Origin of the sequence: Streptomyces sp. NPDC087859 (assembly GCF_044742595.1) — a bacterium.
Lineage (GTDB): Bacteria > Actinomycetota > Actinomycetes > Streptomycetales > Streptomycetaceae > Streptomyces > Streptomyces canus_F.
Genome location: NZ_JBIUUU010000003.1, coordinates 1 through 220,451 on the forward strand (window position 1 = coordinate 1; position 220,451 = coordinate 220,451).

Consider the following 220,451-nt stretch of genomic DNA (forward strand, 5'->3'; position numbering starts at 1 on the left):
CGGGCCAGCTCGGCGCGCATGAACAGCGCCAGCAGACCACCGATGCAGAAGAACGCGAACGACGTGACCAGATACAGCGTTCCGATCGTCTTGTGGTCAGTGGTGGTGAGCCACTTGATCACGACGTTGCCGGGCTGCTTGCGCCGGACCGGCAGTTCGTCCGCGTAGTGGGACTCTGCCGCGGCACCCTGGGGTTCGTTGAGGATGCTCACAGGTTGTTCGTCTCCCGGTTCTTCTCGTGGGCGGTCTGCTCGATGCCCGCGGGAACGTAACCGGTCTGCCCCTTCTCGGCGAGTTCCTTGAGGTGCTGCTCGTAGCGCTCGGGAGAGACGACCTTCACGTTGAACAGCATTCGGGAGTGGTCGACGCCGCAGAGCTCGGCACACTTGCCCAGGAAGGTGCCCTCCTTGTTGGGGGTCACCTGGAAGGAGTTGGTGTGCCCCGGGATGACGTCCTGCTTCATCAGGAACGGCACCACCCAGAAGGAGTGGATGACGTCACGCGAGGTGAGGATGAAGCGGACCGTCTTGCCCTTGGGGAGCCAGAGCGTCGGGCCCGGGTTGTTGGTCTGCGGGTTCCGCGTGCCGGGCGTACCGACGTCGTAGACACCGCCGGCGGCGGCCGGGAACTGGTCCTTGAACCGCTGCGGGATCGCGTCCAGGTTCTTGTCGGTCTTCGCGTCACCGGTGGAACCGTCGACGTTCTCGATGTAGTTGAAGCCCCAGCTCCACTGGAAGCCGACGACGTTGACGGTGACGTCGGGCTTCTTGTCGAGGCTGAGGATCTTCGACTCGTCACGAGCCGTGAAGTAGAAGAGCACCGAGACGATGATGAGGGGGACCACCGTGTACAGCGCCTCGATGGGCATGTTGTACCGGGTCTGCGGAGGAACCTCGACCTTGGTGCGGCTGCGCCGGTGGAACATGGCGCTCCACAGGATCAAGCCCCAGACCAGCACGCCGGTGGCGAGCGCGGCCGCCCACGAGCCCTGCCACAGAGAGAGGATCCGCGGAGCCTCTTCGGTGGTGGGGGTGGGCATACCAAGGCGGGGGAAGTCCTTGTATGTGCAACCGGTCGCGGTCGCCAGGACCAGGCCCGCGGTCATTGCCTGCAGCAGCTTCCGCCGCATCGGGCGCCGCGGCGAGCGGTCGGAGCCGTTGGGACTCACGTAGCGCCTTCCCGAGAGTCTCGCCCGCGCGTATTGGCTGCGGCCTGCCTTACTCGGTGGTCGGTCGCCGCCCTGCGTCGGGCAGGGGTTTGGATGTTTATGCGGACCAAACCCTAGCCGACGCGTTCTGGGGGTTCGCGGGGAGGGGGGCCTAGTGGGTTGGGCGGTTCGCTGGAATGGCGGCTGCGGGTTGTTTGTGGTTGATCGCGCAGTTCCCCGCGCCCCTGGCGGCGTTAGCGTTGGCGCGTGTCTTACTTTGACGCTGCTTCCAGTGCACCCCTTCATCCCGTCGCCCGTCAGGCGCTGTTGGCCTCCCTGGACGAAGGGTGGGCCGACCCTGCGCGGTTGTATCGAGAAGGACGGCGGGCCCGGCTGTTGCTGGATGCCGCCCGGGAAGCCGCTGCCGAGGGTGTCGGGTGTCGCCCTGATGAGCTGACCTTCACCTCGTCCGGCACACGGGCCGTACACACCGGAATCGCGGGTGTTCTGGCTGCGCGGCGGCGCGTCGGGCGTCACCTGATCGTGTCAGCGGTTGAACATTCATCCGTGCTCCATTCGGCCGAAGCGCACGAGAGGGAGGGCGGTTCGGTCGATCGGGTGAGGGTCGACCGGGCGGGGAGGGCGGATCCCTCGGCCTACGCGGCTCTGCTCCGGCAGGACACCGCGCTGGCCTGCCTTCAGTCGGCCAACCACGAGGTGGGGACGGAGCAGCCGGTCGCCGCCGTGGCCGAGGCCTGCCGGGCGGCCGGGGTGCCGTTGTTCGTGGACGCGGCTCAGTCACTCGGGTGGGGGACGGTCGAGGGCGACTGGTCGTTGCTGGCGGCCAGTGCGCACAAGTGGGGCGGGCCGTCCGGGGTCGGGCTGCTCGTCGTACGCAAAGGCGTGCGGTTCGCCGCTCAAGGGCCCGTGGACGAGCGGGAGTCGGGGCGGGCGCCGGGGTTCGAGAATCTGCCGGGCATCGTCGCGGCGGCGGCCTCGCTGCGGGCCGTGCGGGCCGAGGCGGCCCAAGAGGCGGCACGGCTGCGGGAGCTGACGGAGCGGATCCGGGTGCGGGTGCCGCGGCTGGTGCCGGACGTGGAGGTGGTGGGGGATCCGGAGCGGCGGTTGCCCGGGATCGTCACCTTCTCCTGTCTCTATGTCGACGGGGAGACACTGCTGCACGAGCTGGACCGGGAGGGTTTCTCCGTTTCGTCCGGCTCGTCCTGCACGAGCAGCACGCTGACGCCCAGCCATGTGCTGAAGGCGATGGGGGTGCTGAGTGAGGGGAATGTGCGGGTCTCGTTGCCACGTGGGGCGACGGCGGAGGACGTGGAGAGGTTCCTCGCCGTGCTGCCGGGGGCGGTGTCGGGGGTACGGGAGAAGCTGGGCGCGCCGACGCCGGTGGCGGTCATGAAGGAGGACGAGCTCGTCGTCGACGCCCTGGGCAAGCGGTGCCCGATCCCGGTGATCGAGCTCGCGAAGGTCATCGGGGATGTCCCGGTGGGCGGCCTGGTCAGGGTCCTGTCAGACGACGAGGCGGCACGACTGGACATTCCCGCATGGTGCGAGATGCGTGAGCAGGAGTACGTAGGCGAGGAACCGGCAGAAATAGGAACGGCGTACTTGATCCGCCGGTCAAGCTGACCGACTTCAGGGGCGCGGGGAACTGCGCGACCAGCCCCCACGCCCCGCAGGCGGCGAACTAGCCCAGATACCCCTGCACCTCAGCCGCGGCCTCATGCCCGTACGCCTTGGTGAACCGCTCCATGAAGTGCCCCCGACGCAGCTGGTACTCCTGCGTACCCACCGTCTCGATGACGAGCGTCGCCAGCATGCACCCGACCTGCGCCGCACGCTCCAGCGAGACACCCCAGGCAAGCCCCGACAGGAACCCGGCACGGAACGCGTCACCCACGCCCGTGGGATCGGCCTTGCGCTCCTCCTCCGCGCAGCCGACCTCGATCGGGTCCTGACCGACCTGCTCGACACGGACACCGCGCGAGCCCAGCGTCGTGACCCGGTGGCCGACCTTGGCGAGGATCTCCTCGTCCGTCCAGCCGGTCTTCGACTCGATGAGGCCCTTCTCGTACTCGTTGGAGAACAGGTACGTCGCGCCGTCCAGCAGTATCCGGATCTCGTCGCCGTTCATACGGGCGATCTGCTGGGAGAAGTCCGCGGCGAACGGAATGCCGCGCGACCGGCACTCCTCCGTGTGACGGAGCATCCCCTCGGGGTCGTCGGCGCCGATGAGGACCAGGTCGAGGCCGCCCACGCGGTCGGCGACGGTCTTCAGCTCGATGAGGCGGGCCTCGCTCATCGCACCGGTGTAGAAGGAGCCGATCTGGTTGTGGTCGGCGTCGGTGGTGCAGACGAAGCGCGCGGTGTGCAGCGTCTCGGAGATACGGACGGACGCGGTGTCGACGCCATGGCGGTCCAGCCAGGCCCGATATTCGTCGAAGTCGAAACCCGCGGCGCCGACCAGGATCGGCGCGGTGCCGAGCTGGCCCATACCGAAGGCGATGTTCGCGCCTACGCCGCCCCGGCGTACGTCCAGATTGTCGACCAGGAAGGAGAGCGAGACCGTGTGCAACTGGTCCGCGACGAGCTGGTCGGCGAAGCGGCCGGGGAAGGTCATGAGGTGGTCGGTGGCGATGGAGCCGGTGACTGCGATGCGCACGGCGAGGACTCTCCTGAGGGGAGGGTTTATTGACAGTTCACGCTACCCGGTCGGCACGGAGCTCAGAAGCAGCCAAAACTACCCGATAGTAGATCTTTCTTCGCGGGCTCCGACCTGCATACGGTGCCGTCATGACGAACCTCAAGGTCCACGCCCCCGTTCCGGCCGACCTGGACGGCGATCTCGCGGCGCTGCTCGGCGACTGTGCCCGGATGGCCCCGCACTGGCTGGCGCCCGACCGCGTCGCCGCCCTTCCCGTCTCCCCCTCCCTCATCCACGGCGTGACCGTTCCGACCGAGTCCGCCCGGCTGCTGGACGCGATGTCGGACTACGGCGACTGAAACAGCGCCTTCCGGGGAACCGTGCGCTCCCCCGCTGCGTCCCATCGCTGTCCCCCGTAAAGGGGATGTGGGATACGACCCTCCCGCCGACCGTTTTGACAGGGCCGGGTCAGGGTCATAGGGACAGATGCGCGGCCGAAGGAGCGATGCGGTGAACACCGAGCGACCCGACAACGACGACGACGCCGAGGTCGGCAAGGCCACGGGCGCCGATGAGGGTGCCGGGGTCGCCGAGATCGCCGACGAAGACGGCGGTACGGCGGCGGAGGGGGCCCCGGAGACGGCGGCCCCCGGCGAGGCTCCCCAGGGGGATGCCGCGGAGGCGTCGGAGGCTTCCGGGGGCGCTGAGACTTCCGAGGCGGACGAGACCGCCGAGGTCAGCGAGGCTTCCGCGACTCCCCAGCCGGACGAGACTCCCGAGCCCGCAGGAGCTTCCGAGCCTGCCGAAGCTCCCGAGGCTTCCGAGTCCACCGAGATGTCCGAACCTGCCGGAGCTTCCCGGGCTCCCGAGTCCGCCGGGGCTTTCGAGGCCGCCGGAGCACCTGAGGCTTCCGACGCTCCCGCGGATTCCGAAGCTGTCGGAGCTTCCGACTCTTCCGAGCAGGAGATTCCCCGGGACGGCGAGCACGAGGTTCCGCGTGCCGGTCGGCGCCGCTCCCCCGTGCTCGTCGCCTCCGTCGCGGCCGCCGTGCTGCTCGTCGGGGGCGGTGGGGCGTATCTCGCCACCTCGGCCGCAGGCGGGTCGGGCGGTGACGGTACGACGTCCGGGGCGAACGGCGACGACACTCCCCCGCTGCTCCATCTCGACGGGTACACCGGGGGCGACGGCGGCACGGCCGGCATCGCGCCGGGTGAGCCCAACCCGTACGGCGTCACCTATCAGGCCGCCGGCACGCTGCCGGACGGTCCCGGCGAGGCCCCCGTGTACCGGACGGCCGGCGAGGTCACCAAGGACGATGTGGCCCGGCTGGCGAAGGCGCTCGGGGTGGAGGGGACGCCCGTCCTGGAGGGCAAGGCCTGGAAGGTCGGCGGGCAGGAGGCGGCCGGGCCGAGTCTCCAGGTGAACCAGCAGGCGCCGGGAGCGTGGACGTTCCACCGGTACGCGCCGGGGACCGACGCCTGCCAGAGCGCGACGGTGTGTGCGAGCGACCCCGCCGCACCGGCCGGCGACCCGGTGAGCGAGGAGGCCGCCAAGAAGGCGGCGGCGCCGGTGCTGAAGGCGGTCGGGCAGGACGACGCGAAGGTCGACGCGAGCCAGGTCATGGGCGCCCAGCGGGTGGTGAACGCCGATCCGGTGGTCGGCGGGCTGCCGACGCACGGCTGGACGACCGGGGTCACCGTCAACGCGCAGGGCGAAGTGGTCGGCGGCAGCGGTCAGTTGACGACGCCGGCGAAGAGCGACACATACCCCGTCGTGAGCGCCGAGAAGGCGCTGGTCCTGTTGAACGCGGTGCCGGCGACCGACCACCGCATGGGCATCGGCGGCTGCGCCACCTCCGTACCGCTCAAGGACCGCCTCGAGGCTCCCTGCGGATCGGAGGGGACGAGTACGCCGAAGCAGGAGACGATCACGGTCGAGAAGGCCGTGTTCGGGCTGGCCTCGCACTACGTGGACGCCCGGCAGGCGCTGGTGCCGTCGTGGCTGTTCGAGGTGCGGGCGTCCGGCGCGCAGGACGGCTTCACGGTGACGTATCCCGCGATCGACCCGAAGTTCCTGGCCTCGGCCACACCGCCCTCGGAGCCCACCGGTGAACCGACGGGACAGCCGAGCCCGCGGCCGACCGGTCCGGACCCCGACGAGCCGACCGCGGCGCCGGCCGAGCGTGATGTGAAGGTGGAGGGCTACACCGCCGAGGGCGACGAGCTGACCGTGACCTACACGGGCGGGGTCTGCGCCGACTACAAGGCGTCGGTGGTGGAGGGCTCCGACCAGGTGACGGTCCAGGTGACCGAGACGCCGTGGCCGGACAAGAAGATCTGCATCATGATCGCGAAGATCTACCACGAGACGGTGAAGCTGGACGAGCCCGTGGGCGACCGGAAGATCGTGGGCACGGACGGCACCGGGATCCCGCTGGAGAAGGCGGGCGCGCGGCTGCCGGAGACGTCCGGGGCGCGGTAGTCCGCACGCTCCGGAACACATGAAGGCGGCGGCCCTGTCGGAGGGGGCCGCCGCCTTCACCGTCGTACGGATCCGGCCGGCCCTCGCGGGTCAGCCGGCGTACTGATCTAGTTGAACGAGTCGCCGCAGGCGCAGGAGCCCGTCGCGTTCGGGTTGTCGATCGTGAAGCCCTGCTTCTCGATGGTGTCGACGAAGTCGATCGACGCACCGCCGAGGTAGGGGGCGCTCATGCGGTCGGTGACGACCTTGACTCCGCCGAAGTCCTTGACGACGTCGCCGTCGAGGGAGCGCTCGTCGAAGAAGAGCTGGTAGCGCAGGCCCGAGCAGCCACCGGGCTGAACGGCCACGCGCAGGGCCAGGTCCTCACGGCCTTCCTGGTCGAGCAGGGCCTTGACCTTCGCCGCGGCGGCGTCGGACAGGAGGATGCCGTCGCTGACAGTGGTCTTCTCGTCCGATACGGACATCTACATCTCTCCCGGGTTGTACGGAGACTGCTTGCCGACGGTTTCAACCGTCAGGGCCGCGGATTCATTCCGGGCCGAGCGACTTGTCTTTTCGCCTGTTCTTTCATGCTCGCACACCCGCGACGAAGCGAACAGCGGCCCGAAGATCACCCGCCGGTGCGGCACCGGGATTCATGTCACATCGACGTTATGACCATCGTCAAAGTGACGTGAACCGGGTTATGATAGATAACGTCAGATCGACGAAAAGTAGAAAGGGTGCGTGTCGTGACCACCGCCCAGACCACGGAGCTCGACGTACAGCCGACTCCTCTTGCCCTGCTGCTCCTCGGCCGCGAGGCCGACCCCAAGAGCGAGCGGGGTGTCGAGTGCCCCGGCGACCTGCCCTCGCCTTCCGACCCGGACCTGGTGGAGCGTGCGCGCGCGGCCAAGGAGAAGCTCGGGGACAAGGTCTTCGTGCTCGGCCACCACTACCAGCGCGACGAGGTCATCCAGTTCGCCGACGTCACGGGTGACTCCTTCAAGCTGGCCCGGGACGCGGCCGCGCGCCCGGAGGCCGAGTACATCGTGTTCTGCGGTGTGCACTTCATGGCGGAGTCCGCGGACATCCTGACCGGCGACGACCAGAAGGTCGTGCTGCCGGACCTGGCCGCCGGGTGCTCGATGGCCGACATGGCCACCGCCGAGCAGGTCGCCGAGTGCTGGGACGTGCTGACCGAGGCCGGGATAGCCGAGCAGGTCGTGCCCGTCTCGTACATGAACTCCTCCGCGGACATCAAGGCGTTCACGGGCAAGCACGGCGGCACGATCTGCACCTCGTCGAACGCCAAGAAGGCTCTTGAGTGGGCCTTCGAGCAGGGCGAGAAGGTTCTCTTCCTCCCCGACCAGCACCTCGGCCGGAACACCGCCGTGCGGGACATGGGGATGACGCTGGAGGACTGCGTCCTCTACAACCCGCACAAGCCGAACGGCGGGCTGACGGCCGAGGAGCTGCGGGCCGCGAAGATGATCCTGTGGCGCGGCCACTGCTCGGTGCACGGCCGCTTCAGCCTGGATTCCGTGCGGGACGTGCGCGAGCGGATCCCGGGCGTCAACGTCCTGGTGCACCCCGAGTGCAAGCACGAGGTCGTGGCCGCGGCGGACTACGTCGGTTCGACCGAGTACATCATCAAGGCCCTGGAGGCCGCTCCGGCCGGCTCGAAGTGGGCCATCGGGACCGAGCTGAACCTCGTACGACGGCTCGCGAACCGTTTCGCGCCCGAGGGCAAGGAGATCGTCTTCCTCGACAAGACGGTCTGCTTCTGCTCGACGATGAACCGCATCGACCTCCCCCACCTCGTGTGGACCCTGGAGTCCCTCGCCGAGGGCAACCTGGTCAACCGCATCGAGGTCGACAAGGAGACCGAGGCGTTCGCGAAGCTGGCGCTGGAGCGGATGCTGGCGCTGCCGTAGGGCTCCTGCGGCGCCCGCTCACCCCTCGGGGTGAGCGGGGTCCAGGCTGAAGACCGTCCCGTTCGGTGTGTTCACGAGCACCGCCCCGCCGTCCAGCGACACCTTGGACTTGATCGTCTTGCCGCTGGCGAGCTGGTCGGCTCGGGCTCCGGTCTCCCAGAGCAGCGTGCCCTTGCGGGAGTCGAGGGCGGCGACCCGGCCGCTGATGCTGGCCAGGTAGAGCGTGCGGGTGGTGGGGTCGTAGGTGGGCCGGCCCGAGTCCTCGACGCTGGTCCGGGTCTGCCAGAGCTGTGTGCCGGTCAGCGGGGAGACCGCGGTGACCTGGCCATTGGCTCCGGTGATCCAGACCGTGCCGGCGGCGAGGCGGATCGAGCTCTTGTAGCTCTGCGTGAGTTCGGTCGTGGTGGTGGCGCCGGTCTCCGGGTCGAGCAGCCGGATCTCGTCGAAGGTGTTCTCCTCGAGGCGCGCCGGGCCGGAGCCGACGCCGACCGCGACGGCGACGGCGAGGCGGCCGTCGACGGTGCCGAGCAGACCGCTCCCGTTCGGGGTGCTCAGGCGTCGGCGCACTGTTCCGTCGGTCTTGTCCAGCTCCAGGAGCACGGCGTCCTTGGACTCGTCGTCCGGGAAGCAGTGCGCGTACAGGCGGGAGCCGGCCGTCGCGAACACGCAGTAGTCGCCGGAGGGCAGCTGTGTGGTCCAGCGGTCGGTGCCGGTGCGCGGGGACCGTGCCGTCACCAGCCGGCCGCTGGTGTCGGGCGTCATGACGAGGCCGCCGGCCATGAGCTGGTCGACGTTCACCCCTCCCCGGTCGCGGGCCCACAGCCGGTCGCCGGTCTCGGTGTCGAGGGCGACGATGCTCGACCTGGTGCTCCCGTCGGCCGCGAAGACGTCGTGCTGCAGGATCATCGCGTCGTCCCGCACGCCGAGGAGTGCGAAGTTGTTCCCCGGCGAGTCCCTGCCCTCGGCGGAGGTCGCGAGCGCGGAGCGCCAGACGGTGGCACCGGTGCGGCCGTCCAGGCGGACCGGGAGGATCGTGTTGCCCGCGCAGTAGACCGCGTTCTCGTACGTCTCGCAGGTGGCGTCGCTCGTGGTCTCACCGGCCTTCGCCAGCGGATTGACCTCGCCCGACCGTGCGGTCTCGAACATCGTCGACTGCCAGGCCTGCCAGCCCTCGGGCACCGCCGACCAGCGGGTGGCCCCGGACGCGGCAACCGAGTTCGTCTCCTGGGCGGTGTCCGAGAATCCCGGGCCGAAGCGTAGGTACCCGAGCAGACCGAGGCTCACCGCGCCCAGTGTGCCGACGGTCAGCAGCAGGGGGCGGCGGCCTCTCCGGGCCCGGCTGCGGGGCTTGGGCGGACCGGTCGCCGTCGCGGGGTCGGCGCCGCCGTAGGTCTCCTCGACGGCCCTCAGGCCGGCCGGACGCAGGGTCGTGGTGTCCGGGTCCATGGGGTCGGGCTCCGGCAGGGCCTCGGCGAACTCCTTGGCCAGCACGTCCAGTCGGGGCCGGTCGGCGGCCTCCTTGACCAGGCAGCGCTCCAGGACCGTGCGCAACGGCTGCGGCACACCGTCCAGTCCGGGCGCCTCGTGGACGACCCGGAAGGCGGTCAGATACGGGCTGTCGGCATCGAAGGGGCCGCGTCCGGTGGCCGAGAAGACCAGGAGCGCGGCGAGCGAGAAGACGTCCGAGGCGGGCCCGACCGTGCGGGCGTCGGTGAACTGTTCCGGTGACATGAAGGGCGGGGTGCCGATCATCTGGCCGGTCTCGGTCAGGGTCTGGTGGTTCTCCGCGGCGCGGGAGATGCCGAAGTCGATGACGCGGGGGCCGTCCTCGGCCATCAGGACATTGGCGGGCTTGAGGTCCCGGTGCACCACTCCGGCCCGGTGGATGTCCTCCAGCGCCTCCACCAACCCCAGGGCCAGCCGCCGCAGTTCGGCGCCCTTGAGGGCTCCGTGGTCGCGGATCCGTTCGGCGAGGGAGCTGCCGGGGACGTACTGGGTCGCCATCCAGGGCCGTGTCGCCTCCGGGTCGGCGTCCACCACGGGCGCGGTGAAGGCGCCGCTGACCTTGCGGACGGACTCGATCTCGTGCCGGAAGCGGGCGCGGAAGACCTTGTCCTCCGCGTACTGGGCGTGCACCACCTTGACGGCCACGTCACGGCCCGAGCGCGATCTGCCCCAGTAGACGACCCCCATGCCTCCGGAGCCGAGCCGGTCGACCAGCTTGTATCCGCCGACCGATTTCGGGTCGTCCTTGTGCAGTGGCACGACCGGGATCCCCTTCACCGTAAAGCAGTTCGAGCCACAAGATACAGAACGCCGAAACACCGACGGCCGGGCTCCGGACGGTCGTCGTCCAGAACCCGGCCGTGGCAGCCGTCACACGCCCGCGGGTTCCGGCTGGGCCGGTGCCTCCGCCTTCTGGGCCTTCTTCGCCTTCTTGGCCGCCCGCTTCTTCGCGCGGCGCTCCTTGCGGAGCTCCAGCATCGTGTAGAGCGTCGGGACCAGGAGGAGGGTCAGCAGTGTCGACGTGATCAGACCGCCGATCACGACCACCGCCAGCGGCTGGGCGATGAAGCCGCCCTCGCCGGTGACCCCGAGGGCCATCGGGAGCAGAGCGAAGATCGTCGCCAGGGCCGTCATCAGGATCGGGCGGAGCCGGTGGCGACCGCCCTCGATGACGGCCTCCACCGTCGGGTAACCCTGCTTGCGGTACTGGTTGATGAGGTCGATCAGCACGATCGCGTTCGTCACCACGATGCCGATGAGCATCAGCATGCCGATCATCGCGGGGACGCCCATCGGGGTGTCCGTGATGATGAGGAGGCCGATGGCGCCCGTCGCGGCGAACGGGATGGAGACCAGCAGGATCAGTGGCTGGGCCAGCGAACGGAACGTCGCCACCAGCAGCATGAAGACGATCGCGATCGCCGCGAGCATCGCCAGGCCCAGGTTCTTGAACGCGCTGTCCTGGTCCGAGGTGACGCCGCCGATGGAGGCCGTGGCGCCCGCCGGGAGCTTGAGGGCGTCGAGCTTGGACGTGAGGTCCTGGCTCACGGCGCCCGTGTTGTCGCCGGTCGGCTTGGCGGTGATGGTCGCCGCACGCTGGCCGTCGATCCTCGTCATCGAGACCGGGCCGTCCGCGAGCTTCACCGTGGCGATGTCCCCCAGCTTCACCGGGCCGAGCCTCAGGTTCCTGAGCTCGTCCAGGGTCTGCGCCGGCTTCGCCGACTTGATGACGACGTCGCGCTCGGTGTCGTCCAGGATCGCCTTGGCGGCCGTGGTGCCCTTGACCGCCTCGGCGACGGCCGCGCCGAGGGTCTGGTCGTTGAAGCCCGCCGCGGCGGCCTTGTCGTTGGCCTTCACCGAGATGCGCGGCACGCTCTGCGCCAGGTCGCTCGTCACATCGGTGACGTCGTCCAGGCCCGCGACCGTCTTGCGGACCTCCTCCGACGCCTCGCGCAGGACGTCCGCGTCGGCCGCCTTCACGACCACGCTGAGGTCCTGGCCGCCGAAGCCGTCACCGGCCGCGATGGTCGTCGTACCGATGCCGTCGAGCTTCTTCAGGCCCGCTTCGATGCGGTCCTGCACGTCCTCGTACGAGGCCGAGTCGTCCAGCATCACCTGGTACGAGGCCTGGTTGGTGTCCGTGCCGCCGCCGAAGGCCGCCATGAAGCCGGACGAGCCTACGGTGACCTGGTAGTCCTTGACGCCCTTGATGCCGTCGAGCAGCCCCTCGACCCTCCTGGCCTGCTCGTCGGTGGCCGCCAGGCTGGTGCCGGGCTTCAACTCCTGCTTGACGGTGAGGACTTCCTGCTCGCCCTGGTCGAAGAAGTTGGTCTTCAGCAGTCCGGACATGCCGAACGTACCGATGAGGATCACCACGGCGATCAGCACGCTGGTCAGACGCCGCCGGGTCGCGAACCGCAGGACGGGGACGTAGAGGCGCTGGAGCCTGCTCCTCGCCTCCTTCTCCTCCGCGAGGCGGCGGGCTTCCTCGGCGTCGGCCGGGGTGCCCTTGGGGGCGCGCAGGAACCAGTACGACAGGACCGGGACGACCGTCAGGGACACCAGCAGCGATGCCAGCAGGGCGGCCGTGACCGTCAGGCTGAAGGAGCCGAACAGTTCGCCCACCATGCCGCCGACCAGGCCGATCGGCAGGAAGACGGCGACCGTGGTGAGGGTGGAGGAGGTGACCGCTCCGGCCACCTCGCGGACGGCGTTCAGGATCGCGGGCTCGCGCTCCTCGCCGTAGCCGAGGTGCCGCTTGATGTTCTCCAGGACCACGATCGAGTCGTCGACGACCCGGCCGATGGCGATGGTCAGCGCGCCCAGCGTCAGCATGTTGAGCGAGAGGTCGCGGGTCCAGAGCACGATCAGGGCGAGGACCACCGACAGCGGGATGGACACCGCCGTGACCAGCGTCGAGCGGACCGACGCCAGGAAGACCAGGATGACCAGGACCGCGAAGAGCAGGCCGAGCGCGCCCTCGGTGGTCAGGCCGTCGATGGCCTTCGCGACCGCGGGGCCCTGGTCGCTGACGACGGTGACCGTCGCGTCGGAGCCGAGATCCTTGCGCATGTCGGCGAGCTTGTCCTCGACCGCGTCGGAGATGGAGACCGCGCTGCCGTCCTGGTCCATCGTCACCATGACCGCGAGGCTGGGCCTGCCGTCGGTGCGGGTGAGGGAGTCGGCCGCGGCCTGCTCCTGCTTGACCGTGGCCACGTCACCGAGGCGGACGGGCTTCTTTCCGGCCTGGCCGGTGACCATCAGGTCCTGGATCTGCCCGACCGAGGTGAAGCCGCCGCCGACCTGGACGGTCCGGTTGGCGCCGTCCTCGTCGAAGGAGCCGGCCGGGACGGTCGCGCCGCCCGCCTGGAGGGCCTGGGCGAGGGCGGCCGAGGTGAGGCCCGCCTTGGTGAGCTTCGTGTCGTCCGGGGTGACGGTGACCTGGAGGTCGCGGACACCGTCGACGGTGACCTGGCCGACGCCGTCGATGGCCTTCAGGTCCGGCACGACGGTCTGGTCGAGCTGGTCGGCCAGGGCCTGCTGGTCCTTGTCGGAGGTGACGGCGAGGACGACGGTCGGCATGTCGTCCGTGGACCCGGCGACGACCTGCGGGTCGACGTCGTCCGGGAGCTGCGCACGGGCCCGGTTGACGGCCTGCTGGACGTCGGCGACGAGCTGCTTGGTGCCGCTGCCGTAGTCGAAGGACGCCATGACGATGGCGTTGCCCTCACTGGCCGTGGAGGTGACTCCCTCGATGCCGTCGACCGCTTCGAGGCTGTCCTCGATGGGCTCGACGACCTGCTTCTCGACGACATCCGGTGAGGCGCCCTGGTAGGGGGCGAGCACGGACACCATCGGCAGTTCGATGGAGGGCAGCAGCTGCTGCTTGAGCTGGGGTATCGCGATGGCCCCGAAGGCGAGCACGATGATCGACATCAGGCCTATGAGGGCCCGCTGCGCGAGGCTGAATCTCGACAGCCAGGACATGGGTCAGGGATCTCAATTCTGTGAGCGGCAGAAGTGGGCCCCTACACCCTGTGCCCTCCGGGGACGGTGATCCGTAGCTCCCAGGTCCATTTCCTTATGCGGCGCATACTCCGGCCGCAGTACGGCGGGTGGAGTTCACTCCACCCTCGGACGTACCAGCCCGGACTCGTACGCGATCACCACGAGCTGCGCCCGGTCCCGCGCGCCCAGCTTGGCCATGGCCCGGTTGACGTGCGTCTTCACGGTGAGCGGGCTGACTTCGAGGCGCTCGGCGATCTCGTCGTTGGAGTGTCCGCCGGCGACCTGGACGAGGACCTCGCGCTCGCGGACGGTGAGCGCGTCCAGCCGTGCGGCGCGGGCGGGGTCGGCGGCGTCGTCCGCCGCGTCGCCCTGGGCGAGGAAGCGGGCGATCAGGCCCTTGGTGGCGGCCGGGGAGAGCAGGGCCTCGCCGCCCGCCGCGATCCGGATGGCGCTGAGCAGCTCGTCGGGTTCGCTGCCCTTGCCGAGGAAGCCGGAGGCGCCGGCCCGCAGCGACTGCACGACGTAGTCGTCGACCTCGAAGGTCGTCAGGATGACCACCCGGACCTGGGCGAGGGACGGGTCCTCGCTGATCAGCCGGGTGGCGGCGAGGCCGTCGGTGCCGGGCATCCGGATGTCCATCAGCACGACGTCGGCCCGCTCCTCCTTGGCCAGCCGCACCGCCTCCGCCCCGTCGGACGCCTCGCCGACGACCTCCATGTCGGGCTCGGAGTCGACGAGCACGCGGAAGGCGCTGCGCAGCAGTGCCTGGTCGTCGGCGAGCAGGACGCGGATGGTCATGCGGGGTCCTCTGCGGCAGGGGGCTCGGTGCTACGACAACTTCCGCGGGGTGCGCCTGAGTTCCGCCAGTCGGTCAAACGGCGTCGTCGGCGGCGCGGCTGCGGGTCTTGACCGGCAGGATCGCATGGACGCGGAAGCCGCCGCCGTAGCGGGGACCGGTGGTGAGGGTGCCGCGCAGGGCGGTGACCCGCTCGCGCATGCCGAGGAGGCCGTGGCCTCCGCCGTCGGCCGGCTCGTCCTCCCCGGCGCCGTTGTCGAGGACGGTGATCTCTATGTTCGGCCCCACGCGGACGACGCTGACCTCGGCCTTCGCCTCCGTACCGGCGTGCTTCTGGACGTTGGTGAGGGCTTCCTGGATGACCCGGTAGGCGGCCAGGCCGACGGCGGCGGGGAGGGTGGTGTCGCTGTCGGCGCGGGCCACCTCGACATGCTGGCCGGCGCTGCGGAAGGTGCCGACGAGTTCGTCGAGGCGGTCCAGGCCGGGGGCGGGCTCGGTCGGTGCCTCGGGGTCGCCGGACTGTCTGAGCAGGCCGACGGTGGCCCGGAGCTCGTTGAGCGCCGAGCGGCTGGCCTCGCGTACGTGGGCGAGGGCCTCCTTGGCCTGGTCGGGGCGCTTGTCCATGACGTGTGCGGCGACGCCCGCCTGCACGTTGACCAGGGCGATGTGGTGGGCGACGACGTCGTGCAGGTCGCGGGCGATACGCAGGCGTTCCTCGGCGACGCGGCGGCGGGCCTCCTCCTCGCGGGTGCGTTCCGCCTTCTCGGCGCGGTCCCTGATCGCCTGCACGAAGGCGCGGCGGCTGCGGACGGCGTCGCCGGCGGTGGCGCCGATGCCGGTCCAGGCGAAGATGCCGAGGTTTTCCTGGGCGTACCACGGGAGTGGGCCGCCGAGCATGGCGGCGGCGGTGAGGACGGTCATGGTGAGCAGACCGACCCGCCAGGCGGTGGGGCGGTCGGTGGCGGAGGCGACGGTGAACAGGGCGATCACCGCGGACATGGCGACGGGGGCACGGGGGTCGCCGGTGACGCACTCGATGATCGAGAAGCTTCCGGTGAGGGCGAGCACCGTCATCGGGGCGCGGCGGCGGAAGACGAGGGCCGCGGCGCTGAGGCCGATGAGGACCAGGCTGAGCGGGTCCGGGGTGCGGAAGCCCCAGGTGACGCCGTCCGGTCCGTGCGGGTCCACGAACGAGCCGGCCACCATGCAGCCGAGAACGCCGGCCGCGAGTATGGCGTCCAGCGCCATGGGGTGCGCCTTCAGCTGGTGCCGGACGCGCTCGAGGGTGCTCACGTCTGCCAACGGTACGGGTGACCTGCGGAGCTTGGAACGGGGGTCGGCTGTAGGTTTCCTGTGTACTTGCCGAGTGTGGGGCGGGCCTTTGCCGGGGAGACCGCCCGGGCCGGTGTCAGCCCGGGATCAGGCCGTCGTCGCTGAGCAGTTCCCGGACCTGTTCCAGGGTGGCGTCCGGGGACGGGAGGATCAGGTCCGAGGGTTCCAGGGCGTCATCGGGCAGCGCCTCGCCCAGTTCGCGGACCTTGGAGAGCAGGGCCTCGAAGGTGCGGCGAAAGCCGGGGCCGTCGCCGTTCTCCATCTCGGCCAGCAACTCGTCGTCCAGTTTGTTCAGCTCGGCGAGGTGGCTGTCGGCCAGTCTCACCTGCCCCTCCCCCATGATCCTGACGATCATGTCGCCCTCCTAAGGCGTGGGCCCTACTGCTTGTCGAAGCGTGGGGTGTCCTGCGGCTGCTGCTGGGACTGCGACTGGCCCGCGCCGCCCTCGATGGCCTGCTGACCGCTCGTGCCTCCGGCCAGCTCCGCCTTCATGCGCTGCAGTTCCAGCTCTACATCCGTACCACCGGAGAGCCGGTCCAGCTCGGCCTGGATGTCGTCCTTGTGCATGCCGGACTGGTCGTCGAGGGCGCCGGAGGCGAGCAGCTCGTCGATCGCGCCGGCCCGCGCCTGGAGCTGCGCCGTCTTGTCCTCGGCACGCTGGATCGCCATGCCGACGTCGCCCATCTCCTCGGAGATGCCGGAGAAGGCCTCGCCGATGCGGGTCTGCGCCTGGGCCGCGGTGTACGTCGCCTTGATCGTCTCCTTCTTCGTACGGAAGGCGTCGACCTTGGCCTGGAGCCGCTGGGCCGCCAGGGTGAGCTTCTCCTCCTCGCCCTGGAGCGTGGAGTGCTGTGTCTCGAGGTCCGTCACCTGCTGCTGGAGGGCGGCACGGCGGGAGAGCGCCTCGCGGGCCAGGTCCTCACGACCCAGCGCGAGTGCCTTGCGGCCCTGGTCCTCCAGCTTGGACGACTGCGACTGCAGCTGGTTGAGCTGAAGTTCCAGGCGCTTGCGGGACGTGGCGACGTCCGCCACGCCTCGGCGCACCTTCTGGAGCAGCTCCAGCTGTTTCTGGTACGAGTAATCGAGGGTTTCGCGCGGGTCCTCGGCCCGGTCAAGGGCCTTGTTCGCCTTCGCGCGGAAGATCATCCCCATACGCTTCATGACACCGCTCATGGGCTTCGCGCGCCCCCTTCTGACCGAGTCCAGCTTCAGCTCTGCGACAGAACCCACAGTACGGGCCCTGCATCCATTGACGCACTGTTCGGGGACGGATGCGCTCCTCCCCAAGGACGACTGACCAAGGCCTTGCTCCGGCGTAAGGAGTAGGTGACCTTCAGGGTCAGCAGTCGGTCACCGGACGTCCCCTCTGTCCCCCTACATGACGACTGGTGTTGCCGGATCGTTCCCCAGCGGGCTGGGGTCCAACCCCGGACACCCCTTACCCTTGGGTTTTGTGTTCCGTAGCCGTTCCACCAAGGACGAGAAGGCCGCCCCCGCCGACAAGGCGCAGGTGACCGACTCCAGTCAGATCCGCCACCCCGAGGCGAAGAAGGGCCGCCCCACTCCCAAGCGGAGCGAGGCCCAGTCGCAGCGTCGCAGCGTGGCCAATACGTCGATGACGCGCAAGGACGCCTCCAAGCGCCAGCGCGAGGAGCGTCGTGCGCAGCTGGAGAAGCAGCGCCAGGCGCTGGCCGGGGGCGACGAGCGGTACCTGCCGGCCCGCGACAAGGGCCCGGTCCGCAAGTTCGCCCGCGACTTCATCGACTCCCGGTTCAACGTGGCGGAGTTCTTCCTGCCGATGGCCGTGATCATCCTCGTGCTGAGCATGGTGCAGGTGGGCGCGTTGCAGAGCATCGCGCTGCTGCTGTGGCTCGTCGTGATCGTGCTCATCGTGCTCGACTCGATCCTCACGGGCATCCGTCTGAAGAAGCGGCTCGCCGAGCGCTTCCCGGACCAGTCCAGGAAGGGCGCGGTCGCCTACGCCCTCATGCGTTCCCTCCAGATGCGTCGGCTCCGGCTGCCCAAGCCGCAGGTCAAGCGCGGAGAGCGGCCCTGAGCACTACGCCGTTCACCGGGGGCGCGGCCAATGCCTGGCTGAGCAGGCTGGGCGGGCTGCGGGATGTCGTACGACAGGAGCTGGTGGCCCGGCAGCTCGACGAGCAGATAGCCGGGCGCTTCCCGGTGGGTCAGCGGCTGCGGGTGCTCGACGTCGGGATGGGCCAGGGCACCCAGGCACTGCGTCTGGCCCGGGCCGGGCACCAGGTGACCGGGCTCGAGCAGGACGCCACGATGATCGCGGCGGCCCGGGAGTCCCTGTGTGCCGAGCCCGAGGGCATCCGGGAGCGGATGCGGATCATCGAGGGGGACGGCCGGGACACCGGGGTCCATTTCCTGCCGGGCAGTTTCGACGTCGTGCTGTGTCACGGCGTACTCATGTACGTCGAGGAGCCGGATCCGCTGCTGGCGGGGCTGGCGCGGATGCTCGCGCAGGGCGGGCTGCTGTCGCTGCTCGTGCGGAACGCGGACGCGCTGGCGATGCGGCCGGGTCTCTCGGGCGACTGGACCGGTGCGCTCGGGGCCTTCGACACCGTGTCGTACACCAACCGGCTCGGGCTCGACGTGCGGGCCGACCGGCTGGAGACGCTGACCGCGACGCTGGCCGGCATCGGGGCACCGCTGCACGCCTGGTACGGGGTGCGGGTGTTCACGGACACGGCGGCGGACGGGGCGGAGATCCCGGACGACGTGGAGACGCTGCTGGCCGCCGAGGAGCGGGCCGGGCGAACGGACCCCTACCGTCGGGTCGCGGCGCTGCTGCACCTGTGCGGGGTGCGGGGCTGAAACCGCGGAGACGTACGCGCCGGGCGAGTCGAGTGGTGAGAGGGGGCGGCCGGAACCCGGCCGCCCCCTTTCCGCGGACCTACGCCTCTTCGGCGTGCAGGCTCATCGGGCCGTAGATCTTCGTACTGTCCTCGAACAGGTGCACCTGGTCCGCGCCGCCCTCCGCGAGGTCCTTCCAGTACTCACCGACCCAGGACTCGGCATCCCCCTGCGTGGTGAACTCCTCGGGCTGCACCGCGGGCTGAACCTCCGTCCCGTCGGCCTTCTCGAATCGCCACGTCCATGCCGCCATGTACGCCTCCCTGATGTGAACACGTGCAAAGCAGAAGCCGGATCTTGATCCGGCTCCTGCCTTGAGCCTATCCGGACGCGCAGCACCCGCGCCGACAAGCGAAAATCAGGTCCGTGGAACTCACTCTCCTCGGTACCGGCGCCCCCGCGGGGCTCCCCCGCCCCGATTGCCCCTGCGCCGTCTGCGCGACCGCGCTCGGTCCCGACGCCCGGGCCGCCACCGCGCTGCTCGTCGACGGGGCGCTGTTGCTCGATCTGACGCCCGGCGCGGTGTTCGCGGCGGCTCGGGCGGGGCAGTCGCTGGGGCAGGTGCGGCAGGTGTTGTTGTCGCATCCGCACGACGGGCCTGCCGTGGAGGTGCCGGCGGGGCTGCCGCAGCCGGGGCGGGTGCCGGACGGGCGGGAGTTGGCGCTGCTGACGGGGCATCGGGTGCGGGCGGTGGCGATGGACGGGCCCGGCACCGGGTACGCGGTGACCGGCCCTGACGGGCAGCGGCTGCTCTATCTGCCGCCCGGGGGCGCTCCGGCCGGGCTGGAGGAGAACGGCAAGGACGGCTACGACATGGTCCTCGCCGATGTCGTGGGGCGGCCGGACGCGCTCGCCAAGCTGCGAGCGGTCGGTGCGATGGGGCCGGCCACCGATGTCGTCGCCGTCCATCTCGACCACGACGTGCCGCCCGGCGCCGAGTTGCGGCGACGGCTCGCGGCGGCGGGCGCGCGGGCCGTGCCCGACGGGACGACACTGACCGTCGGCGTCTACGAGGACGTACCGGACGTGCCCCGGCGGACGCTGGTGCTGGGCGGGGCGCGGTCCGGGAAGTCGGTGGAGGCGGAGCGGCGGTTGGAGGCGTTTCCGGACGTCCTGTACGTCGCCACCGGCGGGACGCGCGGCGGGGACGGCGAGTGGGCCGCACGCGTGGCGACGCACCGCGAGCGGCGGCCCGGGTCCTGGCGTACGGCCGAGACCTGCGACCTCGTGCCGCTGCTCGCCGACGACGGGCCTCCGCTGCTGATCGACTGTCTGTCGCTGTGGCTGACGGACGCGATGGACGCCGTCGGGGCGTGGGACGACGCGGTGTGGGCCGACGGCGGGGAGCGGGCGCTGCGGGAGCGGGTGCGGGAGCTGACGGACGCGGTGCGGGCGACCCGGCGGACCGTCGTCACCGTGTCGAACGAGGTGGGATCGGGGATCGTGCCGGCCACGGCCTCCGGGCGGCGCTACCGGGACGAACTCGGGCGGCTCAACGCGGCGTTCGCCGGTGAGTGCGAGCACGTGGTGCTGGTGGTGGCCGGGCAGGCGGTGGTCCTACGGGGCTGAGGGCTCCTTGTGGGCGATGAGGCGGTACGTCGTCCAGGGGCGGGGGCGGCGGTTCCGCGGCGGGAGGATCGTGCAGCCCTGGGACTCCAGTTCCGCGCGGAGTTCCTCGGCTGGGGCGTCCACGCCCTCCAGGAGGAGGTAGCCGCCGGGGCGCAGGACCGCGAGTGCGGCGCGGAGTTCACCGGCGGGGTCCGGGGGTCGGAGGAGGGTGACGACGTCGTAGCGGGCGCGCAGGCCGGTCGCGATCGGCTCGTCCGTCAGGCTGCCGACGTACGCCTCCTCCACCCGGTCGGCCTCGCGGGCCTCTTCCACGCGGGCGGTCGGGTCGACGCCGTCGAAGGAGGTGTACGGGAAGAGCTCCTTGGCCGCCTCGGGGAAGCGGGCGTCGCCCGTGCCCACGTCCAGCCAGCTCTCCGGTTCGGGGAGGAGCCGCAGGATCGCGCGTGCCGTCGAGCGGTGGCGGCGTCGGCGGTCGAGGTCGCTGACACGGGTGCGCAGGCGTTTCATGGGGGCTCCCTGAGACATACGACATTCCACTGCAAAACGGAACGTATGGGATCGCGATCTTGGGAGCAACGACGTCAGGTGCGCGTGGTGGCCATGTGGCGCCGTCCTGTTCGATCGGTGCCGGTACTGTTCGGCGAATGAGCTCGCTTAATCTCGACGACTTCACCGATCTGATCGAGCGCCCCGACGGTGGGGTGCGCCGCGACGCCGAGGCGCGCCGGGAACGTCAGATCGTGCCGCCCGGGTCGCTGGGCCGCCTGGACGACCTGGGTGAGTGGCTGTCGGCGGCGCAGTCCGCCGTTCCGGTACGGCCGATCGAACGGCCGCGGGTGGTTCTCTTCGCCGGTGACCACGGCATCGCCGAGCTCGGTGTCTCGGCCCGGCCGGCGGGCAGCGCCGGGGAGTTGGTGCGCGAGGTCCTGGAGGGCGGGCGGCCGGTGTCCGTGCTCGCACGGCGGCTCGGGGTGCCGGTGCGGGTCGTCGACCTGGCGCTGGACTGCGATCCGGAGTCGCTGCCCGGCGAGGTCGTACGGCATCGGGTGCGGCGCGGCAGCGGCCGTATCGACGTCGAGGACGCGCTGACGCTGGAGGAGGCGGAGGCCGCGTTCCGGGCCGGGGTCGCGGTGGCCGACGAGGAGGCCGACTCCGGTACGGATCTGGTGGTGCTCGGCGATGTGAGCGTCGGCGGGACCACGGCGGCGGGTGTGCTGGTCGCCGCGCTGTGCGGGACCGACGCGTCCGTGGTGACCGGGCGCGGCGGGCTGGCCATCGACGATCTCGCCTGGATGCGCAAGTGCGCGGCGATCCGCGACGCGCTGCGGCGGGCCCGCCCGGTGCTCGGGGACCAGCTCCAGCTGCTGGCGACGGTGGGCGGTGCCGATCTCGCGGCGATCACCGGGTTCCTGTTGCAGAGCGCGGTGCGCAAGCTGCCGGTCGTGCTCGACGGGGTCGTGGTCGCCGCCTGTGCGCTGGTCGGGCAGCGGATCGCCTTCCGGGCGCCGGACTGGTGGCTGGCCGCGCACGACAGCGGGGAGCCGGGGCAGGCGAAGGCGCTGGACCGGATGGCGCTGGAGCCGCTGCTGGAGCACGGGGTGACGGTCGGGGAGGGCGCCGGCGGACTGCTGGCACTGCCGCTGGTGCAGGCCGCGGCGGCGCTGGCCGCGGAGCTGCCCGAGAAGCCGGAGGCCGTCGAGGCGGAGGCCGGGGAGCCGGAGAAGGAGGAGTAGCCCAGAGGGCGCAGAGGCGCGGCAGGGGTGGTCAATGTGACGCCTTTGTGTGGATGTCTCCGATCTGCCGGGAAGGTGTGCAACAGGCCCGGGAGATCCAGATCACGTAGGTGTGGCTCAACTGCGCATGGTGCGGATCGGTCTTCGGACATGGCCGGTGGCCGCACCGTTCGTACCTGGAGACGCGCCGATGACGAGGATCGCCCGCTGGGCCCGCACCGAGTGGGGGCTCCTGTACCTCGCGGTGCGCGGGCCGCTGGTGCGGCGGCGGTGGCGGGCGGTGCCGATGGCGATCGGGGCGGTCTGCCTGACGGCGGTGCTGCAGTTCGTGCAGAACCAGTCGTGGGGCTACCAGTTCGTGCAGAACGTCGGGGCTGTACGGGCGGAGGACCCGCTGTGGTTGGCCCTCCTGCGGACGCCCTTGTCCTTGTTCGTACCCGCGCTGGACCTGCCCGTGTGGGGTGCGCTGGCGCAGCTCCTGATCGTGTTCGGCATCGCGGAGATCTGCCTGGGCTGGTGGCGCACCCTCGTCATCGCCTACGCCGCCACCCTCGCCGGCACGCTGTACGCCCGCCTCGGCATCTGGCTGGGCCCCGACAGCCCGCTCGGCCTCCCGGCCACGGACTCCCAGGTCGTCGACACCGGCCCCTCGGCGGCCGTGGTGGGCCTCGCGGTGTTCCTGGCCTGGCGCTGTCGCGCGTACGTCACCGGGGGTGTGGTGATCGCGGCGATGGTGGTCGAGGTGCTGCTGAAGGACAACCTCGCGGGCAAGGAACATCTGGCGGCGATCGCGGCGGTGCTGGCACTGTGCGGGATCTCGGAGGTACGCCATCGGCGACGCACGGGGCGGGTGGCGATGCGATGACCGGGCGCACGTCGGGCATTGCCCGGTCGGCGCCCACGTCGGTGAGCGGTCCGGCAGACGGCCGTGTCGGTGAGCGGGTGCGCGGGGCGGCCCCCGGCGACGTCCGAGCCGGCGACTGGGGACTGTCAGATGTCGGCCCGCGGTCGCCTTGTCACGGCACGGCCTGGGGATGCGGCTTGCCGCCGATCAGGTCTTCGAGTCCGGCGCGCGGTGCAGGAAGGAACCCAGGGGCGTGTGACGCCGCGCGCGGAGGAGACGCGGGCCCGCTCCCCGGCGGTGGTCCTGGTGGCAGGCGCGCAAGGTGCCTCGGCGCGGAGACGTGGGGCGCCGCCCGGCAGCAGCGGTGACCGTGGCCGGGGTGCGTCAGCTGTCGGCTCGCGGGCGGACTGTCACGGCAGGGCGCGTGGATCGGGTTTGCCGCCGATCAGGTCCTCGAGTCTGCGGCGGGGGCCCGCCCAGCGGCGGTCGTGGTGGTACGCGCGCAGGGTGGCCTTGGCGCGGGCGCGGGGGCGGCGGCGGTAGAAGCGGCGGGCCCAGGGTGAGCCCGGGCGGGCCAAGCGGACGAAACCGATCAGGCCGACGAGCGGGACGATCACGCTGAAGATCGCCATACGGGCCTTGCCCTTGCTCAGGACGGCCAGGGCGAACAGGAAGTTGACCACCACGGTCGAGAGCACGTTGGCCCGGTCCTGGAGCTCGTCCTGGCTCAGGTCGTTGACGCCGAACGGCGAGAACCCGGACAGCACCAGTCCCACCAGGGCGGCGGTCAGCACGACCACCTCCACGCTCTTGCGGCCCTCCTCCGTCCAGTAGACGTCGTCGAGGTGCAGGATCAGCGCGAACTCGTCCAGCACGAGACCCGCGCCGACACCGAAGATCACCGCACACGTGGCCGCCCCGAAGCCGTGCCGCCCACTGCCTACGGCACCGAAGCCGCCGACGACGGTCAGGACGATCCCGGGCACCACGTGATGGATGTGCACCCCGCCGGAGCTGACGTTCCCGAAAGGGCCCTTGCCCGCGCGGATGAGCCGGGTGATGACCCGGGTGACGAGGAAAGTGACGACGAAGGAGGTGAGGGCGAGGAGCAGCGGCAGTTTGCCCGGCTCGATGATGTTCCGCTGGAGCCAATGTCCCATATGCGCACTTTATCCAGGGTGGGCCGTGGCGACTTCCCGACCGCCGGATAACCTCCTCCGGTGTCTGCGCCCTCTTCGACTCCCTGGCCCGACGGCCTCCGCTTCGCCTTCGGCACCCTGACCGTCCTCCCGGTCAAGGTGACCCGCTGGGACCGTGACGCCGCGCGCGGGGGCATGCTGTGCGCCCCGCTGGCAGGGGTGGTGGTCGGGGCGGCGGCCGCCGTGCTGGGTGTACTGCTCCTGGCCCTGGGCGCGGGACCGCTGCTCGCCGCGGTCGCCACCGCCGCCGTGCCCGCCGCGCTCACCCGGGGGCTCCACCTCGACGGGCTCGCCGATACCGCGGACGGGCTCGGCAGCGGTAAGCCCGCCGAGGACGCGCTGCGGATCATGAAGCAGTCGGACATCGGGCCCTTCGGGGTCATCACCCTCGTCTTCGTACTGCTCGCGCAGGTGGCGGCGCTGGCACAGGCGTACGGCGAGTCATGGGCGCGGGGTGCGGCGGCCGCGGTCGTGTCGGCCACGGCGGCCCGGCTGGCGCTGACGCTGGCGGCGCGGCGCGGGGTGCCGGCGGCACGGCCCGAGGGCTTGGGAGCGGCCGTGGCCGGGGTGGTCCCGGTACGGGGTGCGACGATCGTCGCCGTTGCCGTGACGCTGGCGGCGGCAGGTGCGGGGGCGTTCTTCGGGCCGTACGACATCGTCCGTACGGCGCTCGCGGTCGTCGTCGCCGCCGGGGTTGCCGAACTCCTGCTACGGCACTGCACACGGCGCTTCGGCGGGGTGACCGGGGATGTCTTCGGAGGGCTGGCGGAGACTGCGGCCACGACCGCGCTCGTGGTGCTTTCGCTGGGTGGCTGAGTGGCGGGTGCGTCGTGGCCGGCCGCGCGGTTTCAGCATGCCCGGCGCCAGACCCCCAGCTCGTACTTCTTCAGCATCGAACTCAGCTTCAGCTTGCGTGACTCCGCGCAGAACTTGCTCGTCGGCAGTTCGTACTCCACGTGGAAGACCGCCTTCTTCGCCTCGATGAACGGCGTGTTGGCCTCGCACTCGTCGTACTGGGCGCACTGTTCGTTGACCGCGAAGTCGAAGTCGTCGACCAGTTCGGGGATTTGGTCCAGGTCGTTCTTCAAGCCCACCGACATGCCGCGGGCGTGGGCGAGTTTCGCGATGAGGCGGTTGTAGCGGAGCTGGTCGGCGGCCTTCAGCGGGAAGCCGGTGCGGTTCTTGTATCCGTCCATGTTGTCGGGCTCCACCGCGTCGAAGCCCTTCTCACGGCACATGTCCATGCGGTCCGCCATCAACGGTTCCAGGACGTCCGTCTTGCGGATGTCGAGCCAGCTCTCGCCCTCCCAGCCGTTGCCGCGGCCGATGACCGACTCCGGGAACTTCTCCGCGTCGGGGCGCCAGTCCTCCCAGGCTCCGGTGGAGAGGTAGCAGATCACCTTGCGGCCCTTGCGGTGCAGCTCGGTGACGGTGGACCTGGGCTGGTCGAAGCCGTCGATGTCGTAGACCGGGACGTCGACGGAGGTGTCGACCGTCCGGCCGCTGAGCTGCCACTGCCAGTCGAGGCCGGGGGACGGCTGCCAGCGCGGGCCGGGTTTCGCGTCCGGGGTCGTCGTGCAGGCGGCCAGCAGGAACAGGGGGACCAGCCAGAAAACGCGTCTCACCGAGCGGGCTCCAGAGTGTGGGGCAACGTACCCCAAGGATGATCCCCCACCCCGGGGACCGCGCAGTACAGGTCCGCACCCTCCACCGCCGTATCGACGCCGTCCGGGACGCCGTACACCAGATGGCACAGCCGTACGTCCGTGGCGCCGCGCCAGGGGTGCGGGGGCTGTCGGCGGTACGTCGACCAGGTGCCCTCGAAGGTGACGAGGACGTCGGCGATGCGGGCGTAGGAGGGGTGTGGTGTGGTGCCGTGGTTCAGGGCGAGGGTGCCTCGGACGGCGGTGGCGAGCCGCCGGTAGTACGCGAACTCCTCCGGGCCCGAGGTGACTTGGTCCAGGAAGGCGCCGTCCGTGCCGTACCAGTCGCGGTGGCGTGTGAGGTCACGGACCACGTCGGCGGAGGGTCTGCGGGCGTAGTCCGTGTCGGCGTAGCCCAGCACCCGTGTGCCTGCGGCCCGCAGCCGTGCGGCGACCTCGGCGAAGGCCTCGTCGGGGGCGTCGCCGGGGCCGCTGGCCGGGTTGAGGACGACGCCGTAGAGGAGGGGTGCGGCCGCGATGAGCGCGTCCCATTCAGCGGGGCGGACGGACGGGTGCTCGTAGTACGGGACCAGAAGAGTGCTCATCGGTGGGCCGTCGCCCTTCCCAACAGGGCGCAGACGAGGGCGGCTTGGGCCGCGGCTGCCGTGCCGTGGACGATCAGGGCGACCCAGTGCGGGTCGCCCGTGTGGGTCAGCAGCGCGAGTGTCTGGGTCAGGGCCGCGGCGCAGCAGACCGCCGTCGCGCTGAGGATCGCGCCGAAGGACTGGAGCAGCAGACCCGTCCAGAGGACCACGCCCAGCACCAGCAGACCTGGCGACAGGGCGGACATGGCGAGGCCCAGGACGAGAAGGGTGGCCAGGTAGGCGGTCAGGCATTCGACCAGCGTGGTGACCGTCGTACGCCAGAAGGCCCTTGCGGTGCTGGTGTTGCGCAGGCCGGCGAGGCTGCCGCTGCGGAAGCGGTGGAGGAGCCATTCGGAGGGGCCCATGCTGAGGGTGAGGGCCACGGCGGCCAGGGCGTTGTCCAGGGCTGCGTAGAGGACGAGGACGCCGGTGCCCAGACCGAACAGGGCGTAAGGGAGGGAGGAAAGGAGTTGGGGGCCCATGGTCGGCTGTCGGCCGCGGGCCCGTCGTTGCTTGTCGCGCAGTTCCAGTAGACCCAGGACCACCACCGCCAGCAAGGAGCCCAACAGCAGGACGAGCCTGAGTGCCGTCGACGGGGTATGGACCAACGCCATGGCCGCGCCCGCCGCCATCGGCAACAGGGCCAGCAGCAGCGCCCGTTCGCGGCCCAGGACCAGCAGGACCGTCGACGCGCCCAGGTACAGGGACTGTCCGGCGGCGAAGGCCACTCCCGTCATGTCGCCCGTGCCCGCGACCAGGAGGGCGGCCAGGGCGCCCAGCACCACGCCCGTCGGCGCTCCCAGCAGCAGGCTGCGTTTCGCCGCCGCGCGGTCTCCCAGGCCCAGCCAGGAGTACGCCCGGTGGGCGAGGCCCTGGTTCCAGGTCCAGCCGACCAGGGCGCCGGCGAGGAGGGGGATCGTGCCCGCCGGGAGGCCGAAGTCCCTGGGGCCGGTCATCAGCGGGGCGCCCAGTACGTAGCCGAAGCCGGGGAGGGCGAAGACGACGCCCCGCAGGAGGCAGCCCAACAGGCCCACCTGCCACGGGTCGTGGACCGGGCCCTCCGGTTCGGGATAGCGGCGCTCGACGCGTTCGTAGAGTTCCTCGGCGAGGGCGAAGGAGTTCTTCAGGCCGTACCGCTCGCGTATCTGGTCGTCCGACATGCCGTCGGACTCCAGGAGCGCGGCTATCTCGTCGGGGTGGACGGCCGCGGCGACGAAGTCGTCGAGGCGCTCGGCGAGCGCGTCGACGGGGTCGGGCCGGGCCCAGCTCGGGGTGCGCTGCCTGGGGATGCCGGGCATGGTGTCGGGGCGGGCACCCGGGGGCAGCCAGACGGATCCGCTCACCAGCCGGTCCCGTCCGTCGCGACCGCGGCGTACCAGGGGTCGCGCAGTTCGAGGGTCCAGTCGGCGACGGTCTCGAGCGTGGGCTCGTACACCTCGGGCATACCCGCGAGCTCCTGGTAGATCGTCCGGAAATTGTCCACGGAGCGGCGCAGTGTGAAGCGGTCGATCACTCTCTGCCGCGCCAACTCGCCGAGTTTCAGGCGCCGTTCGTCGTCCCTGAGCAGGGTCAGGGCCGCTGCCGCCAGCTTCTCCGGCTCACGCGGGGGCACCACCAGACCTGTGTCGCCGACCGCCTCGCTCACTCCCCCGACATCCGTCGACACCGTCGTACGGCCGCAGGACATGGCCTCGATGATGGAGAACGGGAAGCCCTCGGAGATGGAGGAGAGCATGACCACGTGACCGGCCGCGTAGGCCCGCCAGACCTCGCTGATGCGGCCCTCGAAGGTGAGGCCGTCGGTGACGCCGAGTTCGGCGGCGAGCTTCTCCAGCCGGGTCTTGTACTCCTCGCCGCCGGGCGGGACCGGGCCGAAGAGTCTGAGCCGGGTCTCCGGCATCTCGGCGCGGACCATGGCGTAGGCGCGGATCAGCGTCTCCAGGTCCTTGATGGGGTCGACGCGGCCGCACCAGGTGAGGGTCGGAACCTCGGGTTCGGGTCCCGCGTGCGGGAAGGCGGCCGGGTCGACGCCGTTGTAGACCGTGCGGATCTTGTCGGCGTCGGCGCCGCCGCGCTCCTCCCAGCGGCGGTTGTACTGGTTGCAGGGGGTGATGAGGTCGGCGGCCCGGTAGCCGAGGGAGTTGAGCTCGCGGTAGAAGCCGAGCATGAACGCCTTCACGGGCCAGCGTTGGGCGTCCGAGCGGTAGCCGAGGTAGCGCTCGCGCAGGTAGATGCCGTGCTCGGTGAGGAGGAACGGTACGCCGTCCAGTTGGTGGGCGGCGAGGGCGGGCAGGGTGGCCAGGCCGCTGCTCACCGCGTGTGCCACCGAGTCCTCGGGGATACGGACGCCCAGCGGGCGCAGGGCGTGTTCCAGCAGGTCCGTCGCGGTGAGCGCGTCGTGGACCGTGGGGCGGGCCGCGGCCGTCGCCAGGTGCGGCATCGTCCATATCCACATCAGCGAGCGCAGTGCCGACTCCGTGCGCAGTGCGGCCGACAGGCGTCCGTCGCGGGCGAGTTCGGCCAGCTCGTACAGGGCCTCGCCGAAGTCGCAGTGGGCCTCGGGGTCGAGGAAGGAGAGCAGGAACCGCTCGTAGGAGTCGATGAAACGGCGCCGCGCCCTGCCGTACGGGGCGTGCTTGCGGCCGGGGCGCGGGCCCCAGGTCGGCACGGAGGTGTGGCGGTAGACGTTGGGCGGCAGCTCCCAGGTCACGGGTTCGCGGCCGCTTCCGGTGAGCGAGAGGATGTGGAAGTCGACCTCCGGCATGCCCTTGACGAGCTGGTCGCACCAGGTGCTGACGCCGCCGTGGACATGGGGATAGGTGCCTTCGGTGAGCATGGTGACGTGACGGCCCGTGCGCATCGCGGCGCGGTTCCCCCCTGTTTGCGGATCTTGTGGGGGGAACTGCGGACCGGGCCCGACCGCGGATTCGTCGTGGCCGGTCGCGCAGTTCCCCGCGCCCCTTGAGGGGCGCTCTCCCTACGGCAGCTTCAGTGTCAACGCGGACTGCAGTACCGCCGGCGTGGTCCACGCCGAGCGCCTTCCCGCGTACGCCGTACCGAAGGTGGTCGTGCCGATCAGGAGCTGCTGCTTCGTGCCCTCCGGGGCCGTCACCGGGATCTGCGTCCCGTTCGGTGCCGTGATCGTGACCGTCGCGCCGACCCGGTACGCCGTGACCTTGCCGGAGGCCAGCGCGGCCTGCCAGCCGGCGCGGCGCTGGAGTTCGGTGCCGATGGCGGCCTGGGCGAGGTTCTGGACCGGGGTGTTGTCGGCGAAGAGCGCCCGGTAGTCGGTGAGGACCTTGTTCATGACCGGGTAGAGGGTCCGGTCCTCGGCCAGGTTCGACTGGTGGGCGTAGTGCGGTCGCGGGTCGTTGCTGATGGCGTGGCCGAGGGCGGTGCGGGCCTCCTGGGGGACGATGTACGACGTGTAGCCCGTGGCCGGGTCGAGCGGCTCGGCCAGACAGGTGGAGGTCGGGTTGTTCTCGCAGATGCCGCTGCCGCCGTCGGCCGCCGAGGCGTAGATCCAGTTGTACTCGTCGACCATCTCGGCGTTCGTACCGACGTTGTAGTACACGTTCATCGGGTAGCGGGGCACGGTCAGCGTGCCGCTGCCGACCGCACGCTGGTCGGGTTCACGGGAGTTGTCGGAGGCGGTCCACTTGATGCCGTTGTCGGCGAGGGCACCGGCGAGGTTGGGATTGTCGTTCGGCTGCTGCGGCAGCGTCTTCAGGCCCGAGTGCTCGCCGGTGACCAGCTCGGCGCGGGTCAGCGGAAGGCCCTTGGAGACGCCCCAGTTGTAGTTGTCGCGGATCTCCGCGGAGATGTCGGCCCGGCTCATGTACTGGGTCGTGCCGTTGGCGTTCTTCGCGCAGGTCCACGGCACCGTGGAGGTGTCCTGGACGCAGCCGAGGAACTTGTGTGTGTACGTGTGGTTGATCCAGCGGTACTTGGCCTTGTCGGCGAGCAGCTGGGTGGCGAGGGCGTCCGTGCCGCCGTTCTCGGTCTTCCACTCCTCGCCGGAACCGGCGTTGTAGACCATGTCGAGCGTGAAGCCCTGCTCCTGCTGCCACTGGGCGGCGTGGACCGCGTCGGCGGCGGTCATCCGGATCGGCGTGGTGCCCGTGTCGTCACCGCCCGCGCAGTCGAAGTCGCCGGGGGTGCAGTTGTGTTCGGTGTCCCAGCGGCTGTCGGGGGCGAGGACGTCGTCGACGTGGACGGCGAAGTAGTTGCGCGCCTGTCCCAGGTGCACGCCCTGGGTCAGCCACTCGACGATGCCGCGGGCGAGGACCCGGAACTGCTGCTGGTACTGGTTGTACGCGAAGGTCACGACGAGTTCGCGGCGCCCGTCGTGGACGTACTCGCCGACGAGACTGCCGCGGCCCGAGCCGCCGGGCACGGCGGTGTCGACATAGCTGGTGAAGCCCGCCCCGGGGGTGGCCACATAGCCGTAACTCTCCATCACCGACGGGGAGTTGTCCTCGAAGGTGAGGGCTCCGTCGAGGTATCCGAAGGGCCCCGACTTGCCGGCGGCCGTGATGCCCGCCGCCTGTCCGTCCAGCGAGCCGGAGTAGCTGCTGTACTCCAGGCCGACGCCGGGGTGCGCCCAGGTGTAGGCGTCGACCTGCGGGATGCCGTACGTCTTCTCGTACGTCTCCAGCGCGGTCTGCTCGGCCGAACCGGCGCCGAAGGGAGCCTCGTTGGGCAGGACGACGCCCTGGTACTTGGCCCGGGGCGTGCCGTTGACCGTGTCGCTGAGGAACGCGGCCGTGATGGCGGGGCGGTTCGCGTCGTTCAGGGAGACGGTGGTGTACGGGATGCCCGTGCTCTTCAGCTGGGCGGTGATGGCCTGGACGGGGCTGTCGCCGTTGTCCACGACCAGCACTCTGAGATCGATGCGCGGCGTCACCGCTGCCGCCGCGCCCGGTACTCCGAGCCCCAACGCCAGTAGCCCGGCGGCGGTCAGGGCCGCGGCCGCGCCTCTCCGTCTGTGCGCAGTCTGCGCCATTCTGTGTGTCCTCCCCCAGAAGATCCCCTTGTGGTAAATCCAAGGATGATCAGTGGAAATCATGCAAAGCGGTGGGCGATGCGCTCACCGGAACACGAGGAGTGTGACTGAGCTCACCGGGAGTAAGGATTGAGAAGTGGCCATGACGCCACTCACAGGTGAACGCCCGTAGGAATGAGCGAACCAGCCATACGCGCGTAGGCTCGTTCCGGGTGTTCATCGACGGGGTGAAGGCCCCGGTCGATGCCGCCCCCGGACACGGTTCTAGGGTCGGCTGTCGGGCCCGGTCGACCCACCCACACTCGACCCACTGAACTTCACATCGGAAGCGAGATTTCACCACCGTGACTGCTCTCACTCTCAGCACCGCCGCGGCGCCCGGCCTGCGGGCCGACGCGATCGTGATCGGTGTCGCCAAGGGCGCCAAGGGCCCGGTCGTCGCACCTGGCGCCGAAGCTGTGGACAAGGCCTACGACGGCAGCCTCGCCGGCGTCCTGGAGACCCTCGGTGCCTCCGGCGCCGAGGGCGAGGTGACGAAGCTGCCGGCGCCGTCCGGCTTCAAGACTCCCCTCGTGGTGGCGGTGGGTCTCGGCCCGGAGCCCGAGAAGGACGCCTCCTTCGACTCCGAGGCGCTCCGCCGGGCCGCCGGCGCCGCCGCCCGCGTGCTGACCGGCGCCAAGAAGGCCGCCTTCGCGCTGCCGCTGACGGACGCCGCCGACGCCGGCGCGATCGCCGAGGGCGCCCTCCTCGGCGCGTACTCCTTCGACGCGTACAAGGAGAACGCCAAGGACCCGAAGAACGGCAAGGCGCCCCTCGCCGAGGTCACCCTCCTCGGCGGCAAGCCGCGCGACAAGGCGTACAAGGCGGCCGTGGAGCGTGCCCTCGCCGTCACCGAGGAGCTCAACCGGGCCCGTGACCTCGTCAACACCCCGCCGAACGACCTGTACCCGGAGGCCTTCGCGGCCGTCGCGCAGGCCGCGGCCAAGGAGCACGGCATCAAGGTGCAGGTGCTCGACGAGAAGGCCCTGCTCAAGGGCGGCTACGGCGGCATCCTGGGCGTCGGCGGCGGTTCGGCGACGCCGCCGCGGCTGGTGAAGCTGTCGTACACCTCCTCCAAGGCCAGGAAGCACCTCGCGCTCGTCGGCAAGGGCATCACGTACGACTCGGGCGGCATCTCGCTGAAGCCGGCCGGTCACAACGAGACGATGAAGTGCGACATGAGCGGGGCGGCCGCCGTCTTCGCCGCCGTCGTGGCCGTCGCGCGGCTCGGTCTGGAAGTGAACGTCACCGCGTGGCTGGCGCTCGCCGAGAACATGCCGTCGGGTTCCGCCGTGCGGCCCGGTGACGTGCTGCGGATGTACAGCGGCAAGACCGTCGAGGTGCTCAACACCGACGCCGAGGGCCGGCTGGTCCTGGCCGACGCGCTGTGGGCCGCCTCCGCGGAGAAGCCGGACGCGATCGTCGACGTGGCGACGCTGACCGGCGCGATGATGCTGGCGCTGGGCAACCGGACGTTCGGGATCATGGCGAACGACGACGCGTTCCGCTCCGCGGTGTACGAGGCCGCGGCCGAGGTGGGCGAGCCTTCGTGGCCGATGCCGCTGCCGGAGCACCTGCGCAAGGGGATGGACTCCCCCACGGCCGATATCGCGAACATGGGTGAGCGGATGGGTGGCGGGCTCGTCGCGGGGCTGTTCCTGCGGGAGTTCGTGGGTGAGGGCATCACGTGGGCCCACCTGGACATCGCGGGTCCGGCGTTCAACGAGGGTGGGCCGTTCGGGTACACGCCCAAGGGGGGCACGGGCACCGCTGTGCGGACGCTGGTGCGGCTGGCGGAGCTGACTGCCGCGGGTGACCTGGGGTGACCTTCGCCTGAGAGCTCGATCGCTCAGGGGCGTGGGCGAGTGCGGACCGGTGGTGGCCGGTCGCGCAGTTCCCCGCGCCCCTGGGTGGGTCGGTGCCCCGTACGCCCGACAGCGCCGCGCCCCTGCGTGTCTCACCGCGGCCCCTGCCTCAGAGTGAGGTCCTCACATGTGAGCGTGTGGTGTCTCACACCCCGGCCCGGCGTCTCGTTCTCCTCCGACAAGTGCGAAGATGGCACTCGGCAGGACAGGGCCCCCACCACAGGGCCGAAGAAAGAGCGGCCGGACACCAGCCGCCGCGCGGTCACAGGAGACCGGCGTACGGCGCACATGCATGGAGGACGTGACGTGGCGAACGACGCCAGCACCGTTTTCGACCTAGTGATCCTCGGCGGTGGTAGTGGCGGTTACGCCGCGGCCCTGCGCGGGGCGCAGCTGGGGCTTGACGTCGCCCTGATCGAGAAGGACAAGGTCGGCGGTACCTGCCTGCACCGAGGGTGCATCCCCACCAAGGCCCTGCTGCACGCGGGCGAGATCGCCGACCAGGCCCGCGAGAGCGAGCAGTTCGGCGTGAAGGCCACCTTCGAGGGCATCGACATCGCCGGGGTCCACAAGTACAAGGACGGCGTGGTCTCCGGGCTCTACAAGGGCCTGCAGGGTCTGGTCGCCTCCCGCAAGGTGACGTACATCGAGGGTGAGGGCCGGCTGTCCTCCCCCACCTCGGTCGACGTGAACGGCCAGCGCATCCAGGGCCGCCACGTCCTCCTCGCGACCGGCTCCGTGCCGAAGTCGCTGCCGGGCCTGGAGATCGACGGCAACCGCATCATCTCCTCGGACCACGCCCTCGTCCTGGACCGTGTGCCGAAGTCGGCCATCGTCCTCGGCGGCGGTGTCATCGGCGTCGAGTTCGCCTCCGCCTGGAAGTCCTTCGGCACCGACATCACGATCATCGAGGGTCTCAAGCACCTCGCCCCGCTCGAGGACGAGAACTCCTCCAAGCTTCTTGAGCGCGCGTTCCGCAAGCGCGGCATCAAGTTCAACCTGGGCACCTTCTTCTCGAAGGCCGAGTACACCGCCGACGGCGTCAAGGTCACCCTCGCCGACGGCAAGGAGTTCGAGGCCGAGCTCCTGCTCGTCGCCGTCGGCCGTGGCCCGGTCTCCGCCGGTCTCGGTTACGAGGAGCAGGGCGTCGCGATGGACCGCGGCTATGTCCTGGTCGACGAGTACATGCGGACGAACGTCCCCACCATCTCCGCCGTCGGCGACCTGGTCCCGACCCTCCAGCTCGCGCACGTCGGCTTCGCCGAGGGCATCCTGGTGGCGGAGCGTCTGGCCGGCCTCAAGGCCGTCCCGATCGACTACGACGGTGTCCCCCGCGTGACCTACTGCCACCCGGAGGTCGCCTCCGTCGGTATCACCGAGGCCAAGGCCAAGGAGATCTACGGTGCGGACAAGGTCGTCGCTCTGAAGTACAACCTGGCGGGCAACGGCAAGAGCAAGATCCTTCAGACCGCGGGCGAGATCAAGCTCGTCCAGGTCAAGGACGGTGCCGTGGTCGGCGTCCACATGGTCGGCGACCGCATGGGCGAGCAGGTCGGCGAAGCCCAGCTGATCTACAACTGGGAGGCGCTGCCGGCCGAGGTCGCCCAGCTCATCCACGCCCACCCGACGCAGAACGAGGCGCTCGGCGAGGCCCACCTGGCACTGGCCGGCAAGCCGCTGCACGCTCACGACTGACCCTCGGTCGACGAAGCGACTTCGCGACGACACAGACTTCCGCAATTCGTAAGGAGCAACCGAAACCATGGCGGTTTCCGTAACCCTTCCGGCGCTCGGCGAGAGCGTCACCGAGGGCACTGTCACCCGCTGGCTGAAGGCCGAGGGTGAGCGAGTAGAGGCCGACGAGCCGCTGCTCGAGGTCTCGACCGACAAGGTCGACACCGAGATCCCCTCCCCCGCCGCCGGCATCCTGGCCTCCATCAAGGTCGCCGAGGACGAGACGGTCGAGGTCGGCGCCGAGCTGGCCGTCATCGACGACGGCACGGGCGCGCCCGCCGCCGCCCCTGCCCCCGCCGCCGAGCCCGAGCCCGAGCCCGCCGCGGCTCCGGAGCCGGCCGCTGCGGCCCCCTCCACCGAGCAGGCCGCTCCGGCCCCCGCTCCCACCGCCGAGGCCGCCGCCGGCGGCGGCTCCGCCGAGGGCACGGACGTCGTCCTGCCCGCGCTCGGCGAGTCCGTCACCGAGGGCACCGTCACCCGCTGGCTGAAGTCGGTCGGCGACTCCGTCGAGGCCGACGAGCCGCTGCTCGAGGTCTCCACGGACAAGGTCGACACCGAGATCCCGGCGCCCACCTCGGGTGTGCTCCTGGAGATCACGGTCGGCGAGGACGAGACCGCTGAGGTCGGCGCCAAGCTGGCCGTCATCGGTGCCCCGGGTGCGGCTCCGGCCGCTGCCCCGGCTCCCGCCGCTCCGGCCCCGGCTCCGGCCGCCGCCGCTCCGGCTCCGGCTGCCCCGGCCGCCCCCGTGGCCCCGCCGGCCCCGGCTCCGGCCCCCGCCGCGCCCGCGGCCGCTCCGGCTCCGGTCGCCGCTGCCCCGGCTCCGGCCGCTCCGGCCCCCGCGCCGGCCGCGCCGGCTCCGGTCGCCGCCGCTCCGGCCGCTCCGGCCGCGCCCGCCGCCACCGCGGGTGACGACGGCGCCTACGTGACCCCGCTGGTGCGCAAGCTCGCCGCCGAGAACGGTGTCGACCTGGCCACCGTCAAGGGCACCGGCGTCGGCGGTCGTATCCGCAAGCAGGACGTCGTCGCCGCCGCCGAGGCCGCGAAGGCCGCCGCTGCCGCTCCGGCTCCGGCCGCTGCCGCTCCGGCTCCCGCTGCCAAGAAGGCGCCGTCCCTGGAGGCCTCCCCCCTCCGTGGCCAGACCGTCAAGATGCCGCGCATCCGCAAGGTCATCGGCGACAACATGGTCAAGGCGCTGCACGAGCAGGCGCAGCTGTCCTCGGTCGTCGAGGTCGACGTCACGCGTCTGATGAAGCTCCGCGGCCGGGCGAAGGACTCCTTCGCCGCCCGTGAGGGCGTCAAGCTCTCCCCGATGCCGTTCTTCGTCAAGGCCGCGGCCCAGGCGCTGAAGGCGCATGCGCCCATCAACGCCAAGATCAACGAGGGCGAGGGCACGATCACCTACTTCGACACCGAGAACATCGGTATCGCGGTGGACTCCGAGAAGGGCCTGATGACCCCGGTCATCAAGCACGCGGGCGACCTCAACATCGCCGGCATCGCGAAGGCCACGGCGGAGCTGGCCGGCAAGGTCCGCGCCAACAAGATCACGCCGGACGAGCTGTCCGGTGCGACCTTCACCATCTCCAACACCGGTTCGCGCGGTGCGCTCTTCGACACGATCATCGTGCCGCCGGGCCAGGTCGCGATCCTCGGCATCGGCGCCACCGTCAAGCGCCCGGCCGTCCTGGAGACCGAAGAGGGCACGGTCATCGCCGTCCGCGACATGACCTACCTGACCCTCTCCTACGACCACCGTCTGGTGGACGGCGCCGACGCGGCCCGCTACCTGACCGCGGTCAAGGCGATCCTGGAGGCGGGCGAGTTCGAGGTCGAGCTCGGCCTGTAAGCCTTAAGGAAGCAGTGCCTGTACGGTGCCCCGCCCGGAGCCTTCCGGACGGGGCACCGTCATGTCACCGGGGCGTCAGCCGCTTGTCCGACCAGCCCCAGAGCAGTTCGACCCACACGTTCGGGACGGACAGCTTGTCGGCGCGTGTGAGTCCCTTCGTGCGGTACGCCTTCAGGACGTCGTACGTCGCGTCGAGGCAGTCCCGGGAGGTGAGGTCGCCGGTCTTCGGGTCGAAGCCGACGAGGAAGCCGCGGGACTCGACGGTGCGGATCATCGCGCGGGCGGCGTTCACGTCGTGCGTCGAGGAGTTGGTGCAGCGGTAACGGCTGTACGGGTGCTCGGAGTTGCCGGGGTAGTGGGCGTCGCGGGACATGTCGCCGAGCATGCGGTCGTACGAGCCCTCGGCGTGCCAGGCGCCGATGTCGCCGCCCGGCGGGGTGTAGAGGTCGGCGCTCGGGTTCTCGACGGCGCCGTAGACCCAGCGGTCGGTGCCCGCGACGCGGAAGCCCCAGCCGACGTGGCCGAACTTCTGGGCGCCGTCGGGCTTGATGAAGACGCAGGCCCCACCGGAGGAACCGGAGGCAGCCATGCCGGTGACCGCTGCCGAACTCTCAGGCTTCGCCGCCGTCCGCGTGGCGGTGGACGTCTGCTGGCAGCCCGTCAGGCCCAGGACCGTGCCGATCACGGCCGCCGCGGCCGTCCAGCGAAGTGCTCCGCGTCGTCCTTGGTTGTTCATGCCATCCCCCGATGGTTGGTGCAAGGGGGCGCCCCTGGCGGGCACTCCCACGCCGACCGCGACGGGGTGGGGGCTCACAGGGTTCCTGCGGTGACACGGCGGTGACCGCTCCGGGCCGTACCCGGTACGGGTCTTTACAGGGTGAGCCGCCCTGTGGAGCGTGTAAGTCTCGTCTCACCTGCATGAAAGCGCCCCCGTGCGCCCCTCGGGAAAGCGCGTGCGGCCTTATTGTCTAAACGTCAAACGCCCCCGGGGCCGATGGGCGGCCCCTCCTTAAGGAGCACTCATGACCGCGCCCGTCGTCCACTCGCTGCGCGAACAGATCCGCGAGCACATCGTGGAAGGGATCGTCAGCGGTCGCTGGAAGCCGGGCGAGCGGATCGTGGAGCGACGGATCGCCACCGAGCTGGAGGTCAGTCAGACCCCCGTGCGGGAGGCGCTGCGCGAGCTGGAGTCCTTGCGGCTGATCGAGTCGGCGCCCAACAAGGGCGTGCGGGTGCGGAACCTGACGGCGGCCGACCTGGAGGAGAGCTACCCGGTCCGGGCCGGTCTGGAGGCGATCGCGGCGGAGCTGGCGGCGGAGCGGCTGGCGCAGGACTGCTCGGCGCTGGAGCCGCATGTCGCCGCGCTGTACGAGGCCGACCGCGCGTCCGACGGGACGGGACAGGTGCGGCACACGGTGGGCTTCCACCGGGAGATGGTCCGCGCGGCCGGCAACTCCGTCCTCCTGCACACCTGGGAGGGGCTCGGCATCGAGGTCTTCACGGCCCTGTCGATCCGCTGGCTGGGCACGGTCCAGCAGTCGTACGCGGAGGAGCACGAGGAGCTCGTGCAGGCGTTCCGGCGCCGGGATCCCCGTATCGCGGAGCTGGTGAAGGCGCATGTGCTGGGCTGCGCGCCGCGGCACGAAGCCGACTAGCCGTCGTCGCCGGAGGTGCTTCGCCCCCGCCAGGGGTGTTGCGGATGCGTGGGTATCTGCGGTCGTGCGGGGCTGGTCACACCCGCGCGGCGGAGGTGCACATCGGCACGGGCCCACACCCCTGTCCAACCGAGCACGCCCTCGCTCAAACGCACTCTCACCTGCAAAAACACCGGAGAGATAACGTCACCCCGTGCCACCGCCGGAGGCACCCCGTGCCTACTTTCTCGTATTCGAGAGGTTTTGCCCTTCAACCCTTTGATCGATCATCGATCAGGGAGTTAAAGTCGCCGACGGGCCTCTACCGAGGCTGACTGGCCTCCACCGAGGCTTGAGCCCTGTCCTGCCAAAGACCTAGGGCACCCCCGAACCCTTACCGATGAGGGAACCCCCTTCGACTGAGGAAGGCGGCGACATGACCGACCCCTACGCCATCCAGCCGAGCGAGCTCGACCAGCTCCCGGACCGTGACCCCGAGGAGACCGCCGAATGGCAGGCCTCACTGGACGCGGTCGCCAAGGCTGCCGGCCCGCACCGTGCCGCGTACCTGATGCGCCGCACGCTGGAGCGCGCGGAGGGCAACGGCATCGCGCTGCCCAAGCTGCTCGAGACGGACTACGTCAACACCATCCCCACCGCCGCCGAGCCGTCCGCGCCCGGTGACGAGGAGATGGAGCGGAAGATCACCGCGTGGAACCGCTGGAACGCGGCCGCGATGGTCACCCGTGGCTCCAAATACGGCGTCGGCGGCCACATCGCCACCTTCGCCTCCGCGGCCTGGCTCTACGAGACCGGCTTCAACCACTTCTTCAAGGGCAAGGAAGCCGACGGTTCCGGCGACCAGCTCTACATCCAGGGCCACGCCTCCCCCGGCATCTACGCCCGCGCCTTCCTCGACGGCCGCCTCGACGAGCAGCAGCTCGACAACTTCCGCCGGGAGTCGGGGGGCAACGGCCTGCCGTCCTACCCGCACCCGCGCCGGCTGCCCTGGCTGTGGGAGTTCCCGACCGTCTCCATGGGGCTCGGCCCGCTCTCCGCGATCTACCAGGCGCGCTTCAACCGCTATCTGACCAACCGCGGCATCAAGGACGTCTCCGCCTCCCACGTCTGGGCCTTCCTCGGCGACGGCGAGATGGACGAGCCGGAGTCGACGGCGGCACTCGCACTGGCTTCGCGTGAGGGGCTCGACAACCTCACCTTCGTCATCAACTGCAACCTCCAGCGCCTCGACGGCCCGGTCCGCGCGAACTTCAAGATCGTGCAGGAGCTGGAGGCCCAGTTCCGCGGCGCCGGCTGGAACGTCATCAAGACGCTGTGGGGCACGGCCTGGGACGAGCTGTTCCAGCTCGACACCACGGGTGCGCTCGTACGACGGCTCCGGGAGGTACCGGACGCGCAGGTCCAGACGTACCAGACCCGTGGCGCCGCCTACATCCGCGAGGACTTCTTCGGCAAGGACCCGGCGCTCGCCGAGATGGCGAAGCTGCTGAGCGACGACAAGATCCTCGAGTGTTTCCACCTCTCCCGCGGTGGCCACGAGGCGCGCAAGGTCTACGCCGCCTACAAGGCCGCCGTCGAGTTCAAGGGTGCCCCGACGGTCATCCTGGCCCAGACGGTCAAGGGCCACACCCTCGGCGAGGGCTTCGCGTCGAAGAACGCCAACCACCAGATGAAGAAGCTCTCGGTGGACGAGTTCAAGACGATGCGTGACCTGCTGGAACTGCCCATCAAGGACAGCGACTTCGTCGACGGGGTCGTGCCCTACGGCCACCCCGGCGCCGACTCCCCCGAGGTCCGCTACCTCCAGGAGCGCCGCGCCGCCCTCGGCGGCCCCGCCCCGGCCCGTCGTACGCACGCGCTCGCCCCGCTGCCCGCCCCCGCCGAGAAGGCCTTCGCCTCCTTCGACAAGGGCTCCGGCTCCCAGAACGTGGCCACCACCATGGCCTTCGTCCGCCTGATCAAGGACCTGGTCCGCGACAAGGAGACCGGCAAGCGCTGGGTGCCGATCGTCCCCGACGAGGCGCGCACCTTCGGCATGGAGAGCCTCTTCCCGTCCCTGGGCATCTACTCCCCCAAGGGCCAGACGTACGAGCCGGTCGACCGTGACCAGCTGATGTACTACAAGGAGGCCAAGAACGGCCAGATCCTCAACGAGGGGATCACCGAGGCCGGTTCGATGGCCGACTTCATCGCCGCGTCCACCGCGTACTCCACGCACGGTGAGGCGATGATCCCGTTCTACATCTTCTACTCGATGTTCGGCTGGCAGCGCACGGCCGACCAGATGTGGCAGCTCGGCGACCAGCTGGGCCGCGGCTTCCTGGTGGGTGCGACGGCGGGCCGTACGACGCTGACGGGCGAGGGCCTGCAGCACGCGGACGGTCACTCGCCGGTGATCGCGGCCACGAACCCGGCGTCCCTGACGTACGACCCGGCGTTCGCGTACGAGGTCGCGGCGATCGTCAAGGACGGTCTGCGCCGGATGTACGGCGAGGCGGCCCCGGGCGAGGACCCGAACGTCTTCTACTACCTCACGGTCTACAACGAGCCCATGCCCCAGCCGGCCAAGCCGTCCGTCCCCGGCATCGACGAGGGCATCGTCAAGGGCCTGTACCGCTTCAACACGGCGGAGTCGGCGGGCCTGGACGTGGCCGCGGCGAACGCCCCGCGCATCCAGCTGCTGAGCTCCGGCACGGCGATCCACTGGGCCCTCAAGGCGCAGCAGCTGCTGGCCGAGGAGTGGGGTGTGGCCTCCGACGTGTGGTCCGCGACCTCCTGGACCGAGCTGCGCCGCGACGCGCTGGAGGCCGACGCGGCCCTCCTGCGCGGCGAGGAGCGGGTGCCGTTCGTCCGTCAGGCGCTGCACGGCGCCGAGGGCCCGGTGCTGGCGGTCTCCGACTACATGCGCCAGGTCCCGGACCAGATCGCGCAGTGGGTCGAGCAGGACTACTCCTCGCTCGGTGCCGACGGCTTCGGCCTCTCGGACACCCGCGAGGGGGCCCGCCGCCACTTCGGCGTCGACGCCGAGTCCATCGTGGTCGCGGCCCTGGCCCAGCTCGCCAGGCGCGGCGAGGTCAAGGCGACGGCGGTGAAGGAAGCGCGCGAGAAGTACGGCCTGTAGGTCTGTGGTGGTTGTGTGAGGGGGCCCCCGCTTCGGCGGGGGCCTCGTTGCATCATGGGCTGTATGCGTGCCGCCCGCCTCATCAAGATGGTCCTGCTCCTCCAGTCCCGGCCCTCGATGACCGCCGCCGAGCTGGCGCGGGAGCTGGAGGTGTCCGAGCGGACGATCACCCGGGACGCGCAGGCGCTGTCGGAGGCCGGGGTCCCGGTGTACGCGGACCGGGGACGGGCCGGCGGCTACCGGCTGATCGGCGGGTACCGGACCCGGCTGACCGGGCTGGCCCGGGGTGAGGCGGAGGCGCTGTTCCTGTCGGGTGTGCCCGGGGCGCTGCGCGAGATGGGACTGGAGGACGCCGCCTCGGCCGCCCGTCTGAAGGTCTCCGCCGCGCTGCTCCCCTCGCTCCGGGACGCCTCGAAGACGGCGGCCCAGCGTTTCCACCTGGACGCCCCGAACTGGTGGAGCGAGCCGAAGACGCCCGAGCTGCTGCCCGCGCTGGCCGACGCGGTGTGGGACGACCGGCGGGTCACCGCTCGTTATCGCAAGGGGGCTCAGGGGGTCGAGCGGGAGCTGGAGCCGTACGGGCTCGTGCTGAAGGCGGGGGTCTGGTACCTGTGCGCGCGGATTCCCGACCCCGGCTCCTTCCGGGTGTACCGGATCGACCGGTTCACGACGGTGGAAGCCTCGGCGGACCGCTTCGAACGCGACGAGGAGTTCGATCTCCCCGCCTTCTGGGAGGACCAGGCGGAACGGTTCGCGCGCTCGATCCTGCGGGCCGAGGTCGTCGTACGGCTGTCACCGGACGGGGTGCGCCGGCTGCCGTACGCCCTGGCCGACCGGGTCTCCACCGGGGAGGCGCTGGAGCGGGCGGGGGTGCCGGACGAGGACGGCTGGGTGACCGTGACGGTCGCCGTGGAGTCGGAGAAGGTCGCCCGTACGCAGCTGTTGTCGCTGGGCCCCGAGGTGGAGGTGCTGGCTCCGGAGGGCCTGCGGGCCTGTTTCGCCGAGGACGCGCGCCGTCTGGCCGCCCTGTACGGGACATAACAATCCGCCGCACTCCACGTGCGCCTCACCCGTCCAGGGCCGATGCTGGACCCGTGATGGACGAGACGGAGTTCTGGGAGCTGGTGGACGCCGCCCGTGGGGCCGCCGAGGGCGACCCCGAGGAGCAGGCGGACCTTCTCATCGACCGGCTCCTCCAGATGGACCCCGACATGGTCCTGGACTTCGCCCGTCACTTCGAGGCCCGCTACAACCGTGCGTACACCTGGGACCTGTGGGGCGCGGCCTGGGTCCTGCTCGACGGGGCCGGCGACGACACCTTCGACTTCTTCCGCTGCTGGCTGATCGGTCAGGGGCGCGAGGTGTACGAGGGTGCCGTGCACGCGCCCGACTCACTGTCCGACCTTCTGGACGACTTCGACGAGGAGATCGACGGCGACGGGGAGGAGCTGGGGTACGCCGCCGACGAGGCGTACGAGCAGCTCACCGGCGTCAACGTCCCCGACCTCGGAATCCCGCCCGCGCCGCCCGAACCGGAGGGGACACCGGTCGACTTCGAGAACGAGCGGGTGCTGTCGGAGCGGTATCCCAAGCTGTGGGAGCGGTTCAGGGGCTGACGTCCACTTCAGGGGGAACCATGGCTCGAATCCCGTACCCGGAACATCCCGCCGACGGCGTCGCGAAGCTGCCCGTGCCGCTCAACGCCTTTCGTATGCTCTCCCATGCCCCGCCGCTCACGGACACGGCGATCGATCTGGGCCTGGCGGTCCTGCTCGAGTCGACGCTGCCCGTCCGGCTGCGCGAACTGGTGATCATGGCGGTGGCCGCCGGCACGGAGTGCGCGTACGAAGCCGCGCAGCACCGTCCGATCGCGCTCAACTCCGGTGTATCGGCAGCTCAGTTGACGACCATCGCCGAACTGCGCTCCAGCGGCCCCGAGTTCGACGCGGCGGAGTCGGCCGCGGTCGCGGCGACCTTCGAACTCGTCTCCCGACACACCCTGTCCGAGGACGGGTTGACGTCTCTCCGCGCCTCCTTCACCGACCGCCAGGTCGTCGAGATCGTCACGACGGTCGGCTACTACGTCATGCTGGCGGGCCTCATGAACGGCCTCGGCGTGGACGTCGACCCGTCCGGGGAGCAGTTCCTCGGCCTGACGGGCGACGGACCGGGGTGAGGCTCAGACCGCGGTCGCGCGCCTGCGGGTCGTGTCCGTCGGGATGTACGCCTGGGTCTGGTCGACCTTCAGGACCACGTGGCGCATGGGGGCCGCGTTCGCCTGGTCGAGGGCGGAGGCCGTGACGGCGGCCGGGCCGAGGACGACGGCCACGGCGGCGCAGAGGGCCGCCCAGGGGCCGCGGGACATCTTGGTGTTGCTGTGACTGCTGTTCATCTTCCCCACCTCCAGTCAGTGCGTATGGCCTGACGGTAGGGCGGCAGTTTCGGGGTGCCCCATGAGTCGCCTACGAGGAACCTGTGAGCGGACCGGGCGGCGCCGCGGGCGATCCGGTGACCGACGTCACGGGACGCGTCCGGAAGGTTCACCTTTGAACTCTTGACCGGCGCCGTGATCCCCGGCGTACCGTGGCGGCCCCGAACAGGAGCACCCTGCCCATGACCAGCCCGGACGTGCGGGAGATTTCGCGCGAGGACCATCTCGCCCATCTGCGGCTGCATCCCGACGCGAGCCATCTCCAGATCCCCGAGTGGGGCGACGCGAAGCCGGACTGGCGGGCGGAGAGCGTCGGTTGGTTCGAGGGCGAGGCGCTGGTCGCGGCGGCACTGGTGCTGTACCGGCCGTTGCCCGGGACGCGGCGATTCCTGGCGTACCTTCCCGACGGGCCGGGGATCGACTGGCGGGACCCCCGGCTGGAGCGCTGGCTGGACCCGCTCGTCGCCCATCTGGAGGCACGCGGGGCGTTCTCGGTGCGGATCGGGCCGCCGGTCGTCGCACGGCAGTGGGACCCGGGGACCGTCGCGACGGGGATCGCCGACCCCGCCGTGGACCATCTCGCCGACCTGCCCGCGGCCGCCATCGACGGATACGCGCTGGACGCGGCCGAGCGGCTGGGGCGGCTCGGGTGGCGGCGGTGCGCGGAGGGCGACGGGAACGGTTTCGGTCTCGGTCAGCCGCGTTACGGGTGCCTCGTCCCGCTGGAGGGGCGCACGGCGGACGATCTGCGCGAGGGCCTCGCCCCGCACTGGGAGCAGTCGTTGCGTACGGCCGAGGGGGCCGGGGTCCGGGTCTCCTGGGGCTCGGCGTCGGATCTGCCCGACTTCCACCGGCTGTATGTCTCGACCGCCGCGCACGACGGCTTCAAGGCCCGGCCGCTGGACTACTTCCGCCGGATGTGGAAGGCCCTGAACGCCGAGGACGACGACCGGGTGCGGCTCTATCTCGCCGAGTACGACGGCATCGTGCTCTCCGCCGCGCTCATGATCAACGTGGGCTCGTGCGCATGGCACTCCTACGCCGCGTCCGGGCGACAGGGGCGGCAGCTGCGGCCGAGCAGCGCCCTGTTGTGGCGGATGATGAACGACGCGCGGTCGGCGGGCTGCGAGACGTACGACCTGCGGTCCATCACCCCCGCCCTCACCGAGGACCGTCTGCTGGGGCGTCTGCGCTTCAAGACGGGCGCGGGTGGCTACGCCGTGGAGTACCTCGGCGAGTGGGAACGGCCCGTGGGCAGCCAGGGGAAGGTGCTCCAGCGGGCCTTGCGGGCGTACCTCGGGCGCCGGTGAGCCGGTCGGCGACGACGCTCGTGGCGGGGGGCGGCCCGCGTGTGGCCCGGGGTGGGGGCCTCGCGTTCAGGGCCGGGACTGCGGTGGGGGAATGCGGCCGCCGGTCGTCAGGAGGCCGCGCCGCGGGAACGCCACCCGGTCGCCCGTCGTCGGCAGGCCGCTCCGTGGCGAGGTCGACGGCGGCTGCCTGCCCTGGAGGCGGGCCGCCGTCTGTCTGATCTCCGGGAGGCGGGCCGAGAGGGCCGCGCCGGGGCAGCTGGTCATGTAGCCGTCCTCGTGGCCGGCGATGGCGGGGAGGGCGGCGGTGGTGCCGGCGGCGTAGCGGCTGAGGCCGTTGCTCGATGTCAGTTTCACGGTCCTGCGCGGGTCCACGTCCGCGAGGCCCAGCTTCCAGGCCGCCAGCGAGGCGATCGCGTCGGTCATCGCCTGCGGTACCTGGACTCCCGCCGTGAAGGTGCCCAGGGCCGCGATGCCGGAGGTGCGGTGGTTGAAGCCCTGGGTGTGGGCGCCGGTGACGGGGCGGTCGACACCTCCCGCGCGGCCCTCGTAGATCGTGCCGCAGCGGTCGACGAGGAAGTTGTAGCCGATGTCGTCCCAGTCGCGGGCGCCGGTCTGGCCGGCGGCGAGGTAGCGGATGATGCGGGGCGCGTCGGCGCAGTCGTAGGTGTTGGGCGAGTCGGTGTGGTGGATGAAGACGGCGACGACCTTGTCGTCGTAGCGGGCCGGGGGCGGGGTGACGGCGGCCGTGTTCGCCTCGCCCGTGCCCGAGGCCCAGACCCTCCTCGGCACGATGCGCGGCTTCGCCGCGTGGTGGAGTGCGGCGGGGCGGGCCGCGAGACGGTCCGCGGAGCGGGCCTCGGCCCGGCGCTCGACGCCGTTCGCGCAGAGCACCAGGACCACGACGGCCGCCAGCCCGGGGACACAGGCGAGCAGCAGCAGCACTCCGGTCGGCAGCTGGATTCTCGGGCGCGGCGCCCCGGTCCGTATGCGGACCGGTCGCCGCCGTCGTATCCCCCGCGCTCTTCGGACACGCATGGTCCCACTCTCGGCCGGATCTCCCGCGTCCGCGATGTGTGGTGTGCCACCCGGTGGAACCATCGTCCTGGTCCGGGGCGTTTCTCCGGATGCACGCACAGCGTGTGCACGCACGCGTGGCCGGTTCCGGACGTCACGCGCGCGTGTCTGCTGATCACTGGGCCCGTCCCCTCCGTAATAAGGGGTCCAAGAGAAAGGCGGCTCCGTGGACCTGCTCGACATCCTGCTGGTGCTGGTGATCCTGGCCTATGCGGCATCCGGCTACCGGCGCGGCCTGGTGGCAGGCTGTGTCTCGCTCGCCGGGTTCGTGGGCGGCGCGATCATCGGCGTGTGGGTGCTGCCCTGGATGATGGACCTGGCGACTCCGGGCAGCACTTCGGCGACGGTGACGGCGGTGCTCACGGTGCTGGTCCCGGCCGTCGTCGGGCACGAACTCGCGGGGCGTCTGGCGCTGCGGCTGCGCCGGGAGCTGGACCAGGGTCCGCTGCGGGTGGCCGACGGGGTCGGCGGCGCGGCGGCCAACTCGGTCGCCGTGCTGATCGTCGCGTGGGTGGCGGCGAGTGTGCTGGGCGCGTCCTCGTCCGCGGTGCTCACCACGGCGATCCAGGACTCACGGCTGCTGGGGGCCGTGCAGAACGCCATGCCGGAGACCACTCCGGCCTGGTTCTCCCGGGCCACGTCCGCGCTCACCGAGGCGGGCTTCCCGCAGGTCTTCAACCCCTTCGAGAACGAGTCGACGGCCCGGGTCGCCAAGCCCACCGGCGACAGCGTCACCGCGAGCGCCACGAACGCGGCCAAGCGCAGCACGGTGAAGATCGAGGGCGTCTCCGGCACCCAGGGCCGCGAGGGCAGCGGCTTCGTCTACTCCACCGAGCACGTCATGACCAACGCCCATGTGGTGGCCGGCATCGACGAGCCGACGGTCCGGGTGGGCGGGGTCGGGCGGTCGTACGAGGCACGCGTGGTGCTCTTCGATCCGGACAAGGACGTGGCGGTGCTGTACGTGCCCGATCTGGAGGCCCCGGTGCTGCGCTTCGACGACAACGCCTCGCGCGGCGACTCCGCGGTCGTCGCGGGCTATCCGCAGGACGGCGACCTCAACCTCCAGGCGGCCACCGTCGCCAACCGGGTCCAGGCGAACGGCCAGAACATCTACAACGACGGGACCGTCACCCGCGAGATCTACTCGATCCGGTCGACGGTCCGCCCGGGCAACTCCGGCGGGCCGCTGCTGACGACGGACGGCAAGGTGTACGGAGTCGTCTTCGCCCGCTCGACGTCGGACGACGAGACGGGCTATGTGCTGACCGCCGACGAGGTCGCCGCCGACGCCGAGCGGGCGGCGGACGCGACGGCGCCGGTGGACACGGGCGAGCTGGTCACGTCGTAGCCGGTCGCGACGTCAGAAGTGCGTCCCGCCGTCGATGCGGACCTCGGTACCGGTGATGAACCGGCCATCCTCGCTCGCCAGCATCGCGACGACGCCCGCGACGGTCTCGGGGCCCGCGAAGCCCCGGCCGAGGGCGGGTGCGAGCTTGGTGTAGAGGTCCCAGTCGGTGTCCTCGGGCAGGCCCGGGCCGGCGCTCTGCCCGCTGGCGCCCGAGCCGTCGGTCATGCCGGAGGAGATGGAGCCGGGCTGCACGGCGGTGAAGCGGATGCCCTGCTTGCTGTACTCGCTCGCGAGCGCGTGGGTCATGGACTGGATGCCGCCCTTGCTGGCCGCGTAGGCCGCCATGTAGGGGTGGGCGAAGGCCGCCGAGGTCGAGCTGAAGTTCACGACGGCGGGGCCGTTGCCCTCGCGCAGCGCCGGTATCGCCTCGCGGATCATCAGGAAGGTGCCGGTCAGGTTGACCGCGATGATCCGGTTGAAGTCGGCGAGGCTCTGCTCGTGGGTGTGGGCGGAGCGCAGGATGCCGGCGGCGTTGACGAGCACGTCGAGCCCGCCCAGCGCCCGGACGGCGAGGGCCACGACCTGCCGTACGGAGGCCTCGTCGGCGATGTCGACGCGGACCGTGGTCAGCCGCTGTGCGCTCGCGCCCGCCTTTTCGGCGGTGTCTTTCAGGCCGGCCTCGCTGATGTCGGCGGCGGCGACGGTGCCGCCCTCGGCGAGCAGCCTGAGCACGGTGGCCTGGCCGATGCCGGAGCCGCCGCCGGTGACGAGGGCGCGTCGGTTCTCGTAACGGTTCATGGCGGTCACCGTACGCCCGGGTGGCACGTTTTGCCATCAAGGCGAAAGGTGCCAGTGTCGGTGTTCCGGCGTAGGCTTCCCCGGTGAGCACCAAGCCCCTCTCACTGACCGAGCGCCGCAAGGCGGCGACCCAGCTCGACATCGCACGCGCCGCCGCCGCGTTGTTCACCGAGCACGGACCCGATGGCACGACCGCCGAGGACATCGCCGAGCGGGCCGGGGTCGCCCTGCGCACCTTCTACCGGTACTTCCGCAACAAACAGGACGCCGTCGGCCCGCTGCTGGCCCGGGGCGCCGACCGCTGGCGCGAACTCCTCGCCGCGTCGGATCCGGGCACCGCCGGACTGCCGCGGGCCCTGGAGCGGGCGATCGAGGAGTCGCTGTCCGTGCCGGACGCGCACGCGGCGGAGGGCCTGCGCCAGACGCGGGCGCTGCTGCGGGCGGCCGTGGCCGACCCGGCCCTGCGGGCCGTGTGGTACCGGGTGAACCAGGAGTCCGAGGAGAAGCTGATCCCGGTGGTGGCGAGGCTGGCCGGGCCGGACGCCGACCCGCTGGACGTACGCCTCACCGCCGCGGCCGCGACGGACGCCATCCGGGTGGCGCTGGAGACCTGGGCGGAGACCGACGCGGACACCAGCGGCCCGGGCTCACCCGCGGAGCTCGCGGTGCGCTGCCTGCGGGAACTGGTGGGCGGGATGCGACTGCTGACGGGCTGACGGCGGCGGTCGCGAACACGTCGACGTGGCCTGCCCGCCGATCAGCGTCTTGATCGTCAGGATGGGCAGTGTTCCCACCGACCGACTCGTCCGCAGGAGGCTTCCGTGCCCGTCTTCTTCCTGATCTCCCTGCTCGTCGCGGGGGCCGCGCTCTATCTCGTCGTCCGCAGGCGCCGCACGGCCGCCGAGGCCGACCAGGTCAGAGACTGCGCCCCATGAACACGTCGTCCACGTACGCGCCGTCCAGCAGGAACTCCTCGGGCAGGACGCCCTCCACCACGAAGCCCTCGGTCTCGTAGAGCTTGCGGGCCGGGGCGTTGTGCCCGAGGACGCGCAGCGTGATGCGGCGCGCGCCCAGCCGCCTGGCCTCCTCCTGCGCCGCCCGCAGCAGCGCCCGCCCCACACCGGCACCCCGGGCCTCCTCGGCGACGACCAGGCCCTGGATCTGGCGGACGTGCGCGTTGCAGGCCAACGGGGTCGGGAAGCCGAGCCTGATGTAGCCGACGAGCGCGCCGTCGAGTTCGGCCACCAGATGGTCGCGCGGGCCGAACCGCTCGCCGTAGAAGGGCTCGTACGGCGGCTGGGGGCGCGGCGAGACGGCGTGCAGGGTGGACCAGGTGGCGCGGTCGAGGCGTCCCAGCGTGTCCTCGTCGTCGAGGGTGGCGTGGCGTATGTGCATGTCGGCCACCATACGGCGCACGAGAGCGGGCCTTTGTGCGCACGCGGAGCAGAATTGACGCCATGCAGCCTTCCCGAATCGCGGTGGCCGGCGCGTCCGGTCTCATCGGCGGTGCCCTGGTCCGGTCCCTGCTCGCCGACGGACACGAGGTGGTGCGCCTGGTACGCCGGGCGCCGAGAGACGCGGACGAGGTCCGTTGGGACCCCGAGGGGAAGCGGGTGGACACGGGCGGGCTCGCCGGGTGCGACGCCGTCGTGAACCTCGCGGGTGTCGGGGTCGGCGACCGGCGCTGGACGGAGGAGCACAAGACGCGGATCCGGTCCAGCCGGGTGCTCGGCACCTCCGCGCTCGCCGAGGCCGTCGCCTCGCTGGACAAGCCTCCGCGGGTCTTCGTCAACGGCAGTGCGATGGGCTTCTACGGCGAGACGGGCGACCGGGTCGTCGACGAGAGCGCGCCCGCCGGGAAGGGGTTCCTGCCCGAGCTGTGCGTGGAGTGGGAGGGTGCGGCGGCGCCGGCCCAGGAGGCGGGCGTACGGACCGTGTTCACCCGGACCGGGCTGGTGGTGGCGCGCGAGGGGGGTGCCTGGGGGCGGCTGTTCCCGCTGTTCAAGGCCGGGCTCGGGGGGCGGTTGGGCGACGGGCGGCAGTACTGGTCGTTCATCGCGCTGCACGACGAGGTGGCCGCGATCCGCCATCTCATCGACACCGACGGGCTGTCCGGACCGTTCAACCTGACCGCCCCGAACCCGGTCACCAACCAGGAGATCACCGCCGCCATGGGCCGCGTGCTGCACCGGCCGACGCTCTTCACGGTGCCCTCGGCGGTGCTGCGGGCCGTGCTCGGTGAGATGTCCGGGGACGTGCTGGGCAGCCAACGGGTGGTGCCCAAGCGGCTGCTGGAGTCGGGGTTCACCTTCGCGTTCCCGGAGATCGAAGGGGCCGTCCGAGCCGCCGCGTGAGCGTATGCGACCGGCGTGCGACCGTGCCCTGTTGATGCGCGACTGTTCCTGACCGATTACCGCCTTAACCTCAAGCCGAACTCGGGTATCCCCGGAGCCAGTTGGGGGCATGACGTCTCCACCGGCCGCGCAACCTCGAGGAGGGGCACGTGCTTGAGCCCGCGTACCAGGCGGACGTCGTGATCGTGGGAGCCGGGGTTGCCGGGCTCTCCGCCGCGCATCGGCTGACCAGTGCAGGAGTGACGACCGCGGTGCTGGAGGCCGCCCACGGGGTGGGCGGCCGCATGTCGACGGAGAAGGTCGACGGATTCCGGCTCGACCGCATCGGACAGCTGCTGTCCACGGCGTATCCGGAACTACGCAGGACACCGGGGCTCGACGGACTGGTCCTGCGCCCGTTCGCGCCGGGTGTGCTGCTGCACAGCGACGGGCGCCACCATCTCGCGAGCGCGCCCCCCGGCGCAGGGGGCGCAAGGGGCGCACTCCACGCGGTGCGCGCCCTGGCGAGCGCTCCCCGGCCGACGGCGCCGCGGAGCACGCCACGGGGAGTCGCTCCCCTGGGCAGCGGCGTCGACCAGGCACGTCTCGGGACCGCGCTCACCCGGATCGCGAACACCCCGGTCGAACGCCTGCTGTGCCGCACCGAGTCGCCCGCCGCCCAGGCCCTCGCCGCCCGCGGCCTGCCGGCCCGGACGATCGACGGCTTCCTGCGCCCGCTGCTCGCCGCGCTGTTGTGCGATCCCGAGCTGACCACGTCCAGCCGGTGCGCCGACCTCGCGCTGCGCGCCTTCGCGGCCGGGCGGCTGTGTGTGCCGGAGGGCGGCGCGGAGGTGCTGCCGGAGCTGCTGGCGCGCTCGCTGCCGGCCGGGACGGTGCACACGGGGGTGCGCGTCACCTCGGTGTCGACGAGCTCGGTGACCACGGCGGAGCACGGCGAGTTCCGCTGCCGGGCGGTATTGCTGGCGACGGACGCCCGCACGGCGGCGGACCTCCTCCCGGGCCTGCGCGTACCGGACTTCCACCCGGTGACGGTGGTCCACCACACGACGGACGAGCCCCCGGAGACGGGCGCCTCGCTGCTGCTGGACGCGGACCGGGGCGGCCCGGTGGCCCACACGACGGTGGTCAGCCATGTGGACCCGTCCCGTGCCCCGGCGGGCCGTTCCCTGATCTCGTCGACGGTCCTGGGCCCGCCCCCGCCGGACGTCGAGACGGCCGTACGCGCGCATCTGTCCCGCCTGTACGGCACGTCCACCACCCGCTGGGAGACCCTCGCCGTCCACCACACACCCGAAGCGGTACCGGCGATGCGGGCCCCGCACGACCTGCGCCGCCCGGTACGGCTGCTGGCGGGCCTGTACGTGTGCGGCGACCACAGGGACACCAGCACGGTCCAGGGCGCGCTGCACTCGGGCCACAGGGCATCGACGGCGATCCTGACGGACCTGGGTTCGGCGATCCCGATGCACAGGGCGGAACCGATCCCGACAACGCAGGCCGCCTGAAACGCGCTTCGAAGGGGCGCGGGGAACTGCGCGACCAGCCACGACGGAGTCGCGCAGACCCCACCACCCCGGAGTCACGGCGAGGACATCACCCCAGCGCCGCCACCCTGTCCCGATACCCCCTCACCGGCGCCGCGTCCTTGTACGGCTCCAACCGCTTCTCGAAGTCCCGCACATACTCGATCGCCCGCACCGACCGCATCTCCACAGCGGCCCCCGCCGCCTCCGCCCCCAACGCGCACGCCTGGTCCAGCTCACCCAGCCCCAGCCGGGCGGAGGCCAGCACCACACGGCAGAACAGACGGCTGCGGGCGTACGCGGGCGCCCGCAACTGCAGGGACCGCTCGGCATGCTGGGCCGCCGCACGGAACTGCTGCAGATCCCGGTGCGCATGACCGAACTCGTCCGCCAGCTGCGCCTCGTCGAAGAACCGCGCCCAGTAGGGGACTTCGTCGCCGGGCCGAGCCGCCTCCAGCGCCCGCTCGGCCCGCACCAGCGCCCCGGTGCACGCCCGCACCTCGCCCAGTACCCCGTGCGCCCGTGCCTCGACCGCGTGCAGCAGGGCCTGGACCACCGGCGGGGCACTGGTGCCGACGCCTTGCTGGGCCACCCGCGCCAGCTGCACCGCTTCCCGCCCGTGCCCGAGGTACACGGCCTGCCGGCTCATCGTGATCAGCACATAGGAGCCGTACGCCCGGTCCCCCGCCGCCTGCGCGAGCCGCAGCGACTGCACGAAGTACCGCTGCGCGAGCCCGTGCGCCGCGATGTCGTACGACGTCCAGCCCGCGAGCCTCGTGAGGTCGGCCGCCGCCGAGAACAGCCGACGGCCGGTCTGCTCGCCGTACATGCCGCGCAGCATCGGCTCGCACTCGTGCTCCAGGTACCGCACGAGCGCCTGCCGGGCGTGACCGCCGCCGTACATGTCGTCCAGGGAGCGGAACAGGTCGCCGACCGAGCGGAGCGCCGCGATGTCGCCGCCGGTGACCTTCTGGCCCGGGCCGCGCTCCGCGCCGCGCTGCCGGGGCACCACCGCGCGGCCCTGGGTGGGCACGGTGGGGGTCCCTCCCGCTCGAGCGAAGCCGAGAGTGGGGGCGGGCGGCTCGCCGCGGGCCACCTTGTCGTCGGCCCGCCCGATCAGCCAGTCCCGGCTGGGCACGACGAGCCCCGCCGGGGTGAACGCGATCTTGCGCAGCTCGGCGTGGCTGCCGGAGTCCTTGCGCCACAGCCCGCTGACGATGTCGATGGCCTCCTCGGGGGTCGCGGCGAACTCCAGACCGGCGTACACCGGCGCACAGGCGTCGAGCCCGAGGTCCTGCGCGGAGAGCCGGCGCCCCAGCCGCCGGGTGAAGACCTCCGCGATCAGCGCGGGTGTCGTGCCCCGCGGCTGCTGTCCGCGGAGCCACCGGGTCACGGATGTCTTGTCGTATCTCAGATCAAGCCCGTGTTCGAGACCGAGCTGGTCCACCCGACGGGCGAGCCCCGCGTTGGAGAACCCCGCTTCTGCGATGAGCGCGGCGAGCTGGCGGTTGGGAGTGCGCTGCGCGGGTCGTTCCGTCATCTGGGGTGGTGTCTCCTGCCCGGATTGCCTGTGAGCAGCCCTTATGGCCTCTATAGGACGGCGCGAATGTAGCGGAGAGTGAGCAGACGATCGCACACTTCGACGTTCGTTCATCCGATCGTGTGAGGATTGGCCGCACGGCTGACGCGAGACGGCGAGTCGTACAGTGGCGTAGGCACACTTCGTGCCTTACGACTCTCCGGGGAGGCGCTTGCCGTGAGTGAGCTGCGGTTCGTCCGTATGGGGTTCGGCGCGGACGCCGTCGAGTACCAGGAGGCGTGGGACGAGCAACGCCGGGTGCACGCGGCACGGTTCGCGGACGAGGCCCCCGACACCGTCCTGCTGCTCGAACACCCGCCGGTGTATACGGCCGGACGGCGCACGGCGGACAGCGAGCGCCCCCTGGACGGCACCCCGGTCGTCGACGTGGACCGCGGCGGCAAGATCACCTGGCACGGCCCGGGCCAGCTGGTGGGCTACCCCATCCAGAAGCTGCCGCGTCCGGTGGACGTCGTGGCGCATGTACGACGTCTCGAGGAAGCCCTCATCCGCACCTGCGCGGAGTTCGGCGTGGAGACCAGCCGGGTCGAGGGCCGCAGCGGCGTATGGGTGCTCGGCGATCCGGTCGAGCGGCGCCCGTCCATCGGGGGCCTGTCGCTGGACCTCGACCCCCGTCTGCACGACGAGGAGTTCGACCCGCGCATGAACGGCCCGGAGTACGCACCGTCCAATGCCGGCCAGCGCCGCGAGGACCGCAAGATCGCGGCGATCGGGATCCGGGTCGCCAAGGGCGTCACGATGCACGGCTTCGCGCTGAACGTGAACCCGGACAACCGCTGGTTCGACCGCATCATCCCGTGCGGGATCCGGGACGCCGGGGTCGCGTCCCTGGCGGACGAACTCGGGCGGGACGTGACGATCCCCGAGGTGCTGCCGGTCGTCGAGCGGCACCTGAGGGACGTGCTCGAGAATGCGGATCTGAAGCCGCGCGAGATCGAGAAGGCGACGGCGTAGTCGCGCCGATGGAAGACCGTCGTCACCTGCGGGCCGGTGGGGAATGGGGCCCGGAGTCCAGAGGTTGGCCTCACCGGTAGGGCCCTACAAAACACGGGGCGTACCCTGGTGTACGCCGAAGAATCGAAGCTACAGGGAGCCGATGTGTCCGCAGTCACACCCGACGGACGCAAGATGCTGCGCCTGGAGGTCCGGAACGCCCAGACCCCCATCGAGCGCAAGCCCGAGTGGATCAAGACCCGGGCGAAAATGGGTCCCGAGTACACCGCGATGCAGAAACTCGTGAAGAGCGAGGGGCTCCACACCGTCTGCCAGGAAGCCGGTTGCCCCAACATCTACGAGTGCTGGGAGGACCGCGAGGCCACCTTCCTCATCGGCGGCGACCAGTGCACCCGGCGCTGCGACTTCTGCCAGATCGACACCGGCAAGCCCGAGGCGCTCGACCGCGACGAACCGCGCCGCGTCGGTGAGTCCGTGGTCACCATGGACCTGAACTACGCCACCATCACCGGCGTCGCCCGCGACGACCTGGAGGACGGCGGCGCCTGGCTGTACGCCGAGACGGTCCGCCAGATCCACCAGCAGACCGCCGGGCGCGAGAGCGGCCACACCAAGGTCGAGCTGCTCGCCCCCGACTTCAACGCCGTGCCGGAGCTGCTCCAGCAGGTCTTCGAGTCCCGCCCCGAGGTCTTCGCGCACAACGTCGAGACGGTCCCGCGGATCTTCAAGCGCATCCGCCCCGGCTTCCGCTACGAGCGCTCGCTGAAGGTCATCACCGAGGCCCGCGACTTCGGCCTGGTGACCAAGTCCAACCTGATCCTCGGCATGGGCGAGACCCGCGAGGAGGTCAGCGAGGCGCTCCGGCAGCTGCACGACGCCGGCTGCGAGCTCATCACCATCACGCAGTACCTGCGCCCGAGCGTCCGCCACCACCCCGTGGAGCGCTGGGTCAAGCCGCACGAGTTCGTGGAGCTGAAGGAGGAGGCCGACCAGATCGGCTTCTCCGGTGTGATGTCCGGCCCGCTGGTCCGGTCCTCCTACCGCGCCGGCCGGCTCTACCAGATGGCCATCGAGCAGCGTCAATTTGCTGCTCCGCAGCGGGGCGGCGCGGTCGCGTCGCAGGCCGTCTGATGGCACGGAGTGCCACTCCCGGCGTGTGAATCCGAGCACAAGCGACTACCGCCCGGTAGTGACCGATTGCCGCGGCCCTGGGCGTCCCCGCAGCTGGGGACGGTGCCAGGGCCGCTTCGGCGTTCGCCTGCCGCAAATCAAGGCTTCATTGGTGTTTGACCGGTCGGTCACGCCCTGGTAACACCAATCAGTGACCCTGGTTGTACAGCCCGTGCACCACTCACCAGAGCCGCTATCCCTGAGGGGGGACCTCCATCATGCAGGCCGCGCCCGTTCGCGCCACCGCCATCCCGTCGTTCACCGATGCACTCCGTGCCGTCGAGTCGCTGCTCATGAGCAGCGGCCAGCGCACCGCCCGACGCAACGCCTGGACGTCCGTCCTGGAGGACCGTCGCCGCGCCAAGGACAGGGTCGAGGCGCAGCAGGTGCTGGAGCGTTCGTTCACCGTCCGTCCCTGAAGCTTTTCCTCCGGGACACTGCCGTCGTCGGCGCTCCTCGGGCCACGTAGACTTCGTCGCATGGCGAGAAGTGACAGTGCGGCCGATGCCGCTAACCCCGGGCGACTGAAGCAGATCGCCCTGACGTACAAGATGACCCGCAGGGCCGACAAGACGATCGGCCTGGTGCTCGCGGGTGTCTTCCTCCTCATCCTCGGTGTCTTTCTCGCGATCGGTTTCCTGATCGGTCACCCGGTCTACCTGGGCATCCTGGGCGTCCTCCTCGCCTTCCTCGGAACGGCGATCGTGTTCGGACGCCGGGCCGAGCGGGCCGCCTTCGGACAGATGGAGGGCCAGCCGGGCGCGGCCGCGGCTGTGCTGGACAACATCGGCCGGGGCTGGACGACGACCCCCGCGGTGGCGATGAACCGCAGCCAGGACGTGGTGCACCGGGCCGTCGGCAAGGCCGGCATCGTCCTGGTCGCCGAGGGCAACCCGAACCGGGTGAAGAGCCTGCTGGCCGCCGAGAAGAAGAAGATGAACCGGATCGTGGCGGACGTGCCGGTGCACGACCTGATCGTGGGCACCGGCGAGGACCAGATCCCGCTGAAGAAGCTGCGCACCAGCATGCTGAAGCTGCCCCGCGTGCTGACCGGCCCCCAGGTGACCGCGACCAACGACCGGCTGCGGGCCATGGGTGACCTGATGAGCAACATGCCGCTGCCGAAGGGGCCCATGCCGAAGGGCATGAAGCTGCCCAAGGGCGGGCCGAAGGCGCGCTGACCGACCTCCTACGACGAAGGGGGCGCCCGGAGATCTCTCCGGGCGCCCCCTTCGTCGTAGGAGAACTAGATCCGCACCTCGACCGTGCGCGCCAGCCTGTCGTGCAGGCCCCGGCCGTCGCGGTCCCAGATCAGGGCCGGGACGGCGAGGCACAGCAGGGCGCTGCGCAGGAGGCCGCGGAGCGGGCTCGGGCGGCCGCTCGACAGGTCGACGACGCGCAGGCCGAAGAGACGCTTGCCCGGGGTGAAACCGATGGTCCCGACCGTGAGCACGCTCATCGCGAAGAAAACCAGCAGCGCCCAGTTCGAGGTCGCCGGCGTGTAGCTCTGGGTGATCAATTGGGATGCAATCAGCACGCTCATCGCCCAGTCCACGGCGAGTGCTCCGAGCCGCCGCCCCGGCCGGGCGATGGAGCCCGGCCCCTCCTCCGGCAGACCCAGTTGCTGCCCCCGGTATCCGAAGTCCACACCGGCTTGCTCGGCGGCCGCACGGGGCCCCGAGAGCCACGATCCGATTGCTTCCCTCTTGTCCACCCGTCCACCGTACTGCCCGCGTTTCGGGATGCGGACAGGTGGGGTGCGGAGCGGGATGTCCGGTTAACTTGTGCGAAACAAATGGGTCACGCCCGAGAAATCACGCGTCCCTAGTGTCGTCGTCATCGTGTGCCACCGCACTGGCCGCACAAACGAACTACCACCCCGGCAAGGAACCGTCGGGAGTAGGAGGAGCTGGATGTTCCAGAACGCCGACGAGGCCAAGAAGTTCATCGCGGACGAGGACGTCAAGTTCGTCGACGTCCGGTTCTGCGACCTGCCGGGCGTCATGCAGCACTTCACGCTGCCCGTCGAGGCGTTCGACCCGGACGAGGAGCTCGCGTTCGACGGCTCGTCGATCCGTGGCTTCCAGGCCATCCACGAGTCCGACATGGCGCTGCGCGCGGACCTGTCGACCGCCCGGGTCGACCCCTTCCGCCGCGACAAGACGGTCAACATCAACTTCTTCATCCACGACCCGATCACGGGCGAGCAGTACAGCCGTGACCCGCGCAACGTGGCCAAGAAGGCCGAGGCCTACCTCGCGTCGACCGGTATCGCGGACACCGCGTACTTCGGTCCCGAGGCGGAGTTCTACGTCTTCGACAGCGTCCGTTTCGCCACCTCGGCGAACGAGAGCTTCTACCACATCGACTCCGAGGCCGGCGCCTGGAACACCGGTGCGGTGGAGAACAACCGCGGCTACAAGGTCCGCTACAAGGGCGGCTACTTCCCGACCCCGCCGGTCGACCACTTCGCCGACCTGCGCGCCGAGATCTCCCTCCAGCTCGCCGCCTCCGGCCTCCAGGTCGAGCGCCAGCACCACGAGGTGGGCACCGCCGGCCAGGCCGAGATCAACTACAAGTTCAACACGCTGCTCGCCGCGGCCGACGACCTCCAGCTCTTCAAGTACATCGTGAAGAACGTGGCCTGGAAGAACGGCAAGACCGCGACCTTCATGCCGAAGCCGATCTTCGGTGACAACGGCTCGGGCATGCACGTGCACCAGTCGCTGTGGTCCGGCGGCTCCCCGCTCTTCTACGACGAGGCCGGCTACGCGGGCCTGTCGGACATGGCCCGCTACTACATCGGCGGCATCCTCAAGCACGCCCCGTCGCTGCTGGCCTTCACCAACCCGACGGTGAACTCCTACCACCGTCTGGTCCCGGGCTTCGAGGCGCCGATCAACCTGGTGTACTCGCAGCGCAACCGCTCCGCGGCCATGCGTATCCCGATCACGGGCTCCAACCCGAAGGCCAAGCGCGTCGAGTTCCGTGCGCCCGACTCCTCCGGCAACCCGTACCTGGCCTTCTCCGCGCTGCTGCTCGCGGGCCTGGACGGCATCAAGAACAAGATCGAGCCGGCCGAGCCGATCGACAAGGACCTCTACGAGCTGGCTCCCGAGGAGCACGCGAGCGTCGCGCAGGTCCCGACCTCCCTCCCGGCCGTCCTCGACCGCCTCGAGGCCGACCACGAGTTCCTCCTCCAGGGCGACGTCTTCACGCCGGACCTGATCGAGACGTGGATCGACTTCAAGCGCACGAACGAGATCGCGCCGCTGCAGCTGCGTCCGCACCCGCACGAGTTCGAGCTCTACTTCGACGTGTGATCGAACCCGGGCCGGTTCTCCCGGCTCTCTCGGCGCCCCCGTTCCTGGTTTCTCAGGGCGGGGGCGCCGTCGTATGGTTTTGGGAACAGACGTGCGAGAAGGGCGACCGGGGGTTACGGGGATGGCCGAACGGGACGACGAGGAGCGGGAGTTCGACATCCGGTGGGCCGACGGCGCCGAGGAGAAGGAGCCCTCGGCACGGGCCCGGATGCTCGCCGCGCGCTGGAAGGAGAACCCGCCACAGGCGCAGCCGTTCCGTCCGGAGCCCGAGCGGGTACGACGGCCGCGGTCGCCGTGGGCGTCGACGGCCATCGTGTTCGGATGTGTGGCGGCGGTCATCGTGCTGCTGGGGTATGCGAACTTCCAGGCCCCGTACTGACGAAACGGCGGTCCGCCGCGGGGCCTGAACCTTTGCTGGCCCTAGAGGTGATCGCGACCGCTTCATGGTGGGGCCGGGTGCACACTGGGCAGTGGGGCGAGTGCCTGACTGCGGGGTGATGCAGATGCAGAGCCGTTTCCGGAGCGATCGGCGGCTGACCGTGCGGATGACGGTCACGCTTTTCCTGCTCGGACTGCTGTACGTGGCCTTCGTCGCCGCGTTGATCGTGTTGCTGAAGTCCTGGGTGCTGGTCCTGGTGATCGCCGCGGGGATGCTGGGCGCACAGTACTGGTTCTCCGACCGGGTCGCGCTGTTCGCGATGCGCGGGCGGGTCGTGGAGCGGGAGGAGTATCCGGAGTTGCATGGGGTCGTCGACCGGCTGTGCGCCATCGCGGACATGCCCAAGCCCGTGGTCGCCGTGTCGGACATCGACATGCCGAACGCCTTCGCCACCGGGCGGAATCCGGATCATGCCGTGGTGTGTGTGACGACGGGCCTGCTGCGGCGGCTGGAGCCCGCGGAGCTGGAGGGCGTGCTCGCCCACGAGCTGTCGCACGTGGCGCACAAGGACGTGGCCGTCATCACCGTCGCTTCCTTCCTCGGCGTCCTCGCGGGGCTCATCGTGCGGTTCGCGTTCTACTCGCAGATCTTCAGCGGGCGCAAGGACCAGAACACCGCCGTCGTCTTCGCGGGGGTGATGGGGGTCTCCGCGGCCGTGTACGCCCTGTCCTTCCTGCTCATCCGGGCCCTGTCCCGGTACCGCGAGCTCGCCGCCGACCGGGCCGCCGCACAGCTGACCGGGCGGCCCTCGGCGCTGGCCTCCGCGCTCACCAAGGTCTCCGGGGACATCGCGAGGATCCCCAGCAAGGATCTGCGGACCGCGCAGGCGTTCAACGCCTTCTACTTCACCCCGGCTCTCGGGTCCGAGCCCGGCATCGCCCGGCTCTTCTCCACCCACCCGAGCCTGGAACAGCGGCTGGATCAACTGGGCCGGATCTCCACCGAGTTGGGTGAGGCCGCGACCCCGGGGAAGGCGGACTGACACCCATGGGGCTGCTGGACATTCTGCTCGGGCGCACGAAACCGGTCGCGCCCGATCTCGACCAGCTCTTCGCACTGCCGTCGGCGGCCGTCACCCTGGAGGCCGCCACGGGGTTCACCCCGACCGGCAGCGGGGCGGTGTGCTTCGCCACGGTCGAGGGTGCCGCGTTCGAGCAGACGCACCGCGAGGTGCAGGCGCTCCTCGACGCGGACGCCGACCGATGGGGGTCCCCCCGCTCGAGCGAAGCCGAGAGTGGGGGAGGCACCCCGGTCCGGCTGCGGCGCGACGAGTACGGCTACTCCTGGCTGGTCTCCGAGCGGGCCCCCGACGAGCTTCCCCAGCTCGTGAACGACCTGCACGCGGTGAACTCCTCGATGGAGGTCAACGGCTTCGGCCCGCAGCTGCTGTGCTCGCTGGCCGGCTTCCGTGACGGCGAGGGCCGTACGCTCGCGCTGGTCTACCTCTACAAGCGGGGCACCTGGTTCCCGTTCGCGCCACTGCCCGACGGGGGACAGCGGCGCGACAACGCGCTGGAACTGCGGGTCAAGGCGGCTCTCGGGGACGATCTGCGGACCGAGCAGGATCTGAGCCGCTGGTTCCCGGTGTGGGGCGCCCCCGGCCTGTGACGCCGGCGACCGGGGACGGCCCGGCAAGGGCTCACTTGGCCTTCTTCTCGCGCTCCTGACGGCGGGACTCGAAGGGGCGCTCGCGGCGGTAGCGGCGCTCCCACTTGGCCTGCTTGTCGCGGCGCTCCCGGTACGCCCGGTAGTCGCTGGGCATGACCCCGGACGAGGAACCGCCCCTGGAGGGCGTCGAAGACGCGCCCCGCCCGTACTGCGTGTACAGGAAGAGCACGGCGGCGGCGGCGAGCCAGTAGACGCTGTTTCCAAAACCTAGGACGACCAGGACCGCGGCCCCGGCCATGACGATGGTGCCCATCACGGGCCTCCGTGTGCGTGGTTGGGTGAGCAGCAGAGTAGCCCCGGGACCGCCCGGTGAAACCGGCCCTGCGGCAAGCGGTGGGGAGCAGCTCCGCAATGCGTGTCCAGCGTAGGGAGACGGTCACACCGTGTGCATCTCCTTTTCCCCCTCCCTGGCGTGCGCCCCGCATTCCGGCGCCCTAGAGTCGGGCGAAACGTCACATTGCGCCAATAAGGGGTGTTACCGGATGAGTGATCTCTTCGTCGTCGCCTACAACGACCTCGCCACCGCCCACCAGGTCCGCGAGAAGGTGATCGAGCTGTCCAAGCAGCATCTCGTCGAGCTGGAGGACATCGTGGTCGTCGAGCGGCGCGAGGACGGCAAGATCAAACTGCACCAGGCCCTCAACCACACCGCCGCGGGCGCGGCGGGCGGCGCCCTGTGGGGCGGGGTGATCGGGCTGCTCTTCCTGGCCCCGCTGCTCGGTGCCGCGGTGGGTGCGGCGGCCGGCGCCGCCGGGGGCGCGGTCACCGACACCGGCATCAACGACAACTTCATGAAGGACCTCAGCCAGAACCTCCGGCCGGGCGCCGCCGCCCTGTTCGTCCTGGTCAAGCAGGCCGCCCAGGACAAGGTGATCCCGCAGCTCTCCCCGTTCGGCGGCGAGTTGGTGCAGACCTCGCTGAGCCAGGCCGACGAGGACCATCTGCGCGAGGCCATCGCGGCGGCGCGGTCGCCGAAGGCGGAAGCCGCTTCCTGACGCCGGGGCCGCCATGAGTGAATGAGGTCATGATCTCCTCGTTCACTCAGCACCACGACGGCGAACGGCTCAGCGGGGTGTACGGCGGCGGTGGCCCGGACCGGGCCACCGCCGTTGTGCTGCACGGGGCGGGCAACGGCAGCAAGGAGCGGCTGACGCCGCTATGGGAGGAGTTCGCGGGCCGGGGCTGCGGCGTCCTGGCCCTCGACTTCTCCGGGCACGGCGAATCCACCGGCGAGCTGCGGGAGTTGAGCCTGCGCCGGCGCTTCGAGCAGGCCGTCGCGGTGATCGACGCACGGGTGCCGGCGGACGGGCCGCTGATCCTCGTCGGGTTCAGCATGAGCGGGCAGACGGTGGCGGATCTCGTACGGCACTACGGGGAGCGCGTGACGGCGATCGGACTGTGCTCGCCGGCGGTGTACGCGGCCGAGGCGTGGGACGTGCCGTTCGGCAGCGGGGACAGCCCGTTCCGCGCGATCCTGCGCACCCCGGGCAGCTGGCGCGGGGCACCCGCACTGGACGCGCTGCGGGCGTACGAGGGGCGGGCGGTGCTCGCGGTGCCGGGCCACGACGAGGTCATCCCGCCCGACGTGACGGAGGCCGTCCAGAACGCGCTGGCCGCACGGTCGCAGTACACGCGCCTCGACGTCCCGGACGCACCGCACCGCTTGGGCCTCTGGTTCCACGATCACGCCGACGACCGGCGGGAGTTCGTCGACGCGCTGCTGGTCGAGGGCTGGACGGCGACCCGCGCCTGGGTGGCCAAGCAGCTGCCTGCGGGCCGTACGGTCGCCACCACCCGTTTCCTGTCCGGGGGTTGGAGCTCGCAGATGCGCGCGCTCACCCTCGACGACGGCTCGGACCTGGTCCTGCGGACCTTCGTGAAGCCCTTCTTCCGGCACCACGCGCCCGGCCTCCTGAACCGCGAGGCGTCGGTCCTCACGCTGCTCGCCGGGCAGGAAGGCATCCCGGCCCCCGAACTGCTCGCCGTGGACGCCACCGCCGAACACAGCGATCACCCGGGCCTGTTGATGACCCGGCTGCCGGGCCGGGTCCGGGTCGACGAGGAGGATCTCGGACGGCGGCTCGATCTGCTGGCGGCCCAACTCGTCGGGATCCACCGGGTCGTACCCGACGAACGCCCGCGCGCCTATCAGGCCTGGACGTCAGCCGAGCGGGTGCGCGTGCCGGAGGGCGCGCCGTGGGAGCGGGCCGTGGATGTCATCCGGCGCGATCCACCGCCGTACGAAGGTGTCTTCCTGCACCGGGACTTCCACCCCGGGAACGTGCTCTTCACCGACGACCTGCGGATCAGCGGTGTCGTCGACTGGGTCGAGACCTCGTGGGGCCCCGCCGACCTGGACGTCGCCCACTGCTCCACTGCGCTCGCGCTGCTGCACGGGCCGGAGCACGGGCTGGGCTTCCGGGACCGCTACGAGGCCCAGGGCGGACATCGGCTCGCCGACGGCGCGGATCACCTGTACTGGCGGCTGCTCGACTCCCTCGCCTACGCCCCCGACGCCGGGAAGCCGGCGGGGCCGTGGCGCGAGCTGGGGCGGACCGAGCTGACGCCGGCGGTGCTGGGCGGGCGCCTGGAGGCCTATGTGGAGGGGCTGTTGGAGCGGTACGCCTGAGGGCTCGTTCGCGGGTCGTCAGAGTTCCGGGGCCGCTCTCACCACTCCCGCGGCGACCGCGGCGGTCAGGGTGGTGTGGTCGGTCACGGTCTGGGCGGCGTAGGTCCGGGCGAACTCGGCGACGGCCTGGTCGAAGGTGTCGGACTTGCCCAGATAGGCGGCGATGGCGATGCGGTCGCCGGAGCGGGCGTGGGCCCGCGCGAGAGCGGTGCCGCAGAGGCGGGCGTACGAGGTGAGGGCGGCCGGGCTCATGCCGGCGACGTCCGCCGAGCCCTTCATGTCGCGCAGCTGGCGCCAGTAGAAGGCCCGTCCCTGAGGTCCGGTCATCCAACCCAGGAAGATGTCACTGGCCGCCTGGAGCAGCCGCTGGCCGGCCACCACGCGATGCCCTTGGTGGACGTAGGGGCCACTCGGCAGATGTTCCTCCAGTACGGACTTCCGCGCCTCCTTGATCTGCAGGAACAGCGGGTCGTCCGCGTCCCGTCCGGCGAGCAGGACGATGAAGCAGCGGGTGCCGACACTGCCGACGCCGACGACCTTGCGGGCGGCGTCGACGAAGCGGTAGCGGTCCAGCAGGAGGCGGCGCTCCTCGGAGAGGGTGGAGCGGTAGTCGCTGAAGATCTTGCGCAGGGCCGCCATGTCGGAGGTGCCGGCGGACTCCAGCAGCGGCGGGTCGTTGATGATGCGGTGGCGTCCGTCGACGACCTCCGTCAGCTTGCCGAGGGCCTGGAGGCTCGTGCGGCGGCGGGCCCGGGTCAGGCTCGACTCGACGCGCCTTCGGTGCCGGGCCGAGCGGACGAGCGGGAGCAGGGTGTCGGCGTCCGTCCGCTCGTACCAGACGGCCAGTTCGCCGAGCCCTGCGAGTCGGTGGATGGACGTGCGGTACGCGGCCGTCGCCTCCACGGCCGCCCGGTGCGCCTTCGCCTCGCTGTGGCCGTTCTCGCGGGCGGCCACGACCACGCTCGCGGCGAGCCGCTTGACGTCCCACTCGAACGGGCCGGGGAACGTCTCGTCGAAGTCGTTCAGGTCGAAGAGCAGAGAGCGTTCCGGTGAGGCGTACAGGCCGAAGTTGAGGAGGTGTGCGTCGCCGCAGAGTTGCACGGTGAGGCCGGTGCGGGGCTGGGTGGCGAGGTCCGCGGCCATCACCGCGGCGGCGCCGCGCAGGAAGGCGAAGGGGGAGGCGGTCATACGGCCGTAGCGGATCGGGAGCAGTTCCGGGAGGCGGTCGCGGCCCTGTCGCTCCAGTACGGCGACGGGGTCCGGGCGGTCGAGGGAGGGGATCCACGCGGCGTGGGCGGAGCGAGGGGTGCGTTTGCGGGCGGCTCGGCCTTGGGTGGCTCGGTCGGTGGGGGTGCGGGTGCCGGGGGTGCCTGTGCCGGGGGTGGTCATCTGCCGCCCTGCCTGTGCATCGCGCCTCCCGGGTCTGGCGTGCCACCTCCTGCTCCTGTTCGCAGGGAAGCGCGGGACGGGGGGTGGCGCATGTCGGGTACGGCGATCGGGTGACGGGGTCTGGGTGCGCCCCGAGGGTTTTCGCCCCCGCCGCCCTTACCCGTTCCCATCCCCAGGGGCATGCTGCCCCTTCGACCCCGCCCCAGGGGGCTCCGCCCCCTGGACCCCCATCGGCCCGAAGGGCCTCGTCCTCAAACGCCGGACGGGCTGAAAGACACGGGCGGGCGGGAGATCGGGACGGCAGACCCTCGTCCTCGGACGCCGGGCGGGCTGAAGACGCGGGTGGGGGCGTTGTCGGGCGGTTGTCAGTGGGGGTGGGGAGGATGTGGGGCAGTGGATGGGTGGAGGTTGGTATGGGTGGCGGGCCGGAGCGGTATGTCGGGGTCGGGGAGCGGCGGGGGCGGCTTGGGGTGCGGCATCGGCTGGGGCGGGAGGTGAGGGCTGGGCGGCCCGAGGAAGTCGCCTCGGCGCTTGTTGCCTTGCATGGGAGTGATCCGGCGGCGGTGTATCTGGCCGTGGGGGCTCGGCTGGCGGAGTCGGTGAAGACCGTGGGTGAGACCGAGCGGGCGTTGTACGAGGATCGTGCGCTGGTGCGGATGCACGGCATGCGGCACACGGTGTTCGTGTTCCCCGCCGAGCTGGTCGCGGTCGTGCACGCCTCGACCGGCGTGACCGTCGCCGCGCGGGAGCGTGCCTCGCTGGTCAAGGACATGGCCAAGGCCGGGGCGCCGGATGCCGGGTGGCTGGCGGAGGTCGAGGAGTCGGCGCTGGCCGCGCTGGGGCGGCGGGGTGAGGCGACGGCGTCCGAACTGGCCTTGGACGAGCCGCGGTTGCGGGAGCAGTTCGTGTACGCCGCGGGGAAGAGCTACGAGGGTGTGCACACCGTCTCGACGCGGCTGCTGAGGGTGTTGGGGACCGAGGGGAAGGTCGTACGGGGGCGGCCGCTCGGTTCCTGGACGTCCTCGCAGTTCCGCTGGGCCGTGGCGCCCGCGCATCCGGAACTCGACGTCGCCGAGGCGCAGGCGGCCCTGCTCGGCCGCTGGCTCGCGGTGTGCGGGCCGGCCACGGAGGACGACCTCAAGTGGTGGACGGGCTGGAAGGTGACGGAGGTCCGGCGGGCGCTGGCCGCGATCGGGGCGCAGGCGGTGTCCCTCGACGAGGGCACGGGGTGGGTCACGGCGGGGGACGCCGAGCCGGTGGCCGGGCCGGTGGAGCCCTGGGCCGCGCTGCTGCCCGGCCTCGATCCGACGGCGATGGGGTGGCGGCAGCGGGACTGGTATCTGGCGCCGGAACTACGGCCCCTGCTCTTCGACCGCAGCGGCAACGTGGGGCCGACGGTGTGGTGGAACGGGCGGGTGGTGGGGGGCTGGGCCCAGCGCGCCGACGGGGAGATCGTGTGGCGGGTGCTGGAGAAGGAGGGGGTGGGGCGTGAGGCGGAAGCGGCGATCGGGGCGGAGGCGGAGCGGCTGCGGGGGTGGGTGGGGGCGACCCGAATGACGCCGCGGTTCCGGACGCCGCTGGAGCGGGAGTTGGCCGGGTAGCGGATGGCCGGCGGCGAGACGGCGCCGGGTGCCCCGAGCGGCACGGGGTACCCGGCGCCACGGCTCACCGCGCGTAACGCATCAGCGCCCGCACCATGTGGCACGTGGTGTCCGACGGCGGATGGACGCCGATCGTCTCCGCCGTGGTCCGTATCGTCTCGTTGCGGGCCTGGTTGGGCAGATAGACGCCCGAGTCGAGCAGGGCGATGGCGAGCCGCATCGCCTTGAGGCGGCGGTTGTGCGTGATGTACCACTCGCGCGGGCGTCCGGGCGGCAGTGCGCGCTTCTCCACGGGCGCGTACGGCAGGTCCAGCAGCACCGGGTGCTGAGCGGTCGACTGGGTGGGCAACGGCTTCAGTGCGGCAGCGGGCACAGGCATCCTCCTGTCGCGGTCAGGGCGTCCACCGGGGGGCCACGACGCCCCCCGCAACACCCTCGAACACTTCTACTATTCTACCCTCCGCCACTGACAAAAGGCCCTGGCCACAAGGGCTTTCGGGGCCTCTGTGACCCAGGTGCAGAACGGGTTTTCGCGTACCGTGGGCGGCATGGAGATCTGGATCAACCCGGCCTGTTCCAAGTGCCGCAGCGCCCTCACCCTGCTCGACGCCGAGGGCGCCGACTACACCGTCCGCCGCTATCTGGAGGACGTACCGAGCGAGGCCGAGATCAAGGACGTACTCGACCGCCTCGGCCTCGAACCGTGGGACATCACCCGCACCCAGGAGGCCGCCGCCAAGGAGCTCGGGCTCAAGGACTGGGCCCGGGACGAGTCCTCGCGGGACCGCTGGATCAAGGCGCTCTCCGCGCACCCCAAGCTCATCCAGCGGCCGATCATCACGGCGGAGGACGGGACGGCGGTGGTCGGCCGTACCGACGAGGCCGTACGGGATGCTCTGTCCCGTTGAGCAAGCGATTGTCCGGCGGCGGGAGTTCGGGGCGTCGACGCTGTTACCCTCCGCCGCCATGACCTTCGGTGATCAAGGAACGCCGTACGGGGCCGCGGACCCGTACACCCAGTGGGTGGTCGAGCAGGAGCGGATACGCCGGCGGCGGCGCACCCGGCGCGCGGTGGCCGCGGGGACGGGTGTCGTCCTCGTCGCGGCGATCACCGCGGGAGGCGTCCTGTACGCGGGCGGGAACGGTGACGGGGAGGCGGCCCCTCCCCCGTCGTCGGCCGCCCCCTCCGTCACCGCGTCCCTGCCCTCCGACGCCCCGTCCGCGCTGCCCTCCCTGCTCTCCCGCCCCGTGATCCGTCCGGAGCAGGCCTTCCCCGCGAAGAGCGTGCGGCTCGACGACGGTTCCCGGTACGAGCGCGTCGACCTGGCCACCACCACCGACTGTTCCGAGGGCATGTCGCCGGAGCTGGCCGCGCTGATCGAACAGGGGCAGGGGTGCGAGCGGTTGACCGCCGCGCTGTTCACGGACGCCGAGCGGCGGTCGCAGGTGACGGTGACCGTGCTGAGCTTCCGGACCGTCCAGGACGCCTCGAAGGTGTTCGCGATGGCCTCGATGGACCCGGTGACCTATCAGGTGGTGTCGCTCGATCCGCCGCCGGAAGCGGGGCTGCCGACCGTGCCGCCCGGGTCGGCGGGAGTGTTCCGGCGGTTGATGACCGTGCGGTCCGTGGTGTTCGCCAACGGACAGTGGGGGGACGGGGCGGAGACCGACGAGGCCGCGATCACCAAGGAGACCGAGGATCTCCTCCAGTACGCCGACGACAACGTGGTGGCGTACGAGGATCCACGTTCTGTGTGACGCAGGTTACTTCAGTGACTCCTGTAACCGCTGAGTAACCTCGTTCGGTATCTCGTACATAGCGGCGTACGCTCCCCGACCTCTCAGGAGGCGCGCATGTCGCGTAGGAGAACTGTCAGTACGGGCAAGAAGGTCGCGCTGTTCGTCGGTGCGGCCGCGGTGGCGGGTGGTGGGGCCTTCGTCATGGCGAGCACCTCGAACGCCTCGCAGGCTCCGCAGAATGTGCGGACCAAGGCCGACTCGGTCGTCTGCCAGGGACTTGCCACCGCCCTCGGAAACAACCAGAAGTTCATCGACGGTCAACGGGCCGCACCGGACGCGCAGTCCACGGCCCGGATCGCCAACCGCGAGGCCGTCATCGCACAGATCAAGGTGCAGCAGAAGGCGTCCGGGTGCGCTGTTGGGGAGTCGGCTCAGGACTCCCAGGCGGCACAGCCGGCCACGCCGAGCGCTGCGGCGAGCGCCGCCCCGAGCACCGCCCCGACTGCGGCACCGAGCGCGGCACCGAGCGCGCCGGCCGCCGTCTCGGGGCAGCAGGTCTGCAACGGCTCCACCGTCACCCTGTCCGGCGAGGCCGGGGCACCTGCCGCCTCCAGCAACCAGTTCCCGGCGGGGACCAGGCTGAAGGTCACCAACCTGGACAACAACAAGTCCACGACGGTGGAGGTCACCTCGGTCTCCGGCAGCTGTGCGCTGCTGAACAACGCCGCTTTCGAGCAGGTCCGCGAGCCCGGGAAGTTCCTGATCCGACGGGCCCTGATCGAGAAGGTGGGGTGAGGCCGACGGCGTAGGAACCCCGTACGTGTCACAGGTCCCGCTGTTCGCGGCCACGAACAGCGGGACCTCCACGTCTTCGGCAACCGCATCGCATACGAGCCGTCGCGCCGCGCCCTTGCGCGGCCGCGAGCAGGGGTTTCTGTCGGCTTTCTGTGTCGGCTTCTGCACACCGGCCGTCCTCACGCCGTGAGACGCGCCACAGAACCACCAGGTAACACGGGGTTCACATCAGAGCAATGATCGGGAAATCGCCTGTTGACAGGCTGCCGGGCATCAAGCGCGGCGTTTCAGTGCCGCAGCGCCGCAGCACCCGCACATGCGCCTAGAGACCCACCCCGAAGGATGTGTCCCGTGACCTTCAAGGCTGAGTACATCTGGATCGACGGCACCGAGCCGACGGCCAAGCTTCGCTCGAAGACCAAGATACTCGCCGACTCCGCCAAGGGCGCCGAGCTGCCGATCTGGGGCTTCGACGGTTCTTCCACGAACCAGGCCGAGGGGCACTCCTCCGACCGCGTGCTCAAGCCGGTGTTCACCTGCCCGGACCCGATCCGTGGCGGCGACGACATCCTGGTGCTGTGCGAGGTCCTCGACATCGACTTCACCCCGCACTCCTCCAACACCCGCGCCGCGCTGGCCGAGGTCGCCGAGAAGTTCGCCGCTCAGGAGCCGATCTTCGGCATCGAGCAGGAGTACACGTTCTTCAAGGACGGCTACCCGCTCGGCTTCCCCAAGGGCGGCTTCCCGGCCCCCCAGGGCGGCTACTACTGCGGCGTCGGCGCCGACGAGATCTTCGGCCGTGACGTCGTCGAGGCGCACCTGGACAACTGCCTGAAGGCGGGTCTGGCGATCTCCGGCATCAACGCCGAGGTCATGCCCGGTCAGTGGGAGTTCCAGGTCGGCCCGGTCTCGCCGCTGGAGGTCTCCGACCACCTGTGGGTCGCCCGCTGGCTGCTCTACCGCACCGCCGAGGACTTCGGCGTCTCCGCCACCCTGGACCCCAAGCCGGTCAAGGGCGACTGGAACGGCGCGGGCGCGCACACCAACTTCTCCACCAAGGCGATGCGCGAGACGTACGAGGCGATCATCACCGCCGCCGAGTCGCTCGGTGAGGGCTCCAAGCCGCTCGACCACGTCAAGAACTACGGCGCCGGCATCGACGACCGTCTGACCGGTCTGCACGAGACCGCCCCGTGGAACGAGTACTCCTACGGTGTCTCCAACCGTGGCGCCTCGGTCCGTATCCCGTGGCAGGTCGAGAAGGACGGCAAGGGTTACATCGAGGACCGCCGTCCGAACGCCAACGTCGACCCGTACCTGGTGACGCGTCTGATCGTCGACACGTGCTGCTCCGCGCTGGAGAAGGCCGGTCAGGTCTGATCCGCCGACCAGTAGCTTCCCGAGGGGCGTCCACCGAAAGGTGGACGCCCCTCGGTGCGTTGTCAGCGGGACGTGCGAAGGTGGGGGCATGGAGATCGACGGGGGCCCGCTCGACATCAAGGTCCAGACGGAGAACAACGAGACGCACACACGGATTTCGGCCGCGCGCCTGCGTGAGCTGGTGCACCGGATCGGGGGCAGCGGCGATCACTTCCTGATCGTGCAGCGGATACCCGACCGGCCGGCGGTGTTCATCCAGGTCGCCCACGAACCGGGTGGGGTCTACGAGTTCCAGCACCGCACCGGCTCCGTCCCCCACATGTGGGTGACCGAGGTGACGGACCCGGATCTCGTCGCGGACGTCATGGCGCGCTGGGCACGGCAGGAGAAGGACTGGGACGCCTCGGTCACCTGGCAGCGCGACGAGCTCGCGGCGCCCCAGGAGGTGCCCCCACCCGACCCGGAGGTCGCCGCGCAGGCCGAGAAGTACGTGCGCGAGACGCTCGCCGACGGCTATCTCGGCATCGAGGAGATCATCCGCGAGACCGTGTACATGGTGGAGGACCGGCTCACCACGGCCCAGGCCCGCCCGATCGTCGAGCGGCTGTGGCTGGAGCGGGTCGAGGAGCAGGAGACCTGGTCGGGGCCGACCGACCCGGACCGTCTGGAGCGGGCGTTCGCCGCGCTGGAGGGCGGCGGCATCGTCGCGCGGGAGAACTTCACCTGCTGCGGCGGCTGCGGGAAGGCGGAGATCGGCGCCGAGATGGCGGACGCGGACGCCCGGGGGTTCGTCTTCTTCCACTACCAGTGCACCCGCAGCGCGGCCGAGCACGACGAGCTCACCCTCTACTTCGGGGACATCGACAACACCCCGGAGGGCACCGCCGCCGTGGGCCGCGAGATCGTCGCCGCTCTCGATGCCGCCGGGTTGTCCACGGAGTGGGACGGCCGTGCGGACAAGACCATCACCGTCACTCCCCTGGTCTGGCGCAAACGCCTGGTGGGGTGAGACACACCACGCTCGATTTCACATCGAGGAAGCGTCCAAGCAGTGAGAGGAGTCTCCTGTTGCGGGCCTGTGTCTGCTTCAATGAGCGCATGGCCAGCTTCCAGAACCCCAGCGCGACAGGTCGCCATGACCTCGAGCCGTTCTGGCCCTCTCGTCAGCACCATGACTTCGACCGGGTGTGTTGCCGCGCGGTGAACGCGCGGGCCCTCTAAAGCCGTACACCCCTTCGGCCTTCGGCCAGCGCGCAGTCGACGTACGTCCACCGACGAACCTCCTCGCGCGAAAAGAGCTGACTTCTCATGGCGACCACTCGTTCCCTGTCCACCGCCGCTCTCCCCACCCCGTCCGAGAGCGGCGCACGGCATCGACTCCGGGCCGTCGGCCCGGACGACGTCCCCGGCGTGGCGGACTTCCTGCCGCCCGGCGCCACTTGGCTGCCCGCTCCGCAGCACACCCTGCCCACCCTGCCGGGCCAGCCGCCGATGATCGGCTACCTGGTGCTCGTCCCGGCCGACCAGCAGCCGCCCCTCCTGCCGGACCCGGCGGGCCTGGCCGGCGAGGCCGACGGCGACCCGCTCGTCCGGATCGACACCGTGCAGCGCACCGCCGAGGTGAACGGCGCGGAACTCGACCTCACCTACCTGGAGTTCGAACTCCTCGCCCATCTCGTCGCGCACCCGCACCGGGTGCACACCCGCGATCAGCTGGTGACCACGGTGTGGGGCTACGGGCATGTGGGCGACGGCCGGACCGTCGACGTCCACATCGCCCGGCTGCGCCGCAAGCTGGGCGCGGAGAACCGCCAGGCCATCCAGACGATCCGCCGGGTCGGCTACAAGTACTCCCCGCCGACCGGGCGCTGACGACACCGGTCGTCTGCTGACGGCAGAGATCCGTCCCGTACGGCCGCTTCGGCAGGCAGAGTCTGTGCCATGAGACTTCTGGTGCTGGGTGGTACGGAGTTCGCGGGACGGGCCGTCGTCGAGGCGGCCCTCGGGCGCGGCTGGGACGTGACCGTCTTCCATCGGGGACGGCACACACCCGTGGCCGGGGTGCGGTCGCTGCACGGCGACCGCACCACGCCCGACGGGCTCGCCGCACTCGCCGGGAGCGGCGGCTCCTGGGACGCCGTCGTCGACACCTGGTCGGCGGCGCCGTCCGCGGTGCGCGACGCGGCACGGGTGCTGCGGGACCGCGCCGGTCGGTACGTGTATGTGTCGAGCTGCTCGGTGTACGCCTGGGCGCCGCCCGCCGGCTACACCGAGGACGCTCCCCTGGTGGAGGGCGCCTCGTCCGACGCCGGGCAGAGCGACTACGCCCGCGACAAGCTGGGCGGCGAGCTGGCCGCGACCGAGGTCTTCGGCGCGGACCGCTCGCTGCTCGTCCGGTCGGGGCTGCTGATCGGGCCGTACGAGAACATCGGGCGGCTGCCCTGGTGGCTGACCCGGATCGCGCGCGGCGGTCCGGTGCTGGCGCCCGGGCCACGGGATCTGCCGCTCCAGTACGTCGATGTCCGCGACCTCGCCGAATGGGTCCTGGACGGGGTGGAGCGGGAGCTGAGCGGGCCGTACAACCTGATGAGCGAGCGCGGGCACACCACCATGGGCGCGCTCCTGGACGCCTGCCTGAAGGTGACCGGATGCGCCGCCGACCTGCGGTGGACCGACCCGGACGTGGTGCTCGGCGCGGGAATCGAGCCGTGGACCCAGCTGCCGGTGTGGGTGCCGCCGGGCAGTGATCTGCAGGCCGCGCTGCACAGTGCCGACGTCTCGCGGGCCGTCGGGGCGGGGCTGCGCTGCCGGCCGGTCGAGGAGACCGTGGCCGACACCTGGGGCTGGCTGCGGGAGATCGGCGGCACCGCGCCACAGCGGCCCGACCGGCCCGCGGTGGGGCTGGACCCGGCGGTGGAGGCGAAGGTGCTGGGCCTCGACGGGGGTGTACCCAGCACCACCTCCTGACCCGGTGTCCAAGCCCCGTGCCCCGCCCGCCTCCCTCGGCCAGACTGGCTGCCATGGACATCGAGACGCAGCGCGACAGTGGTCGCACCGGGGCAAAAGGCATGGGGCGGGCGGCGGTTCGGGGGCTGGCGCTGGCGCTGGTGGCGCTGCCGGGGGCCGTGCTCTGCTTCACCCTCTCCCTGGTGTCCTTCGCGCTGATCCCGATCGGGGTCGGGATCGTCACCACACCGTGGGTGCTGACCGGTGTACGGGCGTTCGCGGACTGGCGGCGGGTGCTCGCCGCCGAGTGGGGCGGGGTACGGATCCCGTCGGCGTACCGGCCGATCCCCGAGGACGCCAACCCGTGGACGCGCACCTTCGGCATGCTGCGGGACCCGGCGACCTGGCGGGACCTGCGGTGGCTGCCGGTCGACATGACGGCGGGTTACCTCACCGCGCTGCTGCCGGCCGTGCTCGTGCTCTACCCCCTGGAGGGGTTCGCGCTGGCGGCGGGGCTGTGGCGGGTGTTCCCCGACGGGTACTGGTACGGGTTCGTCCCCGTCACCGGACAGGCCTCGGCGCTGGCCGCCGCCGCCCTCGGGCTGGTCATCCTCTTCTTCGGCCACTTCTTCGCACCCCGGGCGCTCCAGGCGCACTTCCGGCTCACCAGGGCCGTGCTCGGCGCCAACCAGGGTGAACTCGCCGAGCGGGTGCGGGTGCTGACCGAGACACGGCGCGACGCCGTGGACACCTCCGCCGCCGAACTGCGGCGCATCGAGCGGGATCTGCACGACGGGGCGCAGGCCCGGCTGGTCGCCATGGGCATGGACCTGGGCACCATCGAGATGCTCCTCGACAAGGACCCGGCGAAAGCCAGGGAGTTGCTCGCGCAGGCCCGCAAGTCCTCCGTCGACGCCCTGGCCGAACTGCGCGACCTGGTCCGCGGCATCCATCCGCCGGTGCTCGCCGAGCGCGGACTCGGGGACGCCGTGAAGGCGTTGGCGCTGCGGCTGCCGCTGCCCTCCGACGTGACGGTGGAGCTGACCGGGCGGGCGGACGCTCCCGTCGAGTCGGCGGCGTACTTCGCGATCAGCGAGGTGCTCACCAACGCCGTGAAGCACTCCGGCGCCGACCGGCTCTGGATCGACCTGCACCACACCGAGGGCATGCTGCGGATCACCGTCACCGACGACGGCAAGGGCGGCGCGGCGATCGGGGCGGGCTCGGGCCTGGCCGGGGTCGAGCGCCGGCTGGGTACATTCGACGGCGTCCTGGCCGTCAGCAGTCCCGCGGGCGGTCCCACCATGGTGACCATGGAGATCCCTTGCGTGTTGTCCTAGCCGAAGACCTGTTCCTCCTGCGTGACGGACTGGTCCGGCTGCTGGAAGCCCACGGCTTCGAGATCGCCGCGGCCGTCGAGTCCGGCCCCGAGCTCGCCCGCGCGCTGGCCGAGCTGGAGCCGGACGTCGCCGTGGTCGACGTACGGCTGCCTCCCACGCACACCGACGAGGGTCTGCAGTGTGCGCTCGACGCCCGCCGGGCGCGGCCCGGGCTTCCCGTACTGGTGCTGTCGCAGCATGTGGAGCAGCTGTACGCGCGCGAGCTGCTGGCCGACGGCACCGGCGCGGTGGGGTATCTGCTGAAGGACCGGGTGTTCGACGCGGCGCAGTTCGTGGACGCCGTGCACCGGGTGGCGGCGGGCGGCACCGCGATGGACCCACAGGTCATTCAGCAGTTGCTGACGCGGCGGGCCGCCGCGGACCAGCCGCTGGGCCGGCTGACCCCGCGGGAGCGGGAGGTGCTGGAGCTGATGGCGCAGGGCCGGTCCAACGCGGCGATCGCGGGACAGCTCGTCGTCACAGAACGGGCCATTGCCAAGCACACCTCCAACATCTTCACCAAACTGGACCTCGAGGTGTCGGACGACGACAATCGACGCGTTCTGGCGGTCCTCGCCTATCTGGACCAGGGCCGGTGAGCGGTTGCTGATTTTCTGTAACTTCCGCTGTTCAGGCGATTGTTGAGGCCGGACAGCCGAGTAATCCTCTGATTTGTTTGTGAGGCGACTGAACACCCCTGGGGCCACGTCCGTATGGAACGACGCCGCTTCACTCCTGTCGGGCGACTCGACGCCCCGCAAGGAAGTCAGAGGAGTTCCATGGGACGCAACATTCGCAAACGCCGTACGTCGATGACCACCAAGGTCGTGGCCGGGTCGGCAGCCCTAGCGCTCGGTGGGGGCGGGCTTGTTTGGGCGAACTTCTACGCCTCGGCGCATGAGTCGGGGTCCGGTCAGAACCAGGTGAAGGCCGCCGGGGCACAGATCGCCACGATCCAGTGCCCGGACGTCGGTCAGAAGCTGACGAACGTCCCGAACGGGGCCCGGTCCGGCGTGAGTACGGAGCTGGCGAACCTGGACAAGCAGATCACCGAGGCTTACGCCCGCCTCGCCTCCACGCGCCAAGCACAGTCGAACGACTCAGGATTCGTCCAGAACGCGATCCTCGGCCCGCTCAAGGACAAGCGGACCGCGGCTCTGGACCGGATCCGGATCAACATCCAGCGCGCCGGCGGTGCCAACCCCAACCTGGGCCAGTTCGCCGGATGCGCCGGCGTGCCGGCCGAGCAGCCGCAGACCAACGACGGCGAGGCCGGCCAGGACGGCGGTCAGCAGCAGGACGGCGGTCAGCAGCAGGACGGGGGCCAGCAGCAGGACGGCGGTCAGGACCAGGGCCAGGATCAGGGTCAGGGTCAGGACCAGGGCAACGGCCAGCAGAACGGTCAGGGCGGCAACGGCCCGACGGCCGCCGACTTCGTGGACATCACGCAGGTCCAGGCCAACGCCCAGCTGGGCGTGGGTGCGAACGGACTCCCGGCGAACGGCCGGTCGGGTTCGCGAGGCACCTTCACCACCAAGTGCGGCACCAACGGGAACGACAACCACAACACGGACAACGTGATCGTGGCGCCCGGTGTCTCCAACGGTGCTCACCACCTGCACGACTACGTCGGCAACCAGAGCAATGACGCGTTCGCGAGCGACCAGGAACTGGCGGCGGCACAGACCACCTGCCAGAACCAGGGCGACAAGTCGTCGTACTTCTGGCCGGTGCTGCGACTGCAGGACGGTACGCAGGACTTCGACCAGAACGCGGCCGGCGGTGGCACCGAGGGCAACGTGGGCAAGATCCTCCAGCCCGCGCAGGCGCAGCTGAAGTTCGTCGGCAACAAGAAGGGCAACGTCGTCGCGATGCCGACGGCCCTGCGCATCATCACCGGTGACGCCAAGGCGTTCGTCAACGGCAACGCCAACGCCAACGTCAACTGGAGCTGCACAGGCTTCGAGAACAAGGTCCAGCTGAAGGACAAGTACCCGATCTGCCCGCAGGGCAGCCAGGTGGTGCGCACGACCAACTTCCAGAGCTGCTGGGACGGTCAGAACATCGACAGTGCCAACCACCGCACCCACGTGGCGTTCGTCCAGGCCGACGGCACCTGCGCGAACAACTTCAAGGCGATCCCGCAGCTCCAGGTCCGGCTGGTCTACAACGTTCCGGCCCCGACCATTGAGAACGGGACGGTCGTGAACCCGTACGCGGTCGACACCTTCCCGGAGAACATCCACAAGCCGATCACCGACCACAACGACTTCATCAACTTCTTCTCCGCGAACACGATGAACAAGATGGTCAAGTGCATCAACACCGGCCAGAAGTGCCAGTGAGCTAGCCGGCGCACGAGAAAGCCGGCGGTGGGATCTCCCACCGCCGGCTTTCTCGTGCTCAGTGGCTGCCGGAGTGCGCGGTGTGGTCCTGGCCCTCCTCGAGGTCGCCGCCGAGCGTGGCGCGCAGGGTGGTCACCGTCTTGGTCTCGCCGACGGCGATCCACTTGCGGCCGACGAGGTAGTGACCGCCGTAGTCCTTCGCCCCGTTGATCCACTCGCGCTGGCCGCGGTCGGTGGCGAAGGTCGCCAGGATGAACTTGCCGTCGGCGTCGCTCTTGCGGCACGAGGCCTGGCGGATCTCGTCGGCGTCGATCTGGATGGTCGGATCGCAGCCCACCTCGGCGGCCAGGTGCTCGAGGCTGCCGGTCGCCGTCTCCGGTACGGCGGCCTTGTCGTCATCGCCACCGGAGCCGCAGCCGGTCAGTACAAGAGCCGCCGCGGCGACCGCGAGCATCGATCGGGTCAACCTCATCTGTTCCTCCGGAACCTTCCCATGGGCCTGGGTGCCCGTCCCCTTCCATACGGCTGCGGGGCAAGGTGTGCTCAAATCCGCTGTCTCCCTGGGCACACCCGTGCGAGAGTATGCCGGTGAACGAGGACTGGGAACAGCAGATCACGGCCGCCTGGGCCACCTTCGACGAGTACCCCGAGGACCGGGCCGCCGACTTCCGGGCGGTGATCGACGCCCTTGTCGCCGAGCTTCCCGAGGGCAGCGCGGACGGCCCCTTCGAGCGGGCCTGTGCCTGGGACTCGACCGGACACTCCGACAAGGCGGCCCCGCTGTACCGCGAGGCGCTGGCGCTGGGCCTGAGCGGCTACAAGGGCCGCCGCGCCAAGATCCAGCTGTCCAGCTCGCTGCGGAACATCGGACAGGCCGAAGAGGGCGTCAAGCTGCTGACACCCGAACTCGACGCCCCTTCAGACGAGTTGGACGACGCCGTACGAGCGTGTCTGGCACTGTGCCTGTCCAGCCTCGGCCGGGACCGCGAGGGCCTCTCCCTCGTCCTGGGCGCGCTGGCCCCCCATCTGCCGCGCTACCAGCGGTCGATGGCCAACTACGCGCGGGCGCTCGTCGAGCCGGAGCATCCGTCCGGGAGCTGAGCCACCCGGACGGTGGTGACCAACCAACGATTCGCTCGTTTTGCTGAACGTGCAGCCACAGGATGTCGCCCCGCCCCCCGCACCCGCCTCTCCCGAGCCGTTCGTGGACGTCGAACAGGCCGAGGCCGCGCTCGTCGAGCACTACCCACGGCTCGTCCGGCTCGCCTATCTGGTGCTGCCGCCGAGCCTGGGCCGCAACCGGCGGGTCCTGACCGCGCACGCCCTCACCCAGCGCGCCCTGCCCCGGGGCCGTGCCTCGACGCCCGTCATCCCGGCCCAGTCGACCGGCCGCGACGGCGACCCCGGCTACGCCCTCGTCCGGCTCCAAGTGCTGCGTACGGCACTGGAGGCGGGCCTGCCGCTCTCCTTCACGGCGTGGCCCAAGCGCTCCCAGCTGCCGCCGCTGCTCCCCCAGGTGCGGGGCCTCAGGCTCTTCCCCCGCTCGGGCGGGGCCGATGAACTGGCCCTGGACCAGAGGCTGTCCGCCCTGTCCGGCCCGGCCCGCGCCGCGTATGTGCTGCGCGGTCTGGAGCGGCTCCCGGACGGCGAGGTCCGCCGGGTGCTTACGGCGGCCGGTGTGGCGGAGCCTGACGAGGCGCTGGAGGAGGCCGACACCGTCCCGGCGCAGTACCCGCTCCTCGACTCCGCCGAGTTCGACCCCTGCTCGCTCCAGGCCCGGCCCACCGACCTGATGCGGCGCCGGCAGCACATGAAGGCAGCGCTCGCCGCCGCTCTGGCGGTCACCGTGTGCGGGGCGCTGCTCGGCCTGCCCGGTGACGGCTGGGGGCCGGACGGCGCGGCCGCTCCCGCGTACGCCCAGAACCCGGCCGCCCAGGCCGCCCTCGACCCGGGCCGGGTGACGAGGGTCCCGGCCACCGCCTGGCAGGCCGCCTCGCGCAACGACTTCTCCGTGTGGCCCGCCCGCGGCGACCTCACCGACGACACCGCGCTGCTGCGCCGCGCGCTCGCCGTCTGGGCCCGCCCCGGCGAGACGGTGCAGGTCTCCGCGACCCCCGGCACCCCGTCCGGCGGCCCCTCGGGACCGGCCCAGCTCCTGTACGCCGGGAACGTCGACAACGCGCGCGTGGTGATCCTCTACGACGGTCTGCGCATCGCCCGTTACGCCGAGCCGAAGGACGGTACGCAGGGCGCGGCTCTCGACTTCGCGCGGGTCGACGGGGCGACGTCGGCCGAGGCGAGCGCGGTCGTGCTGGGCCGGGCCGACGGCAATGTCCGCTATCTCATGGCGCCTTGGGTGACGAAGGCCGCCGAGCGGGACCTGCTGAAGCCCTCCGCGGGCGCGATGGCCCTCACCCTGACCGACGGGGTGACCTCGCCGCTGGCCGGCCCCGCCCAGCAGACCACCGGCTGCACGTCCTGGAACGTCCTCCAGCTGACCGACCACGGCGGCACCCGGCTGATGAGCGACCTCGGCGAACTGGTCCCGGCCCGGCTGACCACCGGCCGCCCCGGCGCGCTCCAGGAGGTGTCCGGCGCGGAGGCGCTGCGCACCTGGGCGCCGTACGCCTGCTCCCTGTCGGCGATGCGCTCGGCGGGCGTGCGGACGGTGAACGCGTGGCCCTACGCCGAGCAGCGGCTGCCCGACGCGAGCGGTGCCGCGGACTGGATGTGCACGCGCGCCGAGACCTGGCGTGGCGGCGGCACCCGTGTGCTGGCGCAGTTCCGCACACCGGGCGGGACGTACGGGGCGGTCGCGGCGAAGGCCGAGAACGTCCCGGCGTGCGGACCGCGGGACCCGCATGTGCTGGCGGGTGTGCTGTGGAAGTCGGAGGCGGGCAACTGGTATCTGCTGGCGGCCGGCAGCAAGGACACGGCGTCGATCGGCGCGACGGGTGCGGTCAGTGGCTCCGCCCGGGGCAACCTGCTGACCGTGAAGACGAAGGAAGGCGCGCAGGCCGGGCTGAAGGGGACGCTGGAGGACGGGCGGTCGATCAACGGGCTGCGGTAGACCGGAAGCGGGCGGGTCGGGAACGGGCTTGCTGACACTGACGTAAACAAGAGCGTGCACGAGGGTTCCCGGAAGGCCTACCCGTCAGTACATTGACGCCATGTCTAACACGCCGGACCGGGTGCCGCTCAAGGCGCGGAAGGTGTCCTTCGCCTGGGAGGACACCCCGCTGCACTGGGTGCCCGGCGATCCCTTCACCACGCACACCATCAACGTGCTCCACCTTCTGCTGCCGGCCGGCGAGCGCTGGTTCGTGCACGTCTACAAGCAGGTGCTGCCGCTCGTCCGGGACGAGCGGCTGCGCGAGGACGTCATCGGGTTCATCGGCCAGGAGGCCATGCACTCGCAGGCCCATGACGAGGTGCTGCCGCATCTGAAGGAGCTGGGCCTCGATCCGACGCCCTACACCGCGCAGATCGACTGGTTCTTCGAGAAGCTGCTCGGCGACCGGACCCTCCCGCCGGGCAGGGCCCGCAAGTGGTGGCTCCTGGAACGCGTGGCCCTCATCGCCGCCATCGAGCACTACACCGCCTTCCTCGGCGACTGGGTGCTGAACGCCGAGGAGCTGGACCGGCGGGGCGCCGATCCCACCATGCTGGACCTGCTGCGCTGGCACGGCGCCGAGGAGGTCGAGCACCGCTCGGTCGCCTTCGACCTCTTCCAGCACGTGGACGGCAGCTACCGGCGCCGGGTGCGCACCTGGGCCACGGCGTTCACGACGCTGGTGTTCCTGTGGCAGCGCGGGGCCCGTTTCTTCATGGCGAACGACCCGACGCTGGCCGACGGGAAGGCGAGCTTCAAGGACTTCCACGTCCGGGGGCGGCGCGGTGTGCTGCCCGGGACCGGCGACATGCTCAGGTCGATACCGCGCTATCTGAGCCGCGGCTACCACCCCTCCCAGGAGGGGTGCACCGAGCAGGCCGTCGCCTATCTCGCCTCCTCCCCCGCCGCGGTCGCGGCCCTCGCGGCCGAGAAGGGGGTCGCGTGATGCCGAAGCCGCTGACCGTCGCGCTCGTCGCGGGGGCCGCCCTCCTCACCCGCCGGGCGATGCGCCGCCGTATCCAGGCCTCGCCGCTGTGGCCGATGCCCGCGCTGGACGAGCCGGTCTCCGGGCGGCCCCGGTCGCGGGCGCTGCGGCTGCTGGTGGCCGCGCGCGAGGAGGTCGCCGACGGGGTCGTACAACTACGCCTGGAGGGAAGGGACTTGCCGCGCTGGGAGCCCGGTGCGCACCTGGACCTCGTCCTGCCGTCGGGCCTTGTCCGGCAGTACTCGCTGTGCGGGGACCCGGCGGACACCTCCTCGTACACGGTGGCGACCCGGCTGGTGGCGGACGGGCGGGGCGGCTCGCGCGAGGTGCACGAGCAGGTGGCCGAGGGCATGGAGCTGGAGGTGCGCGGGCCGCGCAACCGCTTCCCGCTCGTCGAGGCGTCGTCGTACGTGTTCGTCGCGGGCGGCATCGGGATCACACCGATCCTGCCGATGCTGCGGGCGCTGCCGGACGGGGCGGAGTGGCGGTTGCTGTACTGCGGGCGGTCACGGGAGTCGATGCCGTTCGTGGTGGAGCTCGAGGAACTGGACCAGGTGACCGTCGTGGCCGGTGCGCCCGAACTCGGCGCGCTGGACGTGCCCGAGGGGGCCGCCGTCTACTGCTGCGGTCCGGAAGGGCTCATGGCTGCGGTCGAGGAGCGGTTCCCGCAGGTGCGTCTGGAGCGGTTCACACCCCGGGCCACCGCGCCGGGTGCCGCCTTCGAGGTCGAACTCCGGCGCAGCGGGCGGACGCTGGCGGTCCCGGCGGACTCCTCCGTACTGGCCGCCGTGCGCCGGGAACTGCCGGACACCCTCTACTCCTGCGAGCAGGGTTTCTGCGGGACCTGCCAGCAGCGGGTGCTGGAGGGCGAGGTGGACCACCGGGACGAGCTGCTGACGGACGCGGAGCGCGGTGACTCGATGCTGATCTGCGTTTCGCGCGCGCGAAGTGAGCGAATTGTGCTGGATATGTGAACACCCGTGTCCGGACCGGGCCGTTCCGGGCCGGATCCGATCGGTAAGGTGTTCGCATGACTACCGGGGTACGGCGAAGAATGGGAGTCGAGGAGCGGCGGCAGCAGCTGATCGGCGTTGCCCTCGAACTGTTCAGCCAACGCTCGCCCGACGATGTCTCCATCGACGAGATAGCGACTGCGGCAGGCATCTCCCGCCCGCTGGTCTACCACTACTTCCCCGGCAAACTCAGCCTCTACGAGGCCGCGTTGAAGCGTGCGGCCGACGATCTGGCGGACCGGTTCGTGGAGGCGCGGGAAGGGCCGCTGGGCACGCGGCTGCTGCGGGTGATGCGGCGGTACTTCGACTTCGTGGACGACCACGGGCCCGGTTTCGCGGCCCTGATGCGGGGCGGCCCGGCCGTCGGCTCCTCGGCGACCAACGCGCTCATCGACTCCGTGCGGCAGGCCGCGTATGACCAGATCCTTTCGCATCTGCGGGTGGAGAAGCCGCCCGCGCGACTGGAACTGGTCATCCGCTCCTGGATCTCGCTCGCCGAGTCGACCGCGCTGATCTGGCTGGACGGCCGGCGCATCCCGCGCGGCGAGCTGGAGGTGCAGCTCGTGCACGACTTCGCGGCACTGGCCGCGGTGAGCGCGGCCCACGACGAGGAGATGGCCGCGCTGCTGCGCCACATGCTCAGGGACGAGCCCACCGACGGCCCCTTCACCGACCTGGCGGCCCGGCTGATCGCGCTGGCGTCCTAGAGCACGGCCTTGGTGTAGGAGGCGTCCAGGTCGCGCACCTCGGCGGAGAGGTGCACGGTGAGGCCGTCCTCGGGCCCGACGTGCTTGCACAGCAGTTCCATGACGGCCTCGGTGAGCTTGGCCTTGGTCTCGTCCGACCGTCCGGCGAGCAGGGCGATCGTGACGTTCACGATCGCGTGGTTCTCCTTCTCGCCGCCGACCGCCTCGTCCTCGGTGCGCAGCACCCGGGTCTTGCACGCCTCGAGCTTCGCGGCCGCCGTCTCGACGACGACCGGGTGCAGCGCCAGGGCGAACCCCTCCCAGTCGACACCGTCGAGATACGGGGAGCGTTCGATGGTGATCTGCGGCATGAGGACTCCTGTTCTAGGTCGACGAGGGCACCCTAACCGTCGTACCGGAGCCCTCACAGGGCCGTCTCACCCCAGCCGCAGCGCCAGCATCGCGATGTCGTCCTCCCGGTCGTGGCCGAAGGAGGCCAGAAGGGTGTCGCACAGGGCGTCCAGGCCGGGCAGGGAGCCGACGGCGGCCGCGCGGAGGTGCTCCATCGAGGCCGAGAGGTCGACGCCCCGGGTCTCGATCAGGCCGTCGGTGACCATGAGAAGCCGGTCGGTGGGTTCGAGGAAGAGCTCGGTGACCGGCGGGTGGGGCAGTCCGACTCCGAGCAGCGGACCGGCCGCCTTGACGTAGTCGGCGCTGCCGGTGTCCCGGACGATCAGCGGGGGGATGTGTCCCGCGTTGGCGATCCGGGTGCGCCCGGTGCCGGGGTCGATCAGTGCCAGACAGACCGTGGCCGTGAGCTCGGGGTGGTAGCGCTGGAGCATCCGGTCCAGGCGCTCCGCGAGCACGGCCGGGTCGCTGTCCTCGACGGCGTAGGCGCGCAGCGCGTGCCGGATCTCCACCATGACGGTCGCCGCGTCCAGCGAGTGTCCGACGACGTCGCCGACCGCGGCGAGCACGCCCTCGTCGGTACGCAGCGCGGCGTAGAAGTCGCCGCCGATCTCGGTCTCCGGGGAGGCGGGCACATAGCGGACCACGACGTCCATGCCCGGCAGCTCGGGCAGCCGGTGCGGCTGGGGCAGGAAGCTGTGCTGGAGCGTGAGGGCGACATGCCGCTCCACCTGGTACATGAGCAGCGGTTCCGCGGCGAACGCGGTGGCCTGGGTCAGCTGGGCCAGCAGGCTCTCGCGCTCGGGGCCCAGCCGCCGCATCCCGCGCGCGGGCGCGGCCAGGCACACCGTGGCCCTGCCGTCCTGCGTACGGACGAGCGCCAGCCGGGCGTCGTGCTCCACGCCGGGCCGGAAGTACCCGGCCGGCCACAGCGGCGAGGGCACCGTCGTGAGCTGTACGCCGGCGGCCTGTCCCCGGGTGAGCCGCTGCAGCAGAGCGGCCACCGCCCGGTCGGCCCCCTCGTCCGGCAGGGCGACGGGAACGCGGTCCCGGGACAGGCCGCGGTACAGCCGGTCGTCCTGGTCCAGGACGAAGACGGCGGCGGGGGTGCCGGTGACCCGCGAGATGCCCTCGGCGGCCGCGTCGGTGAGTTCCGGCAGGGAGCGCGCCGCCTGGATGGTGACGATCGTCTCCGACAGCAGGGTCAGCCGTCGTACCAGCGCCCGGTCGTCGGCCCGCACCTGGGCGTTGCGCACGGCGGCCCGGACCACGGCCTCGATCTCCAGGGGCTCGGCCGGCACCTTCAGATAGGCCTCGAATCCCGCGTCCAGGCCCTCGCAGCAGTCGACCGGCGCCACGTTGGCGGCGGAGAAGTGCACGACGGGCAGCGCGGCCGTGTGCGGACGCTCCTTGAAGAGGCGGCACAGATCGAAACCGCTCATGTCCGGCAGGCCCACGTCGACGAGGGCCACGTCCGGCAGGGTGCCCTTGCGCAGCCGGTCGTCGAGTTCGGCGAGCGCCTCGTGGCCGCTGGCGACCGGAACGACCCGGTGGCCCGCACGGCTCAGCAGGGTGCCCATGGCGTATCGGCTTGCCTCCGCATCGTCCACGACCATCACGGTCGTGCCGGTCGGGTCTCCGTTGACGTCCATGTGTTCAGCCCTTGGACAGCACGATGGGGCAGACCCGGATCCGGGTCTGCCCCACCAAGGTAATGCCCTTGTCAGTACTTGCGGGAGAATACGGCCACAGTCCGCCCCGGAACGGCGAAGGTGCCCGAAACCCGCTCGTAGGATGATTCCTTGACGGTAGAGTCCGCGCCCGCCGCCTGGACCGCGTGCAGCGCGTACGCCGTGCCTGCCAGGGCCGCCACCCGCTGCTCCTGGGCCTGCGGGGTCGCGTTGAACACCACGACGAGGTCACCGAGTTCCATGGTGATCACGCCCGGCGTCTCCTCCTTGCCCGACAGCGGGAAGGACAGCTTCGACTGCACCTGTGCGGCCGTGCCGAGGGAGAACACGCTCTCCGTCGAACGGATCTTCAACAGGTCCCGGTACGCCGCCGAGGTCCCCTCGATCTGCGGGCAGCCCACCTTCACCGAACCCAGCAGGGGCTTGGCGAAGGACCACTTGGACTCGTTGTCGGCCGCCATCGGCAGCCCGCGTCCGAAGCCGTTGCCGTCCGCGCAGCTCCAGTGGATGGCGTTGAACCAGTCGCCGCTGTCGTAGGAGTTGCGGTCCAGGGACTTGGAGCGCAGCAGGTCGGTGCCCGCCTGGGAGAGCGACGGGCCCTGCGAGAGGGTCGCGGTCGCCATGGCGAGGACCTGCATCCGGGCGCGGTCGTCCGCTCCGGTCGTGGCGGGCAGCTTGTACGTCAGCGCGTCGAACAGCGACTCGTTGTCGTGCGCGTCGGCGTAGGCGAGGGCGTCGCCGGGCGCGTCCGCGTACCCGGCGGGCCGGCCGTTGTAGTCGACCTCGGCGCCGGTGACCTCCTTGCCGTCGGTGTCGGTGAACGCATACGTCGCGAGGTTGCCGCTCAACCCGACCTTGATGAGGTCCTGGTAGTGCAGCAGACGGGCCTTCTGCTCGGCCGTGGTGCCGTTGTTCTTCGAGGCGTTGGGGTCGGTGTAGAGCCCGGACGCGAAGCCCTGGACGCCGGGGTCCTCGTCGAAGGGGCCGCCGCCGCGCACCGCGTCACGGGCCCGGTCGGAGAAGGTGGCGATGCCGGTTCCGGCCATGTTCTGCTGGGTGGCCTGGACGAAGCGGGCGTCGTCGGCGATCTCCCCGAAGTTCCAGCCCTCGCCGTACAGGATGATCTTCTTGCCGTCGACGCCGTCCCTGGCGAGGGTCAGTCCGTCCAGGGCCTTGCGGACCGCCAGGATGTTGGCCTTCGGGTGGTGGCCCATGAGGTCGAAGCGGAAGCCGTCGACCTTGTACTCCTTGGCCCAGGTGACGATCGAGTCGACGACCAGCTTGCCCATCATGGCGTTCTCGGGTGCCGTGTTGGCGCAGCAGGTGCTGTTGGCGACCGAGCCGTCGGCGAGGAGCCGCTGGTAGTAGCCGGGGACGACCTTGTCGAGGACGCTGGTGTCGGCCTGCCCACTGGACGTCGTGTGGTTGTAGACGACGTCCATGACGACCCGCAGGCCGTCCTCGTTCAGGGACTTGACCATCTCGCGGAACTCGACCGTGCGTCCGGTGCCGTCGGGGTCGGTGGCGTAGGAGCCCTCGGGGACCGTGTAGTGGTACGGGTCGTAGCCCCAGTTGTAGGCGTCCTTCGCGGCCGCCTTCGCGACACACTCCTGCTGCTTGTCGGAGTCGGCCGCGTAGGAGGCCAGATCGCAGTCGGGGGTCGCCTGGTCGGACTTCTTCTCCGGGATGGTGGCGATGTCGAACGCCGGGAGGAGATGGACGTAGGAGGTGCCCGACTTCGCGAGCTCCTTCAGGTGCTTGGAGCCGTCGCTGTTCTTGTCGGCGAAGGCGAGGTAGGTACCCGGGTCACTGGCCGTCCTGTCCGCGACGGAGAAGTCCCGGATGTGCAGCTCCTGGATCTGGGCGTCCTTGAGCGGGACGGCCTTCGGCTTGGTGTACGTCGACCAGCCGCTCGGGGCCAGGGACTTGTCGTCCAGGTCGACGACGAGGCTGCGCTCGGAGTCCGCGGTCAGGGCGACCGAGTAGGGGTCGGTGACCTTGTTGGTGACGACCTTCCGGACGCTGGGCGCCCAGACCTTCACGACGTAGCGGTACTCCTTGCCCTTCCAGGACTTGGGGCCGGTGACGGACCAGACGCCGGTTGCGGTGTCGCGCTTCATCTTCACCGTGGAGCCGTCGAGCTCCAGGGCGACGCTCTGCGCGGTCGGTGCCCAGACGGACAGCGTCGGGCGGCCGCTCCTGTCGAACGTCGGGCCGAGGTCGGCCTTGGTCGCGGCCGGGTACAGGTCGTCGAGGACGCCGGCGATCTGCACACCGGTGGCGGCGAGCACGGCACCGTTCACGGCCCGTTGGGAGGCGACGAGCTGGCCCTTGAGGGCCTCGCGCACCCGGTCGCGGTCACGCGGGTCGACGGACCAGGCGGTGTAGTCCTTCAGGTGCGGGAACTTCTCCTTCTGGGCGTCGGTGAGGGTGGTCTTCGACAGACGGAGCCAGCGTTCGTCGTCGCTGGTCAGCGCACCGTCCTTGGCCGCGATCGAGCCGTCGCGGCTGTACAGCAGCTGGGTGGAGACCGCGGCGGCGGAGCCGTTCCAGGCGACCGTGTTCCGGTCGATCCAGACCGCCTTGGAGGTGGTCAGGTCGAGGGCGGCCGCGGAGCCCGCGGGCTGCGGGAGCAGATACTTCTCCTGGCCGTTCACCAGCCACACCTCGTGGCCGTTGGCCGTGAGGTCGAGCGACTGGTCGCTGGGCAGGTCCTTCTCGTCGCCCTTGTGCAGGATGTAGCTGAGGCTGGTGGCCCCGTCGGTGAGCGGTACCTCGTAGACCGCGCCATAGGCGTCAGTCTTCACCGGTTCGAGGGGCTTCGACCAGTCCGTGGGGTTCGCGGCGCCCGTCCAGACGTGCAGTCCCCAGCCGTCGTAGTTCCCGTCGGCCCGGTGGTAGTGCAGGACCGCCTTGGTCTTGTCCTGCGCGGGATAGTCGGGCCTCTCGGTGACGACGTCCGCCTTGCCCTGCTCGATCCAGACCTCGCCGGTCTTGGTGACGTCGATCGTGCGGTCGGCGGAGACGTCCTTGTTGCCGTCCTTGTCGATGACGAGGAAGCCGACACCGGAGGCGCCCGGCTTCAGCTTGACGTAGGCGAAGGCACCGTAGGCGTCACGGCCGACGAAGGGGTGGCTGTCCGGCCAGTTCGTGGCCTCGCCCTCGGCGATGTCACCCCAGGCGTACAGGCCCCAGTTCGTGTAGTCGCCGTCGGTGCGCTTGTAGTGGACGATCGCGTAGTCGCGGGAGGAGGCGGTGGGGATCTCCTCGGCGGGCGGGGTGCCGGTGGTGGAGGCCGCCGTGGTGCTCGCCGTGCGTCCGGCCGCGTCGATGACAACGGCCTTGTAGCGCAGGGCCGTTCCGGCCGCCACGTCCTCGCCGATGACCTGTGTGACCTTGTACGGCGCGTGGTCGGCGGAGCCGAGCGTGCGCCACTTGCCGTTGCCGACCTGGGCGGCGAAGACGACGCGGTTGAGCTGTCCGCCGTCGACGTCGGCGCTGATCTCGACCGTGCCGGTGGCGCCGGTGGCGGGGGCCTTGAGGGTGAGCGTCGGCGCGGTGGCGGGCTTGGCGGGCTTGCCGGCCGCCTTGAGGACGATCGCGGAGCCGGCGGGGACGGTGACGGTGAGCTTCTTGTCGGCGTCGCTCCTGAGGGAGGCGTCACCGCCGTAGATTCCCTTGAACGCCATCCCCGCCGAACCGGTCGCGAACGTCGCCGACTTCGCCTCACCGGCGTTGTTGAAGGCGACCACGTACTCGGTGCCCGTCTTGGTGTCGGTGCGCGAGAAGGCGTAGACCCCGCTGCCGTCGGCCGCGTAGCGCTCGGTCTGGACGCCGTCGGTGAGGGCGGGGTTGGCCTTGCGGAGCTTGGACAGCGCGGCGATCTGCCGGTACAGCGGCGCGCCCGTGTCGTACGCGTCGCTCGCGTGCGTACGGTCGGTGCCGATCTCGTCGTCGTCGAGGTAGTCGGCCGTCTTCGACGCGAACATGGTCTGGCGGGCGTCCTTGTCGCCGCCGGCGCCGGTGAAGCCCTGCTCGTCGCCGTAGTAGACGACCGGGTTGCCGCGGCTGAGGAACATCAGCTCGTTGGCGAGCTTGTCCTTGGCGAGGAGTTCGGCGTCGGTCGCCTTCGGGTTGTCCTGGTTCAGGAAGTACCCGATGCGGCCCATGTCGTGGTTGCCGAGGAAGGTGACCTGCTCGTACGCGTTGGCCTTGTCGGTCGTGTACTTGTAGTCGTCGCCGAAGACGGAGGCCAGCTTCTGCGCGCTGCCGCCCTGGGAGGCGTACTGCCGTGCCGCTTCCTGGAAGGGGAAGTCGAGCGTGGCGTCGAGGCGGCCCTGGGTGACGTACGGCGAGGTGATCGACGTGTCGGCGGAGTAGACCTCGCCGAACATGAAGAAGTCGTCGCGGCCGTGCCTGGCCGCGTAGGCGTCGAGGGCGGTGGCCCACTGGGTCCAGAACTCCACGTTGACGTGCTTCACGGTGTCGATGCGGAAGCCGTCGATGTCGAAGTCGCGGACCCACTTCTCGTAGATCTTCTCCATGCCGCTGACGACCTCGGGACGCTCGGTCCACAGGTCGTCGAGGCCGGAGAAGTCGCCCTGCTCGGAGCTCTCACCGGCGAAGGTGGAGTCCCCGCGGTTGTGGTACATCGTCGGGTCGTTGAGCCACGACGGGACCTTGGTGTTCTTCTTCGCGGCGGTGACGGTCGGCGTGCGCGGGAAGGAACCGGAATCGACGTCCGGGAAGTCCCCGGTGCCCGCGTAGTCGGTGTCGTCGAAGGGCTCGCCGTCCTTGGTCAGGTACGGGAACGCGCCCTTGGAGAGGTAGTCGTAGGACTTCTCCTCGTAGTCGACGACATCGGCCGTGTGGTTGGTGATGACGTCGAAGTAGACCTTCATGCCCTTGGCGTGGGCCTTGGAGATGAGGGTCTCCAGGTCCTTGTTGGTGCCGAAGTGCGGGTCGACCTGGGTGAAGTCGGTGATCCAGTAGCCGTGGTAGCCGGCGGAGGCGTCGCTCCCCGTCCCCTGTACGGGCTGGTTCTTGAAGATCGGGGCCATCCAGATGGAGGTGGTGCCCAGATCCTTGATGTAGTCGAGCTTCCTGGTCAGGCCCTTGAGGTCGCCGCCCTGGTAGAAGCCCTTGTCGGTGGGGTCGTACCCGGTGGCGAGACGGGTGCCCGTCAGTCCGCCCTTGTCGTTGCCGGTGTCGCCGTTGGCGAAGCGGTCCGGGAGGACGAAGTAGAACTGCTCGCGCGTGGAGTCGTGCCGGGCGGGTGCCGAGGCGAGTTTGGCGTCGGAGGGGGGCGGCGGCGGGGTGTCCGCCCGCGCCGCGAGGGGTTGGACGAGCGCTGCGGCCAGCGCGGTCACGGTGACCGCGGCGACCCGTCCGGCATGGGCGGAACGACGCCTCGACGGCGACGGCCATCTCGGTATCACAGATGGACTCCTTGCGATTGCGGCGGCTCTACGTGGGTCCGACCCCGCGCGAAACGTATCGCCGCCGTAATGCTTACAGCAAGAGTCGTGAAAGTAACGGAAAGAACTTTCAACAAGGGGAGTTGGTCCGCGTCAGCGGCCCGGGCGCATATTCGGTCGCCCCATGGGGTCGCCCCTGGCTACCGTCCCCGCATGGAGCAGGAACCGCCCCTCGTTCGCGACCTCTACCCGGAGCTCGTCGCCGAACTCGCCGCCCTCCTGACGGAGGAGGGGGAACACTGGCTGGCCATCTGCGTGTGGGACGTCCGGATGGTCGGCGAGTGCGGCTGCGGCGACGACTTCTGCCAGAGCATCCGGACGGCGGAGCATCCGGGCGGACAGCCGTACGGTCCGGGCCATCGCTGCGTGCCGCTGCTGCCCTCGAAGGGCGATCTGATCCTGGACGTGGTGTACGGGCGGATCATGTACATCGAGGTACTGGGACGGCCACCCATGCGCCGTGGCGGGGGTGGCCGTCCTGAGGGTGGAGCGGTTCAGCAGCCGGTCTTGCCGGCGTAGATCGCGAGCGCGGTGTTGGCGCCGAGGGTGGCGGTGAACTGGCCGCTGGAGTTCACGGTCACCGTCGTGTTGTTCTGCACGTTGCAGTACGTGCCCGCCGCCAGGGACGTCTGGTACGTACGACTCAGGCTGCCCGACTCGTGGTTGATGGCCACGAACCCCTTGCCGCCCCGGCCGAAGGCGATCGCGTCGCCGCCGTTGTCCCACCAGTTGGTGACCGACTGACCGCGGGTCGCGTTGCGGAAGGCGACCATGCGGAGGATCTCCGGCCAGGCGTGCTGGCACTTCCAGCCGTCCTGCCAACAGGCGTTCACCGAGCCGCCGTTGGGCGGGCCCGCGTCCGTGCTGGACCACTCGTAGCCGGAGTTGATGTCCGGGGCGCCGTACGGGTGGGCGAGCATGAAGACGTTGGCCAGCGTGTAGTTGGCGCCGTCCTTGTAGTTCAGGGTGCTGCCGTTGCGCTCGGTGTCGTGGTTGTCGACGAAGACCCCGGCGACGGAGCTGCTCATGTAGCCCCAGCCCTCGCCGTAGTTCTTCAGGTAGGCGAGGTTCTCGTTGTTGAAGACGCGCTTGAGGTCGTAGGCGTAACGGAACTCCTGGACGTCACCGTTGCCCGTGTACTCGGTGGGCTGGACGGCCTCGCCGCTGCCGTAGATGGCCTCCTGCTTCCAGTACACCGAGGTGTTGCTGAGCCGGGACTTGATGTTGGCCAGGTCGGTCGCCGGGATGTGCTTGGCCGCGTCGATGCGGAAGCCGTCGACGCCATGGCCGAGCAGGGTGTTCATGTACCCGGCGATGGCGGCGCGGACGTACTCCTCACCGGTGTCCAGGTCGGCGAGGCCCACGAGCTCGCAGTTCTGGACGTTGGCACGGTTGGTGTAGTCGCCGATGGTGGACGTGCAGTCGTCCATGTCGGCCGCGGAGTACAGGCCCGGGTAGTTGTACTTCGTGTACGACGAGCCGCCGGTGTCGGTACCGCTGCCCGCGGACATGTGGTTGATGACGGCGTCGACGACGACCTTCACCCCCGCGTTGTGGCAGGTGGTCACCATGTTCCGGAAGGCGGTGGCGTCACCGAGACGCCCGGCGATCTTGTAGCTCACCGGCTGGTACGAGGTCCACCACTGCGAGCCCTGGATGTGCTCGGCGGGCGGGGAGACCTGGACATAGCCGTAGCCGGCGGGGCCGAGGGTATTGGTGCACTCCTTGGCGACCGAGGCGAAGTTCCACTCGAAGAGGACGGCGGTGACGTCCTTGGTGCCGGGCGGGGAGGCCGAGGCGGCTGTGGGGGCCAGGACGGCGGCCGCGGTGGCGAGCGCGGTGGCCGCGGCGGCGGCGGATGCGGACCATCTCGATATCACGTGGGGGCTCCTTGCGTGACGGCCGGGCGTCTTTGCCCGGCGCCGGCGAGAACGTACCGCTAACGAAAGGTTTACAGCAAGGTGCTTGAAACTCATAGCAAGAACTTTCATCCGCAACCTTGACGTGCCCTGCTCAACTCCCGCACGCTCACGAGTTGTTGAACGCAGCCCCTTCTTCCCCGGAGCCGCCGATGACCGCCAGACACCGTCCCCCGGGTGTCCTCCGCCGTGCCGCGACCACCGCGGCCGCCGGTGCCCTCGCACTGGCCGGCGCGACAGCGCTGCCCGCGACACCCGCCCAGGCGGACGCCACGACCTCCGGCGATGTGATCGCCAACCTCTGGTCCTACAACTGGAACTCGGTCGCCTCCGAGTGCACGGACGTGCTCGGCCCCGACGGCTACGGCGCGGTGTGGGTCGCACCGCCGGCGGAGTCGCTGAAGCAGTCCAGCTACTACTGGTGGGACGTCTACCAGCCCTACTCGTACAACCTCAGCGGCCGCTTCGGGACGGCGGCGCAGTTCGCCTCGATGGTGGACGCCTGCCACGACGCGGGCGTGAAGGTGTATACGGACACGGTGATCAACCACACCGCCGCGCAGACCGGCACGGGCTACAACGGCACGACGATCACCAACAAGTACGACACCCCCGACTGGGATCCGGACGACTTCCACACGTCGGCCGAGTGTGGTGACTCCGACCTGATCATCGACGACTGGTCGAACCTCGCCGAGATCCAGAACTGTGAACTCCTCGGCCTGCCGGACCTGGAGACGGAGGACGACGACGTCCGCTCGGGCATCGCGGCCTACCTCAACAAGCAGATCGCGCTGGGCGTGGACGGTTTCCGGATCGACGCGGCGAAGCACATGCCGGTGGCGGACCTGAACGCGATCCGGGCGAAGCTGAACACGACGACAGCCGGTTCGGCGCCGTACATCTTCCAGGAGGTGTACCCGGGTTCGACGCCGGCCGCCTCCGACTACTACTCCGCGGGTGACGTCCTGGACTTCGGCTACGCGAGCAAGCTGAAGTCGTCGTTCCAGGGCAATGTGTCCGACCTGGACTCCCTGCCCTCGTCCGGTGCGCTGCCCCCGGCGAACTCGGTGTCCTTCGTGACGAACCACGACACCGAGCGCAACGGACTGCACATGAGCTACAAGGACGGCGACACCTACCGGCTGGCCAACGTCTTCCAGCTCGCCTACAAGTGGTCCACCCCGACGGTCTACTCGGGCTTCGCGTTCTCCTCCTCGGACCAGGCCCCGCCGAACTCCGGCGGCTTCGTGACCGACACGGACTGCGCCGGCGGCTGGTACTGCCTCCAGCGGGACACCGCGATCACCGGCATGGTGAAGTGGCACAACGCGGTGGGTTCGGCGTCGGTGTCCAACTGGTCGACCAAGTCGTCCGGCGTGATCGGCTTCGGGCGGGGCACGGCGGGCTACGTGGCCATCAACAACGGCTCGGCGGCGGCGACGTACACCTTCGCGACGGGCATGGCGGACGGCACGTACGCGAACGTCGTCGACAACGGCGCGACGACCGTGACCGTGTCGGGCGGCAGCGCGACGCTCACCATCCCCGCGAAGGGCGCGATCGCCTTCTACGACGGTGAGTTCACCCCGTGCACGACGTGCGAGGACGATGACGACGAGACCTCGACGGTGACGGCGACGTTCAACGAGTACGCGGCGACGACGTCCGGCCAGGACGTGTACGTGGTCGGCTCGATCGCGGCACTGGGTTCATGGGACACGTCGAAGGCGGTGAAGCTGTCGTCGTCCGGTTACCCGGTCTGGTCGGGGGCGGTGAGCGTGCCGGTGAACACGTCGTTCGAGTTCAAGTACGTGAAGAAGGACAGCTCCGGGAACGTCACATGGGAGTCCAACGCCAACAGAGCTGCCGCCACGACCACTTCGGCGATCGCACTGAACAACTCCTGGAACGTGCCGAGCGCGGGCGCCACCGACGTGACCTTCAATGTCACCGCCACGACCGACCTGGGCACGAACGTCTACGTGGTCGGCTCCATCGCCGCCCTCGGTTCCTGGAACACGGCTGACGCGATCCCGCTGTCGTCGGCCTCGTACCCGACGTGGAGCAAGCCGGTGATCGTGCCCAGGAGCACAGCCTTCGAGTACAAGTTCATCAAGAAGAACAGCTCCGGGGCCGTGACCTGGGAATCCGGCGCCAACCGCGCGTACACGACGGGCGGTTCGTCGGGCTACAGCACCAGCGACACCTGGAAGTGACCCGTCCCTGACCCGAAGAGACCGCTCGGTCAGTGAGCGGTCTCTTCGGCCGGCGGCTGCGGCGGTCCGTCTGCGGTGATGTCGGCCAGCAGAAGGCGGGCCGGCCGGAGGCGCGGGTGCTCCGGATGCAGAGACCGTTCGCAGTCGGTCAGCGCCTGGCGGGCTGCCGCTTCCGCCTCTCTCCGGTGTCCCAGACCGTGCAGGGCGGCAGCCGTGCCCATGGCCAGTCTCCCGCTCTGCTCCCGGACCCGGGGCGGGGCGAACCGACGTGCCTCGGTGAGCGCTTCGGCGTGACGCCCTTGGGCGTTCAGCTCGTCGACCAGGCCACAGTGCAGGGCGACGAGCGAGCGTCCCTCGGCGCGGGGCAGATTTCCTCGGGCGATGTTCTCGGCCTCCTCGTGGCGGGCCTGTCCGGACAGCGCGTCGACGAGGCCGGCCAGCACGGACAGCTCCAGGCGCCACACCTGCGTCAGATGCTTGAGCCGCTCCACTTCGCGCAGGAGGGCCGCCCCTTCCGCCTCGGCCTCACCGAAGCGCCGCTCGCCGTTGAGGACCACCATGCGGTTCCTGCGCACACCCAGCAGGAGCAGCCGGTACGGTCCGGCGGTGTCGTGCAGCTCCGCCGCGAGGGATTCCATCTCGTCCAGCACCCGCGCCCCGCGCCCGTGGCCGCACGCCGCGGCCGTGGCCATGAACCTGGCGAACTGCCCCAGGACAAGACCCCGGGGACGCTTGCGCAGGCGTTCCGCTTTCGCCTGGAGCGCCCTGGCCTCGGCCTCGACCTCTTCGTACGCGTCCTTGTCCCAGAGCTCGGAGAGGCGCTCCATGTCAGCCCCGTCCTGCGGGTTTCCCCGTACCGCCCATGCGATGTTCACAGGTGGTGAGGCTACGTGAGGACGCATGCCGGGCACAGACTCGGTCGGCGGCCCGCACCGGAAAGGGCCCGCCGCCTCAGCAGGCAGCGGGCCCTTTCCGGGGAGGTCGACCGTCAGGCCGTCGTCCACCACACCGTCGTGTCCGAGGGGACCTTCGTCTCGCCGTCCGCCTCCGCGATCTCACCGCTGGTGAGCAGGACGCGGCCGTAGGAGGGGGTCGTGACCGACTCGCCGCTGGTGTTGGCGACGCAGACGAACTCGCCGCGGCGGAAGGCGAGTACGCCCTCGGGAGCGCGGAGCCACTCCACCGACTCACCGGCGCCCAGGTCCGGCTGGGAGCGACGCAGACCCAGTGCCGTGCGGTACAGCTCCAGAGTCGAGCCCGGCTCGCCCGTCTGGGCCTCCACGCTCAGGTCGGCCCAGCTCGCCGGCTGGGGCAGCCAGCTGCCGCCCGCGCCGAAGCCGTACGACGAACCCTCGCGCGTCCAGGGGATCGGCACCCGGCAGCCGTCGCGGAAGCCGTCCTGGCCGGCGCCCCGGAAGTACGCCGGGTCCTGACGGACGTCGTCGGACAGATCCACCACGTCCGGGAGCCCCAGCTCCTCGCCCTGGTAGACGTATGCCGAGCCCGGCAGCGCCAGCATGAGCAGGGTTGCCGCCCTGGCCCGGCGCAGGCCCAGCTCCCGGTCGCCCGCCGTGCGGATCTGGGTGCCGAGGCCGGGCGGGTTGGCGAAGCGGGTCGCGTGGCGGGTCACGTCGTGGTTCGACAGCACCCAGGTCGCCGGTGCGCCCACCGGGGCCATGGCCTCCAGGGTGCGGTCCACCACCTCGCGGAGTTCCGCCGCGTCCCACGCGGTGCCCAGGTACTGGAAGTTGAAGGCCTGGTGGAGCTCGTCCGGGCGGACGTAGTTGGCGGTCCGCTCGACCGTCGGTGTCCATGCCTCGGCCACGAAGATGCGCTCGCCGGGGTACTCGTCGAGGATCGTCCGCCACTGGCGGTAGATGTCGTGCACGCCGTCCTGGTCGAAGAACGGCATGACATCGTTGCCCAGCAGCTTCAGCTGGTCGTGGTCGCCGAGGTCCGGGAGACCCTCCGCCTTCACCATGCCGTGCGCCACGTCGATGCGGAAACCGTCGACGCCCATGTCCAGCCAGAAGCGCAGGATGGAGCGGAACTCGTCGCCGACCGCGGGGTGTTCCCAGTTGAAGTCGGGCTGCTCCGGGGCGAAGAGGTGCAGGTACCACTCGCCGGGCGAGCCGTCCGGTTCGGTGACCCGGGTCCACGCCGGCCCACCGAAGATCGACTCCCAGTCGTTGGGCGGGAGTTCGCCGTTCTCGCCCTTGCCGGGGCGGAAGTGGTAGCGGTCCCGCAGGGCCGAGCCGGGGCCTTCGCGCAGGGCCCGCTTGAACCACTCGTGCTGGTCCGAGGAGTGGTTGGGGACCAGGTCGACGATGATCCGCAGGTTCAGTTCGTGCGCGTCGCGGATCAGCGCGTCCGCGTCGAGCAGGTTGCCGAACATGGGGTCCACGGCCCGGTAGTCGGCGACGTCGTAGCCGGCGTCGGCCTGCGGGGAGGCGTAGAAGGGGCTGAGCCATACGGCGTCCACGCCGAGGTCGCGCAGGTACGGGAGTCGGGAGCGTACGCCTTCCAGGTCGCCCATGCCGTCGCCGTTGCTGTCGGCGAAGCTGCGCGGATAGACCTGGTAGATCACCGCGTCCCGCCACCAGTCGCGGTGCCGGGCGACGGTGGCTACGGCGGAGGTCGGGGCCGGGTCGGCAGTGTGCTGCTGGCTCATGGCGTCCTTGCGTAACGAAGTCATCGGGTCAGGTGGGGGTACGGGGGGGCGGGTGGTGACGAGGCGGCCGCGATCACAGCGGGGTCGGATGGCAATCACGGCCGCCTCGGGTATCAGGGAGGTGTGGGGGGCAACGCCCCCCCCACAAGGGGCGCGGGGAACTGCGCGACCAGCCACGACGGCGCTGAGGCCGATCGACGGCAGAACGCCCCGCTTACCCCTTCGTTCCACCCGCGGTGAGGCCGGTCACCAGGTTCTTCTGGACGAGGTAGAAGAACACCGACACCGGTATCGAGATCAACACCGCGGTCGCAGCCATCAGGTTGCGCTGCGAATCGTGCTCACTCACAAAGCTCTGCAGACCGACCGCGAACGTGTACTTCGTGTCGGACAGCATGAACGTCGACGCGAACGCGACCTCACCGAACGCGGTCAGGAAGCTGTAGAACGCGGCGACCGCGAGCCCTGGCTTGGCGAGCGGCAGGATCAGCCGCGCGAACGTACCGAAGGGGGTCAGCCCGTCGACGCGTCCGGCCTCGTCGATCTCGAACGGGATGGTGTCGAAGTAGCCCTTGAGCAGCCAGGCGCAGTACGGCACCGCGGTCGTGCAGTACACGAGGACGAGCCCAAGGTAGCTGTCGATGAGCTTCAGGTCCGAGAGCATCTGGTACATCGGCACCATGAGTACGGCTACCGGGAACATCTGGGTGACCAGAAGCACCCACATGAACTTCCGGTAGCCCGGAAAGCGCATCCGGGAGACGGCGTAGCCCGTGGTCGCGGCGATCAGCACGCCGATGACGGTGGTGCCGAGCGAGACGATCAGCGTGCTCTTCAGCCAGTCGAAGAAGGCCGTGTGCTGAAGGACGAACGAGTAGTTGTCGAGCGTCATCTTGTCCCAGATGCCCCCGGGGTGGAGGTAGTCGTCCTTGTCCGGACCGAGGGACAGGAAGATCAGCCAGGCGATCGGGAACAGCGCGATCAGGCACGCGACGATCAGGATGCCGTGGGAGACGAACGAGCCGGCGAGGCTGTTCTCGCCACGGCGCCTGACCCGGCGGGGGGCCCGCGAGGGGTGGTCGCTGACCTCGGCGGGGGTGTCGACGGTGGTCGTACTCATGGGGACTCCTGCCTCAGATCGCGAGCTGCTGGTCATTGCGGTTCAGCCAGCGGCGGTAGAAGGAGGTGAAGACGATCAGGATGGCCAGCAGCAGGATGCCGTAGGCGGCGGACTGCGCGAAGTCGCGCGGCTGCTGTCCGAAGCCGAGGAAGTAAGCCCAGGTGACCAGGATCTGGGCGTCGGGGGCGGTGTTGCCGAACAGCAGGAAGATGACGGCGAACTGGTTGAAGGTCCAGATGACGCCGAGGAGCACGACGGTGGAGCTGACGGACCTGAGGCCCGGCAGGGTGACGTGCCTGAAGCGCTGCCAGGCGGTGGCGCCGTCCATCTCGGCGGCCTCGTAGAGCGAACTGTCGATGGACTGCAGTCCGCCGAGCAGCGAGACCATCATGAACGGCACACCGCACCAGGTGTTGACCATGATCGCGGCGAACCGCTGCCAGAAGGTGTCCTCCAGCCACAGTGGTGTCGGCAGATGGAGGGTCTCCAGGAAGCTGTTGATGATGCCGCCGTTGGCGAGCATGAAGCGCCAGCCGAAGACGGTGACGAAGGTCGGCACAGCCCAGGGCAGGACGAGGATCAGCCGGTACAGCGTCCGTCCCCGCAGCTTCTGGTTGAGCAGCAGCGCGAGGCCGAGGCCGAGGCCGTAGTGCAGGGCGACACAGAGTGCCGTCCAGACGATGGTCCAGATGAAGTGCGACCAGAAGCGGTCGTACGCCGTCGGGCCCCACAGGATGTCGGCGTAGTTGTCGAGGCCGATGAACTTGTAGGTGGCGTCGATGTGGTTGACGCCGATGGTGCGGGCCGTGTTGAGGCTGTTGGCGTCGGTGAGCGTGAGGTAGACGCCGTAGATCAGGGGGTAGAGCACGAGGACGCCGAGCACGATCGCCACCGGGGCGATCATCGCGTAGGCGTACCAGTGCTTCTGGTAGCTGCGCTTGAAGCGTTGGCCCAGCCCGGGCCGCGGCGCGCGGTCACCGCGGCGTTTGCCGGTGGCGCGGTCGATGGCGACTGTCATGTTCGACACCTTCTGGAAGTTCAACGGCACTGAGAAGTGGCTGGGCGCAGGCCGGTGGCCGCCGGATCTCTCCCCCTGTCAGGAAATCCGGCGGCCACCCAGGCTCACTTACTGAAGTCCGGGACCAGCTTGCCGATCGCGGTCTCGGCGTTGCTCAGACCCTTGTCCAGGGACTCCTTGCCGCCGGCGATCTTGGGCAGCTCGGTGTCCAGCGGGCCCCACAGGGAGCTGTACTCGGGCAGCGCCGGGCGCGGCTGGGCGGCGGCGAGGACCGTGCCGTAGCCGGCGATGCCCGGGTCGGCCTTGACCTCGGTGGTGTAGGCGTCGTCACGGGTCGGCAGCGTGGAGTTCTTCAGCGCGATGGTCGCCTGGGACTTCGCGGAGGTCATGAAGTTGAGGAACTTCAGCGAGGCCTTCTGGTGGGCGGCGTCGGAGCCGGCGTAGACCGAGAGGTTGTGGCCGCCGGTCGGGGCGCCCGCCTTGCCGGTGGAGCCGGCCGGGACGGTGGCGATGCCGAGGTTGGCCTTGTCCTTGAACGCGGCGCCCTTGTAGAAGTTGGTGATCTCCCACGGGCCCTGGATGATCGCGGCGACCTTGCCGTTGACGAACGCGTCCTGGATGTGGGCGTAGGCGTCGGCGGTGGTGTCGGCCTTGTGCAGGCCCTTGCCGGAGAAGAGGCTCAGCCAGGTGCCGTACGCCTTCTTCGCGGCGTCCGAGTTGACCGTGATCTTCTTGGCGTCGGCGTCGACGGTGTCGGTGCCCTCGCCGTAGAGGAAGGACTGGGCGTAGTAGGCCTGGGTGGAGCCCCAGTAGCCGTCGACGCCGGTCTTGTCCTTGATCGTCGCGGCGGCCTTCTTCAGGTCGTCCCAGGTCTTGGGGGCCTCGACGCCGGCCTTCTCGAAGAGCTCCTTGTTGTATACGAGGGCGAGCGTGTCCGTGACGATCGGGACGCCGTACGTCTTGCCCTCGTACTTGGCCTGCTCGATCAGGTTGGACTTGAACTTGCTCTCGTCGGCGAGGGCCTCGGTGCCGTCGAGCGGCAGGAGGTAGCTCTTCTTGGCGAAGGCGGGGGTCCAGCCGACCTCGGCACGCAGCACGTCCGGGGCGCCCGAGGCGCCGGCGGCGGTGTCGAACTTGTTCTGCGCCTGGTCGAAGGGGACGTTGACGTACTTGACCTTGACGTCCTTGTTGGCGGCCTCGAACTCCTTGATGAGGGCCTTGTAGACAGGCGCCTCATTGGTGGCGTTGGAGGTGTCCCACCAGGTGATGGTGACCGGGCCGTCGGCCTTGTCGCCGCTGTCGCTGTCTCCGCCGCAGGCCGTCGCCGCGAGGGCGAGGGACGCCACCAGCGCGGTGGCCGCTATGCCACGCCGCATGAGTTCTCCTTGAGGGTGAAAGCCCGTATGTGCAGGGATGGCCCCGTCTGCCGCCCTGCTTGTGCAGGTGGCGGTCCCGTCCGCCGTCCCTGCCGCTGTCCGACTGCGCCGTTGCGGCCGCCGGGCGTGGCCGAACGTAACAGCGTTGTAAGCGGCGCGAAAGACCTTGCAGCAAAAAAGTGCAAGACGTCATCGAAGTTATCCGGGCGTGACCTGTCGGCAACTGCCGTGAGACGCTTGTTTCCGGCGGTGGGACGGCATAACGGGGGTTGTGCAAGACTCTGCAAGCTCTTGCCATCACTTTCACGAGGGAGCGCGATGACGCAGCAACCCGGACCCGGCCGGCCAACAGGTCGGTCGCGACGTCCAATTGGTGTGCAAGGGCAGATACGGGCGGTACAGTCCACCCCTGTGACCACACGGCTTGCCGACATCGCTGCACAGGCGGGGGTCAGTGAAGCGACTGTCAGCCGCGTCCTCAACGGGAAGCCCGGCGTCGCCTCCACCACCCGCCAGTCCGTGCTGGCCGCACTCGACGTGCTCGGCTACGAACGCCCGGTGCGTCTGCGCCAGCGCAGCGAGGGCCTGGTGGGGCTGATAACGCCGGAGCTGGAGAACCCCATATTCCCGGCGCTGGCCCAGGTCATCGGGCAGGCGCTGACGAGGCAGGGCTACACCCCCGTCCTCGCCACCCAGACCCCGGGCGGCTCCACCGAGGACGAGCTCACCGAGATGCTCGTCGACCGGGGCGTGGCCGGCATCATCTTCGTCTCCGGACTGCACGCGGACACCTCCGCCGACATGCAGCGCTACGAGCAGCTGCGCGGCCAGGGTGTGCCGTTCGTGCTCGTGGACGGCTTCTCGCCGAAGGTGCAGGCGCCTTTCATCTCCCCCGACGACCGCGCGGCGATGACGCTCGCGGTGACGCATCTGATCTCGCTGGGGCACACGAGGATCGGCCTGGCGCTGGGTCCCAAGCGGTTCGTGCCCGTCCAGCGCAAGATCGACGGCTTCGTCCGCGCGATGCAGGACCAGCTGGGCCTGACCGCGGAGACGGTCGAGACGGAGCTCGTCCAGCACTCGCTCTACACCCTGGAGGGCGGTCAGGCGGCCGCCTCGGCGCTGATCTCCCGCAACTGCACGGCGGTGGTGTGCGCGAGCGACATGATGGCGCTGGGCGCGATACGGGCGGCCCGGCAGCTCGGTCTGGACGTGCCGAAGGACGTCTCGGTGGTCGGCTTCGACGACTCCCCGCTGATCGCCTTCACCGACCCGCCTCTCACCACGGTCCGCAAGCCGGTGCCGGCGATGGGCCAGGCCGCGGTGCGCACGCTGCTCGAGGAGATCGGCGGCACGCCCGCTCCGCACAGTGAGTTCGTGTTCATGCCGGAGCTGGTGGTGCGCGGTTCGACGGCTTCGGCCCCTGGGGACCGAAATCGTCCGTAAGGCGGAGAATCCGGGGTGCTGCGGCCCTGCGCCGGTAGGAGGCCGGGGACTCGTCTCGCCGTAGAACGTGCGTCCCGGACAGGACCGAGGGATGATCTGGGGGCAAGGGCTTTTCTGGCAGACTCTGTGTCCATGGGTGATTCGACCGTGACGACACTGGAAGGCCGCGAAGAGGCCGTTCCCCAGCCTGTCGCGGCCGATACGAGGCCGGGCTTCCTGCGCCGGCTGCGGACCCCGCGCCGCCCCCGCCTCTGGTTCGAGATCCTGCTGATCGCGGTGAGTTACTGGACCTACTCGCTGATCCGCAACGCGGTCCCGGAGCAGAGGGCCGAGGCGCTGCGCAACGCCGACTGGATCTGGCGGGTCGAGCACGACCTGGGGATCGCGGTCGAGGAGTCGGTCAACCACGCGGTGAATTCCGTGACTTGGCTGATCGTGGGCATGAACTACTACTACGCGACGCTGCACTTCGTGGTGACGCTCGGTGTCCTGGTGTGGCTCTTCCGCAGTCATCCCGGCCGTTACGCGGCGACCCGCATGGTGCTGTTCGCGACGACACTCGTGGCCCTTGTCGGTTACTACCTGTATCCGCTGGCCCCGCCCCGCCTGATGAACGGCGGCGACTTCATCGACACGGTGATGGTCCACCAGACGTGGGGCTCGATGGCCTCCGGCGACCTCAAGAACATGTCCAACCAGTACGCCGCGATGCCGTCCATGCACATCGGCTGGTCCCTGTGGTGCGGCCTGACGATCTTCGCGCTGGCGTCGGTGCCCTGGGTGCGCGTCCTGGGCCTCCTCTACCCGACGGCCACCCTCGTGGTCATCGTCGCCACCGCCAACCACTTCTGGCTCGACGCGGTGGGCGGCATGCTCTGCCTGGCCTTCGGCTTCGCGGTGGCACGACTCTGGTACGGCGCCCTGCCGTACCGCTTGCCGCGGCTGGTGCCGGCACCGGCCCTCAGGCAGTCCCGGCCGCGGCCCGCATCGCCGCGATGAACGCCCGCAGGGCCGGCTGGGGCGGGGCCGTCTCGCGTACGGCCGCGTAGATCGAGCGGGCCGGCTCCGGACTCCGCAGCTCCCGTACGACCACTCCCGGCCGGACGCCGACCCCCAGCCCGAGCCGCGGGATGAGGCTCACCCCGAGCCCCGCCGCGACGAACCCCTGAGCGGTGACGTAGTCCTCGCTCTCGACCACGAAGCGCGGCCGGAACCCCGCCGTCTCGCAGGCGGTGAGCTGGGCGTCGAGGCAGGGGCCGGGCCATTCGCTGCCGACCCAGGGTTCCTCCGCGAGGTCGGCCATCTCCAGCGCTTCGGCCTCCGCCAGGGGGTGGCCCTCGGGAAGTACCGCGAGGTACGGGTCGTCCAGCAGGTGCAGGAACCGCACGCCCTCCTGGCCGGAGGCGCGTGGCCCCACGACCAGCGCCAGATCCGCCCGGCCCTCCCGCACGTCCGGCAACGGGTCCTCGGGGTCGATGAGCTTCAGCTCGATCTGTACGCCGGGATGCTCCCTCCGCAGCCGGGCGACCGCCGGGGCGACCAGAGAAGCGCCCGCCGTCGCGAAGTACCGCACCGACAGCCGGCCCGTCCGTCCCGCGAGCAGATCCGCCAGGGCGGTCTCCGCCTCGGCGACCTGGCGGCTGATCGTGTCCGCGTACTCGGTCAGGAGCAGCCCCGCCGCCGTGGGCCGCACCCCTCTGCCGACCCGCTCCAGCAGATCCGTCCGCGCCTCCTTCTCCAGCGCGGCGATCTGCTGGCTCACGGCGGAGGGCGTGTAGCCCAGCACCGTCGCCGCCCCCGTCACCGACCCGCTGCTCACCACGGCCCGCAGTACCTGCATCCGACGCACATCCAGCATGTAGTTCAGCTTAACAAACCATCCAGAACTCTTCACTTGTCCTCACGCGTCACCTCCCGGACCGTAGAGGCATGTCTCCCGCCTCCACGCTCCGCATGACCGCCCTCGCCCTCCTGTGGGGCTCGGGGTTCCTCTGGATCAAGCTCGCCCTCAACCACGGCCTCTCCCCCGCGCAGATCACCGTCGTCCGCTGCGCGCTCGGCACGGCGACCCTGCTGGTCCTGGCCCGCGCGGCCGGTCAGCGAATGCCCCGCTCACGGGCCACCTGGGGTCATCTGGTCGTGGCCGCGCTGTTCTGCAACGCCATCCCGTTCGCCCTGTTCGCGGTGGGTGAGCAGAGCCTCGACTCGGGGATCGCGGGCGTCCTGAACGCGACCACACCCCTGTGGTCGCTGCTGATCGGCCTGCTCCTCGGCACCGACCGCGGCCTGCGCCCCCTGCGCCTCGCCGGTCTCTTCCTCGGCTTCGCCGGCACGGTCCTGATCTTCGCCCCCTGGCACCGCTCGGGCCTGCTGAGCTGGAGTGCGCTCGCCCTGCTGGGGGCCGCGGCGAGCTATGCCGTGGCGTTCGCGTACATGGCCCGCAACCTCACGGACAAGCAGGCGCCGATGGCGATGTCCGCGGCGCAGCTGCTCATGGCGACGGGTTGGACGACACTGTCCCTTCCGCTCGCGGGCCCGGTCGACGCCGACATGACCGCCCTCCTCGCGGTGACCGCCCTGGGCGTCCTGGGCACGGGCGTGACCTTCTACCTCAACTACCGCCTGATCGCGGACGAGGGCGCGACGACCGCGGCGACGGTGGGTTATCTGCTGCCGGTGGTGTCGGTGGCGCTGGGTGCGGTGCTGTTGGACGAGCAGGTCGGAGTACGGGTGCTCATCGGCATGGCGATCGTCCTGGCAGGCGTGGCGATGACACGCGTGAAAGGGGCGCGGGGCTGTGTCGAATCTGCGGCTACCGCCGCGCGGGCGCGAGCAACCACGACGGCGCCGCGCCCGAAGGAAGAGCTCTACGCCCCGTAGAACAATGTCTCCACCACGGCCCGGGCCCGCCGCCCCGTACGCCGATAGTCATCCAGCATGTCCCCCGCATGCCCGGGCCCATACCCCAAGTACCGCCCCACAGCGGCCAGTTCACGCGGATCAGTGGGGAAGGTGTCTCCCGCCCTCCCCCGGACCAGCATCACCGCATTGCGCACCCGAGTCGCCAACACCCAAGCCTCGTCAAGGATCTCGGCGTCCTCCCCGGCGATGAGCCCCGCGGCGCACGCCGCGGCAAGCGCCTCCCGCGTCCGCGTGGTCCGCAGCCCCGGCTCCGCCCACCCGTGCTGCAACTGCATGAGCTGCACGACCCACTCGACGTCGGACAGCCCACCCGGTCCCAGCTTGGTGTGCAGCTTCGGGTCGGCGCCGCGAGGCAACCGCTCCGACTCCATCCGCGCCTTCAGCCGCCGAATCTCCCGTACGGCATCGTCACCGAGTCCCTCCGCCGGATACCGCAGCGGATCGATCAGCTCGATGAAACGCCGCCCCAGATCCTCGTCACCGGCGACGACCTCGGCCCGCAGCAGGGCCTGCGACTCCCAGACCAGCGACCACCGGCGGTAGTACGCCTCGTACGACTTCAACGTCCGTACGAGCGGCCCCGACTTGCCCTCGGGGCGCAGGTCCGCGTCGATCAGCAGGGGCGGGTCGGCGCTCGGGAGCCGCAGCAGACGGCGCATCTCGGAGACGACCTTGTTGGCGGCCTCGGAGGCCGACTGCTCGGGCACGCCGTTGCGCGGCTCATGGACGAACAGGACGTCCGCGTCGGAGCCGTAGCCGAGTTCGTGACCGCCGAAGCGGCCCATGCCGATGACGGCGAACCGGGTGGGCAGGGTGTCGCCCCAGGTGTCGCGGACCACCGCGCGCAGGGTGCCCGCGAGGGTCGCCGCGTTGAGATCGGAGACGGCGCCGCCGACCCGGTCCACCAGGGCTCCCTGGTCGGCCTCGGCGGGCTGGGTCTCGGTGCCGTAGGAGCCGACGATGTCGGCGGCGGTGATACGGAACAGCTCGCGGCGGCGTACTCCGCGGGCCGCGGTGACCGCCTGCGTGGCGCCGTCCGCGCGGCTGACCGCGGCGAGGATCTCCTGCTCCAGCGCCGCCCGGCCGCGCGGTTCGAGCCCACCGTCGCTGTCGCCCAGCAGCGCCACGGCTTCCGGTGCGCGCATGAGCAGGTCGGGGGCGAGGCGCCCGGCGGACAGCACGCGGGCGAGGTTCTCGGCGGCGGCGCCCTCGTCGCGCAGCAGCCGCAGATACCAGGGGGTCTTGCCCAACGCGTCCGACACCTTGCGGAAGTTGAGCAGGCCCGCGTCCGGGTCGGCGGAGTCGGCGAACCAACCCAGCAGTACGGGAAGGAGAGTTCGCTGGATCGCGGCCTTGCGGGTGACGCCGGAGGCGAGCGCCTCCAGGTGCCGCAGGGCCGCGGCCGGGTCGACGTACCCGAGCGCGACCAGCCGCTCCCGGGCGGCCTCGGGGCGCAACCGGGTCTCGCCGGACGCGAGTTGGGCGACGGCGTCGAGCAGCGGCCGGTAGAAGAGTTTCTCGTGCAGTCGCCGTACGACACTGGTGTGCCGCTTCCACTCGCGGTTCAGCTCGGCGACCGGATCCGTGCGCAGGCCCAGGGAGCGGCCGATACGGCGCTGGTCGGCGTCGTCCTCGGGGACGAGGTGGGTGCGGCGCAGCCGGTAGAGCTGGATGCGGTGCTCCATGGAGCGCAGGAAGCGGTAGGCGTCGTCGAGTTGTACGGCGTCGTCGCGGCCGACATAGCCGCCGGCGGCGAGGGCCTGGAGCGCGTCGAGGGTGGTGCCGCTGCGGAGGGAGGCGTCGGCCCGGCCGTGCACCAACTGCAGCAGCTGCACCGCGAATTCGACGTCGCGGAGGCCACCGGGACCCAGCTTCAGCTCACGCTCGACCTCGGCGACCGGGATGTTCTCGATGACCCGGCGCCGCATCTTCTGCACGTCGGCGACGAAGTTCTCGCGCTCGGCGGCCTTCCAGACGAGGGGTTCCAGCGCGCTGACGTACTGGTCGCCGAGCTCGATGTCCCCGGCGACCGGGCGGGCCTTGAGGAGGGCCTGGAACTCCCAGGTCTTGGCCCAGCGCTGGTAGTAGGCGAGGTGGCTGGCGAGTGTCCGCACCAGCGGGCCGTTGCGGCCCTCGGGCCGCAGGTTGGCGTCGACGGGCCAGATCGACCCCTCCACGGTGGTCTCGGAGCAGATCCGCATCATGTGCGAGGCGAGCTTGGTGGCGGACCGCATGGCCTTGCCCTCGTCGGCCCCCTCGACGGCCTCGCCGACGAAGATGACATCGACGTCGGACACGTAATTGAGCTCATGGCCACCGCACTTGCCCATCGCGATGACGGCGAGCCGGCACAGCGCGGCGTCGTCGGGAGCGGCGGCGCGGGCGATGGCGAGGGCGGCGCGCAGGGTCGCGGTGGCGAGGTCGGCGAGCTCGGCGGCGGTCTCGGCGATGTCGGTGGTGCCGCACACGTCACGGGCGGCGATGGACAGCAGACAGCGCCGGTAGGCGACGCGCAGGGAGACCGGGTCGTCGGCCTCGGCGAGCCCGCGCTCGAACTCCTCCACACCGGGGTGCAGATCGCGCGGCTCGTACATGACGAGCGCCTGCCAGTCCCCCGCGTGCCGGGCCAGATGCTCGGCCAGCGCGGCGGAGGCCCCCAGCACACCCAGCAGACGGTCGCGCAACGGCTTGGCCGCTATCACCGTGTCCAGCAGCTCCCTGCGGGCGGCGGGGGCGGGCTGTGCCTCCAGGAGCCGTACGAGGCCGTGCAGCGCGAGATCGGGGTCGGCGGTGGCCCCGAGGGCTTCCAGCAGCACGGGATCATTGCGTACGCCGGTCAGCTCCGGGCCGTCCAGCAGCCGCTCGGCAGCCGAGGGATCGGTGAACCCGTGCCGCAGCAGCCGACTGAAGGTACTGCTCCTGCGCCCCGGCGCCGTCATCCTCGGCCTCCTCCGATCAAGGTCATACGTGCTTGAGCCTAACCGCAGAGGGTGAGAGAAGCGCCGGGACGGATCGAGCGGGTGAGACGCGGCCCGGTCCCGGTGGCCGGGGGTGGGGAATGGGCGCGGGACGTGGGGGCGGGGAAGCGACCGGACGCCGGGGCGTCGGGTCTGAGGCCAGGAAGCGACCGCCGGACGCCGAGGCGTCGAAGCGCCGGAACGACCGGCCGCCGGGGTCGGCAGCAACCTCCGGGCGCCGGAGCGAGGCAGCGACCGCCGGACGCCGGAGCTAGGCAGCAACCGCCGGACGCCGGAGCGAGGCAGCAACCGCCGGACGCCGGAGCGAGGCAGCAACCGCCGGACGCCGGAGCGAGGCAGCGACCGCCGGGCGCCGGAGCGAGGCTGCGACCGGACGCCAGGCTAGGCAGCAACCTCCGGACGCCGAGACCAGGCAGCAACCGCCGGACGCCGAGGCCAGGAAGCAACCAGCGGACGCCGGAGGGCCGGAGCGAGGCTGCGACCGGACGCCAGGCTAGGCAGCAAGCAGCGGACGCCGAGGCCAGGCAGCAACCTCCGGACGCCGAGGCCAGGCAGCAAGCAGCGGACTCCGGAGGGCCGGAGCGAGGCTGCGACCGGACGCCGGGCTAGGCAGCGGCCAGCGGACGCCGGAGCCCGGTGCGACCGGGCGCCGGGGCTGGGCAGCGGCCTCCGGGCGTCCCGGCGTCGGCGGCGGGATGCGAGCGCCGGGCGCCGGGGTGGTGTCAGCGGGTCACCACCAGCGTGGCCGGGCGGGACGCGTCGGTGAGGATCTTGTCGCCGGGCATGCGGCCCGGGGCCGTGGTGCCTTCGAGGGGTGGCAGGAAGGCGGCCGCGACGGGGTGGCCGGCAAGGGGGACGTACACCCGTTGGACGGTGCCGGGAGTGCCCTTGCCGGGCAGGGTGGCGTACTGGACGTCGAGGCAGCGGGCGCGCAGCCGGGTCAGTACGGCCGTCACGGACGTGCCCGGTTCGACCGACGGGAGGACCAGCTGCGAGGGCTTCTCGCACCCGGGGTCGCCCGGCGGCGGGACGGGCTGTCCGGACCGACCCCCGTGCGGTCCGGACAGGGTCAGACTGCTGAGGTCGCCGACGGTGCCGTTCGTGGTGTCGACGCGGATCGTGTCGTCGCGCAGCCACTGCAGCGGGTGTCCGTCGAGGTCGGCCCGCACCCAGTCCGCGGTGTCGACCAGGAAGCCCGTCTCGACGGCGGCCTCCTCGGGTGGCACGAGCCGCCGGGGCGCCCGCCCGCGCGTGGCCCGTTCCGTACGGGCCTCGGACCAGTGCCGCAGCACCACCAGCAGCCGCCCGTCGGGGCGGGCGAAGGGGTGTGCGCGGCCCGCGGAGACGGCGTAGGACCCGGCCGCGGTGACCGCCTCACGGGAGGCCCCGTGGAGCTGGACGCCGCCGCGGGTGCCGAGCGTGAAGCGCACGGTGGTGAAGGCCTCGGCCTTCTCGGGCGCGGCCTCGGGGGCGGCCTTCGTGGTCGCGGACTCGCAGCCGGTGGCGAGCAGGGCCGCGACGAGCATGGCGGCGCCCGTGGCGAGGGCGGCGGGCCGGTGCGGACGCGGGTGGCCGCGACCGTCGTAGGGGCGCAGGTGGGAACGCATGGGATGCCTCCGTGTCCTCCGGCAGCCGAAGTGCTGTCGGAATCGACGATGCTCCGCTCAACTGCCCGGGCCCATTCGTCATTTGACGAATCCCGGTGTTCACGGGCGGCGCGGGAGTACGTTCGCAGGAGGCGAGACCCTCCTCGGGAGGCACCCATGACGACGGCCGAAGTCCACATGCGGCGCATGGCCGATGTCCTGGAGGAGGCGCGGCGGGATCTGTCGGGCGGCGTTCCGCCGAAGTCCCTGTTGCTGGGGTTGCAACGCCTGGTCCCCTGCGACGACGCCAGTTTCTGCGAGCTGGACATCCCGACCAGGCGGAAGCTCAACAGCCAGGAGACGATCGAGGAGGACGGCGACTGCGGGATGGACGCGTACTGGCCCTGGCGCCACCAGCACCTGCAGTGCCTGCAGGTCTGCCGGCCGCACGACGTTCCCGAGACGACGCAGATGGCGGACTTCCTCTCGGTGCGGGAACTGCGGAACCTGCCGATCTACACGGAGTTCCTGGCCCCGTGCCCAACCATCGCGGACATCGCCCTGCCCACCGCCCCGAACCGCACCCGTGTGTTCCAGTTCTTCCGTACGGGCTCCAAACCGTTCACCGCGCACGAGATGACCACCCTGGAGCTGCTGGCTCCCCATGTGTACGAGATCTACAAGGAGGCCGCCCGCAGGCACCGGCCTCCCGTGCGACTGACCCCACGCGAGTTCGACGTCCTGCGATGTGTGGCCCGGGGTCTGGACACCCCGCAGATCGCCGAGCAGCTCTCGGTCTCCCCGAGCACGGTCCGCAAGCACCTGGAGAACGCCTTCGGCAGGCTGGGGGTGTCGAGCCGTACGGCCGCGGTGGCCCGTGTCTTCCCCGACCCGGAAATCCTGTGACCGATGAGTTCTGGATCCGCCGCCGGTCTGTCCTGCGAGGCAACGAGTCTGGAGGCCCGTCCATGATCGACAAGCAACCCCGTGCCCGTCTCGACACCCGCTACAGCGACGGCACGGCCACCGTGGCCGACTGGTCCGAGGCGCTGAAGATCCTCGTCGGGGCCGAGCTGTTCTGGATCTCCACGGTCCGGCCGGACGGGCGTCCGCATGTGACCCCGCTGCCCGCGGTCTGGTCGGGCGGCGCGCTGCACTTCTGCACGGGTCCGGAGGAGCGCAAGGCCCGCAATCTCGCGGCGAACCCGCACGTCGTGCTGACGACCGGCGTCAACACCTGGAACGAGGGCTACGACCTCGTCGTGGAGGGCGAGGCGGTGCGCGTCGTCGATGACGGGCGGCTCGGGGAGCTGGCGGCCGCGTGGGAGGAGAAGTACGGGGAGTTCTGGCGCTTCGAGGTGCGGAACGGCGGCTTCCAGCACGGTGCCGGGCACGCTTTCGTCTTCTCGGTGGCGCCGCGCACGGTTTTCGGCTTCGGTAAGGGGGAGCCGTTCAGCCAGACCCGCTGGCGGTTCGACTGACGTGACAAGGGAGTCAACGCCATGGACATGTCCCTCGAAGTGATCCTGCTGCCGGTTTCCGATGTGGATCGAGCCAAGGAGTTCTATCAGGACAAGGTCGGTTTCCACGTGGACCTCGACGGCGAGGTGATGGAGGGCGTACGGATCGTCCAACTGACGCCGCCGGGCTCGGGCTGTTCCATCGCCCTGGTCGACGGCCTCCAGGTCCCCACGGGCACACCGCAGCCGGGCACGTACCACGGCATGCAGCTGTGCGTCACGGACGCGAAGGCGGCGTACGAGGAGCTGACGGCGCGCGGCCTCGACGTCAGCGAGCCGGTGCAGTTCGCCCCGCAGGACGGTGCCACCTTCATGTACTTCAAGGACCCGGACGGAAACGGCTGGGCGATCCAGGAGTACAAGCGCCGCGAGACGGAGCCGCTGCACCAGGTGCTGGCGAAGCTGGCAGGCAAGTAGCGCACGTGCGGGGGCGCGGGCCGGCCCGCGCCCCCGTCGTCACGCCCTGGAGGTCTGCGTCGCGCAGTTGAGAAGCGCCCCGTTGTCGGTCTGGCACGCCGTCACTGTCACGGAAACGCCTTCACCGATGGACAGGTTGACGTTCTCGTAGTCGCCGTTGCCGCCCGTGGCCCATATCTCCTTGTAGCCCCCGCTCCACGAGGCCGAGACGAACACACCACGCCCGTCGGTCCAGCTGTCGTCGGCGATGAGGTGCTCGCCGTACGCCTGGAATCCGGCGTACCCGACCTGGGTGTTGCCGTCCTCCTTGTAGAACCAGAAACTGCAGTCCCTGCCACCGTCGTCGTCCGCGGACGCGGTACAGGTGTGAACGTTGTTGTCGGCCCAGGCGACACCCGAGACGGTGCCGACCAGAACCGCCGCGGCCGCGCCGACGAGCCCCACCCTTGCGCGAGTTCGCATGCAATCGCTCCTTGATCACTGACTGATGTGGCGCGATCATGCCACGGCTTGGGATGTTCTCGGCAGGTATTTGCGGACACGCGAAAGGGCCGACGGTCCATGACCGTCGGCCCTTCCTGTGTATACGTGCCTACAGCACCGGAAGGTTCTTCCGCAGCTCGAACGCGGTCACCTCGGAGCGGTACTCCTCCCACTCCTGCCGCTTGTTCCGGAGGAAGAAGTCGAAGACGTGCTCGCCCAGCGTCTCGGCGACCAGGTCGCTGTTCTCCATGAGGGTCAGGGCCTCGCCGAGGTTCTGCGGGAGGGGTTCGATGCCCATCGCGCGGCGCTCGGCGTTCGACAGCGCCCAGACGTCGTCCTCGGCGCCCGGCGGGAGCTCGTAGCCCTCCTCGATGCCCTTGAGGCCGGCGGCCAGCAGGACGGCGTACGCCAGGTACGGATTGGCGCCGGAGTCGATCGAGCGGACCTCGATACGGGCGGAGCCGGTCTTGCCGGGCTTGTACATGGGGACGCGGACCAGGGCCGAGCGGTTGTTGTGGCCCCAGCAGATGTACGAGGGGGCCTCGCCGCCGGCGCCCGCCGTGCGCTCCGAGCCGCCCCAGATGCGCTTGTAGGAGTTGACCCACTGGTTGGTGACCGCGGAGATCTCCGCGGAGTGCTTCAGCAGGCCCGCGATGAAGGAACGGCCGACCTTGGAGAGCTGGTACTCCGAGCCCGACTCGTAGAACGCGTTGCGGTCGCCCTCGAAGAGGGAGAGGTGCGTGTGCATCCCGGACCCCGGGTGCTCACTGAACGGCTTCGGCATGAACGTCGCCTGGACGCCCTGCTCCAGCGCCACCTGCTTCATGACCAGGCGGAACGTCATGATGTTGTCCGCCGTGGAGAGCGCGTCGGCGTAGCGGAGGTCGATCTCCTGCTGGCCGGGGGCGCCCTCGTGGTGGGAGAACTCCACCGAGATGCCCATCGACTCCAGCATGGTGATCGCCTGGCGGCGGAAGTCCATGCCGATGTTCTGCGGGGTGTGGTCGAAGTAGCCCGAGTTGTCGGCCGGCGTGGGACGGGTGCCGTCCAGCGGCTTGTCCTTCAGCAGGAAGAACTCGATCTCGGGGTGGGTGTAGAAGGTGAAACCCAGGTCCGAGGTGCGGGCCAGCGCGCGCTTGAGCACGTAGCGCGGGTCCGCGAAGGACGGCGAGCCGTCCGGCATGAGGATGTCGCAGAACATCCGGGCCGTACCGGGCGCCTCGGCGCGCCACGGCAGGATCTGGAAGGTCGACGGGTCCGGCTTGGCGATCATGTCGGACTCGTAGACCCGGGCGAAGCCCTCGATCGCGGAGCCGTCGAATCCGATGCCCTCGTCGAAGGCCTGTTCCAGTTCGGCCGGGGCCACGGCGACGGACTTGAGGAAGCCCAGCACGTCCGTGAACCACAGGCGTACGAACCGGATGTCGCGCTCCTCCAACGTCCGGAGCACGAACTCCTGCTGCTTGTCCATCTTCAGCTTCCCCATCCTTGCTGGTCAGGCCACCTGTCTGCGGTCCCGCGCGAGACGGTCGGGCACCTGAGCATCCCACCACAACACCATTTCATCCGTGTTGCGGACCATGATCGGCGGGCCGACCTCCGGGCGAACGCCTCACGTACGGCAGGTGTACTGTTCTGCCGCCCATCTTGCCTGCTCGGACCCGTATAAGTAATGCCGGGCGTGTCGGAACCTCGGCGGACCCGGATCTCCGCGGGCGCCCGGTCTTCGGCCATTCCTGTGCCCTCCCTTTCTGGAGACACCTCCTTCCCCATTACGATCAGCGGACCCGACCGGCCCTCCTTACCCAGAAGGACACACCCCATGGGTTCCGCCAAGAACAAGAACTCCGCCGAGCGCCAGGCTCGAATAGCGGAGATGCGGCGTGCCGAACAGGCCCGCGAACGCCGTAACCGGCTCCTCACGATCGGGGCGAGCGTGGCCGTCGTCACCGCTCTCGTCGTGGGCGGCGTCGTGCTCGTGCGGTCGCAGGACGACGGCGGCAGCACGACGGCCGACTCCAGCAACCCGGGCCACTGGACCACGGGCAAGGACGGGGTGAAGACGTGGTCGTCGAAGCTCTCCCAGACCCACGTCACCAAGACCGTGAAGTACCCGATGACGCCCCCGGCCGGCGGTGACCACGACGCCCGCTGGATGAACTGCAACGGCGACGTCTACACCAAGGAACTCAACAACATGAACGCCGTGCACTCGCTGGAGCACGGTTCGGTCTGGGTGACGTACACCTCCAAGGCCAAGAAGGCCGACATCGACGCGCTGGCGGCGAAGGTGAAGAAGACGCCGTACACGCTGATGAGCCCGTACGAGAAGCAGGCGGCCCCGATCATGCTGACGGCGTGGGGCCACCAGCGGACGGTGACGAGCGCCGCCGACCCGAACGTCGACAAGTTCTTCGAGACGTACGTCCAGGGCGAGCAGACTCCGGAGAAGGGTGCGACGTGCCAGGGCGGTCTGTCGTAGTGAGGAAGGCCGGCTGGATCGCCTCGGGCGCGGCGGCGGTGCTCGTCGCGACCGGGGGGATCACCTACGCCGTCACCCAGGACGACGGCTCCGCCGACACCCCGACCGCGGACTCCGCGGACGCCGGGTTCGCGCGGGACATGGCGGTGCACCACCAGCAGGCGGTGGAGATGTCGTTCATCGTCCGCGACCGTACGAAGGACGAGGACGTACGGCTGCTCGCGTACGACATCGCGCAGACGCAGGCCAACCAGCGCGGCATGCTGCTGGGCTGGCTGGATCTGTGGCGTCTGCCGAAGGTGTCGTCGGACCCGCCGATGACCTGGATGGACATGGGCGGCATGGCCTCCGGCGAGGACGGCGCGCTGATGCCGGGCATGGCGACCAACACGGAGATGGAGAAGCTGAGGAAACTCAGCGGCAAACAGGCCGAGATCTTCTATCTCCAGCTCATGACCGACCACCACAAGGGCGGCATCCACATGGCCGAGGGCTGCGTGGAGCGCTGCAAGGTGAAGGTGGAGAAGGACATCGCGCAGGGCATGGTCAACGCGCAGGAGTCGGAGATCGGCCTGATGACGGACATGCTGAAGGAGCGCGGCGCGAAACCGCGTTCCTAGAGGGTCTTCGAGGGCCTTAGAGGGTTAACCCTCGGTTCTCGTGGCGCCTTAACCTTCAAATGGCCTTGTCATTAGGTTAATTGGGGTCTTCTTGGGACTCGTATTCCCCTGGCATGAACGGTTCATCGAAAGAGTGGCCACCGTCGAGTGATCCACTCGAGACGAACCGCATACAGGGGGTTCCATGAGATCCAACCGCGCCACTCTGCGTGCCGGTGTGAGCATGGCAGCGACACTGCCCATGATCGCCGGCGCGCTGGCGCTCGGCATACCCGCGGCGCACGCCGCGGACGGCCCGGCACGGGACACACTGGCCGGCACCCGGCCCGCGTGGGCCACGGCCAAGGCCGACAAGGGCGCCACCGCCGACAGTTCACAGGTCTCCGCCCGGGTCTACCTCGCCGGCCGGGACGCGACCGGCCTCGCCGCGTACGCGAAGTCCGTGTCCGACCCGGCTTCGGCGTCGTACGGCAAGTACCTGAGCGCCCAGCAGGCGCAGGCCCGCTTCGGCGCCACGAAGGCCCAGGTGGCCGCGGTGAAGTCGTGGCTGGCGTCCGCGGGCCTGAAGGTCACCGGTGTCACGCGGCACTACGTCTCCGTCTCCGGTGACGTGGCCGCCGCCGAGAAGGCGTTCGGCACCCAGCTGCACAACTACGCCAAGGGCTCCAAGACCTACCGCGCCCCGTCGAGGACGGCCTCCGCACCGGAGAGCCTGAACGGCGCCGTGCTGACCGTCACCGGCCTGGACAACGCCCCGCACAAGGCGAGCCACAAGGACCAACTGCCCGGTCCGGGCGCCGTGTTCAAGAACTCGGGGCCGTTCTCGTCGTACTACGGCTCGAACACCGCGAGCACCCTGCCCGACGCGTACGGCGGCAAGATCCCGTACGCCGTCAAGGGCTACACGGGCAAGCAGCTGCGGGCCGCGTACGGCGCGGGCTCGTACACGGGCAAGGGGGTGCGCGTCGCCATCACCGACGCGTTCGCCTCGCCGACCATCGCCTTCGACGCGCAGACCTACGCGAAGAAGCACGGCGACCCCGCCTGGAAGACCGGCCAGCTGTCCCAGGTGCTGCCCAAGAACTACAGGTACACCGGCGCCGACGAGTGCGACGCCTCCGGCTGGTACGGCGAGGAGACCCTCGACGTCGAGGCCGTGCACGCGGTCGCGCCGGACGCGAACGTCACCTACGTGGGCGCCTCGTCCTGCATGGACGACGACCTGCTGGACTCCCTCAGCAAGATCGTCGACAAGCATCTGGCCGACCTCGTCTCCAACTCCTGGGGTGACATCGAGGCCAACCAGACGCCGGACCTCGCCGCCGCCTACGACCAGGTCTTCCAGTTCGGCGCGGTCGAGGGCATCGGCTTCTACTTCTCCTCCGGCGACAACGGCGACGAGGTCGCCAACACCGGGACGAAGCAGGTCGACACCCCGGCCAACTCGGCGTGGGTGACGGCGGTCGGCGGTACCTCGCTGGCGGTCGGCAAGGGCGACAAGTACCTGTGGGAGACCGGCTGGGGCACCGAGAAGGCCACGCTGTCCGCGGACGGCAAGAGCTGGACGAACTTCCCCGGCGCGTTCACCTCCGGTGCGGGCGGCGGCACCAGCAAGACGGTCGCCGAGCCCTTCTACCAGAAGGGTGTCGTCCCGGACGCGCTCGCCAAGGCCAACAACGCCGCCGGCAACCGCGTCGTCCCGGACATCTCCGCGATCGCCGACCCGAACACCGGCTTCCTGGTCGGCCAGACGCAGACCCAGGCGGACGGCTCCGAGTCGTACAGCGAGTACCGCATCGGCGGCACCTCGCTGGCCTCGCCGGTCATCGCGGCCGTCCAGGCCCTCGCCCAGGAGGCGCGCGGCGGCAAGGCGATCGGCTTCGCCAACCCGTCGATCTACGCCAAGTACGGCACGAAGGCCTACCACGACGTCACCGACAACCCGACGAGCCGCCAACTGGCCGTCGCGCGCGTGGACTTCGTGAACGGCTATGACGCCACGGACGGTCTGACCACGTCGGTCCGCTCCCTCGGCAAGGACAGCTCGCTGTCCGCCGTGAAGGGCTACGACGACGTCACGGGCGTGGGCACGCCCGCGAACGGCTACGTCGAATCGTTCCGCCGCCACTGAGACCGATGGGGTGGCGTGAGGTGACGTACACCTTGCGCCACCCCATCGCGTCGCTCTGACGATTACACTGGGCCCGTGCCTCCACTGAACTTCTGGTCGATCTATCAGCACGGGTTCGCACGCGTGGCCGCCTGTACGGGCCACACCGTCATCGCCGACCCGCCCGCCAACGCCGAATCGGTCCTGCGGCACGCGCGCCGGTGCGCCGAGGAGGGCGTCGCCGTCGCGGTCTTCCCCGAGATGGTCCTGTGCGGCTACTCCATCGAGGACCTGCTGCTCCAGGACGCACTGCTCGACGAGGTCGAGGCGGCCCTCGCGACCGTGGTGGCCGGGTCGGCCGACCTGCTGCCGATCCTGGTCGTCGGCGCCCCGCTGCGGCACCGCAACCGGATCTACAACTGCGCGGTGATCATCCACCGTGGCCGGATCCTCGGCGTCGTGCCCAAGTCGTACCCCCCGAACTACCGGGAGTTCTACGAGCGCCGGCAGATCGCCGACGGCGCCGACGAGCGCGGCGGCACGATCCGGGTCGGCGGCGCATCCGTACCGTTCGGGGTGGACCTGCTCTTCGAGGCGGCGGACGTCCCCGGTCTCGTGCTCTTCGCCGAGATCTGCGAGGACATGTGGGTCCCGGTGCCGCCGAGCGCGGAGGCCGCCCTCGCCGGTGCGACCCTCCTCGTCAACCTCTCCGGCAGCCCGATCACGGTCGGCCGCGCCGAGGACCGCAAACTGCTGTGCCGCTCGGCGTCCTCACGCTGCCTCGCCGCGTACGTCTACGCGGCGGCCGGCCTGGGCGAGTCGACCACGGACCTGTCCTGGGACGGCCAGACGATGATCTACGAGAACGGCGTCCTGCTCGCCGAGAGCGAGCGCTTCCCGCTCGGCGACTCGTACGCCATCGCCGACGTGGACCTCGACCTGCTGCGCCAGGAGCGGCAGCGGATGGGCACGTTCGACGACAACCGCCGCACCCACAGGGCCCGGACGGCCGACTTCCGGACGGTCTCCTTCGAACTCGACCCGCCCCTCACCGACCTGGGACTGCGCCGTCACCTGGAGCGCTTCCCGTTCGTGCCGGCCGACGCCGACCGTCTCGCCCAGGACTGCTACGAGGCCTACAACATCCAGGTCGAGGGCCTCCAGCAGCGCCTCGCCGCGATCGGCGGCCCGAAGGTCGTCATCGGGGTGTCCGGCGGCCTCGACTCCACGCACGCCCTGATCGTCGCCGCCCGTGCGATGGACCGCGCGGGGCGCCCGCGCAGCGACATCCTGGCCTGGACCCTGCCCGGCTTCGCCACCAGCGACCACACCAAGGACAACGCCCACGCCCTGATGCGCTCGCTCGGCGTCACCGCGGCCGAGCTGGACATCACGCCCACCGCTCGTCTGATGCTCAAGGAGATGGGCCACCCGTTCGCCTCCGGCGAGCCGGTGTACGACGTCACCTTCGAGAACGTGCAGGCCGGCCTGCGCACCGACTACCTCTTCCGGCTCGCCAACCACCACAACGGCATCGTGCTCGGCACCGGCGATCTGTCGGAGCTGGCGCTGGGCTGGTCCACGTACGGCGTGGGTGACCAGATGAGCCACTACAACGTCAACTCCGGCGTACCGAAGACACTGATCCAGCATCTGATCCGTTGGGTCATCAGCAGCGGCCAGTTCGACGACGGGACCGGCAAGATCCTCTCCGCGATCCTCGACACGGAGATCAGCCCGGAGCTGGTGCCGGGTGAGGAGATGCAGTCCACCGAGTCCAAGATCGGCCCGTACGCGCTGCACGACTTCACCCTGTTCCACGTACTGCGCTACGGGTTCCGGCCGTCGAAGATCGCGTTCCTGACCTGGCACGCCTGGCACGACACGACCACCGGCGCCTGGCCGCCCGGCTTCCCCGAGGAGAAGCGGGGGTCCTACGACCTGGCGGAGATCCGGAAGTGGCTGGAGGTCTTCTGCCGCCGCTTCTTCGCGTTCGCCCAGTTCAAGCGCTCGGCGATGCCGAACGGACCGAAGGTGTCGGCGGGCGGTTCACTGTCGCCGCGAGGTGACTGGCGCGCACCGTCGGACAGTTCGGCAAGGGCCTGGCTGCGCGACCTGGAACGCTTCGACCTGCCGGACTGACCTTGGGGGGCCTGCCGTACGGGAGTCATTCACCCCGGACGGGACGGGCCCGCACCGGCGCAACGGCGAGCAGGGGACGTACCGGGGGGTGTCCGCCCGCAGCGTCGGGCGACCAACCAAGCGCACATCCCCAGAAGGACAGCACCGCCCGACCGAGGACGGACACCCCCCGGTGCGGCACCGACCCCCAACGACGAGTAGTGCGCAACGCACGCCCCCACCGCAGCCGCCACGGGCCGCCGCAGGCATACGAACCGCGCCCGCACTCAGACCCGCACAGCGTCCCCCCGCTCAGGCAGGTGAGACGCAACCACCCGCTCCCGCCCACTCTCCGACACAACCACCCGCCGCCGATCCACGACAGATGCGGCCCCAGCCACCACCAGCCCCAGCACCGCGAGCACCGCACCCGCGACCGCCGGAGACGTCACCCCGAAGCCCGCGGCCAACGCGAGCCCCCCGATCCACGCACCCCCGGCGTTCGCCAGGTTGAAGGCGGCCTGATTGGCGGAGGAGGCCAAGGACGGCGCCGACGAGGCCTTCTCCATGACCATCAGCTGAAGCGGCGACCCCGTGACAAAGGCGGCCACGCCGAGCAGCACCACGGCCACCCCGGCACTCCACTGCGCACCCATCAGAACCGGGAACAGGGCCAGCACCACAACCAACGAGACCAGCCCCCCGAACAACGTCCCCCGCATCGCGTGATCGGCCAGCCGCCCGCCCACGAGGTTCCCCACCGTCGCCCCGACCCCGAACAGCGCGAGCAGCAGCGTCACACTCCCGTCGGCGAACCCGGCGGAGTCGGTGAGCATCGGCGTGACGTAGCTGTACGCGGCGAACAGCGCCCCGAAGCCCGCGACGGTCGTACCGAGCGCCAGCCAGACGGGAAGCGACTTCAGCGCCGCGAGCTCGCCACGCAGCCCGGCACCGGAGCCCGCGACCACCCGGTCGTGCGGGATCAGCGAGGCCAGGGCCGCGATCGCGGCCAGCCCGATCGCGCTGACACCGAGGAACGTGGCCCGCCACCCGAGGTGCTGCCCCATGAGCGTGGCGACGGGCACGCCGGCGACGTTGGCGACGGTGAGACCGAGGAACATCAGGGACACGGACCGTGCCTTGCGCTCCGGCGCGACCATGCTCGTGGCGACGACGGCACCGACACCGAAGAAGGCACCGTGCGGCAGACCGCTCAGGAACCGGGCGGCGAGCAGCCAGTGGTAGTCGGGGGCGAAGGCGGAGGCCGCGTTGCCGACGATGAACAGCGCCATCAGCCCGATCAGGACCGTACGACGGGACATCCTGGCGGTCACGGCGGCCAGCAGCGGGGCGCCGATCACGACGCCCAGGGCGTACGCCGAGACCAGGTGTCCGGCGGTGGGGATGGCGATGTGGAGATCGTCCGCGACCTCGGGCAGCAGCCCCATCATCACGAACTCGGTGGTGCCGATGCCGAAGGCGCCGACGGCCAGGGCGAGCAGGGCCAGGGGCATGAAGTGCCTGTGCCTTTCGAAGGTAGTTCCGCGGTGCTTATGTTCATCTGCGGAACAAAGCCTCTCGGGCTCAGTATTCCATGCGGTCAGGAAGACGTGTCGACCTTCACACGGGCAGCCAGCGGAAGGTGGTCGCTCCCCGTCTCCGGCAGCGTCCAGGAGCTCTCCGGCTCGACACCCTTCACCAGGATCTGGTCGATCCGCGCCATCGGGAACGACGCCGGCCAGCTGAACCCGAACCCGCTGCCGGCCGCGCCCTGCGTGGAGCGCATCTGGGAGGTGACGGCGTTCAGGGCGCGGTCGTTCATCGTGCCGTTGAGGTCGCCGAGCAGCACGATCCGCTGCAACGGCTCGTCGGCGATGGCCTCACCGAGCGCGTCGGCGCTCTTGTCGCGCTGCCGGGCCGTGAACCCGGCCTCCATCTTCACGCGGACCGACGGCAGGTGGGCGACGTAGACCGCGAGCTGGCCCTCGGGGGTGGCCACCGTGGCGCGCATGGCGCGCGTCCAGCCCAGCTTGATGTCGACGGGCCGGACCGCGGTCAGCGGGTACTTGCTCCACAGCCCGACGGTGCCCTGCACCGAGTGGTATTTGTACGTCGCCGCCAGCGCCTTCTCGTACGTCGGCACCGCCCCCGCGGTCAGCTCCTCCAGCGCCACCACGTCCGCCCCGGACGCGGCCACGTCACGGGCGGTGCCGGACGGGTCGGGGTTGTCGGCGTTGACGTTGTGCGTGGCCACCGTGAGATCGCCGCCGGAGCCGGTCTTGTCGGTGAGCAGACCGCCGAAGAGGTTGAGCCAGACGACCGCCGGGAGTAGCACGGCGATCAGGGCGGTCACCGACTTGCGTACGACGCCGAGGATCAGCAGCACCGGCACGAAGAGGCCCAGCCAGGGCAGGAAGGTCTCGATCAGGCTGCCGAGGTTGCCGATGCGGTTGGGGATGCGCGAGTGCACCAGCATCACCAACGCGAGGACCAGCGCCAGCGCGGCGACGACCAGGCCGCGGCGCCAGATTCTCGGGTCGCCTCGCCATCCGGTGAGCAGCCGTTCGAGCAGGCGCCGGAACCTGGAGCTCTGGCGCTCGGGTCCCGAGCCACCGTTGTCCGTCTCCTCCATGTACGCCTGCTGCGCCATACCGCGTCGCCTCACTGACCGCCGTGCATCCGTCCGTCCCCCCGTGTCTCAAGACCCTAGGGGATGATCGGTTCTGTTCTCGCCGTCCGATGACGGCCGTACCCGTACGAGCACGAACAAGTCGGTGCCGCCAGTTCCGCGCACGGAGGCAGAAAGCGCCCTCTGTGACGAAACGCGCACAGTAGGGCTACGACGCAGTCGAACTGACGGTCGGTGAGCTGACGGGCCGTAGGTCCTCCGGGTCGAAGGGGCTCAGTCCTTCGAGGAGCGTGTCGACGATCCGTTCGGACAGACCGTCCGGGAGGTCGGCGTCGGGGCGCATGACGGAACGCAGCAACATGGGGCCCACGAAGATGTCGTTGAGCAGTTCGATGTCGACGTCCTCGCGCAGTTCGCCGTTCACCTGCCCCCGCAGCAGGACCTCCATACCGAGCCTGCGCCGGGGCGCGATGACGAGGTTGTGGTACGCCTCCCAGAGCTTCGGGCTGCTCTTCATCTGGGCGTGCACGTTGTGCAGGATCACCGAGGAACGGCTGACCAGTCCGCGCTGCCGCAGCGACTCCAGGAGGACGACGAGGTCGTCGCGCATGGAGGTGCCGGGGAGTTCGGGATCCGGGGGTTCGGCGCTGCGGACGACATCGACGAAGAGCTCCTCCTTGCCGCTCCAGCGGCGGTAGATGGTCGCTTTCCCGACGCCGGCGGTACGGGCGATGCGCTCGATGGACAGCTCCGCGAGCGGCACACCCTCCTCCAGCAGCTTCATCACACCCTCGACGATGGCACGCTCCACGGCCTCGCTGCGGGGCCGACCCCGTACGGGGCCCGCTTGGCGGGGCTGACCTTCGGCGGGGCTGCTCACGTCGCTGGATCCCTTCTGTGTCCTGGGACGATTGTCCCCCGCCGGGTGCCGCACCGGGGAGCCGGCCAGGGTCGCACCTGCCGGACGACCGAAGCGGCGACCGGGAGAACCGGGAACGGCACCCGGAGGGGCACCTCCTACTCCGCCGCCACCAACTTCCGCCCCTCCTCGTCCTTCTGGGCGGCCGGCGGCCTGCCCGGCAGGAACACGGCGACCACGATCGCGCCGACCACCGCGACGCCCGCTCCCCACAGGGCGGTGACGTGCATGGCGTGGAGGAAGGCGTCGTGGGCGGGACCGATGAGCGCGTCGCCCCGGGGGCCGAGCTTGTCGGCGACGCCGAGGGTGGCCTCGATGGACTCGCCCGCGGTGTGGCGCAGCCCGGCCGGGAGGAGGCCGAGCTTGTCCTCGATGCCGTTGCGGTACGCCGTGGACAGCACCGAGCCGAGGACGGCGATACCGAGGGCGCCGCCGACCTGGCGGAAGGTGTTGCTGAGGGCGGAGGCGGAGCCGGCCTTCTCACGGGGCAGGGCCTGCATGATGACGACGCTCACCGGGGTCATGATGTGCGCCATGCCGGCCCCCATCAGGAAGAACACGACCTCCAGGATCCAGATCGGCGTGTCCGCCTCGAACCCGGCGAACGCGGCGAGCGTCGCGGCGATGACGAGCAGTCCGGCCGTGGTGGTGGCCTTGTTGCCGAACCGGTCGACGACCAGCCGGGCCCTTGGCGCGAAGATCATCTGGGCGGCGGCCAGCGGCAGCATCAGCAGACCGGTCTCCAGCGGCGAGTACCCGCGCACGCTCTGGGTGTAGAACACCGAGAAGAAGGTCACGCCCATCAGCGCGAAGAAGACCAGCGCGATGGCGGCGATCGCGGCGGAGAAGACCTTGTTCTTGAAGTACGTCACGTCGATGGACGGATGGCTGCTGCGCTTCTCGAAGACGACGAAGGCGACGAGTACGGCGAGACCCGCGCCGATCGTCGACAGCACCGTCGCGTCCGTGAAGTCCGCGAGCTGGCCGCCCTTGATGATGCCGTAGACCAGCAGGACCAGGCCCACGACGGACAGCACGACACCGATCGGGTCGATACGGCCGGGGTTCGGGTCCCGGGAGTCGGGCACGAGCCAGATCATCAGCGCGACGGCGAGGATCACGATCGGCACGTTGATGAGGAAGACGGACCCCCACCAGAAGTGGTCCAGCAGCACACCGCCGGTGATCGGCCCGATGGCGATGGCGAGCCCGACACCACCGGCCCAGATACCGATGGCCTTGGGCTGCTCCTCGCGCTCGAAGACGTTCATGAGCACCGCGAGGGTGGCGGGCATCACGAAGGCGGCGCCGAGGCCCATCACCGCGCGGAACGCGATCAGCTCGGTCGGCGACCCGGCGGTGGCGGCGAGGGCGGACCCGAGACCGAACACGGCGAGCCCGCCGAGGAGCACCCTCTTGCGTCCGAGCCGGTCTCCCAGCAGACCGGCGCTGAAGAGGAGCCCCGCGAAGACGAGGGTGTAGGCGTTGATCGCCCACTCCAGCTCGCTCTGGGTGGCGCCCAGGCCGGTGGGGGCGGGGGTCGAGATCGTCTTGATCGCGACGTTCAGGATCGAGTTGTCGAGCACCACGATCAACAGGCTCAGCATCAGCACGCCGAGGATCGCCCAGCGGCGCCGGTGCACGGCTTCCGGGATGCGGGAGCCGGGGAGGGCAGGGTCGGCAGGAGAAGTCATACGCTCGACCCTAGACCTATTTCGATACGGAACCGTCTCGTATTGGAATTCTTTACGGAGACCTTAAGAACAGCCCTAGGCCCCCGGACTTACGTCGCTCGAGGCGTGACCCAAGTCCCCCGCCCCCCTCTGGCCGAGCGTGACACGAAGTGCCACCATGGAGGTGATCCGGGGACGCCGTGAGGGCGCCTCGAGATGACGTGTTAGGAGCAGTTCCATGACGCAGCTCTCGGCTGCCCAGACGAAGCCCTCCGACGGCAGCAAAGCGCTGTACGGGGGGAAGGGCACACGCCGTATCACTGTGCGCGACATCGCTCTCGCCAAGGAGCGGGGCGAGAAGTGGCCCATGCTCACCGCGTACGACGCGATGACCGCGTCCGTCTTCGACGAGGCCGGCATCCCGGTCATGCTCGTCGGCGACTCCGCGGGCAACTGCCACCTCGGGTACGAGTCGACCGTGCCCGTCACCCTCGACCAGATGACGATGCTCTCGGCGGCCGTGGTCCGCGGCACCTCCCGTGCCCTGATCGTCGCCGACCTCCCCTTCGGCTCGTACCAGGAGGGCCCCGTACAGGCGCTCCGGTCCGCCACCCGGCTGATCAAGGACGCCGGGGCCGGCGCGGTCAAGCTGGAGGGCGGCGAGCGGTCCTACGAGCAGATCCGGCTGCTGGTCGAGGCCGGCATCCCGGTGATGGCGCACATCGGCCTGACCCCGCAGTCCGTCAACGCCATGGGCTACCGCGTCCAGGGCCGTGGCGAGGAGGCGGCCGCGCAGCTGCTGCGTGACGCCAAGGCCGTGCAGGACGCGGGCGCGTTCGCGGTCGTCCTCGAACTGGTCCCCGCCGAGCTGGCGGCCGAGGTGACCCGGTCGCTGCACATCCCGACCGTCGGCATCGGCGCCGGGGCGGAGACGGACGCGCAGGTCCTGGTGTGGACCGACATGCTGGGCCTCACGCCCGGCCGGGTCCCGAAGTTCGTGAAGCAGTACGCCGACCTGCGCGAGGTCATGGGCAACGCGGCGAAGGCGTTCGCGGAGGACGTGGTGGGAGGCACCTTCCCGCTGGAGGAGCACAGCGTCCACTAGAGCCACTGTGGCACCAAAGCAGCCCGCCGATCTTCCCCCGCCGGCGGGCTGCTGCCGTTTTTTCTCGCCCCCGCCGCCCCTACCCGTCCCGTCCCTGGGGACTGCGCCCCCAGCCCCCCGCTTCGGCCCTGAACGGGCCTCGTCCTCAAACGCCGGACGGGCTGGAATACCTGGACCGGCGCTAGCAAATCCAGCCCTTCCGGCGCTTGAGGAGCGGGGGTCCAGGGGGCAGCGCCCCCTGGGAGCGGGGTCGAAGGGGCGGCAGCCCCTGGAGGACGGGACGGGTAGGGGCGGCGGGGGCGAGAACCGCTTGTCGGTCGGCTGTCGGTGGTGTCGGTGACTTGTCGGTGGTCTGTCGGTCGGGGCTGACACCGTCTTCCCCATGACGCGAATCGACAAGAACCCCAACGGCGCCGACATCGCCGTAACCGTGCGGGGGCTGGTGAAGCACTACGGCGACACCAAGGCGCTGGACGGTGTGGACCTGGATGTGCGGGAGGGGACCGTGATGGGGGTGCTCGGGCCCAACGGTGCCGGGAAGACCACCCTCGTCCGCATCCTGTCCACCCTTCTCGCCCCGAACGCCGGACAGGCCACCGTCGCCGGCTACGACGTCGTACGGCAGCCCCGCCAGCTGCGGAGGGTCATCGGCCTCACCGGCCAGTACGCCTCCGTCGACGAGAAGCTCCCCGGCTGGGAGAACCTGTACATGATCGGGCGGCTGCTCGACCTGCCCCGCAAGGAGGCCCGCCGCAGGGCCGACGAACTGCTGGAGCGCTTCTCGCTCACCGAGGCCGCCAAGCGGCCGGCGAGCACGTACTCCGGCGGTATGCGGCGACGGCTCGACCTCGCCGCGTCCATGATCGGACAGCCCGCGGTCCTCTTCCTCGACGAGCCGACCACCGGCCTCGACCCCCGTACCCGCAACGAGGTGTGGGACGAGGTCAAGCGGATGGTCGGGGACGGGGTCACCGTCCTGCTCACCACGCAGTACATGGAGGAGGCCGAGCAGCTGGCCGACGAGCTCACCGTCGTCGACCGCGGCAAGGTCATCGCCGGCGGCGGCATCGAGGAGCTGAAGGCCAAGGTCGGCGGGCGGACCCTGCGGGTACGGCCCGTGGACCCGCTGCAACTGCGGCCGCTCGCCTCCTACCTCGACGGCCTCGGCATCACCGGCCTCGCCACCACCACCGTGGACCCCGACGCCGGCTCCCTCCTGGTGCCGATCCTCAGCGACGAGCAGCTGACCGCGGTGGTCGGCGCGGTCACCGCGCGCGGCGTCACGATCTCCTCCATCACCACCGAACTCCCCAGCCTGGACGAGGTGTTCCTGTCCCTCACCGGCCACCGCGCGAGCGCCCCGCAGGACGCCGTGCCCGCCGACGACCGCGAGGAGGTCGCCGTATGAGCGCCGCCACCGTCACCACACCCGTCGCCGTCTCCCCCTCCGAGGACGTCCGCATTCCGCTGCGCGGGCATCTGCGGCACACCAGCGCCCTCATCCGCCGCAATCTGCTCTGGATCCGCCAGGACCCGGAGTCGATGGCCGACGCGGTGCTGATGCCGGTCATCTTCACGCTGCTGTTCGTGTTCGTCTTCGGCGGCTCGATCGGGCAGGCGCTGGGCGGCGGGCAGGACCAGTACGTGCAGTACGTCATCCCCGGCATGATCGCGATGATGAGCATGACGCTCTCTCAGGGCGTCGGCACCGGCTTCAGCCAGGACTTCAACTCCGGTGTCATGGACCGCTTCCGGTCCCTGCCGATCGGACGCGGCTCGGTGCTCTTCGCGAAGATCTCCGTCGAACTGATCCGGATGCTGTTCGCGACCGCCGTCCTGATGATCGTCGCCGTCCTGGTCGGGTTCGACATCACCAGCTGGACCGGGCTGCTCGCGACCGTGGCCCTGTCCACGGCGTTCGCCTCGTCGATCATGTGGGTGTTCCTCACCCTGGGCGTGATCATGAAGAGCGCGCAGTCCGTGCAGGCCATGGGCTTCCTGGTGCTGTTCCCGCTGCAGTTCGGCTCGTCGATCTTCGCGCCGACCGGCTCCATGCCGGGCTGGCTCCAGGCCTTCACCGACTACAACCCGCTGTCCACGCTCGCGGACGCGGCGCGCGGACTGATGGTGGGCGGCCCGGTCGCCCACGACCTGTGGGTGACGCTCGCCTGGTCGGTGGCGATCACGGCGGTCATGGCGCCGGTCGCCATCCACAAGTTCAAGACCAAGAGCTGACATCCGCTTCGCCGGTGCGCGTCAGATCAGGGCGGTGGCCTCCGTGGGGGAGAGGCCGCCGCCCTCCGCGTGCGCCGCCTCGAACGCCTCGTCGCCGAGCGCGGCGCGCGCGTGACGCTCGGCCCGGTCGTACGTCTCGCGTTCGATGGAGGTCGCGACATGGCCGGACGGCAGCATCGCGCGCGCGGTCCCGAGGACACGGGCCGCGTCCTCGGGCCTGTTCGCACCGTCGGGGGCGGCCAGGGCGATCGCCGCGATCGACAGGTACAGCGGTCGCATGTACGGGGCGATGGCCTCGGACAGCGGGTCGTCGGCCTTGTCCAGGGCCTGCCGGGCCTTGTCCAGACAGGCCTCGTAGCAGCCGTCCGCCGCCTCCATCCAGGCCTCCGAGCCGAGGATGAACGCGTCGAAGACGACGAAGTGGGCGATGTTGAACTCCTCGCGCAGCAGCCGCAGTTGCTCGCGCGCCTCCAGGGTCCGGCCGGTGAAGGAGAGATGCGCGGCGAGGAACATCCGAGCGGCGGGCAGGGCCCCGTTGACCCCGCCCTCCTGCTGGGCGATCACCTCCCGCAGGATCCGCTCGGCCCGCTCGCTCTGACCCGCCTCCATGAGCGCGCTGCCGAGCCGGGCGCGGAGCACCGCGTTCTGGGCGCGGGCGCCGAGCCGGTCGGCCTGCTCCATGGCCGCCTCGTAATCGGCGGCGGCCTCCAGCCAGGCGCCCGCGCGCTCCCGGGCCTCACCGCGCGCGGACAGTGCCTCCGCGGTGCCCCACGCGTCCCCGAGGGCCTGGAAGATCTCCAGCGCCTCGTCGGCGTCGCGCGCCGCGTCGCCCGCCCAGTCGGCCCGGTTGGCGAGGATGTTGGCGCGGATCTGGAGGGTGCCGGCGAGCTCCCACTCGGTCCCGGGCGTCGCACGGCAGGTGCGGACGGCGGCGTCGAGGATCCCGGCCAGCCGCTCCGCGCCGCCGCTCAGCATCACGGCGTAGAACCAGAGCATGCCCGGGGGACGGCAGACCTGCGGCAGGCCCGGTTCGTAGACCTCGGTGATGATGCGCAGCTTCTCCTTGGCCTGCGGGGTCTCCCAGGCGTCCAACTCCGTGTCCATGCAGGCCAGATGGGAGAGGTGGATACCGCGCCGGGCCTCGGCGAGGAGTTCGCCGGTCAGCGGGGGCGGGGCGTCGGTGCAGCGCTGGTGGACGGGGGCCGCGCGGCGCACCGGCTCGGTGAACGGGTCGGGGCCGAGGGCCATGATCTCGCTGTACCAGTTGCGGGCCTCGATACGGACGTCACGCAGCTGCCAGTACCAGGCCAGCGACAGCCCCAGACAGAGCGCCTCCTGCTCGTCGCGCTCGGCGATGGCGTGCCGCAGGGCGGTGCGCAGGTTCTCGTACTCGCGCTCCAGCCGTTCGATGGCGAGGAGTTGACTCGGCCCGCGGAGCAACGGGTCGGTGGTGCGGGCGAGTTCGCGGTAGTACGTCAGATGCGCACGCTCCGCCTCCCCGCGCCGGCCGGTCTCGTCGAGCCGTTCACCCGCGTACTCGGCGACGGTCTCGAGGAGCCGGTAGCGCATCTCGCCGCCCTCGCCCGAAGGTGCGGCGACCACCAGGGACTTGTCGACGAGCGAGCCCAGCGCCTCCAGCGCGACGGGACCGCAGACGGCCTCGGCGGCGGCCAGGTCGCAGCCGCCGGCGAAGACCGACAGCCGCCGCAGGACGTCCCGTTCGTCCTCGACGAGCAGTTCCCAGGACCAGTCGACGACGGCCCGCAGGGTCTGCTGCCGGGGCAGGACGGTACGGCTGCCGGAGGTGAGCAGCCGGAAGCGGTCGTCGAGCCGGTCGGCGATCTGACGTGGCGTCAACATACGCAGCCGGGCGGCCGCGAGCTCGATGGCGAGGGGCAGTCCGTCCAGCCGACGGCAGATCTCGGCACAGGCCGCGGCGGTCTCCTCGTCGGCCTCGACCCGGAACCCGGGCCGGGCCGCGGCCCCGCGGTCGGCGAGCAACCGCAGCGCGACGGGCTCGGGCAGCGGTTCCACGGGCCGCAGCAACTCCCCCGGTACGCCCAGCGGTTCACGACTGGTGGCCAGCACCGTCAGCTGCGGGCAGCGCGCCAGCAGCTCCTCCACGAGGCGAGCGGCGGCGTCGACGACATGCTCGCAGTTGTCGAGGATCAGCAGCATCCGGCGCTTGCCGCAGTGCTCCGCGAGCCGTTCGACGGGGTCGGCGTGCCGCTCGTTCCCGGCTCGCATCGCCTCCGCGCCCGCGCCGTACAGCACGGTCTCCCGGGCGCCGACGGCGGTCAGCACGGCCTCCGGTACCCCCGCCGGATCGTCGACCGGGGCGAGCTCGGCCAGCCATACCCCGTCCTTCGCGGCGTACCGCACGGTCTCGGCCGCCTCCTGCGACAACCGCGTCTTCCCCGCGCCCCCGGGCCCGAGCAGGGTCACGAGCCGCGCCGCCGCGAGGTCACCGCGGATCGCCTCGATGTCGGTCTCACGGCCGACGAAGGAGGTGAGGCGGGCGCGGAGGTTGCCGAGTACGGCGGGCCCGGCGCCCGTGGGCGCGTGCTCTGCCGACGGGACCCGCGAGTCCGGGTCGCTGTCGACGCCTGCCGCGGAAGCGGCCCGGCCCGCCGCACCCGGACCCCGCCCGCCCGGCACCCCCGGTCGCAGCAACTCCCCGTGCAGCGCCCGGAGTTCCGGCCCCGGATCCGCCCCCAGCTGCTCGGCCAGCACGCGTCGTACGTCCTCGTAGGCCGCCAGCGCCTCGGCCGTACGGCCGGCGTCGCGGAGGGCGCGCAGACGCAGGGACTGGAGGAGCTCGTCCAGCGGGTGACTGTCGCACAACGCGGTCAGCTCGGGGAGGGACTGCTCGGCCTGGCCGAGGGCGAGGGCGGCGGCGTGACGGGCGCGCAGGGCGTCCAGGCGCCGGGCCTCCCAGCGGGCCGCCTCGGCGGTGCGGTCGGGCAGGTCGGCGAGGACGGGGCCGCGCCACAGGGCCAGGGCGTCGTCGAGGACGCCGGCCGCCTTCGCGGGGTCGCCGTCGGCGAGCGCGCGCGTGCCCTCGCCGGCCAGCCGGTCGAAGCGGTGCAGGTCGATGTCGTCGGGCGCGGCGACGAGCCGGTAGCCGCCGTCCGCGGAGGCGACCGCGTCCGCGCCGAGGGCCCGCCGCAGCCGGCCCACCAGTGCCTGCACCGCGCCCGGCGCGTCGGCGGGCGGGTCACCGTCCCACACCTCGTCGACCAGCAGGCTCACGGCGACCGTACGGCCGGGCCGCAGCGCGAGCACGGTCAGCAGCGCACGCAGCCGCGCGCCGCCGACCGGGAGCGGGGTGCCGTCGGGACGGAGTACCTGGGTGGTGCCGAGGATGCGATAGCGCACGGGATCCATTGTCTCTGGTGGGTTCGGGGGCGGTCACGGGGATCGGGCGGGGGCGGGCGCCGTGTCGGTTCCGGCGGGCGACGGATCAGACGGGCCGGCCGCGCACCGTGTCCGGGTACCTCAAGGGTCACGGCGGCCCCCACCGAGAAGGGCGTGCCGCGGCACTCCATCTGCCGGTCCTCATAGAACACGTGCCAAAGCCCCATGGCCCCACCTTCTCCGGAACCGATGAGGTACCGCGAGACGTTTTCGTCGTACGCCCGGTACGGTCGGGCAGTCCCAGAGCGTGTACGAGAGTCGGGGGAACCCCATGACCACCACAGCCGCCCGCAACAGCGACCGGCGGATCAGCCCTGTCTTCGTGGGCATCCTGGCCGTCACCGCGGTGACCGGCTGGGCGACTTGGACCGGGTTCGCCGAGCAGCCCGGCGTGGCCGTGTTCCTGTTCGTGACGGCCGCCTGGATCGTGTCCCTGTGTCTGCACGAGTACGCACACGCGCGTACCGCCCTGCACAGCGGTGACATCACCGTGGGTTCGAAGGGTTACCTCACGCTCAATCCTTTGAAATACACCCATGCGCTGCTCAGCATCGTCCTCCCCGTCCTCTTCGTGATCATGGGCGGGATCGGCCTGCCCGGCGGCGCCGTCTTCATCGAGCGCGGCCGGATCCGGGGGCGCTGGAAGCACAGTCTGATCTCGGCGGCCGGGCCGCTCACCAATGTGCTGTTCGCGATCGTGTGCACGGCCCCGTTCTGGCTGGACGCGCTCGACGGGGTGCCCGCGGACTTCCGGTTCGCGCTGGCCTTCCTCGCCCTGCTCCAGGTGACGGCCGCGATCCTGAACTTCCTGCCGATCCCGGGCCTGGACGGCTATGGCGTCATCGAGCCCTGGCTGTCGTACAAGATCAAGCGCCAGGTGGAGCCGTTCGCGCCGTTCGGCCTGCTGTTCGTCTTCGCGCTGCTGTGGGTGCCGGCGGTCAACAGCGCGTTCTTCGACGTGATCGACTCGATCCTGGCCTCGCTCGGAATCAACGACTTCGAGACGTACTGCGGTCAGGACCTCTACCGCTTCTGGCAGACCAGCGACTTCTGCTCGGTCAGCGGCTGACGGACTTCTCCGCCTTGGCACGCTTCACGTAGTACCAGCACATGTTGCTGGACAGCCCCACGATCAGCACCCACACGATCCCCAGGAAGCTGCCCCGGGAGAAGGACACGACCGCCGCCGCCACGGCGAGAAGACAGACGATCAGGGCGTAGAGGGCGAGGCGGGGCATGGGAGCGGCTCTCCTGTCGGGGGGACACTGGTGACGTCGTCGTCCAGTGTCCCCCATCGGCTCATACGTCCGTGACGCGCAGACCCGCGTGCGCCTTGTACCGGCGGTTCACGGAGATCAGGTTGGCGACCAGCGACTCGACCTGGTGGGCGTTGCGCAGGCGTCCCGCGAAGATGCCGCGCATGCCGGGGATGCGGCCGGCCAGGGCCTGGACGATCTCGACGTCGGCCCGTGCCTCGCCGAGGACCATCACGTCGGTGTCGATCTCGTCGATCTCCGGGTCCTCCAGGAGGACCGCCGAGAGGTGGTGGAAGGCGGCGGTGACGCGGGAGTCCGGCAGCAGGGCGGCGGCCTGCTGGGCGGCGCTGCCCTCCTCGGGCTTCAGGGCGTAGGCGCCCTGCTTGTCGAAGCCGAGCGGGTTGACGCAGTCGACGACCAGCTTCCCGGCCAGTTCCTCGCGCAGCGACTCCAGGGTCTTGCCGTGGCCGTCCCAGGGCACGGCAACGATCACGATGTCGCTGCGGCGGGCCGTCTCGGCGTTGTCGGCGCCCTCGACGCCGTGCCCGAGTTCGTCGGCGGCGGCCTGGGCGCGGTCGGCGGCGCGCGAGCCGATGATCACCTTCTGGCCGGCCTTGGCGAGCCGGTAGGCGAGGCCCTTGCCCTGGGGGCCGGTCCCGCCGAGCACGCCGACGACGAGCCCGGAGACGTCGGGAAGGTCCCAGGGGTCCTTCGCGGGGGCCTTCTGTGCACTGTCGGTAGAGGTCATGGGCCGACTTTACGTGCGCCCCGCGGGCGCCGTCCGGTCAGGTGAGCCGCGTCACGGGCACCCGTCGGAAGTGATCCGCTCACGGGCGCCGAAGTCGCCGGTGCCGGAGCCGCCGCGAACCAGGTCGGAGCAGGCCGCGAGGGGCGTCGGCCGTGCGGCGGGCATGCCCTGTCGTAGCCGCTGCCGGTGCGGGTGCGGATCGCCATCAAGGCGCGGTTGCCGGGGAGCCGCTGCCGGTGTCGAAGGCTCCTGGTCGCAGGTCGTTCCTCATGCCCGGTTCGGGCGAATTCGTGGTGAACTCCGGGTCAAGGGTGGCCGCTTGCGGCAGGATGCGGCCACATGGACGCCGTACGTGTCGCGTTGTTGCGCGAAGTGCTCGCCGGGACCGAGTGGTTGGGGGCGACCCGGAGGTTCGCCGGGGTGCTGCGCGGCTCGGTGGTCTCGCACGGAGGCGGCCTGCTGCTGGTCGGCACGCCGGAGTACGAGCCGTGGCATCTGGCGGCCCATCTGGTGGACGAGGCGGCCTGGTCGGGCACACCGGAGCTGGCTCCCACGCTCGTACGGCATGAGGCGCAGCCCTCGGACCCGGCCCATCTGGCCGTCGGCCTGGGGCGGTTGGCGGCGGCGCGGCGCGGGGAGACGCTGCTGGTGGTGTCCCCGGCGGTCCCGGACGCCCCGTTCCTGGAGCGTGTGCACGACGCCCGCCGGGCCGGCGCGACGGTACTGGCGCTCGGCCCCGGCGACGGCGACCTCGCGGCGATGGCCCATGAATCCCTCGCCGTCCCGAACAGCCCCGACCTCGACCTCGACACCGTCCAGCACCTGGTGAGCGCGGCGGCGGGCGAGAACGCCCTCCCGACCCCACGAACCCGCCACCGCTTCCGGGACCGCCTCTCCCGCCTGACAGACCACCTGACGGCACCGCCGCCGGCGCGCTGGTAGGGCGGCGCGGGCTGGTCCGCACGGTTGGGGAAAGGCGATCGCCGACGCGCGGCGCAAGGCCGTCACCGGCGCGGCACGAGGAGTCGGTCCCGCCGCGAGACCGCCCCGGCACGCCCCGGGGACACCGGCCCGCAACCCGCACCAGGGCCACGACAGATCTCGCGCAGGCCCGTGCGGCACTCGCTCCCTCGCCCCTCGGCTCCCCGCCCCGAAATTCGGTTGCCCCCGCCCGTCGCCGCGGCCGACCATGGCCCGTCGTGACCGATGACGACTCCGCTCCCCCTGTCTCCCGTCTCCGCTCCGTCCTGCCCGATCTCACCCCGTGGCGGGCGTCGGCCGACTTTCGGCGGCTGTGGGTGTCGGGGCTGGTCTCGAACTTCGGCAGCTTTCTGACGTTCGTCGCGCTGCCGGTGCAGATCAAGGAGTTGACGGAGTCCGCGGCGGCGGTGGGGGCGATCGGTGCGGTGGAGTTGATTCCGCTGATCGTCTTCGGGTTGTACGGCGGTGCGCTGGCCGACGCCCTGGACAAGCGCGGGCTGATCATCTGGACCGAGGCCGGGCAGGGTGTGCTCAGCGCGGTACTGCTGGTCAACGCGCTGATGCCGAACCCGGCGGTGTGGCCGCTGTATCTCGTCGCCGCCCTGTCCTCCGCGCTCGTCTCGGTGCAGCGGCCCGCGCTGGACTCGCTGTGGCCGCGGATCGTGGCCCATGAGCATCTGCCGGCCGCGGCCTCCCTCAACACCTTCCGCTGGACGGTCGGCGGGGTCGCGGGCCCGGCGGTGGCGGGTGTGGTGGTGGCGTACGCGGGGCTCGGCTGGGCGTATGCGGCGGATCTGGTCACCTTCGTGGTCTCGGTCGCGCTCATCATCCCGATCGCCTCCTCCCCGGCCGCGCACGAGGCGGCGAAACCGTCGCTGAAGGCGATCGCCGAGGGCGCCCGGTACGCCTGGGGCCGCAAGGAGCTGCTCGGCACCTACGCGGTCGACCTCGCGGCGATGTTCCTGGCGATGCCGCTGGCGCTGCTGCCGTTCCTCGCGGACGAGCTGGACGCCGAGTGGGCGCTGGGTCTGATGTACGCGACGGTCCCGCTGGGGGCGCTGCTGGTGAGTGTGACGAGCGGCTGGACGGCGCGGATCCACCGGCACGGCCGGATGGTGGTGCTGTCGGCCGCGTTGTGGGGCGTGGCGATCGCGGCGGCCGGGATCGTCGGCAACCTGTGGCTGGTGCTGCTGTTCCTGACCGTGGCCGGGGGCTGCGACATGGTCAGCGGGATCTTCCGCGGGGTCATGTGGAACCAGACGATCCCGGACGAGCTGCGGGGCCGGCTCGCGGGGATCGAGCTGCTGTCGTACTCCGTGGGTCCGACCCTGGGGCAGGTCAGGTCGGGCGGTTTCGCCGCGTGGTGGGGTGTGCGGACGTCGGTGTGGTCGGGCGGTCTGCTGTGCGCCGGCGCGGTGGGCCTGCTGGCGCTGTGTCTGCCGAAGCTGATGACGTACGACGCGCGGACGGACGAGCACGCGGCGCGGGTGCGGAAGCAGCGGACCGCCGCCGCACCCACGGGCGCCTGATCAGTCGTCGTCGCCGCGGGCCGAGGCGTCGTGCCACTTGGGGTCGTTCTCCCACTCGAGGTTGCGCTCGCGGGCGGTCTCCATCGCGTGCTCGGCCTCCTGCCGGGAGGCGTACGGCCCGAAACGGTCCTTGCCGGGGCAGTCCGGCCCCTCCTCGACCTTCTTGTGCTCCAGGCAGTAGTACCACTCGCCCGGCTTACCGACCGTGCGCTTCTTGAACAGGGCCATGACCAGCTCCTCTCGCCACCGACATGTTCCCCCACAGCGGCTCGTTAGACTCGCTGGCATGTCTGGCCAGTCGCTGCTTGTACCAGGGGAGCTGTCCCCCACCCGTTCCGTACCCGGAAACATCCGTCGTCCTGAGTACGTCGGCAAGCCGGGGCCCACGCCGTACACCGGGCCGGAGGTGCAGACTCCGGAGACCATCGAGGCGATGCGGACCGCCGGCCGGATCGCCGCGCGGGCGATGGCGGAGGCGGCGAAGCTGATCGCCCCCGGTGTGACCACCGACGAGCTGGACAAGGTGGCGCACGAGTACATGTGCGACTACGGCGCCTACCCGTCGACGCTGGGCTACCGCGGCTTCCCCAAGTCGCTGTGCACCAGTGTCAACGAGGTGATCTGCCACGGGATCCCGGACTCGACGGTGCTGCGGGACGGCGACATCGTCAACCTCGACGTGACGGCGTACATCGGCGGGGTGCACGGCGACAACAACGCGACGTACCTGGTCGGGGACGTCGACGAGGAGAGCCGGCTGCTGGTCGAGCGGACGCGTGAGTCGCTGGAGCGCGCGATCAAGGCGGTCCGGCCGGGGCGGCAGATCAACATCATCGGCCGGGTCATCGAGTCGTACGCCAAGCGTTTCGGGTACGGGGTGGTGCGGGACTTCACGGGGCACGGGATCAACTCGTCGTTCCACTCCGGGCTGATCATTCCGCACTACGACAGTCCGCACGCGACGACGGTCATCCAGCCCGGCATGACCTTCACGATCGAGCCGATGCTGACGCTGGGGACGCACGAGTACGACATGTGGGACGACGGCTGGACGGTCGTCACGAAGGACCGCAGGCGCACGGCGCAGTTCGAGCACACGCTGGTGGTGACGGAGAGCGGCGCCGAGATCCTGACGCTGCCGTAGCAAGCCCGAGGGCCCGTCCCCTGATGGGGGCGGGTCTTTTCTTGTACGCTTTTACCGACAGGGCGTCGGCAAACCTATTGACTTAGGTAAGCCTTACCTTAGAGGATGCACTGCATGGACTCCTTCTCGACAGTCATCCGCACCGCCTCCCACGAGCAGCACGTGGAGGCGGAGACCTCGTCGTTCATGAGTGACCTGCTCGGCGGCAGGCTGGGCGTGGACGCGTACGCGCGGTACACCGAGCAGCTGTGGTTCGTGTACGAGGCGCTGGAGAGCGGGGCCGAGCGGCTGGCCGCCGATCCGGTGACCGGGCCCTTCATCCAGCCCGAGCTGTACCGGCTGGGCGCGCTGGAGCGGGATCTGGAGCATCTGCGGGGCGCCGGCTGGCGTACGGGGCTGACCGCGCTGCCGGCCACGCGGGCCTATGCGGACCGGGTCCGGGAGTGCGCCACCGAGTGGCCGGCCGGCTACATCGCCCACCACTACACGCGCTACCTCGGCGACCTCTCCGGCGGCCAGATCATCCGCGACAAGGCGGAGCGGACCTGGGGCTTCGAGCGCAAGGGCGACGGAGTGCGCTTCTACGTCTTCGAGGGGATCGCCAACCCCGCCGCGTTCAAGCGGGGTTACCGCGAGCTGCTGGACGGCGTGCGGGTCGACGACCTGGAGAAGCAGCGGATCGTGACGGAGTGCAAGAGGGCGTTCGCGCTGAACACGGCGGTCTTCCGCGCCCTCGGCGAGGAGTTCCCCCTGAGCGCCTAGCGGCCTAGCGCTCCAGGTACACCCGGCCACCGATCTCCACCCAGCCGCCGGGCTGGGGAGCGGTGAGGATCTGCGAGCCCGCGCCCTGGGTGATGTTCAGGGCGCGGCCCAGCCGGTCGGTGAGCAGGAGGGCGGCGGCGCCGGTCGCCTCGTCCTCGTCGATCCCGTCGTCACGGCCGGGGAACGCCCGCGCGCGCACCCGTCCCGCGGGCTCGTCCTCCCAGGCCCAGGCGTAGATCCACTCCCCCTTCGGCGGCACGTCCAGGTCGTCGACCTCGGCGGCCGTCGCGTACTGCCTGAGCGTCCGCGGCGGCGCCCACTCCGCCCGCGCCTCGATCCAGCTGAACTCGCCGTCGAGCCGGGCGCCCACGACACCGGCCGGGGTGACCAGCTCCGGCACGTCGAGCAACCATGCCGTGCCGACGCAGGGGTGGCCGGCGAAGGGCAGCCTCAGCGTCGGCGTGTAGATGTCGATGACCCCGCGCTCCGGGTCGTCCACGAACACGGTCTCACTGAACCCGAGCTTCCCGGCGAACAGTTGCCGCTCCTCGCGGTCCGGCATCACGGATCCCTCGCGTATGACGCCGAGTTCATTGCCGTATCCGCCGTTCGGCGCGCAGAAGACGCGCAGTACGTCGTAGTCAGTCACGGGGGAATTGAAGCATCGCGCGGTCGGCCAGGTCGTCCCAGGCCCTGGCTCCGCCGGGGAGGGGCCAGAAGTCGGTGGGGGGCATGCCGTACGGAAGCGAGGCGATCAGCTCGGCGTGCCCCTGTTCCATGGCGGCCCGTTGGCGTGCGTGGCCGGGGTCGTCGGGGCGCGCCGCCGACTGCCGCAGGCGGTTCTCGTGGGCGCGGGTCGCGCGCTCGGCCACCCGCCGCCACACGCCCTCGTCGGACACCCGGTGGAGCAGCACACACTCCGGCGTCCGGCCCTCCGCCAGCGCGGCCATCGCCCGGTCGTGGCCGTCCAGGATCACGCAGCCGTCCAGGAAGGCCACCGACCACAGCAGGACGGGCGCGAGCGTTCCCTCGCGGGCGTGCTTGCGGTACGCCTTCACCCGCCCGGCATCCGGTGGCGAGAGGCGGCGGAGCGGGAGAACGCCGTTCCAGCCGCCACCGCAGTACAGCTCCAACCGGCCGCCCGGCCAGACCTTCACGAACTCCTCGGTCCAGACGTACGGCGGGAACTCGGTCCGCAGGGCCAGCTCCCAGCGTCCGTCCAGCAACGGGGCGCCGTCCGCTTCCTCCAGCCAACGCGCGTACTGGTGCGGCCAGTTGACGTTCGACCGCATGTCCGCCGAGCGCAGTGGCGGCAGCGGGGAGCGGTAACCGTCGAGGCGGTGCAGGTGCAGATCCCGGCAGCAGTGCCGACCCACCGTGCGACCGAGCAGCACGGGTCGCTCTCCCTGCCGCAACAGAAGCCGCCCGTCGCCCGTCGTCTCGAAGCGCAACGCCGGCGGGCCGGGGCGGTTCGCCACGTTCAGTACCAGCCGCCCCGGCCCCAGCAGTTCCCTGTGTCCCCTGTTCACGGGGACAGTTCTACGCCTCGGTACGGCGCCCGCGCATCGATGATTTCCAGGTAAGCAAGGTAAGGCTAACCTAAACTCATACGGCTCAAGTCGGTCGTGGGGCAGCTGTACAAGAAGGACGGTGGGGCGTGACCGTACTGGAGAAGACCGCGGTTCAGGCGGGTGGGACGGCTGAGTCCCCGCCACGAGGACGGCGGTCGGCCGCGTGGCTGATGACCGCCGGGCTGGTCGTGGGACTGCTCGTCCTCGTGCCGGTCGCGGCCGGTGTCGGGGCCTATCCGATCCCGGTCGCGGACGTCCTCGGCTCCGTGCAGCACAAAGTCGGGCTCGGGGGCGGCGGGTTGGACCGGGTCGCCGAGTCGGTGCTGTGGAACGTGCGGTTCCCAAGGATCGCGCTCGCGCTGCTCGTCGGGGCCTCGCTGGGGTGTGCGGGGGCGTTGATGCAGGGCGTGTTCGGCAATCCGCTTGCCGAGCCGGGGGTCATCGGTGTCTCGTCGGGGGCGGCCGTGGGGGCGGTCGCGGCGATCGCGTTCGGGATCGACTTCCTCGGCACGTGGACGGTTTCGGTGTTCGCGTTCGTCGCGGGGCTCGGGACGGTGCTGCTGGTGTACGCGATGTCGCGGTCCGGGGGGCGTACGGAGGTCGTGACGCTGATCCTCACCGGGATCGCGGTGAACGCGTTCGCGGGGGCGGTGATCGGGTTGTTCCTGTTCTTCGCGGACACGGCGGCCGTCAACCAGATCACGTTCTGGCAGCTGGGGTCGTTGGCGCAGGCGACGTGGGCGAAGGTGGTCGCGGTGCTGCCGTGCGCGGTGCTCGGGCTGGCGGTGGCTCCGCTGTACGCGCGGCGGCTGGATCTGCTGTCTCTCGGTGAGCGGCCGGCTCGGCATCTGGGGGTGGATGTGGAGCGGTTGCGGATCGTTCTGGTGCTGGTGATCGCGTTGCTGACGGCGGCGGCGGTGAGTGTGTCCGGGATCATCAGCTTTGTGGGGCTGGTGGTGCCGCATCTGCTGCGGATGGTGGCGGGGCCGGGGCATCGGTTCCTGGTGCCGGGGAGTGCGTTGACGGGGGCGCTGGTGTTGTTGGCGGCGGATTTGGCCGCGCGGACGGTCGCGGCGCCGGCGGAGTTGCCGCTGGGTGTGCTGACGGCGCTGCTGGGCAGCCCGTTCTTCTTCTGGCTGCTGCGTCGGACGCGGCGCAGGCAGGGGGGATGGGCCTAGGGGTGGTACGGCGGGTGCGGGTGAGTGGGGGCCGGTCGCGCACTTCCCCGCGCCCCTGAAAGCACTCACCTCAGCCCCTCTTTTCCGCCGCAACGGCGCTCGGCCACTGCCGAGCACCCCTCCACCTTCAAGGACCCCGTCATGAGACTCCTCCGCAATCGCCCCACTCCCCCGGTCCCCGCCGAGCCCGGAGATGTGCTTGCCGCGACTGAAGGGCTGCACGTCCGCCTCGGACCCCGCGACGTGCTGCAAGGCATCGACATCACCGTCCGCGCCGGGGAGGTTCTCGCGCTCGTCGGGCCCAACGGGGCCGGTAAGTCCACTCTGCTCGGGGCGCTCGCCGCGGATGTTCCGGCCGCCGGTGGGGTGGTGCGGATTCATGGGCGTCCCGCCGCGGAGTGGTCCGCGCCCGAACTCGCCCTGCGCAGGGCTGTTCTCCCCCAGTCGGCCTCCCTCTCCTTCCCCTTTGCCGTCGAGGACGTCGTACGGATGGGACGCGCACCCTGGGCCGCCATCGCGCCCGACGACGATGACCGGGCCGTCGCCGAGGCCATGCGCCAGACCGAAGTCGCCGCCTTCGCGTCCCGTCCCTTCGGCGCGCTGAGCGGTGGTGAGCGGGCCAGGGTCGCGCTCGCGCGGGTGCTCGCGCAGCGGGCTCCGCTGCTGCTGCTGGACGAGCCGACCGCGGCTCTCGACCTCAGGCATCAGGAGCTGGTGCTGCGGGTGTGCCGGGAGCGGGCGCGCCAGGGGGACGCCGTCGTTGTCGTCCTGCACGATCTGGGGCTCGCCGCCGCGTACGCGCACCGGGTCGCGATCCTGCGCGCCGGGCGGGTCGCCGCCGACGGGGCGCCGGACGAGGTCTTCGACGAGCGGCTGCTGTCGGAGGTGTACGACCAGCCCGTGGAGGTGTTTCCGCACCCGCGGACGGGGGCGCTGCTCGTAAACCCTGAGCGGGACCTTTGAATCTCCTTTGACCTTTACTTGGGGTCCGTTTTGAGTCACCGTGATCGGCTCGTGCTCTTACACCGTCTATGAGAGGTGAATCACGGGACGGTGGGGTATCACGCAGGTAAGGCTCGGATAAGTTAGGCGAGCCTCACCGAACCGTGTGAGCCCTGTCACGTGATTTTTCAGCCATCGCCCGGGAGCCCGCATGCGAGCCGCCAGACTCTCCGCAGTCACCGCCACCGCCGTCGTGGCGGCCTTGACCGCCCTCACCGGGTGCACCGAGAAGGGCGGCTCCGGGGGCAGCGACCGTGTGATCGACGTGACCGCCACCGACAGCAAGTGCGACGTGTCGAAGAAGGAGTTCCCGGCCGGCCACGTCGAGCTCGCCATCGAGAACAAGGGCTCCAAGGTCACCGAGGTCTACATCCTCTTCCCGGACGACCGGGTCGTGACCGAGCGCGAGAACATCGGCCCGGGCACCAAGCAGACCGTCACCGCGGAGGTGAAGGCCGGCGACTACACGATCGCCTGCAAGCCCGGCATGAAGGGCGACGGCATCCGCCAGGACGTCAAGGCCACCGGTGGCACCGCCGCCAAGCGCGACCCCCGCCTCGACAAGGCCGTCGCCGCCTACCGCACCTACGTGCAGGCGCAGGCCGACGAGACGCTGCCGCTCGCCGAGACCTTCGCCAAGGCGGTCAAGGACGGGGACATCGAGGCCGCGAAGAAGGCCTACGCCCCCTCCCGCATCGGCTGGGAGCGCACCGAGCCGGTCGCGGAGTCCTTCGGTGACATCGACCCGAAGGTCGACGTCCGCGAGGACGGTCTGGAGGACGGCCAGGACCCGGAGAAGGACTGGACCGGCTGGCACCGCCTGGAGCGCTCGCTGTGGAAGGACAAGAAGCTCACCGCCCGTGACTCCGAGCTCGCCGACCAGCTGATCACCGACCTCAAGGACTGGCAGAACCGGGTCGGCAAGGCCGAGATCACCCCGACCTCCATGGCCAACGGCGCCAAGGAGCTCCTCGACGAGGTCGCCACCGGCAAGGTCACCGGTGAGGAGGAGCGCTACTCGCACACCGACCTCGTCGACTTCAAGGCCAATGTGGAGGGCGCCGAGAAGTCGTACGAGCTGCTGAAGGCGGTCGCCAAGGAGAACGACGCGGCCCTCACCACCGAGCTCGACAAGCAGTTCGCCGCGCTCAACACGCTGCTGGACAAGTACCGCGCGGACAAGACCTCGTACGACTTCACCTCGTACGAGAAGGTCGGCAAGGACGACCGCAAGGAGCTGTCGGACGCGGTGAACGCCCTCGCGGAGCCGCTGTCCAAGCTCGCCGCCGCAGTCGTCGCGAAGTGAAGCAGGGGGAGCCCTCATGACCGAGAACTCCACGGACGAGAACTCCACGGACGAGACCTCCACCACGGAGAACTCGCCCTCCCCGTCCCGCCGTTCGCTGATCGGCTGGGGCGGTGCCGGGCTCGCGCTCGGTGCCGCCGCGGCCGGCGGGGCGGTGGCGATGACCCGGGCCGGCAACGACGTGGACCCCGTGGGCGCCGAGGCGGGGGCCGCCGTCGCGTTCCACGGCGGCCACCAGGCCGGTATCTCCACTCCCGTGCAGGACCGGCTGCACTTCGCCGCGTTCGACGTGAAGACCGAGGACCGCGCCGAGTTCGTGCGGATGCTCAAGGACTGGACGGCGGCCGCGCGGCGGATGACCGGCGGACAGGCGGTCGGCGAGGGCGCCTTCGGCGGGCTGGCCGAGGCACCGCCGGACGACACCGGCGAGGCGCTGGGTCTCAAGCCCTCGCGGCTCACCCTCACCATCGGCTTCGGGCCGTCGCTGTTCCGGAAGTTCGGGCTCGAAGGCGAACAGCCCGAGGGTCTCTTCGAGTTGCCCAAGTTCGCCGGGGACGCCCTCGACAAGAACCGCAGCGGCGGCGACCTGTGCATCCAGGCCTGCGCCGACGACCCCCAGGTCGCCGTGCACGCCATCCGCAACCTGGCCCGTATCGGCTTCGGCAAGGTCGTCATCCGCTGGTCGCAGCTCGGCTTCGGGAAGACCTCGTCCACGACGCCGGAGGAGCAGACCCCGCGCAACCTCATGGGGTTCAAGGACGGCACCCGCAACATCGCGGGGACGGAGACGGACCGGCTGGAGAAGTTCGTGTGGGTCTCCGACCAGGACGGGCCCGACTGGATGGTCGGCGGCTCCTACCTCGTCGCCCGCCGTATCCGGATGCACATCGAGACCTGGGACCGCACCTCCTTGCAGGAGCAGGAGGACATCTTCGGCCGCGACAAGGGCGAGGGCGCCCCGGTCGGCAAGGCCAAGGAGCGCGACAAGCCGTTCCTGAAGGCGATGAAGCCCGACGCGCACGTCCGCCTCGCGCACCCCGACACCAACCACGGGGCGACCATTCTGCGCCGCGGCTACTCCTTCACCGACGGCACGGACGGGCTCGGGCGGCTCGACGCCGGGCTGTTCTTCCTCGCGTACCAGCGCGATGTGCGCAAGGGATTCGTGCAGATCCAGCGCAACCTCGCACCGGACGCCCTCAACGAGTACATCCAGCACGTGGGTTCGGCGGTCTTCGCCGTCCCGCCCGGCGTCCGTGACAAGGACGACTGGTGGGGCAGCACGCTGTTCTCCAAGGAGGCGTAGCCGTGTTCAGCAACTATCTGATCGGTCTGCGCGAAGGCCTGGAGGCCTCTCTCGTCGTCTGCATCCTCATCGCCTATCTGGTGAAGACGGAGCGCAGGGACGCGCTGAAGCCCATCTGGATCGGCATCGCCGTCGCGGTCGCGATCGCGCTCGGCTTCGGCTGCGCCCTCGAATTCGGCTCCCAGGAGCTGACGTTCAAGGCGCAGGAGGCGCTCGGCGGTTCGCTGTCGATCCTCGCGGTCGTCCTGGTGACGTGGATGGTCTTCTGGATGCGGCGCACCGCCCGGCATCTGAAGGCGGAGCTGCACGGCAAGCTGGACGCGGCCCTGCGGATGGGCACCGGCGCGCTGGTCGCCACCGCGTTCCTCGCGGTCGGCCGGGAGGGTCTCGAGACGTCCCTGTTCGTGTGGGCGTCGGTGCACGCGGCCGGTGACGGGACGCCGCGCCCGCTGATCGGTGTGGGGCTCGGCATCGCCACGGCGGTTGTGCTGGGCTGGCTGTTCTACCGGGGCGCGTTGAAGATCAACCTCGCCAAGTTCTTCACGTGGACCGGCGGCATGCTGGTCGTCGTGGCGGCGGGCGTGCTGGCGTACGGCTTCCATGATCTCCAGGAGGCCGACTGGCTGCCGGGCCTGAACGACAAGGCCTTCGACATCTCCGGGACCATCCCGCCGGACAGCTGGTACGGCACCCTGCTGAAGGGCGTCTTCAACTTCCAGCCGGACCCGACCGTGCTCCAGGTCACGGTGTGGCTGCTGTACCTGATCCCGACGCTCGCGCTGTTCCTCGCCCCGGTAGGGTTCGCCTCCGGGAAGGGGAAGGTGAAGGCATCCGATGAGCAGGGATCGCAGCCCTCGAAGGCTTCGCAGTCTTGACCGGAGGGTGCTGATAGCGGCCTCGGTGACCGCTTTGTCGCTGACGGCGAGCGGATGCGTGGTGGTCCACGGGGAACGCGAGGTGCTCCCCGCGACGACCAGGGCCGAAGCCGCCGAGGCGCTCCGGGAGTTCACGACCGCGTACAACAAGGCCGACAAGGCGTACGACAGTTCCCTGGACGCGGACCACGTCACCGGCCCTCTCGCCGACATCGACGCGGCGCGGCTGAAGGCGGGCCGGGCCAACAGCCCGCAGGGCAACACGGCGCACACCCCGCTGAAGCTGTCCGACGCGAAGTACACCATCCCCAAGAAGGCGGGCTGGCCCCGCTGGTTCGTCGCCGACACCGCCGCGAACAAGGGCGGCAGCGCGCGCTGGCTGTTCGTGTTCACGCGCGACGGCCTGGACGAGCCGTTCCAGGTGGCGTACTTGACGCTGGTCGCACCGGACGACGTACCGCAGTTCAAGACCGACACGGACGGCTGGGCGGAGGCCGTCCCCGCGAACTCGACGGAACTGTCCGTCGCCCCGCGGCAGTTGAGCCAGGACTACGCGACGTATCTGCAGAGCGGCGAGGGGAAGACCTTCGCGGCGGGCGCCCACACCAGCGGATGGCGCACGCAGCGCACCAAGGACGCCAAGAAGCCGGGACGGGCCACGCAGTACATCGACGAGTCGCTGACGAACGGTGACTACGCCCCGCTGGCGCTGCGCACCAAGGACGGCGGCGCCCTGGTGTTCTTCACGACGCGGCACTTCATGAAGCAGACCGCCTACGCGGGCACCACGCTCCCCGACCAGAACGCGGCCGTCGACGCCCTGACGACCGGCGAGGTCAAGCAGTCGCTGACGATGGAGTTCGTCTCCAACGAGGTCGCCCTGGACCCGGCGAAGGGTGCGAAGGGCGGGCAGGTGTCGGTGCTGGGGCGGATCCAGGGACTGACGGCGGCGAAGGGCGAGTAACCCCCTCGCGCCCTGAGGAGAGGTGCCCCTCCTCCTCGGACGGAGGTGCCTCAGCCGCGCGAGGGCCAGGCCGCGGAGGCGTGGTCCCGGTCCTCGCCGGCCCAGCGGGCGCCGGCGTCGGTGAGGATCTCCAGCAGGCTCAGCGGGTCGGGCAGCGGGTGCTCCGGGCCGCGTACCCAGCGCACGGTCCGACCGTCACCGGGCAGCCGGGCGGGCGGTACGAGAACGTAGGAGCCGCGGCAGTGCCAGCGAAGCCCCGGATGCTCGTCCATCGTCTCGGGGTGGCAGTCCAGCTCGCACGGCCACCACTCGTCCTCGTCCTCGGGGGTGCCGCGGGTGAGGGTGAAGAACATCAGCCGGCCGTCGGTCTCGGCGACCGGGCCGACCTCGATACCGGAGGCGAGCAGCCGCTCCAGGGCCTCGCGGCCGGCGTCGAGGGGCATGTCCAGGACGTCGTGCACCATGCCGGTCGCGGTGATGAAGTTGGCCTGCGGCTGGTGCCGGGCCCAGCGCTCGATCTGGGCGCGGTCGGTGGTGGACTGCGTCTGCCAGGCGAAGGAGACGGGGTGCCGGGCCGGGGTGGGACAGCCGACACGGTCGCAGGAACAGCGGTAGCCGGCCGGGTGCGCGGCGGGCGCCAGAGGCAGTCCCGCCCCGGCGGCGGCCAGCAGCAGGGCCTCACGGCCGCCGTCGTCGGCGGCGTCCTTCGGGCGGCGTCCACGCAGCCACTGGGTGAGTTTGCCCTGCCGGCCGGTCCGGCCGCCGAACTCCTGGCTCATGTATCGCCTCGCCTCGCTGTGGTGCGGACAGCATGCTCTATGGTCCCACCATCCTGCGCTCCCGGTGGCCGGAGCCGACAACCGGGGTAGGCGGGACAGGGCGTACCGGGGAGGAGGATCGGGTGAAATCCTCCGCTTTGACAGGATTTAGGGACCCGGCGCCCCTACCGTGGTCGTCATGGTCACGAGGATCGCGCTGACGGGCCTGGCTTCGGCGGCTTCCCTGGTCTCGCTGCTGGGACCGACGATCCCGCTGGAGTGGGGACCCGGACCGCTCACGGCGGACTCGCTGCCGCGTGTGACATACGTCGCCCATCGCGGCGGCGCCCGTGAGGTGCCCGAGAACAGCCTGTCGGGGCTCATGGCCGCCTATGGCCGCCGTACGGCCCACGTACTGGACTTCGACACCCGCATGCTGAGCGACGGAACGCTCGTCGTGATGCACGATCCGCTGCTGAACCGCACGACGTATCTGGGCGGCGAGGTGCACAGGCTGAACGTGCGGGAGTGGCAGGGCGTACGGGTGCGCCCCAAGGCCTCCCTCCCCGGCAGCTGGCGGTCGGAGCGGCCGCCCACCGTGGCCCAGGTGCTGGATCTGCTGGGCGGGCGGGCCGTGCTGATGCTGGAGGCGAAGGACCCCCGGAGCGTGGCCCCGCTGGCGGCACTGCTCCGCTCCCGGGGCCTGACCCGCTCGGTCTTCGTCCACTCCAACGACCCCGCACTGGCCCGGCGGGCCCATCGCCTGGGCCTCCTGACCGGCCTGTGGCGCTCGGCCCAGCAGTTGCGCACCGACCGTCCCGAGCGGTGGCGGTCCTTCGTGGACGTCCTGGACGTCGACTACAAGGCGCGTGACGCGGACCTGGTCCGGGCGGTGAACTCCGGTGTCCGACGGGTGTGGGCCCACACCGTGGTGACGCCGGCGCAGCGGGACCGGGTGCTGGGGCTGGGCTGCGACGGGGTGATCACGGATACGCCGGGGCGGCTGGCGCGGGTGCCTCAGCGCGGGGCGAGACCGTAGAGGGCGTAGTCGACGAGGGTGTCGGTGTACTCGTACGAGATCGGTCCGGTGTGCTGGAGCCAGCGCTGGGCCAGGGGTGAGACGAAGAGCTCCAGGGCGATGCGCGGGTCGATGTCCGGGCGTACGTCGCCGGTGTCCTGTGCGGAGCGCAGACGGTCGACGTAGAGCTGGAGCGAGGGTTCGAGCAGCTTGGCGACCAGTTCCCGGCCGAGCTGCTCGTTGACGACTCCCTCCGCGGCCAGCGCCCTTGACGGCACCTCGAAACGGGGGTCCCTCAGCTCGTCGACCGTGGCGCGCAGTACGGCCTTGAGGTCGGCGGCGAGGTCGCCCGTGTCCGGGAAGGCGTACGACTCCTGGCCGGCCTCGCGTGCGGACTGTTCGCCGAGGTCGAGGAAGGCCTCCATCAGCACCTCCGCCTTCGACGTCCACCATCGGTAGATCGTCTGCTTCCCGACGCCTGCGCGGGCCGCGATGCCCTCGATGGTGGTCTTGGGGTAGCCGACCTCGCCGACGAGTGCGAGGGCGGCGTCATAGATGGCGCGGCGGGACTTCTCGCTGCGGCGAGTGGTGTCGGGGGCGGGCTGCTTGACCATGGGCCGACGGTAGCAGGCGAGTGAGACGCCCCGTCTCGCTGAACCCGAGAGTTCCTCGCCCCCGCCGCCCCTACCCGTCCCATCCCTGGGGGCTGCCGCCCCCAGACCCCCGCTTCGGCCCTGAACGGGCCTCGTCCTCAAACGCCGGACGGGCTGGGTTTCTCAGCCCCTCCGGCGTTTGAGGAGCGGGGGTCCAGGGGGCAGCGCCCCCTGGGAGCGGGGTCGAAGGGGCGGCAGCCCCTGGGGATGGGAATGGGTAAGGGCGGCGGGGGCGAGAAAAGCCGGGGCTACGGCAGCGGGGGCCAGGGGTCGCCCCAAGCCGCGTTCCTCGCCGCCTTGTACAGGTCGCCGTGCCGCTTCGTCACCGTCGTGCGGGACAGCTGCTCGTCCGTCTCGCAGAGGTCCAGCAGGACCTGGCCCTTGCGGATCTGGGGGCGGCGGACGACGCGGGACTCGGCCGGGGTGACCGGGAAGCGGGCGGCGGCGACGTAGCTGAACTTCTCGTCCTCGTAGGGCAGGGAGCCGCCCTTGACCTGCCGGTGCAGGGACGAGCGGCTGACCCGTGTCGAGAAGTGGCACCAGTCCTCACCGGGGACGATGGGGCAGGCCGCGCTGTGCGGACAGGGAGCCGCGACATGGAAGCCGGCCGCGATCAGTCGGTCGCGGGCCTCGATCACCCGGGCGTATCCGTCCGGCGTACCGGCCTCGACGATCACCACGGCCTGCGCGGCCCCCGCGGCGGCGTCGACGAGAGCGGTGCGGTCGCCGGGAGTGAGTTCGTTCAGGACGTAGGACACCGTGACGAGGTCCGTGCTCTCGAGCGCGAGGGAGGATCCGATCCGCGAGCGTCGCCACGTCGCGCCTTCCAGCGCCGGGTTCGCCACGGCGATCTCCCGGCCGAGGGCGAGCGCGGGCTCCGCCCAGTCGAGGACCGTGACCGGCCGCGTACCGGACCAGGTGGCACTGACCGCCCAGGTCGCCGCCCCGGTCCCCCCGCCGACGTCCACATGGCTCGCCGGCGCCCACCGCGGCACCGCGTCCGCGAACGCGTCCAGCGCCGAGCGCACCGCCTCGAAGGTGGCCGGCATCCGGTACGCGGCGTAGGCGGCGACGTCCGCCCGGTCCCGGAGGATGGGCGCGTCGGTCGGGGTGGCCCCGCGGTAGGTGGCGATCAGCCGGTCGACGGCCTGCGCGGCCTGCTTCGGCGGCAGTCCGTCGAGGACGGAGGCAAGGGTGGCGCGAAGGGTCTCGGCCGGGGATACGGGGGCGTTCACCCGGCGATTCTAGGTGGCCCGGGACCCGCCCCGAACGTCCTCGTCCTCACCCGCCGGACAGACTGGTGGGCCGGACCGCGCGCGCCAGTCGGGTGGCCCCCGCCGCTCTGGGTCTGCTGTCCGGCGGCCGTCTTCGGGGGTGGACCGCGTTCGACAGCAGTACCAGGAACGTGTCCGTCGAGCGGTCCAGGACCAGCGAGGTTCCGGTGAAGCCGGTATGGCCCGCGGCCCCCCGCCCGGCCAGTTCGCCCATGAACCACGGCTGGTCGACGGCGAAGCCCAGGCCCGGTGGGGTCAGCATGAGTTCGACGAAGTCGGGGCCGAGGATGCGGGCGGGGCCGTAGGAGCCGCCCGCCAGCAGGGCGCGGCAGAAGACGGCCAGGTCACGGCCGGTGGAGAAGAGACCGGCGTGGCCCGCCACACCGCCCAGCGCCCACGCGTTCTCGTCGTGGACGACTCCCCGCAGCATCCCCCGGTCCGCCTTGGCCCAGGGCCTTCGCTGGTACTCCGTCGCCGCCGCCCCGGGGCACGGCCCGAACCCGGTCGCCGTCATCCCCAGCGGCCGGGTGATGCCGTCGTGGACGAGGGTGTCCAGGCCCCGGCCGGTGATGCGTTCCAGGACGTGCTGGAGGAGGAGCAGGTTCACATCCGAGTATGTGTAGGTGCCGGGTACACCGATCGGGGGCTCGGACCGCAGCAGCTCCAGCCGTTCCGCGTCGTCCGCGCAGTCGTACAGCGGGAGTTCGGGGCGGAGCCCGGAGGTGTGCGTGAGCAGCTCCCGTACCGTCACCCCGTGCTCGGCGGCGGCCCGGAAGTCCGGCAGGTACGCGCCCACCCGGGCGTCGATGCCGAGGGTGCCGCGTTCGATCTGCTGCATCGTGGCGACGGCGGTGAACAGCTTGGTGAGGGAGGCGAGGTCGAAGGGGGTCGCGACCGTCATCGGGACGCGTGCCTTGCGCGGCAGTTCCACGCCCGCGTCGGCCTCGGGGTCGTAGGAGGCGTACCGGACCGCCCAGCCCGCCGCCTCCTCGACGGCGATCACCGGGCCGCGTCCGGCGACCACGACGGTGCCGGCCGCCCAGGGGCGCTCGCCGGTGGTGAGGTCGTGGACCTCCTGGGCGAGGTGTTCGAGCTCTCCGGGGTCGAGTCCGGCCCGTTCCGGTGTGTCGCTGCGCAGTCTTGGCGCGCTCAGCTCCCTGCTCCCTCCGCGATCGCACGTCTGTTCCAAGGACGGCACATTCCCATGAAACAGGCAAGCGCTACCAGTGCCGACACGACTTGGACCACGGCCATCGGTACGGCGGTGTCCTCCCCGGCGATCCCGACCAGCGGGGAGGCGATGGCCCCGATGAGGAAGGAGGAGGTGCCGAGCAGGGCGGAGGCGGAGCCCGCGGAGTGCTTGGTGCGCAGGAGGGCGAGGGACTGGGCGTTGGGGAGGGTGATGCCCATCGCCGACATCAGGACGAAGAGAGCGGCGGCCACGGCCACCAGGCCGGGCTCGCCGAACACGCCCAGGGACATCAGCAGCAGAGCGGTCGCGGCGGCGATGACGATCGAGAGCCCCGCGCCCAGCACCTTCTCCAGGCTGACCCGGCCGACCAGCACCTTGCCGTTGATCTGGCCGACGACGACCAGGCCCACCGAGTTCAGCCCGAAGAGCAGGCTGAAGGTCTGCGGTGAGGCCCCGTAGATCTCCTGGATGACGAAGGGTGAGGCCGAGATGTACGCGAACAGCGCGGCGAAGGCGAAGCCGCCCGCGAGCATGAAGCCGGTGAAGGGGAGGTCGGCGAGCAGGGTACCCATGGACCGCAGGGCGGCGCCGACCCCGCCGACATGGCGCCGCTCCACCGGGAGGGTCTCGGGCAGCCGGGCCCACACCAGCACGGCCAGCAGCGCGCCGACGACCGTCAGGACCACGAACACGCCCCGCCAGTCCGTCACCCGCAGGATCTGTCCGCCGATGACGGGCGCGACGATCGGAGCGACCCCGCCGATCAGCATCAGGGTGGAGAAGAAGCGGGCCATGGCCACACCGTCGTAGAGATCGCGTACGACGGCCCGCGCGATCACTATCCCGGCCGCGCCCGCCAGCCCCTGTGTCAGCCGGAAGGCGACCAGGGTCTCGACGGTGGGCGCCAGGGCGCACAGGGCGGTGGCGAGGACGTAGACGACCAGCCCGACGAGCAGCGGGCGCCGGCGGCCCCAGCGGTCGCTCATCGGGCCGACCACGAGCTGGCCGAGGGCCATGCCGAGCAGACAGGCGGTGAGGGTGAGCTGGACGGTCGCGGCGGACGCGTGCAGGGAGTTCGTGACCTCCGGGAGCGAGGGGAGGTACATGTCCATCGCCAGCGGAGGCGTGGCGGTCAGACCGCCGAGGGTGAGGGTGACGACCCAGCCGGTGCGGCGGGCGGCACGAGTGGGCGGCTGCGCCGGTGCCGCAGCCGCCTGTTCCAGGTCCGGTGTCGATGCCCCGCTGTCGGGCATGTGCCCCTCCCTCTGAATCCGATCCGCCACCTATGCTCTCAGCTCGTACACAGTGGCGAGTGTCACGCGAGCGAGGATGGACGCGGGGATGACGGAGCAGAGGGTGCGCTGGGGAATCCTGGCGACCGGTGGGATCGCGGCGGCGTTCACCGCCGACCTGGTGGATCTGCCGGACGCGGAGGTCGTGGCGGTGGCCTCGCGGAGCGAGGAGTCGGCGAAGGCGTTCGCGGAGCGGTTCGGGATCGAGCGGGCGTACGGCGAGTGGGGCGCGCTGGCCGAGGACGCGGACATCGATGTCGTCTACGTCGCCACCCCGCACTCGGCGCACCGGGCGGCCGCCGGTCTGTGCCTGGAGGCCGGGCGGAACGTGCTGTGCGAGAAGGCGTTCACGCTGAACGCGCGCGAGGCGGAGGAACTGGTCGGGCTGGCGCGGGAGCGCGGGAGCTTCCTGATGGAAGCCATGTGGATGTACTGCAATCCCCTCATACGGCAGCTCAAGGCACTGGTGGACGACGGCGCGATCGGCGAAGTGCGCAGCGTCCAGGCCGACTTCGGGCTGGCCGGCCCCTTCCCGCCCAGTCACCGGCTGCGCGACCCGGCACAGGGCGGCGGAGCGCTCCTCGACCTCGGCGTGTACCCGGTGTCGTTCGCCCAGCTGCTGCTCGGGGAGCCGTCGGACATCGCGGCCCGCGCGACGCTCTCCGACGAGGGTGTCGACCTCCAGACGGGCGCCCTGCTCTCCTACGACAGCGGCGCGCTCGCCTCGGTGCACTGCTCGATCATCGGCGGTACGGCGACCTCGGCGTCGGTCACCGGTTCGCTGGGCCGTATCGACGTGCCGTACGGCTTCTTCTTCCCGGACCGGTTCGTGCTGCACCGGGACGGCCGGGACCCCGAGGAGTTCAAGGCCGAGGCCGGTCCCCGCAACAGCCTCAAGCACGAGGCCGTCGAGGTGATGCGTGCGCTGCGGGCCGGTGAGACCGAGTCGCCGCTCGTCCCGCTCGACGGCACGCTCGCGGTGATGCGGACGATGGACACGGTCCGGGAGCGCGTCGGGGTCCGCTACCCGGGGGAGTGAGACATCCGTATCGCGGACTCTTGATTCCACGTTACGGATGGACCTCGTACGCTCCCTGCCATGACTGAACGTGGATCGAAGATCGCCGTCGTGACCGGCGCCGGCTCGGGCATCGGGCGGGCCGTCGCCGTGGAGCTGCTGCGGACGGGATGGTCCGTGGCGCTGGCGGGGCGCCGCCCCGGGACGCTTCAGGAGACGGCGGCGCTCGCGCCGGAGGGTGCCGCCCTCGCCGTACGCGCCGATGTCGCGCAACCGGACGACGTGGCCGCGCTGTTCGCCGCGACCGTGGAGCGGTTCGGGCGGGTGGACCTGCTGTTCAACAACGCGGGGACGTTCGGTCCCGGCGGGGTGCCCGTCGAGGAGCTGCCGTACGACGCGTGGCGGCACGTGGTGGACACCAACCTCAACGGGGCGTTCCTGTGCGCGCAGGCGGCGTACCGGCAGATGAAGGAGCAGGATCCGCAGGGCGGGCGGATCATCAACAACGGCTCGATCTCCGCCCATACGCCGCGTCCGCACTCCGTCGCCTACACCGCGACCAAGCACGCGCTGACCGGCCTCACCAAGTCACTGTCCCTGGACGGGCGGCCGTACGGCATCGCGGTCGGGCAGATCGACATCGGGAACGCGGCGACCGACATGACCGCACGGATGCAGACCGGTGCGTTGCAGGCCAACGGCGAGGTCGCGCCCGAGCCCGTGATGGACGTCGCGGATGTCGCGCGCACGGTGCGGCACATGGCGGAGCTGCCGCTGGGGGCGAACGTGCAGTTCGCGACCGTGCTGGCGACGGCGATGCCGTACGTCGGGCGTGGTTGAGGGCTCAATCTGCACAAGCGGAATATGAACATCCGGTCCATATGGGCCGGTGGTGGACTTATGCTCTACATCTCCTCCATCAGAACTTCACACTTAGAGCAGTGAGCTTCCGCAGACCAAACCGAGGGGGGAGACGGCAGTCGTTCCACCGCACCGGATGGGGGTGGGCTCCGCGCGGGACCGCGGGGTACGCGCCGATGGGTGGAACGGCTGCCGTGCACTTTCTCAGCTCTCGCACATCCCTTCTCAGGCCTTGCACATCCCTTACTCACGGCTCCGCAATGCAAGGTCCCTACCTTGAGGCAGCGCCCACAGCGGGCGCCAAGAACCTCTGGGGAACGGGATGTTTGGCATCTATCTCAAGCGCGAGCTGGGCCGGCGCAAGAAGGCCGCCCTGGTCATCGCACTGGGTCTGGCGCTCGGTATCGCGCTGGTCATCACCGTCAACTCGGTGTCGGCCGGCATGTCTCAGGCTCAGGACAAGGTCCTGAAGTCGCTGTACGGCCTCGGCACCGACATGACGGTCACCAAGGCCAGGTCGGCGCCGACCGGCAACAGCTCGGGCAGACCGAACTTCGAATTCGACGCCAGTTCCAACGACAGCGACGACAAGCAGAGCTCCGACCGCGTGATGACGCAGGGCGGCCAGGCCCTCAAGGCCGCGCTCGTCGCCAAGGTCGCCCAGCAGGAGGGCGTGGCGAACGCGGTCGGCGCGATCACCCTGAACGTCACCAAGGTCGACGGCTCCTTCACCCAGGGCAAGGCGCAGTCCACGACCGGCAGCGGCCAGTCCCAGGGCCAGGGCGGCCCCGGTGGCGGCAGCGGCGGCAACAGCACGGCGGCCCCCCAGGTGCAGGGCGGCGGCGCCTCCTTCGACGTGAACTCCTACTCGGTCGCCGGCGTCGACGTCACCGACCAGACCCTCGGCCCGCTGGCCGGCATGGAGATCACCTCCGGCAAGACCTTCACGGCCTCACAGACCGACGCGAAGGTCGTGGTGCTCAGCAAGTCGTACGCCAAGGAGAACTCGTACAAGGTCGGCAAGACCCTCAAGATCTCCGGCACCAAGTACACGATCATCGGTATCGCGACGGCCTCCAGCAGCGAGTCCACCACCGACGTCTACCTGCCGCTGAAGCAGGCCCAGACGCTGGCCGACGCCAAGAACCAGGTCACCACCATCTACGTCAAGGCGACCGACTCCAAGCAGATCGACTCGGTCAAGTCGACGATCCAGAAGAACATCTCGGGTACGACGGTGACGACCTCGGCCGATCTCGCGGAGACCGTCTCCGGCTCCCTGTCCACCGCCTCCGACCTCGCGACCAGCGTCGGCAAGTGGCTGTCCCTCGCGGTGCTCGCCGCCGCCTTCCTGGTGGCCGCGCTGCTGACCTCCTCGGCGGTGTCCCGCCGGGTGCGTGAGTTCGGCACGCTGAAAGCGCTCGGCTGGCCGAGCCGCCGGGTGACCCGGCAGGTCGTCGGCGAGTCGATGGTGAACGGTCTGATCGGCGGCGCCCTCGGTATCGGCCTGGGTCTCGCGGCCGCGTACACCGTCACCGCGATCAGCCCCAAGCTGACCGCGCAGCTCGGCAGCTCCGGCGGTGGTGGCGGCATGGGCGGCGGCCCCGGCGGCGGCGGTCCGGGCCAGCAGTCCGCGCAGAACACCATGGAGATCGCGCTGTCCGCGCCCGTCTCGCTGACCACCATCGCCCTCGCGGTGGGCCTGGCGGTGACCGGCGGTCTGATCGCCGGCGCGATGGGCGGCTGGCGCGCCTCCCGGATGCGGCCGGCGGACGCGCTGCGCAGCGTGTCCTGACCCTGCCCCGAGCCGGGGCGCCGTGTCCGTTCCCCCCGGGTCGCGGCGCCCCGCCCCCTCTTCTTCTCGCACATACTCACGGAGATCACCCATGTACAGACTGACCGGCGTCACCAAGCGCTACTCACGGGGAAAGGACACGGTGGAGGCGCTGCGCGGCGTCGACCTCACGATCGAGGACGGCGACCAGCTCGTCATCCAGGGCCCCACCGGCGGCGGCAAGTCCACGCTGCTCCAGATGATCGGCGGCCTGGACCGGCCGACCGAGGGCAGCGTCGAGCTGGACGGCGTCGACCTCGCGAAGATCAGCGAGGCGAAGCTGACCCGGCTGCGGGCGGAGAAGATCGGCATCATCTTCCAGTCCTTCAACCTCATCCCGACGCTCACCGCCCAGGAGAACGTCGAGACGGCCCTGGTCCCGCTCGGCGTGAAGCCGGCCGAGCGGCGCGAGCGGGCGGCCGAGGCGCTGCGCTCGGTCGGCCTCGGCGAGCGGCTCGGCCACGCGCCGTCCGAGCTGTCCGGCGGCCAGCAGCAGCGGGTCGCCATCGCCCGCGCGCTGGTGAAGAAGCCGAAGGTGCTCCTCGCCGACGAGCCCACGGGCAACCTCGACGAGGGCACCCGTGACGACATCATGGCGCTGCTGGAAGGGCTGTGGCACGAGTACGGGCTGACCTTCATCATGGTCACGCACGACTCGTCGATCGCCAGGAAGTCCCCGCGTCTGGCCACCATCAAGGCGGGGCAGATCACGCTGACCGAGCAGGCGCAGTCGTACGCGCAGCGCTACTGACCTCTGCCGCGGGGCCAGTTGGGCCGCTCACCGTTCGAGGATGTGGTTGATCTCAGTCAACTGCTCGGCGGTCAGCGGCCCCTTCTCCATGGCGCCCGCGTTCTGTTCGGCCTGGGCGACGGAACGGAAGCCCGGGATCGGCACGGTGCGCGGGCTGCGGGCCCAGATCCAGGCCAGGGCGCCCTGGGCGAGGGTGCGGCCGTCGCTGGTGAGGATGTCCCGGAGTGCGTCGATCTTCGCAAGCCACTGCGGGTCGGCCTCGGAACCGTCGCCGAAGCCCTGGAGCCAGGCCGGCGGCCTGCTGCGGATGTCCCCAGCGTCCCGGGGCCCTTGGCGCTTGCCCGCCAGCAACCCCATGGCGAGCGGACTGCGGTTGATGCTCGCGAGGCCCGACTCCTCGCACAGCGTCAGCATTTCGGGGGCGTCCTGCATGACGTTCAGCGCGTGCTGTACGGCCGCACAGTGCTCGCCCTCCGCGAAGACGGCGGCGCGGGCGGGGTCGTCGGTGCTCCAGGCGTAGGCGCGGATGAGCCCTTCGCGTACGAACTCCTCGCAGATCTCGCGGAGTCGGGCGCCATGGCTGGGGTGGGCGTCGGAGAGATGGAGCTGGTAGAGGTCGACGTAGTCCGTACCGAGGCGGGCGAGGGAGGCGATGAGGGCCTCGCGGGCGTACTGCTCGGAGGCGTCCTGCCCGTTGAGGGTGCGGGTGTCCTCGTCGAAGAGGTTGCCCCACTTGGTGGCGACGACCACGTCGGCGCGGCGCTTGCCGAGGGCGCGGCCGAGGATCCGCTCGCTGTGCCCGGTGCCGTAGACCTCGGCGGTGTCGAAGAAGGTCACACCGAGGTCGAGGGCGCGGCGGATCGCCCGTACGGACTCGTCGTCGTCGACCTTGCCCCAGCCGAGAGGGTGTCCGCTCAGGTCGGACCACTCACCACCGATGGCCCAGCAGCCGAAGCCGAGAGGGCTGACCTCTATGCCGCTACGGCCCAAAGTCCTGTTGGTCTCCATGGGTCGAGACGCTAGGACTTGGAGCGCACTTCAGGGCAAGGGCTTTCTCCGAACCTGTCTGTCGGGCCCTGCTATGCCTGCCCGGTCTCGAAGCGGGTGATCTTGTCGCCGTCCACCTCGAAGTGCCACTTGGTGCGCATCTCGCCCCAGGTGTCGTTGCTGTAGCGGGCGATGAGGTCGCGGCCGCCGCGGGACTCGTTGTCGACCTCCATGTGACCGTGGGAGGAGAAGATCTCCCGGTCGATCCAGTCGTCGAGGTCACGGTCGGAGCCGTCGTCCGACATCGTCGCGCCGGGGGCGAGGAGGGCCATGAAGCCGTCGCGGTCGTGCGCGTTGACGGCGTTGACGAAGGCGCGGACCGCGGGGTCGCTGAGTTTGCCGGTCTGAATCGTCATGGCAGCCAGACTCACACCGCTCCCCCGGGCCCGCCACCCGAACGGCGGCGCGGGTGACTCCGAGAGGTGTCAGGAGTGCGACGGTGGAAACGCGAGGGGGATGTTCCATCCATCTCTTACGGGAGCCATCGTGACCTCACACGCCTCTTCCTACGACCGACGCGATCTGGGCCTGCTGTTGCTCCGGCTGGGTACCGGGGGTGTGCTGGCCGCCCACGGCGCGCAGAAGCTGTTCGGCTGGTTCGGCGGCCACGGCATCGAGGGGACCGGCCAGTTCATGGAGTCGGTCGGCTACTCCCCCGGCAAGGCGAGCGCCACCGCGGCGGGCCTCGCGGAGGCGGGCGGCGGCACGCTGCTGGCGCTCGGCCTGGCGACACCGGCGGCGGGCGCGGCGGCGGCCGGCGCGATGGCGGGGGCGTCCACCGTCCATACGCCCAACGGCTTCTTCAACGCCGAGGGCGGCTTCGAGTACGCGGCGACCCTGGGTCTGGCGGCGACGGGCCTCGCGATCGCGGGTCCGGGACGACTCTCCCTCGACCACGCCATCGGGCACGTGTTCGACAAGGGTTGGATGGTCCCGACGGCCCTCGCGGTGACGGCGGCGGCCACGGCGGCGGTCGTGGGGGCACGCAACCGCAGGCTCCAGGAGAAGGAGAGGCAGGAGCAGGCGGAGCAGCTGAACGAGCAGGAGGCGTTGTTCGGGGAGTAGGGGGTGGTGGTGGGGTGCCGGTCGGGGTGAGGGTTGCTTCGGCGGGGTGTTGGTGGGCGGGGCGCCGGGAGCCGGTGAGTGGCTCGGCGGGACGCCGGTGAGCGGGTCAGTGGGGCCGGCGAGCGGGTCGGCGAGACGCCGGTGAGCGGGTCAGTGAGGCCGGCGAGCGCGTCGGCGAGACGCCGGTAAGGACTCCGGGCGGGGTGCCGATGACGGTCTCGGCGGACGCCAGTGAGGACTCCGTGGGACGCCGGTGAGGGCCTCGGTGGGGTGACCGGCTGGGGCGAGGGTGCGCCGGTCGTGCGGTGTGGGGAACTTCGGGACGTCGGCCCGGCGCATCCGCGGATTCGGCCCGGCGCATCCCGCGGATTCGGCCCGGCGCTCCTGACGGCTCACCCGCGGCCGTCCCCGACGGCCTCTCCCCCGCGCCGCCCCACCTGCATATTCGCAGCCCGCGCAGAGTCACTGCTCGGCCTCCTCCTAGGATGACCTCCATGACCGGCCCCGAGCACCACCCCGCATCACCGCCCCGGTGGCGGTGGCGGGCGCTGCTCGTGCTGGCGCTGCTGGCGGGGCTCATGGGTATGCACGCCCTGGCTCCGGGTGCCGCCGTCGCGGACGATCACCCGCACGCCCCACCCGTGGCCGCTGTCTCCGTGTCCGCCGTCTCCGTGGCCGCCGTCCATGACGGATGCGCGGGCGAGGGCCACTGCGGCTCGGGCCACGTCTCCCACGCGGACGCCACCTGCGCGGCGGCCGCGGTGAGCGGTGGACCGACGCTGCCCGCGCTCGTACCCGACCCGGTCGCCGTCGTCGTACGAGACGAATCACCACGCGCGTACGCCGGTTCCGACCCGGAAGGCGCCCGCGCTCCCCCGTCCCTGGCGGAACTCCAACTCCTGCGGATCTAGACACCACGCCGCGCACCTCGATGTGTACCTCGGTGTGCGCCTCGGCATGTCCAGATCCCTTTCATCCAGCAGGAGTTCACGCATGAGCACCACCCGTACCCGTCGCGCTGCCCTCATGGCGGCGACCGTCACCGCCGCTCTCGTCCTGGCGGCCTGTGGCGGCAGCGACAGCGACAGCGACAGTGGCGACGCCAGCCATGGAAGCAGCCACGGCACCTCGACGTCCCCGTCGGCCGACACCGCCGCCGCCCACAACGCCCAGGACGTCTCCTTCGCACAGGGCATGATCCCCCACCACCGCCAGGCCCTGGAGATGGCGGAACTCGCCGCCGACCGGGCCTCGTCCGCCGAGGTGAAGTCCCTCGCCGCGCGCATCGAGAAGGCACAGGACCCGGAGATCAAGACCATGTCCGGCTGGCTGAAGTCCTGGGGCGAGGAGGCCCCGGAGGCGGGCGCGTCGATGCCCGGCATGGACCACGGCTCGCAGTCCGGGATGCCCGGCATGATGGACGACGGCGACATGGAGGAATTGGGGAAGGCCTCCGGCAAGGGCTTCGACACCATGTTCCTGACCATGATGGTCGAGCACCACGAGGGCGCGATCGACATGGCCGGGACGGAGAAGGCGAAGGGCCGGTACGCCGCCGCCACCGCCATGGCCGATGACATCATCACGGGCCAGACCGCTGAGATCACCGAGATGAACAAGCTCCTCGGCAAGAGCTGACCCGGTGAGCCGGGGGAGGTCGACGGCCTCCCCCGGCTGTCAGTGGCGCGTGCCAAGCTGCGTCCATGAGTGATCGCGACAACACGGCCGACGTCTGGGCGGGCATCGACGCCCTGTGGACGTGGGTGGACACGAACCGGCCGCTGAGCGGCCAAGAAGCCCTTCTCCTAAGGATGTTGAAGCTGTCGGAGGAGGTCGGCGAGGTCGCCCAGGCGGTGATCGGGGCAACGGGCCAGAACCCGCGCAAGGGCACCACCCACACCTGGGAGGACGTCCAGAGCGAGCTGTGCGACGTCGTGATCACGGCGCTGGTGGCGCTGCGGACGCTGACGCCGGATACGCGGGAGGTGTTCGACCGGCATCTGGCGCGGGTCATGGCCCGTTCGCTGGGCACGCCCTAGAGGACGGTCGGACGGACGGCCGGTCAGTCGCGGGGGCCGTCGGCGCGCAGTCCGTGCAGGAACATGTCGAGGAACTGGGCGCGGACACCGTACGCACTGACCCCGCGGAGCCGGGCGATGTGCGAGCTGAACCCCGCGATGGAACCCGTGAAGGTCTCGGCGGCCACGGAGCGGTCGATGCTGGCGCGCAGTTCACCGCGGAGTTGCGCGTCACGCAGGACGTCCTCGACGACGGCGAGGGGTTTGTCGATGCAGTCGCGCTGGAACCTCGCGTACAGCTCGGGATGGTCGGGCAGTTCGAAGGAGCAGCGGGCGGCTATGAGCCAGCGCGGGCTGTCGAGGGCGTCGGCGATGTCGTCGTAGAGGGCTTCCAGGTCGCTGACAAAGCCGCCGGTGCGGGGCGGGACCAGGTCGAGGGCCAGCGTGTTCAGTCCGGCCAGGATCAGGTCGTCGCGCTCGGTCCAGCGGCTGTAGAGGGTGCGCTTGGCGACCTTGGCGCGGGTGGCGACGTTGTTGATACGGAAGCCAGCGACGCCGTGGTCGGAGAGTTCGTCGACGACGGCACGCAGGATGCGCTCGTCGGCACCGGTGTCCCGGGGGCGGCCGGGTTTGGCCGAGGCGGGTGACGTGACGGTCATGCCTGATTCTCCCTCGTTCGCCCAGGGCCCGGACCATGACCCTACTCCCTTTTCGCTACCAAAACGGTTTCATATTTAACAGATCTCGGGCTATCATGTTTGTGTACGAAACCGTTTCGTTCGAATGGGGTGCCGTGGATGACAGTGACGGAGCAGGCCATCACGCCACGGACCCGCCGCAGCCGCATCTCCCCCGAGCGCGAGGCGGAGCTGTACGCCGCCGTACTCGACCTCCTGTGCGAGGTCGGCTACGAGGCCCTGACCATGGACGCGGTGGCGACCCGCACCCGGTGCAGCAAGGCCACCCTGTACCGCCAGTGGACGAGCAAGCCGGAACTGGTCGCGCAGGCACTGCGGCAGACCAAGGGCAGCGTCGTCGGCGACATCGACACCGGCTCGCTGCGCGGCGACTTCCACCAGCTGGTGGGGCGGCTCGACGACGAGCAGCTGGTGAAGGAGACCGCGCTGGTACGGGGTCTGATCCACGCCGTGCACACCCATCCCGACCTGCTGCGAGCACTCCAGGACCTGATCGTCGACCCCGACCCCCCCGGCCTGAAGGCGATCCTGCGGCGAGCGGTCTCCCGGGGCGAAGTCCGCGCGGACTGCCCGGCGTTGGAGTACGTCCCGTACGTCCTGATCGGCGCGCTGGTGGCCCGCCCGCTGGTCGGGGACCGACCGCCGGACCGGGCGTTCCTGCTCCATTACCTGGACGCGGTGGTCCTGCCCTCGCTGACGGCCTGACCCGACCGCGGCGAGCCGCGGCCCCCGAACGGGCATCGCCCGTCTCTCAACGGCCCGCCTCACAAACCGTGCTGCTCCATCAGACGCATCAGGTTCCGCTTCCGTCCGTGGGCGCCGCGCAGAGCGGTGACGTACGCGGTGAACTCATCCTCCGTGCCCAGCAGGCGATGGCATTCGCGGATGCTCAGCAACAGGCCGACGAGCTCTTCGTAGACCGCGTTGCCGGTCTGCCCGATGAGCGGCTCGGCCAGGCGCAGATAGACGGCGAGCGCGTCGGCGGGACGGGACGGGCGGCTCTGGTCGGCGAGCGCCAGCCACTGGCGATCGTCGGCACCGTAGTGGGAAGCGGCCTCCCAGGCGGCTTCGTCGTCCTTGTCGTCGAGGAGGGCGTCGACCAGGACGGTCCCGCCGTACCGCCTCGGGGTTCCCCGTTCCGCCTCGGTGCGCAGCAGGGCAAGTGCTCCTGGGCGTTCCTGCTGCCAGCATTCGGCGGCGCGGGCTGCGACGCGCAACTGCTGGTACGCGCGCAGGGAGCGGCGGGCGCCGAAGTGTTGGCGGCGCAGGGCGACGACGTCCGCGAGCCTGGCGGCCCGTGCGTAGCGTTCGCAGAGATGGTCTACGAGGTCGGTGTCGACAGCGGCAAGATCCGGCGTCTCCTGAACGCCGCGTTCCGCCCAGCGCAGGGCCTCATCGGGTCGTCCCGCGGTGTCCAGCTCGCGGGCGATGACCAGGTGCGTATGCCCGTTGGACGCCAGGTCTGCCGCGTGTACGGCGATCACCATGTCGATGTCGCCTCCGGCCCTGGCCAGCCGCTGCATCAGCGACTTCTCGGCCCAGCCGGTGCGCTTCTTCCGCCATGCCGCCACCGCCTGTTTCCGCAGGGTCGCCATCCCCTGCTCGCCCAAGACGTCCTCGTAGTCGAGCGGGTCGACGTCGCAGATGCTGTCGAGGTCCCTGAGTGTGTGCTTGACCAGCCAGCCGGCCAGTACCTCCGGGTCGGGGCGCGCAGTGCGGCAGGCGTGGAGATGGGCGTCGACGAGGCCGGCACCTACCTCACCAAGCCGACCGTCGGAGTCGTCGATGCTGTCGGCTGCCTCGGTCAGCAGCCGCATCCCTTCGACCGCCATGCCGATCGCTTCGCTCGCCTGCCCCGAGTCGGTCACCGCGTCGATGGCGGCCACTACTTGTGCGGCCTGGTCGGCATAGGCACGGGCATCGGCGTACTCGACGTATCCGTACCGTGCGAACGGACCGATGTCGAGCAGTTCGCGGATGCGTGCTCTGACCTCGGCGAGATCCCCGCGGGCGCTCGCGGCCCGCACCTCCAGGCGCCGCCGTAACTGCCGGTCATGGTCGACCTGTTCACGGACCAGAGCCAGCAACTCGTCCTTCGACAGGGCGGACAGCCAGGCGTCGAGGTTCCGTGCCCGGTTCCGGGCCGACTCGCGCTGCCGTGGCAGGGTGTCCCGCTGGGCGAGCACGGTGAGGCCGAGGGCGACCAGGTGCTTGCAGAAGTTGCCTTCCAGTCCGTAGGGGCAGTCACATGCGCCGGTGACCCCTTGGGGCCCTTCCAGGCTCAGTTCCACCTCGTAGCGTTCCGTGCCGTGGACGCTCGCGGTGATCCACCCGTCACCGATCTCCACGCCGGTCACCGCGTCCAGGTACCCCCGCCCACGTTCGAAGGACCGGGCACCGGCCATCGCTTTGAGTTTCGCTTCGGTGAGGATGCCGTTCATGGTCTTCCGCCCTGCTGCGGTGGTGCACTTGCGGTTACGGTGCGTCAGCCTAGCTCCGGGATCAGTGATGACGCTGCGTGAAGGTCAGGCGATAATTGCCGAAGCGGGGTCCTTGTCGGGAAGAATGCCCCAACGATGACGTCGACGCCTTCCGGACCGGCACGGGCCGGGTACGCGCCCTTCGCCCACCTCACCGTGCCGAACGCCGCCCTGTACCGGCGGGTGATGAGCGCGTTCCTGGCCGCGAAGGAGCGCTTCGCGGTGCATCTGCGTCCTGAGGACGTGTTCGCGGCGCTGCCGCCGGAACACCGGCCCGCCGAGCCGGAGGCGGTGATCAAGGCGTTGGACAGTCTCGTGGAGTGGGGCAATCTGCGGGCGGATCCGGACACCTCCCGGGTCACCGCGGTCGAGGACTTCTACCGCAAACGCTTCATCTACCAGCTCACCCAGGCCGGGGAGGCCGCCGAGCTGGCGCTGTCCACCTATGACGAGGCACTGGGGCGGCGCGGCGCGCTCCAGGCGGTGGCCCTGCACGACATCGTCACGCAACTGCGAGCCCTGTTGGTGATCGCAGCCGAGCAGGAGGAAGGGGAACCGGACGCGGCCAAGGCCCATCTGGCACTGTCCGCGCTGACGAGCCGGTTCGAGGCGCTGGCGGAGAACGCACGGGCATTCATGGGCTCCCTGCAGCGCACCATCGACCTGCACGATGTGGAGGTCGAGGTGTTCCTCGCCTACAAGGATCGCCTCATCCAGTACCTGGAGCGGTTCATCCAGGACCTGATCACCCTGGGAGGACGGATCGCCCTGCTGATCGGCGAGTTGGAGGGTCAGGGCCGGGCTGATGCGCTCTTGCGGCTGGCTGCGGCGCGGGAGGCCGCCGATGCCGCCCCGGACGAGACCGAGAGTGCCGAGGCACAGGCGTACGCGCGGTGGGTGGCCCGATGGTCGGGGCTGGCCGCCTGGTTCGTGTCGGCGGACGGCCGCGAGTCGCAGGCCCGGCTGCTGCGCGGGCGCGCCCTCGGTGCGATCCCGCAACTGCTGGCAGTAGTACGGCAGTTGAATGAGCGGCGAGCCGGGCGTTCGGACCGGTCGGCGGACTTCCGCACCCTGGCCCGCTGGTTCGCCGAGGCCCCTGACGACGCGGCGCGGCACCGGTTGTGGCGTGCCGCGTTCGGGCTGTATCCGGCACGGCACCTCACCGTCGACGCCGACACCCTCGAACAGCGTGCCGCCCGCCCGGTGGCTGCCGCCACTCCGTGGGCCGAGGCCGAACCGCTGCGTATCAGCCCGCAGTTGCGCCGCACCGGCAGCTATGAACGGCGCGGCAAGTCCCGCCGGGTGCAGGACCGTTCCGAGCAACGCAGGCGCCTGGCCGAGATCGCTGCCCGGCAGACGCAGGAGATCGCGGCCGCTCGCGCCCGCCTCGCGACGGACGGCACCACACGGCTGTCCGCACTCGGTGCACTCGACCCGCTCGCCTTCGGTCTCTGTCTGCAACTGCTCGGCGACGCCCTGGCCACCTGGCGGCCGGGCATGACGACCACCCTCGCGACCAGCAACGACGGCACGATGGAAATCCGGCTGACCGCCCTGGCGGACGGCACGACGGCCGAGATCCGCACCCCCGGCGGCACCTTCCGCGGCCCCGACCACCTGGTCGAGATCACTGATCTCACCCGGACCGGTCAGGTGCACGCCGACGGCATTCCCACGGGAGGGGAGCGATGACCACACCCCTGGGCGAGGTGCTGGACAACCGGCGCGCCGCCGAGTTCCACAAGGCCGCCCGTGCCCTGCTGAAGGAGCCGCTGCTGCTGGCGCACGGCCCGTACGCCGACGAGTTCCGCCTGGTCCGACGGCACGCCGGCGACCTGCGCGACTGGTTCGACCGCAACACCGGCTGGCCGCTGCGGGTGGACGCGGAGGCGGCCCGGCTGGGCCGGACACCGGGCACCCTGACCGACGCCACCCATCCGGCCCGCGAGGCCTCCCGCGCCCGCGCGCCCTTCACCCGCCGCCGCTATGTGCTGCTGTGCCTGGCGCTGGCCGCGCTGGAGCGGGGCGAGGCACAGATCGCGCTCGGCCGGCTCGCCGAGCAGGTGGTCCTGGACGCCGCCGATCCTCAGCTGGCCGCCGCGGGCATCGAGTTCACGCTGGAGCGACGCGAGGAGCGGCTGGATCTGGCGGCGGTGGTACGGCTGCTCATGCGCTACGGGGTGCTGCGCCGGGTGGCCGGGGACGAGGAGGCCTACGTCAGCGGGGCGGGCGATGTGCTCTACGACGTCCAGCGCCGGGTGCTGGCCGGGCTGCTCGCCGCCCGCCAGGGGCCGTCGATGATCGGCGCCGACAGCTTCGAGGACCGGCTGTCCGAACTGACCGCCGAAAGCGCCCTGGACAGCGACGACCTGCGCTTCCGTGCCATCCGCCAGCGGCTGACCCGGCGCCTGCTGGACGATCCGGTGCTGTACTACGAGGAGTTGACCGACGAGGAACTGGCCTACCTGACCCGCCAGCGTGCCTTCATCACCGCGCGGATCACCGAACTCACCGGCCTGGTCGCGGAGGTGCGGGCCGAGGGCATCGCCATGGTCGACCCGCTGGACGACCTGACCGACGTCCGCATGCCCGAGCAAGGCACCCACGGGCACATCACGCTGCTGCTCGCCGAGCACCTCGCGAGCGCGGACGGTGTCGTCAGCCGTGCGGAGTTGGAGGACAAGGTGCGGAAACTGGCCGTCGAGCACGGCGGGTTCTGGTCCAAGGGCGCCAAGCAGCCGGGAGCCGAGGGCGAGTTGGTGGATCAGGCGCTGGCCAAGCTGACCGCGCTGGGCCTGGTCACCGCCGTGCCCGGTGGCATCGTCCCGCTGCCGGCGCTGGCCCGGTACGCGGTCGGCGAGACCGTCGTAAAAGAACCGGGTCTCCCCCGCCCCCGCACCTCTGAGCGAAAGGCGTGATGGCCGTGACCGCCGCCCTGCCCTCCCCCGCGCCCGGCCGGTGGCGGCCGCTGCGCGTCGGCTTGGTGGACCTGTTCTACTACGACACCGAGGAGTTCTGGTTCCGCGACGGCCGGCTGCTGCTGCGCGGCAACAACGGCACCGGCAAGTCCAAGGTCCTCGCCCTGACCCTGCCCTTCCTCCTGGACGGCGATCTGTCCGCGCGGCGGGTGGAGCCCGACGCCGACCCGGGCAAGCGCATGGAGTGGAACCTGCTGCTGGGCGGACAGCACCCGCACCCCGAGCGGCTGGGCTACACCTGGATCGAGTTCGGCCGCCACGACGAGGCCACCGGACAGGACCGCTTCATCACCCTGGCCTGCGGGCTGAAGGCGGTGGCGGGCCGCGGTATCGCCCGTCACTGGTACGCGGTGACCGACCAGCGCGTCGGCGCCGAACTGAGCCTGCTCGACGCGACCGGCACCGCCCTGTCGCGGGACCGGCTGGCGGAGGCGCTCGCGGGTCGCGGCATGGTGTACGACACCGCCACCGCGTATCGCAGGGCGGTGGACGAGGCATTGTTCGGGCTGGGTGAGCGGCGGTACGCGGCCTTGGTGGACCTGCTGATCCAGCTGCGTCAGCCGCAGCTGTCGAAGCGGCCCAACGAAGCGGCACTGTCGCGTGCGCTGACCGAGGCGCTGCCGCCGATGGACCAGGCGGTGATCGCCGATGTGGCCGAGGCGTTCCGGTCGTTGGACGAGGAGAAGGAGGAGCTGCGGGCGGCCACCGAGGCCGAGCGGGCGGCGTCCGCCTTCCTGGACCACTACCGCCGTTATGCCCGTGTCGCCACCCGCCGCCGAGCCCGGCTGCCACGCCATGAGCATGCCCGCTACGAGCAGTTGGGCCGCGACCTCGCGCAGGCCCAGAGCGCGCGGGCCCAGGCCGAGGAGGAGCGGGAGCGGATCGCCGTACGGCTGATGGAGCTGGAGGAGCGTGCCACGCGGGTGAAGGCGCAGGAGGCCGCGCTGCGCGAGGGCCCGAAGATGCGCAGCGCGCGCGAGCTGGAGCAGGCAGCCGCGGACGCCCGCCGCACAGCATCCGATGTGGCCCGCGCCGAGGCGGACCGGGAGCAGGCCGCCCAGGCCCATACCCGCGCCTTGGGTCGTCTGGAGAGCGCGGGCAGGCGTCTGGTGGCGGCCGAGGAGCAGGCCGCGGACATGCTGGTGCGCGAGCGGGAGGCGGCTGCGGCCGCGCACCTGGACGGCGAGCTGCGCGCCGAGGGTGCGCCGGAGGCCGAACTGCGCCGCCTGGCCGGGGAGTCGGTGGCGCGCAGGCGGCGCACCCTGGATCACGTGGAGGAGCTGGCGTCACGGGCTGAGCAGGCCGGTGCCGAACGGCGTGCCGCGGCCCGACGGCTGGACGAGGCCCAGACCGAGGCCGGGCACACCGGCGCACGGCAGGCCCAGGCGGAGGCCGCCGCCACAGAGGCGGGCCGGGAGCTGGTGGCCGCCGTACGCGAACACCTCGATGTGTGCGAGGAGTTGCGGCCCCAGGATCCGACGGGCCTGCTGGACAGCCTGCAGGACTGGGTCACACACCTGCAAGGACCCTCCCCCGCGCGGGTGCACACCGCCGACGCCCATCGCACCCGGGCCGCCCACCTGGCCGACCGGACGGCCACCCTCGGCCAACGCCTGACAGAACTCGCCGCCCGCCGCGTCGAGAAGGAACGGGAACTGACGGACCTGGAGGCGGGCGGCCAGCGCGCTCCCACGGCACCCCACACACGCACCCCCGGCGTGCGCGAGCAGGCACCCGGGGCGCCGTTGTGGCGCCTGGTCGACTTCCACGACCACGTCACCGGCGCTGAACGAGGCGGTCTGGAGGCGGCGTTGGAGGCCTCCGGCCTGCTGGATGCCTGGGTGCGTCCGGACGGCACGGCCATGACTGCCGACGGGCATGACGTTCTGCTGGCGCCCGGCGCGCCGCTGGCCGGTCCGGTCCTCGGTGACGTGCTGCGCCCGGCTGTGGACCATGGTGATGCGCGGGCTGTGGCGGTGGGCGAGCAGACGGTGGCCCGCCTGCTGGCCGCGGTGGGGCTCGGCCCCGGCGACTCCGGGGACACGTGGGTTTCGGCGGACGGCCGGTTCCGGGTCGGGGCACTGACCGGTAGCTGGTCGAAGCAGGCGGCCGTCTACGTCGGCGAGGGCGCCCGCGAGGAGGCGCGCCGGGCCCGGATCGTCGTACTGCATCGCGAACTCGATGACTTGGCAGGCGAGTTGGCTCAGGTGGAGACCGAGCGGGCCACGGTGACCCGGCGTCGGCGCACCCTGGACGCCGAACTGGCCGCCGTCCCCGACGACGCCGCGCTGCGCCACGCGCACGCGCTGGCCGCGGCCGCCGGGGACGCCGCCCACCGGGCCCGCACCCGCCAGGACGAACGCGCCGCCGAACTGGCGGCAGCAGCCGGGCAGGAAGCCGAGGCCACCACCGAACTCACCGACACCGCGACCGCCGTCAACCTGCCCACCGACCGGCCGCATCTGACGGCCGTCCGCCAAGCACTGGCCGACTACACCGCCGTCCTCGCCGCACTGTGGCCCGCCCTGCGCGAGCGGACCGAAGCCGGGCGTATGGCGGCCGACGAGCGCGCGGAAGCCGAACAGGCCGGCACTCGGGTCGCCGAACTCGCCCTGCGCGCAGAGGAGTCGGCCCGACTGGCGGCCACCGCCGACGAACGCCACACCACCTTGCGCTCCACCGTCGGCACCGCGGTCGCGGAGCTGGAGCGGCGCCTGGCCGCCACCGCCGAGGCGCTGGCCACGTGCGAGCGCGACCAACGCATCTCCCGCGAGGAACACACCGCCGCCGGCCGGCGCGTGGGCCATGCGGAGGGCCGTATCGAGCAGTTGGAGAAAGACGTGCACGAGGCCGCCGCCTCGCGCGCCGAGGCGATCGCCGCGCTCCAACGCTTCGCGGCAACCGGCCTGTTGACCGTCGCCCTTCCCGAGACGGCCCTGCCCCCGCCGGACGACGGCCCATGGGCGGCCACCCCGGCCGTCGCACTCGCCCGCACCATCGAGGCGCAGCTGTCGGGTCCGTCCGGCACCGATGACTCCGACGGCGCCTGGGAGCGCGTACAGAAGCGGCTCAGCGAGGAGTACAAGAAGCTCCAGGACGCCCTCTCCCGAGGCGGTCACACCGCCACGGCCCGCATGGTCGAGGACGGCATGGTCGTCGACATCGTCTACCAGGGCCGCCGCCGGACCGTGCCCGAACTGGCCGCGGCCCTCGCCACCGAGACGACCGAACTGGCGCGCATCCTGTCCGCGCACGAACGCGAGATCCTCGAAACCCACCTGCTCACCGAGGTCGCCGGCACCCTGCAGGAACTGATCGCCGCCGCCGAACGCCAGGTCCGGGCCATGAACGCCGAGCTCCAGGAACGCCCCACCTCCACCGGCATGCGGCTGCGCCTGGTGTGGCGCCCCTCGCGCAAGGCACCGACCGGCCTGGCCCAGGCACGCGAACGCCTGCGCCAGTCCGCGGACGCCTGGGCGCCCGAGGACCGGACGGCGGTCGGGGAGTTCCTGCAGGCCGAGATCGCCCGCCGGCAGTCCGACGACGCGGCGGGCAGCTGGCTGGAGGTCCTCACCGCAGCGCTCGACTACCGCGCCTGGCACGAGTTCGGCATCGAACGCCACCAGCACGGCACCTGGGTCCCGGCCACCGGCCCCGCCTCCGGCGGCGAACGCGTCCTGGCCGTCTCCGTCCCCCTGTTCGCCGCCGCCTCCTCCCACTACGCCACCGCCGCCCCCGACGCCCCGCGCCTGGTCACCCTCGACGAGGCGTTCGCGGGCGTGGACGACGACTCCCGCGCCAAGTGCCTGGGCCTCCTGCACGCCTTCGACCTGGACGTGGTGATGACCAGCGAACGCGAATGGGCCTGCTATCCCCAGGTCCCCGGCATCGCCATCGCCCAGCTCTCCCGCGTCGACGAGATCGCGGCGGTGCTGGTGACCCGTTGGGAGTGGGACGGGGCGGAGCGGGGGCGGGGGGCCGAACCGGAGCACGGTCTTGCGGTCCTCCCGGCCCAGACGGCGCCTTCGGCTGCCACGGTCGACGCGATGGCACCCGGCTCGGACCAGGGAGGGCTGTGGCCGTGAGCGGCCCCGAACAGGAACCCGGCGAGCGCGTCGACCGGGACCGCCTCGGCCGCTTGCTCGGCGACCCCGACCTGGTCTGGCTGGTCGAGCGGATACGCCGCCGCATGGAACGGGACGAACCCCTCACCGGCCCGGTCACCTTGACGGCCCCCACCACCGCCGAGCGCGCGGCCGCCGAACGCCTACTGGGCCGAAGCCCCGGCACCGGCCGCTCACTGAGCGTGCGCCTGGACGCGGTGGACGATGTGCTGCGCCGCTCCGGCATCAGCCCAGACGGCCTCGCCCCGGCGGTGACCACGCTCACCGGCCCGGTCGACCGCCTCGCCGACATACGCGCGCGTGAGGCGGTGGCCTGGCAGGACGCGTACACCCCACTCGCCACGCTACGGCCCGAACTGTCGTCCTGGGCAGACCGGTTGCGCGGAGAGGGTCTGTTACGCCGTCTCGCCCGCACCCCCGAAGCGGCGAAGACCTTGCTCACCGACACGGCGACGGCTCTACGGGCGCTGCCGGCCGACCCCGCCGTGTCCCTGCCCGCCTTCGCGGCCACCGCACTCGGCGACGCCCACGCCCTCGACGACGGCACTCCCCTGGCCACCGTCGTCCTGTCCGGGGTGCGCGCCCTGACGGGCTTCCCGGACGGCAGCGGTGCCGAGTGGCGCCGCGAGGCCTGGGCCTCGGCCGGCCTGCTCAGGGACGCCCTGTCCTCCACCGTCCTCACCATCGGCCTGCGCGGCACCCCCGCCCTGGACTGGATGACGGATGCGGGCGAACCAACCGTCCTGACCCTGCGCCAGCTCACCCACAGCCCGCCGAGTACGGCGCCTGCGATCGTCCACGTCTGCGAGAACCCGACGGTCCTGGCCACGGCAGCCGACGCCTACGGGCCCGCCTGCGCACCGCTGGTCTGCCTCCAGGGCCAGCCGTCGGCCGCGGCCCTCACTCTGCTGCGTCACCTTCACAGCCGGGGGTCCCGGCTCCGCTACCACGGTGACTTCGACTGGGGCGGTCTGCGCATTGCCGGGGCGCTGCTGCGGCGGGTGGCTTGGCGGCCGTGGCGCTACACGGCGGCCGACTACCGGGCGGCGGCTGCGGCCACACCCTTGGCACCACCGCTGACCGGCACACCGGCCACTGCGACGTGGGACCCCGCCCTGCCGGTGGCTCTGACCGAGCTGGGTGTGCGGATCGAGGAGGAGGCCGTGCTCGAGATGCTCCTCGCCGACCTGGCCTCCTGAGGCCGGTGGGCCGTGGCCGTCGGACGTGACGACCGGCGCGGCGGACGGACTCGTCGATGTGCACGGTGCTGCCGCGGCGCTCGAACGCGGAGGGCCGCCGACGCGCAACGTGAACGACGGCCACCCCGATCCCCCGCTGGCACGCACCGCCCGGAGTTCCTACCGAGCCCGGTTCACCCAGGATCCAGGTCGGAGCCGAGAGGGCAGAGGAGTCGGGCTGTAGGCCGGGGGGCGTCGCAGCGCTATGACCTGCACACGCATGACAAGTGGCCGTTCCCGAGGCTACTTTGACGCTTACGTGAGGCGCGGGTGCGTCCCCTCGTTGAGAGTCGCGAGCACGGGACAGGACGCAACGCGGGTCCACAGGTCAACGCAGCTGCGTATTCACCCCACAGGACTACATCGTCAACGCCCGCGAGTAACGCGGACAGCTGCGCGACCATTCCACACCGCAGGCCAGCGCCCAGGTATGGCTCCCAGGGTAGAGATCGATCACCAGTATCGTTGCAGCACGCCCATACGCTGTAGTTCTTGGATGTGCTCCGAAGTGCGGGCGGGTACTGAACCACCCGTGATCAACACTCCAGCCTCAATGTTCCTATCCACGCCGGACTGAGTGAAGTTGGCGCTGGTAGTGAACAACGCCTGTCGGTCGGCCAGCGCCAACTTGGCATGGGTCTTGGCCCCTGGCTCGGCCCGGCGGTCCGGGGGCCAGTGCCAAACCCTGAGCCCTGGCACATTGAGGAAGGCCGACGCCGGTTCTGTCCCGGAGAGCGCGCTGCCAGCCCCCTGTAGCGTTTCGACGACGACATCAATGCACACGCCTCTACCAGCTGCGGCCTCCAATGCGTGTGTAAGCGGCGCGTAGCGCGTCGCCGAGTAGGTCATCAGGAGAAGTTCGTGCTGGGCTGCCTCGACAAGCTGAAGCAGGACGCGGCTTGTCGTCCTGACCGGGACCCGGTGGGTTGATGGACCACTCCAGACGAGCGAGATCTCCTGTTCTTTGGCGCGCAGAGCATCTCCGGCAGCAAGGCCCCGGAGATAGGCGGCCGCCTCTGATGGAGCCGCGCCATCCGCTCCTATCGCCTCCAGAAGCGCTCGCGCTGCTTCTGCAAACCCGGGAAAGGCCCGCGCAGAGAGGATCGACGCGCTAGAGCGTTGCTTTCCTATCTCTTCGGCAAGAGCACGGACGCCGTCCGCTCCCACCATCGTCAAGGCTTCGGCCGCAGCTCGCTCGAATGTCGCTCCGGTCACTTGGCTCCCTGCAACAGGACGAGGTCCGGGTCGTCGATGGGCACGATGAAGCGGCGGTCCAAGAATCGGTTGCCACGCTCGCACGTGGTCTCCGACACGAAGAGACAGACGTGACAGGCCGCGCCGTGCAAAAAGTCCTCGTGCGGAGGGCGCGGAAGTCGCTCTGCGCAGAGCGGATCGGACGAGCAGCGCTCCGCGTCGGTCAAGGCGCGTCGCACAATGCGAGTGATCGCCTTGGGTTCGGCGAGCGAGACCAAACCGCCCAGCGTGCCTTCTGCGTCCGGTACGGCTGTGTAGATCAGGATGCCCGTACGCGGATCTTCGTCCCGACCGGCATAGATCCGTTCCGACAGGCTCGCCGAAGAGTATCCGCACTCCAGCGCGATGGCCCGGATCAGTAGGTGGGAGAGGGTGTGCAGGGCGATGTACCGCGCCCCGGGCCAGCCGCGCAACGGATTGTCGCCGCCTTGGACACGCCCCGAGTAGCGGTTGCGGCGGAATTCGACGTACGCGTCGCGGTGTGCCGCCAAGGCTGCGGAGTTGGCTACTCGTTGTTCCCAGGCAGCCACCAACGGCTCGGGCATACGCAGGAAGATGCCTTCTCCTCGTACCTCGCTGGCCGGAACCCAGGAGGGTGTGCTGCTGCGGGACAGCGGAGCACGGGTGACCAGATCCGGGTCTTCAGGGTCGGGCGCGTCGAGCCGGGTGAAACCGACCAGGGCACGCACTTCCCGGAGTCGTTCTGCTTGGACGATGTGCGAGAACGCGCCTGCCAGGGCAGAGGGGACAGGCACATCGCGGAGCGCGAAGTCCTCGGTGTGCTCCGGGACATGAGCGCTGGTGAAGATTTCCCATTCAGGGGTGAGGAGGTCGGGATATGACGTCGGCTGTGCACTTGGTGCCGTTTCAGCGGCAGCCCGCTGCTTCTGGATGGCTTCGAAGACGTCGGCTTGGTCCCATTGGTGAAGTGGCTTGAACTGCGGGAGGCCCCAGAGCAGTTCGAGCATGGCGGGTGCGTCGACTTTCTGGAGTGTGTCCCAGAGCTGCTCGATCTTTCCCTGCAAGGCGCTGCCGCTGGTGGGTGGGACAGCCAGGACGCTCAGCGTCTGTGCGAACCACTGATTGGACGCACCGATCACCAGCGGCTTCGGAGGCTGCTCGCAGCCACCCGGCTCAAAGGTCGCCAGGTGAGGGTGCCGGCCTCGACAACTGGGCAAGCTTGATTCTCCGCGGGGACCCATCGCGTCGCGGATGTTCCGTTCCTTGCCGCAGTTCACGCACTTGATTTTCACGTTGGCGGCCTGGTTGCCTCCGTGGTCCAGCATCTGCAGCCGGGGATGGCTGACCGCTGTGCACTGGCCGCCGCGGTGTACGAAGGTCGCGTACGGGAAGTCGTCCAGGTGTCCGGACGGGCAGACGAGTACGAAGCGCGCTGCCACAGCCAGCGGACGCTTGCCCTTGCGCTTCGTCGTGCAGTTTTCGTGGAAGAAGCGGGCCTTGTCCGGCCGGCGCGGCTGGGCGTTCTCGAACTTGAAGACCTTCGAGTCCAGCGCGCCCAGTTCGTTGCACGCGGTACAGCGCAGCCACTGCGGGAACGGTAGAACGGGCACACCCACTTTCGCCGCGAGTCCATTGGGGTCCGCGTCTGCTCCATCCATCCAGGGCGCCGGCCGCAGTTGGGTGACCTGGGGTCCGTACGGATCGGCAAGCAGGCTGTTGACAGCGCGCAGCAGCCGCGGTTCCTTCAGATCGTCCATTTGCACGGAGTCGTACTGCCAGTCGTCGATGCCCCGCACAAGGACGGCGAAGTTCGGCAGATCGACCAATGCTCCGACGCCTCCCGTGAACATCAGGTGGCTGGGGCGCACGGAGCCGACGCGGCGGCGGTACTGGGCCTTGTCCGTCATGCGTGCGCCTGCTTTCCGCTCTGTCCGTTCGTCACGGCCTTGTTGTCCAGGACGGCGCCGGTCTCGTCACCTTCGGGCGAGTCCTCGTCGCCGGGGCCGTCCTGCCCACCGCCCCCTGGATAGCTCCACGCGGGAGCCCCTCCGACCACGTCGAACAAGCCGCTTCCGGACACCAGAAGATTGATCTCGTTCTCCGTCTCACGCATCGACTGAGCAACGGTGAGCTCGTCCCAGACGGCGCCGGTGGCCCTGTTCAGCAGCCCGGCGAGCTGCTGCCCCTTCCACCTGCCCTCGTCGTAGCCCAGTCGCGCATTGCCCTGCTTCTTCTGTGCCCAGGCGTCTCTGAGGGTGTCGATGCGCTCCGCGAGATAGCCGCGGGCCCGTTCGCCGCCCACGGCCTCGGCGCGACGGAGGAAGCGCTCGGTGATCTGCTGTGCGGGCGGGCCGTCGAGATCGACATCGAAAGCGTCCGCATTGCGGGAGTTGTGATCGGTCGCGTTACGCACCGCGGCAATCCAGGCGGCTGCTGTCGTACGGTCCAGAGACCGGCGCGCGAACGGTGTGACGGACAGCGCTTCGACCTCGCGATAGAAGGTGGCGTGGTAGTGGCCGAAGTTCTCGAAGTGCGCGAGGTCTCGGGGTCGTGTCCAGTTGTAGAGCGTGACGACCAGACCCGGGCGCTTCGCGTCGCGGCCGACGCGGGACGACGCCTGAATGTACTCAGCGGTGTTCTTCGGTTGCCCCACCACGATCATCAGGCCGAACCGGGAGACGTCCACGCCGACTTGGAGCATGGAGGTCGCGATAACCGTGTCGACGGCGCCGACCCCTTCATTGCGAAGGGGCAGTTTCGATGGGTCGAGTCGCTGTTTGTGCTGCGCGGCGGCCTTCAGTTCCTCGGTCAGGGCGATCTTACGGAGCGTGGTGTCCGCCTCCTCGTCGAAACCGATCTCCAGGCGGGCGAGCACCTCCGTGATGTCCCCGGAGGAGATGCGGGAGGTCAGCTCCTGCACGGACAGCATGTCCGTCCTGCGCAGCAGCCGGTTCGAAAGGCCCTTGCGGTTGCCGTGCACTCGAACGCGAGTCGCGATGTCGTCGTCCAGGAAGCGGCGCATCCCCGCGAGTTCACGCGTGGCGTTGAAGTAGCCCACCAGCGTCATATACGGGTCGGCGGGCTTGCCGTGCTTGTCGAAGAGGGTCTGGCCGACGAGCAGCAGGATCTCCGCCACGCGGATCTCCGCCTGCTTCATCCTCACGCCGTGTGCGCAGATTCCCAGATAGCGTCGGCCGGGCGCCTGTTGCGAGAGCGCGACCTGCTGCGAGAAGAAGGTGTCCTCGACATCGATCACCTGGGGCGGGAAGATCGCCGCTTTTCTGGCGAAGACGCCGAGGATCTGGTCGGCCGCTCGCTTCGTCGTGGCCGTGGATGCGACGATCTTGGGCCCCACCAGCTTCGTGCCGCCCGTCCCTTCGGGCGCCGACCAGCTGCACAACTCGTCCACGGCTGCTTCGAAGAGACCGACTGTCGTGCCCAACGCGCCCGAAATCAGGTGGAGTTCATCCTGGATGATCAGGTCCGGCGGGCGCAGGCGCGTCACTTCCTGGCTCTTGACCGCTTCGTACTTGCCCTTCGCGTTGTGCTTCTCTCCGCACTTGGTCCGCGGGTCCAGGTCGGCGTGCCGGTAGCCGTGGCGCGGGCAGAGCTGGGACACCCGTCCGAAGAGCATTCCCGCGTACCCGCGCCACGGGAGCTGGGCGAGCTTGTCGACCGTGGCGATCAGCAGACTGGGAGCCAGCCGGTAGATCTCCTCGTCCACCGTGAGAATCGGCAGTCCCTCACGGGGAGAGCGTCGCTGCGAGAACGGGCAGGCGCTGTTGCCCTCACCATTGGCGCAGTAGAGGAGGACCCGGCGCAGATCACCGTCGGGGTGGAGATCGCGCTGTGCGCTGAGCGCCGTACCGCACCAGGGGCAGGCGAGAGTCTGCAGCACCTTGGCACCACGGCTGTCCCCGGCCTCCTTCGCCTCGGCGATCTGCTGTGCCGCTTCTTCGTAGCGGTTCGGGGAAACGGCCCCGCCCACCCACAGCCCGATCCGGAAGGGGGTCGCACCCCAGCGGGTGTCCCCGCCCTCGAACGCGTCTCGGCGCAGCACTTCTGCGGCACAGACCAGGGCGGCGGCGCGCTGGAACTGCTGCGCGGTCAGCAGCCGCAGGGTGTAGCGCATCAGTACGGCGACTCCCGCGTCCCCGCTACGGGCGTCCGCCCCGTTACCGATGGTTCCTTGAAGTCGGCGGATGGCGAAGGTGAAGGCGGCGAGCCCGAGATAGGCCTCGGTCTTTCCACCACCAGTCGGGAAGAACAACAGGTCAACAATGGCGTCGGCGCCCGCTCCCCGTTCGGGAAGCGTCGGAATGGCCAGGGCGCGGAGATTCAGCAGAACGAAGGCAAGCTGGAACGGCCGCCAGGACGCGGCGGCGGGCCCTTGGTCGACGATCCGTTGCTGGGCCTCGGCGAAGCTGAGACCCTCCCTCTCACGCAGTCCCGCGATGGCGGTGTGCCTCCGCTGAAGTGCCATCGCCCGGTTGGCGAACCGGAACGCCTCCAGTGCCTCAGGTCGGTCCGGGTCTCTGAGGAGGTCGACTCCGAGAGTAATGCGCACGGATACCTCGCGAGCCTGCTCGACCGCGGCGAGGGCGCTGTCCCGGAGAGCGGGGGGCAGTTGCTCGGCCTGCGCCTGTCGTTCGTCGAGCCATGCGCTGTATCCATCCGCCAACGGGGCGAGCGCTGCCGTCAGTTCAGCGGGGGCCAACTCGGCGAGCGTGTCCATGGAGAGTTCAAGCCCCGCGAGATGCTCGGCGTCGTCACCGGACGGCGCGATGGTGGCTGGAACATCGTGGACGGGAAGCCATGTGGTGGTGAGCGCACGGGCTCGCCGTTCGCCTTCATCGATCGTCACCGCGACGGCGACATTGCGGCCCGCCGCGTGTTTCAGCTGATTGCGGTAGAGCAGCGTCAGATGCTGCTCCTCCGGATCGGCCCCGCCGAACGCGTCGTGGGCCTCAGCCGCTTCGCCGAGCGGATCGGAGATGGGCAGAAAGACGGGTGCCGCGCCATCGAGCGCGGTGACCCGCAACTCCGTCTGGAACAGCCAGGCGGTGTCCTTCGACTGCTGGGGCTCCTCCTGGGCGTTCACCAGCGAGAGTTCGACCACTCGGGTCGGGCCGCCGGCACCCGGACGGTTCCGTACTTCGACGATCAGACGCACCCCGGGGGCTTCCGGATCGTCGGCGGTGAGCGGCAGAACCTGCCGGGGTTTCCCATCGAGTCGGACCTCGGGGTTCTTCTCGACCTCCTCGCGGCTCCAAGTCGCACGGGCGACTCCGTCGTCACTCAGCACCTGGGACTTGTGATATCGCCCCCACCGGACCCGTACGGAGACCGCGTCCACGCCGTCGTCCGCGGCGACAGCGAACATCATGCCCATGGACGAGGCCCACATCCGGCCGGCGTTCTGTGTCGTGAGCTTCTCGGGCAGGCTCTGGTCGCTGCTGTCGCCTTCGCCGTCGGAGTCGTCGTTCAACTGCTCGCCGGTGGCGGCCATGGAGGTCGTGAGGGTGCGCTTGGGGCCGATCAGTCCGACCAGATAGCGGTCGCGGGGGCCGGCCGCCCGGTGGTCGAACTCCTCACTTGGTCCGTCCCAGGGCCCGAGCAGATCGCGGCTGATGAGCTTGCCCAGATCGTCCCGGACTTCATAGGAGCTGGCGGGGACGAAGGTCTGCGGTACCTCACGGACCCGCTGGAGGAGGTCTTCTTCCAACGAGCCCGGCGGCACCGCAGCGGACTGACTGGGCATCGGGGCGTCCCTCTTTCGTACGTCATACGCGGCCCACGAGGGCCCTACCAACTCCGCGGCAACCGCTACCACGACCGTGACGACCTGGCATCACCTGGATGCTAATGGTCACCTCTGACATTCATAACGGGGTGGTCGGCGCAGCCGTGGCTTGTTCCGGATACTCAGCGCGGTCTCCGTCACCGCGTCTTTCAGGCCTTCCGGTGGGGTAGCCGCCTATCCGAGATCGATGATTCAGCCCGTCCTGCTGGTCGGCTGCCGCGCAACTCGTGCCGGTCGGCGAGCACTTGCGGGGCGGGAGTGGCACCTGTGACCCCGCCGGACTTCATCGGCCCGACGGGAGGGCTTATGCCCCGCAGGCGCTCTATCCGGTTTGGCACTCGTCCGGCTACCGTCATTTGCGAGGCCTGACCACGCACTTACTCGGATCGCCGTGCGCAATCGTTGTCTCGCAGCGGGGGTGCCTTATGGCTACCGGTACGACGTCCGCACGACTCGGCTTCTGGAGACGCGGCCAGGCCGCCGGCAACCGGCCACCGGCAGCTGGAGGCCGTGGCCAGCACGAGGAATGGCTGGGTCTGGTCACGTTGGACGGCCCGTTCCTGGGAATCCCGGCTCTGACGCGCGTATTGCCGCAGCTCGATGCCCTGGACGGACCGGCAAGGCGTTCCTTACGGCTCGCGCACCGCGAGTGGCAGTCCAAGCCGAGCGTCCACCACGATGCATGGATCGACTACCTCCTACGCGACCTGCTGGGCTGGGAGGACACGCTGTCCGTGGACCCCGCGCTCCTGGGCAACCTTTCGTTGTCCGTTCCGGAGCACCAGGAGACGCTCACTCCGTCCTTCGCGCTGATCAGCCCAGACGCCTCCGCCACGTCCAGCCCCCCACCGGGCGCGATTCCACTGCTAGGTCTCGTCTGCGCCCCGGACGTGCTGCCGACGGGTCGGCAGTCCGGCGCCGCGTGGGCTGCGTCTCCGGCGGACCGGCTGGCTCGCCTCTGCCGGCACCACGACATCGGACTCGGGCTGGTCACGGCCGGCCGATGGTGCACTCTCGTCTGGGCTCCTCGTGAGGCGGCGGCCACGTATGTCACTTTCGACACCGCGGACTGGGGATCGGCAGCCGACCGGACGACTGTACGGGCGTTCATCTCGCTGCTCAGCCGACGGCGTTTCTTCTCCGTGCCGGACGACGAGACGCTGACGTACCTTCTCAGCAATGCTGAGGACCGCGCGGAAGACCTCACCGAGTCCCTGGGCCAGCAGGTGAAGGAGGCCGTCGAGCTTCTGGTGGCCGCCATCGGCCGCAGGGACAGGGAGGCTCATGAGGCCGGTCGTCCTGGGCTGGAAAAGCAGTCGGCAGCCGAGGTCTACAAGGCCGCCCTCGCGACCCAAATGCGGATCCTCTTCGCTTTCTTCGCCGAGGAGAAGGGGCTGCTGCCCGCCGACAATCCCCTCTACGCGCGCTCCTACTCAGCTGGGGGCCTGTGCACCGAGTTGGAAGCACAGGCCCGGGACACAAGTGAAGAGGATCTGGAGCAAAGCACGGCCGCGTGGCACCGGCTTGTGGCCTTGTTCCACGCCATCTATCAGGGCGTGGACCACCCTGACCTGCAAATCTGCGGGTACGACGGGAGCCTCTTCGATCCCGGCCGGCATCCCTGGCTCGAGCCGGGCGGCGGAGAGTCGCCATGGCCGGTCGACGACCGGACCGTGCTGCACATGCTGCGGGCCGTGCAATACGTGACGACGGGCCGGGGCCGCCAGCGTGAGCGGCGCAGAACCACGTTCGCTCACTTGCGGATCGGTGATATCGGAAGTGTCTACGAGGGGCTACTTGAGTACGAGGGACAGCGCGCCGCCGGTCCGGTCATCGGCCTGATCGGCAAGCAGGGCCGAGAAGTACAGGTGGAGCTGGCGGAGGTCGAGCGGCACGCTGCCGAGGCCGCTCGGGCGGAGGATCCGCTCACCGCACTGGCTGCCTCGCTGTCCACCGCGTACAAAAGCTCCGGCATCGGCACAGCCACGGCCGTGCAGCGCGTGCTTCGTCCGCTCGCAGCGACTGAACGCGCGGCTACCGAGCGGAAGTTGCTGGCCGCGACGGGCGGCGACACGTCTCTTGTCGAGCGCCTCCGGCCGTTCTACGGCATCATCCGCCACGACCTGCGCGGCCTGCCTCTCGTGATCCTTCCCGGAGGTCTGTACGTCGGCAAGTCATCGAAGCGGAAGGCCACCGGCGCGCACTACACGCCCGAGTGGTTGGCAGCGGAGGTGGTGGAGGGGGCGCTGGAGCCCCTGGTGTACTCCCCCGGCCCGTTGGAAACAGCCGACCGGGAGTCCTGGAGGCTCAAGTCCAGCGCCGACATACTCCGCCTCAAGGTCGCCGACATCGCCTGCGGTTCGGGGGCATTCCTGGTCGCGGCATGCCGGTACCTGGCGGAGCGGCTGGTCGAGGCGCGGGCGATCGAGCGGGAGAAGGCCGCGGAGGGTCGTATCCGGGCACAGTTCGACACCGATGTCATTCGCCGACAGGAGCCATTCCGGGAGCGCGCGGACGAGGGCTTCGACCTGGTGATGATCCGGGCCCGCCGGAAGGTCGCGGAGCGGTGTCTGTACGGGGTCGACATCAACCCACTCGCCGTCGAACTGGCCAAGTTCGCACTGTGGTTGGACACAGTGGAGCCGGGAATGCCGTTCACGTTCCTGGACGATCGGCTGATCGACGGGGACTCGCTCGTGGGCATTTCACGCTCCGAGCAGGTGGACTACATGCACATGCTGCCTACGGCAGAGCACACAGTGCACCGCCGGTCTCCTGTCGACTACACGTCGACGATCTGGCAACAGACCGGGATGGGCGCCGATCTTCGGCGTTCCGCGGAGTTGCGAGAGAGTCTTATCGACATTCCGGGAGATTCGCTGACCGCCCTCGCCGAAAAGCGGCGCGTGCTCAGGGACGCCGAACTTTCCGTCCAGCACCTGGAGTTTTTCGGGGAGCTCCTCGCGACGGCCTCCCTGGCGCACGCGCCGCGTGGCACGCGGGGTCTGGACGCGGCAGCGATTGCTGCGGCGGCCTATCCGGACCAGTTAGGGAGGGCACTCCCGGAGGATCAAAGAGGCATCAAAGAGCGAGCCCAGGAGACAATGGCTCGATGGCGCCTCGCCGCAGAGGTCGAGGGTTTCGACGATTGGAGGCCCATCAACTGGCCTCACCGTTTCCCCGAGGTGTTTCAGGCTGGCGGATTTGACGCGATAGTGGGAAATCCTCCGTTCCTCGGAGGTCAGAAACTGACCGGCGCATTAGGGAAAGTATATCGAGAGTACTTGGTGCAAGTAGTCGGGCATGGAACACGTGGTAGCGCGGATCTGGCTGCCTATTTCGTATTGCGGGCGCACGAGTTGTTGAACGCAGGCGGTCAGACGGGACTGCTCGCGACGAACACGTTGGCACAGGGGGATACACGCGAGGTCGGACTTGACCAACTGGTCACGGATGGGGTGGAGATCCGACAGTCCATAAAGAGTGCGCCATGGCCGTCCCGGAGTGCGGTGCTGGAGTACTGCGCGGTCTGGACGAGCCGGGCTGCGATTGCCACCGCCGGAGCGCGGATCGCGGATGGGGTGGCGGTGAAGGGGATTACGTCGTCGTTGGACGTGGCATCCCGGGTGACGGGGACGCCACGTCGGTTGGCGGAAAATCAAGGCATCGCGTTCCAGGGAGCTATCGTCCTGGGACTGGGCTTCACGATGGAGCCCGCGCAGGCCCAGGCATTGATCGCGAAGGACGAGCGGAATAGGGAAGTGCTGTTCCCTTACCTAAACGGGCAGGACCTAAACTCCCGCCCGGATGGCTCGGCCAGCCGCTGGGTGATCAACTTTCATAACTGGAGCGAAGAGCGGGCTAGGCAGTATCCCGAGGCATACGAACAGGTACGCCGACTGGTGAAGCCTGAGCGGGACAAAAACAATAGGGCAGCTCGCCGTGAGCGGTGGTGGCAGTACGCCGAACGCGCGAAAGGTCTGCATGAGGCCATCCAGGAAATGGACCGAGTCCTGGTTCTGGCGCGCATTAGTAAAACGATCATTCCGCTCGCCGTTTCCACCCATCAGGTCCTGAACGAGAAGATCGTCGCCTTTGCATCCGAGGATGCAGCTTTCTTGGCCCTACTTAGCAGCGCCTCACACTATTGGTGGTCAATCAAGTACGGATCCACCATGAAGTCCGATCTCAACTACTCGCCAAGCGACGCCTTCGAGACTTTTCCCCTCTCCGAACTTACCCAAGAACTTTCCTACTTGGGTAGCCACCTCGATGCTCACCACCGCAAGGTCCTACTCGCCCGAGGCGGCCTCACCGCCACCTACAACTTCGTCCACGACGAGGCCTGCACCGATCCGGACATTGCCGGACTCCGTGCCATCCACCAGGCCATCGACGAAGAAGTAGCCCACGCCTACGGCTGGCATGACCTCGTCGACCAACCCGGGGGCCTCGACCACGGCTTCCATGACACCCGCCAAGGGCCCCGCTACACCATCGGTCCCGTCGTCCGCCAGGAAATCCTCGACCGGCTGCTCGAAGAGAACCAGCGCCGCTACCAGGCCGAGGTCAACGCGGGCCTCCACCCCAGGCAAGAGTCTCTCCCCTTCGACGAGTCATCCGTCACGCATACGAGGCCAACAACGCATCCAGCGTCCAAACAGTCGCCGCAACCCCGGAGGTCCGGGCAAGGTACCGGTCCCGCTCGATGAGGATGTTGAGGTCGCCGCATCCGAGCTGATTGCAGGCGTGCTCAATCAGGCTGCTGCCTGTACTGCCGCCCTCGATCAGCGCGCTGAGATGCGCCGCGTCCCACTCCACCTCGTTGAGCGCCCAGGGCGCCTTGCCCTCCACCACAGTGCGCAGCACGCCGGCGAACCGCTCCGCGCACGTGCGTCTCTGCCGTCCGTCGGCCAGCTGCGCGATGTGATTTCCCGTCTCGATGACCGCGGTCACGGGAAGCAGCAGGTCACAGTCCCGCGCCTCCCTCTTCTGGCGCAGCTCCTCGATCACCTTCTCGCGGTCCTGGCACTTACCGGGGATCTCAAGGAGATTGCAGAGAATCGACGTATCAACGAATTCAACCCTGCGAGCCACGCCTCACCCGATCCCCAGAAGACGGTCGAACTCCGTGTAGTCGCGGTCCTGTTGCCCGCGTGCTTCCAACCGCCCCTGCGTGATCACATCGCCCAGCCGCCCGGCGGCCATGGCAGCCGGATACCCGTCGAGTTCAGTGAGCTTAGTGAGCCGGCTCGTGCCCGACGCCCTGTCACGCCAGCACACCACCACCCCCTCGTGATCAGCGCTGTCGAGCGCCGACAACAGGGCCGGGCTGTGGGTGGTGATGAGCACCTGTGTGTCATTCTCCGCGCTCGCCTGCCGGACGAGTTGCAGGACTTCGGACGCCTGGGAGGGGTGCAGCCCGTTCTCCAGCTCCTCAACAACCAGCATGAGTGCGCGTTCCGCACCGTCCCTGGCGCTCCCCGCACTCGACGAACCGAGGTCAAGCCCCCGCCCCCCGGTGAGGAGCGACGTGGTGATGGCGAGGAAACGCAGCATCCCGTCACTCATCTCCCGGGCCGGGGTCAGCCCCAACTGCCCCTCGTCCAGAGCCAGCATCACATCGCCCAACTCGGACTTGGTGACTGCCAGCGTCTCGATCTCGTGATCGGCGAGGCCGCGCAGCAACTGCACGAGCCGGGCGAAGAGTTCGGGGCTCGTCTTCTGTACGTTGCCGATCGCGGCGGACAGGTTCTCCGCAGTGCGGCGCAGATGAACGTCCCGGGAGGGGACGTACTGGCGCATGAGGTGTGGCACCGGATCGAGATGGAAGGCGCCGGCCAAGGCCGTCATCACACGCAGGGCGATCCAGATGCAGTCGTGTTCGCCCTCTGTGTCACCGGCCAGGCGCAGCGGCAGCTGCGATGTGAGGAGACGTGAGTTGCGGAACGGACCGCTCGGATTCCGTCCGGGCCTGCCGTTGTGCCACGACGCCTGGATGTCGCCGAGGTGCGGGCTCGGCGCGCCGCTCACGAGCACGTCCCGGTGACCGCTGACAGTAGGCCCGGACAGGCGCTCCTCGATGATCTGCACCTCCGGCTCCACCTGGATCGTCACGTCCAGGCGAATCGGCCCGTACTCACTGCTCACGGTGCACCCGAGGGAGAACCTGTCCGACCCGTGGGGCACGCATCCGGCGAGCCCGCCACGCACCGGCCCCGCAGGGCTGCGCCGGCTCTCCAGTGCTTCGGCGATGTCCTCGCCGCGCGCCAGGCGGGACAGCACTTCGAGTCCGTCGAGCGCGTTGGACTTGCCGCTGCTGTTGCGTCCGATCAGCACAGTCAGTGGCGCAAGCCGAAAGGCCTCACCGCGAAAGCTCTTGAACGCGGTCAGGCGGACCTCTTCGATGCCCTGGGCAGTCACACCGGCAAAGTTACCGCAGGCCATGCCCTGCGGCCTGGTCTGCTCGGGACCGGGCATCGGTCAGCTCCGCCCATACGGTCTTGGTGAGCCGGTCGTCCGCCCGCGCACCCCAGCGAATGGCCAGGGTGTCGACGATGAGCAGGCCTCGGCCGGCGGATGCGTCGGGGGTGGTGGAGGTGAGGTCCTGAGGGGGTGGTGGCAGACGGTCCGGGCGGGTGTCCGTGACTTCGATACGGAGTGTGTACGTGGACGGGATGCCGTCGGGCGCGAGGGGCAAGTGCAGCGTCAGGCGGAAGTCTCGACCTGGGGTGCGGCCGTGCGTGACCGCGTTCGCGGCGAGTTCCGCGACCACCAGGGCGGCACGGTCGGAGAGGTCGGTGCCGTGCGGGATGCCCCACTCGTCGAGCTGATGGGTCGCGAGATGGCGGGCCAGGCGGGCGCCTCTGCGGGTAGAGCTGAGCTGGATGGTGAAGTGACGGACTGGCGGGACGGGTTGGGCGGTAGGTAGGGGGGTGGAGATCTGCTGATTCATGTCACTCAGCGTGGTCGAGCGCGCCTATCTTGAACAGTGACAAAGCTGATACGGAGCGTAGCTGTCGGGCTGTCCTGGCAGGTTGTCCGGGCTGTCGGGCGTGACTGCGTGCGCGATGAAGCGGTGTCAGGTGTGTGCGGGGTGACGACGGTACGGCCGGAGGTGACTGGCATGGCGGGTATGGAGTCGGAGGAGACGGGTTGCGAGACGGGAGGTCTGGAGGAGGAGCAGGACTGGGACGAGGGTATGTCCGAGATCCTGGAGATGGTGGGGCGTCATGTGCGGCGATGGCGGGAGCGGGCGGGGCTGACGCAGGCCGAGTTGGGCCGCCGGATCGGGTACACCGAGCATCAGGTGTCTGCGGTTGAGAGGGGGCGGCGGATTCCCAAGCCGGTGTTCCTCGACAAGGCGGATGAAGTACTGGGGGCGGGGGGGCATGCTGGCCGAGTTCAAGGAGGACGTGGAGAAGCTTCAGTACCCGAAGAAGGTGCGCCATCTGGCTCGGCTGGAGGCAGACGCCAAGGAGTTGGGTGCATATGCGGCCCACCAGGTCCACGGCCTCCTTCAGACCAAGGGGTACGCCGAGGCGCTCTACGGGATGCACCGGCCCATGCTGGACGAGGACACCATCGAGCGGAACGTGGCAGCGCGCTTGGCGCGGCAGGAGATCTTTCAGCGGCGGCCCGCACCCTTCTTGAGCTTCGTCCAGGACGAGGTAACACTGCGACGCCCAGTCGGTGGCAGGATGGTGATGCGGGGGCAACTCGAACGACTGTTGGAGGTCGGGCGGTTGCGGAACGTGGAGATCCAGGTGATGCCAACGGACCGTGAGGATCATGCAGGTCTGAGCGGCGGTTCCTTTCGGCTGTTGGACCCCAAGAACGGCCACAAAGTGGCGCAAGCAGAGGGGGCACTCTTCAGCCGCGTGACTGCGGAACGAAGGGACGTCCATATCCTTGAGGCGCGCTACGGGATCATCCGGGCACAGGCTCTCTCGCCGCGTGAGTCACTGGCGTTCATCGAGAAACTGCTGGGAGAAACATGACGATCAAGCTCTCTGCTAACAGTGTCGCCGGGCTGGAGTGGTTCAAGAGCAGCTACAGCAGCACCGACGGCCCCGACTGTGTCGAGGTTGCGGCCACCGGCGGCACGATCCACGTGCGCGACTCGAAGAACAAGCAGGGCGCGCGTCTGGGCTTCGGCCCGCAGGGGTGGGCTGCGTTCGTCGCGGATGTGCGTGAGGCAGCCTGAGCGGGACAGCAGGTGAGTGGGCCCCGGCTGGCAACTCGTCGGGGCCACAGACTTGTTCGGGTCAGTCGAGTCAGAAGAGGCTCGGAGGCTCCTCCGTGGAGTGCCTGGGGCGAGCAGCCTTCCTGGCCACCGCCGGGGCGGACTTCTTTGGCTGCTTCGTGGCATGCAAGCCCGCGACTACCTCAGCTTGGTAGCGGCGCTGGTTCTCTTCGAGGAGACGGTCGAGAATCTCCTGGCGGACGACGGGGCCGACAGTGTAGCGGGGACCTTGGCGGGTGTCGTGGAAGCCATGGTCGAGGCCAGTGGACTGGTCGAGGAGGTCTTGCCAGCCGTAGGCACGGGCCACCTCCTCGTCGATGGCCTGATGGATTGTGCGGAGTTGGGTGATTTCTGGATCCGTGCACGTTTCGTCGTGAACGAGGTTGTACGTGGCAGTGAGGCCACCATGAGTGGCCATGAATTCATGGCGCCAACCATTCAGTTGGTCACCCAAGTCTCGGAGCGCTGCGGTGGCTTCCGGGCGCGCGAATGTCTCAAAGACGTCCGATGGCGTGTAACGGAGGTCCCCCTTCATGGTGGAGGCTCGATTGATGGCCCACCAGTAATGCGGTGCGCTGCTCAGCAACGCCAGCATGGCCAGGTCGTCAACGGCGAAGACCGCTAGCCCGTGCGAGAAGACCTGACTCGGCTGCACCACGGCAGGCATGACCGTCTTCGTGTGAAGGGTGATCGCGAGCGCTCTCCGCAGATTTGCGATGGTTCGGTACAGCTCAGGAGCTGGGCGTGTAAACCGCCACCAGATCTCTCGCCGCTGCTTGTTGTTGTTCTTGTCTCTCTCCGGCTTGACCAGGTTCCGCACTTGCTCATAAGCCTCTGGATACTGCTTGGCCTCTTCCTCACTCCAATCGCGGAAATTGATGATCCAGCGGCTGGCCGAACTGTCCGAACGGGAGTTAAGATCCTGCCCACTGAGATACGGGAAGAGTACCTCTCGGTATCGTTCGTCCTGAGCAATCAACGTTTGGGCCGCTTCTGGCTCCATCGTGAAACCCAAGCCCAGCACATACGAGCCAATGAACGCAATTCCCCGGTTCTCCACCAGCCGATCCGGCGTCCCCGTCACTCGCGACTCTGCATCCAAAGTTGACGTAATACCGCTAACCGGCACGTCGTCAGAGAACCTTAGGCCGCCCTCTGCCACCCCTGCCCGACTCGTCCACACCGCGCAGTACTCCAGCACCGCGCTACGCGATGGCCAGGGCGCACTCTTCACCGACTGCCTGATCGTCACTCCATTCGCGACCAGTTGGTCTAGCCCCACCTCTCGCGTATCGCCTTGCGCCAGAGTATTCGTCGCGATCAGCCCTGTCTGGCCATCCATATTCAACAACTCATGGGCGCGCAAGAGGAAGTACGCGACCAAGTCCGCGCTTCCTCGAGCGCCTCTCCCCAGCTCCCCCACCAGATACTCCCGGTACGCCTCACCCACCGCACCCGTGAGCTTCTGCCCGCCCAGGAACGGCGGATTCCCCACTACCGCGTCAAACCCATCCCGCTCGTCCCACACCTCCGGGAAAACCAGTGGCAGATGCGCCGGCTCGCGCTCGAACCCATCAACGGGCTTATTAGTTCCCAGCCATCGCGACGCCAAGATCTTCGCCCGTCGCAGCTCCTCACCCGCGACCACCTCGTCACCCCCCGAATCAACCACCGCATGAGCCGCCGTAACCGCCCCAAACGCCAGTTGATCCCGCTCCCTATCACCCCGCCCAGCCCCCGCCAGAGCCGCCCCCACCACCAGGTCCGCAAACACCCCGGCCTGCCGAGTCTTCTCCCGCACAGAAGCCAGAATCGCCCGCTTCTCCCCCAACTCCTCCAGCCCAACTCCCGGAATCCCCGCCAACTTCCTCCGCTCATCGGCGACTTCACGCACCAGCCGCCGCACACCCCCCGTGAAGTCGATCCCGTCCCCATGAATCCGACGCCCCCGCACCGGATCCAGATGCATAGCCTCCAGCTGCTCCACAGACGTGATCCCCAGCAGCGAATCCCCCGCCACCAGCCGGTCGTCCAGGAACGTAAAAGGCCGCTCGGGGTCCATGGACACCAACCACAGTGACAGCTTCGCCATCTCCACTGCCATGGGGTTGATGTCGACGCCGTACAAGCAATGCTCAATAACCTGTCGCCGAGCCTCGACCATCACCGGATCGGCCTCAGCGTCCACCGCCGAGGCAGACAGCGACCCCGCCGCCTCCAGATACGCGATAGCCCGCGCGTCCTTCTCCCGAGCCCACGCCTCGACAAGTGCATGGGCGAGGTACCGGCAGGCAGCCACCAAAAACGCTGCCGAACCCATCGCGATGTCCGCGACCTTCAGCTTCAGCAGCTCGGTCGACGGCTTCGGCCGCCACTGTGAACGGTCAGAGGTCGTCAGTGGCCCGTGCTCGGCCTCGTACACCAACGGCTCCAGCGCCCCGTCAGCCACCTTCTGCGCAAGGGACTTGGGCGTGTAGTGCGTGCCCGTGTTCTTTCGGAGCGCGGACTCCGTGACGTACAGCGCGCCCGGCCGGATGACCACCGGCAGGTCCCGCAGATCACGCCGGATGATCCCGTAGAACGGCAGCATCCGCTCCGTCAGCTCCGCGTCGCCGCCCGTCGCGGCGAGCAGCTTCTTTCGTGCGGCCTCGCGCTCCGAATCGCCCAGCGGAGCAAGTGACTTGGCGACTTTGGCCGCACTCCCGATCCCGGTCGTCTTGTTGTACTCCTCCGCCAGGAGCATCCCCAGGTCCGCCGGCTCCCGGACCCCGGCTGCTTTCGCCTCAAGCCAGGACAGCAGCACCTCCGCCTCAAGCCCCGGCTTGCCCACCAGCCCAACGACCGTGTCCTCGGCCCGCCGCCCCTGATACGAGAGCAGGCCTTCATACACGTAGCCGATCTGCTCGACGTCCAGCGTCCGGAACGTCAGTCGGCGCCGCTCCCGCTTCCTGCCCGTGCCGATCGAGACGTGCTGCACGGACTGGAGCATGTGGAGGACGGTTCGGTCGTCGATGGGCAAGGGCTCGCTCGGGTCGGCCTCGCCCGTTCCTCGTCCCTCCAGCCAGGGGTAGGCGTTGGGGTCGAAGATCGAGCCGTCGTACGCGTGCATGGTGAGCTTGGGGTGGTCCACTCCCCCATACACCGCGTTGAAGAGGGCGATGAGTTGATGCCAGCCAGCCCTCGTCTGCTCCAGGTCCTCCTCGGTGGTCTCCCTGGCCCGCCGCTCCAGTTCCTCGGCGAGTCGGCTTGCCGAATAGGCCTGCGTGTACAGTGCGTTGTCGCTCGGGAGCAGGCCGCGCTCCTCGGCGAAGAGCAGGAACACCACCCGCATCATGATGGCGACCGCGCCCCGGTAGACCTCCTGCGCGGGGACGTCGGCGAGGCCACGGCCGCCCTTGGCTCGCTCGCTGATGTCAGCCCGGCCGATGGCTTCCACGAGGAGTTCCACGGCCTGGCGGACCTGGACGCCGAGGGCGTCCGTCACGTCTTCCTGGTTGTCCAGGGACTCCCGCAGCAGCGGGAGCAGCATCTGGTCGTCCTCGACGGAGAAGAAGCGGCGCCTGTTCAGGAGCGACACGAAGGCTCGTACGACCACGCGCTCGGCCTGCTCCGTCCAGGCCACCGTGTCGAAGACGGCCGACGTGGTGACACCGCCGCGTGGCGCCCACACCAGGGCCCACCAGCGGCCGTCCGTCACCAGACCCAGCTCCACACCGTGGTGACGGCAGAGGTGTGCCATGCGGTCGATCGGTGTCGCCGACCAAGGAGAGTCCGGGATGCGGCGAGCCGGGTGCTGACCCGCCGGGACCGTCAGACCGAGCATCGAAGCGCCGGCAACCAGCCCCGCCGTGTCGCCCCCTTCGCCATCCGCCCCCGGGTCGAGCAGCGCGAAGGTCGGGGCGACCCGCTCGTCGTGTTCCGGGACGTCGACGGCGAGGGCCTCGGTCAGTGCCTCGCCTTCCCTCAACGCGTCTCCCCAGCCGAGGAGTTCACTCAGCAGGAAGTGAATCCACGCCTCCTGTCCCGCCTCCTGGTCGGACAGCCAGACACCGTGCTCGTAACGCAGCCGCGCGCGCGTCGGCTTGTCGATCGAGTCGAGTTGCTGCCAGGTCCTCAGCAGCACGGGCAGCGTCAGGAACGGTCCCGACACGTCCACCAGGCTCAGCCAGTCCAGGTGCTGCTGCCTGCCGTCGGGGAGTGGTGCCCCGCTGCGGGCGCGTCCGCGGCCGTGGTTCGTACGGACGGTGGTGCTCACTTCACGGCCTCCCGGCGGGGAACGACGAAGACGACGGCGACGGGGAACAGCAGCGGTTTGGGCTGGGCGTAGCGTGCGGCGATCGAGGCGAACTCGCGTTCTTTCTCGCTCTCCAGGGCGTCCAGCCTCTTCTCCCAGTTCTCACGGTCCCGGCGCTGCTGTTCGGCCTCGTCGAAGGCGAGCTCCAACTGGCCTTCCTCTTCCTCTTCGGCCGGTTTACCGATGGCGGCCCGCAGCGAGGCGCGGAAGGCGTCGATGTTGGCGGCGATGCGTTCCGCCTCCTCTCGGCGGCGGTTTTCGAGACGGCCCTCCAGCGCGGTCTGGCGGTTGCGGGCGCGCCATTCGAGGGAGGACACCAGGGGTTCGCTCACGTGGGGCCAGGCATCGGTCAGTCGGCGCTCAAGGAGTGGGGACGCCTTGGTGGCATTGGCGAGCGCGTTGTCGAGGATCTCGCGCAACGTGGTGATCTTCTCAAGGCGGTTGAAGCGGACCGGGCCGCCCGCCGTGTCGTCGTCGCGAAGCCAGCCGCCTGCCTGGAGGACCTCTTCGTGGAGGCGTATGCCATCCGCGCCGACGAGGACGAAGCGAGCGAAGGCTCCGACGAGGGTGGTCTCCAGCTCCGGATGGTCGCTGACGACGGCGGCCACGCGGGCGAGGCCGGTCTGGTCCTTGTTCCATACGGCCGCGCGGAGCAGGCGCGTGGACATGCTGACCAGGGGATGCCCCAGGTGAGCGAGGACCACGTCGTCACGGCCCTTGGCGCTCTGCGCGTCGAAGGTGATGGGTCGCTGGATCTCGGGGCGCAGCTTGTCCGCCAGGCCTTGGCCCGCCCGCTCCCAGGAGTCAGTCAGTGTGGGAACTTCGTAGAATCCCGGGGCGAATTCGCGTTCGTCGATGACCGGGCTGATGTCCTGCTGACGGGCGAGCGGAAGGGCTGTGGAGACCACGCGAGCGATCCTTGACGGCGTGATGCCGAGCGTGGTCACGGTGGCGTCGACCTGATCCTTCAGACGCTGTGCCTGTGCCTGGACGTCACGCTCTGCGGTCACATTGCCGCCGCGCTTCGCCTTTCGGCCGGCGTACGCCTCAGCCCGCTCGACGTCGAAGTCGGCACCCAGGTCACCGGTCATCCTGCGTTGTACGGCGTCGGCGAGTACAGCGTTGACCTTGCCGAGGTCCTCTTCCATGCGTGCGACCTTGTTGGCTACGCGGGCGAGGAATTCGAGGTCGGCCTCGTAGTTGTCGACTGTCGTCTCGTAGCCGCTGCCGATGAAGTGGACGATTTGCGGGGCGGTGCGCTGGCCGTAACGGTCGATGCGGCCGATGCGCTGTTCCAGCTTGTTGGGGTTGAACGGAATGTCGTAGTTGACCAGGCGGTAGCAGTGCCGCTGGAGGTCGATGCCTTCGCTGGCCGCGTCCGTAGCGAGGAGGATGCGTACCTCGTTCTCGGTGGGCTCGGCCTGGAAAGCGAGGCGCAACTGCTCGCGGTCGTCGGTGTTCATGCCCCCGTGGAGGAGGGCCACGCGGTCGCCGCCGAGGCCGTGGTCACGCAGCAGGTTCTGGAGCCAGATCTGGGTGTCGCGGTATTCGGTGAAGACCACGACGCGTTCGTTGGTCCAGTGCTTGCCGTCCGGCAGACACACCGCCTTGACGTAGGCGATGAGTTCCTGGGCCTTGGAGTCGGCCTGCGCCTGGTGGCGTTGCGCCCACTCCTGCATCTGCTCCAGGAGGCCGGCCTCGTCGCTGTCGGTGCTCGGCTGGAGCGTGGTGGCGCGGGCGATGGCGTCGTCCTCGGCTTCGGCGAGCGGTTCGTCGTCGAAGTCCGCGTAGTCGTCGAAGAAGGTCTCCTGCCAGTCCTCGATCTCCTCGGCCGCCTGCTGCTTCTTCGTGCGGAGCGTTTCCAGGTAGACGGCGATGGTGCGGGCGAAAGCGTCCGGGGACGAGAACAACCGCTTCTTCAGGAGCAGCGTGACCAGATCGGCGGCCTTGCGGCCGCCCTTGTACCGGGTGCCGAGCTTGGCGCGGCGCAGGCGGGCGTACTCCTTGAGGAGTCCGTGGATGCGGCGCTCGTCGTCGGTGTACTCGACGGGCAGGGCAACCGTCGTGCGCTCCAGGAAGCGGCGGGTGCCGTCCGGCTCTCGGATGTCGGTCTTGAGCCGGCGTACGACCGTGTCCTTGACCGCTGCCGGGTCAGGCTCGACGCCGCGGGCGAAGCGCTGGCTGTCGATGATCTCCAGGAGGGCGGTGTACGACGCTTGGTAGCCGTTGTGCGGCGTGGCCGACAGGAAGAGCCGGTGCTCGAAGTGCGGCGCGAGGCGGCGGATCAGCTTGGTCTGCTGGGAGTCGACAGGGTAGAGCTGCTTGGGCGCGGAGGGTGCGACATGGTGCGCTTCGTCGAGGATGAGCAAGTCGAAGATGCGCTTTGCGGGGGTGGCCGAGTCGGTGTTCTCGGTGGGGAGTATCTCGGCGAGGAGACGCTGCGCCTTGGGTCCGCGCAGCCAGGGCAGGCTGACGATGCACTGCGGATAGATGTTGAAGGGGTTGGCCGCGCTGCCGTGGCTGCGACGTACTTCGGCGCTGCGCTCGGAATCGATGATCGTGAAGTCCAGGCCGAACTTCTCGGCCATCTCGTCGCGCCACTTCACGGTCAGGCCTGCCGGGCAGACGATCATGATCTTGTGAGCGCGGTTGCGCAGGATCAGTTCCAGGGCGACGAGGCCCGCCTCGATGGTCTTGCCGAGGCCGACGTCGTCGGCGAGTAGCAGGTTCACGCGCGGAGCGGCGACCGCTCTGGAGACAGGCTCCAGCTGGTACGGCTCGACGGCGACGCCAGAGCGGAACGGCGCCTGAAGCGTGCGTACGTCCGCGGAGGTCACGGCCGACCAGCGGACCGCGTCAAGGAAGGCGGCGAGACGCTCGGGCGGGTCGAAGCCTCCGGCGGTCACATCGGGGAGGGAGCCGGCCGGCAGCCTGCGCCGTCCCGGCTCGACCTCCCAGATGACCGAGAGGGTGTCGTTGTAACGGCCGTCCTCGACGCTGTTGAGGGTGACCAGTGTGGTGCCCCTGCTGGCGTCGCCGTCCGGCCTCTCCGCCTCACCGAGGTCCACGTCGGCCACCACCCAGCGCTGGCCACGAACCTCGACCAGGTCACTGATCTCGGGGACTGCGGTGGGGTCCTGGGCATCGCCTCGGCGGCGGACTGCCCGCTGCGCCACTCCCGCCAGGTCGGTGGTGGTCGACGATGTCGTCATCGGCTCTCCGCGCTCCTCACACCGCCCTGGCCCGACAACCGGGCCGGCCTGGGCGAATCCCGTCAAACACAGCAATTCAAACACGCACCCTGCAGGGCTCCGGCGCTCCCTGCCCGGCCCCGAAACACTGCGCCTACTGTGGCACTGGCTCACACAAGCGGTACAGGCTCCGTCACAGCACGTCGAAGCCCGTCAGGTTGATCAGCTCGTGGAAGTTTCCGCGCCGGGTGAGATCGCCCTCGATCTTCAGGTCGCGTCGGGCGCGGTGGGCGTCGGTCGCCCGGTCGTAGTTCTCCTCCGTGAGGTGGAGGTGGATCTGGCGCTGCTGGCCGACGAGATCCCCGTTCTCCTGCATCAGCCGGCCCTCCACGGTGACCTCGCCGGGCCCGAAGTCGGCGACACGCTTGAGCTTCGTCGGACGGCCCACGATGGTCACGCCCCGGTCCGGTTCCTGGCGCCGCAGGTCCTGGGCGCCTTCCCGCAGCACGGGCACGAGGCGTTGCGGGAATTCCGCGACTGACTTCTCGTACGGCACGGGCCATCGTGGTGACCAGGCGAAGTCGAGCGAGAAGCCGTGCCCTGTCGGCCGATTGCCGTTCCCCTGCTGGGAGTTACGACTGTCCTGGCCGCCGATACCGGCCAAAGCCTCACATAGGTCGGCGGAAATGCCCTGCTCCACCCCCTCCGAGAAAGGGGCGGAGTCATCTGCCAGCGCCGCCTGCTCGGCCGCCGTACGTGCAGCTGTCACCGCCTCGTACATCCTGCGCGACACCTGGCGGGCGAACGGCTCCGGCGCCACATCCAGTTCGGGAACGTCCTCGAAGAGCGACCCTTCCGATGTGGCTTCGGGCAAGGGGACTTGGACCGTGAAGATGTAGCTTCCGGGAGCGCTGGGGCCGAACCGCGCGCTCTCTACGAAGTCCTTCGCCCTCTGCGGCTTGCGTCGCGGCTGCACAAGGCGGTGCTCCTCCGCGACTGTGTCGCAGGCTGCGGCCATCAGCAGATCCCGGGCGCTGGTCACGGCCAGAACACCGTCCTGCACCGGGATCGTGCCCGACGGTGTGCGTGGCATGGTCCTGATGTACTGCACATCGAGGCCGGTCATTGTCAGGTCCTGGTGAACGACCGAGGCTGGACGCCCCTCTGTGACAGACAGCGCACCGATCAGATCCGCCATCCGGTCCGCGTAGTCGGCGAGTTCACTGTCCAGAGGGAGGAGCACACGGTGGTGCTGGCCTCCCCATTCCAGCTCCCAACGGCGGCTGTAGCGGATCCGGCTGCCCTGTTTCCATCCTCTGCTGCGTAAGTAGTGCGCCACATCCCGCGGGCGCAGGCGCTCCAGCTCGTGCTCGGGCACTCCGACTGCTGTCATGGCACGGGCACCTCCTCGCACGCACGGTCGAAGAATTCGTGCAGAGCGTCGACTGTGAGGAGATTGTCGCGCGGCACAGTGACAGTGAGGGTCTTCTGCTCCCGCTGGACCGGCATGGAGTGGTGCTCCAGCGACAGCCAGTAAGCCGAGTGATGCAGGACCAGAGCCTCTTCATCGAGGCGGATGTACTTCCGTGGATCGGCGGGGACCACCACCATCACCAGGTAACACGGAACCTGCCTGCGGCCCCGCAGCCTCTTGAACTGCTCGATCGGCAGGGAGATCTTGAAACCGGAGTCGGTGGAGGTGAACTCGTCGACTCTGCGGGACTTTATTTGGAGGGCGATCTGGACATCCAGTTCCGGCATCTCGTGGTCCCGGCCGAGGATGAGGTCCTTGCCGATGTCCGGGTAGGGAACGGCCACTTGGAAGCCGGCCGCGGCGGCTATGGCCGCCACGAACGTCTCCCCGTACCAGCCCTGGTGGTTGTTGAGCTCCATGCGCCCCCGCGCTCCGGTCGCAGGCCACCCGTCACGCGCCTACGCTCGGAGTGACACAACGTTCACTGTCCGCGCAGGTTACTCGAGCAATGATCTTCCAGAAAGGCCGAGTTCCGGCCAGCCCCCGGTGTCAGACCGTGATCGATCCGTCATCGGCCGGCATCGGCCGTCGGGCCTCCGCCAAGGCCACTGTGTGCACGAACCATTCCAGGACTGCGCAGATCTCGTCGCTGTGGCCGGCGAAAACCTCCACCGGGAAGGAGGGACGCAGGTCCAGCTTGGCCTCAGCGAGATCGATGCCGTCGATCTCGTTCAGCCTGGCCATCAGCTCGCGCCGCAGCGGCTCGTCATCGAAGGGCTGGCGCCGCTTCAGGTGCTCGAAAACAGCCTCGACTGTGCCGGTGACCGGATAGATCGCCAGCGGCCACAGCTTCCGGGACTCCAGCGCATTGCCGACATCGAGAGTCGGGAAGCAACTGGTCTCACTTGCCCTGCCGTAGGCGCGATAACCGCCCTGCTGCTCCCAGAACCGCAGTGCGTCGCCTACGCCCTTGACGGTCTCCGGAGTCTGATTGTCACGCAGTTGCGCTTCGAACCTGGCAGCGGCTGCCTGCTGTTCGTCGTCCAGATCGTGAGTCGGCGAGATATCGCCGGTGACCTCCTTGCCGAGGAGAGTAGCCAGGTCTGCGGTGGTCAGCCGATGAGACCGGCGGGCGCGACGCGCGTCGTCGAAGGGGACGCCCTCCGCTTCCAGGAGAGTCTGCGGGTCCGCCGACTCGTCATCAGCGGCCCAGTGAAAGCCTTCCGAGATACGCCCGTCGGCTGTCAGCACTCGGTAGGCACCGTGCAGTCCCGCATTGGACGCCAGGTGGCTGCCCACCGCAACAGCATGGGTACCGACCAGCGCGGCGACGTCCCCATATGTCGTCCACGTTCCAGCGGGCATAGCCAGGAGCGCGGCCCTCAACTCCTTCCATCCGACCCACTCGTCGTCGGCATGAACCATGCCTTCGATGGGACCGGGCCACAACTGCACCGCCCGGTCGGCCAGTTCATCGGCGCGCGCGAGGATCTCCGCTCTGCCCCACCGCTCCTGCGCGGCGATCCCCTGGTTCATACGCAGGGCGCTGGCATCGAGGATTTCCTGCTTGCGCCGGAAGGGATGGTTCGAGAGCCGTGCGTTGTCCGCGGAGAGCGTGAGGTTGCCCAGCGTGTGAACGAGCAGCGCATGCAGTTCGTCGGGGCTCTGACCGTCCTCGGCCTCCTCGGCGAGCAATTCAAACCATTGCTGTGCGGGACTCTGCGGCAGCACGTGCTCCACCGTGAGTTTCGCCTTGGCGTAGTCGACCGGCTCGCTCGGACGGTAGCTCTCTTCCAGTCTGCGGAGCACCTGGGACCGCTGGTTACTCCGTCCGAACTTGTAGAACGGCCTGGTACGGATCGCCTCACGGACATCCTCGTCTCCTGGCCAGGCCCGCGCTCCCGTCTTGTTCCTCGACAGGGACCGGCGTACGGCTTCTGCCGGGAAGCCGTCCTTGCCCAGCTCTTTCTCCAGCTCCTTGGGCAGCTCCATGAAGACTCGGTTGCTGCCGGTCGTGGAGAGCCCGGCGAACAGGCGTCGCACCATGTAACTCTCGGCGTACGCCAATGCCTTTGCCGCCTCGTCCGCCGTGGCTTGACCGGCGTCAACCAGGTCGAGTAGATGGAGGGCGAGGGGGTAGTGGGTCTGGCCGCCCCACCGCGTCAGTCTCTCCAGCACTTCCCGCAGCTCCGGGTCCCCCTCAAGCTCGGGCTCCAGGATCCGCTTCAGTCGTCCGGCCCGCTGAGCGAGCGCGTTGATCTCTGCCTGCAGCACCGTCTCATTGCCACTCAACGGCTCCAGACGCTTCTTCTGGTCACGGTAGATCTCGCTCTGCTTGGCCCGACTGTTGCCGCCCACGACCAGGTCGAGCCAGACGAGCAGTTCGAGATTCGCCGGGCCGAGCTGTTCCTGCATGGGCAGCCAGAGATTGCGGTACACCGACTCTCCACGGGTCGGCAGGCACATGAAGAGGTAGTTGCGCAGCAGGTCACTCTGGCTCAGGCCCACGCCGGTGTTGTTGATCGACTCGAAGATCCGGTAGACGTTGTCACCCTCGGCGGCGGTGATCTCGACGATGGACAGCAGAGTGCTCAGCACTGTCTCCACGGCGTCCGTCCATGCCTCACCGCCGCTCTCCTCGCCTGCGGCGAGCGCCCCCAGGAAGAATCGGTATGCACCGCCCACATTTCCGGGTCCGCCGGCCTTCGGCGAAGATTCGACACAGGCGGTGAACGCATCCCGGTCGGCCTGGGTCGGCAGCAGGCGGTAGTGATCCTCGCCATCCCGGTAGCTGTTGACCAGCAGGAGGTCGTGGATCCGGGCGGCCTTCTTGTCCGTGCCCCGCTCCCGATGGCGGTCCCTCAATGCCGTGAAGGCGAGCATGAGCGTGGTGAGCCGCTGCTGACCGTCGACAACGAGCCAGCGCTGCATGCCCCCCGCGGTGATCTGCCCCGGTGCAAGCACGACGGAGCCCAGGAAGTGAGCGGCAGACGGCCTGCCCTCCAACTGGTCTTCGACCAGCTCCAGTACGTCGTCCCACAGTTGCTGCAGCTCATCCCGCTGCCAGCTGTAGGTGCGCTGGTACAGCGGAACCTGGAACTGCTTCTCGCCCTGGACGAGCTTGCTGAACGTGGTCTCTTGAGCATGCACGCGCTTGTTCTCCCCCAAGGTGTACCGGACCAGGTCGCCATTCTTCCCCATCCGGGTACGGTGATCAGGAGAACTGACGGATGGCACGAGCGGGGGCGCTGATGGCGACGCTGGGAATCCACAAGGACTTCCTGATGGAGTTCGCCAAGTTGGAAAAACCGGTCCAAAAGCGCGTCCACGAAGTGTTCGACAAATTCCAGGAGCACCGTCACGCCGGACTGCACCTCGAAAAACTCGAGAAGGCCCGCGACCCTCGCATCCGGACCATCCGCATCAACCAGTTCATGCGCGGAGTCGTCCTCGCGCCCGAGTCCGGCGACAGCTTCCTCCTGCTCAAGGTGATGCCGCACGACGACGCCATTGCCTGGGCGGTCAAGCACCGTGCCACCATCAATTCAGCCACTCAAGGCATCGAGCTTCGCAACGACGTCGCCCTGGAGCGGGCGACCGCCGGCGTACGGAGCCTCGCCTCGACGGACAGCAAGCGGCTCTTCGGGCACGTCAGCGACAAGGACTTGACCCGCCTGGGGGTCGACACCGACCTCCTGCCCCTCTTGAGGCATCTCGGTACCGAGGCGCATTTGGATGCGCTGCGTAAGGTCCTCCCCGAGCAGCAGTACGACGTTCTGGCCGGTCTCGCCGCCGGCATGGAGCCGGAGGACGTATGGCGAGAGGTGGTCCAGGTACAGCTGGAGTTCGCCGGGCCGAGTGTCTCCCAACAGATCAGTGTCGTCGCGGGCAGGGACGAGTCGACCGCACCGAAGGATCCCGACGAACTGTCGGTCGCCATGGCCCGCTCGCTGGGAAGAATCGCTCTCGTCTCCGGACCCGACGAGTTGATGGAGATTCTGGCCAAGCCTTTCGACGCATGGCGCGTGTTCCTTCACCCGAGTCAGCGGCGCATGGCCTACCGGTCCTCGTACAACGGACCTGCCCGTGTCACAGGCGGTCCCGGGACGGGAAAGACAGTGGTTGCCCTGCACCGCGCACTGCATCTGGCACGGCAGTTGCCGAGTGACGCCGCGGACGAGTCGATCCTGCTGACCACCTACACCCGGGATCTCGCCGCCGACCTCCGGCACAGTCTTGAACTACTGATCCTCGATGCGCAATTGCGCGGCAAGATCCGCGTCATCAATGTGGACGCGCTGGCCAACGAAATCGTGCGAGAGGCTCGCAAGGCCCCGCTGAAGATTGTCACGGGTCAGAGAGACATCATCGCGCGCTGGGCGCGCATAGCTCGTCGTCTCGGTATCGACTTCACCGATGTCTTCCTCGACCAGGAGTGGCGCCACGTCGTGCTCGCCCAGGACCTGCGTTCACCCGAGGCATATCTCAAGGCCTCGCGTAGCGGTCGCGGTGCCGCCCTGGGGCCTCTGAAGCGTGCGCAGGTATGGCGAGCGATCGAGGCCTTCACCAATGAGTTGCGCCAAGCCGACGAATGGACCTTCCTCCAAGTGTGCGCAGAGGCCGCTCGCCTCCTCGACGAGCAGGGCGAACCGCTTCGCTACCGGCATGTGGTAATCGACGAAGCACAGGACCTTCACCCCGCGCAGTGGCGGCTACTCCGCGCCCTGGTCTCATCAGGGCCGGACGATCTGTTCATCGCGGGCGACACCTACCAGCGGATCTACGGAAACAAAGTGTCGCTCCGCAGCCTTGGCATTTCGGTGACCGGACGCTCCGCCCGTTTGCGCATCAACTACCGCACCACTCAGGAAATCCTGGCCTGGTCCACTGCCCTCCTCACAGGAGAGCGGGTCGACGATATGGACGGCGGAGACGAGGCACTCATCGGGTACCGATCCACCCTTCACGGCGCACACCCGCAGACAAGTGGTGCCGGCAACAAGCCCGAAGAAATCGCAGGCCTGGTGGCCCAGATCGATGATTGGATCAAAGCTGGTGTGGCACCGCGCGAGATCGGAGTCGCCGTGCGATTCCTCCAGCTCGGCAAGGACATCGCACAGGCTCTGGGCCAGGCCGGGATGCCCGCGGCTGTCCTTGGTACACCGTCAGCGACGGGAGACGGAGTCCGCATCGGGACGATGCACCGGATGAAGGGCCTGGAGTTCCGTTGCATGGCTGTCGTCGGTGTGAATGACGGCATCGTTCCCATGCGCAGCGCGGTCACTGCTGAAGAGGTCGACCCTCAGCAGCACCGAGAGGACCTGCTAGGTGAGTTGAGCCTGCTATTTGTCGCTTGCACACGGGCACGGGAGGCGCTGCGTGTTTCGTGGCACGGTGAACGTAGCCCGTTCCTGCCAGCACGATAGAGGGCCGACCAGCCCATAAGCCCAGGTGAGAACCCAGCCGGCAGACGAGTCGGGCTGTACGCCGGGTTCTGTCGCCCGACCACCTCACGGCGGCCGGGGAGACGGCCATCCATCTAGGGTCGACGTTGCCGCCGACCTCGTGCGGTCTACCCAGGGACTCGGGCGGGCAGCCCTCGAACGTCCCCGCAGAGCGCTTTTGACGGCGCTCCTTTTGACCTTGCTCCAGGTGGGGTTTACCTAGCTGCCCAGGTCACCCTGGGCACTGGTGGTCTCTTACACCACCGTTTCACCCTTACCGAGGTCCGTACGGATACGGTCCCCGGCGGTCTGTTTTCTGTGGCACTGTCCCGCGGGTCACCCCGGGTGGCCGTTAGCCACCACCTTGCCCTGTGGAGCCCGGACGTTCCTCGGGAAGCCCCCGTCAAGGGGACTCCACGCGGCCGTCCGCCCGGCTCGTCTGCCGTGTCGACCATGTTACCGGGCCCTCATCCCTCGCAGGACCGGCCGCTGTCGCCAGTACCGAGCCCGCAAGGATCAGGGCGAACGAAGCCCCCACCCCGACCGTCAGCTTCTCGTCCAGGAACAGCACCCCCGCCGCCACCGCCACCGCCGGGTTGACGTATGTGATCACCGTCGACCTCGTCGGGCCGACCTCCTTGATCAGCTCCAGGAAGGCGACGAAGGCCACCGCCGTGCAGATCACGCCGAGGCCCGCCAGGGCCAGCAGGACCGTGGGCGAGGGCATGCTGGAAGGCCAGGTCATCGCGGCTGGCGTTGCGTACACCAGCGCCGCGGCGCCCAGGCACGACGCCGTGAGCTGCAACGACGGGACGTCCCTCAGCCACCTCGCCGCGATCAGCGGGGCCGTCGCGTAGCCCACCACCGTCACCAGCACCTCCGCCAGCGAGCGGGCGTCCCCGCCCGTCAGGTGCGGAACGGTCAGGATCCCCACACCCGTCAGGCCCAGCCCCAGGCCCGTCATCCGCCTCGCCCCCAGCCGCTCCGTGTCGCCGAAGAAGCGGGCCAGCGCCACTCCCACGATCGGCACCCCGGCGATCAGCAGACCCGCCGTCGAGCTGGACAGATGGCGTTCGGCGTCCGTGAGCGTGAACCACGGGCCGATGATCTCTATGCACGCGAAGGCCAGCATCGGCTTCCAGGCCCGCCTGACCGTCCCACCCAGGCCCCTCACCGCGAACGGCACCAGCAGCGCCGCGCCCAGCGCGCATCGTGTGAACACCACCACCGACGGGGACAGCGGGGCTTCCACCGCCACCTTGATCATCAGGTAGGGGATGCCCCAGACCACTCCCATCAGGGAGAACAGGAACCAGCCGCGTGCAGTCATGCGCACAGCCTCGGCCGGATCAGGGCCTGTCGTCTTGAACGCTGTTGCGGTACGCCGCCGGGGTCACGCCCAGGACGCGGCGGAACCAGCGGGTGAGGTGCGCCTGGTCCGCGAAGCCGACCTGCGAAGCCGCCTCGGCAGGGCGCAGGCCGGACTCCAGCAGGCGGCGGGCTCGGTGGACCCGGTACTGGGCCAGCCAGGCGTACGGCGGCAGCCCCATCGTCGTACGGAAGGCGCGGAGCAACTGGTAGCGGGACAGGCCCAGTTCCGCGGCCAGTACCGCCAGCGACGGGGGGTCCAGGAGTTCGTCGGCCAGGCGGTCCCGTACGAGGAGAGCGAGCCGGTCCGCGCCGGGGATCGTGTCCGTCGTGGGCCGGGCCGTGGAGTGGCGGCGGGCCAGGGCCGTGAGCAGCCAGGGCAGGCGGGACTCGGTCTCCAGGGGGTCGGGGCGGGCGCCCAGTTCGGTGTGGGTGAGGAGGATCGCCGAGGCCAGTTCGGGGTCGTCTATCAGTGGCTCGCGGAAGTGCGGGACGCCGCCCAGCGTTCCCTCCGTCAGCAGTGAGGTCTCCGCGTACAGCGCGCGGTAGGCGTAGCCGTCGGTCGCGTTGCCGGGGCCTCCCGTGTGCACCTCGCCGGGGGCGAGGACGACGATGGAGCCGGGGCCCGTGCGGATGTGGCCGCCGCGGTAGTCGATGACCTCGGTGCCGTCGACGCAGACGCCGACCGTGAACTCGTCGTGGGCGTGCGGGGCGTAGACATGTTTGTCGAAGCGGGCGGTCAGGAGGTCCAGGGACGGGCCGCACCGGCCCAGCCGGGCCCTCGTCCACAAGGCCTGCTCACCCATCCGACGCCCCCCCCTTCCCGCCAAGCCTTCCCACCATGCCTTCCCACCAGGCTTGGCCCGCCCATGAGCCGGTCACGGGACAGCTGTCAGCGGGAGAACGCCTTCAGGCCCCGTTTCCATGCCGCCCCCAGGTCGGCGTCGTCCGGAAACCGGCCGTGGATCTCCAGGACCACCATCCCGTGCGCGAACGCCCACACCGAACGGGCCAGGTCGAGGTCGCCGCCGCACACCCGCATCAGCGGCATCGCGGCCCGGTCCTCCAGGCCGGCGGGCAGCGCGGCGCGGGGCAGGGGGCGTTCGGTGGCGAGGCAGTAGAGGTGGGGGTGGTCGAGGGCGTAGGTGCGGTAGGCCTCCGCCAGGGTCAGGAGGGAGCCGGGGTCGCGTTCCTCCGCCGCCTCCATCGCCGCCGCCGACTCCTCCAGCATCTGCGCGATCAGCTCCACCTCCACGGCGTGCTTGTCGGGGAAGTGCTTGTAGAGGGAGGGCGCCTTGATGCCGAGGCGGTCGGCGAGAGTCCGCAGGGTGAGTGCGGCGGGCCCGGACTCCTCCAGGAGGGTCCGGGCGGCCGTCGCGATCTCGCGGGCTCGGGGGGTGAGACGGTCAGTCACGCTGGAAGCCCTCCTTGGTTCCACGCTGGAAGCCCTCCTTCGTACGCAGTCCGTAGCCGAAGGCGCGATCGTACGAGATGTGGGCGAGCCAGCCGCACAGGGCCGCGAAGGCGGGGGCCCAGGCGAAGAAGGGCTGGAACGCGTAGGCCAGCAGCAGTGCCAGCGGGACCAGGGCCCGGTGCATCGCGTTGTAGTACGGCACCGCGCGTGGCGGCAGCTGTCCCTTCGCCATCCGGGGCGCGTCGTCGAGGGCCACCAGGAAGGTCAGGTCCGGCAGGACGAAGAAGGCGAGCGCGAGGGTGCCGGCGAGCCAGCCGTGGTTGACGGCCTCCAGGACCGCGAAGGCGGACCAGAACAGGGCGTTGGCGAGCCATGCGGTGCGGCGGGCGAGGGAGCGGGCCGAGCGGTGCGTGGTGGTGCTTGTGACGGTGCTCATGGCTGCCTCCGGGACGGGTCGATGGCTCGATCGCGGGGTGGGACTCGATGTGCGGCTAACACCGTTAGCCCCACGCCCATAAAAGTAAGGCTAACGGCGTTAGCCGTCAAGAGGGGGGAACCGACCGCCGCGCCGACACCGCCCACGGCGCGCCGCCGCTTGACCCTGCCGCAGCGTCAACGTCTCTACTGATCCCATGCGGATCGGAGAACTCGCCGCCGCCGTCGGCGTCACCACGCGGACCGTGCGGCACTACCACCATCAGGGGCTGCTGCCGGAGCCGGAGCGGCTGGGCAACGGGTACCGGAACTACACCCTGCGGCACGCCGTCGTGCTCGCGCGGATCCGGCGGCTCACCGAGTTGGGGCTGGGGCTCGCGGAAGTGCGGGACGTGCTGGCCGACGACACGGAGAAAGAGCTCACGGAGATCCTCCAGGAGCTGGACGAGGATCTCGCCCGGCAGGAGGCGGCGATCCGGCAGCGGCGGGTACGGCTGCGGGCGCTGCTGGACGCCGACGAACTGCCCGCCGAAGGGCCGGTCTCCCCCGAACTCGCCGCGCTGTTCGGTGAGATGACCCCGCTGTCCGACTCCCCCATGGCCGCCAAGGACCGTGAGGTGCTCGCCCTCATCGAGGCCGCCGCGAGCCCCGAGGAGCGGGAGCGGATGCTGTCGGCGGTGAACTCCGTGCTCGCCTCGCCCGAAGGGGTGGCCAGGGCCAACGAGGCCTACGCGCTCCTCGACGCCCTCGCCGAGGCCTCCGTCGACGACCCTCGCGTGGACGACGCCGCCCGCAAGCTCGCCGACAGCACACCCCGCGAACTGCTCCCCGAAGCCGTCTCCCTGGACCACGGCAGCAGCTTCCTGCGCGCCTTCTACGCCGACTTCGCCCCGGCCCAGGCGGAAGCCATCCGCCGGGCCATGCGCATCCTCACGGAGGAGACATGAAGACAGCGGCCTCCGCCCTCGTACGGCATGAACTGCGGCTGTTCGTCAGCCTCGCGCTGTGGGTGGCCCGGCGTACGCACCAGACCGGTCACGGACAAGGATTCGGATACGCCCGTGGCGAGGGCCCGTTGATGTTCGGGCTCGCGTTCGTGTGCGTGATCGAGTCGGTGACGATGTCCGTGCTGCTGCGGGATCTGCCCGCCGTGCACACGCCGGTCCTCGTCCTGGACGTCTACGCCGTCGTCCTCGTCGTCGGCATGCACGCGGCCAACGTCGTACGGCCCCACGTACTCGACGCCGACTCCCTCCGGATCCGCCGCGCCGCGCTCGTCGACCTCCGCATACCCCTGCACCACATCACCGGCGTACGGCGCGAGTTGCGCGCCAGCCACCGGCGCACCGAAGGCGAACTCGACCTCGCCATGGGCGCACGGACCACCGTCACCCTCGAACTGGCCCAGCCCGTCCGCCACTTCACCTTCCTCGGACGCCCGAAGCAGATCCACCTCGTCCGCTTCCACGCCGACGAACCCGGCGAGTTCGTCCGCGCGGTCACGCAGGCACGAAACGCACGGTCGGAGCAGGTCCAGGGTCGGCCTGTGTGAGGCGGACCCGCAGCCGCTCACCCAGGGACAGACCGGCGCCCTCGACCCGTCCGATCACCGCCGGTGACTCCAACTGCACCACGCCCACCGCCGGTCGACGCTCCTCGACCTCCACCACGCACCCGTCGAACACCTCCCCCACCCGGTCCTTCAGCAGGGCCGCCTCGACGATGTCCACGCAGGCCCGTTCCACCGCGCCCGCGCGCCGGCCGCCCTCGGCCATTTCGCGGGGCAGCGCGTCGAAAGCGCCCAGAACCCAGTCGGGCACCGGGTCCCCCGCCACCGCCGCGAGGCAGATCTCCGACGCGTACCGGTCGGCCAGGCGGCGCAGTGGTGCCGTGCAGTGGGCATAGGGCGCGGCGACCGCCGAGTGGGTGGTGATGTCGGGCAGTACGCCGTCCCGGAAGACCGTGTAACCCGCGCCCCGCAGCAGCGTCGTGCACTCCTGGAGGAACGCCGCGTGGTGCGGGACGTGCGGGTCCAGGGAGCGGACCAGCGCCGCGTACGACACGTGGTGCGGCCAGTCGATGTGCAGGGCGTGGGCCGTGCGGCGCAGGCGGCCGACGGCGCCGTCGGGGGCGGCGGGGAGGGTGCGCAAAACGCCGGTGCCGTGCGCCAGCATCAGGTCCGCCGCCGCCATCCCGGTCAGCAGGGAGATCTGGGCGTTCCAGCCGTCGGCGGGAAGCACGGCGCGGTAGGTCAGTTCGTACGTCCCGTCCCGCTCGACGATCTCCTGTTCGGGGACGTTCAGCGAGATCCCGCCCCGCTCGACCTCGAGCTCCTCCCGCAGCCGTCCGATCACCTCCAGCAGTGCCAGTGGCTCCTCGGCCGTCTTCGCGTCGATCTCCTTCTGCACGCCTTCGTAGTTCAGCTTGGCCCGGCTGCGGACCAGGGCGCGGCGGACGTCGACGGCGACGGTACGGCCCTCCGCGTCGAGGTCGATCGTCCACAGGGCGGCCGGGCGCGTCCGGTCCGGGAGCAGGCTGGCCGCGCCCTCGCTGAGGGAGACGGGGTGCAGGGGGACCTTCTCGTCCGGGAAGTAGAGGGTCATCACACGGCGGTGTGTCTCCGCGTCCAGGGCCGATCCGGGGACGACGAAGGCGGCGACGTCCGCGATGGCGTACCGGACGCGGTAGCCGGCGCCCCGGCGGGAGAGGTGCATCGCCTGGTCGAGGTCGGTGGAGGCAGGGGGATCGATCGTGAACAGGGGGATGTCGGTGGCGTCGTACGACGGGAGCACGGGAGGTGTCCCGGCGTCCGCCGAGGCCTCCGGCGGATACGTCTGCGGCACCCCCAGTTCGGTGCGCAGCGCTGTGAGGGCGGCCCGGAGGGGGGCTTCGGGGGCGCCGGTCACGCGGATGTGGCGGCGGGGCATACAGCGAGCGTAGGGCCGGGGACCCCGGGGAGCACGCCGTACGCTGTCGCAGAGCTGTATCGGATCTACAGCCGTCACAGCTGCTGCCGCCGCCACCGAAGGAGATCCCGCTCGTGCTTGTCCTGCTGCCGCCGTCCGAAGGCAAGGCCTCCTCCGGTCGTGGCGCCCCGCTGAAGCTGGAGTCGTTGTCGCTGCCGGGGCTGACCGAGGCCCGTGCGGCCGTTCTCGGCGAGCTCGTCGAACTGTGCGCCGGCGACGAGGACAAGGCGCGCGAGGTGCTCGGACTGAGCGAGGGGCTGCGGGGCGAGGTCGGCAAGAACACCGAGCTGCTGACGGCCGGGGCGCGGCCCGCCGGGGAGATCTACACCGGGGTGTTGTACGACGCCCTGGAGCTGTCCTCCCTCGACACGGCCGCCAAGAAGCGGGCCGCCCGTCAGCTCCTCGTCTTCTCGGGGTTGTGGGGTGCCGTCGGGGTCGCGGACCGGATCCCGTCGTACCGGTGCTCCATGGGTGTGAAGCTGCCCGGCCTCGGAGCGCTGGGCGCGCACTGGCGTACGCCGATGGCGGCGGCGCTTCCCGAGGCGGCGGGGAACGGGCTGGTGCTGGATCTGCGGTCCTCGGCGTATGCGGCGGCGTGGAAGCCGAAGGGTGAGGTGGCCGGGCGGACGGCGAGTGTGCGGGTGCTGCACGCGCCGACGCGGAAGGTGGTCAGTCACTTCAACAAGGCGACCAAGGGGCGGATCGTACGGAGTCTGCTGTCGGCGGGCATCGCGCCGACGGGGCCCGCCCAGCTGGTGGAGGCGCTGCGGGACCTCGGGTATGTGGTGGAGGTCGAGCCGCCGAAGGGCGCCGGTAAGGCGTGGACGCTGGATGTGCTGGTGGACGAGATCCACTAGCGGTTGCATCCTCTGCAACGTTCGTTGCGCACACCGCTCCCCCTGGGCACGATGAGGCCATGACCTCGCCGCTGCCCTCCTCGCCGTACGCCTCCGTGCTCGACCTCGCGCCCGTCGTGCCCGTCGTCGTCATCGAGGACGCCTCCGATGCCGTGCCGCTGGCGCGGGCGCTGGTGGCCGGAGGGCTGCCGGCGATCGAGGTGACCTTGCGGACGCCGGTCGCGCTGGAGGCGATCCGGGCCATCGCCGACGGGGTGCCCGGCGCGGTGGTCGGCGCGGGGACGGTCGTGACGCCGGAGCAGGTGAAGCGGTGCGTGGAGGCCGGGGCGCGGTTCCTGGTCAGCCCGGGCTGGACGGACGTACTGCTGACCGCGATGCGGGCGTCCGGGGTGCCGTTCCTGCCGGGGGTGTCCACGGTGTCGGAGGTCGTGGCGCTGCTGGAGCGCGGGGTGCGGGAGATGAAGTTCTTCCCTGCGCAGGCGGCGGGCGGGACGGCGTATCTGAAGTCGCTGGCCGGGCCGCTGCCTCAGGCGCGGTTCTGCCCCACGGGCGGTATCGGTCCGGCGAACGCGCCGGAGTATCTGGCCCTGCCCAACGTCGGGTGCGTCGGCGGGACGTGGATGCTGCCCGCGGATGCGGTCGCCGCGCGGGACTGGGACCGGATCGAAGAGCTGGCCCGCGCGGCGTCGGGGCTCAGGGACGCAGGTGGGACGTGTCGTTGAAGAGCCGTACGCTCGCGTTGCCGTCGGCGTAGTACGCCACGGCGGACAGGGACGCGGCCGACAGTTCCATCCGGAACAGGGACTCCGGTGGGGCGCCGAGCGCGAGTCGTACGAACGTCTTGATCGGCGTGACATGCGTGACGAGCAGGACCGTGCGTCCCGCGTACGCCGCGACCAGCTTGTCCCTCGTCGCCGCGATACGGGTGGCCGTGGCCGCGAAGCTCTCGCCGCCGCCGGTGGGTTCGGCGTCCGGGTCGGAGAGCCAGGTGTTGAGGTCGTCGGGGTAGCGCTCCCGCACCTCGGCGAAGGTGAGCCCCTCCCACGCCCCGAAGTCGGTCTCCCGGAGCCCGTCCTCGACGGTCACGTCGAGCCCGAGCCGCTCGGCCACCGCGGCGGCGGTCTCCCGGGTACGGGTGAGGGGCGAGGCGAGGATCTCCTGGACGGTCCCGCGCCGGGCAAGGGCAGCAGCGACCCGCTCGGCCTGCTCACGCCCGACGTCGGACAGGGACGGATCGGTCCCTCCACTCCCCGAGAAGCGCTTCTGGGGCGTCAACGGCGTCTCCCCGTGCCGCAGCAGCACAAAGGTCGCGGGCGCCCCCATGTCGGCCGGCGCCCACCCGGGGCTGGCCACCACCTTCGCGGCACTCACATCAGCCTCGGCCGCAGCGGAGGAAGACACGGCAGAGGCAGGCCGGGAACCCCCGGCAGCGGCAGAACCCAACGCCGCACGCACCTTCGCCGCACCGGCGACCGCATCCCCCGGCGGACCCACAGGCTCAGACACCGCAGCGGCGGAGGCGTCCGGCTCCGCCGTCGAATCCGACGCCGACCACTGCTCCCCCCGCTTCCCCGCGTCCATCGCCTCGTTCGCGAGCCGGTCCGCGTGCTTGTTGCTCTCCCGCGGGATCCACTCGTACGTCACCTGGTCCGGCGGATACACCCGCCCCGCCTCCATCGCGAGCGGCTTCATGTCCGGGTGCTTGATCTTCCAGCGGCCCGACATCTGCTCGACGACGAGCTTGGAGTCCATGCGGACGTGGACCGAGGCGGTGGGGTCCAGTTCGTGCGCGGCGCGCAGACCGGCCAGCAGGCCCCGGTACTCGGCGACGTTGTTGGTCGCGACGCCGATGTACTCGGCCCGCTCCATCAGCGTCTCGCCGGTCGCCGCGTCGATGACCACGGAGCCGTAGCCCGCGGGTCCGGGGTTGCCCCGGGACCCGCCGTCGGCCTCGACGATGAACTCCCGCACGCGCGACGCTCCTTACAGGCCGGACTCGGACGTACGCACCAGGATGCGGCGGCAGTTCTCGCAGCGGACGACCGTGTCCGGCGCGGCCGCGCGGATCTCGTTGATGTCGGTGATCGCCAGCTCCTGGCGGCAGCCCTGGCAGGTCCGCTGGTACAGCTTCGCCGCACCGATGCCGCCCTGCTGCTCGCGCAGCTTGTCGTAGAGCTTGAGGAGGTCCGCGGGGATCGTGCCCGCGATGACCTCGCGCTCCTTGGTGACGGTGGCGACCTCGTTGTCGATGCCCTCGAACGCGGCCTCCCGGCGGGCCGTCGCGTCGTCGACCTTGCCCTGCACCGAGCCGACCCGCTCGGTCAGCTCGGCGACCCGCTCCTGTGCGGACTCCCGGCGCTCCATGACCTCCAGGACGATGTCCTCCAGGTCGCCCTGGCGCTTGGCGAGGGAGGTGATCTCGCGCTGGAGGTTCTCCAGGTCCTTCGGGGAGGTGACGGCCCCGGAGTCCAGGCGCTGCTGGTCGCGGGTGGCGCGCTGACGCACCTGGTCCACGTCCTGCTCCGCCTTGGTCTGCTCGCGGGCGGTGTCGCTCTCCTCGGTCTGCGCGGCGACCAGCAGGTCACGCAGCTGGGTGTGGTCCTTGGTCAGCGACTCGATCTCGGCGTGCTCGGGCAGCGACTTGCGCTTGTGCGCGAGCTGCTGGAGGCGGACGTCGAGGGCCTGGACCTCGAGGAGGCGGATCTGGTCGGCGGGCGCGGCGTTCAGTTGGGGGCTCCCAGTGAGTCGGTGGTGTCGGTGGCGGACGCCGCGTGGGCGGTCCAGGGGTCGGTGACCGTCTTGGAGACGTGGACCCGCAGGCCCCATCCATGGCGGTCGGAGATCTCGTCGAGCTGGGTCGCGGCCAGCTCGCACCAGGGCCATTCGGTGGCCCAGTGCGCCGCGTCGAGCAGCGCGAGAGGACTGTGGGCGACGGCCTCGGACGCCGGGTGGTGGCGGAGGTCCGCGGTGAGGAAGGCGTCGACGCCCGCGGCGCGTACGGCGTCGAAGAGGCTGTCGCCGGAGCCGCCGCTGACGGCGACCGTGCGGACGACCGCCTCGGGGTCGCCGGCGACGCGGATGCCCTGCGCGGTGGCGGGGAGCCGGGCGGCGGCACGTGCCGCGAAGTCCTTCAGGGGCAGCGGGTGGTCCAGCTCGCAGATCCGGCCGAGGCCTCGGCGGCCCTCCTTGTCGGAGGGGTCCGGCACGAGCGGTCGTACGACCCGGAGGTCCAGCGCGCCCGCGAGCGCGTCGCTCACCCCGGGGTCCGCGGTGTCCGCGTTCGTGTGCGCCACGTGCAGGGCGATGTCGTTCTTGATGAGCGTGTGGACGACGCGCCCCTTGAAGTGGCTCGCCGCGACCGTCGTCGTACCCCGCAGATAGAGCGGGTGGTGGGTGACCAGCAGGTCGGCGCCCAGCTTCACCGCCTCGTCGACGATCTCCTGGACCGGGTCGACGGCGAACAGGACCCGCGAGACCTCCTGGTCGGGGTCGCCCACGACGGTACCGACCGCGTCCCAGGACTCGGCCCGCTCGGCGGGCCACAGGTTCTCCAGCGCGGTGATGACTTCAGACAGACGGGGCACGGGGCAAAGGCTACCTGGCTGGTCTGTGCCGATGTACCGGTCCGGCTCCCGATGACCCCGCCCAGCACAATCGTCCCGTTTTCCTCAGGCGAATCGTTCCTGGGCCACCCCTTTGTGTGAAGTGGTCGTCGGCTCGTCCCACGTCCGTGCGTGCGAAAACTAGCTTCGTGGCCGGAGGTGACCGAACGATGACGGCCTGTGCGATCGAGCCCACGACGGCGGACGAGGACGGTACGCCGAAGGCTGGCTGCACGATCACCGCGGACGGCGCGTACGCCGCCCGCCTCACGCTGGACGGCGACTCCTGGTTCCCGGAGCGCTGGACGCTGGACGGCCCCGAGCCGTACGCGGTACCGCTGCCCGGCAACCAGCCGGAGGAGCCGGGCACCGAGGTGCAGCCGATGGGCGACGGACGGGTTCTGATCAGGCGGTTCGCGGACGGGCGGCACAACTTCTCGCTGCTCTACCCGACCGGCCCCGCCACCGGCGAGCTGCCGCTCGGGGCCGTCGAGTGCCCGGAGGAGGGCACCCGGCTGTGGCTGCTGCCCCCCGCACCGGGGGGCGACAAGGCGTACGCCCTCGCCGCGGGCCGGCACTCGACCGCGGTGTGGCTGGTGGCGGGGGGCGCCTTCGGGCCCGAGCACCTCGCGGAGATCCCGGGGCGCTGCTCGGGCGGGGTGTGGCTGGACCGGGCGGGGCGGATGCTGGCGCTCGACCGGGAGGTCGGGGGGTGCACCAAGGCGATCGTGGTCGATCTGGAGCGCGCCGGTGAGGTGTCGCCGCTGCTGCAGATCTCCGCGGGCAGTGACGACCGGCTGCTGCTCGCCGACCCGGACAGCGGGCTGCTGCTGATCCGTTCGGACGCGCCCGGTGAGGAGCGGCTCGGCTGGGGGGTGCTCGGCAGCACGCTGCCGGTGCGTTTCCCGGAGAGCCTGCGGCTGCCCGAGTGCGCGGTGACGCCGTTCGCCGCCCAGCCGGGGCAGGTGCTGATGCCGGAGAACTGTGCGGTGGCGCTGCGCATCGACGGGCCGGTCGGCAGCTGGGTCGGCATGTGGCGGCCGAACGGGCGGCAGGTGCACCATCTCGCGGCGCCCATGGGGTGGTTGACGGGTGCCGGGCTGTGGACGCGGGACGGGGTGCTGCGGTTGCCGTACGCGACGGACGAAGTGTCGTGCGGGGTGGCGGAGTTGACGGTGCCGACGGGGGAAGCGGGGGGCGGGGGAAGGACGGGGGACGCGGGCCCGGGGGATCCGGTCCGGGACGCGACGGCCGACGAGTCGACGCCGGGGAGGCCGTCGGACTCGGACGGGCCGCCGCCACCGGATCCTCCGGAGCCCGCGGTACTGAGACCGGTGCCGCTCGGGCAGGCGCCGTTGGAGGCGCTCGGGAAAGCGGCGTCGAAGGGCCTCGGGAAAACGCCGTTGGGCGGTCTTGTAACGAACTAGTGCCGGTTGGCGTGGCCGCCTGGATTCGCCCCGTGGTCGGTTGGTTAAACTCGCCCGGCTGTTAGAAAGATCATGTTGACGGGGTGAGTTCTTCCGATGAGCGACGCAAGCACGATTCAGCCGCCGCGCACCGATGTCCAGCAGACGTCCGGCCACGGTCGGCACCGGGGGCAGGTCTCGGCTCACGACGGCGATTCGGCCCCTCGGGGCCGGCACCGCAAGCCGGTCGAGGAAGCCGAGAAGGCTGCCTGACGGTACGGCGAAGGGGTCCGCGTGTCGGCTGACACGCGGACCCCTTCCGTATGTCTGCTCCCGTATGTCTACTCCCGCTTGAGTCCCAGCACCTCCGCCGCCGCGAACGTCTCCCCCGAGGGCCGCCCGGCGTAGTGCGGGGTGAGCAGCGCGTCCAGTTCGTCGTACGTGAAGGTCTCCTGCTTGCTGTCGAACTTGGCCTGCACTCGCGGTCGTTCGACGACGGCGACCATCCCTCCGTGCAAGACGAGCAGCTGGCCATTGACGCGGGCGGCGGCGGGTGAGGCCAGGTAGCCGACGAGCGGGGCCACATGCTCGGGGGCGAGCGGGTCGAGCCCGGCGTCGGGCGCTTCGAGGCCCGCGAAGACGTCCTCGGTCATCCGGGTGCGGGCGCGCGGGCAGATGACGTTCGCGGTGACGCCGTACTTGGCGAGGGCGAGGGCCGTGGAGGTGGTGAGCCCGACGATTCCGCCTTTCGCGGCGGCGTAGTTGGGCTGTCCGGCCGAGCCCGCCAGGAACGCCTCCGACGAGGTGTTCACGATCCGCCCGTACACCGGCCCGCCCGTCGCCTTGGACCTCTCCCGCCAGTGCGCGGAGGCGAAGCGGGTGGTGTTGAAGTGACCCTTGAGGTGGACCCGGATCACCGAGTCCCACTCCTGTTCGGTCATGGAGAAGACCATGCGGTCGCGCAGGATGCCCGCGTTGTTGACGAGGATGTCGAGCTTGCCGAACTCCTCGACGGCCGACTGCACGAGCCGCTGGGCCTGTGAGAAGTCGGAGACGTCCCCGGTGTGGGCGAGCGCCGTGCCGCCCGCCGCGCGGATCTCGGCGGCGACCTCCTCGGCGGGGCCCGCGGAGGCCTCGCCGGAGCCGTCCCGGCCGGGCTGCCCGTAGTCGTTGACGACGACGGCGGCGCCGAGCCGGGCGAGTTCGAGCGCCTCGGCCCGGCCCAGGCCGCGTCCGGCACCGGTGACGATCGCGGAGAGCCCCTCAAGTGGCTGTGACATACCCGGAGTTCCTCAGATCTCTATGCAGGTGCGCAGCGAGGTGCCGGTGCGCATCTGGTCCAGGGCCTCGTTGATGTCGGCCAGCGGGACGCGGTGGGTGATCAGGCCCTCCAGGTCGACGCGGCCCGCCCGCCACAGGGCGATGGTCCGCTCGTAGGAGGTCAGGACGTCACCGCCGCCGTACATGGACGGCAGGATCCGCTTCTCGTCGAAGAACAGCTCGAACATGTTGAGCTGGAGGTTGTCGTCCATGGCGCCCGCGCCGACGACGACCAGGGTGCCGCCGCGCCGGGTGTTCTCGTACGCGGTGCGGGCCGTGGCCGACTTCCCGACGACCTCGAAGACGTAGTCGAAGCCCTCGCCCGCGGTGACCTGTTGCTTGGCGTCGGCCAGCTCGTCGGGGGAAACGGCCCTGGTGGCACCGAACTTGAGGGCGGACTCACGGCGGGAGAGCACCGGGTCGACGGCCACGATCTCCGCCGCGCCCTTGAGCCGGGCGCCCTGGATCGCGGAGATGCCGACGCCGCCGCAGCCGATGACGGCGACGGACGAGCCGGCCTGTACGTCGGCGGTGTTGAGGGCGGCGCCGAGGCCCGTGGTGACTCCGCAGCCGATCAGCGCGGCGATGTCGAAGGGCACGTCGTCGGGGATCGGTACCGCGCAGCCCGCGTCGACGACGACCTCCTCGGTGAAGGTGCCGGTGCCGGCCATGCCGAAGACGTCTCCGGCGGGGCGCCTGAAGTTGGGGGTGCCGGCGTTCATGAACCCGGCCAGACACAGCTCGGTCTGGCCGCGCTTGCACGCCGGACACGCGCCGCAGGCGGGCAGCCAGCAGACGACGACCCGGTCTCCGGCCTTCAAGTGGCCTACGCCCTCCCCGACTTCGAGGATCTCGCCCGCGCCCTCGTGACCGGGCACGAAGGGCGCGGGCTGCGGCAGCACGCCGCTCATCCCGGACAGATCCGAGTGGCACAGCCCCGCGGCCCGCACCCTGATCCTGACCTTCCCGGGACCGAACCCGACCGCCTCGACGTCGTCGAGGACCTCCAGCTTGTCCTGGCCGATCTCGTGCAGTACGGCTGCGCGCATGGTGCGGCTCCCCTCAACGGCTGGTGTGCTCAGGTGTGTTCGACGACGGTGTCGGCGAGGACGGGCGCGTCGTCCCGTTCGACGGCGCTCACGGCGACCCGTACGGCGTCCTGCTGTTCCCACATCCGGATGCGCAGGGTCTCCCCCGGGTACACGACCCCGGCGAACCGGGTGACGTAGGACCGCACCCGCGTCACGTCCCCGCCCAGCGCGGTGTCGACGACCGCCTTGAGGGTGATGCCGTAGGTGCACAGTCCGTGCAGGATGGGCCGCTCGAACCCGGCGACCTTGGCGAACTCGGGGTCGGCGTGCAGCGGGTTCCAGTCGCCGGAGAGGCGGTAGAGCAGGGCCTGGTCCTCGCGGACGGCCCGCTCGACGACCCGGTCGGGCTCGCCGGAGGGCGGGTCGAGGCGGCCGGACGGTCCCCGGTCGCCGCCCCAGCCCCCTTCGCCGCGTACGAAGATCTGCGCGTCGTTGGTCCACAACGGGCCGTCGGCGTCGGCGACTTCGGTGCGCATGACGAGGACGGCGGCCTTGCCCTTGTCGTAGACCGCGGCGATACGGCCGGTGGCGGTGGCGGTGCCCGCGGCGGGCAGCGGGCGGTGGATGGTCAGCGCCTGGCCGCCGTGCAGGACCTTGGCGAGGTCGACCTCGATGCCGGGCATGGACAGACCGCTGATCACGCCGGGCGAGCCGGAGCCGGCGACGGTGGCGAAGCTCGGCAGGACGTGCAGTCTGGACTCGAGGGTGTAGCGCAGCTCGTCCGGGTCCGTCGCCGGGACGCCTGCTCCGATGCCGAGGTGGTAGAGCTGCACGTCCTTGGAGTTCCAGGCGATCTCGCCCGTCCGGGGTTCGGCGGCCACTGCCTTTGCGGCGTCGATGGGCATGGGGCTCCTGAGGGCTCAGAGACCTCGGTGCGACCGTCCGCACCGTCGGCCGCACCGAGGTCGTTCACGGGTCCGTGCCTCCGCGCTCGTTCTAGAACGCGTTCCAGTACGGCGACCCCTGTATAGCCCAGCTCTCAGAAGTTGTGAAGACTACTGACGGCATGTCAGATGCCGGGGTCCATGACATTTGTACTGCCGGATTCCGTACATGTCCCTCTGCCGCGCACGTGGGCGGGTTCGTAGCGTGGGAGCCATGACACAAGGCAGCGGGAACGGGTCGTGGTGGCGCAGGGCGTCGTGCCGTACGGACGCGTGGCAGGCGGCGCGGGCGGACTGGAAGTCGGACATGGAACGCTTCAAAGCCGACCAGCGCACCGCCCGCGAAACCGGCGTGCCGGTCGAGAACCCGGGCCCGCCGCCCACCGGCTTCTCCCTCCTCCCCTGGCTGCTGATGGGAATGGGCGCCTTCTCCAACGTCTTCCAGGCCGGAACGCCCCAGCCATGGCTGGGCGCCCTCGGCCTGCTCGCCTTCAACTCCCTCTACATCTACGTCGTCTTCCGCGCCTTCGTGAAGGAGAAGCGCGAGGCCCGCTCGACCCGGGTCGCGCTCGTCCTGATGGGCGTGGTCACCTGCGCCCTGGCCATCGGCTACGGCGGCAACTGGCTGTACTTCTTCCCCCTGCTCGGACTGGCCACGGGCGCCGTGACCCGCGGCCCCTGGCTCGGCCGTACCGGACTCTGCCTCACCGCGCTCGCGGTGGCCGTCTCCGCGGTCCGGGACGGCTGGGACGCGGTGAACATCGGATACGCCACCTTCCTGTCGACGATGGTGACCGCGGCGATCCTGTCCCTCTCCGAGGCGGTACGGGAACTGCGCGCCGCCCGCGAGGAACTGGCCCGGCGCGCGGTCGAGAAGGAACGCCTGCGCTTCTCCCGCGACCTCCACGACCTCCTCGGCCACACCCTGTCCGTGATCGTGGTCAAGTCGGAGGCCGCCCGCCGTCTGGCCCTCCGCGACATGGACGCGGCCCTCGCCCAGATCACCGACATCGAGTCCGTGGGCCGCCAGGCGCTCACCGAGATCCGTGAGGCGGTCACCGGCTACCGCGAAGGAAGCCTCAGCACAGAACTGGACCGCGCCCGCTCGGCCCTGGAGGCCGCGTCCATCGAACCCGTCGTACGCCACTCCGGCCCACCCCTGACCGCCGACACGGAGACGCTGCTGAGCTGGGTCGTACGGGAGGCCGTCACCAACGCGGTGCGGCACAGCGGGGCTTCACGGTGCGAGATCACGGTGGAGGGGACGGCGGAACGGGTGCGGCTGCGGGTGGTGGACGACGGGCGGGGGGTGGTGGGTGCGGTCGGTGCGGTGAGCGGGGCGGGTTCGATGGGCGGGGTCAATGCGGTGGGTGCGGTGACCGGGGTGGGTTCGATGGGCTCTGCCGGCACCGGTCTGAAGGGCCTGTCGGAACGCCTCGCGGCGGCGGGCGGCCGACTGGAGGCGGGCCCGGGCCCGAGGGGCGGGTTCGTGGTGATGGCGGAGCTTCCGGTGGAGGTGTTGGAGCGGGAGGTGGCGGCGGTGGGGTGAGGGGCGGGGGGAGAGGTTCGGGGGCGGGGTGCGGGGTCCGGGGTGCGGGGTGAGGTGCTGGGGTGAGAAGCCCGAGGTGCGGGGCCCAAGGTGCGGGGCCGGGGCGAGAAGCCCGAGGTGGGGGGTCCTGGGCGAAAGGCCCCGGGGCCGGGGTGCGCGCCGAGGCGAGGGTCGAGGGCCGGAGGCCCAGCGGGAGGCCCAGCGGTGAGGGGGCAGGGTGAGAAGCCGGGGGTGAAGGACCCAAGGCGAGAAGCCCGTGGTGCGGGGGCCGGAGGCTCGGCGGGAGGCCCGAGGTGAAGGGGCGGAGGCGAGAAGCCCGGGCGAGGGGCCCGAGGTGAAGGGGCGGAGGCGAGAAGCCCGGGCGAGGGGCCCGAGGTGAGGGGCCGGGGCGAGGGGCCGGAGCGAGGGGCCGGAGCGAGAAGCCCGAGGTGCGGGGCCCAAGGTGCGGGGTCCGGGGTGAAGGGCCCTGGGCGAAAGGCCCCGGGGCCGGAGTCCGCGCCGAGGCGAAGGTCGGGAGCCGGAGGCCCAGCGGGAGGCGCCAGGTGAGGGGGCAGGGCGAGAAGCCCGGGGTGAAGGACCCAAGGCGAGAGGCCCAGGGTGCGGGGCGCCCGCGGCGAGGGGCGGGGGCCAGAGGCCCGGCACGAGGGGCCAGGGGCCAGGGCCGAGGACAAGAGGCCCGGCACGAGAGGCCCGGGGCCAGGGCCGAGGGTGAAAGGCCCGGTGCGAGAGGCCCGGGGCCAGGGCCGAGGGTGAAAGGCCCGGTGCGAGGGATGGGGCCAGGGCCGAGGGTGAG

181 protein-coding genes, 1 other RNA gene and 3 pseudogenes are annotated in these 220,451 nt (G+C 70.3%); 99 read left to right on the top strand and 86 right to left on the bottom strand.

Annotation, left to right across the window (positions count from 1 at the left end; translation table 11 throughout):
- Nucleotides 1-212 (bottom strand): annotated as a pseudogene (locus ACIOHP_RS07410) (cytochrome ubiquinol oxidase subunit I); the annotation flags it as partial.
- Nucleotides 209-1,168, bottom strand: a complete 960-nt coding sequence (coxB, locus tag ACIOHP_RS07415) for a cytochrome c oxidase subunit II (protein WP_361538801.1) — start codon at nucleotides 1,166-1,168, stop codon at nucleotides 209-211. The gene coxB and the pseudogene ACIOHP_RS07410, both read right to left, overlap by 4 nt.
- A 246-nt stretch (nucleotides 1,169-1,414) precedes the next feature.
- On the opposite strand from coxB, the gene ACIOHP_RS07420 reads away from it, so the two are divergent.
- Nucleotides 1,415-2,791, top strand: a complete 1,377-nt coding sequence (locus tag ACIOHP_RS07420) for a cysteine desulfurase/sulfurtransferase TusA family protein (RefSeq protein WP_401884156.1) — start codon at nucleotides 1,415-1,417, stop codon at nucleotides 2,789-2,791.
- 58 nt (nucleotides 2,792-2,849) lie between these two features.
- Here ACIOHP_RS07420 and ACIOHP_RS07425 read toward each other — a convergent pair whose 3' ends face one another.
- On the bottom strand, nucleotides 2,850-3,824 hold the full coding sequence (locus ACIOHP_RS07425) for a carbohydrate kinase family protein (protein WP_361538795.1): 975 nt from the start codon (nucleotides 3,822-3,824) through the stop codon (nucleotides 2,850-2,852).
- Nucleotides 3,825-3,955: 131 nt separating this feature from the next.
- Here ACIOHP_RS07425 and ACIOHP_RS07430 point away from each other — a divergent pair, with 131 nt between their 5' ends.
- Both ACIOHP_RS07430 and ACIOHP_RS07435 read left to right on the top strand, forming a co-directional pair.
- Nucleotides 3,956-4,165, top strand: coding sequence for a hypothetical protein (locus ACIOHP_RS07430; protein ID WP_046262616.1), 210 nt, complete (start codon nucleotides 3,956-3,958; stop codon nucleotides 4,163-4,165).
- Nucleotides 4,166-4,316: 151 nt separating this feature from the next.
- Nucleotides 4,317-6,287 carry a hypothetical protein gene (locus tag ACIOHP_RS07435; RefSeq protein ID WP_401884158.1) on the top strand — a complete coding sequence of 657 codons (1,971 nt, stop codon included), beginning with the start codon at nucleotides 4,317-4,319 and terminating at the stop codon, nucleotides 6,285-6,287.
- 107 nt (nucleotides 6,288-6,394) lie between these two features.
- Here the strand turns inward: ACIOHP_RS07435 and ACIOHP_RS07440 are convergent, their stop codons facing one another.
- Nucleotides 6,395-6,751, bottom strand: a complete 357-nt coding sequence (locus tag ACIOHP_RS07440) for an iron-sulfur cluster assembly accessory protein (RefSeq protein ID WP_266893491.1) — start codon at nucleotides 6,749-6,751, stop codon at nucleotides 6,395-6,397.
- 267 nt (nucleotides 6,752-7,018) lie between these two features.
- On the opposite strand from ACIOHP_RS07440, the gene nadA reads away from it, so the two are divergent.
- Nucleotides 7,019-8,203: a quinolinate synthase NadA gene (gene nadA, locus ACIOHP_RS07445; RefSeq protein WP_361538790.1), complete on the top strand. Its 1,185-nt coding sequence runs from the start codon at nucleotides 7,019-7,021 to the stop codon at nucleotides 8,201-8,203.
- A gap of 18 nt (nucleotides 8,204-8,221) precedes the next feature.
- Here nadA and ACIOHP_RS07450 read toward each other — a convergent pair whose 3' ends face one another.
- The 6 genes from ACIOHP_RS07450 to ACIOHP_RS07475 form a co-directional block, all read right to left on the bottom strand.
- Nucleotides 8,222-10,468 carry a protein kinase gene (locus tag ACIOHP_RS07450; protein ID WP_401884161.1) on the bottom strand — a complete coding sequence of 749 codons (2,247 nt, stop codon included), beginning with the start codon at nucleotides 10,466-10,468 and terminating at the stop codon, nucleotides 8,222-8,224.
- Nucleotides 10,469-10,579: 111 nt separating this feature from the next.
- On the bottom strand, nucleotides 10,580-13,696 hold the full coding sequence (locus ACIOHP_RS07455; RefSeq protein ID WP_401884164.1) for an efflux RND transporter permease subunit: 3,117 nt from the start codon (nucleotides 13,694-13,696) through the stop codon (nucleotides 10,580-10,582).
- Between the two features lie 135 nt (nucleotides 13,697-13,831).
- Entirely contained in the window at nucleotides 13,832-14,515 is a 684-nt protein-coding gene (locus tag ACIOHP_RS07460) for a response regulator transcription factor (protein ID WP_361476995.1), read from the bottom strand.
- Between the two features lie 73 nt (nucleotides 14,516-14,588).
- On the bottom strand, nucleotides 14,589-15,806 hold the full coding sequence (locus ACIOHP_RS07465) for a sensor histidine kinase (RefSeq protein ID WP_401884167.1): 1,218 nt from the start codon (nucleotides 15,804-15,806) through the stop codon (nucleotides 14,589-14,591).
- Nucleotides 15,807-15,921: 115 nt separating this feature from the next.
- Complete coding sequence (locus ACIOHP_RS07470) at nucleotides 15,922-16,200, bottom strand: hypothetical protein (RefSeq protein ID WP_361477001.1); 279 nt, start codon at nucleotides 16,198-16,200, stop codon at nucleotides 15,922-15,924.
- Nucleotides 16,201-16,223: 23 nt separating this feature from the next.
- Nucleotides 16,224-17,018, bottom strand: coding sequence for a PspA/IM30 family protein (locus tag ACIOHP_RS07475; protein WP_351688990.1), 795 nt, complete (start codon nucleotides 17,016-17,018; stop codon nucleotides 16,224-16,226).
- A 205-nt stretch (nucleotides 17,019-17,223) separates the two neighbouring features.
- Here ACIOHP_RS07475 and ACIOHP_RS07480 point away from each other — a divergent pair, with 205 nt between their 5' ends.
- Nucleotides 17,224-17,901, top strand: coding sequence for a DUF3043 domain-containing protein (locus tag ACIOHP_RS07480; protein WP_361538782.1), 678 nt, complete (start codon nucleotides 17,224-17,226; stop codon nucleotides 17,899-17,901).
- Nucleotides 17,902-17,984: 83 nt separating this feature from the next.
- Entirely contained in the window at nucleotides 17,985-18,686 is a 702-nt protein-coding gene (locus tag ACIOHP_RS07485) for a methyltransferase domain-containing protein (protein ID WP_361538780.1), read from the top strand.
- 79 nt (nucleotides 18,687-18,765) lie between these two features.
- Here the strand turns inward: ACIOHP_RS07485 and ACIOHP_RS07490 are convergent, their stop codons facing one another.
- Nucleotides 18,766-18,978 (bottom strand): hypothetical protein, encoded by a 213-nt coding sequence (locus ACIOHP_RS07490; RefSeq protein ID WP_046262608.1) that lies wholly within the window; start codon nucleotides 18,976-18,978, stop codon nucleotides 18,766-18,768.
- 113 nt (nucleotides 18,979-19,091) lie between these two features.
- Here ACIOHP_RS07490 and ACIOHP_RS07495 point away from each other — a divergent pair, with 113 nt between their 5' ends.
- Nucleotides 19,092-20,294, top strand: a complete 1,203-nt coding sequence (locus ACIOHP_RS07495) for a bifunctional adenosylcobinamide kinase/adenosylcobinamide-phosphate guanylyltransferase (protein WP_401884171.1) — start codon at nucleotides 19,092-19,094, stop codon at nucleotides 20,292-20,294.
- On the opposite strand, the gene ACIOHP_RS07500 is transcribed toward ACIOHP_RS07495, so the two are convergent.
- Entirely contained in the window at nucleotides 20,283-20,801 is a 519-nt protein-coding gene (locus ACIOHP_RS07500; protein WP_361538776.1) for a class I SAM-dependent methyltransferase, read from the bottom strand. The genes ACIOHP_RS07495 and ACIOHP_RS07500 overlap by 12 nt on opposite strands.
- 137 nt (nucleotides 20,802-20,938) lie before the next feature.
- Here ACIOHP_RS07500 and cobT point away from each other — a divergent pair, with 137 nt between their 5' ends.
- Both cobT and ACIOHP_RS07510 read left to right on the top strand, forming a co-directional pair.
- Nucleotides 20,939-22,027 carry a nicotinate-nucleotide--dimethylbenzimidazole phosphoribosyltransferase gene (gene cobT, locus ACIOHP_RS07505; protein WP_361538774.1) on the top strand — a complete coding sequence of 363 codons (1,089 nt, stop codon included), beginning with the start codon at nucleotides 20,939-20,941 and terminating at the stop codon, nucleotides 22,025-22,027.
- Between the two features lie 190 nt (nucleotides 22,028-22,217).
- Entirely contained in the window at nucleotides 22,218-22,892 is a 675-nt protein-coding gene (locus ACIOHP_RS07510; protein ID WP_401884176.1) for a hypothetical protein, read from the top strand.
- Between the two features lie 389 nt (nucleotides 22,893-23,281).
- Here ACIOHP_RS07510 and ACIOHP_RS07515 read toward each other — a convergent pair whose 3' ends face one another.
- On the bottom strand, nucleotides 23,282-24,031 hold the full coding sequence (locus ACIOHP_RS07515; protein WP_401884178.1) for a hypothetical protein: 750 nt from the start codon (nucleotides 24,029-24,031) through the stop codon (nucleotides 23,282-23,284).
- A 60-nt stretch (nucleotides 24,032-24,091) separates the two neighbouring features.
- On the opposite strand from ACIOHP_RS07515, the gene ACIOHP_RS07520 reads away from it, so the two are divergent.
- On the top strand, nucleotides 24,092-24,886 hold the full coding sequence (locus tag ACIOHP_RS07520; RefSeq protein WP_401884182.1) for an adenosylcobinamide-GDP ribazoletransferase: 795 nt from the start codon (nucleotides 24,092-24,094) through the stop codon (nucleotides 24,884-24,886).
- Nucleotides 24,887-24,918: 32 nt separating this feature from the next.
- Here the strand turns inward: ACIOHP_RS07520 and ACIOHP_RS07525 are convergent, their stop codons facing one another.
- From ACIOHP_RS07525 to ACIOHP_RS07545, 5 genes are all read right to left on the bottom strand, one after another.
- Nucleotides 24,919-25,695: an endo alpha-1,4 polygalactosaminidase gene (locus ACIOHP_RS07525; RefSeq protein ID WP_401884187.1), complete on the bottom strand. Its 777-nt coding sequence runs from the start codon at nucleotides 25,693-25,695 to the stop codon at nucleotides 24,919-24,921.
- A complete protein-coding gene (locus ACIOHP_RS07530; protein WP_401884189.1) occupies nucleotides 25,692-26,318 on the bottom strand; it encodes a spherulation-specific family 4 protein in 627 nt (208 codons plus the stop codon). The genes ACIOHP_RS07525 and ACIOHP_RS07530 overlap by 4 nt, the downstream gene beginning before the upstream one ends.
- Nucleotides 26,315-27,700, bottom strand: coding sequence for a hypothetical protein (locus tag ACIOHP_RS07535; protein ID WP_401884193.1), 1,386 nt, complete (start codon nucleotides 27,698-27,700; stop codon nucleotides 26,315-26,317). The genes ACIOHP_RS07530 and ACIOHP_RS07535 overlap by 4 nt, the downstream gene beginning before the upstream one ends.
- Nucleotides 27,697-29,217: a GT4 family glycosyltransferase PelF gene (gene pelF, locus ACIOHP_RS07540; protein WP_361477036.1), complete on the bottom strand. Its 1,521-nt coding sequence runs from the start codon at nucleotides 29,215-29,217 to the stop codon at nucleotides 27,697-27,699. The genes ACIOHP_RS07535 and pelF overlap by 4 nt, the downstream gene beginning before the upstream one ends.
- Nucleotides 29,218-29,334: 117 nt before the next feature.
- Nucleotides 29,335-31,362, bottom strand: a complete 2,028-nt coding sequence (locus ACIOHP_RS07545) for a hypothetical protein (protein WP_401884195.1) — start codon at nucleotides 31,360-31,362, stop codon at nucleotides 29,335-29,337.
- A 344-nt stretch (nucleotides 31,363-31,706) separates the two neighbouring features.
- On the opposite strand from ACIOHP_RS07545, the gene ACIOHP_RS07550 reads away from it, so the two are divergent.
- From ACIOHP_RS07550 to sucB, 3 genes are all read left to right on the top strand, one after another.
- A complete protein-coding gene (locus ACIOHP_RS07550; RefSeq protein WP_361538756.1) occupies nucleotides 31,707-33,227 on the top strand; it encodes a leucyl aminopeptidase in 1,521 nt (506 codons plus the stop codon).
- 345 nt (nucleotides 33,228-33,572) lie between these two features.
- Nucleotides 33,573-34,961, top strand: a complete 1,389-nt coding sequence (gene lpdA / locus ACIOHP_RS07555) for a dihydrolipoyl dehydrogenase (RefSeq protein ID WP_307031869.1) — start codon at nucleotides 33,573-33,575, stop codon at nucleotides 34,959-34,961.
- A 67-nt stretch (nucleotides 34,962-35,028) separates the two neighbouring features.
- Nucleotides 35,029-36,846 carry a 2-oxoglutarate dehydrogenase, E2 component, dihydrolipoamide succinyltransferase gene (gene sucB, locus ACIOHP_RS07560; protein ID WP_401884198.1) on the top strand — a complete coding sequence of 606 codons (1,818 nt, stop codon included), beginning with the start codon at nucleotides 35,029-35,031 and terminating at the stop codon, nucleotides 36,844-36,846.
- A 64-nt stretch (nucleotides 36,847-36,910) separates the two neighbouring features.
- On the opposite strand, the gene ACIOHP_RS07565 is transcribed toward sucB, so the two are convergent.
- Nucleotides 36,911-37,582: a hypothetical protein gene (locus ACIOHP_RS07565; RefSeq protein WP_361538752.1), complete on the bottom strand. Its 672-nt coding sequence runs from the start codon at nucleotides 37,580-37,582 to the stop codon at nucleotides 36,911-36,913.
- A gap of 286 nt (nucleotides 37,583-37,868) precedes the next feature.
- On the opposite strand from ACIOHP_RS07565, the gene ACIOHP_RS07570 reads away from it, so the two are divergent.
- From ACIOHP_RS07570 to ACIOHP_RS07590, 5 genes are all read left to right on the top strand, one after another.
- Nucleotides 37,869-38,501: a GntR family transcriptional regulator gene (locus ACIOHP_RS07570; RefSeq protein ID WP_046257782.1), complete on the top strand. Its 633-nt coding sequence runs from the start codon at nucleotides 37,869-37,871 to the stop codon at nucleotides 38,499-38,501.
- Between the two features lie 415 nt (nucleotides 38,502-38,916).
- On the top strand, nucleotides 38,917-41,622 hold the full coding sequence (aceE, locus tag ACIOHP_RS07575; RefSeq protein ID WP_361538750.1) for a pyruvate dehydrogenase (acetyl-transferring), homodimeric type: 2,706 nt from the start codon (nucleotides 38,917-38,919) through the stop codon (nucleotides 41,620-41,622).
- Nucleotides 41,623-41,685: 63 nt separating this feature from the next.
- A complete protein-coding gene (locus ACIOHP_RS07580; RefSeq protein ID WP_401884201.1) occupies nucleotides 41,686-42,663 on the top strand; it encodes a helix-turn-helix transcriptional regulator in 978 nt (325 codons plus the stop codon).
- Between the two features lie 56 nt (nucleotides 42,664-42,719).
- Nucleotides 42,720-43,238, top strand: a complete 519-nt coding sequence (locus tag ACIOHP_RS07585) for a DUF4240 domain-containing protein (RefSeq protein ID WP_401885215.1) — start codon at nucleotides 42,720-42,722, stop codon at nucleotides 43,236-43,238.
- Nucleotides 43,239-43,258: 20 nt separating this feature from the next.
- Nucleotides 43,259-43,798 carry a carboxymuconolactone decarboxylase family protein gene (locus tag ACIOHP_RS07590; RefSeq protein ID WP_361538746.1) on the top strand — a complete coding sequence of 180 codons (540 nt, stop codon included), beginning with the start codon at nucleotides 43,259-43,261 and terminating at the stop codon, nucleotides 43,796-43,798.
- Nucleotides 43,799-43,801: 3 nt separating this feature from the next.
- Here ACIOHP_RS07590 and ACIOHP_RS07595 read toward each other — a convergent pair whose 3' ends face one another.
- Nucleotides 43,802-44,014 carry a hypothetical protein gene (locus ACIOHP_RS07595; RefSeq protein ID WP_361538744.1) on the bottom strand — a complete coding sequence of 71 codons (213 nt, stop codon included), beginning with the start codon at nucleotides 44,012-44,014 and terminating at the stop codon, nucleotides 43,802-43,804.
- A gap of 221 nt (nucleotides 44,015-44,235) precedes the next feature.
- Here ACIOHP_RS07595 and ACIOHP_RS07600 point away from each other — a divergent pair, with 221 nt between their 5' ends.
- On the top strand, nucleotides 44,236-45,363 hold the full coding sequence (locus ACIOHP_RS07600) for a lipid II:glycine glycyltransferase FemX (RefSeq protein WP_401884204.1): 1,128 nt from the start codon (nucleotides 44,236-44,238) through the stop codon (nucleotides 45,361-45,363).
- A 66-nt stretch (nucleotides 45,364-45,429) separates the two neighbouring features.
- On the opposite strand, the gene ACIOHP_RS07605 is transcribed toward ACIOHP_RS07600, so the two are convergent.
- Nucleotides 45,430-46,398, bottom strand: a complete 969-nt coding sequence (locus ACIOHP_RS07605) for a peptidoglycan recognition protein (RefSeq protein ID WP_361538740.1) — start codon at nucleotides 46,396-46,398, stop codon at nucleotides 45,430-45,432.
- A gap of 205 nt (nucleotides 46,399-46,603) precedes the next feature.
- Here ACIOHP_RS07605 and ACIOHP_RS07610 point away from each other — a divergent pair, with 205 nt between their 5' ends.
- The gene (locus tag ACIOHP_RS07610; RefSeq protein ID WP_401884206.1) at nucleotides 46,604-47,788 is read left to right on the top strand and encodes a MarP family serine protease; all 1,185 of its coding nucleotides are present in this window, start codon (nucleotides 46,604-46,606) and stop codon (nucleotides 47,786-47,788) included.
- Between the two features lie 12 nt (nucleotides 47,789-47,800).
- Here the strand turns inward: ACIOHP_RS07610 and ACIOHP_RS07615 are convergent, their stop codons facing one another.
- On the bottom strand, nucleotides 47,801-48,586 hold the full coding sequence (locus ACIOHP_RS07615; RefSeq protein ID WP_401884208.1) for an SDR family NAD(P)-dependent oxidoreductase: 786 nt from the start codon (nucleotides 48,584-48,586) through the stop codon (nucleotides 47,801-47,803).
- Nucleotides 48,587-48,669: 83 nt separating this feature from the next.
- Here ACIOHP_RS07615 and ACIOHP_RS07620 point away from each other — a divergent pair, with 83 nt between their 5' ends.
- On the top strand, nucleotides 48,670-49,302 hold the full coding sequence (locus ACIOHP_RS07620) for a TetR family transcriptional regulator (RefSeq protein WP_401884210.1): 633 nt from the start codon (nucleotides 48,670-48,672) through the stop codon (nucleotides 49,300-49,302).
- Between the two features lie 199 nt (nucleotides 49,303-49,501).
- Here ACIOHP_RS07620 and ACIOHP_RS07625 read toward each other — a convergent pair whose 3' ends face one another.
- A complete protein-coding gene (locus ACIOHP_RS07625) occupies nucleotides 49,502-49,981 on the bottom strand; it encodes a GNAT family N-acetyltransferase (RefSeq protein ID WP_401884212.1) in 480 nt (159 codons plus the stop codon).
- A gap of 62 nt (nucleotides 49,982-50,043) precedes the next feature.
- Between ACIOHP_RS07625 and ACIOHP_RS07630 the strand changes: the two genes are divergently transcribed.
- On the top strand, nucleotides 50,044-50,940 hold the full coding sequence (locus ACIOHP_RS07630; RefSeq protein ID WP_401884214.1) for a TIGR01777 family oxidoreductase: 897 nt from the start codon (nucleotides 50,044-50,046) through the stop codon (nucleotides 50,938-50,940).
- Between the two features lie 149 nt (nucleotides 50,941-51,089).
- Nucleotides 51,090-52,445, top strand: a complete 1,356-nt coding sequence (locus ACIOHP_RS07635; protein WP_401884216.1) for an NAD(P)/FAD-dependent oxidoreductase — start codon at nucleotides 51,090-51,092, stop codon at nucleotides 52,443-52,445.
- Nucleotides 52,446-52,533: 88 nt separating this feature from the next.
- Here ACIOHP_RS07635 and ACIOHP_RS07640 read toward each other — a convergent pair whose 3' ends face one another.
- Complete coding sequence (locus ACIOHP_RS07640) at nucleotides 52,534-54,003, bottom strand: regulator (RefSeq protein WP_361538726.1); 1,470 nt, start codon at nucleotides 54,001-54,003, stop codon at nucleotides 52,534-52,536.
- 216 nt (nucleotides 54,004-54,219) lie between these two features.
- Here ACIOHP_RS07640 and lipB point away from each other — a divergent pair, with 216 nt between their 5' ends.
- From lipB to ACIOHP_RS07660, 4 genes are all read left to right on the top strand, one after another.
- The gene (lipB, locus tag ACIOHP_RS07645; RefSeq protein WP_401884218.1) at nucleotides 54,220-55,017 is read left to right on the top strand and encodes a lipoyl(octanoyl) transferase LipB; all 798 of its coding nucleotides are present in this window, start codon (nucleotides 54,220-54,222) and stop codon (nucleotides 55,015-55,017) included.
- Nucleotides 55,018-55,161: 144 nt separating this feature from the next.
- Nucleotides 55,162-56,148, top strand: a complete 987-nt coding sequence (gene lipA / locus ACIOHP_RS07650) for a lipoyl synthase (protein ID WP_361538722.1) — start codon at nucleotides 55,162-55,164, stop codon at nucleotides 56,146-56,148.
- A 257-nt stretch (nucleotides 56,149-56,405) separates the two neighbouring features.
- Nucleotides 56,406-56,606: a hypothetical protein gene (locus ACIOHP_RS07655; RefSeq protein WP_361477094.1), complete on the top strand. Its 201-nt coding sequence runs from the start codon at nucleotides 56,406-56,408 to the stop codon at nucleotides 56,604-56,606.
- Between the two features lie 60 nt (nucleotides 56,607-56,666).
- A complete protein-coding gene (locus tag ACIOHP_RS07660) occupies nucleotides 56,667-57,368 on the top strand; it encodes a DUF4191 domain-containing protein (protein WP_307031833.1) in 702 nt (233 codons plus the stop codon).
- 65 nt (nucleotides 57,369-57,433) lie between these two features.
- Here ACIOHP_RS07660 and ACIOHP_RS07665 read toward each other — a convergent pair whose 3' ends face one another.
- On the bottom strand, nucleotides 57,434-57,901 hold the full coding sequence (locus ACIOHP_RS07665; protein ID WP_361538718.1) for an RDD family protein: 468 nt from the start codon (nucleotides 57,899-57,901) through the stop codon (nucleotides 57,434-57,436).
- A gap of 199 nt (nucleotides 57,902-58,100) precedes the next feature.
- Between ACIOHP_RS07665 and glnA the strand changes: the two genes are divergently transcribed.
- The 4 genes from glnA (at nucleotide 58,101) to ACIOHP_RS07685 (ending at nucleotide 61,557) form a co-directional block, all read left to right on the top strand.
- Nucleotides 58,101-59,510, top strand: coding sequence for a type I glutamate--ammonia ligase (glnA, locus tag ACIOHP_RS07670; protein ID WP_067431315.1), 1,410 nt, complete (start codon nucleotides 58,101-58,103; stop codon nucleotides 59,508-59,510).
- A 121-nt stretch (nucleotides 59,511-59,631) separates the two neighbouring features.
- Entirely contained in the window at nucleotides 59,632-59,889 is a 258-nt protein-coding gene (locus ACIOHP_RS07675; protein WP_401884224.1) for a hypothetical protein, read from the top strand.
- Between the two features lie 124 nt (nucleotides 59,890-60,013).
- Nucleotides 60,014-60,931, top strand: coding sequence for a zinc metalloprotease HtpX (htpX, locus tag ACIOHP_RS07680; protein ID WP_361477107.1), 918 nt, complete (start codon nucleotides 60,014-60,016; stop codon nucleotides 60,929-60,931).
- 5 nt (nucleotides 60,932-60,936) lie between these two features.
- Nucleotides 60,937-61,557 (top strand): hypothetical protein, encoded by a 621-nt coding sequence (locus tag ACIOHP_RS07685; protein ID WP_401884227.1) that lies wholly within the window; start codon nucleotides 60,937-60,939, stop codon nucleotides 61,555-61,557.
- A 31-nt stretch (nucleotides 61,558-61,588) separates the two neighbouring features.
- Here the strand turns inward: ACIOHP_RS07685 and ACIOHP_RS07690 are convergent, their stop codons facing one another.
- Nucleotides 61,589-61,870, bottom strand: a complete 282-nt coding sequence (locus ACIOHP_RS07690; protein ID WP_401884231.1) for a hypothetical protein — start codon at nucleotides 61,868-61,870, stop codon at nucleotides 61,589-61,591.
- A 229-nt stretch (nucleotides 61,871-62,099) separates the two neighbouring features.
- Here ACIOHP_RS07690 and ACIOHP_RS07695 point away from each other — a divergent pair, with 229 nt between their 5' ends.
- Entirely contained in the window at nucleotides 62,100-62,612 is a 513-nt protein-coding gene (locus ACIOHP_RS07695; protein WP_361538713.1) for a DUF1269 domain-containing protein, read from the top strand.
- Nucleotides 62,613-62,641: 29 nt separating this feature from the next.
- On the top strand, nucleotides 62,642-64,246 hold the full coding sequence (locus ACIOHP_RS07700) for an alpha/beta fold hydrolase (protein WP_401884234.1): 1,605 nt from the start codon (nucleotides 62,642-62,644) through the stop codon (nucleotides 64,244-64,246).
- Nucleotides 64,247-64,264: 18 nt separating this feature from the next.
- Here the strand turns inward: ACIOHP_RS07700 and ACIOHP_RS07705 are convergent, their stop codons facing one another.
- Nucleotides 64,265-65,635, bottom strand: coding sequence for a DUF2252 domain-containing protein (locus ACIOHP_RS07705; RefSeq protein ID WP_401884236.1), 1,371 nt, complete (start codon nucleotides 65,633-65,635; stop codon nucleotides 64,265-64,267).
- A 413-nt stretch (nucleotides 65,636-66,048) separates the two neighbouring features.
- Between ACIOHP_RS07705 and ACIOHP_RS07710 the strand changes: the two genes are divergently transcribed.
- Nucleotides 66,049-67,236 carry a winged helix DNA-binding domain-containing protein gene (locus ACIOHP_RS07710; protein WP_401884240.1) on the top strand — a complete coding sequence of 396 codons (1,188 nt, stop codon included), beginning with the start codon at nucleotides 66,049-66,051 and terminating at the stop codon, nucleotides 67,234-67,236.
- A 64-nt stretch (nucleotides 67,237-67,300) separates the two neighbouring features.
- Here the strand turns inward: ACIOHP_RS07710 and ACIOHP_RS07715 are convergent, their stop codons facing one another.
- Nucleotides 67,301-67,609 (bottom strand): hypothetical protein, encoded by a 309-nt coding sequence (locus tag ACIOHP_RS07715; RefSeq protein ID WP_266893400.1) that lies wholly within the window; start codon nucleotides 67,607-67,609, stop codon nucleotides 67,301-67,303.
- A gap of 175 nt (nucleotides 67,610-67,784) precedes the next feature.
- Here ACIOHP_RS07715 and ACIOHP_RS07720 point away from each other — a divergent pair, with 175 nt between their 5' ends.
- The 10 genes from ACIOHP_RS07720 (at nucleotide 67,785) to ACIOHP_RS07765 (ending at nucleotide 77,821) form a co-directional block, all read left to right on the top strand.
- Nucleotides 67,785-68,144, top strand: a complete 360-nt coding sequence (locus ACIOHP_RS07720) for an arsenate reductase family protein (RefSeq protein ID WP_361538705.1) — start codon at nucleotides 67,785-67,787, stop codon at nucleotides 68,142-68,144.
- Nucleotides 68,145-68,202: 58 nt separating this feature from the next.
- Nucleotides 68,203-68,994 (top strand): hypothetical protein, encoded by a 792-nt coding sequence (locus ACIOHP_RS07725; RefSeq protein WP_401884243.1) that lies wholly within the window; start codon nucleotides 68,203-68,205, stop codon nucleotides 68,992-68,994.
- Between the two features lie 96 nt (nucleotides 68,995-69,090).
- Complete coding sequence (locus ACIOHP_RS07730) at nucleotides 69,091-69,771, top strand: hypothetical protein (protein WP_401884245.1); 681 nt, start codon at nucleotides 69,091-69,093, stop codon at nucleotides 69,769-69,771.
- 351 nt (nucleotides 69,772-70,122) lie between these two features.
- The gene (gene glnII / locus ACIOHP_RS07735; RefSeq protein WP_351689052.1) at nucleotides 70,123-71,151 is read left to right on the top strand and encodes a glutamine synthetase; all 1,029 of its coding nucleotides are present in this window, start codon (nucleotides 70,123-70,125) and stop codon (nucleotides 71,149-71,151) included.
- Between the two features lie 88 nt (nucleotides 71,152-71,239).
- A complete protein-coding gene (locus ACIOHP_RS07740) occupies nucleotides 71,240-72,160 on the top strand; it encodes a DUF6891 domain-containing protein (RefSeq protein WP_401884247.1) in 921 nt (306 codons plus the stop codon).
- 299 nt (nucleotides 72,161-72,459) lie between these two features.
- On the top strand, nucleotides 72,460-73,023 hold the full coding sequence (locus ACIOHP_RS07745; RefSeq protein ID WP_361538697.1) for a winged helix-turn-helix domain-containing protein: 564 nt from the start codon (nucleotides 72,460-72,462) through the stop codon (nucleotides 73,021-73,023).
- A 69-nt stretch (nucleotides 73,024-73,092) separates the two neighbouring features.
- On the top strand, nucleotides 73,093-74,118 hold the full coding sequence (locus tag ACIOHP_RS07750) for an NAD-dependent epimerase/dehydratase family protein (RefSeq protein ID WP_401884250.1): 1,026 nt from the start codon (nucleotides 73,093-73,095) through the stop codon (nucleotides 74,116-74,118).
- Nucleotides 74,119-74,171: 53 nt separating this feature from the next.
- On the top strand, nucleotides 74,172-75,437 hold the full coding sequence (locus ACIOHP_RS07755) for a sensor domain-containing protein (RefSeq protein ID WP_361538693.1): 1,266 nt from the start codon (nucleotides 74,172-74,174) through the stop codon (nucleotides 75,435-75,437).
- Nucleotides 75,422-76,075, top strand: coding sequence for a response regulator transcription factor (locus ACIOHP_RS07760; protein ID WP_361477149.1), 654 nt, complete (start codon nucleotides 75,422-75,424; stop codon nucleotides 76,073-76,075). Before ACIOHP_RS07755 ends, ACIOHP_RS07760 begins: the two co-directional genes overlap by 16 nt.
- A 180-nt stretch (nucleotides 76,076-76,255) precedes the next feature.
- On the top strand, nucleotides 76,256-77,821 hold the full coding sequence (locus ACIOHP_RS07765; RefSeq protein WP_401884253.1) for a DUF1996 domain-containing protein: 1,566 nt from the start codon (nucleotides 76,256-76,258) through the stop codon (nucleotides 77,819-77,821).
- 58 nt (nucleotides 77,822-77,879) lie between these two features.
- Here ACIOHP_RS07765 and ACIOHP_RS07770 read toward each other — a convergent pair whose 3' ends face one another.
- Nucleotides 77,880-78,293, bottom strand: a complete 414-nt coding sequence (locus tag ACIOHP_RS07770; protein ID WP_361538687.1) for a hypothetical protein — start codon at nucleotides 78,291-78,293, stop codon at nucleotides 77,880-77,882.
- A 110-nt stretch (nucleotides 78,294-78,403) separates the two neighbouring features.
- Between ACIOHP_RS07770 and ACIOHP_RS07775 the strand changes: the two genes are divergently transcribed.
- From ACIOHP_RS07775 to ACIOHP_RS07795, 5 genes are all read left to right on the top strand, one after another.
- Nucleotides 78,404-78,922, top strand: coding sequence for a tetratricopeptide repeat protein (locus tag ACIOHP_RS07775; RefSeq protein ID WP_401884260.1), 519 nt, complete (start codon nucleotides 78,404-78,406; stop codon nucleotides 78,920-78,922).
- 49 nt (nucleotides 78,923-78,971) lie between these two features.
- Complete coding sequence (locus ACIOHP_RS07780; RefSeq protein ID WP_401884262.1) at nucleotides 78,972-80,891, top strand: hypothetical protein; 1,920 nt, start codon at nucleotides 78,972-78,974, stop codon at nucleotides 80,889-80,891.
- A gap of 100 nt (nucleotides 80,892-80,991) precedes the next feature.
- Entirely contained in the window at nucleotides 80,992-81,879 is an 888-nt protein-coding gene (locus ACIOHP_RS07785; protein WP_401884266.1) for a metal-dependent hydrolase, read from the top strand.
- Nucleotides 81,879-82,892: a PDR/VanB family oxidoreductase gene (locus ACIOHP_RS07790; RefSeq protein ID WP_401884270.1), complete on the top strand. Its 1,014-nt coding sequence runs from the start codon at nucleotides 81,879-81,881 to the stop codon at nucleotides 82,890-82,892. The genes ACIOHP_RS07785 and ACIOHP_RS07790 overlap by 1 nt, the downstream gene beginning before the upstream one ends.
- 56 nt (nucleotides 82,893-82,948) lie before the next feature.
- On the top strand, nucleotides 82,949-83,638 hold the full coding sequence (locus tag ACIOHP_RS07795) for a TetR/AcrR family transcriptional regulator (protein ID WP_361538677.1): 690 nt from the start codon (nucleotides 82,949-82,951) through the stop codon (nucleotides 83,636-83,638).
- Here ACIOHP_RS07795 and ACIOHP_RS07800 read toward each other — a convergent pair.
- The 3 genes from ACIOHP_RS07800 to pulA form a co-directional block, all read right to left on the bottom strand.
- Nucleotides 83,635-83,988, bottom strand: coding sequence for a 5-carboxymethyl-2-hydroxymuconate Delta-isomerase (locus ACIOHP_RS07800; RefSeq protein WP_401884273.1), 354 nt, complete (start codon nucleotides 83,986-83,988; stop codon nucleotides 83,635-83,637). The two genes, ACIOHP_RS07795 and ACIOHP_RS07800, sit on opposite strands and share 4 nt — an antisense overlap.
- Before the next feature lie 66 nt (nucleotides 83,989-84,054).
- Nucleotides 84,055-85,677, bottom strand: coding sequence for a SpoIIE family protein phosphatase (locus ACIOHP_RS07805; RefSeq protein WP_401884276.1), 1,623 nt, complete (start codon nucleotides 85,675-85,677; stop codon nucleotides 84,055-84,057).
- A 71-nt stretch (nucleotides 85,678-85,748) separates the two neighbouring features.
- Nucleotides 85,749-91,154 carry a pullulanase-type alpha-1,6-glucosidase gene (pulA, locus tag ACIOHP_RS07810; RefSeq protein ID WP_401884279.1) on the bottom strand — a complete coding sequence of 1,802 codons (5,406 nt, stop codon included), beginning with the start codon at nucleotides 91,152-91,154 and terminating at the stop codon, nucleotides 85,749-85,751.
- 192 nt (nucleotides 91,155-91,346) lie between these two features.
- On the opposite strand from pulA, the gene ACIOHP_RS07815 reads away from it, so the two are divergent.
- Nucleotides 91,347-91,712 (top strand): hypothetical protein, encoded by a 366-nt coding sequence (locus ACIOHP_RS07815; protein WP_401884282.1) that lies wholly within the window; start codon nucleotides 91,347-91,349, stop codon nucleotides 91,710-91,712.
- On the opposite strand, the gene ACIOHP_RS07820 is transcribed toward ACIOHP_RS07815, so the two are convergent.
- On the bottom strand, nucleotides 91,688-93,073 hold the full coding sequence (locus tag ACIOHP_RS07820) for an alpha-amylase family protein (RefSeq protein WP_401884286.1): 1,386 nt from the start codon (nucleotides 93,071-93,073) through the stop codon (nucleotides 91,688-91,690). The genes ACIOHP_RS07815 and ACIOHP_RS07820 overlap by 25 nt on opposite strands.
- A 191-nt stretch (nucleotides 93,074-93,264) precedes the next feature.
- Here ACIOHP_RS07820 and ACIOHP_RS07825 point away from each other — a divergent pair, with 191 nt between their 5' ends.
- Nucleotides 93,265-95,331, top strand: coding sequence for a carbohydrate-binding module family 20 domain-containing protein (locus ACIOHP_RS07825; protein ID WP_401884291.1), 2,067 nt, complete (start codon nucleotides 93,265-93,267; stop codon nucleotides 95,329-95,331).
- A 29-nt stretch (nucleotides 95,332-95,360) separates the two neighbouring features.
- On the opposite strand, the gene ACIOHP_RS07830 is transcribed toward ACIOHP_RS07825, so the two are convergent.
- From ACIOHP_RS07830 to ACIOHP_RS07850, 5 genes are all read right to left on the bottom strand, one after another.
- A complete protein-coding gene (locus ACIOHP_RS07830) occupies nucleotides 95,361-96,158 on the bottom strand; it encodes a hypothetical protein (protein ID WP_401884293.1) in 798 nt (265 codons plus the stop codon).
- Between the two features lie 161 nt (nucleotides 96,159-96,319).
- Nucleotides 96,320-98,002 (bottom strand): glycoside hydrolase family 13 protein, encoded by a 1,683-nt coding sequence (locus ACIOHP_RS07835; protein WP_361538661.1) that lies wholly within the window; start codon nucleotides 98,000-98,002, stop codon nucleotides 96,320-96,322.
- 214 nt (nucleotides 98,003-98,216) lie between these two features.
- Nucleotides 98,217-99,122 (bottom strand): ABC transporter permease subunit, encoded by a 906-nt coding sequence (locus tag ACIOHP_RS07840; protein ID WP_361538659.1) that lies wholly within the window; start codon nucleotides 99,120-99,122, stop codon nucleotides 98,217-98,219.
- A gap of 13 nt (nucleotides 99,123-99,135) precedes the next feature.
- Nucleotides 99,136-100,140: a carbohydrate ABC transporter permease gene (locus tag ACIOHP_RS07845; RefSeq protein ID WP_401884302.1), complete on the bottom strand. Its 1,005-nt coding sequence runs from the start codon at nucleotides 100,138-100,140 to the stop codon at nucleotides 99,136-99,138.
- Nucleotides 100,141-100,244: 104 nt separating this feature from the next.
- Nucleotides 100,245-101,516, bottom strand: coding sequence for an extracellular solute-binding protein (locus ACIOHP_RS07850; protein WP_401884304.1), 1,272 nt, complete (start codon nucleotides 101,514-101,516; stop codon nucleotides 100,245-100,247).
- A gap of 411 nt (nucleotides 101,517-101,927) precedes the next feature.
- Between ACIOHP_RS07850 and ACIOHP_RS07855 the strand changes: the two genes are divergently transcribed.
- A complete protein-coding gene (locus ACIOHP_RS07855; protein WP_307031759.1) occupies nucleotides 101,928-102,962 on the top strand; it encodes a LacI family DNA-binding transcriptional regulator in 1,035 nt (344 codons plus the stop codon).
- 132 nt (nucleotides 102,963-103,094) lie between these two features.
- On the top strand, nucleotides 103,095-103,961 hold the full coding sequence (locus ACIOHP_RS07860; protein WP_401884307.1) for a phosphatase PAP2 family protein: 867 nt from the start codon (nucleotides 103,095-103,097) through the stop codon (nucleotides 103,959-103,961).
- Here ACIOHP_RS07860 and ACIOHP_RS07865 read toward each other — a convergent pair.
- A complete protein-coding gene (locus ACIOHP_RS07865; RefSeq protein ID WP_401884309.1) occupies nucleotides 103,924-104,820 on the bottom strand; it encodes a LysR family transcriptional regulator in 897 nt (298 codons plus the stop codon). The two genes, ACIOHP_RS07860 and ACIOHP_RS07865, sit on opposite strands and share 38 nt — an antisense overlap.
- A 71-nt stretch (nucleotides 104,821-104,891) precedes the next feature.
- Here ACIOHP_RS07865 and ACIOHP_RS07870 point away from each other — a divergent pair, with 71 nt between their 5' ends.
- Nucleotides 104,892-105,842: a DMT family transporter gene (locus tag ACIOHP_RS07870; RefSeq protein ID WP_401884311.1), complete on the top strand. Its 951-nt coding sequence runs from the start codon at nucleotides 104,892-104,894 to the stop codon at nucleotides 105,840-105,842.
- Here the strand turns inward: ACIOHP_RS07870 and ACIOHP_RS07875 are convergent.
- Together ACIOHP_RS07875 and ACIOHP_RS07880 are read right to left on the bottom strand one after the other, a co-directional pair.
- Nucleotides 105,830-108,823 carry a bifunctional [glutamine synthetase] adenylyltransferase/[glutamine synthetase]-adenylyl-L-tyrosine phosphorylase gene (locus tag ACIOHP_RS07875; RefSeq protein ID WP_361538647.1) on the bottom strand — a complete coding sequence of 998 codons (2,994 nt, stop codon included), beginning with the start codon at nucleotides 108,821-108,823 and terminating at the stop codon, nucleotides 105,830-105,832. The genes ACIOHP_RS07870 and ACIOHP_RS07875 overlap by 13 nt on opposite strands.
- Nucleotides 108,824-109,584: 761 nt before the next feature.
- Nucleotides 109,585-110,469: a hypothetical protein gene (locus tag ACIOHP_RS07880; protein WP_401884314.1), complete on the bottom strand. Its 885-nt coding sequence runs from the start codon at nucleotides 110,467-110,469 to the stop codon at nucleotides 109,585-109,587.
- A gap of 156 nt (nucleotides 110,470-110,625) precedes the next feature.
- Between ACIOHP_RS07880 and ACIOHP_RS07885 the strand changes: the two genes are divergently transcribed.
- From ACIOHP_RS07885 to ACIOHP_RS07895, 3 genes are all read left to right on the top strand, one after another.
- Nucleotides 110,626-111,354 carry a LuxR C-terminal-related transcriptional regulator gene (locus tag ACIOHP_RS07885; protein ID WP_401884317.1) on the top strand — a complete coding sequence of 243 codons (729 nt, stop codon included), beginning with the start codon at nucleotides 110,626-110,628 and terminating at the stop codon, nucleotides 111,352-111,354.
- A gap of 62 nt (nucleotides 111,355-111,416) precedes the next feature.
- Nucleotides 111,417-111,929, top strand: a complete 513-nt coding sequence (locus ACIOHP_RS07890; RefSeq protein ID WP_361538641.1) for a pyridoxamine 5'-phosphate oxidase family protein — start codon at nucleotides 111,417-111,419, stop codon at nucleotides 111,927-111,929.
- A 21-nt stretch (nucleotides 111,930-111,950) separates the two neighbouring features.
- Nucleotides 111,951-112,385, top strand: a complete 435-nt coding sequence (locus ACIOHP_RS07895) for a VOC family protein (RefSeq protein ID WP_401884320.1) — start codon at nucleotides 111,951-111,953, stop codon at nucleotides 112,383-112,385.
- A gap of 39 nt (nucleotides 112,386-112,424) precedes the next feature.
- Here the strand turns inward: ACIOHP_RS07895 and ACIOHP_RS07900 are convergent, their stop codons facing one another.
- The gene (locus tag ACIOHP_RS07900; RefSeq protein WP_351689099.1) at nucleotides 112,425-112,847 is read right to left on the bottom strand and encodes a hypothetical protein; all 423 of its coding nucleotides are present in this window, start codon (nucleotides 112,845-112,847) and stop codon (nucleotides 112,425-112,427) included.
- Between the two features lie 130 nt (nucleotides 112,848-112,977).
- The gene (locus ACIOHP_RS07905) at nucleotides 112,978-114,339 is read right to left on the bottom strand and encodes a glutamine synthetase family protein (RefSeq protein ID WP_327716723.1); all 1,362 of its coding nucleotides are present in this window, start codon (nucleotides 114,337-114,339) and stop codon (nucleotides 112,978-112,980) included.
- Between the two features lie 351 nt (nucleotides 114,340-114,690).
- Between ACIOHP_RS07905 and ACIOHP_RS07910 the strand changes: the two genes are divergently transcribed.
- The 4 genes from ACIOHP_RS07910 to ACIOHP_RS07925 all read left to right on the top strand — a co-directional run bounded on the left by ACIOHP_RS07910 (nucleotide 114,691) and on the right by ACIOHP_RS07925 (nucleotide 120,222).
- Nucleotides 114,691-115,350, top strand: coding sequence for a DUF3105 domain-containing protein (locus ACIOHP_RS07910; protein ID WP_361538638.1), 660 nt, complete (start codon nucleotides 114,691-114,693; stop codon nucleotides 115,348-115,350).
- Nucleotides 115,329-115,970, top strand: a complete 642-nt coding sequence (locus tag ACIOHP_RS07915) for a DUF305 domain-containing protein (protein ID WP_401884325.1) — start codon at nucleotides 115,329-115,331, stop codon at nucleotides 115,968-115,970. Before ACIOHP_RS07910 ends, ACIOHP_RS07915 begins: the two co-directional genes overlap by 22 nt.
- Before the next feature lie 184 nt (nucleotides 115,971-116,154).
- Nucleotides 116,155-118,101 (top strand): protease pro-enzyme activation domain-containing protein, encoded by a 1,947-nt coding sequence (locus tag ACIOHP_RS07920; RefSeq protein WP_401884327.1) that lies wholly within the window; start codon nucleotides 116,155-116,157, stop codon nucleotides 118,099-118,101.
- Between the two features lie 75 nt (nucleotides 118,102-118,176).
- On the top strand, nucleotides 118,177-120,222 hold the full coding sequence (locus ACIOHP_RS07925) for an NAD(+) synthase (RefSeq protein ID WP_361538632.1): 2,046 nt from the start codon (nucleotides 118,177-118,179) through the stop codon (nucleotides 120,220-120,222).
- A 266-nt stretch (nucleotides 120,223-120,488) separates the two neighbouring features.
- On the opposite strand, the gene ACIOHP_RS07930 is transcribed toward ACIOHP_RS07925, so the two are convergent.
- From ACIOHP_RS07930 to ACIOHP_RS07945, 4 genes are all read right to left on the bottom strand, one after another.
- Nucleotides 120,489-121,715, bottom strand: a complete 1,227-nt coding sequence (locus ACIOHP_RS07930) for an MFS transporter (RefSeq protein ID WP_401884331.1) — start codon at nucleotides 121,713-121,715, stop codon at nucleotides 120,489-120,491.
- 86 nt (nucleotides 121,716-121,801) lie between these two features.
- The gene (locus ACIOHP_RS07935) at nucleotides 121,802-122,851 is read right to left on the bottom strand and encodes an endonuclease/exonuclease/phosphatase family protein (protein WP_361538628.1); all 1,050 of its coding nucleotides are present in this window, start codon (nucleotides 122,849-122,851) and stop codon (nucleotides 121,802-121,804) included.
- Between the two features lie 187 nt (nucleotides 122,852-123,038).
- Entirely contained in the window at nucleotides 123,039-123,710 is a 672-nt protein-coding gene (locus ACIOHP_RS07940) for a TetR/AcrR family transcriptional regulator (RefSeq protein WP_401884333.1), read from the bottom strand.
- A 137-nt stretch (nucleotides 123,711-123,847) separates the two neighbouring features.
- The gene (locus ACIOHP_RS07945) at nucleotides 123,848-125,443 is read right to left on the bottom strand and encodes an MFS transporter (protein ID WP_401884337.1); all 1,596 of its coding nucleotides are present in this window, start codon (nucleotides 125,441-125,443) and stop codon (nucleotides 123,848-123,850) included.
- A gap of 217 nt (nucleotides 125,444-125,660) precedes the next feature.
- Between ACIOHP_RS07945 and panB the strand changes: the two genes are divergently transcribed.
- The 3 genes from panB to ACIOHP_RS07960 all read left to right on the top strand — a co-directional run bounded on the left by panB (nucleotide 125,661) and on the right by ACIOHP_RS07960 (nucleotide 128,762).
- On the top strand, nucleotides 125,661-126,527 hold the full coding sequence (gene panB / locus ACIOHP_RS07950; protein ID WP_361477253.1) for a 3-methyl-2-oxobutanoate hydroxymethyltransferase: 867 nt from the start codon (nucleotides 125,661-125,663) through the stop codon (nucleotides 126,525-126,527).
- Between the two features lie 382 nt (nucleotides 126,528-126,909).
- The gene (locus ACIOHP_RS07955) at nucleotides 126,910-127,935 is read left to right on the top strand and encodes an ATP-binding cassette domain-containing protein (RefSeq protein ID WP_307031724.1); all 1,026 of its coding nucleotides are present in this window, start codon (nucleotides 126,910-126,912) and stop codon (nucleotides 127,933-127,935) included.
- Nucleotides 127,932-128,762, top strand: a complete 831-nt coding sequence (locus ACIOHP_RS07960; protein WP_401884341.1) for an ABC transporter permease — start codon at nucleotides 127,932-127,934, stop codon at nucleotides 128,760-128,762. The genes ACIOHP_RS07955 and ACIOHP_RS07960 overlap by 4 nt, the downstream gene beginning before the upstream one ends.
- A gap of 21 nt (nucleotides 128,763-128,783) precedes the next feature.
- On the opposite strand, the gene ACIOHP_RS07965 is transcribed toward ACIOHP_RS07960, so the two are convergent.
- A complete protein-coding gene (locus ACIOHP_RS07965; RefSeq protein WP_401884343.1) occupies nucleotides 128,784-132,149 on the bottom strand; it encodes an AfsR/SARP family transcriptional regulator in 3,366 nt (1,121 codons plus the stop codon).
- A complete protein-coding gene (locus ACIOHP_RS07970; protein WP_401884348.1) occupies nucleotides 132,050-132,346 on the bottom strand; it encodes a DUF6578 domain-containing protein in 297 nt (98 codons plus the stop codon). Before ACIOHP_RS07970 ends, ACIOHP_RS07965 begins: the two co-directional genes overlap by 100 nt.
- A gap of 104 nt (nucleotides 132,347-132,450) precedes the next feature.
- Between ACIOHP_RS07970 and ACIOHP_RS07975 the strand changes: the two genes are divergently transcribed.
- Entirely contained in the window at nucleotides 132,451-133,248 is a 798-nt protein-coding gene (locus tag ACIOHP_RS07975) for a site-2 protease family protein (protein ID WP_361477265.1), read from the top strand.
- On the opposite strand, the gene ACIOHP_RS07980 is transcribed toward ACIOHP_RS07975, so the two are convergent.
- Together ACIOHP_RS07980 and npdG are read right to left on the bottom strand one after the other, a co-directional pair.
- Nucleotides 133,238-133,417, bottom strand: coding sequence for a hypothetical protein (locus tag ACIOHP_RS07980; RefSeq protein ID WP_361477268.1), 180 nt, complete (start codon nucleotides 133,415-133,417; stop codon nucleotides 133,238-133,240). The two genes, ACIOHP_RS07975 and ACIOHP_RS07980, sit on opposite strands and share 11 nt — an antisense overlap.
- 61 nt (nucleotides 133,418-133,478) lie before the next feature.
- Nucleotides 133,479-134,183 (bottom strand): NADPH-dependent F420 reductase, encoded by a 705-nt coding sequence (gene npdG, locus ACIOHP_RS07985; protein WP_327716735.1) that lies wholly within the window; start codon nucleotides 134,181-134,183, stop codon nucleotides 133,479-133,481.
- A 339-nt stretch (nucleotides 134,184-134,522) separates the two neighbouring features.
- On the opposite strand from npdG, the gene ACIOHP_RS07990 reads away from it, so the two are divergent.
- Complete coding sequence (locus ACIOHP_RS07990) at nucleotides 134,523-135,125, top strand: hypothetical protein (protein WP_401884352.1); 603 nt, start codon at nucleotides 134,523-134,525, stop codon at nucleotides 135,123-135,125.
- A 257-nt stretch (nucleotides 135,126-135,382) separates the two neighbouring features.
- On the top strand, nucleotides 135,383-136,693 hold the full coding sequence (locus tag ACIOHP_RS07995; protein WP_401884355.1) for an MFS transporter: 1,311 nt from the start codon (nucleotides 135,383-135,385) through the stop codon (nucleotides 136,691-136,693).
- Here ACIOHP_RS07995 and ACIOHP_RS08000 read toward each other — a convergent pair whose 3' ends face one another.
- On the bottom strand, nucleotides 136,694-136,921 hold the full coding sequence (locus ACIOHP_RS08000; protein WP_361477282.1) for a hypothetical protein: 228 nt from the start codon (nucleotides 136,919-136,921) through the stop codon (nucleotides 136,694-136,696).
- A gap of 58 nt (nucleotides 136,922-136,979) precedes the next feature.
- On the opposite strand from ACIOHP_RS08000, the gene map reads away from it, so the two are divergent.
- Nucleotides 136,980-137,837: a type I methionyl aminopeptidase gene (gene map / locus ACIOHP_RS08005; protein ID WP_401884358.1), complete on the top strand. Its 858-nt coding sequence runs from the start codon at nucleotides 136,980-136,982 to the stop codon at nucleotides 137,835-137,837.
- 114 nt (nucleotides 137,838-137,951) lie between these two features.
- The gene (locus tag ACIOHP_RS08010) at nucleotides 137,952-138,599 is read left to right on the top strand and encodes a biliverdin-producing heme oxygenase (protein WP_327716740.1); all 648 of its coding nucleotides are present in this window, start codon (nucleotides 137,952-137,954) and stop codon (nucleotides 138,597-138,599) included.
- Between the two features lie 4 nt (nucleotides 138,600-138,603).
- Here the strand turns inward: ACIOHP_RS08010 and ACIOHP_RS08015 are convergent, their stop codons facing one another.
- Together ACIOHP_RS08015 and ACIOHP_RS08020 are read right to left on the bottom strand one after the other, a co-directional pair.
- Complete coding sequence (locus ACIOHP_RS08015; protein WP_361538607.1) at nucleotides 138,604-139,248, bottom strand: PhzF family phenazine biosynthesis protein; 645 nt, start codon at nucleotides 139,246-139,248, stop codon at nucleotides 138,604-138,606.
- Complete coding sequence (locus ACIOHP_RS08020; protein WP_401884365.1) at nucleotides 139,241-140,128, bottom strand: hypothetical protein; 888 nt, start codon at nucleotides 140,126-140,128, stop codon at nucleotides 139,241-139,243. The genes ACIOHP_RS08015 and ACIOHP_RS08020 overlap by 8 nt, the downstream gene beginning before the upstream one ends.
- A 212-nt stretch (nucleotides 140,129-140,340) precedes the next feature.
- On the opposite strand from ACIOHP_RS08020, the gene ACIOHP_RS08025 reads away from it, so the two are divergent.
- From ACIOHP_RS08025 to ACIOHP_RS08050, 6 genes are all read left to right on the top strand, one after another.
- A complete protein-coding gene (locus ACIOHP_RS08025; protein ID WP_401885220.1) occupies nucleotides 140,341-141,348 on the top strand; it encodes a FecCD family ABC transporter permease in 1,008 nt (335 codons plus the stop codon).
- A 141-nt stretch (nucleotides 141,349-141,489) separates the two neighbouring features.
- The gene (locus ACIOHP_RS08030) at nucleotides 141,490-142,311 is read left to right on the top strand and encodes a heme ABC transporter ATP-binding protein (RefSeq protein ID WP_401884368.1); all 822 of its coding nucleotides are present in this window, start codon (nucleotides 141,490-141,492) and stop codon (nucleotides 142,309-142,311) included.
- Between the two features lie 190 nt (nucleotides 142,312-142,501).
- Complete coding sequence (efeO, locus tag ACIOHP_RS08035) at nucleotides 142,502-143,656, top strand: iron uptake system protein EfeO (RefSeq protein WP_401884372.1); 1,155 nt, start codon at nucleotides 142,502-142,504, stop codon at nucleotides 143,654-143,656.
- 16 nt (nucleotides 143,657-143,672) lie between these two features.
- Nucleotides 143,673-144,962 carry an iron uptake transporter deferrochelatase/peroxidase subunit gene (efeB, locus tag ACIOHP_RS08040; protein WP_401884376.1) on the top strand — a complete coding sequence of 430 codons (1,290 nt, stop codon included), beginning with the start codon at nucleotides 143,673-143,675 and terminating at the stop codon, nucleotides 144,960-144,962.
- Nucleotides 144,963-144,964: 2 nt separating this feature from the next.
- Nucleotides 144,965-145,837, top strand: a complete 873-nt coding sequence (gene efeU / locus ACIOHP_RS08045) for an iron uptake transporter permease EfeU (protein WP_361477307.1) — start codon at nucleotides 144,965-144,967, stop codon at nucleotides 145,835-145,837.
- On the top strand, nucleotides 145,797-146,801 hold the full coding sequence (locus tag ACIOHP_RS08050; protein WP_401884381.1) for a hypothetical protein: 1,005 nt from the start codon (nucleotides 145,797-145,799) through the stop codon (nucleotides 146,799-146,801). The genes efeU and ACIOHP_RS08050 overlap by 41 nt, the downstream gene beginning before the upstream one ends.
- Nucleotides 146,802-146,851: 50 nt before the next feature.
- Here the strand turns inward: ACIOHP_RS08050 and ACIOHP_RS08055 are convergent, their stop codons facing one another.
- Entirely contained in the window at nucleotides 146,852-147,580 is a 729-nt protein-coding gene (locus ACIOHP_RS08055) for a bifunctional DNA primase/polymerase (RefSeq protein ID WP_361538595.1), read from the bottom strand.
- Nucleotides 147,581-147,758: 178 nt separating this feature from the next.
- Between ACIOHP_RS08055 and ACIOHP_RS08060 the strand changes: the two genes are divergently transcribed.
- Nucleotides 147,759-148,598 (top strand): glycerophosphodiester phosphodiesterase, encoded by an 840-nt coding sequence (locus ACIOHP_RS08060; protein ID WP_401884385.1) that lies wholly within the window; start codon nucleotides 147,759-147,761, stop codon nucleotides 148,596-148,598.
- Here the strand turns inward: ACIOHP_RS08060 and ACIOHP_RS08065 are convergent.
- From ACIOHP_RS08065 to ACIOHP_RS08080, 4 genes are all read right to left on the bottom strand, one after another.
- A complete protein-coding gene (locus tag ACIOHP_RS08065; RefSeq protein ID WP_361538591.1) occupies nucleotides 148,577-149,191 on the bottom strand; it encodes a TetR/AcrR family transcriptional regulator in 615 nt (204 codons plus the stop codon). The genes ACIOHP_RS08060 and ACIOHP_RS08065 overlap by 22 nt on opposite strands.
- A gap of 287 nt (nucleotides 149,192-149,478) precedes the next feature.
- Nucleotides 149,479-150,465 carry a small ribosomal subunit Rsm22 family protein gene (locus ACIOHP_RS08070; RefSeq protein WP_401884389.1) on the bottom strand — a complete coding sequence of 329 codons (987 nt, stop codon included), beginning with the start codon at nucleotides 150,463-150,465 and terminating at the stop codon, nucleotides 149,479-149,481.
- 46 nt (nucleotides 150,466-150,511) lie between these two features.
- Nucleotides 150,512-151,702, bottom strand: coding sequence for a serine hydrolase domain-containing protein (locus ACIOHP_RS08075; protein ID WP_401884395.1), 1,191 nt, complete (start codon nucleotides 151,700-151,702; stop codon nucleotides 150,512-150,514).
- Entirely contained in the window at nucleotides 151,654-152,949 is a 1,296-nt protein-coding gene (locus tag ACIOHP_RS08080) for a multidrug effflux MFS transporter (protein WP_401884399.1), read from the bottom strand. The genes ACIOHP_RS08075 and ACIOHP_RS08080 overlap by 49 nt, the downstream gene beginning before the upstream one ends.
- A gap of 88 nt (nucleotides 152,950-153,037) precedes the next feature.
- On the opposite strand from ACIOHP_RS08080, the gene ACIOHP_RS08085 reads away from it, so the two are divergent.
- The 4 genes from ACIOHP_RS08085 to ACIOHP_RS08100 all read left to right on the top strand — a co-directional run bounded on the left by ACIOHP_RS08085 (nucleotide 153,038) and on the right by ACIOHP_RS08100 (nucleotide 157,452).
- Nucleotides 153,038-154,027, top strand: coding sequence for a Gfo/Idh/MocA family oxidoreductase (locus ACIOHP_RS08085; RefSeq protein WP_361539907.1), 990 nt, complete (start codon nucleotides 153,038-153,040; stop codon nucleotides 154,025-154,027).
- Nucleotides 154,028-154,087: 60 nt separating this feature from the next.
- Nucleotides 154,088-154,846 (top strand): SDR family oxidoreductase, encoded by a 759-nt coding sequence (locus ACIOHP_RS08090; protein ID WP_361539910.1) that lies wholly within the window; start codon nucleotides 154,088-154,090, stop codon nucleotides 154,844-154,846.
- 343 nt (nucleotides 154,847-155,189) lie between these two features.
- Complete coding sequence (locus tag ACIOHP_RS08095) at nucleotides 155,190-156,662, top strand: ABC transporter permease (protein ID WP_401884406.1); 1,473 nt, start codon at nucleotides 155,190-155,192, stop codon at nucleotides 156,660-156,662.
- Nucleotides 156,663-156,753: 91 nt separating this feature from the next.
- Nucleotides 156,754-157,452 carry an ABC transporter ATP-binding protein gene (locus ACIOHP_RS08100; protein ID WP_266827816.1) on the top strand — a complete coding sequence of 233 codons (699 nt, stop codon included), beginning with the start codon at nucleotides 156,754-156,756 and terminating at the stop codon, nucleotides 157,450-157,452.
- Between the two features lie 27 nt (nucleotides 157,453-157,479).
- On the opposite strand, the gene ACIOHP_RS08105 is transcribed toward ACIOHP_RS08100, so the two are convergent.
- Entirely contained in the window at nucleotides 157,480-158,460 is a 981-nt protein-coding gene (locus ACIOHP_RS08105) for an aldo/keto reductase (protein ID WP_401884413.1), read from the bottom strand.
- A gap of 71 nt (nucleotides 158,461-158,531) precedes the next feature.
- Nucleotides 158,532-158,855, bottom strand: coding sequence for a nuclear transport factor 2 family protein (locus ACIOHP_RS08110; RefSeq protein ID WP_266827812.1), 324 nt, complete (start codon nucleotides 158,853-158,855; stop codon nucleotides 158,532-158,534).
- 100 nt (nucleotides 158,856-158,955) lie between these two features.
- Here ACIOHP_RS08110 and ACIOHP_RS08115 point away from each other — a divergent pair, with 100 nt between their 5' ends.
- The 4 genes from ACIOHP_RS08115 to ACIOHP_RS08130 all read left to right on the top strand — a co-directional run bounded on the left by ACIOHP_RS08115 (nucleotide 158,956) and on the right by ACIOHP_RS08130 (nucleotide 161,603).
- On the top strand, nucleotides 158,956-159,564 hold the full coding sequence (locus ACIOHP_RS08115) for a DoxX family membrane protein (protein WP_401884415.1): 609 nt from the start codon (nucleotides 158,956-158,958) through the stop codon (nucleotides 159,562-159,564).
- Between the two features lie 494 nt (nucleotides 159,565-160,058).
- On the top strand, nucleotides 160,059-160,475 hold the full coding sequence (locus ACIOHP_RS08120; RefSeq protein WP_401884419.1) for a DUF6153 family protein: 417 nt from the start codon (nucleotides 160,059-160,061) through the stop codon (nucleotides 160,473-160,475).
- Between the two features lie 82 nt (nucleotides 160,476-160,557).
- On the top strand, nucleotides 160,558-161,202 hold the full coding sequence (locus ACIOHP_RS08125; protein ID WP_401884421.1) for a DUF305 domain-containing protein: 645 nt from the start codon (nucleotides 160,558-160,560) through the stop codon (nucleotides 161,200-161,202).
- A 65-nt stretch (nucleotides 161,203-161,267) separates the two neighbouring features.
- Complete coding sequence (locus tag ACIOHP_RS08130; protein ID WP_401884424.1) at nucleotides 161,268-161,603, top strand: MazG-like family protein; 336 nt, start codon at nucleotides 161,268-161,270, stop codon at nucleotides 161,601-161,603.
- Between the two features lie 23 nt (nucleotides 161,604-161,626).
- Here the strand turns inward: ACIOHP_RS08130 and ACIOHP_RS08135 are convergent, their stop codons facing one another.
- A complete protein-coding gene (locus tag ACIOHP_RS08135; protein ID WP_401884426.1) occupies nucleotides 161,627-162,241 on the bottom strand; it encodes a TetR/AcrR family transcriptional regulator in 615 nt (204 codons plus the stop codon).
- A 138-nt stretch (nucleotides 162,242-162,379) separates the two neighbouring features.
- On the opposite strand from ACIOHP_RS08135, the gene ACIOHP_RS08140 reads away from it, so the two are divergent.
- Nucleotides 162,380-162,985, top strand: coding sequence for a TetR/AcrR family transcriptional regulator (locus ACIOHP_RS08140; RefSeq protein ID WP_401884429.1), 606 nt, complete (start codon nucleotides 162,380-162,382; stop codon nucleotides 162,983-162,985).
- Nucleotides 162,986-163,044: 59 nt separating this feature from the next.
- Here the strand turns inward: ACIOHP_RS08140 and ACIOHP_RS08145 are convergent, their stop codons facing one another.
- Nucleotides 163,045-164,721: an SWIM zinc finger domain-containing protein gene (locus ACIOHP_RS08145; RefSeq protein ID WP_401884431.1), complete on the bottom strand. Its 1,677-nt coding sequence runs from the start codon at nucleotides 164,719-164,721 to the stop codon at nucleotides 163,045-163,047.
- A 135-nt stretch (nucleotides 164,722-164,856) separates the two neighbouring features.
- On the opposite strand from ACIOHP_RS08145, the gene ACIOHP_RS08150 reads away from it, so the two are divergent.
- From ACIOHP_RS08150 to ACIOHP_RS08165, 4 genes are read left to right on the top strand one after another with little or no spacing between them, the layout of a single operon-like run.
- Complete coding sequence (locus ACIOHP_RS08150; RefSeq protein ID WP_401884434.1) at nucleotides 164,857-166,452, top strand: TIGR02677 family protein; 1,596 nt, start codon at nucleotides 164,857-164,859, stop codon at nucleotides 166,450-166,452.
- A complete protein-coding gene (locus ACIOHP_RS08155) occupies nucleotides 166,449-167,678 on the top strand; it encodes a TIGR02678 family protein (RefSeq protein WP_401884436.1) in 1,230 nt (409 codons plus the stop codon). The genes ACIOHP_RS08150 and ACIOHP_RS08155 overlap by 4 nt, the downstream gene beginning before the upstream one ends.
- Entirely contained in the window at nucleotides 167,678-171,823 is a 4,146-nt protein-coding gene (locus ACIOHP_RS08160) for a TIGR02680 family protein (protein ID WP_401884438.1), read from the top strand. Before ACIOHP_RS08155 ends, ACIOHP_RS08160 begins: the two co-directional genes overlap by 1 nt.
- Nucleotides 171,820-173,061, top strand: coding sequence for a TIGR02679 family protein (locus tag ACIOHP_RS08165; protein WP_401884441.1), 1,242 nt, complete (start codon nucleotides 171,820-171,822; stop codon nucleotides 173,059-173,061). Before ACIOHP_RS08160 ends, ACIOHP_RS08165 begins: the two co-directional genes overlap by 4 nt.
- 492 nt (nucleotides 173,062-173,553) lie before the next feature.
- On the opposite strand, the gene drmC is transcribed toward ACIOHP_RS08165, so the two are convergent.
- Genes drmC through drmA form a run of 3 tightly spaced genes read right to left on the bottom strand, consistent with a single transcriptional unit; the run spans nucleotide 173,554 to nucleotide 180,076 of the window.
- A complete protein-coding gene (gene drmC / locus ACIOHP_RS08170) occupies nucleotides 173,554-174,315 on the bottom strand; it encodes a DISARM system phospholipase D-like protein DrmC (RefSeq protein WP_401884443.1) in 762 nt (253 codons plus the stop codon).
- Nucleotides 174,312-176,222: a DrmB family protein gene (gene drmB / locus ACIOHP_RS08175; RefSeq protein ID WP_401884446.1), complete on the bottom strand. Its 1,911-nt coding sequence runs from the start codon at nucleotides 176,220-176,222 to the stop codon at nucleotides 174,312-174,314. Before drmB ends, drmC begins: the two co-directional genes overlap by 4 nt.
- Nucleotides 176,219-180,076: a DISARM system helicase DrmA gene (gene drmA / locus ACIOHP_RS08180; protein ID WP_401884448.1), complete on the bottom strand. Its 3,858-nt coding sequence runs from the start codon at nucleotides 180,074-180,076 to the stop codon at nucleotides 176,219-176,221. Before drmA ends, drmB begins: the two co-directional genes overlap by 4 nt.
- Before the next feature lie 467 nt (nucleotides 180,077-180,543).
- Between drmA and ACIOHP_RS08185 the strand changes: the two genes are divergently transcribed.
- Nucleotides 180,544-184,830, top strand: a complete 4,287-nt coding sequence (locus ACIOHP_RS08185; RefSeq protein WP_401884451.1) for an Eco57I restriction-modification methylase domain-containing protein — start codon at nucleotides 180,544-180,546, stop codon at nucleotides 184,828-184,830.
- On the opposite strand, the gene ACIOHP_RS08190 is transcribed toward ACIOHP_RS08185, so the two are convergent.
- The 3 genes from ACIOHP_RS08190 to ACIOHP_RS08200 are packed head-to-tail and all read right to left on the bottom strand — an operon-like array spanning nucleotide 184,742 to nucleotide 187,073.
- The gene (locus ACIOHP_RS08190; protein WP_401884454.1) at nucleotides 184,742-185,215 is read right to left on the bottom strand and encodes a hypothetical protein; all 474 of its coding nucleotides are present in this window, start codon (nucleotides 185,213-185,215) and stop codon (nucleotides 184,742-184,744) included. The genes ACIOHP_RS08185 and ACIOHP_RS08190 overlap by 89 nt on opposite strands.
- A 3-nt stretch (nucleotides 185,216-185,218) precedes the next feature.
- Nucleotides 185,219-186,598, bottom strand: a complete 1,380-nt coding sequence (locus ACIOHP_RS08195) for an AAA family ATPase (RefSeq protein WP_401884456.1) — start codon at nucleotides 186,596-186,598, stop codon at nucleotides 185,219-185,221.
- A complete protein-coding gene (locus ACIOHP_RS08200) occupies nucleotides 186,552-187,073 on the bottom strand; it encodes an ATP-binding protein (RefSeq protein ID WP_401884458.1) in 522 nt (173 codons plus the stop codon). Before ACIOHP_RS08200 ends, ACIOHP_RS08195 begins: the two co-directional genes overlap by 47 nt.
- A gap of 180 nt (nucleotides 187,074-187,253) precedes the next feature.
- Between ACIOHP_RS08200 and ACIOHP_RS08205 the strand changes: the two are divergent.
- Both ACIOHP_RS08205 and ACIOHP_RS08210 read left to right on the top strand, forming a co-directional pair.
- Nucleotides 187,254-188,118, top strand: a pseudogene (locus ACIOHP_RS08205) (helix-turn-helix domain-containing protein).
- Nucleotides 188,115-188,324, top strand: coding sequence for a DUF397 domain-containing protein (locus tag ACIOHP_RS08210; RefSeq protein WP_401884460.1), 210 nt, complete (start codon nucleotides 188,115-188,117; stop codon nucleotides 188,322-188,324). The pseudogene ACIOHP_RS08205 and the gene ACIOHP_RS08210 overlap by 4 nt, the downstream one beginning before the upstream one ends.
- A 70-nt stretch (nucleotides 188,325-188,394) precedes the next feature.
- Here ACIOHP_RS08210 and ACIOHP_RS08215 read toward each other — a convergent pair whose 3' ends face one another.
- From ACIOHP_RS08215 to ACIOHP_RS08235, 5 genes are all read right to left on the bottom strand, one after another.
- Nucleotides 188,395-192,618, bottom strand: coding sequence for an Eco57I restriction-modification methylase domain-containing protein (locus ACIOHP_RS08215; RefSeq protein WP_401884462.1), 4,224 nt, complete (start codon nucleotides 192,616-192,618; stop codon nucleotides 188,395-188,397).
- On the bottom strand, nucleotides 192,615-195,869 hold the full coding sequence (gene drmD, locus ACIOHP_RS08220; protein WP_401884466.1) for a DISARM system SNF2-like helicase DrmD: 3,255 nt from the start codon (nucleotides 195,867-195,869) through the stop codon (nucleotides 192,615-192,617). The genes ACIOHP_RS08215 and drmD overlap by 4 nt, the downstream gene beginning before the upstream one ends.
- 172 nt (nucleotides 195,870-196,041) lie before the next feature.
- Nucleotides 196,042-197,241 carry a hypothetical protein gene (locus ACIOHP_RS08225; RefSeq protein WP_401884469.1) on the bottom strand — a complete coding sequence of 400 codons (1,200 nt, stop codon included), beginning with the start codon at nucleotides 197,239-197,241 and terminating at the stop codon, nucleotides 196,042-196,044.
- A complete protein-coding gene (locus tag ACIOHP_RS08230; RefSeq protein ID WP_401884471.1) occupies nucleotides 197,238-197,741 on the bottom strand; it encodes a DUF4365 domain-containing protein in 504 nt (167 codons plus the stop codon). Before ACIOHP_RS08230 ends, ACIOHP_RS08225 begins: the two co-directional genes overlap by 4 nt.
- Before the next feature lie 130 nt (nucleotides 197,742-197,871).
- Nucleotides 197,872-200,523, bottom strand: a complete 2,652-nt coding sequence (locus ACIOHP_RS08235) for a DUF262 domain-containing protein (RefSeq protein WP_401884473.1) — start codon at nucleotides 200,521-200,523, stop codon at nucleotides 197,872-197,874.
- A gap of 50 nt (nucleotides 200,524-200,573) precedes the next feature.
- Between ACIOHP_RS08235 and ACIOHP_RS08240 the strand changes: the two genes are divergently transcribed.
- The gene (locus ACIOHP_RS08240) at nucleotides 200,574-202,748 is read left to right on the top strand and encodes a UvrD-helicase domain-containing protein (RefSeq protein WP_401885223.1); all 2,175 of its coding nucleotides are present in this window, start codon (nucleotides 200,574-200,576) and stop codon (nucleotides 202,746-202,748) included.
- 41 nt (nucleotides 202,749-202,789) lie between these two features.
- On the opposite strand, the gene rnpB is transcribed toward ACIOHP_RS08240, so the two are convergent.
- From rnpB to ACIOHP_RS08265, 5 genes and pseudogenes are all read right to left on the bottom strand, one after another.
- Nucleotides 202,790-203,204, bottom strand: an RNA gene (gene rnpB, locus ACIOHP_RS08245) — RNase P RNA component class A.
- A gap of 115 nt (nucleotides 203,205-203,319) precedes the next feature.
- Nucleotides 203,320-204,096: pseudogene (locus tag ACIOHP_RS08250) on the bottom strand (DMT family transporter); the annotation flags it as partial.
- A 19-nt stretch (nucleotides 204,097-204,115) separates the two neighbouring features.
- Nucleotides 204,116-204,940 (bottom strand): helix-turn-helix domain-containing protein, encoded by an 825-nt coding sequence (locus tag ACIOHP_RS08255; protein WP_401884476.1) that lies wholly within the window; start codon nucleotides 204,938-204,940, stop codon nucleotides 204,116-204,118.
- An 86-nt stretch (nucleotides 204,941-205,026) separates the two neighbouring features.
- Entirely contained in the window at nucleotides 205,027-205,548 is a 522-nt protein-coding gene (locus ACIOHP_RS08260) for a TetR/AcrR family transcriptional regulator (RefSeq protein WP_401884480.1), read from the bottom strand.
- On the bottom strand, nucleotides 205,541-205,984 hold the full coding sequence (locus ACIOHP_RS08265; protein ID WP_361539943.1) for a DUF4260 family protein: 444 nt from the start codon (nucleotides 205,982-205,984) through the stop codon (nucleotides 205,541-205,543). Before ACIOHP_RS08265 ends, ACIOHP_RS08260 begins: the two co-directional genes overlap by 8 nt.
- 196 nt (nucleotides 205,985-206,180) lie before the next feature.
- Between ACIOHP_RS08265 and ACIOHP_RS08270 the strand changes: the two genes are divergently transcribed.
- Together ACIOHP_RS08270 and ACIOHP_RS08275 are read left to right on the top strand one after the other, a co-directional pair.
- Entirely contained in the window at nucleotides 206,181-206,930 is a 750-nt protein-coding gene (locus tag ACIOHP_RS08270; protein ID WP_401884484.1) for a MerR family transcriptional regulator, read from the top strand.
- Nucleotides 206,927-207,535 carry a hypothetical protein gene (locus ACIOHP_RS08275; RefSeq protein ID WP_401884486.1) on the top strand — a complete coding sequence of 203 codons (609 nt, stop codon included), beginning with the start codon at nucleotides 206,927-206,929 and terminating at the stop codon, nucleotides 207,533-207,535. Before ACIOHP_RS08270 ends, ACIOHP_RS08275 begins: the two co-directional genes overlap by 4 nt.
- On the opposite strand, the gene ACIOHP_RS08280 is transcribed toward ACIOHP_RS08275, so the two are convergent.
- Nucleotides 207,483-208,910 (bottom strand): RNB domain-containing ribonuclease, encoded by a 1,428-nt coding sequence (locus tag ACIOHP_RS08280; RefSeq protein WP_401884489.1) that lies wholly within the window; start codon nucleotides 208,908-208,910, stop codon nucleotides 207,483-207,485. The two genes, ACIOHP_RS08275 and ACIOHP_RS08280, sit on opposite strands and share 53 nt — an antisense overlap.
- Before the next feature lie 113 nt (nucleotides 208,911-209,023).
- Between ACIOHP_RS08280 and yaaA the strand changes: the two genes are divergently transcribed.
- Nucleotides 209,024-209,806 carry a peroxide stress protein YaaA gene (yaaA, locus tag ACIOHP_RS08285; RefSeq protein WP_401884491.1) on the top strand — a complete coding sequence of 261 codons (783 nt, stop codon included), beginning with the start codon at nucleotides 209,024-209,026 and terminating at the stop codon, nucleotides 209,804-209,806.
- A gap of 59 nt (nucleotides 209,807-209,865) precedes the next feature.
- On the top strand, nucleotides 209,866-210,528 hold the full coding sequence (locus ACIOHP_RS08290) for a bifunctional 4-hydroxy-2-oxoglutarate aldolase/2-dehydro-3-deoxy-phosphogluconate aldolase (protein WP_401884493.1): 663 nt from the start codon (nucleotides 209,866-209,868) through the stop codon (nucleotides 210,526-210,528).
- Here ACIOHP_RS08290 and ACIOHP_RS08295 read toward each other — a convergent pair.
- Genes ACIOHP_RS08295 through ACIOHP_RS08305 form a run of 3 tightly spaced genes read right to left on the bottom strand, consistent with a single transcriptional unit; the run spans nucleotide 210,500 to nucleotide 213,390 of the window.
- Nucleotides 210,500-211,777, bottom strand: a complete 1,278-nt coding sequence (locus ACIOHP_RS08295) for a bifunctional RNase H/acid phosphatase (protein ID WP_401884495.1) — start codon at nucleotides 211,775-211,777, stop codon at nucleotides 210,500-210,502. The two genes, ACIOHP_RS08290 and ACIOHP_RS08295, sit on opposite strands and share 29 nt — an antisense overlap.
- Before the next feature lie 12 nt (nucleotides 211,778-211,789).
- Nucleotides 211,790-212,533, bottom strand: coding sequence for a C4-type zinc ribbon domain-containing protein (locus ACIOHP_RS08300; RefSeq protein ID WP_361540918.1), 744 nt, complete (start codon nucleotides 212,531-212,533; stop codon nucleotides 211,790-211,792).
- The gene (locus tag ACIOHP_RS08305) at nucleotides 212,530-213,390 is read right to left on the bottom strand and encodes a Nif3-like dinuclear metal center hexameric protein (RefSeq protein WP_401884497.1); all 861 of its coding nucleotides are present in this window, start codon (nucleotides 213,388-213,390) and stop codon (nucleotides 212,530-212,532) included. The genes ACIOHP_RS08300 and ACIOHP_RS08305 overlap by 4 nt, the downstream gene beginning before the upstream one ends.
- A 188-nt stretch (nucleotides 213,391-213,578) precedes the next feature.
- Between ACIOHP_RS08305 and ACIOHP_RS08310 the strand changes: the two genes are divergently transcribed.
- Complete coding sequence (locus tag ACIOHP_RS08310; protein ID WP_401884499.1) at nucleotides 213,579-214,835, top strand: hypothetical protein; 1,257 nt, start codon at nucleotides 213,579-213,581, stop codon at nucleotides 214,833-214,835.
- A gap of 320 nt (nucleotides 214,836-215,155) precedes the next feature.
- On the opposite strand, the gene ACIOHP_RS08315 is transcribed toward ACIOHP_RS08310, so the two are convergent.
- The 3 genes from ACIOHP_RS08315 to ACIOHP_RS08325 are packed head-to-tail and all read right to left on the bottom strand — an operon-like array spanning nucleotide 215,156 to nucleotide 218,070.
- Entirely contained in the window at nucleotides 215,156-216,094 is a 939-nt protein-coding gene (locus ACIOHP_RS08315) for a 3-oxoacyl-ACP reductase (protein WP_401884501.1), read from the bottom strand.
- Nucleotides 216,095-216,106: 12 nt separating this feature from the next.
- Nucleotides 216,107-217,183, bottom strand: a complete 1,077-nt coding sequence (locus ACIOHP_RS08320) for a Zn-dependent alcohol dehydrogenase (RefSeq protein ID WP_401884503.1) — start codon at nucleotides 217,181-217,183, stop codon at nucleotides 216,107-216,109.
- Nucleotides 217,184-217,212: 29 nt separating this feature from the next.
- Entirely contained in the window at nucleotides 217,213-218,070 is an 858-nt protein-coding gene (locus tag ACIOHP_RS08325; RefSeq protein ID WP_401884505.1) for a MaoC/PaaZ C-terminal domain-containing protein, read from the bottom strand.
- Between the two features lie 253 nt (nucleotides 218,071-218,323).
- On the opposite strand from ACIOHP_RS08325, the gene ACIOHP_RS08330 reads away from it, so the two are divergent.
- Entirely contained in the window at nucleotides 218,324-219,658 is a 1,335-nt protein-coding gene (locus ACIOHP_RS08330) for a sensor histidine kinase (RefSeq protein ID WP_401884507.1), read from the top strand.
- Nucleotides 219,659-220,451: the final 793 nt, after the last annotated feature.

Excerpts from the sequence above, each read along its gene's own strand:
- ACIOHP_RS07430 (WP_046262616.1), top strand. The coding sequence starts at position 3,956 with ATGACGAACCTCAAGGTCCACGCCCCCGTTCCGGCCGACCTGGACGGC.
- ACIOHP_RS07440 (WP_266893491.1), bottom strand. The coding sequence starts at position 6,751 with ATGTCCGTATCGGACGAGAAGACCACTGTCAGCGACGGCATCCTCCTG.
- ACIOHP_RS07455 (WP_401884164.1), bottom strand. The coding sequence starts at position 13,696 with ATGTCCTGGCTGTCGAGATTCAGCCTCGCGCAGCGGGCCCTCATAGGC.
- ACIOHP_RS07460 (WP_361476995.1), bottom strand. The coding sequence starts at position 14,515 with ATGACCATCCGCGTCCTGCTCGCCGACGACCAGGCACTGCTGCGCAGC.
- ACIOHP_RS07470 (WP_361477001.1), bottom strand. The coding sequence starts at position 16,200 with ATGATCGTCAGGATCATGGGGGAGGGGCAGGTGAGACTGGCCGACAGC.
- ACIOHP_RS07475 (WP_351688990.1), bottom strand. The coding sequence starts at position 17,018 with ATGAGCGGTGTCATGAAGCGTATGGGGATGATCTTCCGCGCGAAGGCG.
- ACIOHP_RS07480 (WP_361538782.1), top strand. The coding sequence starts at position 17,224 with ATGACGACTGGTGTTGCCGGATCGTTCCCCAGCGGGCTGGGGTCCAAC.
- ACIOHP_RS07490 (WP_046262608.1), bottom strand. The coding sequence starts at position 18,978 with ATGGCGGCATGGACGTGGCGATTCGAGAAGGCCGACGGGACGGAGGTT.
- ACIOHP_RS07500 (WP_361538776.1), bottom strand. The coding sequence starts at position 20,801 with ATGAAACGCCTGCGCACCCGTGTCAGCGACCTCGACCGCCGACGCCGC.
- cobT (WP_361538774.1), top strand. The coding sequence starts at position 20,939 with ATGAGCTCGCTTAATCTCGACGACTTCACCGATCTGATCGAGCGCCCC.
- ACIOHP_RS07510 (WP_401884176.1), top strand. The coding sequence starts at position 22,218 with ATGACGAGGATCGCCCGCTGGGCCCGCACCGAGTGGGGGCTCCTGTAC.
- ACIOHP_RS07515 (WP_401884178.1), bottom strand. The coding sequence starts at position 24,031 with ATGGGACATTGGCTCCAGCGGAACATCATCGAGCCGGGCAAACTGCCG.
- ACIOHP_RS07530 (WP_401884189.1), bottom strand. The coding sequence starts at position 26,318 with ATGAGCACTCTTCTGGTCCCGTACTACGAGCACCCGTCCGTCCGCCCC.
- pelF (WP_361477036.1), bottom strand. The coding sequence starts at position 29,217 with ATGCGCACGGGCCGTCACGTCACCATGCTCACCGAAGGCACCTATCCC.
- ACIOHP_RS07545 (WP_401884195.1), bottom strand. The coding sequence starts at position 31,362 with ATGGCGCAGACTGCGCACAGACGGAGAGGCGCGGCCGCGGCCCTGACC.
- sucB (WP_401884198.1), top strand. The coding sequence starts at position 35,029 with ATGGCGGTTTCCGTAACCCTTCCGGCGCTCGGCGAGAGCGTCACCGAG.
- ACIOHP_RS07565 (WP_361538752.1), bottom strand. The coding sequence starts at position 37,582 with ATGAACAACCAAGGACGACGCGGAGCACTTCGCTGGACGGCCGCGGCG.
- ACIOHP_RS07570 (WP_046257782.1), top strand. The coding sequence starts at position 37,869 with ATGACCGCGCCCGTCGTCCACTCGCTGCGCGAACAGATCCGCGAGCAC.
- aceE (WP_361538750.1), top strand. The coding sequence starts at position 38,917 with ATGACCGACCCCTACGCCATCCAGCCGAGCGAGCTCGACCAGCTCCCG.
- ACIOHP_RS07580 (WP_401884201.1), top strand. The coding sequence starts at position 41,686 with ATGCGTGCCGCCCGCCTCATCAAGATGGTCCTGCTCCTCCAGTCCCGG.
- ACIOHP_RS07585 (WP_401885215.1), top strand. The coding sequence starts at position 42,720 with ATGGACGAGACGGAGTTCTGGGAGCTGGTGGACGCCGCCCGTGGGGCC.
- ACIOHP_RS07590 (WP_361538746.1), top strand. The coding sequence starts at position 43,259 with ATGGCTCGAATCCCGTACCCGGAACATCCCGCCGACGGCGTCGCGAAG.
- ACIOHP_RS07595 (WP_361538744.1), bottom strand. The coding sequence starts at position 44,014 with ATGAACAGCAGTCACAGCAACACCAAGATGTCCCGCGGCCCCTGGGCG.
- ACIOHP_RS07600 (WP_401884204.1), top strand. The coding sequence starts at position 44,236 with ATGACCAGCCCGGACGTGCGGGAGATTTCGCGCGAGGACCATCTCGCC.
- ACIOHP_RS07605 (WP_361538740.1), bottom strand. The coding sequence starts at position 46,398 with ATGCGTGTCCGAAGAGCGCGGGGGATACGACGGCGGCGACCGGTCCGC.
- ACIOHP_RS07615 (WP_401884208.1), bottom strand. The coding sequence starts at position 48,586 with ATGAACCGTTACGAGAACCGACGCGCCCTCGTCACCGGCGGCGGCTCC.
- ACIOHP_RS07625 (WP_401884212.1), bottom strand. The coding sequence starts at position 49,981 with ATGCACATACGCCACGCCACCCTCGACGACGAGGACACGCTGGGACGC.
- ACIOHP_RS07630 (WP_401884214.1), top strand. The coding sequence starts at position 50,044 with ATGCAGCCTTCCCGAATCGCGGTGGCCGGCGCGTCCGGTCTCATCGGC.
- ACIOHP_RS07640 (WP_361538726.1), bottom strand. The coding sequence starts at position 54,003 with ATGACGGAACGACCCGCGCAGCGCACTCCCAACCGCCAGCTCGCCGCG.
- ACIOHP_RS07655 (WP_361477094.1), top strand. The coding sequence starts at position 56,406 with ATGCAGGCCGCGCCCGTTCGCGCCACCGCCATCCCGTCGTTCACCGAT.
- ACIOHP_RS07660 (WP_307031833.1), top strand. The coding sequence starts at position 56,667 with ATGGCGAGAAGTGACAGTGCGGCCGATGCCGCTAACCCCGGGCGACTG.
- glnA (WP_067431315.1), top strand. The coding sequence starts at position 58,101 with ATGTTCCAGAACGCCGACGAGGCCAAGAAGTTCATCGCGGACGAGGAC.
- ACIOHP_RS07675 (WP_401884224.1), top strand. The coding sequence starts at position 59,632 with ATGGCCGAACGGGACGACGAGGAGCGGGAGTTCGACATCCGGTGGGCC.
- htpX (WP_361477107.1), top strand. The coding sequence starts at position 60,014 with ATGCAGAGCCGTTTCCGGAGCGATCGGCGGCTGACCGTGCGGATGACG.
- ACIOHP_RS07685 (WP_401884227.1), top strand. The coding sequence starts at position 60,937 with ATGGGGCTGCTGGACATTCTGCTCGGGCGCACGAAACCGGTCGCGCCC.
- ACIOHP_RS07690 (WP_401884231.1), bottom strand. The coding sequence starts at position 61,870 with ATGGGCACCATCGTCATGGCCGGGGCCGCGGTCCTGGTCGTCCTAGGT.
- ACIOHP_RS07695 (WP_361538713.1), top strand. The coding sequence starts at position 62,100 with ATGAGTGATCTCTTCGTCGTCGCCTACAACGACCTCGCCACCGCCCAC.
- ACIOHP_RS07700 (WP_401884234.1), top strand. The coding sequence starts at position 62,642 with ATGATCTCCTCGTTCACTCAGCACCACGACGGCGAACGGCTCAGCGGG.
- ACIOHP_RS07705 (WP_401884236.1), bottom strand. The coding sequence starts at position 65,635 with ATGACCACCCCCGGCACAGGCACCCCCGGCACCCGCACCCCCACCGAC.
- ACIOHP_RS07710 (WP_401884240.1), top strand. The coding sequence starts at position 66,049 with ATGGGTGGCGGGCCGGAGCGGTATGTCGGGGTCGGGGAGCGGCGGGGG.
- ACIOHP_RS07720 (WP_361538705.1), top strand. The coding sequence starts at position 67,785 with ATGGAGATCTGGATCAACCCGGCCTGTTCCAAGTGCCGCAGCGCCCTC.
- ACIOHP_RS07725 (WP_401884243.1), top strand. The coding sequence starts at position 68,203 with ATGACCTTCGGTGATCAAGGAACGCCGTACGGGGCCGCGGACCCGTAC.
- ACIOHP_RS07730 (WP_401884245.1), top strand. The coding sequence starts at position 69,091 with ATGTCGCGTAGGAGAACTGTCAGTACGGGCAAGAAGGTCGCGCTGTTC.
- ACIOHP_RS07740 (WP_401884247.1), top strand. The coding sequence starts at position 71,240 with ATGGAGATCGACGGGGGCCCGCTCGACATCAAGGTCCAGACGGAGAAC.
- ACIOHP_RS07745 (WP_361538697.1), top strand. The coding sequence starts at position 72,460 with ATGGCGACCACTCGTTCCCTGTCCACCGCCGCTCTCCCCACCCCGTCC.
- ACIOHP_RS07750 (WP_401884250.1), top strand. The coding sequence starts at position 73,093 with ATGAGACTTCTGGTGCTGGGTGGTACGGAGTTCGCGGGACGGGCCGTC.
- ACIOHP_RS07755 (WP_361538693.1), top strand. The coding sequence starts at position 74,172 with ATGGACATCGAGACGCAGCGCGACAGTGGTCGCACCGGGGCAAAAGGC.
- ACIOHP_RS07765 (WP_401884253.1), top strand. The coding sequence starts at position 76,256 with ATGGGACGCAACATTCGCAAACGCCGTACGTCGATGACCACCAAGGTC.
- ACIOHP_RS07770 (WP_361538687.1), bottom strand. The coding sequence starts at position 78,293 with ATGAGGTTGACCCGATCGATGCTCGCGGTCGCCGCGGCGGCTCTTGTA.
- ACIOHP_RS07775 (WP_401884260.1), top strand. The coding sequence starts at position 78,404 with ATGCCGGTGAACGAGGACTGGGAACAGCAGATCACGGCCGCCTGGGCC.
- ACIOHP_RS07785 (WP_401884266.1), top strand. The coding sequence starts at position 80,992 with ATGTCTAACACGCCGGACCGGGTGCCGCTCAAGGCGCGGAAGGTGTCC.
- ACIOHP_RS07790 (WP_401884270.1), top strand. The coding sequence starts at position 81,879 with ATGCCGAAGCCGCTGACCGTCGCGCTCGTCGCGGGGGCCGCCCTCCTC.
- ACIOHP_RS07795 (WP_361538677.1), top strand. The coding sequence starts at position 82,949 with ATGACTACCGGGGTACGGCGAAGAATGGGAGTCGAGGAGCGGCGGCAG.
- ACIOHP_RS07800 (WP_401884273.1), bottom strand. The coding sequence starts at position 83,988 with ATGCCGCAGATCACCATCGAACGCTCCCCGTATCTCGACGGTGTCGAC.
- ACIOHP_RS07805 (WP_401884276.1), bottom strand. The coding sequence starts at position 85,677 with ATGGACGTCAACGGAGACCCGACCGGCACGACCGTGATGGTCGTGGAC.
- ACIOHP_RS07815 (WP_401884282.1), top strand. The coding sequence starts at position 91,347 with ATGGAGCAGGAACCGCCCCTCGTTCGCGACCTCTACCCGGAGCTCGTC.
- ACIOHP_RS07825 (WP_401884291.1), top strand. The coding sequence starts at position 93,265 with ATGACCGCCAGACACCGTCCCCCGGGTGTCCTCCGCCGTGCCGCGACC.
- ACIOHP_RS07830 (WP_401884293.1), bottom strand. The coding sequence starts at position 96,158 with ATGGAGCGCCTCTCCGAGCTCTGGGACAAGGACGCGTACGAAGAGGTC.
- ACIOHP_RS07835 (WP_361538661.1), bottom strand. The coding sequence starts at position 98,002 with ATGAGCCAGCAGCACACTGCCGACCCGGCCCCGACCTCCGCCGTAGCC.
- ACIOHP_RS07840 (WP_361538659.1), bottom strand. The coding sequence starts at position 99,122 with ATGAGTACGACCACCGTCGACACCCCCGCCGAGGTCAGCGACCACCCC.
- ACIOHP_RS07845 (WP_401884302.1), bottom strand. The coding sequence starts at position 100,140 with ATGACAGTCGCCATCGACCGCGCCACCGGCAAACGCCGCGGTGACCGC.
- ACIOHP_RS07850 (WP_401884304.1), bottom strand. The coding sequence starts at position 101,516 with ATGCGGCGTGGCATAGCGGCCACCGCGCTGGTGGCGTCCCTCGCCCTC.
- ACIOHP_RS07860 (WP_401884307.1), top strand. The coding sequence starts at position 103,095 with ATGGGTGATTCGACCGTGACGACACTGGAAGGCCGCGAAGAGGCCGTT.
- ACIOHP_RS07865 (WP_401884309.1), bottom strand. The coding sequence starts at position 104,820 with ATGCTGGATGTGCGTCGGATGCAGGTACTGCGGGCCGTGGTGAGCAGC.
- ACIOHP_RS07870 (WP_401884311.1), top strand. The coding sequence starts at position 104,892 with ATGTCTCCCGCCTCCACGCTCCGCATGACCGCCCTCGCCCTCCTGTGG.
- ACIOHP_RS07875 (WP_361538647.1), bottom strand. The coding sequence starts at position 108,823 with ATGACGGCGCCGGGGCGCAGGAGCAGTACCTTCAGTCGGCTGCTGCGG.
- ACIOHP_RS07880 (WP_401884314.1), bottom strand. The coding sequence starts at position 110,469 with ATGCGTTCCCACCTGCGCCCCTACGACGGTCGCGGCCACCCGCGTCCG.
- ACIOHP_RS07885 (WP_401884317.1), top strand. The coding sequence starts at position 110,626 with ATGACGACGGCCGAAGTCCACATGCGGCGCATGGCCGATGTCCTGGAG.
- ACIOHP_RS07890 (WP_361538641.1), top strand. The coding sequence starts at position 111,417 with ATGATCGACAAGCAACCCCGTGCCCGTCTCGACACCCGCTACAGCGAC.
- ACIOHP_RS07895 (WP_401884320.1), top strand. The coding sequence starts at position 111,951 with ATGGACATGTCCCTCGAAGTGATCCTGCTGCCGGTTTCCGATGTGGAT.
- ACIOHP_RS07900 (WP_351689099.1), bottom strand. The coding sequence starts at position 112,847 with ATGCGAACTCGCGCAAGGGTGGGGCTCGTCGGCGCGGCCGCGGCGGTT.
- ACIOHP_RS07905 (WP_327716723.1), bottom strand. The coding sequence starts at position 114,339 with ATGGACAAGCAGCAGGAGTTCGTGCTCCGGACGTTGGAGGAGCGCGAC.
- ACIOHP_RS07910 (WP_361538638.1), top strand. The coding sequence starts at position 114,691 with ATGGGTTCCGCCAAGAACAAGAACTCCGCCGAGCGCCAGGCTCGAATA.
- ACIOHP_RS07920 (WP_401884327.1), top strand. The coding sequence starts at position 116,155 with ATGAGATCCAACCGCGCCACTCTGCGTGCCGGTGTGAGCATGGCAGCG.
- ACIOHP_RS07930 (WP_401884331.1), bottom strand. The coding sequence starts at position 121,715 with ATGCCCCTGGCCCTGCTCGCCCTGGCCGTCGGCGCCTTCGGCATCGGC.
- ACIOHP_RS07935 (WP_361538628.1), bottom strand. The coding sequence starts at position 122,851 with ATGGCGCAGCAGGCGTACATGGAGGAGACGGACAACGGTGGCTCGGGA.
- ACIOHP_RS07945 (WP_401884337.1), bottom strand. The coding sequence starts at position 125,443 with ATGACTTCTCCTGCCGACCCTGCCCTCCCCGGCTCCCGCATCCCGGAA.
- panB (WP_361477253.1), top strand. The coding sequence starts at position 125,661 with ATGACGCAGCTCTCGGCTGCCCAGACGAAGCCCTCCGACGGCAGCAAA.
- ACIOHP_RS07955 (WP_307031724.1), top strand. The coding sequence starts at position 126,910 with ATGACGCGAATCGACAAGAACCCCAACGGCGCCGACATCGCCGTAACC.
- ACIOHP_RS07960 (WP_401884341.1), top strand. The coding sequence starts at position 127,932 with ATGAGCGCCGCCACCGTCACCACACCCGTCGCCGTCTCCCCCTCCGAG.
- ACIOHP_RS07965 (WP_401884343.1), bottom strand. The coding sequence starts at position 132,149 with ATGGATCCCGTGCGCTATCGCATCCTCGGCACCACCCAGGTACTCCGT.
- ACIOHP_RS07970 (WP_401884348.1), bottom strand. The coding sequence starts at position 132,346 with ATGGGGCTTTGGCACGTGTTCTATGAGGACCGGCAGATGGAGTGCCGC.
- ACIOHP_RS07975 (WP_361477265.1), top strand. The coding sequence starts at position 132,451 with ATGACCACCACAGCCGCCCGCAACAGCGACCGGCGGATCAGCCCTGTC.
- ACIOHP_RS07980 (WP_361477268.1), bottom strand. The coding sequence starts at position 133,417 with ATGCCCCGCCTCGCCCTCTACGCCCTGATCGTCTGTCTTCTCGCCGTG.
- npdG (WP_327716735.1), bottom strand. The coding sequence starts at position 134,183 with ATGACCTCTACCGACAGTGCACAGAAGGCCCCCGCGAAGGACCCCTGG.
- ACIOHP_RS07990 (WP_401884352.1), top strand. The coding sequence starts at position 134,523 with ATGGACGCCGTACGTGTCGCGTTGTTGCGCGAAGTGCTCGCCGGGACC.
- ACIOHP_RS08000 (WP_361477282.1), bottom strand. The coding sequence starts at position 136,921 with ATGGCCCTGTTCAAGAAGCGCACGGTCGGTAAGCCGGGCGAGTGGTAC.
- map (WP_401884358.1), top strand. The coding sequence starts at position 136,980 with ATGTCTGGCCAGTCGCTGCTTGTACCAGGGGAGCTGTCCCCCACCCGT.
- ACIOHP_RS08010 (WP_327716740.1), top strand. The coding sequence starts at position 137,952 with ATGGACTCCTTCTCGACAGTCATCCGCACCGCCTCCCACGAGCAGCAC.
- ACIOHP_RS08025 (WP_401885220.1), top strand. The coding sequence starts at position 140,341 with ATGACCGCCGGGCTGGTCGTGGGACTGCTCGTCCTCGTGCCGGTCGCG.
- ACIOHP_RS08030 (WP_401884368.1), top strand. The coding sequence starts at position 141,490 with ATGAGACTCCTCCGCAATCGCCCCACTCCCCCGGTCCCCGCCGAGCCC.
- efeO (WP_401884372.1), top strand. The coding sequence starts at position 142,502 with ATGCGAGCCGCCAGACTCTCCGCAGTCACCGCCACCGCCGTCGTGGCG.
- efeB (WP_401884376.1), top strand. The coding sequence starts at position 143,673 with ATGACCGAGAACTCCACGGACGAGAACTCCACGGACGAGACCTCCACC.
- ACIOHP_RS08050 (WP_401884381.1), top strand. The coding sequence starts at position 145,797 with ATGAGCAGGGATCGCAGCCCTCGAAGGCTTCGCAGTCTTGACCGGAGG.
- ACIOHP_RS08055 (WP_361538595.1), bottom strand. The coding sequence starts at position 147,580 with ATGAGCCAGGAGTTCGGCGGCCGGACCGGCCGGCAGGGCAAACTCACC.
- ACIOHP_RS08060 (WP_401884385.1), top strand. The coding sequence starts at position 147,759 with ATGGTCACGAGGATCGCGCTGACGGGCCTGGCTTCGGCGGCTTCCCTG.
- ACIOHP_RS08065 (WP_361538591.1), bottom strand. The coding sequence starts at position 149,191 with ATGGTCAAGCAGCCCGCCCCCGACACCACTCGCCGCAGCGAGAAGTCC.
- ACIOHP_RS08080 (WP_401884399.1), bottom strand. The coding sequence starts at position 152,949 with ATGCCCGACAGCGGGGCATCGACACCGGACCTGGAACAGGCGGCTGCG.
- ACIOHP_RS08085 (WP_361539907.1), top strand. The coding sequence starts at position 153,038 with ATGACGGAGCAGAGGGTGCGCTGGGGAATCCTGGCGACCGGTGGGATC.
- ACIOHP_RS08090 (WP_361539910.1), top strand. The coding sequence starts at position 154,088 with ATGACTGAACGTGGATCGAAGATCGCCGTCGTGACCGGCGCCGGCTCG.
- ACIOHP_RS08095 (WP_401884406.1), top strand. The coding sequence starts at position 155,190 with ATGTTTGGCATCTATCTCAAGCGCGAGCTGGGCCGGCGCAAGAAGGCC.
- ACIOHP_RS08100 (WP_266827816.1), top strand. The coding sequence starts at position 156,754 with ATGTACAGACTGACCGGCGTCACCAAGCGCTACTCACGGGGAAAGGAC.
- ACIOHP_RS08105 (WP_401884413.1), bottom strand. The coding sequence starts at position 158,460 with ATGGAGACCAACAGGACTTTGGGCCGTAGCGGCATAGAGGTCAGCCCT.
- ACIOHP_RS08110 (WP_266827812.1), bottom strand. The coding sequence starts at position 158,855 with ATGACGATTCAGACCGGCAAACTCAGCGACCCCGCGGTCCGCGCCTTC.
- ACIOHP_RS08115 (WP_401884415.1), top strand. The coding sequence starts at position 158,956 with ATGTTCCATCCATCTCTTACGGGAGCCATCGTGACCTCACACGCCTCT.
- ACIOHP_RS08120 (WP_401884419.1), top strand. The coding sequence starts at position 160,059 with ATGACCGGCCCCGAGCACCACCCCGCATCACCGCCCCGGTGGCGGTGG.
- ACIOHP_RS08125 (WP_401884421.1), top strand. The coding sequence starts at position 160,558 with ATGAGCACCACCCGTACCCGTCGCGCTGCCCTCATGGCGGCGACCGTC.
- ACIOHP_RS08130 (WP_401884424.1), top strand. The coding sequence starts at position 161,268 with ATGAGTGATCGCGACAACACGGCCGACGTCTGGGCGGGCATCGACGCC.
- ACIOHP_RS08135 (WP_401884426.1), bottom strand. The coding sequence starts at position 162,241 with ATGACCGTCACGTCACCCGCCTCGGCCAAACCCGGCCGCCCCCGGGAC.
- ACIOHP_RS08140 (WP_401884429.1), top strand. The coding sequence starts at position 162,380 with ATGACAGTGACGGAGCAGGCCATCACGCCACGGACCCGCCGCAGCCGC.
- ACIOHP_RS08145 (WP_401884431.1), bottom strand. The coding sequence starts at position 164,721 with ATGAACGGCATCCTCACCGAAGCGAAACTCAAAGCGATGGCCGGTGCC.
- ACIOHP_RS08150 (WP_401884434.1), top strand. The coding sequence starts at position 164,857 with ATGACGTCGACGCCTTCCGGACCGGCACGGGCCGGGTACGCGCCCTTC.
- ACIOHP_RS08155 (WP_401884436.1), top strand. The coding sequence starts at position 166,449 with ATGACCACACCCCTGGGCGAGGTGCTGGACAACCGGCGCGCCGCCGAG.
- ACIOHP_RS08160 (WP_401884438.1), top strand. The coding sequence starts at position 167,678 with ATGGCCGTGACCGCCGCCCTGCCCTCCCCCGCGCCCGGCCGGTGGCGG.
- drmB (WP_401884446.1), bottom strand. The coding sequence starts at position 176,222 with ATGACGGACAAGGCCCAGTACCGCCGCCGCGTCGGCTCCGTGCGCCCC.
- drmA (WP_401884448.1), bottom strand. The coding sequence starts at position 180,076 with ATGCCCAGTCAGTCCGCTGCGGTGCCGCCGGGCTCGTTGGAAGAAGAC.
- ACIOHP_RS08185 (WP_401884451.1), top strand. The coding sequence starts at position 180,544 with ATGGCTACCGGTACGACGTCCGCACGACTCGGCTTCTGGAGACGCGGC.
- ACIOHP_RS08195 (WP_401884456.1), bottom strand. The coding sequence starts at position 186,598 with ATGCCCGGTCCCGAGCAGACCAGGCCGCAGGGCATGGCCTGCGGTAAC.
- ACIOHP_RS08200 (WP_401884458.1), bottom strand. The coding sequence starts at position 187,073 with ATGAATCAGCAGATCTCCACCCCCCTACCTACCGCCCAACCCGTCCCG.
- ACIOHP_RS08210 (WP_401884460.1), top strand. The coding sequence starts at position 188,115 with ATGACGATCAAGCTCTCTGCTAACAGTGTCGCCGGGCTGGAGTGGTTC.
- drmD (WP_401884466.1), bottom strand. The coding sequence starts at position 195,869 with ATGACGACATCGTCGACCACCACCGACCTGGCGGGAGTGGCGCAGCGG.
- ACIOHP_RS08225 (WP_401884469.1), bottom strand. The coding sequence starts at position 197,241 with ATGACAGCAGTCGGAGTGCCCGAGCACGAGCTGGAGCGCCTGCGCCCG.
- ACIOHP_RS08230 (WP_401884471.1), bottom strand. The coding sequence starts at position 197,741 with ATGGAGCTCAACAACCACCAGGGCTGGTACGGGGAGACGTTCGTGGCG.
- ACIOHP_RS08235 (WP_401884473.1), bottom strand. The coding sequence starts at position 200,523 with ATGGGGAAGAATGGCGACCTGGTCCGGTACACCTTGGGGGAGAACAAG.
- ACIOHP_RS08240 (WP_401885223.1), top strand. The coding sequence starts at position 200,574 with ATGGCGACGCTGGGAATCCACAAGGACTTCCTGATGGAGTTCGCCAAG.
- ACIOHP_RS08255 (WP_401884476.1), bottom strand. The coding sequence starts at position 204,940 with ATGGGTGAGCAGGCCTTGTGGACGAGGGCCCGGCTGGGCCGGTGCGGC.
- ACIOHP_RS08265 (WP_361539943.1), bottom strand. The coding sequence starts at position 205,984 with ATGAGCACCGTCACAAGCACCACCACGCACCGCTCGGCCCGCTCCCTC.
- ACIOHP_RS08270 (WP_401884484.1), top strand. The coding sequence starts at position 206,181 with ATGCGGATCGGAGAACTCGCCGCCGCCGTCGGCGTCACCACGCGGACC.
- ACIOHP_RS08275 (WP_401884486.1), top strand. The coding sequence starts at position 206,927 with ATGAAGACAGCGGCCTCCGCCCTCGTACGGCATGAACTGCGGCTGTTC.
- ACIOHP_RS08280 (WP_401884489.1), bottom strand. The coding sequence starts at position 208,910 with ATGCCCCGCCGCCACATCCGCGTGACCGGCGCCCCCGAAGCCCCCCTC.
- ACIOHP_RS08290 (WP_401884493.1), top strand. The coding sequence starts at position 209,866 with ATGACCTCGCCGCTGCCCTCCTCGCCGTACGCCTCCGTGCTCGACCTC.
- ACIOHP_RS08310 (WP_401884499.1), top strand. The coding sequence starts at position 213,579 with ATGACGGCCTGTGCGATCGAGCCCACGACGGCGGACGAGGACGGTACG.
- ACIOHP_RS08315 (WP_401884501.1), bottom strand. The coding sequence starts at position 216,094 with ATGTCACAGCCACTTGAGGGGCTCTCCGCGATCGTCACCGGTGCCGGA.
- ACIOHP_RS08320 (WP_401884503.1), bottom strand. The coding sequence starts at position 217,183 with ATGCGCGCAGCCGTACTGCACGAGATCGGCCAGGACAAGCTGGAGGTC.
- ACIOHP_RS08325 (WP_401884505.1), bottom strand. The coding sequence starts at position 218,070 with ATGCCCATCGACGCCGCAAAGGCAGTGGCCGCCGAACCCCGGACGGGC.
- ACIOHP_RS08330 (WP_401884507.1), top strand. The coding sequence starts at position 218,324 with ATGACACAAGGCAGCGGGAACGGGTCGTGGTGGCGCAGGGCGTCGTGC.